The sequence below is a fragment of the Gordonia sp. LMA167 genome, from assembly GCF_058130025.1.
Map to the genome: position 1 here is coordinate 6,603,699 of NZ_CM176708.1, position 230,686 is coordinate 6,834,384.

At 65.3% G+C, this 230,686-nt stretch carries 213 protein-coding genes and 6 pseudogenes (2 of these 219 only partly in view); 95 read left to right on the forward strand and 124 right to left on the reverse strand.

The genetic code is table 11. The features are described from left to right. The 3 genes in view from ACVT6V_RS29625 to ACVT6V_RS29635 are tightly spaced (at most 31 nt apart) and all read left to right on the forward strand, a layout consistent with a single transcriptional unit that may run on beyond the window. Nucleotides 1–61, forward strand: the 3' portion of a protein-coding gene (locus ACVT6V_RS29625; protein ID WP_489897617.1) for an L-serine ammonia-lyase. It extends 1,328 nt beyond the left edge of the window; the window shows 61 of its 1,389 coding nt (coding positions 1,329–1,389); the start codon falls outside the window, past its left edge; the stop codon is at nt 59–61. Between the two features lie 17 nt (nt 62–78). Then, nucleotides 79–762 carry a hypothetical protein gene (locus tag ACVT6V_RS29630; protein ID WP_489897618.1) on the forward strand — a complete coding sequence of 228 codons (684 nt, stop codon included), beginning with the start codon at nt 79–81 and terminating at the stop codon, nt 760–762. Between the two features lie 31 nt (nt 763–793). Further along, complete coding sequence (locus ACVT6V_RS29635; RefSeq protein WP_489897619.1) at nt 794–1,021, forward strand: DUF3263 domain-containing protein; 228 nt, start codon at nt 794–796, stop codon at nt 1,019–1,021. Nucleotides 1,022–1,076: 55 nt separating this feature from the next. On the opposite strand, the gene ACVT6V_RS29640 is transcribed toward ACVT6V_RS29635, so the two are convergent. After that, nucleotides 1,077–2,429 (reverse strand): hydroxysqualene dehydroxylase, encoded by a 1,353-nt coding sequence (locus ACVT6V_RS29640; RefSeq protein ID WP_489897620.1) that lies wholly within the window; start codon nt 2,427–2,429, stop codon nt 1,077–1,079. Nucleotides 2,430–2,730: 301 nt separating this feature from the next. On the opposite strand from ACVT6V_RS29640, the gene ACVT6V_RS29645 reads away from it, so the two are divergent. After that, on the forward strand, nt 2,731–3,768 hold the full coding sequence (locus ACVT6V_RS29645; protein WP_489897621.1) for an aldo/keto reductase: 1,038 nt from the start codon (nt 2,731–2,733) through the stop codon (nt 3,766–3,768). Between the two features lie 61 nt (nt 3,769–3,829). Continuing rightward, the gene (locus ACVT6V_RS29650; protein WP_489897622.1) at nt 3,830–4,687 is read left to right on the forward strand and encodes an LLM class F420-dependent oxidoreductase; all 858 of its coding nucleotides are present in this window, start codon (nt 3,830–3,832) and stop codon (nt 4,685–4,687) included. Nucleotides 4,688–4,705: 18 nt separating this feature from the next. Here ACVT6V_RS29650 and ACVT6V_RS29655 read toward each other — a convergent pair whose 3' ends face one another. Together ACVT6V_RS29655 and ACVT6V_RS29660 are read right to left on the reverse strand one after the other, a co-directional pair. Beyond that, nucleotides 4,706–5,953: a sensor histidine kinase gene (locus ACVT6V_RS29655; protein ID WP_489897623.1), complete on the reverse strand. Its 1,248-nt coding sequence runs from the start codon at nt 5,951–5,953 to the stop codon at nt 4,706–4,708. 4 nt (nt 5,954–5,957) lie between these two features. Next, complete coding sequence (locus ACVT6V_RS29660) at nt 5,958–6,674, reverse strand: response regulator transcription factor (RefSeq protein WP_489897624.1); 717 nt, start codon at nt 6,672–6,674, stop codon at nt 5,958–5,960. 104 nt (nt 6,675–6,778) lie between these two features. Between ACVT6V_RS29660 and ACVT6V_RS29665 the strand changes: the two genes are divergently transcribed. From ACVT6V_RS29665 to ACVT6V_RS29680, 4 genes are read left to right on the forward strand one after another with little or no spacing between them, the layout of a single operon-like run. Then, the gene (locus tag ACVT6V_RS29665) at nt 6,779–7,846 is read left to right on the forward strand and encodes an AAA family ATPase (protein ID WP_489897625.1); all 1,068 of its coding nucleotides are present in this window, start codon (nt 6,779–6,781) and stop codon (nt 7,844–7,846) included. After that, on the forward strand, nt 7,843–8,763 hold the full coding sequence (locus ACVT6V_RS29670; protein ID WP_489897626.1) for a DUF58 domain-containing protein: 921 nt from the start codon (nt 7,843–7,845) through the stop codon (nt 8,761–8,763). The genes ACVT6V_RS29665 and ACVT6V_RS29670 overlap by 4 nt, the downstream gene beginning before the upstream one ends. A gap of 9 nt (nt 8,764–8,772) precedes the next feature. Next, nucleotides 8,773–9,717: a VWA domain-containing protein gene (locus tag ACVT6V_RS29675; RefSeq protein WP_489897627.1), complete on the forward strand. Its 945-nt coding sequence runs from the start codon at nt 8,773–8,775 to the stop codon at nt 9,715–9,717. Nucleotides 9,718–9,728: 11 nt separating this feature from the next. Continuing rightward, complete coding sequence (locus ACVT6V_RS29680; protein WP_489897628.1) at nt 9,729–10,706, forward strand: S1C family serine protease; 978 nt, start codon at nt 9,729–9,731, stop codon at nt 10,704–10,706. Between the two features lie 686 nt (nt 10,707–11,392). On the opposite strand, the gene msrA is transcribed toward ACVT6V_RS29680, so the two are convergent. Together msrA and msrB are read right to left on the reverse strand one after the other, a co-directional pair. Next, nucleotides 11,393–11,941: a peptide-methionine (S)-S-oxide reductase MsrA gene (msrA, locus tag ACVT6V_RS29685; protein ID WP_489897629.1), complete on the reverse strand. Its 549-nt coding sequence runs from the start codon at nt 11,939–11,941 to the stop codon at nt 11,393–11,395. After that, nucleotides 11,938–12,456, reverse strand: coding sequence for a peptide-methionine (R)-S-oxide reductase MsrB (msrB, locus tag ACVT6V_RS29690; protein ID WP_489897630.1), 519 nt, complete (start codon nt 12,454–12,456; stop codon nt 11,938–11,940). Before msrB ends, msrA begins: the two co-directional genes overlap by 4 nt. A 140-nt stretch (nt 12,457–12,596) precedes the next feature. Between msrB and ACVT6V_RS29695 the strand changes: the two genes are divergently transcribed. Further along, complete coding sequence (locus ACVT6V_RS29695; RefSeq protein WP_489901064.1) at nt 12,597–12,983, forward strand: TA system antitoxin ParD family protein; 387 nt, start codon at nt 12,597–12,599, stop codon at nt 12,981–12,983. Then, complete coding sequence (locus ACVT6V_RS29700) at nt 12,980–13,564, forward strand: ATPase (RefSeq protein ID WP_489897631.1); 585 nt, start codon at nt 12,980–12,982, stop codon at nt 13,562–13,564. Before ACVT6V_RS29695 ends, ACVT6V_RS29700 begins: the two co-directional genes overlap by 4 nt. A 34-nt stretch (nt 13,565–13,598) precedes the next feature. Here ACVT6V_RS29700 and ACVT6V_RS29705 read toward each other — a convergent pair whose 3' ends face one another. Together ACVT6V_RS29705 and ACVT6V_RS29710 are read right to left on the reverse strand one after the other, a co-directional pair. Continuing rightward, the gene (locus ACVT6V_RS29705) at nt 13,599–14,573 is read right to left on the reverse strand and encodes a Gfo/Idh/MocA family protein (RefSeq protein WP_489901065.1); all 975 of its coding nucleotides are present in this window, start codon (nt 14,571–14,573) and stop codon (nt 13,599–13,601) included. A 67-nt stretch (nt 14,574–14,640) separates the two neighbouring features. Then, nucleotides 14,641–15,912, reverse strand: a complete 1,272-nt coding sequence (locus ACVT6V_RS29710; RefSeq protein ID WP_489897632.1) for a hypothetical protein — start codon at nt 15,910–15,912, stop codon at nt 14,641–14,643. Nucleotides 15,913–16,004: 92 nt separating this feature from the next. Here ACVT6V_RS29710 and ACVT6V_RS29715 point away from each other — a divergent pair, with 92 nt between their 5' ends. Further along, nucleotides 16,005–17,507, forward strand: a complete 1,503-nt coding sequence (locus ACVT6V_RS29715; RefSeq protein ID WP_489897633.1) for an SNIPE associated domain-containing protein — start codon at nt 16,005–16,007, stop codon at nt 17,505–17,507. A gap of 389 nt (nt 17,508–17,896) precedes the next feature. On the opposite strand, the gene ACVT6V_RS29720 is transcribed toward ACVT6V_RS29715, so the two are convergent. Further along, on the reverse strand, nt 17,897–18,733 hold the full coding sequence (locus tag ACVT6V_RS29720) for an SDR family NAD(P)-dependent oxidoreductase (protein WP_489897634.1): 837 nt from the start codon (nt 18,731–18,733) through the stop codon (nt 17,897–17,899). A 165-nt stretch (nt 18,734–18,898) separates the two neighbouring features. Between ACVT6V_RS29720 and ACVT6V_RS29725 the strand changes: the two genes are divergently transcribed. Continuing rightward, entirely contained in the window at nt 18,899–19,321 is a 423-nt protein-coding gene (locus tag ACVT6V_RS29725) for a carboxymuconolactone decarboxylase family protein (RefSeq protein WP_489897635.1), read from the forward strand. Between the two features lie 103 nt (nt 19,322–19,424). Here the strand turns inward: ACVT6V_RS29725 and ACVT6V_RS29730 are convergent, their stop codons facing one another. The 3 genes from ACVT6V_RS29730 to ACVT6V_RS29740 are packed head-to-tail and all read right to left on the reverse strand — an operon-like array spanning nt 19,425 to nt 22,636. Further along, entirely contained in the window at nt 19,425–20,435 is a 1,011-nt protein-coding gene (locus tag ACVT6V_RS29730; protein WP_489897636.1) for a substrate-binding domain-containing protein, read from the reverse strand. A 44-nt stretch (nt 20,436–20,479) separates the two neighbouring features. Continuing rightward, nucleotides 20,480–21,433, reverse strand: coding sequence for a sugar phosphate isomerase/epimerase family protein (locus tag ACVT6V_RS29735; protein ID WP_489897637.1), 954 nt, complete (start codon nt 21,431–21,433; stop codon nt 20,480–20,482). A gap of 33 nt (nt 21,434–21,466) precedes the next feature. Next, nucleotides 21,467–22,636 (reverse strand): Gfo/Idh/MocA family protein, encoded by a 1,170-nt coding sequence (locus ACVT6V_RS29740; RefSeq protein WP_489897638.1) that lies wholly within the window; start codon nt 22,634–22,636, stop codon nt 21,467–21,469. Nucleotides 22,637–22,857: 221 nt separating this feature from the next. On the opposite strand from ACVT6V_RS29740, the gene ACVT6V_RS29745 reads away from it, so the two are divergent. Beyond that, nucleotides 22,858–23,880, forward strand: coding sequence for a LacI family DNA-binding transcriptional regulator (locus tag ACVT6V_RS29745; RefSeq protein ID WP_489897639.1), 1,023 nt, complete (start codon nt 22,858–22,860; stop codon nt 23,878–23,880). A 91-nt stretch (nt 23,881–23,971) separates the two neighbouring features. Then, nucleotides 23,972–24,211 carry a DUF3263 domain-containing protein gene (locus ACVT6V_RS29750; RefSeq protein ID WP_489897640.1) on the forward strand — a complete coding sequence of 80 codons (240 nt, stop codon included), beginning with the start codon at nt 23,972–23,974 and terminating at the stop codon, nt 24,209–24,211. A 48-nt stretch (nt 24,212–24,259) separates the two neighbouring features. Here the strand turns inward: ACVT6V_RS29750 and ACVT6V_RS29755 are convergent, their stop codons facing one another. Further along, entirely contained in the window at nt 24,260–24,709 is a 450-nt protein-coding gene (locus tag ACVT6V_RS29755) for an SMI1/KNR4 family protein (protein ID WP_489897641.1), read from the reverse strand. 11 nt (nt 24,710–24,720) lie between these two features. Next, complete coding sequence (locus ACVT6V_RS29760; protein WP_489897642.1) at nt 24,721–25,620, reverse strand: HNH endonuclease; 900 nt, start codon at nt 25,618–25,620, stop codon at nt 24,721–24,723. 1,628 nt (nt 25,621–27,248) lie between these two features. On the opposite strand from ACVT6V_RS29760, the gene styD reads away from it, so the two are divergent. Together styD and ACVT6V_RS29770 are read left to right on the forward strand one after the other, a co-directional pair. After that, nucleotides 27,249–28,736 (forward strand): phenylacetaldehyde dehydrogenase StyD, encoded by a 1,488-nt coding sequence (gene styD, locus ACVT6V_RS29765; RefSeq protein ID WP_489897643.1) that lies wholly within the window; start codon nt 27,249–27,251, stop codon nt 28,734–28,736. Between the two features lie 43 nt (nt 28,737–28,779). Beyond that, on the forward strand, nt 28,780–29,892 hold the full coding sequence (locus ACVT6V_RS29770; RefSeq protein WP_489897644.1) for an NDMA-dependent alcohol dehydrogenase: 1,113 nt from the start codon (nt 28,780–28,782) through the stop codon (nt 29,890–29,892). A 69-nt stretch (nt 29,893–29,961) separates the two neighbouring features. On the opposite strand, the gene ACVT6V_RS29775 is transcribed toward ACVT6V_RS29770, so the two are convergent. From ACVT6V_RS29775 to ACVT6V_RS29820, 10 genes are all read right to left on the reverse strand, one after another. Further along, a complete protein-coding gene (locus ACVT6V_RS29775) occupies nt 29,962–30,942 on the reverse strand; it encodes an AraC-like ligand-binding domain-containing protein (protein WP_489897645.1) in 981 nt (326 codons plus the stop codon). A gap of 12 nt (nt 30,943–30,954) precedes the next feature. Continuing rightward, nucleotides 30,955–32,268: a phenylacetate--CoA ligase PaaK gene (paaK, locus tag ACVT6V_RS29780; protein ID WP_489897646.1), complete on the reverse strand. Its 1,314-nt coding sequence runs from the start codon at nt 32,266–32,268 to the stop codon at nt 30,955–30,957. Between the two features lie 51 nt (nt 32,269–32,319). Further along, the gene (gene paaE / locus ACVT6V_RS29785) at nt 32,320–33,414 is read right to left on the reverse strand and encodes a 1,2-phenylacetyl-CoA epoxidase subunit PaaE (protein WP_489897647.1); all 1,095 of its coding nucleotides are present in this window, start codon (nt 33,412–33,414) and stop codon (nt 32,320–32,322) included. 2 nt (nt 33,415–33,416) lie between these two features. Continuing rightward, nucleotides 33,417–33,926 carry a 1,2-phenylacetyl-CoA epoxidase subunit PaaD gene (paaD, locus tag ACVT6V_RS29790; protein ID WP_489897648.1) on the reverse strand — a complete coding sequence of 170 codons (510 nt, stop codon included), beginning with the start codon at nt 33,924–33,926 and terminating at the stop codon, nt 33,417–33,419. Nucleotides 33,927–33,928: 2 nt separating this feature from the next. Further along, nucleotides 33,929–34,846, reverse strand: coding sequence for a 1,2-phenylacetyl-CoA epoxidase subunit PaaC (gene paaC, locus ACVT6V_RS29795; RefSeq protein WP_489897649.1), 918 nt, complete (start codon nt 34,844–34,846; stop codon nt 33,929–33,931). A gap of 9 nt (nt 34,847–34,855) precedes the next feature. Next, nucleotides 34,856–35,218, reverse strand: coding sequence for a 1,2-phenylacetyl-CoA epoxidase subunit PaaB (gene paaB / locus ACVT6V_RS29800; RefSeq protein ID WP_489897650.1), 363 nt, complete (start codon nt 35,216–35,218; stop codon nt 34,856–34,858). Further along, nucleotides 35,218–36,177, reverse strand: coding sequence for a 1,2-phenylacetyl-CoA epoxidase subunit PaaA (paaA, locus tag ACVT6V_RS29805; protein WP_489897651.1), 960 nt, complete (start codon nt 36,175–36,177; stop codon nt 35,218–35,220). Before paaA ends, paaB begins: the two co-directional genes overlap by 1 nt. A 76-nt stretch (nt 36,178–36,253) precedes the next feature. Beyond that, nucleotides 36,254–37,033, reverse strand: coding sequence for an enoyl-CoA hydratase/isomerase family protein (locus tag ACVT6V_RS29810; protein ID WP_489897652.1), 780 nt, complete (start codon nt 37,031–37,033; stop codon nt 36,254–36,256). Then, complete coding sequence (locus tag ACVT6V_RS29815) at nt 37,030–37,893, reverse strand: 3-hydroxyacyl-CoA dehydrogenase family protein (protein ID WP_489897653.1); 864 nt, start codon at nt 37,891–37,893, stop codon at nt 37,030–37,032. Before ACVT6V_RS29815 ends, ACVT6V_RS29810 begins: the two co-directional genes overlap by 4 nt. Further along, nucleotides 37,890–38,621, reverse strand: a complete 732-nt coding sequence (locus ACVT6V_RS29820) for an enoyl-CoA hydratase/isomerase family protein (protein WP_489897654.1) — start codon at nt 38,619–38,621, stop codon at nt 37,890–37,892. Before ACVT6V_RS29820 ends, ACVT6V_RS29815 begins: the two co-directional genes overlap by 4 nt. Nucleotides 38,622–38,735: 114 nt before the next feature. Here ACVT6V_RS29820 and ACVT6V_RS29825 point away from each other — a divergent pair, with 114 nt between their 5' ends. From ACVT6V_RS29825 to paaI, 4 genes are all read left to right on the forward strand, one after another. Beyond that, entirely contained in the window at nt 38,736–39,347 is a 612-nt protein-coding gene (locus ACVT6V_RS29825; protein WP_489897655.1) for a TetR/AcrR family transcriptional regulator, read from the forward strand. 79 nt (nt 39,348–39,426) lie between these two features. Continuing rightward, nucleotides 39,427–41,466, forward strand: a complete 2,040-nt coding sequence (gene paaZ / locus ACVT6V_RS29830; RefSeq protein WP_489897656.1) for a phenylacetic acid degradation bifunctional protein PaaZ — start codon at nt 39,427–39,429, stop codon at nt 41,464–41,466. Next, a complete protein-coding gene (locus tag ACVT6V_RS29835) occupies nt 41,463–41,777 on the forward strand; it encodes an EthD family reductase (protein ID WP_489897657.1) in 315 nt (104 codons plus the stop codon). Before paaZ ends, ACVT6V_RS29835 begins: the two co-directional genes overlap by 4 nt. 44 nt (nt 41,778–41,821) lie before the next feature. Beyond that, nucleotides 41,822–42,199 carry a hydroxyphenylacetyl-CoA thioesterase PaaI gene (paaI, locus tag ACVT6V_RS29840; RefSeq protein ID WP_489901066.1) on the forward strand — a complete coding sequence of 126 codons (378 nt, stop codon included), beginning with the start codon at nt 41,822–41,824 and terminating at the stop codon, nt 42,197–42,199. A 44-nt stretch (nt 42,200–42,243) separates the two neighbouring features. Here the strand turns inward: paaI and ACVT6V_RS29845 are convergent, their stop codons facing one another. Further along, complete coding sequence (locus ACVT6V_RS29845) at nt 42,244–42,519, reverse strand: hypothetical protein (protein WP_489897658.1); 276 nt, start codon at nt 42,517–42,519, stop codon at nt 42,244–42,246. A gap of 423 nt (nt 42,520–42,942) precedes the next feature. On the opposite strand from ACVT6V_RS29845, the gene ACVT6V_RS29850 reads away from it, so the two are divergent. The 4 genes from ACVT6V_RS29850 to ACVT6V_RS29865 all read left to right on the forward strand — a co-directional run bounded on the left by ACVT6V_RS29850 (nt 42,943) and on the right by ACVT6V_RS29865 (nt 45,215). Further along, the gene (locus tag ACVT6V_RS29850; protein ID WP_489897659.1) at nt 42,943–43,443 is read left to right on the forward strand and encodes a hemerythrin domain-containing protein; all 501 of its coding nucleotides are present in this window, start codon (nt 42,943–42,945) and stop codon (nt 43,441–43,443) included. Between the two features lie 24 nt (nt 43,444–43,467). Continuing rightward, nucleotides 43,468–44,469 carry a zinc-binding metallopeptidase family protein gene (locus tag ACVT6V_RS29855; RefSeq protein ID WP_489897660.1) on the forward strand — a complete coding sequence of 334 codons (1,002 nt, stop codon included), beginning with the start codon at nt 43,468–43,470 and terminating at the stop codon, nt 44,467–44,469. A gap of 187 nt (nt 44,470–44,656) precedes the next feature. Continuing rightward, nucleotides 44,657–44,854: a CsbD family protein gene (locus ACVT6V_RS29860; protein WP_489897661.1), complete on the forward strand. Its 198-nt coding sequence runs from the start codon at nt 44,657–44,659 to the stop codon at nt 44,852–44,854. Between the two features lie 88 nt (nt 44,855–44,942). Further along, nucleotides 44,943–45,215 carry a GlsB/YeaQ/YmgE family stress response membrane protein gene (locus ACVT6V_RS29865; RefSeq protein WP_489897662.1) on the forward strand — a complete coding sequence of 91 codons (273 nt, stop codon included), beginning with the start codon at nt 44,943–44,945 and terminating at the stop codon, nt 45,213–45,215. A gap of 384 nt (nt 45,216–45,599) precedes the next feature. Here ACVT6V_RS29865 and ACVT6V_RS29870 read toward each other — a convergent pair whose 3' ends face one another. The 4 genes from ACVT6V_RS29870 to ACVT6V_RS29885 all read right to left on the reverse strand — a co-directional run bounded on the left by ACVT6V_RS29870 (nt 45,600) and on the right by ACVT6V_RS29885 (nt 49,093). Next, on the reverse strand, nt 45,600–47,240 hold the full coding sequence (locus ACVT6V_RS29870) for an AMP-binding protein (RefSeq protein WP_489897663.1): 1,641 nt from the start codon (nt 47,238–47,240) through the stop codon (nt 45,600–45,602). A 195-nt stretch (nt 47,241–47,435) separates the two neighbouring features. Then, complete coding sequence (locus ACVT6V_RS29875) at nt 47,436–47,864, reverse strand: PaaI family thioesterase (protein ID WP_489897664.1); 429 nt, start codon at nt 47,862–47,864, stop codon at nt 47,436–47,438. A gap of 131 nt (nt 47,865–47,995) precedes the next feature. Further along, nucleotides 47,996–48,253, reverse strand: a complete 258-nt coding sequence (locus ACVT6V_RS29880) for a hypothetical protein (RefSeq protein WP_489897665.1) — start codon at nt 48,251–48,253, stop codon at nt 47,996–47,998. A gap of 48 nt (nt 48,254–48,301) precedes the next feature. Further along, entirely contained in the window at nt 48,302–49,093 is a 792-nt protein-coding gene (locus tag ACVT6V_RS29885) for an SDR family NAD(P)-dependent oxidoreductase (RefSeq protein WP_489897666.1), read from the reverse strand. 161 nt (nt 49,094–49,254) lie between these two features. Between ACVT6V_RS29885 and ACVT6V_RS29890 the strand changes: the two genes are divergently transcribed. The 6 genes from ACVT6V_RS29890 (at nt 49,255) to ACVT6V_RS29915 (ending at nt 55,322) form a co-directional block, all read left to right on the forward strand. Beyond that, complete coding sequence (locus ACVT6V_RS29890; protein ID WP_489897667.1) at nt 49,255–50,307, forward strand: NAD(P)H-dependent flavin oxidoreductase; 1,053 nt, start codon at nt 49,255–49,257, stop codon at nt 50,305–50,307. A 35-nt stretch (nt 50,308–50,342) separates the two neighbouring features. Next, on the forward strand, nt 50,343–51,194 hold the full coding sequence (locus ACVT6V_RS29895) for a PaaX family transcriptional regulator (RefSeq protein WP_489897668.1): 852 nt from the start codon (nt 50,343–50,345) through the stop codon (nt 51,192–51,194). Between the two features lie 154 nt (nt 51,195–51,348). Further along, the gene (locus ACVT6V_RS29900) at nt 51,349–52,521 is read left to right on the forward strand and encodes a 2-hydroxyacyl-CoA dehydratase subunit D (RefSeq protein WP_489897669.1); all 1,173 of its coding nucleotides are present in this window, start codon (nt 51,349–51,351) and stop codon (nt 52,519–52,521) included. A gap of 16 nt (nt 52,522–52,537) precedes the next feature. After that, nucleotides 52,538–53,878: a 2-hydroxyacyl-CoA dehydratase subunit D gene (locus ACVT6V_RS29905; RefSeq protein WP_489897670.1), complete on the forward strand. Its 1,341-nt coding sequence runs from the start codon at nt 52,538–52,540 to the stop codon at nt 53,876–53,878. Next, nucleotides 53,878–54,816, forward strand: coding sequence for an acyl-CoA dehydratase activase (locus ACVT6V_RS29910; protein ID WP_489897671.1), 939 nt, complete (start codon nt 53,878–53,880; stop codon nt 54,814–54,816). The genes ACVT6V_RS29905 and ACVT6V_RS29910 overlap by 1 nt, the downstream gene beginning before the upstream one ends. After that, nucleotides 54,813–55,322 carry a hypothetical protein gene (locus ACVT6V_RS29915; RefSeq protein ID WP_489897672.1) on the forward strand — a complete coding sequence of 170 codons (510 nt, stop codon included), beginning with the start codon at nt 54,813–54,815 and terminating at the stop codon, nt 55,320–55,322. Before ACVT6V_RS29910 ends, ACVT6V_RS29915 begins: the two co-directional genes overlap by 4 nt. 166 nt (nt 55,323–55,488) lie before the next feature. Here ACVT6V_RS29915 and ACVT6V_RS29920 read toward each other — a convergent pair whose 3' ends face one another. From ACVT6V_RS29920 to ACVT6V_RS29935, 4 genes are read right to left on the reverse strand one after another with little or no spacing between them, the layout of a single operon-like run. Further along, nucleotides 55,489–56,334: a PaaX family transcriptional regulator gene (locus ACVT6V_RS29920; RefSeq protein WP_489897673.1), complete on the reverse strand. Its 846-nt coding sequence runs from the start codon at nt 56,332–56,334 to the stop codon at nt 55,489–55,491. A gap of 8 nt (nt 56,335–56,342) precedes the next feature. Then, on the reverse strand, nt 56,343–58,241 hold the full coding sequence (locus ACVT6V_RS29925) for an AMP-binding protein (protein WP_489897674.1): 1,899 nt from the start codon (nt 58,239–58,241) through the stop codon (nt 56,343–56,345). Continuing rightward, nucleotides 58,234–59,049 (reverse strand): SDR family NAD(P)-dependent oxidoreductase, encoded by an 816-nt coding sequence (locus ACVT6V_RS29930; RefSeq protein WP_489897675.1) that lies wholly within the window; start codon nt 59,047–59,049, stop codon nt 58,234–58,236. Before ACVT6V_RS29930 ends, ACVT6V_RS29925 begins: the two co-directional genes overlap by 8 nt. Then, nucleotides 59,046–60,428 carry an MFS transporter gene (locus ACVT6V_RS29935; protein WP_489897676.1) on the reverse strand — a complete coding sequence of 461 codons (1,383 nt, stop codon included), beginning with the start codon at nt 60,426–60,428 and terminating at the stop codon, nt 59,046–59,048. Before ACVT6V_RS29935 ends, ACVT6V_RS29930 begins: the two co-directional genes overlap by 4 nt. A 418-nt stretch (nt 60,429–60,846) precedes the next feature. Between ACVT6V_RS29935 and ACVT6V_RS29940 the strand changes: the two genes are divergently transcribed. From ACVT6V_RS29940 to ACVT6V_RS29960, 5 genes and pseudogenes are all read left to right on the forward strand, one after another. Continuing rightward, nucleotides 60,847–62,010: a 2-hydroxyacyl-CoA dehydratase subunit D gene (locus tag ACVT6V_RS29940; RefSeq protein WP_489897677.1), complete on the forward strand. Its 1,164-nt coding sequence runs from the start codon at nt 60,847–60,849 to the stop codon at nt 62,008–62,010. 32 nt (nt 62,011–62,042) lie between these two features. Further along, nucleotides 62,043–63,368, forward strand: coding sequence for a 2-hydroxyacyl-CoA dehydratase subunit D (locus ACVT6V_RS29945; RefSeq protein ID WP_489897678.1), 1,326 nt, complete (start codon nt 62,043–62,045; stop codon nt 63,366–63,368). A gap of 6 nt (nt 63,369–63,374) precedes the next feature. Continuing rightward, complete coding sequence (locus ACVT6V_RS29950; RefSeq protein WP_489897679.1) at nt 63,375–64,268, forward strand: acyl-CoA dehydratase activase; 894 nt, start codon at nt 63,375–63,377, stop codon at nt 64,266–64,268. Nucleotides 64,269–64,355: 87 nt separating this feature from the next. Next, nucleotides 64,356–64,505, forward strand: a pseudogene (locus ACVT6V_RS29955) (hypothetical protein); the annotation flags it as partial. Between the two features lie 69 nt (nt 64,506–64,574). Then, complete coding sequence (locus tag ACVT6V_RS29960; protein WP_489901067.1) at nt 64,575–66,536, forward strand: molybdopterin-containing oxidoreductase family protein; 1,962 nt, start codon at nt 64,575–64,577, stop codon at nt 66,534–66,536. 248 nt (nt 66,537–66,784) lie between these two features. Here ACVT6V_RS29960 and ACVT6V_RS29965 read toward each other — a convergent pair. Next, nucleotides 66,785–68,074 (reverse strand): annotated as a pseudogene (locus tag ACVT6V_RS29965) (MFS transporter). A gap of 261 nt (nt 68,075–68,335) precedes the next feature. Between ACVT6V_RS29965 and ACVT6V_RS29970 the strand changes: the two are divergent. From ACVT6V_RS29970 to ACVT6V_RS29980, 3 genes are read left to right on the forward strand one after another with little or no spacing between them, the layout of a single operon-like run. Next, nucleotides 68,336–69,130, forward strand: a complete 795-nt coding sequence (locus ACVT6V_RS29970) for an enoyl-CoA hydratase-related protein (protein WP_489897680.1) — start codon at nt 68,336–68,338, stop codon at nt 69,128–69,130. Nucleotide 69,131: 1 nt separating this feature from the next. Continuing rightward, on the forward strand, nt 69,132–70,268 hold the full coding sequence (locus ACVT6V_RS29975) for an acyl-CoA dehydrogenase family protein (RefSeq protein ID WP_489897681.1): 1,137 nt from the start codon (nt 69,132–69,134) through the stop codon (nt 70,266–70,268). Nucleotides 70,269–70,304: 36 nt separating this feature from the next. Beyond that, entirely contained in the window at nt 70,305–71,204 is a 900-nt protein-coding gene (locus ACVT6V_RS29980) for an SDR family oxidoreductase (protein ID WP_489897682.1), read from the forward strand. A 243-nt stretch (nt 71,205–71,447) separates the two neighbouring features. Here the strand turns inward: ACVT6V_RS29980 and ACVT6V_RS29985 are convergent, their stop codons facing one another. The 6 genes from ACVT6V_RS29985 to ACVT6V_RS30010 are packed head-to-tail and all read right to left on the reverse strand — an operon-like array spanning nt 71,448 to nt 76,493. Next, nucleotides 71,448–71,876 carry an HIT family protein gene (locus ACVT6V_RS29985; protein ID WP_489897683.1) on the reverse strand — a complete coding sequence of 143 codons (429 nt, stop codon included), beginning with the start codon at nt 71,874–71,876 and terminating at the stop codon, nt 71,448–71,450. Between the two features lie 18 nt (nt 71,877–71,894). After that, nucleotides 71,895–72,920 (reverse strand): Rv3169 family protein, encoded by a 1,026-nt coding sequence (locus ACVT6V_RS29990; protein ID WP_489897684.1) that lies wholly within the window; start codon nt 72,918–72,920, stop codon nt 71,895–71,897. A 32-nt stretch (nt 72,921–72,952) separates the two neighbouring features. Further along, a complete protein-coding gene (locus ACVT6V_RS29995) occupies nt 72,953–73,996 on the reverse strand; it encodes a phosphotransferase family protein (protein ID WP_489897685.1) in 1,044 nt (347 codons plus the stop codon). A gap of 6 nt (nt 73,997–74,002) precedes the next feature. Next, nucleotides 74,003–74,815: an enoyl-CoA hydratase/isomerase family protein gene (locus ACVT6V_RS30000; protein ID WP_489897686.1), complete on the reverse strand. Its 813-nt coding sequence runs from the start codon at nt 74,813–74,815 to the stop codon at nt 74,003–74,005. 39 nt (nt 74,816–74,854) lie between these two features. Beyond that, complete coding sequence (locus ACVT6V_RS30005; RefSeq protein WP_489897687.1) at nt 74,855–75,664, reverse strand: enoyl-CoA hydratase/isomerase family protein; 810 nt, start codon at nt 75,662–75,664, stop codon at nt 74,855–74,857. Nucleotides 75,665–75,710: 46 nt separating this feature from the next. Then, complete coding sequence (locus ACVT6V_RS30010; protein ID WP_489897688.1) at nt 75,711–76,493, reverse strand: enoyl-CoA hydratase-related protein; 783 nt, start codon at nt 76,491–76,493, stop codon at nt 75,711–75,713. Between the two features lie 202 nt (nt 76,494–76,695). Between ACVT6V_RS30010 and ACVT6V_RS30015 the strand changes: the two genes are divergently transcribed. Beyond that, on the forward strand, nt 76,696–77,469 hold the full coding sequence (locus ACVT6V_RS30015) for a FadR/GntR family transcriptional regulator (RefSeq protein WP_489897689.1): 774 nt from the start codon (nt 76,696–76,698) through the stop codon (nt 77,467–77,469). 306 nt (nt 77,470–77,775) lie between these two features. Here the strand turns inward: ACVT6V_RS30015 and ACVT6V_RS30020 are convergent, their stop codons facing one another. From ACVT6V_RS30020 to ACVT6V_RS30065, 10 genes are all read right to left on the reverse strand, one after another. Next, entirely contained in the window at nt 77,776–78,825 is a 1,050-nt protein-coding gene (locus tag ACVT6V_RS30020; RefSeq protein ID WP_489897690.1) for an LLM class flavin-dependent oxidoreductase, read from the reverse strand. A gap of 44 nt (nt 78,826–78,869) precedes the next feature. Further along, complete coding sequence (gene menB / locus ACVT6V_RS30025) at nt 78,870–79,712, reverse strand: 1,4-dihydroxy-2-naphthoyl-CoA synthase (RefSeq protein WP_489897691.1); 843 nt, start codon at nt 79,710–79,712, stop codon at nt 78,870–78,872. Nucleotides 79,713–79,714: 2 nt separating this feature from the next. Next, nucleotides 79,715–80,473 carry an SDR family NAD(P)-dependent oxidoreductase gene (locus ACVT6V_RS30030; protein ID WP_489897692.1) on the reverse strand — a complete coding sequence of 253 codons (759 nt, stop codon included), beginning with the start codon at nt 80,471–80,473 and terminating at the stop codon, nt 79,715–79,717. Nucleotides 80,474–80,531: 58 nt separating this feature from the next. Further along, the gene (locus ACVT6V_RS30035) at nt 80,532–81,761 is read right to left on the reverse strand and encodes an acetyl-CoA hydrolase/transferase family protein (RefSeq protein ID WP_489897693.1); all 1,230 of its coding nucleotides are present in this window, start codon (nt 81,759–81,761) and stop codon (nt 80,532–80,534) included. Next, nucleotides 81,761–82,960, reverse strand: coding sequence for a thiolase family protein (locus ACVT6V_RS30040; protein ID WP_489897694.1), 1,200 nt, complete (start codon nt 82,958–82,960; stop codon nt 81,761–81,763). Before ACVT6V_RS30040 ends, ACVT6V_RS30035 begins: the two co-directional genes overlap by 1 nt. 1 nt (nt 82,961) lies before the next feature. Beyond that, the gene (locus ACVT6V_RS30045; RefSeq protein WP_489897695.1) at nt 82,962–83,759 is read right to left on the reverse strand and encodes an SDR family NAD(P)-dependent oxidoreductase; all 798 of its coding nucleotides are present in this window, start codon (nt 83,757–83,759) and stop codon (nt 82,962–82,964) included. Continuing rightward, a complete protein-coding gene (locus tag ACVT6V_RS30050) occupies nt 83,759–84,925 on the reverse strand; it encodes an acyl-CoA dehydrogenase family protein (protein ID WP_489897696.1) in 1,167 nt (388 codons plus the stop codon). Before ACVT6V_RS30050 ends, ACVT6V_RS30045 begins: the two co-directional genes overlap by 1 nt. 67 nt (nt 84,926–84,992) lie before the next feature. Further along, the gene (locus tag ACVT6V_RS30055) at nt 84,993–86,060 is read right to left on the reverse strand and encodes an acyl-CoA dehydrogenase family protein (protein ID WP_489897697.1); all 1,068 of its coding nucleotides are present in this window, start codon (nt 86,058–86,060) and stop codon (nt 84,993–84,995) included. Nucleotides 86,061–86,069: 9 nt separating this feature from the next. Beyond that, nucleotides 86,070–88,046, reverse strand: a complete 1,977-nt coding sequence (locus ACVT6V_RS30060; RefSeq protein WP_489897698.1) for an AMP-binding protein — start codon at nt 88,044–88,046, stop codon at nt 86,070–86,072. 13 nt (nt 88,047–88,059) lie between these two features. Then, nucleotides 88,060–89,244, reverse strand: coding sequence for an acyl-CoA dehydrogenase family protein (locus ACVT6V_RS30065; RefSeq protein ID WP_489897699.1), 1,185 nt, complete (start codon nt 89,242–89,244; stop codon nt 88,060–88,062). Between the two features lie 66 nt (nt 89,245–89,310). Between ACVT6V_RS30065 and ACVT6V_RS30070 the strand changes: the two genes are divergently transcribed. The 3 genes from ACVT6V_RS30070 to ACVT6V_RS30080 are packed head-to-tail and all read left to right on the forward strand — an operon-like array spanning nt 89,311 to nt 91,113. Next, nucleotides 89,311–89,775, forward strand: a complete 465-nt coding sequence (locus ACVT6V_RS30070; RefSeq protein WP_489897700.1) for an FAS1-like dehydratase domain-containing protein — start codon at nt 89,311–89,313, stop codon at nt 89,773–89,775. Next, nucleotides 89,772–90,188 (forward strand): MaoC/PaaZ C-terminal domain-containing protein, encoded by a 417-nt coding sequence (locus tag ACVT6V_RS30075; protein ID WP_489897701.1) that lies wholly within the window; start codon nt 89,772–89,774, stop codon nt 90,186–90,188. The genes ACVT6V_RS30070 and ACVT6V_RS30075 overlap by 4 nt, the downstream gene beginning before the upstream one ends. A gap of 46 nt (nt 90,189–90,234) precedes the next feature. After that, complete coding sequence (locus ACVT6V_RS30080; protein WP_489897702.1) at nt 90,235–91,113, forward strand: alpha/beta fold hydrolase; 879 nt, start codon at nt 90,235–90,237, stop codon at nt 91,111–91,113. Between the two features lie 9 nt (nt 91,114–91,122). On the opposite strand, the gene ACVT6V_RS30085 is transcribed toward ACVT6V_RS30080, so the two are convergent. From ACVT6V_RS30085 to ACVT6V_RS30095, 3 genes are read right to left on the reverse strand one after another with little or no spacing between them, the layout of a single operon-like run. Next, on the reverse strand, nt 91,123–92,100 hold the full coding sequence (locus ACVT6V_RS30085; RefSeq protein ID WP_489897703.1) for a quinone oxidoreductase family protein: 978 nt from the start codon (nt 92,098–92,100) through the stop codon (nt 91,123–91,125). Between the two features lie 4 nt (nt 92,101–92,104). After that, nucleotides 92,105–92,890: a PaaI family thioesterase gene (locus ACVT6V_RS30090; RefSeq protein WP_489897704.1), complete on the reverse strand. Its 786-nt coding sequence runs from the start codon at nt 92,888–92,890 to the stop codon at nt 92,105–92,107. Between the two features lie 5 nt (nt 92,891–92,895). Beyond that, nucleotides 92,896–94,590 (reverse strand): AMP-binding protein, encoded by a 1,695-nt coding sequence (locus ACVT6V_RS30095; protein WP_489897705.1) that lies wholly within the window; start codon nt 94,588–94,590, stop codon nt 92,896–92,898. 288 nt (nt 94,591–94,878) lie between these two features. Between ACVT6V_RS30095 and ACVT6V_RS30100 the strand changes: the two genes are divergently transcribed. From ACVT6V_RS30100 to ACVT6V_RS30110, 3 genes are all read left to right on the forward strand, one after another. Beyond that, entirely contained in the window at nt 94,879–96,333 is a 1,455-nt protein-coding gene (locus tag ACVT6V_RS30100; protein WP_489897706.1) for an aldehyde dehydrogenase, read from the forward strand. A 76-nt stretch (nt 96,334–96,409) separates the two neighbouring features. Beyond that, complete coding sequence (locus ACVT6V_RS30105) at nt 96,410–97,285, forward strand: helix-turn-helix transcriptional regulator (protein WP_489897707.1); 876 nt, start codon at nt 96,410–96,412, stop codon at nt 97,283–97,285. Then, a complete protein-coding gene (locus ACVT6V_RS30110) occupies nt 97,282–98,022 on the forward strand; it encodes a helix-turn-helix transcriptional regulator (RefSeq protein ID WP_489897708.1) in 741 nt (246 codons plus the stop codon). The genes ACVT6V_RS30105 and ACVT6V_RS30110 overlap by 4 nt, the downstream gene beginning before the upstream one ends. Before the next feature lie 7 nt (nt 98,023–98,029). Here ACVT6V_RS30110 and ACVT6V_RS30115 read toward each other — a convergent pair whose 3' ends face one another. Next, on the reverse strand, nt 98,030–98,347 hold the full coding sequence (locus ACVT6V_RS30115) for a 2Fe-2S iron-sulfur cluster-binding protein (RefSeq protein WP_489897709.1): 318 nt from the start codon (nt 98,345–98,347) through the stop codon (nt 98,030–98,032). A gap of 259 nt (nt 98,348–98,606) precedes the next feature. On the opposite strand from ACVT6V_RS30115, the gene ACVT6V_RS30120 reads away from it, so the two are divergent. The 3 genes from ACVT6V_RS30120 to ACVT6V_RS30130 all read left to right on the forward strand — a co-directional run bounded on the left by ACVT6V_RS30120 (nt 98,607) and on the right by ACVT6V_RS30130 (nt 102,910). After that, on the forward strand, nt 98,607–99,938 hold the full coding sequence (locus tag ACVT6V_RS30120) for a cytochrome P450 (protein WP_489897710.1): 1,332 nt from the start codon (nt 98,607–98,609) through the stop codon (nt 99,936–99,938). Next, a complete protein-coding gene (locus tag ACVT6V_RS30125; protein ID WP_489897711.1) occupies nt 99,935–101,173 on the forward strand; it encodes an NAD(P)/FAD-dependent oxidoreductase in 1,239 nt (412 codons plus the stop codon). Before ACVT6V_RS30120 ends, ACVT6V_RS30125 begins: the two co-directional genes overlap by 4 nt. Before the next feature lie 627 nt (nt 101,174–101,800). Beyond that, nucleotides 101,801–102,910 carry an NAD(P)-dependent alcohol dehydrogenase gene (locus ACVT6V_RS30130; protein WP_489897712.1) on the forward strand — a complete coding sequence of 370 codons (1,110 nt, stop codon included), beginning with the start codon at nt 101,801–101,803 and terminating at the stop codon, nt 102,908–102,910. Nucleotides 102,911–102,991: 81 nt separating this feature from the next. On the opposite strand, the gene ACVT6V_RS30135 is transcribed toward ACVT6V_RS30130, so the two are convergent. Next, nucleotides 102,992–103,873, reverse strand: a complete 882-nt coding sequence (locus ACVT6V_RS30135; RefSeq protein WP_489897713.1) for an HpcH/HpaI aldolase/citrate lyase family protein — start codon at nt 103,871–103,873, stop codon at nt 102,992–102,994. Continuing rightward, on the reverse strand, nt 103,870–104,322 hold the full coding sequence (locus tag ACVT6V_RS30140; RefSeq protein WP_489897714.1) for a MaoC family dehydratase: 453 nt from the start codon (nt 104,320–104,322) through the stop codon (nt 103,870–103,872). The genes ACVT6V_RS30135 and ACVT6V_RS30140 overlap by 4 nt, the downstream gene beginning before the upstream one ends. A 279-nt stretch (nt 104,323–104,601) precedes the next feature. Between ACVT6V_RS30140 and ACVT6V_RS30145 the strand changes: the two genes are divergently transcribed. Beyond that, nucleotides 104,602–106,083 carry a phospholipase D-like domain-containing protein gene (locus ACVT6V_RS30145; protein WP_489897715.1) on the forward strand — a complete coding sequence of 494 codons (1,482 nt, stop codon included), beginning with the start codon at nt 104,602–104,604 and terminating at the stop codon, nt 106,081–106,083. Nucleotides 106,084–106,311: 228 nt separating this feature from the next. Here ACVT6V_RS30145 and ACVT6V_RS30150 read toward each other — a convergent pair whose 3' ends face one another. After that, nucleotides 106,312–106,947 carry an isochorismatase family protein gene (locus ACVT6V_RS30150; protein WP_489897716.1) on the reverse strand — a complete coding sequence of 212 codons (636 nt, stop codon included), beginning with the start codon at nt 106,945–106,947 and terminating at the stop codon, nt 106,312–106,314. A gap of 149 nt (nt 106,948–107,096) precedes the next feature. Here ACVT6V_RS30150 and ACVT6V_RS30155 point away from each other — a divergent pair, with 149 nt between their 5' ends. After that, nucleotides 107,097–108,050: a GlxA family transcriptional regulator gene (locus tag ACVT6V_RS30155; protein WP_489897717.1), complete on the forward strand. Its 954-nt coding sequence runs from the start codon at nt 107,097–107,099 to the stop codon at nt 108,048–108,050. A 70-nt stretch (nt 108,051–108,120) separates the two neighbouring features. Here ACVT6V_RS30155 and ACVT6V_RS30160 read toward each other — a convergent pair whose 3' ends face one another. Then, a complete protein-coding gene (locus tag ACVT6V_RS30160; protein WP_489897718.1) occupies nt 108,121–108,702 on the reverse strand; it encodes a TetR/AcrR family transcriptional regulator in 582 nt (193 codons plus the stop codon). Nucleotides 108,703–108,886: 184 nt separating this feature from the next. Here ACVT6V_RS30160 and ACVT6V_RS30165 point away from each other — a divergent pair, with 184 nt between their 5' ends. The 3 genes from ACVT6V_RS30165 (at nt 108,887) to ACVT6V_RS30175 (ending at nt 111,243) form a co-directional block, all read left to right on the forward strand. Further along, nucleotides 108,887–110,098, forward strand: coding sequence for an aromatic ring-hydroxylating dioxygenase subunit alpha (locus tag ACVT6V_RS30165; protein WP_489897719.1), 1,212 nt, complete (start codon nt 108,887–108,889; stop codon nt 110,096–110,098). Next, on the forward strand, nt 110,067–110,417 hold the full coding sequence (locus ACVT6V_RS30170; protein ID WP_489897720.1) for a hypothetical protein: 351 nt from the start codon (nt 110,067–110,069) through the stop codon (nt 110,415–110,417). The genes ACVT6V_RS30165 and ACVT6V_RS30170 overlap by 32 nt, the downstream gene beginning before the upstream one ends. A 121-nt stretch (nt 110,418–110,538) precedes the next feature. Beyond that, a complete protein-coding gene (locus tag ACVT6V_RS30175; RefSeq protein WP_489901068.1) occupies nt 110,539–111,243 on the forward strand; it encodes an SDR family NAD(P)-dependent oxidoreductase in 705 nt (234 codons plus the stop codon). Between the two features lie 24 nt (nt 111,244–111,267). Here the strand turns inward: ACVT6V_RS30175 and ACVT6V_RS30180 are convergent, their stop codons facing one another. Beyond that, nucleotides 111,268–112,161 carry a helix-turn-helix transcriptional regulator gene (locus ACVT6V_RS30180; RefSeq protein WP_489897721.1) on the reverse strand — a complete coding sequence of 298 codons (894 nt, stop codon included), beginning with the start codon at nt 112,159–112,161 and terminating at the stop codon, nt 111,268–111,270. Nucleotides 112,162–112,263: 102 nt separating this feature from the next. On the opposite strand from ACVT6V_RS30180, the gene ACVT6V_RS30185 reads away from it, so the two are divergent. The 3 genes from ACVT6V_RS30185 (at nt 112,264) to ACVT6V_RS30195 (ending at nt 114,205) form a co-directional block, all read left to right on the forward strand. Next, entirely contained in the window at nt 112,264–113,313 is a 1,050-nt protein-coding gene (locus ACVT6V_RS30185) for an alcohol dehydrogenase catalytic domain-containing protein (RefSeq protein WP_489897722.1), read from the forward strand. Nucleotides 113,314–113,571: 258 nt separating this feature from the next. Next, on the forward strand, nt 113,572–113,793 hold the full coding sequence (locus ACVT6V_RS30190) for a hypothetical protein (protein ID WP_489897723.1): 222 nt from the start codon (nt 113,572–113,574) through the stop codon (nt 113,791–113,793). 34 nt (nt 113,794–113,827) lie between these two features. Then, nucleotides 113,828–114,205 carry a DUF2255 family protein gene (locus tag ACVT6V_RS30195; protein WP_489897724.1) on the forward strand — a complete coding sequence of 126 codons (378 nt, stop codon included), beginning with the start codon at nt 113,828–113,830 and terminating at the stop codon, nt 114,203–114,205. 44 nt (nt 114,206–114,249) lie between these two features. Here the strand turns inward: ACVT6V_RS30195 and ACVT6V_RS30200 are convergent, their stop codons facing one another. Next, on the reverse strand, nt 114,250–115,620 hold the full coding sequence (locus ACVT6V_RS30200) for an MFS transporter (protein WP_489897725.1): 1,371 nt from the start codon (nt 115,618–115,620) through the stop codon (nt 114,250–114,252). 430 nt (nt 115,621–116,050) lie between these two features. Between ACVT6V_RS30200 and ACVT6V_RS30205 the strand changes: the two genes are divergently transcribed. Continuing rightward, nucleotides 116,051–116,410, forward strand: a complete 360-nt coding sequence (locus ACVT6V_RS30205; RefSeq protein WP_489897726.1) for a nuclear transport factor 2 family protein — start codon at nt 116,051–116,053, stop codon at nt 116,408–116,410. Between the two features lie 307 nt (nt 116,411–116,717). Here the strand turns inward: ACVT6V_RS30205 and ACVT6V_RS30210 are convergent, their stop codons facing one another. After that, complete coding sequence (locus tag ACVT6V_RS30210) at nt 116,718–118,325, reverse strand: tannase/feruloyl esterase family alpha/beta hydrolase (RefSeq protein WP_489897727.1); 1,608 nt, start codon at nt 118,323–118,325, stop codon at nt 116,718–116,720. 323 nt (nt 118,326–118,648) lie between these two features. On the opposite strand from ACVT6V_RS30210, the gene ACVT6V_RS30215 reads away from it, so the two are divergent. After that, on the forward strand, nt 118,649–119,656 hold the full coding sequence (locus ACVT6V_RS30215) for an alpha/beta hydrolase (RefSeq protein ID WP_489897728.1): 1,008 nt from the start codon (nt 118,649–118,651) through the stop codon (nt 119,654–119,656). 258 nt (nt 119,657–119,914) lie between these two features. Here ACVT6V_RS30215 and ACVT6V_RS30220 read toward each other — a convergent pair whose 3' ends face one another. The 4 genes from ACVT6V_RS30220 to ACVT6V_RS30235 form a co-directional block, all read right to left on the reverse strand. Next, complete coding sequence (locus tag ACVT6V_RS30220; RefSeq protein ID WP_489897729.1) at nt 119,915–120,373, reverse strand: 6,7-dimethyl-8-ribityllumazine synthase; 459 nt, start codon at nt 120,371–120,373, stop codon at nt 119,915–119,917. A gap of 655 nt (nt 120,374–121,028) precedes the next feature. Then, on the reverse strand, nt 121,029–121,442 hold the full coding sequence (locus tag ACVT6V_RS30225; protein WP_489897730.1) for a tannase/feruloyl esterase family alpha/beta hydrolase: 414 nt from the start codon (nt 121,440–121,442) through the stop codon (nt 121,029–121,031). Next, entirely contained in the window at nt 121,390–122,643 is a 1,254-nt protein-coding gene (locus ACVT6V_RS30230; protein ID WP_489897731.1) for a tannase/feruloyl esterase family alpha/beta hydrolase, read from the reverse strand. Before ACVT6V_RS30230 ends, ACVT6V_RS30225 begins: the two co-directional genes overlap by 53 nt. A 72-nt stretch (nt 122,644–122,715) precedes the next feature. Beyond that, nucleotides 122,716–124,554, reverse strand: a complete 1,839-nt coding sequence (locus tag ACVT6V_RS30235) for a CocE/NonD family hydrolase (protein ID WP_489897732.1) — start codon at nt 124,552–124,554, stop codon at nt 122,716–122,718. 96 nt (nt 124,555–124,650) lie between these two features. Between ACVT6V_RS30235 and ACVT6V_RS30240 the strand changes: the two genes are divergently transcribed. Further along, a complete protein-coding gene (locus ACVT6V_RS30240; protein WP_489897733.1) occupies nt 124,651–125,694 on the forward strand; it encodes a helix-turn-helix domain-containing protein in 1,044 nt (347 codons plus the stop codon). A 107-nt stretch (nt 125,695–125,801) separates the two neighbouring features. On the opposite strand, the gene ACVT6V_RS30245 is transcribed toward ACVT6V_RS30240, so the two are convergent. The 8 genes from ACVT6V_RS30245 to ACVT6V_RS30280 form a co-directional block, all read right to left on the reverse strand. Beyond that, a complete protein-coding gene (locus ACVT6V_RS30245) occupies nt 125,802–126,275 on the reverse strand; it encodes a MaoC family dehydratase (protein ID WP_489897734.1) in 474 nt (157 codons plus the stop codon). Between the two features lie 32 nt (nt 126,276–126,307). Beyond that, nucleotides 126,308–127,921: an FAD-dependent oxidoreductase gene (locus ACVT6V_RS30250; protein ID WP_489897735.1), complete on the reverse strand. Its 1,614-nt coding sequence runs from the start codon at nt 127,919–127,921 to the stop codon at nt 126,308–126,310. 41 nt (nt 127,922–127,962) lie between these two features. Next, nucleotides 127,963–129,432, reverse strand: coding sequence for a class I adenylate-forming enzyme family protein (locus ACVT6V_RS30255; protein ID WP_489897736.1), 1,470 nt, complete (start codon nt 129,430–129,432; stop codon nt 127,963–127,965). Nucleotides 129,433–129,441: 9 nt separating this feature from the next. Continuing rightward, a complete protein-coding gene (locus ACVT6V_RS30260) occupies nt 129,442–129,732 on the reverse strand; it encodes a hypothetical protein (RefSeq protein ID WP_489897737.1) in 291 nt (96 codons plus the stop codon). Nucleotides 129,733–129,774: 42 nt separating this feature from the next. Continuing rightward, nucleotides 129,775–130,884, reverse strand: a complete 1,110-nt coding sequence (locus ACVT6V_RS30265; RefSeq protein ID WP_489897738.1) for a phosphotransferase family protein — start codon at nt 130,882–130,884, stop codon at nt 129,775–129,777. A 242-nt stretch (nt 130,885–131,126) separates the two neighbouring features. Then, nucleotides 131,127–131,357, reverse strand: a complete 231-nt coding sequence (locus ACVT6V_RS30270; RefSeq protein ID WP_489897739.1) for a hypothetical protein — start codon at nt 131,355–131,357, stop codon at nt 131,127–131,129. 4 nt (nt 131,358–131,361) lie between these two features. Further along, on the reverse strand, nt 131,362–132,540 hold the full coding sequence (locus ACVT6V_RS30275; RefSeq protein ID WP_489897740.1) for an amidohydrolase family protein: 1,179 nt from the start codon (nt 132,538–132,540) through the stop codon (nt 131,362–131,364). 69 nt (nt 132,541–132,609) lie between these two features. Further along, nucleotides 132,610–133,872, reverse strand: a complete 1,263-nt coding sequence (locus ACVT6V_RS30280; protein ID WP_489897741.1) for a cytochrome P450 — start codon at nt 133,870–133,872, stop codon at nt 132,610–132,612. A 421-nt stretch (nt 133,873–134,293) separates the two neighbouring features. On the opposite strand from ACVT6V_RS30280, the gene ACVT6V_RS30285 reads away from it, so the two are divergent. Next, nucleotides 134,294–135,316, forward strand: coding sequence for an ABC transporter substrate-binding protein (locus tag ACVT6V_RS30285; protein WP_489897742.1), 1,023 nt, complete (start codon nt 134,294–134,296; stop codon nt 135,314–135,316). Between the two features lie 75 nt (nt 135,317–135,391). Here ACVT6V_RS30285 and ACVT6V_RS30290 read toward each other — a convergent pair whose 3' ends face one another. Genes ACVT6V_RS30290 through ACVT6V_RS30305 form a run of 4 tightly spaced genes read right to left on the reverse strand, consistent with a single transcriptional unit; the run spans nt 135,392 to nt 139,936 of the window. Then, nucleotides 135,392–135,970, reverse strand: coding sequence for a thioesterase family protein (locus tag ACVT6V_RS30290; protein ID WP_489897743.1), 579 nt, complete (start codon nt 135,968–135,970; stop codon nt 135,392–135,394). 25 nt (nt 135,971–135,995) lie between these two features. Next, nucleotides 135,996–137,735: an ABC transporter permease gene (locus tag ACVT6V_RS30295; RefSeq protein ID WP_489897744.1), complete on the reverse strand. Its 1,740-nt coding sequence runs from the start codon at nt 137,733–137,735 to the stop codon at nt 135,996–135,998. Continuing rightward, a complete protein-coding gene (locus ACVT6V_RS30300; RefSeq protein WP_489897745.1) occupies nt 137,732–138,868 on the reverse strand; it encodes an ABC transporter ATP-binding protein in 1,137 nt (378 codons plus the stop codon). Before ACVT6V_RS30300 ends, ACVT6V_RS30295 begins: the two co-directional genes overlap by 4 nt. Nucleotides 138,869–138,916: 48 nt before the next feature. Further along, the gene (locus ACVT6V_RS30305) at nt 138,917–139,936 is read right to left on the reverse strand and encodes an ABC transporter substrate-binding protein (protein ID WP_489897746.1); all 1,020 of its coding nucleotides are present in this window, start codon (nt 139,934–139,936) and stop codon (nt 138,917–138,919) included. A 77-nt stretch (nt 139,937–140,013) separates the two neighbouring features. Between ACVT6V_RS30305 and ACVT6V_RS30310 the strand changes: the two genes are divergently transcribed. Beyond that, nucleotides 140,014–140,958 (forward strand): LLM class flavin-dependent oxidoreductase, encoded by a 945-nt coding sequence (locus ACVT6V_RS30310; protein WP_489897747.1) that lies wholly within the window; start codon nt 140,014–140,016, stop codon nt 140,956–140,958. 11 nt (nt 140,959–140,969) lie between these two features. Here ACVT6V_RS30310 and ACVT6V_RS30315 read toward each other — a convergent pair whose 3' ends face one another. The 15 genes from ACVT6V_RS30315 to ACVT6V_RS30385 form a co-directional block, all read right to left on the reverse strand. Beyond that, the gene (locus tag ACVT6V_RS30315; RefSeq protein WP_489897748.1) at nt 140,970–142,589 is read right to left on the reverse strand and encodes a thiamine pyrophosphate-binding protein; all 1,620 of its coding nucleotides are present in this window, start codon (nt 142,587–142,589) and stop codon (nt 140,970–140,972) included. 44 nt (nt 142,590–142,633) lie between these two features. Further along, nucleotides 142,634–143,437, reverse strand: a complete 804-nt coding sequence (locus ACVT6V_RS30320; RefSeq protein WP_489897749.1) for a FadR/GntR family transcriptional regulator — start codon at nt 143,435–143,437, stop codon at nt 142,634–142,636. Nucleotides 143,438–143,560: 123 nt separating this feature from the next. Next, on the reverse strand, nt 143,561–144,733 hold the full coding sequence (locus ACVT6V_RS30325) for an NAD(P)/FAD-dependent oxidoreductase (RefSeq protein ID WP_489897750.1): 1,173 nt from the start codon (nt 144,731–144,733) through the stop codon (nt 143,561–143,563). Next, nucleotides 144,730–145,812, reverse strand: coding sequence for an acyl-CoA dehydrogenase family protein (locus ACVT6V_RS30330; protein ID WP_489897751.1), 1,083 nt, complete (start codon nt 145,810–145,812; stop codon nt 144,730–144,732). Before ACVT6V_RS30330 ends, ACVT6V_RS30325 begins: the two co-directional genes overlap by 4 nt. Nucleotides 145,813–145,814: 2 nt before the next feature. After that, complete coding sequence (locus tag ACVT6V_RS30335; protein ID WP_489897752.1) at nt 145,815–147,125, reverse strand: acyl-CoA dehydrogenase family protein; 1,311 nt, start codon at nt 147,123–147,125, stop codon at nt 145,815–145,817. Nucleotides 147,126–147,194: 69 nt separating this feature from the next. Further along, a complete protein-coding gene (locus tag ACVT6V_RS30340; RefSeq protein WP_489897753.1) occupies nt 147,195–147,653 on the reverse strand; it encodes a Zn-ribbon domain-containing OB-fold protein in 459 nt (152 codons plus the stop codon). Then, a complete protein-coding gene (locus tag ACVT6V_RS30345) occupies nt 147,650–148,828 on the reverse strand; it encodes a thiolase C-terminal domain-containing protein (RefSeq protein WP_489897754.1) in 1,179 nt (392 codons plus the stop codon). Before ACVT6V_RS30345 ends, ACVT6V_RS30340 begins: the two co-directional genes overlap by 4 nt. Next, entirely contained in the window at nt 148,825–150,033 is a 1,209-nt protein-coding gene (locus ACVT6V_RS30350; RefSeq protein ID WP_489897755.1) for a CaiB/BaiF CoA transferase family protein, read from the reverse strand. The genes ACVT6V_RS30345 and ACVT6V_RS30350 overlap by 4 nt, the downstream gene beginning before the upstream one ends. Nucleotides 150,034–150,049: 16 nt before the next feature. Next, nucleotides 150,050–151,357 carry a CaiB/BaiF CoA transferase family protein gene (locus tag ACVT6V_RS30355; RefSeq protein WP_489897756.1) on the reverse strand — a complete coding sequence of 436 codons (1,308 nt, stop codon included), beginning with the start codon at nt 151,355–151,357 and terminating at the stop codon, nt 150,050–150,052. Between the two features lie 35 nt (nt 151,358–151,392). After that, nucleotides 151,393–152,148, reverse strand: coding sequence for an SDR family NAD(P)-dependent oxidoreductase (locus ACVT6V_RS30360; protein WP_489897757.1), 756 nt, complete (start codon nt 152,146–152,148; stop codon nt 151,393–151,395). Next, complete coding sequence (locus ACVT6V_RS30365; RefSeq protein ID WP_489897758.1) at nt 152,145–153,386, reverse strand: acyl-CoA dehydrogenase family protein; 1,242 nt, start codon at nt 153,384–153,386, stop codon at nt 152,145–152,147. Before ACVT6V_RS30365 ends, ACVT6V_RS30360 begins: the two co-directional genes overlap by 4 nt. Continuing rightward, complete coding sequence (locus ACVT6V_RS30370; protein ID WP_489897759.1) at nt 153,383–153,610, reverse strand: ferredoxin; 228 nt, start codon at nt 153,608–153,610, stop codon at nt 153,383–153,385. The genes ACVT6V_RS30365 and ACVT6V_RS30370 overlap by 4 nt, the downstream gene beginning before the upstream one ends. Continuing rightward, on the reverse strand, nt 153,607–154,869 hold the full coding sequence (locus tag ACVT6V_RS30375) for a cytochrome P450 (RefSeq protein WP_489897760.1): 1,263 nt from the start codon (nt 154,867–154,869) through the stop codon (nt 153,607–153,609). The genes ACVT6V_RS30370 and ACVT6V_RS30375 overlap by 4 nt, the downstream gene beginning before the upstream one ends. Before the next feature lie 77 nt (nt 154,870–154,946). Further along, nucleotides 154,947–155,441, reverse strand: coding sequence for a nuclear transport factor 2 family protein (locus tag ACVT6V_RS30380; RefSeq protein WP_489897761.1), 495 nt, complete (start codon nt 155,439–155,441; stop codon nt 154,947–154,949). 65 nt (nt 155,442–155,506) lie between these two features. After that, nucleotides 155,507–157,009 (reverse strand): aldehyde dehydrogenase family protein, encoded by a 1,503-nt coding sequence (locus tag ACVT6V_RS30385; RefSeq protein WP_489897762.1) that lies wholly within the window; start codon nt 157,007–157,009, stop codon nt 155,507–155,509. A 134-nt stretch (nt 157,010–157,143) separates the two neighbouring features. On the opposite strand from ACVT6V_RS30385, the gene ACVT6V_RS30390 reads away from it, so the two are divergent. Further along, on the forward strand, nt 157,144–158,121 hold the full coding sequence (locus ACVT6V_RS30390; protein WP_489897763.1) for an NAD(P)H-quinone oxidoreductase: 978 nt from the start codon (nt 157,144–157,146) through the stop codon (nt 158,119–158,121). A 54-nt stretch (nt 158,122–158,175) separates the two neighbouring features. Here ACVT6V_RS30390 and ACVT6V_RS30395 read toward each other — a convergent pair whose 3' ends face one another. Both ACVT6V_RS30395 and ACVT6V_RS30400 read right to left on the reverse strand, forming a co-directional pair. Further along, the gene (locus ACVT6V_RS30395) at nt 158,176–158,718 is read right to left on the reverse strand and encodes a nuclear transport factor 2 family protein (protein WP_489897764.1); all 543 of its coding nucleotides are present in this window, start codon (nt 158,716–158,718) and stop codon (nt 158,176–158,178) included. Between the two features lie 37 nt (nt 158,719–158,755). After that, nucleotides 158,756–159,955: an alpha-hydroxy acid oxidase gene (locus tag ACVT6V_RS30400; protein ID WP_489897765.1), complete on the reverse strand. Its 1,200-nt coding sequence runs from the start codon at nt 159,953–159,955 to the stop codon at nt 158,756–158,758. A gap of 80 nt (nt 159,956–160,035) precedes the next feature. Here ACVT6V_RS30400 and ACVT6V_RS30405 point away from each other — a divergent pair, with 80 nt between their 5' ends. Next, nucleotides 160,036–160,875: an enoyl-CoA hydratase gene (locus tag ACVT6V_RS30405; protein ID WP_489897766.1), complete on the forward strand. Its 840-nt coding sequence runs from the start codon at nt 160,036–160,038 to the stop codon at nt 160,873–160,875. A gap of 67 nt (nt 160,876–160,942) precedes the next feature. On the opposite strand, the gene ACVT6V_RS30410 is transcribed toward ACVT6V_RS30405, so the two are convergent. The 4 genes from ACVT6V_RS30410 to ACVT6V_RS30425 are packed head-to-tail and all read right to left on the reverse strand — an operon-like array spanning nt 160,943 to nt 163,714. After that, nucleotides 160,943–161,782, reverse strand: coding sequence for an ABC transporter permease (locus ACVT6V_RS30410; RefSeq protein WP_489897767.1), 840 nt, complete (start codon nt 161,780–161,782; stop codon nt 160,943–160,945). Further along, nucleotides 161,779–161,952: a hypothetical protein gene (locus ACVT6V_RS30415; RefSeq protein WP_489897768.1), complete on the reverse strand. Its 174-nt coding sequence runs from the start codon at nt 161,950–161,952 to the stop codon at nt 161,779–161,781. The genes ACVT6V_RS30410 and ACVT6V_RS30415 overlap by 4 nt, the downstream gene beginning before the upstream one ends. 2 nt (nt 161,953–161,954) lie before the next feature. After that, on the reverse strand, nt 161,955–162,644 hold the full coding sequence (locus ACVT6V_RS30420; protein WP_489897769.1) for an ABC transporter ATP-binding protein: 690 nt from the start codon (nt 162,642–162,644) through the stop codon (nt 161,955–161,957). Between the two features lie 38 nt (nt 162,645–162,682). After that, complete coding sequence (locus tag ACVT6V_RS30425; RefSeq protein ID WP_489897770.1) at nt 162,683–163,714, reverse strand: ABC transporter substrate-binding protein; 1,032 nt, start codon at nt 163,712–163,714, stop codon at nt 162,683–162,685. A gap of 288 nt (nt 163,715–164,002) precedes the next feature. On the opposite strand from ACVT6V_RS30425, the gene ACVT6V_RS30430 reads away from it, so the two are divergent. The 6 genes and pseudogenes from ACVT6V_RS30430 (at nt 164,003) to ACVT6V_RS30455 (ending at nt 174,182) form a co-directional block, all read left to right on the forward strand. Then, the gene (locus tag ACVT6V_RS30430) at nt 164,003–164,983 is read left to right on the forward strand and encodes a zinc-dependent alcohol dehydrogenase (RefSeq protein WP_489897771.1); all 981 of its coding nucleotides are present in this window, start codon (nt 164,003–164,005) and stop codon (nt 164,981–164,983) included. A 127-nt stretch (nt 164,984–165,110) separates the two neighbouring features. Further along, nucleotides 165,111–167,462, forward strand: a complete 2,352-nt coding sequence (locus tag ACVT6V_RS30435; protein WP_489897772.1) for a sulfatase-like hydrolase/transferase — start codon at nt 165,111–165,113, stop codon at nt 167,460–167,462. A gap of 115 nt (nt 167,463–167,577) precedes the next feature. Continuing rightward, nucleotides 167,578–168,357 (forward strand): SDR family NAD(P)-dependent oxidoreductase, encoded by a 780-nt coding sequence (locus tag ACVT6V_RS30440; protein ID WP_489897773.1) that lies wholly within the window; start codon nt 167,578–167,580, stop codon nt 168,355–168,357. 102 nt (nt 168,358–168,459) lie between these two features. Beyond that, nucleotides 168,460–170,292, forward strand: a complete 1,833-nt coding sequence (locus ACVT6V_RS30445) for an FAD-dependent oxidoreductase (protein ID WP_489897774.1) — start codon at nt 168,460–168,462, stop codon at nt 170,290–170,292. A gap of 24 nt (nt 170,293–170,316) precedes the next feature. Next, entirely contained in the window at nt 170,317–171,300 is a 984-nt protein-coding gene (locus tag ACVT6V_RS30450) for an enoyl-CoA hydratase/isomerase family protein (protein WP_489897775.1), read from the forward strand. A 37-nt stretch (nt 171,301–171,337) separates the two neighbouring features. Then, nucleotides 171,338–174,182 (forward strand): annotated as a pseudogene (locus ACVT6V_RS30455) (FAD-binding and (Fe-S)-binding domain-containing protein). A 473-nt stretch (nt 174,183–174,655) separates the two neighbouring features. On the opposite strand, the gene ACVT6V_RS30460 reads toward ACVT6V_RS30455, so the two are convergent. Continuing rightward, a complete protein-coding gene (locus tag ACVT6V_RS30460; RefSeq protein WP_489897776.1) occupies nt 174,656–176,833 on the reverse strand; it encodes a hypothetical protein in 2,178 nt (725 codons plus the stop codon). A gap of 322 nt (nt 176,834–177,155) precedes the next feature. On the opposite strand from ACVT6V_RS30460, the gene ACVT6V_RS30465 reads away from it, so the two are divergent. The 3 genes from ACVT6V_RS30465 (at nt 177,156) to ACVT6V_RS30475 (ending at nt 180,135) form a co-directional block, all read left to right on the forward strand. Then, nucleotides 177,156–177,449: a hypothetical protein gene (locus ACVT6V_RS30465; RefSeq protein WP_489897777.1), complete on the forward strand. Its 294-nt coding sequence runs from the start codon at nt 177,156–177,158 to the stop codon at nt 177,447–177,449. Between the two features lie 161 nt (nt 177,450–177,610). Continuing rightward, entirely contained in the window at nt 177,611–178,231 is a 621-nt protein-coding gene (locus tag ACVT6V_RS30470; RefSeq protein ID WP_489897778.1) for a TetR/AcrR family transcriptional regulator C-terminal domain-containing protein, read from the forward strand. A gap of 218 nt (nt 178,232–178,449) precedes the next feature. After that, complete coding sequence (locus tag ACVT6V_RS30475) at nt 178,450–180,135, forward strand: acyl-CoA dehydrogenase family protein (protein WP_489897779.1); 1,686 nt, start codon at nt 178,450–178,452, stop codon at nt 180,133–180,135. A gap of 169 nt (nt 180,136–180,304) precedes the next feature. On the opposite strand, the gene ACVT6V_RS30480 is transcribed toward ACVT6V_RS30475, so the two are convergent. Further along, entirely contained in the window at nt 180,305–181,675 is a 1,371-nt protein-coding gene (locus ACVT6V_RS30480) for an FAD-binding oxidoreductase (RefSeq protein ID WP_489897780.1), read from the reverse strand. 166 nt (nt 181,676–181,841) lie between these two features. On the opposite strand from ACVT6V_RS30480, the gene ACVT6V_RS30485 reads away from it, so the two are divergent. After that, nucleotides 181,842–182,807 (forward strand): intradiol ring-cleavage dioxygenase, encoded by a 966-nt coding sequence (locus tag ACVT6V_RS30485; RefSeq protein ID WP_489897781.1) that lies wholly within the window; start codon nt 181,842–181,844, stop codon nt 182,805–182,807. Nucleotides 182,808–182,981: 174 nt separating this feature from the next. Continuing rightward, complete coding sequence (locus ACVT6V_RS30490) at nt 182,982–183,899, forward strand: serine/threonine-protein kinase (RefSeq protein WP_489901069.1); 918 nt, start codon at nt 182,982–182,984, stop codon at nt 183,897–183,899. Between the two features lie 442 nt (nt 183,900–184,341). Here ACVT6V_RS30490 and ACVT6V_RS30495 read toward each other — a convergent pair whose 3' ends face one another. Continuing rightward, nucleotides 184,342–185,469 (reverse strand): amidohydrolase family protein, encoded by a 1,128-nt coding sequence (locus tag ACVT6V_RS30495; protein WP_489897782.1) that lies wholly within the window; start codon nt 185,467–185,469, stop codon nt 184,342–184,344. Nucleotides 185,470–185,614: 145 nt separating this feature from the next. Here ACVT6V_RS30495 and ACVT6V_RS30500 point away from each other — a divergent pair, with 145 nt between their 5' ends. Continuing rightward, complete coding sequence (locus ACVT6V_RS30500) at nt 185,615–186,766, forward strand: FAD-binding oxidoreductase (protein ID WP_489897783.1); 1,152 nt, start codon at nt 185,615–185,617, stop codon at nt 186,764–186,766. A gap of 93 nt (nt 186,767–186,859) precedes the next feature. Here the strand turns inward: ACVT6V_RS30500 and ACVT6V_RS30505 are convergent, their stop codons facing one another. From ACVT6V_RS30505 to dnaK, 5 genes are all read right to left on the reverse strand, one after another. After that, nucleotides 186,860–187,966 (reverse strand): hypothetical protein, encoded by a 1,107-nt coding sequence (locus ACVT6V_RS30505; RefSeq protein WP_489897784.1) that lies wholly within the window; start codon nt 187,964–187,966, stop codon nt 186,860–186,862. A gap of 66 nt (nt 187,967–188,032) precedes the next feature. Further along, nucleotides 188,033–188,431, reverse strand: a complete 399-nt coding sequence (locus ACVT6V_RS30510) for a heat shock protein transcriptional repressor HspR (RefSeq protein WP_489901070.1) — start codon at nt 188,429–188,431, stop codon at nt 188,033–188,035. Beyond that, complete coding sequence (gene dnaJ / locus ACVT6V_RS30515; protein WP_489897785.1) at nt 188,431–189,627, reverse strand: molecular chaperone DnaJ; 1,197 nt, start codon at nt 189,625–189,627, stop codon at nt 188,431–188,433. Before dnaJ ends, ACVT6V_RS30510 begins: the two co-directional genes overlap by 1 nt. 528 nt (nt 189,628–190,155) lie before the next feature. Next, nucleotides 190,156–190,791: a nucleotide exchange factor GrpE gene (grpE, locus tag ACVT6V_RS30520; RefSeq protein WP_489897786.1), complete on the reverse strand. Its 636-nt coding sequence runs from the start codon at nt 190,789–190,791 to the stop codon at nt 190,156–190,158. Then, the gene (dnaK, locus tag ACVT6V_RS30525; protein WP_489897787.1) at nt 190,788–192,641 is read right to left on the reverse strand and encodes a molecular chaperone DnaK; all 1,854 of its coding nucleotides are present in this window, start codon (nt 192,639–192,641) and stop codon (nt 190,788–190,790) included. The genes grpE and dnaK overlap by 4 nt, the downstream gene beginning before the upstream one ends. A 381-nt stretch (nt 192,642–193,022) precedes the next feature. Between dnaK and ACVT6V_RS30530 the strand changes: the two genes are divergently transcribed. Then, a complete protein-coding gene (locus tag ACVT6V_RS30530; protein ID WP_489897788.1) occupies nt 193,023–193,622 on the forward strand; it encodes a TetR/AcrR family transcriptional regulator in 600 nt (199 codons plus the stop codon). A 282-nt stretch (nt 193,623–193,904) separates the two neighbouring features. Beyond that, nucleotides 193,905–194,756 (forward strand): DUF5995 family protein, encoded by an 852-nt coding sequence (locus ACVT6V_RS30535; RefSeq protein WP_489897789.1) that lies wholly within the window; start codon nt 193,905–193,907, stop codon nt 194,754–194,756. A gap of 144 nt (nt 194,757–194,900) precedes the next feature. On the opposite strand, the gene ACVT6V_RS30540 is transcribed toward ACVT6V_RS30535, so the two are convergent. Further along, nucleotides 194,901–195,257 carry a hypothetical protein gene (locus tag ACVT6V_RS30540; RefSeq protein ID WP_489897790.1) on the reverse strand — a complete coding sequence of 119 codons (357 nt, stop codon included), beginning with the start codon at nt 195,255–195,257 and terminating at the stop codon, nt 194,901–194,903. Nucleotides 195,258–195,481: 224 nt separating this feature from the next. Here ACVT6V_RS30540 and ACVT6V_RS30545 point away from each other — a divergent pair, with 224 nt between their 5' ends. The 3 genes from ACVT6V_RS30545 to ACVT6V_RS30555 are packed head-to-tail and all read left to right on the forward strand — an operon-like array spanning nt 195,482 to nt 197,310. After that, nucleotides 195,482–196,066 carry a TetR/AcrR family transcriptional regulator gene (locus ACVT6V_RS30545; protein ID WP_489897791.1) on the forward strand — a complete coding sequence of 195 codons (585 nt, stop codon included), beginning with the start codon at nt 195,482–195,484 and terminating at the stop codon, nt 196,064–196,066. After that, the gene (locus ACVT6V_RS30550) at nt 196,063–196,839 is read left to right on the forward strand and encodes a maleylpyruvate isomerase family mycothiol-dependent enzyme (RefSeq protein ID WP_489897792.1); all 777 of its coding nucleotides are present in this window, start codon (nt 196,063–196,065) and stop codon (nt 196,837–196,839) included. The genes ACVT6V_RS30545 and ACVT6V_RS30550 overlap by 4 nt, the downstream gene beginning before the upstream one ends. A gap of 21 nt (nt 196,840–196,860) precedes the next feature. Then, entirely contained in the window at nt 196,861–197,310 is a 450-nt protein-coding gene (locus ACVT6V_RS30555) for an ester cyclase (RefSeq protein ID WP_489897793.1), read from the forward strand. An 81-nt stretch (nt 197,311–197,391) separates the two neighbouring features. On the opposite strand, the gene lon is transcribed toward ACVT6V_RS30555, so the two are convergent. Then, entirely contained in the window at nt 197,392–199,719 is a 2,328-nt protein-coding gene (gene lon / locus ACVT6V_RS30560; protein WP_489897794.1) for an endopeptidase La, read from the reverse strand. Between the two features lie 178 nt (nt 199,720–199,897). Here lon and ACVT6V_RS30565 point away from each other — a divergent pair, with 178 nt between their 5' ends. The 7 genes and pseudogenes from ACVT6V_RS30565 to ACVT6V_RS30595 form a co-directional block, all read left to right on the forward strand. Beyond that, nucleotides 199,898–200,623, forward strand: coding sequence for a TnsA-like heteromeric transposase endonuclease subunit (locus tag ACVT6V_RS30565; protein ID WP_006369927.1), 726 nt, complete (start codon nt 199,898–199,900; stop codon nt 200,621–200,623). Next, the gene (locus ACVT6V_RS30570; RefSeq protein ID WP_079931101.1) at nt 200,620–202,629 is read left to right on the forward strand and encodes a TnsB C-terminal domain-containing protein; all 2,010 of its coding nucleotides are present in this window, start codon (nt 200,620–200,622) and stop codon (nt 202,627–202,629) included. The genes ACVT6V_RS30565 and ACVT6V_RS30570 overlap by 4 nt, the downstream gene beginning before the upstream one ends. Continuing rightward, nucleotides 202,626–203,699 carry an ATP-binding protein gene (locus ACVT6V_RS30575; protein WP_006369929.1) on the forward strand — a complete coding sequence of 358 codons (1,074 nt, stop codon included), beginning with the start codon at nt 202,626–202,628 and terminating at the stop codon, nt 203,697–203,699. Before ACVT6V_RS30570 ends, ACVT6V_RS30575 begins: the two co-directional genes overlap by 4 nt. Continuing rightward, nucleotides 203,665–204,147: pseudogene (locus tag ACVT6V_RS30580) on the forward strand (TniQ family protein); the annotation flags it as partial. The gene ACVT6V_RS30575 and the pseudogene ACVT6V_RS30580, both read left to right, overlap by 35 nt. A gap of 159 nt (nt 204,148–204,306) precedes the next feature. Further along, nucleotides 204,307–205,359, forward strand: coding sequence for a hypothetical protein (locus ACVT6V_RS30585; protein WP_020169780.1), 1,053 nt, complete (start codon nt 204,307–204,309; stop codon nt 205,357–205,359). 446 nt (nt 205,360–205,805) lie between these two features. Further along, nucleotides 205,806–206,006 carry a hypothetical protein gene (locus tag ACVT6V_RS30590; protein WP_287014663.1) on the forward strand — a complete coding sequence of 67 codons (201 nt, stop codon included), beginning with the start codon at nt 205,806–205,808 and terminating at the stop codon, nt 206,004–206,006. A 127-nt stretch (nt 206,007–206,133) separates the two neighbouring features. Next, a pseudogene (locus ACVT6V_RS30595) lies at nt 206,134–206,961 on the forward strand (IS481 family transposase); the annotation flags it as partial. Between the two features lie 64 nt (nt 206,962–207,025). Here the strand turns inward: ACVT6V_RS30595 and ACVT6V_RS30600 are convergent. From ACVT6V_RS30600 to ACVT6V_RS30615, 4 genes and pseudogenes are all read right to left on the reverse strand, one after another. Next, nucleotides 207,026–207,355, reverse strand: a pseudogene (locus ACVT6V_RS30600) (ATP-binding protein); the annotation flags it as partial. Between the two features lie 32 nt (nt 207,356–207,387). Then, nucleotides 207,388–208,326, reverse strand: a complete 939-nt coding sequence (locus tag ACVT6V_RS30605; protein WP_211541884.1) for an IS3 family transposase — start codon at nt 208,324–208,326, stop codon at nt 207,388–207,390. Next, the gene (locus tag ACVT6V_RS30610) at nt 208,323–208,613 is read right to left on the reverse strand and encodes a transposase (protein ID WP_005195137.1); all 291 of its coding nucleotides are present in this window, start codon (nt 208,611–208,613) and stop codon (nt 208,323–208,325) included. Before ACVT6V_RS30610 ends, ACVT6V_RS30605 begins: the two co-directional genes overlap by 4 nt. A gap of 23 nt (nt 208,614–208,636) precedes the next feature. Then, nucleotides 208,637–209,182, reverse strand: a complete 546-nt coding sequence (locus ACVT6V_RS30615; protein ID WP_005201356.1) for a cytochrome ubiquinol oxidase subunit I — start codon at nt 209,180–209,182, stop codon at nt 208,637–208,639. A gap of 351 nt (nt 209,183–209,533) precedes the next feature. On the opposite strand from ACVT6V_RS30615, the gene ACVT6V_RS30620 reads away from it, so the two are divergent. Further along, complete coding sequence (locus ACVT6V_RS30620) at nt 209,534–209,896, forward strand: hypothetical protein (protein WP_262365841.1); 363 nt, start codon at nt 209,534–209,536, stop codon at nt 209,894–209,896. 58 nt (nt 209,897–209,954) lie between these two features. Here ACVT6V_RS30620 and ACVT6V_RS30625 read toward each other — a convergent pair whose 3' ends face one another. The 12 genes from ACVT6V_RS30625 to ACVT6V_RS30680 all read right to left on the reverse strand — a co-directional run bounded on the left by ACVT6V_RS30625 (nt 209,955) and on the right by ACVT6V_RS30680 (nt 223,391). Beyond that, entirely contained in the window at nt 209,955–211,667 is a 1,713-nt protein-coding gene (locus tag ACVT6V_RS30625; RefSeq protein WP_020169775.1) for an aldehyde dehydrogenase family protein, read from the reverse strand. Nucleotides 211,668–211,713: 46 nt separating this feature from the next. Beyond that, nucleotides 211,714–212,373, reverse strand: a complete 660-nt coding sequence (locus ACVT6V_RS30630) for an Rv1363c family protein (protein ID WP_005201351.1) — start codon at nt 212,371–212,373, stop codon at nt 211,714–211,716. A gap of 64 nt (nt 212,374–212,437) precedes the next feature. Next, nucleotides 212,438–213,016 (reverse strand): Rv1363c family protein, encoded by a 579-nt coding sequence (locus tag ACVT6V_RS30635; protein WP_026919819.1) that lies wholly within the window; start codon nt 213,014–213,016, stop codon nt 212,438–212,440. After that, nucleotides 212,992–214,410, reverse strand: a complete 1,419-nt coding sequence (locus ACVT6V_RS30640) for an MCE family protein (protein ID WP_005201346.1) — start codon at nt 214,408–214,410, stop codon at nt 212,992–212,994. The genes ACVT6V_RS30635 and ACVT6V_RS30640 overlap by 25 nt, the downstream gene beginning before the upstream one ends. Beyond that, on the reverse strand, nt 214,407–215,564 hold the full coding sequence (locus tag ACVT6V_RS30645; RefSeq protein WP_006369841.1) for an MCE family protein: 1,158 nt from the start codon (nt 215,562–215,564) through the stop codon (nt 214,407–214,409). The genes ACVT6V_RS30640 and ACVT6V_RS30645 overlap by 4 nt, the downstream gene beginning before the upstream one ends. After that, nucleotides 215,564–216,682, reverse strand: a complete 1,119-nt coding sequence (locus ACVT6V_RS30650) for an MCE family protein (RefSeq protein ID WP_020169772.1) — start codon at nt 216,680–216,682, stop codon at nt 215,564–215,566. The genes ACVT6V_RS30645 and ACVT6V_RS30650 overlap by 1 nt, the downstream gene beginning before the upstream one ends. Continuing rightward, nucleotides 216,679–217,668, reverse strand: a complete 990-nt coding sequence (locus ACVT6V_RS30655) for an MCE family protein (RefSeq protein WP_005201341.1) — start codon at nt 217,666–217,668, stop codon at nt 216,679–216,681. The genes ACVT6V_RS30650 and ACVT6V_RS30655 overlap by 4 nt, the downstream gene beginning before the upstream one ends. Nucleotides 217,669–217,697: 29 nt before the next feature. Continuing rightward, complete coding sequence (locus ACVT6V_RS30660) at nt 217,698–218,738, reverse strand: MCE family protein (RefSeq protein WP_005201339.1); 1,041 nt, start codon at nt 218,736–218,738, stop codon at nt 217,698–217,700. Next, nucleotides 218,735–219,901, reverse strand: a complete 1,167-nt coding sequence (locus ACVT6V_RS30665) for an MCE family protein (RefSeq protein WP_005201337.1) — start codon at nt 219,899–219,901, stop codon at nt 218,735–218,737. The genes ACVT6V_RS30660 and ACVT6V_RS30665 overlap by 4 nt, the downstream gene beginning before the upstream one ends. Next, nucleotides 219,898–220,749, reverse strand: coding sequence for an MlaE family ABC transporter permease (locus ACVT6V_RS30670; RefSeq protein WP_006369842.1), 852 nt, complete (start codon nt 220,747–220,749; stop codon nt 219,898–219,900). The genes ACVT6V_RS30665 and ACVT6V_RS30670 overlap by 4 nt, the downstream gene beginning before the upstream one ends. Before the next feature lie 57 nt (nt 220,750–220,806). Then, entirely contained in the window at nt 220,807–221,622 is an 816-nt protein-coding gene (locus tag ACVT6V_RS30675) for an MlaE family ABC transporter permease (protein ID WP_005201333.1), read from the reverse strand. Further along, nucleotides 221,619–223,391 (reverse strand): GMC oxidoreductase, encoded by a 1,773-nt coding sequence (locus ACVT6V_RS30680; protein ID WP_005201331.1) that lies wholly within the window; start codon nt 223,389–223,391, stop codon nt 221,619–221,621. The genes ACVT6V_RS30675 and ACVT6V_RS30680 overlap by 4 nt, the downstream gene beginning before the upstream one ends. Before the next feature lie 249 nt (nt 223,392–223,640). Between ACVT6V_RS30680 and ACVT6V_RS30685 the strand changes: the two genes are divergently transcribed. Next, nucleotides 223,641–224,249, forward strand: a complete 609-nt coding sequence (locus ACVT6V_RS30685) for a TetR/AcrR family transcriptional regulator (protein WP_005201328.1) — start codon at nt 223,641–223,643, stop codon at nt 224,247–224,249. A gap of 543 nt (nt 224,250–224,792) precedes the next feature. Here the strand turns inward: ACVT6V_RS30685 and ACVT6V_RS30690 are convergent. Continuing rightward, nucleotides 224,793–225,809: a helix-turn-helix domain-containing protein gene (locus ACVT6V_RS30690; protein WP_005195135.1), complete on the reverse strand. Its 1,017-nt coding sequence runs from the start codon at nt 225,807–225,809 to the stop codon at nt 224,793–224,795. Nucleotides 225,810–225,909: 100 nt separating this feature from the next. Here ACVT6V_RS30690 and ACVT6V_RS30695 point away from each other — a divergent pair, with 100 nt between their 5' ends. The 5 genes from ACVT6V_RS30695 to ACVT6V_RS30715 all read left to right on the forward strand — a co-directional run. Next, a complete protein-coding gene (locus tag ACVT6V_RS30695) occupies nt 225,910–226,230 on the forward strand; it encodes a 2Fe-2S iron-sulfur cluster-binding protein (RefSeq protein ID WP_005195134.1) in 321 nt (106 codons plus the stop codon). 25 nt (nt 226,231–226,255) lie between these two features. After that, nucleotides 226,256–227,647 carry a cytochrome P450 gene (locus ACVT6V_RS30700; RefSeq protein WP_005195133.1) on the forward strand — a complete coding sequence of 464 codons (1,392 nt, stop codon included), beginning with the start codon at nt 226,256–226,258 and terminating at the stop codon, nt 227,645–227,647. Further along, nucleotides 227,644–228,843, forward strand: coding sequence for an NAD(P)/FAD-dependent oxidoreductase (locus ACVT6V_RS30705; RefSeq protein WP_005195132.1), 1,200 nt, complete (start codon nt 227,644–227,646; stop codon nt 228,841–228,843). Before ACVT6V_RS30700 ends, ACVT6V_RS30705 begins: the two co-directional genes overlap by 4 nt. Next, nucleotides 228,840–229,514 carry a transglutaminase-like domain-containing protein gene (locus ACVT6V_RS30710; protein ID WP_266063774.1) on the forward strand — a complete coding sequence of 225 codons (675 nt, stop codon included), beginning with the start codon at nt 228,840–228,842 and terminating at the stop codon, nt 229,512–229,514. The genes ACVT6V_RS30705 and ACVT6V_RS30710 overlap by 4 nt, the downstream gene beginning before the upstream one ends. A gap of 114 nt (nt 229,515–229,628) precedes the next feature. After that, nucleotides 229,629–230,686, forward strand: partial view of a BtrH N-terminal domain-containing protein gene (locus ACVT6V_RS30715; RefSeq protein WP_370530226.1) — the 5' portion only. It continues 1 nt past the right edge of the window; only the first 1,058 of its 1,059 coding nucleotides appear in the window; its start codon is at nt 229,629–229,631; only part of the stop codon is in view: it crosses the right edge, with 2 bases visible at nt 230,685–230,686.

Below are 230,686 nucleotides of genomic sequence, written 5' to 3' on the forward strand. Positions count from 1 at the left end.
CAAGGAGACCTCCACCGGTGGGCTGGCGGTCAATGTCCCGGTCAACTTCGTCGAATGCTGACGGACACGGAGGTAGAGATGACCCTGACCGACCACGACCTGATCGCGCGACTGGCACCGGTGCCGTCGGCAGCCGCGGCGTTCCTCCGCAGGACGCCTGCACCACGCCGCACGATCTTCGGCAGCGGAGTCCACACCGGCGCACTCGACGTGCTGCTCCGGTGTGCCGCCGACCGGGGCTCCGCCTTCGTCGTGTTCCAGTTGCTGTCCCCGTTTCTCCCCGGATCGAACGATGTCCGTCTCGACACGGTCGAAGACGTCCGAGACGTTCTCGACCGGTTCGTGGTGTCCGAGAGTGAACTCGAGTACGCGTTCGGGCCCAACTTCCGTGCGGTCACCAGCCATGCCTTCCGGGTCTCCGACCTCCTGCACGACAACGGCACCGCGAAGGTGCCCACCGCCACGGACAGCCACCGACGTCTCGGCGCCTGGCTACATGCGCGCGAGATCGCCTGGGAGTTCGGGCGGGTCGACCAGTGGTACCGCGCCCAGGCGGCCGCGTGGGAGCCCCGCTATGTCGACACCTCGCCGCTGCGGATCGAGGATCCGGCGGCGCGGGAGGTCGTGCTCGCCGTGCGTGATGTCGCCGCGGCCCTGAGCGTCGGCGACCTGGTCGGCCACGGCTTGTTCTCCCAGAACGACTTCGACATCCTCACCGCCCCGTGGCGTCAGGTCTCCGAAGCCGTGGCCACCTGTCGGTGATCCCGGCAGCGACGAGACGGAAGGACGATCGATGACCCGTACGCACAGCGATGACGACGTGCTGAGCTTTGCGATGACGTGGAGCAGTCTCGGCGGAGGGTCGGCCGAGGAGATCCGCGCCCGGTTCGGAGTCGAGCCCTGCGAGTTCTTCGCACAGGTCCATCACATCCTCGACACCCAACCCCCGCAGCATGTCTCGAGTCGGTCGATCGCACGTATGCGCCGGGTGTCGCGACATCGGCGTTGGCTCGGCACCTGAGTCTTGCGGCGATCTTCTGCCGGAACTCGCTCAACGCGCGTCGCGGGTTCCACGATCAGCGTGACTGTCCCACGTGCTCCAGAATGACCTCGACGGCACGCGCAGCACTCTGCGCAGCACCCTCCATCGTCGTGGTCCAGTCGGTGCGGGTCCAGTCACCGGCCAGCGCGAGCCCACGCACGGCGGTGCGTTGATCGGGCCGGACACCTGCCGTACCCGGTCGTTGCGCGAACGTCGATTTCGGCATGCGCACCACATGGCTGTGGATGACCTCGGCGTCGGCGGCTGCGGGGTAGTACCGCCGCAGCATATCCATCTGGATGGCGGTGATCTCGTCATTCCGCTTGTGTGTCAGCTCGTAGGCGGCGGAAACGGTCGTCGAGTAGAGGTGATGTCGTGACGCGTCGCGGCCGTGCATGCGCTGGCGGTCCCAGACCTGTTCGAGCACACCCTCACCGCCGTGCAGGATCTCGCCCCAGTCCGTCATGCCGATGGCCCGGTCGAGATAGAGGTTCACGCTCACGATGGGTACCGGGGTCAATTGCTCGGCCGCCGCGTAGATCTCTTCGTGGCCCGGCACCTGGTCGAGCATGCCGGTCACGTTCCACACCGGTACCGCGCAGATGACCGCGTCGGCGGCGATCCGTTCCCCATCGGCAAGTGTGACTCCGGAGACTTGCTCGTCGGCGACGTCGATCGAGGCCACCACGGCCCGGTGCCGCACCTGCACCCCGGAATCGGCGAACACCTTCTCCGCCCCGTCGACGAACAACGTGTCGAGGTCGACGGTCGGGTATCCGATCGAGATCGGTGTTCGGGTCTCACGCGCGCGCCGGATACCGGTGACGAGCAGATCGGCCGGCACCTTCGCCGATGAGATGTCGGGCTTGTCACCGGTCAGACCGATGACGATGCCGTCCCACAGCGCGTCCCGCGCCGACTGCGGCATCCCGATGCGGCGGAACCATTCGTCGGCGGTGATGTCGTCGAGCCACGCGGGCTGACGGAGCGCCTGCCGGATCAGCGTTGCCTGCGCGCGAGCCGTGCGCAGCCGGTCCAGACCGCGGACACCGGGCAGATCACCGACCGCCGCACGCACACCCGTCACCCCGCCGAAGGACGACCGCCGCGACGCTCCCCCGGGCATCCGCACCGTCATCTGGCCGGGGAAACGCACGTGCTCGCGGGTGCCGACGCTGTCCAGATATCGCATCAAGTGCTCGTACCCGCTGGCGAAGACGTGCTGACCGTTGTCGGGGACATCGTCGACCGCGGCCAGCGGCATCGCGATGGTACGTCCGCCCAGCGATCCGCGACGTTCCAGCACGGTGACCCGTTGGCCCGCCTCCGCGAGCCACACCGCCGAGGCCATTCCGGCCAGTCCCCCACCCACGACCACACAATGCATGCGACGAGAGTAGCGGTCAGTGTTGACTGGTGGAATAGATCGCGGCGGCACGCAGTTGAACAGCGCGACGGTCCCGGGATCTCTGCCCCCGGGCCCCATCCCTTTTCGCCGCTTCGAGCGGCCACTCGCCGAGAGGCGCATTGCCCGGGACCGTCCCCATCACCACTGCACATTCCGCCGACCGAGCCCGCCCGTCATCGGGCGTCGAAAACCAAGCACGTCGGCGAAGCATGTACTGACAGACCCTCCCTCGCACCGTCGGCGGTCTCTAGCCTTGGTTGAGACACGAAGGAGGTTTTGTATGCAGTACCGTCCGCTCGGCCGAACCGGTGTCCAGGTCAGCCCGCTGTGCCTGGGCGCAATGATGTTCGGCCCCTGGGGCAATGACGACAACCAGGACTCGATCCGCATCATCCACGCCGCCCTGGATGCAGGTATCAACTTCGTCGACACGGCCGACGTCTACTCCGGAGGCGTTTCCGAAGAGATCGTCGGCCAGGCGCTGCACGGTCGGCGCGACGACGTGTTCCTGGCGACGAAGTTCTTCATGCCGATGGGCGAGGACCCCAACCAGCGTGGTGGTTCCCGCCGGTGGATCATGCGCGCCGTCGAGGATTCACTGCGTCGCCTGAACACCGACCACATCGACCTCTACCAGGTGCACCGGCCCAGCCCCGACACCGACGTCGAGGAGACCCTCGGCGCGCTCACCGACCTGGTCCGTCAGGGCAAGGTGCGCTACATCGGCTCGTCGTCGTACTCGGGTTCGGAGATCGTCGAGGCCCAATGGGCCGCCAAACAGAATCATCTCGCGCGGTTCGTGACCGAACAGCCCCCGTACTCGATCCTGGTCCGCGGCATCGAAGAGGACGTGTTGCCGACGGTGCAACGCCACGGCATGGGCACACTGACCTACAGTCCCCTCGCCGGCGGCTGGCTGTCGGGTCGCTGGCGTAAAGACGCCGCCTCCACCCCCACCTCGAGCGCGCGTCCCAGCGCCCGCTTCGACATGTCGACCCCGGCCAATCAGCGCAAACTCGACATCGTCGAGGAACTCGCCGTACTGGCCGAGCAGACCGGGATCACCCTGATCGAGTTGGCGATCGCCTTCGTGATCAACCATCCCGGCGTCACCGCCGCGATCGTCGGGCCGCGCACCATGGAGCAGCTGCAGTCCTATCTGCCGGCCGCCGACGTCACGCTGCCGGCCGACGTGCTCGACCGCATCGACACCCTCGTCGCACCCGGAGTCACCATCAACCCCGACGACAACAGCTACGGCACCCACGAACTCACCCCGGCCGCACGACGCCGTACCGGCCTCGACGACCAGGGCTGAGACACAAACCGATTCTTCCGCCGCCCACCGATCTCCGGGGGCAACGATCAAGGAGAACCGCATGGAACTCGCACTGCACATCGCCGACTTCACCTGGACCGGCGGCGCCACCGAGCTCGGCCCGGCACTGGTCAAACATGTCCGTGACGCCGAGGCGATCGGGGTGCGCCGGATCAGCGTGATGGATCACTTCTGGCAGATCCGCGGCGTCGGGCCGGCCGAGAACGAGATGCTCGAGGCCTACTCCGCCCTCGGCTTCATCGCCGCCCACACCGAGCAGGCGCTCCTGCACACCCTGGTCACCGGCGTCACCTACCGCGAACCGGCGCTACTGGCGAAGGCGGTCACCACCCTGAATGTGCTCTCCGGCGGCCGGGTCGGCCTCGGCATCGGCGCCGCCTGGAACGACGAGGAGTCCGACGGCCTCGGCTTCGCGTTCCCGCCGACCGCGGAGAGATTCGAGCGACTCGAGGAGACCCTGCGCATCTGCCTCCAGATGTGGTCGGACTCCGAGGAGCCGTTCGACGGCGAGCACTACCGGTTGGGGCGGACCCTCAACTCGCCGCAATCACTGACCAAGCCACACCCGTACCTGATGATCGGCGGCTCGGGCGAGAAGAAGACGCTGCGCCTGGTCGCGCAATACGCCGACGCCTGCAACATCTTCGGCGGGCCGGAGGCCGCGCACAAGCTCGACGTGCTCCGCGGGCACTGCGACGCCGTCGGACGCGACTACGAGGAGATCGACAAGACCACCATCTTCCGGATCGATCCGGGCAGCACGGTCGATGACATCGTCACCACGGCCAACGAGATGGCCGCCGCCGGGTTCACTTCCGCCTACGTCTACGCCTCCGGCATCACCGAACCCGAGCGGATCATCGACCTCTTCGCCGCCGCGATACCGCGCCTGGACTGAGCCGACGCCCGACGGGTGTCACCGCGGTCCGAGCGGATCGCCCTCCGGCGGTCGGCCGCTTCGACCGGGCCGGGTGGCGTCGGCACGATCGGGCAGCCAGATCACAAAGGTGCTGCCCACGCCGGGCGCGCTGTGCAGCGCGAGGCGTCCCTCGTGTGACTCCACGATCTGGCGAGCGATGGTCAGGCCCAGGCCTGCTCCGGGCCCCGCCGCGCCAGGCCGCTGGTCTCCGGCCCGCCGGAACCGTTCGAAGACCCGCTGCTGGTCCTCCTCGGCAATGCCCGGCCCCTCGTCGCGCACCGCTATCCACGCCCACCCGTCGACGCTGCCGGCGGCGAGTGTGATCGTCGAGGCGTCCGGGGCCAGTCGCAAAGCGTTGCCGAGGACGTTGACCAGGGCGCGGCTGAGAGATTCGCGGTCGGCGTAGACAACCGGGCCCGCCGCAGAGTGAACGGCGAGGTGCAGGCCACGGTCGCGCGCGAGGAGTGTGTGATCGTGCGCGACGTCGGTGACGAAGTCGTGGATGTCGATACGCTCGTCGGCGAACGAACCGGATCGACGCCGGGCGGTGGCCAGCAGATCGTCGAGCAGACGCCCCATCCGGGCGGTCTGCCGGGAGACGATCGCGAGTGCTTCGGCCCGTTCGGCCTGGGTCGCACGGTCGTCGCCGAGTACCGCCTCGACGTTCGCCTGGATGACCGCGACGGGGTTGCGGAGTTCGTGGGAGACGTCGGCGACCAACGCACGCTCTGCGCGGAACGCGGTGTCGAGGCGCTCGAGAAGACTGTCGAGCGTGTCGGCCAGCGTCCGGAGTTCGTCGCGGGGTCCGGTTGCCCGGATGCGCTGCGAGAGGTCGGTGACACGGATGAGGTTCGCGGTGGTGGTGATGTCGCCGATGGGCCGCAGCATCCGCCCGGCGACGAACCAGCCCACCAGCAGGCTGATCAAAAAGATGACCGCCAGCGCGATCAGCGAATAGTTGCGCAGCGTGTCGAGGGTCGACTGGTTGACCGCTTGCTGCACGCTCTCCAGGTCGGCCGCCTGGAACGTCTCGCCCGACTTGTAGATCAGTGTCCCGTCGGGCTGGCGCAGGAACTTCTTGACCGTGAGCGGGTCCAGCGGCCGCGCATCGATGCTGTGACGCAGCGCGAGGTAGACCGCCAGCAGGATGAGTCCGGTGATCGCGAACAGCAACGTGGACGTCGTCAGCGCCATCCGTACCCGGATCGTGCGCAACGCACCCGGTACCACGAAGCGGCGCGTCATCGGCTCAGGAGCTCTGCGCGGCGGGTGGGGCGTCGGCGGATCGCAACCGGTACCCGCGACCGATCGCGGTGTGGATGACCTGTGCCTCGTCGTCGACGGTCAGCTTGCGGCGCAGGGTTCCAACGGTGACCCGGACGGTTTGGGTGAACGGGTCGGCGTGTTCGTCCCAGACATGTTCCAGCAGCTGCTCGGCGGAGACGACGTGATCGGGTCGCGACATCAGGAACCGAAGAACGGCAAACTCTTTCAGGGTGAGATCCACTTCGCGCAACCCGCGGCGCACGATCTGGCGGGCGGTGTCCATCGTGATGTCGCCGACCCGGATCAGCGACGAGTCCCCGGTGATCTCCCGACGGAGCACCGCACGCAGGCGCGCACTGAGCTCGGCGAGTGCGAACGGTTTCACGATGTAATCGTCGGCGCCGGCGTCGAGGCCGCGCACCCGATCCGGCAGGGTCCCCAACGCGGTGAGCATCACGATGCGCATGTCGCGCCCGGACCGCGAGTCAACGACACCGTCGCGAATACCGCGCGCCAGCTCCAGCCCGTCGCCGTCGGGCAGGGTCAGATCGATCAGTGCGACGTCATACTCGTTGACGGTCAACCGGTCCCGGGCGTCCTGCTCGGTGAGCGCAGCGTCGACCGCGTAGCCTTCCCGCTGCAGGGCGATACGCAGCGCACTGACGAGATCCTCCTCGTCCTCCACGATCAGCATGCGCATATCGCCCCAGAGTAGCGAGGACCGGCACATGCGGCCACGCGGCTTTCGGCGATCTTTCGTTCTGTCTTCCACAGGTTTTCGCACGTGCATGCTGAGCTGAGGCCATGACCTCACCCGATGACCGACAACCTCCACCCGATCTGCCGACCGCCGCCTCCGAGGCGCCGGTACCGGTCTCCCACCTGGCATCCGGCGCGGTCATCGAGCGCGCCCTGTTCGAGATGAAGAAGGTCGTCGTCGGCCAGGACCGGATGCTCGAACGGCTTCTGGTCGGCCTGTTGGCCCGTGGACACATCCTCCTCGAGGGCGTGCCCGGCATCGCGAAGACCCTGGCGGTGCGGACCGTTGCCACCGTGGTCGGGGGGACCTTCCGTCGGCTGCAGTTCACGCCCGACCTGATGCCCGCCGACATCGTCGGCACCCGGGTCTGGCGGCCGTCCACCGAATCCTTCGACATCGAACTCGGACCGGTGTTCGGCAACCTGGTGCTGGCCGACGAGATCAACCGCGCACCCGCCAAGGTGCAGTCGGCTCTCCTCGAGGCGATGGCCGAACATCAGGTCAGCATCGGCGGACAGACCTTCGGCCTCCCCCACCCGTTTCTGGTGCTCGCGACCCAGAACCCCATCGAGAACGACGGCGTCTATCACCTACCCGAGGCGCAGCGCGACCGGTTCCTGCTCAAGATCGACCTCGGGCTGCCCAGCGAGCTCGACGAGATGGAGATCCTCGCCCGGATGGGTACGCGGCCGCCGCAGGCGTCGCCGATCCTGGCGATCGAGGATGTCGCCGCGCTGCAGGACGCGACCGAACAGGTCTTCGTCCATCACGCCGTCGCCCACTACATCGTGCGCCTGGTGATGGCGACCCGCGATCCCGCGACCTACGGGGTGCCGGGGATCGGATCCGTGCTCGAGTACGGCGTCAGTCCACGCGGTTCACTGGGGCTGCTGGCCGCCGCCCGTGCCCTCGCCCTGATCCGGGGTCGCGACTATGTGCTGCCCGACGATGTGCGTGACATCGCGGCCGACGTCCTCGCGCACCGGATCGTTCTCACCTTCGATGCCCTCGCCGACGGTGTGTCGCCGCGCCGGGTCGTCGACGAGCTCCTCGCCGGGGTGGCTGCGCCGCAGATCGCGCACCGCGACGACGACTCCGAGCTCGCGTCGTGAGCACCAACCCGTTCGGCTCGGTCGACCTCGCTCTGCGACGGCGGCTCGACAGCCTCGTGCCCGGCGATCGTGACGGAGTCCGGCTCGGCGCCGGTTCCGAACGCGAAGAGGTGGTGAGGTATCAGCCCGGCGACGACGTGCGCCACATCGACTGGAACATCACGGCACGCTCGGCGGATCTGCACGTGTGGCGTCCGCGCGCCGACAATCAGCTCGACACGTGGGTGCTGCTCGACCTATCGCCGAGCATGGCGTTCGGCACCACGACCGGCGAGAAGCGCGAACTCGCCACCCAGGTCGTGTCGGCGGTGGGACAGCTGACCGATGCGCCCGGCAACCGGCTCGGGATCGCCACACTGTCCACGCAGGGCGTGCGATGGCACCGCCCCGATCGTGCCCGGGTCGCCGGCCACCGGTGTGCACGGTTGCTCACCGACCTCGATCAGCGCAGCGGCGAGGCCCCGCCGTTGGGTACCTCGCTGGAGGCATTCGCCCGACGGTATCGCCGGACCGGGTTGCGCATCGTCATCTCCGATTTCATCGATCCCGAGGGGCGGCTCGGTGGGCCGTTCGATTGGGAGCGCCCCCTGCGACAGCTCGCCGCCCGACACGACGTCATCGCGGTCGAGGTGTCCGATCCCCGTGAGATGTCGCTACCCGACGTCGGTTCGGTGGTCCTCGTCGATCCGGAATCCGGGCGGCAACGCACGGTGTGGACCGCCGATGCCGACCTGCGTCGGCGCTACCTCGCGGCCGCCGTCGCCCGGCGGTCGGCCATCCACAGATCGATCACCGCGGCCGGCGCCGAACACCTGTCGGTGGACACCGGCCGTGATTGGGTCCGCGATCTCGCCCGTTTCCTCCGTGCCCGGCGCCGCACCCTGAATCGGCGCGGAAGCCGAATGCGCGGACAGTAGAGGAGTGCCATGACCTTCCTGTTCCCCCTGGGGCTCCTGGTCCTCGTCCCCGTCGCCGTGCTCGCGATCTCCTACGTCGTCATGTTGCGACGGCGGCAGCGGTATGCCGTGCGTTTCGCCGCACTCCCGTTGCTGGACAGCGTGATCCCGGAGAAACCGAAATGGCGGCGTCATCTACCTGCCGGCCTGCTACTGGCAGCGCTGGGGCTGACCGGACTCGCGGTCGCCCGGCCCGAACTGCCGGTCCGGGTCCCCTATGAACGAGCGACGATCGTCGTCGCCATCGACACGTCGGAATCCATGCGGGCCCAGGATGTCACGCCCGACCGGATGACCGCAGCCCTCGATGCGGCAGGCGATTTCATCGAGCAATTGCCCGACACGTTCAACGTCGGCGTGGTGACGTTCGCCGGCAGCAGCAGGGTGATCCATCCCCCGGACACCGATCACGATGCCGCCCGTGCCAGCCTGGGCGCGGTCACCACCGAGTCACGCACCGCCATCGGCGAGGGCGTGCTCACCTCGCTCGACCAGGTCCGCAGCATCGTCGGCCCCGGTCAGGAAGAGCTGCCCGCGCACATCGTGTTGCTCTCCGACGGCAGCAACACCAGCGGCCGGTCACCATCGATCGCCGCCGAACAGGCTGCGGCGGCCGGCGTTCCGGTGTCGACGATCGCCTACGGCAGCGCCTCGGGCACCCTGGCCGCCGGCCCCTACTCGATCCCGGTGCCTGTCGACGCCGCCACCCTCGCCGAACTGTCCGACGCCACGGGCGGCCGCGCCTACAGCGCCGAGAGCAGCGACGAACTCCAAGACGTCTATCGCGAGATCGGTTCCTCCATCGGCTGGCGAACCGAACAGCGCGAGGTGACCCCGTTCGTGGCGGCGCTGGCACTGCTGTTCGGGCTGGTCGCGGCGGCATTCTCGCTGCGCTGGTTCTCCCGACTCGTCTGAGAAGGACACCCATGACCCGCTCACCGTTGCACCTCGGACAACCCAGTGGCCCCGACTTCGTCGTACCCGACACGAGGGCGTCCATCCCACGCCCGCCCGCGCCACCTCCACCGACGGTGCCGCGACCGACGGGGCAGGTTCCGTCGCGTGTTCAGCACACCGGACTCGGTGACATCCATCCGCGACCACCCGCGGTGGTGAACCATGCACACGCACAGACGGAGACGACCTCGCCACCCGACCGACATGCGCTCCCGCTTCGGTCCGGCGGTGTCGCCTTGCTCGCCGTCGGCTGTCTGCTGGCCGGCACCATCGCGGGAGGGACCGCCGGATTGATCGCCGCCACCGTCTACCCGACGCCTGCGCAGCAGACCTCCACCGCGCCGGGTGGGGTCGATGCCCGGGCGGGCGCGGCCACGCTGCTGCCGAGCGTCGTGCAGATCCGTACCGGCCAGGCACGCGGGTCGGGCTTCGTGTTCGATGACGAGGGGCATGTCCTGACCAACCACCACGTGATCGCCGGCGCAGGGCGCGTGGAGGTCCAACTCGCGGACGGTCGCACTGTCACCGGCCGCGTCGTCGGGAGCGATCCGGCCACCGACATCGCGGTGATCGCCCTGCCGGGGTACGCCCCGCCCCCGGCCGACCTCGGAGTGAGTGCGTCACTGCAGATCGGCCAGCCGGTGATCGCCGCCGGGTCACCCCTCGGTCTGTCGAGCACTGTCACCGCCGGCATCGTCAGCGCGGTCGACAGACCGGCCCAGCTGCGTGGACCGGGGCAGCTCCAAGCGCCGATGATCCAAACCGATGCGCCCATCAACCCGGGGAACTCCGGTGGCCCGCTCGCCGACCTCACCGGACGTGTCGTCGGCGTCAACACCGCGATCGCCACGGTCGGCGGTGCCGAGTCGGGCAACATCGGTATCGGCTTCGCCGTGCCGATCGATCGCGCGGTCCGCACCGCCACACGAATCATCGCGAACGGGTGACACGGCATCCGGCCGGACGGCCCACCGCGCTGACAGCACCGCCACCCCGCGCACCCCGCTCAGCACCGTCCACCCCGCGCACCGCGCTCAGCACCGTCCACCCCCGCACACCCCGCGCTCACAGCACCGCCCACCCTGCGCTGACAGCACCGCAACCCTGCGCACACCGCGCGGACAGCACGGTCCACCCCCGCACCCCGCGCTCACAGCACAGCCACCCCCCGCTCCCTGAGGAGCGAGGCGCCAGCCGAGCGTCACGAAGGGCCGGCCCTTCGTGACGGGCCTCCGCAAGCTCCGGCCCTCCTCAGGGACCGGGGCGACAAGCCTCCGCAAGCTCCGGCCCTCCTCAGGGACCGGGGCGACAAGCCCCCACAAGCTCCAGCCCTCCTCAGGGACCGGGGCGACAAGCCCCCACAAGCTCCGGCCCTCCTCAGGGACCGGGGCGACAAGCCCCCACAAGCTCCAGCCCTCCTCAGGGACCGGGGCGACAAGCCCCCACAAGCTCCAGCCCTCCTCACGGACCGGGGCGACAAGCCCCGACCCTCCCTAGGGACCGGGGCGGATGCAGCCCCAGATTTCCACGCTCATGTCCGCGGGCATCACCTGAGCGGCTCGCCGATTGGATCGTCCAGTCAGCGACGCTGTGTGGTGATGCCCGCGACGCGAGAGCCGGCGCCACAGCGCATCTAGCGGTTTGTGGCCTCGTCCCGCTTGGGCAGCACCCAACCCACCCGCGGGAAGTGGCAGGTGTAGCCGGTCGGGTAACGCACCAGATAGTCCTGATGCTCCGGCTCGGCCTCCCAGAACGGCCCGGCGGGTTCGATCGTCGTCACCGCCTTACCCGGCCACAGGCCTGACGCGTCGACGTCGGCGATGGTGTCCCGCGCGACCTGCTCCTGCTCCGGGGTCAGCGGGAAGATCGCCGACCGGTAGCTCGTGCCGACATCGTTGCCCTGACGATTCTTCGTCGACGGATCGTGGATCTGGAAGAAGAACGCCAGGATGTCACGGTAGGTGGTCTGCGTCGGGTCGAACACGATCTCGACCGCCTCGGCGTGACCCGGATGGTTGCGGTAGGTGGCGTGGTCGTTGGCACCGCCGGTGTAGCCGACCCGGGTGTCGAGCACACCCGTTTGGCGGCGGATGAGGTCCTCGACTCCCCAGAAGCAACCGCCCGCGAGGACGGCCGTCTCGGTGCCGGGACGACGGGTGATCTGTCCGGTGTCGGTGGTCATCGTGCGTTCTCCTCCGTGCTGGTGTCGGTTGTGCTGGTGTCGGTTGTGTCGGTGTCGGTTGCGCTCTCGATCGGTCCGAACAGCTCCCGGTAGGCGCCGTAGCCTTCCGCCTCGAGATCGGCGACCGGGATGAACCGCAGCGCTGCCGAATTCATGCAGTAGCGCTGCCCTCCCGCGTCGCGCGGGCCGTCGCCGAAGACGTGGCCGAGGTGGCTGTCCGCGCCGGACGAACGCACCTCGGTGCGACGCATCCACAACTTCCGATCGGTCTTGGTGCTCACCGCGTCGGCGTCGATCGGCTTGGTGAAACTCGGCCACCCGGTTCCGCTGTCGTACTTGTCGGTCGACGAGAAGAGGGGCTGTCCCGAGACGACATCGACGTAGATGCCCGGCTCGTGGTTGTCCCAGTACTCGTTGGCAAAGGCCGGCTCGGTTCCGTCCTGCTGGGTGACGCGGTACTGCGCGTCGGTGAGGCCGCGCACGGCCTCGGTGGTCTTGGGATACTGGTTGCTCACTACTCCCTTTCTGGCGCCGCTGGCTGCGGCGACACCATGCACAACAACCATCGTCCAGGTTTTGGTCCCGGCGGGTCCGCCGACCCGGACATGGCGTGTAGCAGGTTGCTACACTCGGTGGATACTGACCAGGAGGCATGATGACCCGTTCCGCCGACAAGGTCACCCGGTTCGACGCAGGCCTGGTCGACAGTGCGATCGCCGAAGGCCGTCGCCAACACCGCACCGGGCGCCAGCAGCTCGAATACTGGGCACGGGTCGGTCGCGCGATGACCGCACACGAGACCGCGTCGCTCAAGCGAGTCGAGGAAGCGGTGACGGGTCGTCAACCGACCACCGACCTGACCGCCGACGAGGGACGTGTCTTCAACGCCGAGATCCGGGCACGCATAGATGAGAGCCTGGCGTCCGCCGACTACCGACAGGAGCTCTCGGCCCGCGGCGTCACGACGGTCTCGCTCGACGAGGATGGACGGATGGTCGAAGTGCGGCCGGACGGGACTACTCGCGTCGTCGACGCCGAGTGAAACGCCTGGACCTGGTCATCGGCCCGAACGGTGCCGGCAAGTCCACGTTCGTCGAGCTCACCCTGGCGCCGCTGTTGCCGGCGAGCCCCTTCGTCAACGCCGATCTGATTGCGCGACAGCGCTGGCCTGACGACGCCGAAGCGAAATCGTATGAGGCCGCACGAGTTGCGGCGAGAACGCGGGATCATCTGATCGACGACGGTCGATCGTTCATCGCCGAGACCGTGTTCTCACACGAGTCGAAGCTCGGACTGATCGAGCGGGCGCACGACGCCGGCTTCATCGTGGTCCTGCATGTTCTGATCGTTCCCGAATCCCTGGCAGTTCTGCGCGTCGCGCACCGGGTCGCCGCCGGCGGACATTCGGTGCCCGAACACAAGATCCGTACTCGCCACCGCCGCCTGTGGCCACTTGCGGTGACCGCCATCCGTCTCGCCGACGAGGCCACCGTGTACGACACCGCCTCCGGTGTGGCACCTGCCATCGTCGCGGAATTCGCCGACGGGATCCTGATCGGCGCGGTGGCGTGGCCGGAATGGACGCCTCCGATCCTCCGGGATCTCGGCGGTCAGCCGTCCTGAGTCCCAGCCGCACGTGCACCCAGCCGAGCGGCCGTCAACCGGCTCGTGCCGCTGCCTCGATGGCCTCGACCGTCCGCAGCACGGCGAGCGTGCGCGCCTGATCCGCCGCAGGATCGTCCACTCCGTTCACGAGGTCGGCGAACCGCCGGACCTCGTGCACCATGTTGTTCTCCGGCCCCTCGAAGACATGATCGGTCACGGTGCCGTCGAGCATGGTCAGCCGGGCCGAGACCGGTTGGGTGACGTGAGAGAACGTGAGGGTGCCGAGTTCGCCCTGGATCTCGTCGACGCGGTCGGATGCGGTGATCTTCGAATACGACAGGTCGACGACGAATCCTTCATAGACCGCCAGCACCGCGCCCGCACCATCCGCACCGCCGGGAATCGGCACCGACGCCGCGAGGACGCGATCGGGTTCGCCGAACAACTCCACCATCGCTCCGATGGTGTACACACCCAGGTCGAGCAGGGCTCCGCCGGCCAGCGCCGGGTCGAAGATGTTCACCCGCTCCCCCGCGAGCACCTTGTCGTAACGCGCCGATCGCTGGCAGTAGGAGAACGATGCGCGGCGGAGGACCCCGAGTTCACCGATCAGCTCGGCGACTGCGGCCAGGCCCGGGTCGTAGCAATTGCGCATCGCTTCCAGCACCACCACACCCGCAGCAGACGCAGCCTCGACGAGGCGGGTGAACTCCGCCGCCCTCGGCACGGCAGGCTTCTCCACGAGCGCATGCTTGCCGGCCGCGATCACGCGCAGGGTCTGCTCACCGTGAATCCCGTTGGGAGAAGCGATGTAGACGGCATCGATGTCGGAGGAGGCCAGTAGTGCTGCCAGATCGTCGCTCGAAGATTCGAGTCCCGTCTCGGCCGCGAAGCCGGCCGCCCGTTCACCGTCCCTGGAATACGCGGTGGTGACACGCACCGCCGGCACCGCCGCCGCGGCGTCGATGAAGCGGCGGGTGATGGAACTCGTCCCGATCGTGGCGATCCGCAGCGCGGTGTCGGTCATCACGAGTCGATCGTAGGTGGATCACGCGTCCGCCCACGACGGATTCGCTGATGTACGGTGTTGCCCATTACCGCTGCCGCAGACCTGTCGTCGGCGGGATCGGTGCGAGAGCAAAGGGGTTTTTCGACAGGGATGCACCGAGTCCCGCTAGTGCCGCCGCCGGATCAACTGCCGCCAGATTCAGCCCTAAGAACTGTGTACGATCACATGCGACTGCAGCAAGCGGGATTTCCGCACGGTGGCCGGTCGCAGGGTCGATCTCGTTTGTGACCACGCTTAATGCGATCGACTCGATCCGTTCGCTGCGGTCGGCCTCGAACACCTCGTGGAGGGTTCGCAACGCGACTGCGCTGGTCGCAGCGTTGTAGCGAAGCCGCTGGTCTTTCTGCGAAATAGTGGACTCGCGAAGCTCGTCAGTGCTGGCAACGAATTTCACGGTCTTTACAGTCGGGAGTTCTGATGGCGCGGGGATAGACACAGTCACCACCAACTCCTTCAGATCACCGTCAAAGGTGTAATCGTGAGCGACGGGGAAGGCATCCGGGTAAACAGAGTTCGCAAGCACGATGCCGACGTACTCATCTATTGCAGCCGGATCATTTTGCCCGAGACGGTATATGAAGTCGTCGATCTCTGCATTGTGTTCATTGACGGCTGCCTGCCTTTCCTGGCAGGCCTCTTCGTACTCTCTGCGCGCATTTTCCAGGTCAGCTTGCCGCTTTTCTTCGGCTGCTATCGTCGTGCGCTGCAGTTCCTCGTTCTGTTTTGGTATGTCGACGGTCACCTGGTGTGACCATTGCGCATGTTCCGTCTGCCACTGATGAACCGCAGCGTTATAGGCGTGCTGGTGCTTCTTCTTCGATCCCAACTTGGCCAGCCCCGTCGGATCAGCCGGCGGTGCAAATGCGGGCTCCGGTGGATACTGTGCCCACTCGGGTTCCGGCACCGGTTCAGCGAGGGAGCCTGGGGCGAACGGAGGATGCTCTGCGGTCCGCTTCAGTAGCGCGAGATCCACGTAGTCGTCGACGCCCAGTGTCGCCGCGAGTAACCCGTCAATCTGCTCATTCACATCATTGGCGTATGCGGTGCGTTCCTCGGCCTTGGTGCGCATCGTCTCTCGATATCGATCCAGAGCCCGCTTCTCGGCTTCTTTTCTGTCCGCCTCGCGGGCGCGCTGCAGTTGAACCTGGGCTCGCTCGTGTTCGCGCTGCGCCCGCTCCGATTCACGGACCGCTTGATTATGCGCGCGAACCGCAGCGGCCTGTTGTCGTCGTTGCTTCTGCTCAGCGAGTCGTTGCTGCCTTTGCAGTTCGGCAAAGAAACCACGCCGTCGAGCCACTATCGTCTCCTCCGATCACAAATGTTTACCGGTGTCACTCTAGAGTCAGAGCAACAGACATACTCCCGTATTACCAAGGAGGTCCGCGAGCGATGACGTCGCCCGGTTGGTATCAGGATCCCTCAGGCGAGCATCAACTGAGGTGGTGGGACGGCACCACGTGGACCCAACACACCCGTCCCACGCCTGCGATGGCGCCGTCGTTTCCAACGCCAACGACACACGTTCCGCCGCCACCGCAACCTGCAGGTCCCTCTACCGGAAGCCACGCGGAAGGCGTCGAGGCTGAGACACCGGACCAGGACTCATTTGCTTCTGCGCTTGAGCACGCGCATCAGGAGCGTAACGCTCTGCGAGGACGGGTGACGGAGCTGCAAGACCTGGCGGAGAGGTTGCGACGTCAGGTCGATGATCTTCGGGCGGAGAATGATCGGCTCCGGCGAATTGCAAGAGAGCGCGAGGCGGCTCGGGGGCACGTCGAGGATGCCGGGATCGCCGCCGCCAAGACCGTTGAGCTCGATGACCTGAACGAACAGATCCGACTGGCAAGATCCGAACTCATCGAACTCAGAGGGCAAATTGAACTTCAGGATGTCGGTCTCTACGACTATGAACACCCGGCAGAGCACTCCGTCGAACTGTCGAACCGCTTAGAGAATGTGCGGCACCGAGTCAAGCAGCTTGCTCGAGCCAAGCAGGCCACGACCGCCGTCTCGAGCTTCACCTTCAACGGTTCACTCGCGCAAGGGCGCCGCTTTGTGGACCAGGTGAGCAAACTCCTGCTTCGCGCTTACGATGCCGAGGCAGAGAATTGCGTGAAAACCGTTAAAGCCGGGAACCTTGCTACCGCGCAGGCACGGCTACGCAAAGCGGCTGACCAGATCGCACAGAACGGCGAGATGATCGAGCTTCATGTCTCTGCTGAGTATCACGAACTCAGGATGGAAGAACTCGAATTGGCCGCCCGCCACCTGATTGCCAAGCAAGCAGAAAAGGAACTGGAGCGGGAACGGCGCGCGGAGCTTCGGGAACAAGAAAAGGCGAGAAGAGAACTCGAGGCCGAACGCGATCGACTCGACAAGGAACGCCAACACTATCTCAACACCATCGAGTCGTTGCGTGCACGTGGCGACGACGCTGGCCTCAAACGCATGCAAGAACGCCTCGACGATGTCGACACCCGACTTTCCAATGTCGACTACCGCATGGCCAATACCCGCGCAGGGCATGTCTACGTCATCTCCAACGTCGGCGCGTTCGGTGAACGTATGGTCAAGATCGGCATGACTCGCCGTCTCGATCCAACTGATCGAGTTCGTGAACTCGGTGATGCCTCAGTGCCGTTCCGGTTCGACACGCACGCGCTCTTCTTCGCAGACGACGCCGTCTCCGTCGAGAACCAACTCCACAAAGCCTTTGAAGACCGTCGAGTCAATAGGATAAACCAACGCCGAGAGTTCTTCTACGCGACCCCCGCCGAGGTACGAGAAGTAATACAGACTCAACTCGAGGGACAGGTCGAGCTCATCGAATTTGTCGAGGCAGCCGAAGCAGATGAGTACAGAATGAGTTCAACCAGCCAGCTGGCCGACTAACTTGCAATCGCGGCTTGAAATCTTCAGGCTGCGGAAACTCTCCACCACAACGGTCTTGAGTTCGGGACCGACCCATCCGAACTGGCTCGGAGTATACGAAACGGACGATATCGAGGGCCATTGGGCTGGGTAAACCCTTATGCGTTCGGCGATCACTACCCGGGAGACATAACCAGCTAGCCTGTGCGGACCTTTGGTAGTTGCGACACGCATGTCGAAGCAAACCTGACCGATATGTATCAATATCCTGCCCAACCTGAGAATGGGAGTACCCAGTCACGTCAGGAGAGTGACGTCTTTCATCGCGATTGGTCGTGACGTGCCTGCCGACGAAGTGTGGCGAAACAAGCTAGCTCCCCAACCAGCCCCTCCAAAACGGTGTTGCCGCGTCAGCCCAGCCCGACGAGATCGGCCGAGGCCGACCACAATCCGTCGATGATGTGCTGGTCGTGGGCCTGCCGGTTCTCGCGGCCGTTCGCGCGGTGCCGGTCGAAGTAGACGCCGTTGATCGTCGGGTCGGCCCCGCGGCGCGTCAACTCGATCAGCGGTTCGGCGCCTTTGGCGGGACTGATCGTCGCGATGTGGCGCAACGGTGTCCGATAGGCCAGGCCCACGAAGAACGAGTCACGGCCGAAGCTGGTGCCGACGGGTCCCGGATGTGCTGCAGCGGAATAGATCCCGTCGTCTGACCAGCGGGCGGCGATGCCGCGGGTGAACAGGATGTTCATCAGTTTGCTGGTGCCGTAGGCACGCATCTCCAGCGTGCGCTTGCGCCGCCGGTAGTCGAGATCGGACAGATCGACGCGACCGAACAGGTTGCCGACACTCGCCGTGTTGAGCACCAGCGCTCCGTTCTCGGCCGCCGTCAGCCGATCGCGCAGCAGGTGGGTGAGCAGGAACCCGGCGAGGTGATTGATCTGGAAGTTGGGTTCGTGATCGTCGGCGGTGCGCTGCTTCGGGTCAAAGGTGCCGCCGGCGTTGTTGAGCAGTACGTCGATGTGCCCGACGCGGTCGCGGATCTTGTCGGCCAGCGCACGCACGTCGTCGAGTCGGGCGTTGTCGGCGGTGAATCCGGTAGCCCCGGTGTCGGCGGTGACCGGCGCCAGCTTGTCGGCGGACCGTCCCACGATCACGAGGTCGACGTCGGGCCCTGCCAATTCCCGAGCTGCCACCGCGCCGATCCCGTCACTGGCACCAGTGATCACCACTGTCCGTTTCGAGGTCATCCTTGTCCCTCCCTACCGCGTGGCGTCGACGACATCCTCGCCGGTCCGGTCCGCCACACGGCCTCACCACGACGGATTATGTCCGGTGAACCGGTCGCCGTCGACCACGTCGGCGAATCCGGAGGCCGGCGCGTCGCGCGGCGGCGGCTCTGACACGATGACGTCATGGCGAACAACGACCACGATCCGTCCGACCGTGCTCCTGTCGACGAGGGTATGGCCGTGCGGCGTCAGGTGATGGGCGACGAGTTCGTCGACCGCGCCCTGACACGGACCGAGGGCACCGAGTCCGCCGAGCTCCAGCGATTCGTCACCGAACATGTCTGGGGCGGCATCTGGACTCGTCCGGGACTCGCCCACCGTGACCGCAGTCTGCTCAATCTGGGCATTCTCACCGCCCTGCGGGCGCACGAGGAACTCGCCGGACATGTCCGCGGTGCGCTGACCAACGGCGTCACGCGCGACGAGATCGTCGAGGCCATAGTGCATACCGCGGGGTATTGTGGTGCCCCGGCCGCACTGTCGGCGATGCGGGCGGTGCAACAGACCTTCGATGCGGTCGACGACGAGGAGCGTGGCGCTCGATAACGGCCGCTGTCGGGCGTACCCACTCGGTCGCGACCACGGCGTTCGACGCCGAGGCGGTCGTGCCACGGCACGACCGCCTCGAACCAGACTGACTGCGAAGGCGTCAGCGCGTTCCGGCCTTCGCGTACTCAGCGATCGCATCGACGTTGGACTTGTCGACGAAGGCCGGGCCGGTCAGCACCGCCTCGCCGCCGCCGATTGTGTCACCGTTGTTCAGATACAGCCAGAGGGAATCGACCGCGAGGTAGCCCTGCAGGAACGGTTGCTGATCGATCGCCCAGATCACCTCGCCCTTCTTGATCGCGTCGACCAGAGCAGCGTTGGTGTCGAAGGTCGCGATCTCCGCCTTGCTCCCGGCGGTGCCCTTCGCCTCCACCGCGGTCAGGGCGATCGAGGCATCCAGTGCGACAACGTGATCGATGCTCGGATCCTGCTGGAACTTGGCCGTCAACGCGGCCTCGACCGACGGCATGTCGGCGCTGTTGACGTTGATCAGCTCGACCTGACCACCGGTGAATCCCTTTTGCACACCGGCACATCGGGATTCCAGAGAGACGTTGCCCTGTTCGTGGATGATGCAGAGTACCTTCCTGGCACCCTCGTCGGAGAGACGCTTACCCGCGGCCTCACCGGCGATGGTCTCGTCCTGACCGAAGTACTGCTGGACACCGAGCTTCTTCCACTGATCGAAACCGGCATTCAGCCCGACGACAGGGATGCCGGCCTGCAATGCCCGGGAGACGGCCGGCGCCATCGCCTCCGGTTTGGCCAGCGTCACCGCGATCCCGTCCACCTTGGAATCCACCGCAGCCTGAACCAGATTGGCCTGGTTGGGTGCTTGCGGATCGGCCGAGTACTTCAGGTCGATGTTGTCCTTGGCCGCCGCGGTCTCCGCTCCCTTCTGCACCAGGTCCCAGAAGGCGTTACCGGGCACACCGTGCGTGACCATCGCGACGGTCATACGTGGGGTGTCGGCCTGTCCCGCACCCATGCCGGAGCCGCTGCTGTCGGGCTTGCCCCCGGTGCTCGAGCAGGCGGACAGGAACAACATCGATGCAGCCGCGATGGCTCCCGCCCCGGTCAGGACGCGGTGGCGTCGTCTCGATGTTCTCATCGTCTCGCTCCTTTGGTTGACGAGTACTGAAAGGGTGGAAGGGATCATCGATCCGCGGGCATCAGACCGACGCTCGCGAAATACTCACGGGTGCGGATCGCGATCCGCTTTGCGCTACCGGGCGGGGCCGGGTACATGTCCTGCTCGATGATGAGCCGGAAGTCGCGGTTCAACGCGGCGAGGTCCTTGAGCAGCGGTTCCATCGTCGGCACACCCAACGGCGGCTCGACCATGGCGCCGCGCTGGACCGCCTCGTAGAAACCGACGTGGTCTTCTCGAGCCTGCGCGGCGACACCGGGGTCCACCTGCTTGAGGTGGATGTAGCTGATCCGGTTGGGGTCTCGCGCGATGATCTCGCGGTTGTCACCGGAGCAATAGGAGACGTGGCCGGTGTCGAGGCACAGGGACACGGTGTCGGGATCGGTGTCGTCGAGAAACTTCTCGATGAAACTCTGGGTGTCCACGTGGGTGTCGACATGCGGATGGAAGCCCTGCGTGATCCCGAACGCGTCCTCGACGAGCCTGCCGAGCCTGGAATGACCCTCGGTGAGATTGCGCCATTCGTCTGCCGAGAGTTCCGCGGCCTGTGTCAACGCACCGGTGTGCAGGTCGGTGTACTGCTCCGGCAGCACCACGAGGTGTCCGACATCCATGGCCGACAACAGCTCACAGACGTCGAAGGCATCCTTGCGGGCCTGTTCGAATGCATCGGCTCCACGGTGCAGCGCGGTGCCGACGGTACCGCCGGTCAGCGAGAGCCCCTGCCTACCGAGTTCGTCCTTGAGCTGTTCGGGCTCGGTCGGCAGATATCCGAAGGGACCGAGTTCGATGGTCCGGAAGCCGGCCTCGACGACCTCGTCGAGGAACGTACTCCAGTGCGGCTGTTTCGGGTCATCGGGGAACCAGATCCCCCACGAGTCGGGGGCGGTGCCCAGACTCAGGCGGGCGAAGGTCGGATCGGCGGCGACCGTGTGGTCGTCGGTGACGGGTGAGTTCATCGGTGGTCCAATCGTTGTGGTGTCTGCGCGTACTCAGGCGAGGCTGCTCACCGGCTGCGCGGTGTCGACGTCGGTCGGCGCGCCGGTGGCGGCCGCGACTTGTGCGGCGTCGACCGCGCGCATCACGCGCAGCGCCGAGGAGAAGCTGGTGTCCATCGGCTCGTCGGCGAGGATGCAGCGCACGAAATGCTGGATCTCCGCAACGAACGCCTCGGCGTAGCCGGTGCCGACCCCGCCACCCGGCATCGCGGCGACATCGGAGAAATACGGGTGCTGCGGACCGGTGAAGACGCGGCGCGGGCCGCAGATCGTCGCGGGTCCCTCGTCGACATGAATGTGGAACTCGCCGGCCGAGATGGAATCGAACCGGGCATGGCCTTTGTCGCCGTGCACTTCGATGCCGAGCGAGTTGGGGATGCCCACGGCCACACGGTTGACGTGGATCTGGCCGATGGCCCCGTTTTCCAGCTCGACCGTGAGCAGAGCGATGTCGTCGGTGTCGACGGCCCCGGTCTTCTCTGAGCCCGGGATGGGCCGTTCGGTGATCACCGTGTGCAGCGTCGCGGAGACGATGCGACGGATCGGGCCGGCCACGTGCTGGACTGTGTCGAGCGCGTGGGTCCCGATGTCGATCAGGGCTCCGGCGCCGGCCGACTCCTTCGAGTAGCGCCAGGAGAACGGCGCATCGCTCGATGCTCCGTAGTCGGCGTTGTACCACGCGGTGAAGCTGCGGACCGCACCGATCGCGCCGTCGGCGACGGCGTCGTGCACCGCGGCAAGGCCGGGTAGTCGCCGGAAGGAGAAGCCGACCCCGGTGACCGCGGTCGAACCTTCGGCGAGGTCGACGAGTGCGGCGGCCTCGGTTGCGCTGCGTCCGATCGGCTTCTCGGCGAGCACGTGCTTGCCAGAGCGCAGGATCGCCGGCAGCACGTCGGCGTGCACGCTGTTCGGCAATGCGACGCTGATCGCGTCGATCGTCGGATCATCGAGCACCTCCCGCAGATCCGCGGTGGCCTCGGCGTAGCCGTATCGGTCGGCGGTACGGCGGGCGAGTTCGACATTCGGGTCGACCACGACGGCCAGGTCGACGGTCACCGCCTCCAGGCCGGCGGCCATGGAGACGTTGCGAAACCCGAATGCGTGTGCCTGCCCGGCGGCGCCCGCCCCGACGAGGGCGACCCGAAGAGTGCGACGAGGTGACATGGGTGGTCCTGCTTTCCTATCGAATAGATGACTTGGAGCGTTCCAGGCTTCAAACTGTAATCTGCATCTCAGTCATTGGTCAAGGCGTTCTGTTCATTTGCTCAGCACTCGCAGTCACCTGCCTCACGCTGCTACCCAATAGGAACCGCATCGCCCTGGACAGATCCAGGTGATAGCCTTGGATCGCTCCAACACAATTCACACTCCCGGGAAGGGTCACGATGGGTACAGCTGGCGACGCGGCCGGCCGCTCGGCGCGCCCGACCATCGTCGACGTGGCTCGACGCGCCGGGGTTTCCAAATCGCTGGTCTCCCTCGTGCTGCGTGGACAGCCGGGCGCCAGCGAGGCGAATCGGACCGCGGTCTTGCGGGCCGCCGAGGAACTGGGTTACCGCGCCAACGCCGCCGCCCGATCGCTGGCACAACAACGCACACATACCGTCGGGGCCGTGCTCTCCGACATGCGCAACCCGTGGTTCATCGATCTGCTGGCCTCGGTTCGCACCGAGCTGACCGCACACGGTCTGACGCTGTTCTTGTCCGAGGACTTCGGGCTCGAGCGCGACGCTTCGGTGCTCGATGCGTTCATCGAGGCGCGCGTCGACGGACTCCTCTGCCTCGGCACCCTGCCACCGGCCCGCGAATTGCTCTCCACGGCAGAGACGCTCCCGACCGTGGTGGCGGCCGGGCGAGAACCCGATCTACCGAACGTCGATGTCGTGACGGGCGACGACCGCTCGGGTGCGGCACAGGCCGTGGAGCATCTGGTGGGTCTCGGCCACCGACGGATCGCGCATCTCGCCGGTACGGGCCGTGCAGCCGACCTGCGCACCGACGGCTACCGCGATGCGATGCGACGCAACGGCCTCGACGAGTACATCCGCGTGGAGATCAGTGACCGATCTGAAGGCGGAGACCGGGCCGCCGCCACCACGTTGCTGGCCGGCAGCCCCCGGCCGACCGCCATTCTCGCCAACAACGATTACGCCGCTGTGATCACGATGTCGATCGCCAAGGAGGTGGGTCTCGACATTCCCCGTGACCTCAGCGTCGTCGGCTACGACAACAGTTACCTCGCGCGGCTCGGGTACATTGGCCTCACCACACTGGACAACAACTACACCGACATGGGAAGGCTTGCCGTGCAACGGCTCATCGGCCGCATCGACGATCCACGATCAGCCCGGACGGTGACCCTGCTCGATCCCGAGCTGCGAATCAGGTCGACCTCGGTCGAGGTCTGACACCCGACTCGCCGACAACACACCGGAGCCTGTCATTCACACGCACGAACCTGCAACCTGCAGTTCACAATCTTCGGCCAAGATGGACGACATGAACAATGCGACTGAGTTGGTCGCCTTCGCCGAGAGCTGGTACCGCTACGGCGGCGGCGATCCGGACGACATCATGGTCGAGTTCGGACTCACCGAGCTCGTGTACTTCACACGCCTTCGCGACGCCCTCGACGGAGACACCACACTGGACCCGGATGTGCGCAACGCCATCCGGGCCGTCGTCGCACATCGTCTGGGACAGCTTCCCGACGACGAGGACGGGCAGGCCATCGCCTGACCTCGTGGCCTGCTCGTCGGCCGGGCGGCTGGTCTGACGGTTTGCCTGTCACACCAGCTCCCAGGTCTCGAGGTCGGCGATGAACTCGTTCCAGGTGTCGTAGCGCAACGACATGATCTGCTCGGAGCGTGTGCCCTCGTCCAGACCGAGCGTGTCGGCCAGATCGAAGTCGGCCCAGAACATCCGGCCGACTACGTCGTCACGGAGTCCAACACAGAACGCGCCGCCGTCACCGTTGACCGCCGGACGGTACCGCTCGGGGATCAGTTCATAGTGGGTGGAGGTCGCATCCAACAGGATCTGCGCGTCGTCGAACGTGAGCACGTTGTGGACGAGACCGTTACCGCCCGTGCCGGGCACGATGCGCTCGGGGATCGGGCCGGCGCCCACGGTGAGAAGGTGGTCGCGGTAGTCGGCGGGTAGGCGCTGGTCGATGCGTGCTTCGAGCATGGCCACCTCCTCGGAGGTCCACAGTCGCGGTTCACTCAGAAATCGCATGGCTGAGTCCTCTACTTCTTCGCGCCACCGGTGTGACCGACGCCCTCGTGCAGGTCTCTCGGGATCAGCTGCATGGTGGTGCCGTCCTCGCTATGGTGCCAGGCGTAGTCCGGAGGCGGGTTCCAGTTGGGATCGTTGAGTCGTTCGCGAACAATTGCGTTGGCTCCACGTTTGTCGGCGGCGCGGTTGGTGAACCCGTCGGGCAGTTGCACGGTCTCCTTGGCGTAGGGGCCGAAGTCGGGATATCCCTTGTCGGTGAATCGAACCCCGTTCGGATACTTGTCCTTCAGTGTTCCCGGCAGTTCCATCACCTTTCCCGCGTAGCGGCCGTTGCGCGGATAGCTACCGTCCGGCAAGCGGTCCACCCCGGGCGGGGGCGGAGTGCCCGGTGGGATGACAACCGGTGTTGTCGGTGCCGGTGATGTCTGCGCCGGTGGGCCGCGTGGTGCCGACGGTCCGGCGGGAGGGGCCGACGGGGCGGGAGCAGCCGGCGGGGCCGGGACCGCAGACGGCGGTGTAGCAGGCGGTGGGGGCGGCACCTGCTCGGTCCGCGGCGGTGACGGAGCGCTCGGCGCAGGTGCCTCGTCGGGTGCCGGGGCGGGCTGGTCCGGGGCCTGCTGATCGGGGTCGGGCGCGAACAGGTCGACGATCGTCTCCAGGGTCCGGCCGATGATGTCGATGATCCGTACGTAGTCACCCCAGCCGCGCAGTGCTTGTGCCGGTGGATTATTCGGAGAGGTCGTGTCCGGCCGGCGGGTCTCCGGCCTCCTCCGGCCGTCGAGGTCGGGTGACTGTGGTGTCGACTCCCCGGGCTCGGCCTTCTGCTGTGGCGGCGACAGGATCCGGGCGGGCGGATTCGTGTCGTCGCGCTTCGGCTTCGGCGGCGACGCTGACGGCGGGTCGTCCGGCACCGCGGGTGGCGCCGGCGCCGGGGTCCGGTCGGTTCGTTCGGATTCCCCGGGCGACGATGTGCCGGGTGTCTGTGGCCGCGGTGCGACCCTCGGCTGCGAGTCCTGGTCTGGTCGTGTGCCGGCGGTCGGTCCGGAAGGGCGGTCAGTGGAGCGGTTCTCGCGGTCATGGGATCGACTTCGCTTGCTGTCTCCCGGTTCGCGGCTGTCGCGGTGCGAGGAGCTGCGGTCACCGCTACCAGGCGCCGTGGCGTTGGGGGTGTATTTGTTGGGACCTCGGTTCGGCGATGTGCCGGAGCGTCGATCGCCGGACCTGTCCTGCGCACCCTCCCCGCTGTCGCGACCAGAGGAGTTCGAATCACCACCCTGTGGTGCCCTGGTGTTCGGAGAATACTTGTGGGGACCACGATCCGGCTTCGGAGCGGGCGAGTGCGGCGTCGAGGGCTTGGCCGGGTCTGGGGCGGACCGGCCCGGCGAGCCGGGCGAGCCGGGTGCGTTGCCGCCGGGGCCGGCCTGCGGAGTTCGCGGCCTCAGCGTGTGCGCATCGCCGCCACCTGTGCCGGGCGATGTCGGTGAGGATTTGTTCTTCCCGCTCTTGTTATCTGGGGACTGCGTCGAGGAATGCCCCGCACCCATCCCGTTCGGCGACGCTGCGATCGCGTGTGTGGCCGGCAGCGCACCGATCAGCATGATCGCCAGCACGGTGATGACCGAGCGAATCAACAATGTCATGGATCTCGAAGCCCGCATTGGTATCTCGCCTTCGTCTCGGTGGTCGATTCGAGGCGACTGTATGGCAGCAGCCCGAACCGAATCGAGGGCGGACTCGGAACTTCGGCCACGCGAACGACATCCGCCGAGCAGTTGGCAGCGATGGGGAACATTCGACGAAGTCGGTTGCGTCCCACAGGTAGGCGCAAGCCATGTTCACGACACCTTCGACCCCCGAGGAGCCTGCGAGGAGCCTCCGAGCCTGCGAGGACACGTCACACCTGTCGATCCCCGAGGAGCCTCCGAGCCTGCGAGGACACGTCACCTGTCGATCCCTGAGGAGCCTCCGAGCCTGCGAGGACACGTCACCTGTCGACCCCTGAGGAGCCTCCGAGCCTGCGAGGATGCGTCACGAAGGGCCGCCCCTTCGTGACACTCGGCTAGCGCCTCGTTCCTCAGGGAGCGGGTTGGGTTCTCACGCAACGATCACACCCTTCGGGGCAAGAAGCGTTTGGGGTTCTCGCGCGACGATCGCAACCCTTCGGGTCAACAAGCGTTTGGGGTTCTCACGCAACCATCGCAACCCTTCGGGTCAACAAGCGATTGGGGTTCTCACGCAACCATCGCAACCCCCTCGGCTCAACAAGCGATTGGGGTTCTCGCGCGACGATCGCAACCCTTCGGGTCAACAAGCGATTGGGGTTCTCGCGCAACGATCGCAACGTCGAGTCGCGAATCGGCGGAGACGCTCGGTGCGCCGACACAATCCGGCGCCCGGATGATGCGGTACCCGCATCGTCAACAAACCGTGCGCCCGTGTCCAAGTAACCGGCGTCACATTTCGCGAGGCTGGTCAGAGCAGGCAGATGCCTGACGGCCGGACTTCATCGCAGGCTCCGGCCCGAGCGATGGGAGCGAACATGACATCCGTACAGGACCTCGACGCCGGGACACTCCTCCCGCCCGACACCGCGGTGGACCTCTTCGTCGACGGAGTCTGGCGAAAGTCCGCCACCGCAGCCACTTTCGACGACTTGCATCCCGCATCCGGGCGACTGCTGGTCCGGGTGGCAGCCGGATCGACGCAGGACGTCGACGATGCGGTGCGTGCCGCCCGCGCGCAGTTGAACGGCGAATGGGGCAACCTCTCCGGCGCCGCCCGCGGGCGCATCCTGTCCCGGATCGCCGATCTGATCGAACGCGACGGGGAACGGCTCGCCCTCCTCGAGGCACTCGACATCGGCAAGCCGATCGGGCAGCCCACCATGCTCGACATCCCCAACGCCGCCGCAACATTCCGCCACTTCGCCGGGTGGGCGGACAAGATCACCGGTCAGACCATCCCGACGGCCGGCTATTTCGGGCGACCGACCCACTCCTACACCGTCCGCGAGCCGGTGGGCGTCATCGGCGCCATCATTCCCTGGAACACGCCGCTGATGATCGCGGCCTGGAAACTCGCTCCTGCCCTCGCGTGTGGCAACACGGTCGTGGTCAAGCCACCGGAGGATGCCCCGCTGTCAGTCCTGCATCTGGCCCGCCTGCTGCAGGAGGCCGGGCTCCCCGACGGTGTGGTCAACGTCGTACCGGGTCTCGGGAACGTCGCAGGCGAAGCGCTCGTGGCGCATCCCGACGTCGACAAGATCAGCTTCACCGGAAGTCCGAGGGTCGGCCGACACATCGCCAAGGCGGCCGCGGACACCTTCAAGCGAACGACGCTGGAGCTCGGCGGCAAGTCTCCCCAGATCATCCTGGCCGACGCCGATGTCGAGGCCGCGATCAACGGCACCGCCATGGGTTTGTTCTTCAACCAGGGCGAGGTGTGCGCTGCAGGTACCCGCGTGCTGGTGCACCGGTCGCTCTACCAGCAGGTGGTCGACGGTTTGGCTGCCGCGGCATCTGCGCAGGTGCTCGGCGATCCGCTGGCCGAGACCACCACGATGGGCGCGCTGGTCAACGCCAAACAGCGCGACACAGTCCTGTCCTACATCGACGCCGGCAAGCGTGAGGGGGCACGGGTCGTGGCGGGTGGAGAGATTCTCGACGGCGACGGGTTCTTCGTGCAGCCGACCATCTTCGCCGACGCGACCAACGAGATGACGATCGCGCGCGAGGAGATCTTCGGGCCGGTGGGCACCGTGATCGCGTTCGACGACGTCGACGATGCGATCCGGATCGCCAATGACACCGATTACGGCCTGGCTGCGAGCATCTGGACCCGCGACGTCTCCTATGCGCACACCCTCGCGAGCAAGGTGCGGGCCGGCGCGGTCTGGGTCAACGGATGGGCCGCGATCGACCCCGCATTGCCCTGGGGCGGCATGAAGACCAGCGGTATCGGCCGCGAACTGGGTTGGGCCGGAATCGAGGCCAACACCGAGGAGAAGGTCGTCACCGTCGTTCTCTGACCACCACGACCACCACCACCACGAACGAGGAAGGCAAGTATCCATGAAGACACAAGCTGCGGTGCTCTGGGAGCCCGGACAGGATTGGCAGATCGAGGAACTCGTTCTCGACGCCCCGAAGTACGGCGAGGTGAAGGTCGAGCTCGCCGCGTCGGGAATGTGCCACTCCGACGAACACGTACGAGACGGCAGCGTACCGGTCGGCATGTATCCCTACATCGGCGGCCACGAGGGCGCCGGTGTGGTCACCGAGATCGGCCCCGGTGTGACCACGGTCGAGGTCGGCGACCACGTCGCCCTCGGGTTCATCCCGGCCTGCGGACGGTGTCGGTCGTGCGCGACCGGAAAGTCGAGCATCTGCGACCTCGGCGCCAACCTTCTTGCCGGCGTGCAACTCTCCGATGGCACCGCACGGCATCACGTCAACGGCCAGGATGCCGGCCTCATGTGTCTGCTCGGCACGTTCGCCCCGGTCACGGTCGTCAACGAGGCGTCCTGCGTCAAGCTGACCAAGGACATCCCGCTGGACAAGGCCGCGCTTGTCGGCTGCGGTGTCACCACCGGTTGGGGATCGTCGGTCTACGCCGCCGAGGTGTCCGCCGGGGAGACCGTCGTGGTGCTCGGGATGGGTGGGGTCGGCTGCGGGGCCGTTCAGGGCGCCGCACTCGCCGGCGCCCGCCACGTCGTGCTGGTCGATCCGTCGCCGTTCAAGCGGGATCAGGCCAAGGTGTTCGGCGCCACCCATGCCGTCGCGTCCATCGACGAGGCGTTGGCGCTCCTGCAGGATCTGACCTGGGGCCAGCTCGCCGACAAGGTCCTCATCACGGTGGACGTGGCCGACGGCGCCCTGATCGCACCCGCGATGTCCCTGGTCGCCAAGGGCGGTGTGTGCGTGCAGGTCTCGGTCGGCGACATCACCTCGACGGAGGTCAGCATGAGCCTGTTCGATCTGACGGCCATGCGCAAGACCCTCAAGGGAGCATGGTTCGGCAACGCCAACATCCGTTTCGACATCCCCCACCTGCTCCGGTTGTACATGGAAGGCCATCTCAAGCTCGACGAGATGATCACCAGCACGTACTCGCTGGATCAGGTGAACGAGGGATATGCGGCGATGCGCAACGCCGAGAACGTGCGTGGCGTCATCATGTACTGACGTTTCGAACATTCTGTGAGAGTGCCGAACTCGCCCTGTGAACCATCGAGCAGGGCGGGTTCGGCACGATCAGTCGGCGAGCGATTGCGCGTCGCGGAACTGCCGCGGAGACATCTCGTACGCCTGCTTGAACAGACGCGAGAAATGGGAGGCGTCGACCAGTCCGTTCGCTGCGCAAATGGCGCCGATGCTGCGATGACGCTGGCCGGCGTCGGCGAGGTCACGTCGGCAGCGCTCCAGGCGACGTTGCCGGATGAATCCGGCGACGGAGTGTCCGTCATAGGCGAACAGCTTCTGCAGATACCGCACCGACACATGATGATGCGCGGCGACCGTCGTCGGGGTGAGGTCAGGATCGCCCAGATGTGCCTCGATATAGGCTCGGGCGGTGAGCAGGACGGTCTCGCCGGCACCGAGCGACTCGGTCGGCGCCGACGATCGGATGACCGCGCTGACCAGATCCGCGACGGCGTCCTGGACCAATGGCGCAGCCACACCGGCGCCAGTGACGTCGGACCGCAGCGACACGAGAAGTGGTTTGAGCAGACCGGCCGTGCCCCGGTCGGTCCCGATGCTGCGGGCGGTGGCGTCGCCGAGTTCGCGGTCGGCGACTCGGAGTGCTTGTCGCGGAATCACTGCCACCAACATGTCGAACGAGTCCTCGAGGTCGAGGTCGTATTCGACGCTGGTGTCGTAGACCGACAGATCACCCGGACCGAGCTCGGCGAACCGTCCACGCTGGTGCACCGTGCTGTGTCCACGGAGCTGGAGCGCCACCTTGATCACGCCGGGATCGGCCCGGCGGATCATGGACGCCGATCGCCGGACCCGTGAGCGGTCCCCGATGACCTCGGAAAGCTGAAGCTCGCCGAGGGCCATCGAGTCGAGGAAGCCGCGAAACTCGCCGGCACGATCATCCGGTGAGGCGTCCAACGGCACGAACGCGGACGAGATCGCCTCACGCCACTCGTCGAAACCCACTGCGGCAGGAACGCCGACGTCTGCCGACCGGGTTCGTCCGGCATCGCCGTCGGGGTGAGAACGCGGCATCTGGTCTCCTCGTCAGTCCTGGGGCCGGTTGTCCACCAGTCGCTTCGCCTTCCCGGTCGAGCGGAACAGCGCGGCCGGTTCCACCGCATCGACGGCCACGGTGACCCCGATCCGGTCCTTGATCAGCTTCTGCAGCTCGGTGGCGGCCGCTCCCCGATGCTCGGCCGGTACGTCGTGACGGTACTCCACTTTCACCGTCAGCTGATCCATCCGGCCCGGTCGATCGAGGATGCACTGGAACTGCGGCGCCAACGCCGGCACGGTGAGGATCAGCTCCTCGATCTGGGTCGGGAACAGGTTCACGCCGCGCAGGATGATCATGTCATCGGTCCGGCCGGTGACCTTCTGCATGCGCCGCATCGACCGTGCCGTACCCGGCAACAGCCGGGTCAGATCCCGTGTGCGGTAGCGGATGATCGGCATGGCTTCCTTGGTGAGGGAGGTGAAGACGAGTTCGCCTTCCTCACCGTCGGGCATTACCTCACCGGTCATCGGGTCGATGATCTCGGGGTAGAAGTGGTCCTCCCAGATGTGCAGGCCGTCTTTGGTCTCCACGCATTCCATCGCCACACCCGGACCCATCACCTCCGACAGTCCGTAGATGTCGACGGCATCCATGTCCAGTTGCTGTTCCAGTTCCCGACGCATCTGTTCGGTCCACGGCTCGGCGCCGAACACGCCGGTCCTCAGCGACGTCGCGGCCGGGTCGATCCCCTTGGCCAGCATCGCGTCGACGATGGTCAGCATGTACGACGGCGTCACCATGATCGCGTCCGGGCGGAAGTCCTCGATGAGCTGGATCTGCCGATCGGTCATCCCGCCGGACATCGGGATCACCGTGCAGCCCAGTCGTTCCGCACCATAGTGTGCGCCCAGACCGCCGGTGAACAGCCCGTAGCCATAGGCGACGTGCACCTTGTCCGACGGTTTCACCCCGGCCGCACGCAGGCTGCGTGCCACGAGGTCGGCCCAGTTGTCGAGGTCGCCGGCGGTGTAGCCGACCACGGTCGGACGGCCGGTGGTGCCCGACGACGCGTGAATCCGCGACACCTGATCCTGCGGCACGGCCAGCATCCCGAACGGATAGTTTTCCCGCAGATCGGCTTTCGCGGTGAACGGGAACTTCGCCAGGTCGGCGAGCTCGTGCAGGTCGTCGGGGTGCACACCCCGCTCGTCGAAGGCCTGCCGATAGTGCGGCACGTTCGCATACGCGTGGGCCAGCGACCACCGCAGCCGCTCGAGCTGGGTCGCGGCGATCTCGTCACGCGACGCGAACTCCAGGTTTTCGGGACTTCCGGCCGTCGGTCGGGGCAACGTACTCGTCATCGTTCTACTCCGGGGATGTGTTCGGGATGATTGTGTTCTGGGGCATCGTGATCAGGCGTCGAAGTCGACGGTGACGCTGTCCCCGACGGGGAATGTCTGGCAGGTCAGAACGAATCCTTCTGCCACTTCGGCGTCTTCGAGTGCGTAGTTGCGTCGCATGTCGGTCTCGCCGCAGGTCACCTTGGCCCGGCACGTGCCGCAGACGCCGCCCTTGCACGCGAAGGGAAGATCCGATCGCAACTGTTCACCGGCGTCGAGGATCGACTCGTCCTTCGGCAGCCGTCCGGTCACCGATCGGCCGTCCAGCACGATCGTGACGTCGCTGCTCGGGCCGGTGACGCCCGGCTCCCGATGTTTCTCCAGTGGTGGCGGCACGTCATCGACGTAGAAGAGTTCGTGGTGGATCCGCGATTTCGGCACGTCCAGGTCGGCAAGGACCTGTTGCGCGTCGATGATCATGCCGTACGGCCCACACAGCCAGAAGTGGTCGATGTCCGGTGTCGGCACGACGGTTTCGAAGATCGCGCGCAGCCGATCGGCGTCGAGTCGGCCGGTGAACAGTTCCACCTCACGCGGTTCGCGGGAGAGCACATGGATGACGTCGAGTCGCTCCCCGTACTCATCCTTGAGGTCGGCGATCTCCTCGGCGAACATGACCGATCGCGATCGCCGGTTCCCGTAGAGCAGAACGACTTCGGCATCAGGGTTGGTGAGCACCGACGCCGCGATCGACAGCATGGGCGTGATCCCCGATCCGGCGGCGATCAGGACGTGCCGGCCGCCGGCGGTGGGGTCGGCGACGAAGCTGCCGGTGGGCGCCTGCACGTCGATCCGGTCCCCCGGCCGTACGTCATGGACCAGCCAGGTCGAGAACAATCCGTCGCTCACCTCGCGCACACCGACCCGCGGCGCGGAGCCCGTCGGCGCGCAGATCGAATACGACCGCCGGTGTTCGACGCCGTCGATGGTGCGACTGAGCATGAGTGCCTGTCCGGGCCGGAAGTCGTACTCGCCGGCCAGATCTGCGGGCACGTCGAAGCGTACGGCGACGGCGTCGTCACACAGCTTCTCGACGTCGGCGACGGTCAGCGTGTGAAACGGCCTGTTGCGTGGTGGAGTGGCCACCGGTTCGGCGGTGGTGGTCATGGTCAGATCTCCTTCACGTGGTCGAAGGGCTCCGAGCAGCTCAGGCATCGGTAGTGGGCCTTGCACAGCGTTGCGCCGAACTCCGAGACCAGTTGTGTCGCATCGGAACCGCACTGGGGACAGGTGAGCGTCCGCGGCCGGGGGGTCAGCGTGAGCGGGATCGGGCCCGAGGTGCGCGCGGGCGCGGGCCGGGGCAGGGAGTACCCGTTGTCGGCGAGCTTGGCCCGGCCCTGGGCGGAGATCCAGTCCGTCGACCAGGTGGGGGCGAGTTGCGTGCGGACCACCACGCTGCGGTAGCCGTGTCGGGTCAGGGTGTGCTCGATGTCGTCGCGCATGGTCGCGATCGCCGGGCAGCCGGAGTAGGTCGGGGTGATGGTGACCACCACGCCGCCGTTGTCGTCGACCGCGACGTCGCGCAGCACACCCAGGTCGTCGAGGGTCAGCATCGGCATCTCGGGGTCGAGAACCGACGCGGCGAGCTCGTGGGCCGTCCGTTGGACCGTTGTCGGCATCGTCACCAGACTCCTTCGGGATGTGCCCGTGCCACGGACTGCATCTCGGCCAGCAGCAGCCCCATCGCCTCGGTGTGCAGACCGTCGCGGCCGCCCCGACCGCCGACAGTGCCGACGTTCCCGACGGTGGGTGTCTCGAGCTCCGCGGCATGCAGCACCTGGGTGAGCACCGCGTCGAATTCCGCGCGGACGTCGCGCGGATCGACGCCGACCGACAGCTGCGCCAATGCGATCTCCTCGGCGGTCGGCCGGAACAGCTCCTCCACATACGGCCACACGCGGGTCAGTGCCTGGGATACCCGACGCTTGGACTCGGTCGTCCCGCACCCGAGTGTGACAACCCAGCGGGCCGCGTAGTCGCGGTGATACGTCAGTTCTTTCACACCCTTGCGGGCGACCGCGGACAGCACCGGGTCGCGCGATGTGCGCAACCGATCGAAGATCGCCAACCGCCAGGTGACGAAGATCAGCAGTCGTACCATCGACGTCGCGAAGTCCTCGTTGTCCTGCTCGACGAGCCGCACGTTGCGGAATCCGGACTCGTCCCGGAAGAACGCCAACGCATCCTCGGCGGGTACCGGCGAGGTGTCCGAGATGTACGGGACCACCGAACTGTCGGCGGCCGCCGCACGGGCGAGGAGCAGGCGGGCCTGCCCCAGCAGATCCAGTCCCACGTTGGCCAGCGCGACCTCTTCCTCGAGCTCCGGTGCGCGGGTACTCCACTGCGCCAGTCGCTGTGAGCTCAGTAGGGCGTCGTCGCCCAGCATCAGGCAGTACCCGGCGAGCGCGGTCAGATCGACGTCGTCGGGCACTGTGGTGTCCACCCCCGCGAGCGGGTCGTCAAAGCTGGTCCCGAAGGCCCACTGCCCGTGGGAGTCCTCGTCGACCAGCCCGTCATAGGCATTGTCGTGATCAGTCATGTCCGGGCCTCACATGTGGGGAACGTTGTCGGGGATCTCGTAGAACGTCGGGTGCCGGTAGACCTTGTCCCCGCTCGGCGCGAAGTACGCATCCTTCTCCGACGGGCTCGACGCCACGACCCGATTGGACGGGACCACCCAGATGCTCACCCCCTCGTTGCGACGGGTGTAGACGTCCCGGGCGTGGCGCAGCGCCATCTCGTCGTCGGCGGCATGCAGCGAACCGACGTGCACGTGGTTCAGTCCGCGCTTGCCACGCAGGAACACCTCGTACAACGGCCAATCGGCCTTGACCTGTGCGCTTGCCGGCTGCACCGGCACGTTCTCGATTGGCACGGCACCGTGGCCGCCCTCGGCGGTCAGATCGCTCATCACGCCACCTCCTGCTTCCGGTTGGCGAAGGCCGTGGCCGCCTCGCGGACCCATGCACCTTCTTCGTGTGCGGCGCGACGGTTGGCGATCCGCTCCGCGTTCGCCGCGCCGTTGCCCTTGATGACCTCGGTGAACTCGCTCCAGTCCGGCTCCCCGAAGTCGTAGGACTGCCGGTCCGCGTTCCAGGTCAGGTCGGGGTCGGGGAAGGTGACCCCCAGCGCCTGCGCCTGCGGCACGCTCATGTCGACGAACCGTTGGCGCAGTTCGTCATTGGTGTGGCGCTTGATCTTCCAGCGCATCGACTGTGCGGTGTTCGGCGACTGGTCGTCGGGCGGACCGAACATCATCAGCGCGGGCCACCACCACCGGTCGACGGACTCCTGGACCATCGCCCGCTGTTCGTCGGTGCCGCGCATCATCGTCGACAGCAGCTCGTAGCCCTGGCGCTGATGGAAGGACTCTTCTTTGCACACCCGGATCATCGCCCGGGCGTACGGACCGAACGAGCTGCGGCACAGCGGAACCTGATTACAGATGGCCGCACCGTCCACCAGCCAGCCGATGGTGCCGACATCGGCGTAGGTGAGTGTGGGGTAGTTGAAGATCGAGGAGTACTTCTGCTTGCCCTCGATCAGCTTCGTCGTCAGATCGGCGCGGTCGGCGCCGAGGGTCTCGGCGGCGGAGTAGAGGTAGAGACCGTGGCCGGCCTCGTCCTGCACCTTGGCCATCAGGATCGCCTTGCGCCGCAACGACGGGGCACGTGTCAGCCAGTTCCCCTCCGGCTGCATACCGATGATCTCCGAATGGGCGTGCTGGGCCACCTGCCGGATGAGGGTCTTGCGGTAGCCGTCGGGCATCCAGTCGCGGGGTTCGATCCGCTGGTCGTCGGCGATGGTCTGCTCGAAGTACTGCTCGACATCAGCTGCGGAATCGACGTCCATGGGCTGTGACGTGGGCATCTGTCCTACTTTCAATACCGAATGATCGGTTGGTAAATAGTATGCGGGAAGGCGCGCCGGAGCACAAGGCCCCGGGTCAGCGACCGACGAACGTCGGCTTCTCCTTGGCCAGGAACGCGGCGACCGCAGCCTTGTGGTCGACACTGCATCCGAGCGTGACCTGCGCCTCGAGCTCACGGCCGAGGGCGGCGGTCAGACCGTCGGCGGATGCGGCGACCAACGACTTGATCTCCCGGTAGGCCGCAGTCGGTCCGTTCGCCAGCGAGCGGGCGACGTCGAGGGCGACATCGCGGACATCCGCGTCGTCGACGACGCGATGCACCAGACCCCAGTCCGACGCCTGCTCCGCGGTCACCTTGTCGCCCAGGAGCAGCAGGGCGCCGGCGCGACTCGCACCGAGGTTCTGCACCAGCGAGTGACTCAGGCCGGAGTCGGCGGCCAGGCCGATCCCACTGAAGGCGGTGGCGAAGGAGGTCCGCGTGCCGGCGATCCGTACGTCGGCGGTGAGAGCAATCCCCCATCCGGCGCCGACGCAGGCACCCGGGATGGCCGCCACCACCGGCACGCGCAGCCCGGACAGCGCCGTGATGAGCGGGTTGTAGTGCTCACCGACGGTGTTCATCGCGGTCGCGGGATTCGATTCGAGCGCACCGACATGTTCGCCGAGATCCTGTCCGACGCAGAAGTTCTTGCCTTCGGCCGTGAGCAGGACCGCCCGCACGTCGGCGTTGGCACCGACGGCGTGCACGGCGTCGACGAATGCCGTCTTGGTGGCCGCGTCGAACGCGTTGTGCGCCTCCGGTCGTGCGAGCGTGATGGTGGCGAGTCCGTCGGAGATGTCGAGGGTGACGGTCATGATGTCGATCCTTCCCAGTCGTGGAAGCCACGGCCGGACTTGCGTCCGAGTTCACCGCGAGACACTTTGTCGCGCAGTAGTTGTGGCGGAGTAAAACGGTCCCCGAGGGTGGCCGCGAGGTGCTCGGCGATGGCCAGGCGGACGTCGAGGCCCACCAGGTCCGTCGAGCGCAGTGGGCCCATCGGGTGCCGGTATCCGAGTTCCATCGCACGGTCGATGGATTCGGCGTCGGCGACGCCTTCCGCCAGCATCCGGATCGCCTCGAGACCCAGGCACACGCCCAGACGGCTCGTGGCAAAACCCGGTGAGTCGTTCACCAGGACCTCCGCCTTGCCGAGCAACTCCACCCAGCCGCGGACCAGCGCGACGGTCTCGGCCGAGGTGGTGGACGTGCGGACGATCTCCACCAGCGACGACGCCGGCACCGGATTGAAGAAGTGCATGCCGATGAACCTGGTGGAGTCCGTGAGCGCCACACCGAGTTCGGCGATGGAGATCGAGCTGGTGTTGGTGGCGATGATCGTCGCCGGCCCGACCGCCTTCTCGATGGCGGAGAGCACGTCGATCTTGAGCGACGGGATCTCGGGGACCGCCTCGACCACCAGCGCGACGTCGGCGGGCAGGTCGAGCGGCCCGGAGACGGTACTCACCCGCTGCCGGATCGCATCGACGCCCTGCCCACCGAGCTTGCCCCGCTCGTGCGCGCGGGCGAGACCGGCGCTGACCCGGTCCAGGGCGGCGTTCTGGTCCGCTGCCTCGGCGATGGTCACCGTCGAGCCGAGCGTGGCGAAGACCTGGGCGATCCCGGCACCCATCCGGCCACCGCCGACCACGGCCACGGCATGGGGAATTGCGGTCATCGTTTCCTCTCCAGAAATGCGGTCATCCGTTGCTGCTTCTCGTCGGTCTCGAAGAGCACCGCCTGCGCGATGTCGTCGGCCCAGGGATGCGATCCCGGAGCGTCGACGATGGTCTTGGTCAGCCGCAACGCCAGCGGAGCCTGGCGGACGATCCGGTCCACCACGCGATGGGCCGCGGCCAGATGGTCGTCGACGATGTCGAGCACCAACCCGGTCTGCAGCGCCGCATCGGCATCAAGCCGGCGACCGGCGAGCAGCACCTGCTTGGCCACCGACGCACCGACCAGCGTCGGCAACCGGTAGTTCGCGCCGGCCGCGGCCAGGATGCCCAGGCCGGGTTCCGGGTTGCCGAACACGGCGGTGGGCGTAACGACCCGCAGGTCACAGGCGTAGGCCAGTTCGGCTCCGCCACCGAGCGCGTAGCCGCTGACCGCGGCGACCGTCGGGAGCGGCAATCGGGCGATGCGATCGAACAGGGTGCGGTTGATCCCCGCCAGCGCCTCGGCCCGCCGACGTTCGCGCAGCTCCCCGATGTCAGCACCACCGGCGAAGTGCTCACCCCGGCCGACCAGGATGAGCGGCTTGGGATCGCGTTCGATCCGGGCGCAGGCGTCATGGAGATCGTCGATCATCGCCGCATTGATGGCGTTGCGCTGGTCGGGCCGATCAAGCGTCACGACGAACCGGTCGTCACGCTCCTCGAGTTCGATGGTCTTGCAGTCTGTCACCGATCACTCCTCGTGTCGTCCCGCTCACAGTAACCAACCTTTCGGTCGGTAATCAAGTGCCTGCGGTGGACTTTGTGTTGGGCGGGCGCGGCCCGGGGTGAGAGGATGGCGAACATGACCAGTGCGCGAACACCCCGCCGAACCGGCCGCCCGGGCCGCCCCGGGTACGACCTCGACTCGCTACTCGCGGTCGCCGTCAAGGTGTTCAACGACAAGGGCTACGACGGCACCAGCATGGATGTGCTGGCCGAGCGGCTCGGCATCAGCAAGTCGTCGATCTACCACCATGTGTCCGGAAAGGAAGAGCTTCTCGAACTCGCGCTGAACCGTGCGATGAACGCGCTTTTCGCCGTCACGCTCGAGACCCAGGCGACCGAGGGCCGCTACATCGACCGCCTCGAACACCTGGTCAGACGCAGTGTCGACATCCTGGTCGCCGAACTGCCGTACGTCACCCTGCTCCTACGGGTACGCGGTAACTCCGCGGTGGAGCGGCGCGCCCTGGCCCGTCGGCGCGAGTTCGACAACTTCGTCTCCGAGTTGGTCACCGCCGCCGCCGAGGAGGGCGACCTGAACCCGGGCATCGATCCCGCCCTGGTCGCGCGGCTGCTCTTCGGCACCGTGAACTCACTGATCGAGTGGTACCGCCCGCGCACCGGCGGTTCGGCGGCCGAACTCGGCGACGCCGTCGTCGCACTGACCTTCGATGGGCTCCGCCGAACCTGATCGCGGTCGCCGTCTTGACAACTCCCACCGTCCGCAGCGATGGTAATTACCGACCGAACGTACGGTGGATGGAGTTGACGTGAGCAGACTACTCGAGAGCTACACACAGGGGCGTTGGTTCGCCGCGGAGGATGCCGGCACATCGTTGCTGAGTGCAGTCGACGGCAGTGAGGTCGCCCGGATCTCGTCTGCCGGCCTCGACCTGGCCGGGATGGTCGATCACGCACGCGATGTCGGCGGTCCGGCGTTGCGGGCCCTGACCTTCCATGAGCGGGCCGCCCTGCTCAAGCAGCTCGGGATGACGCTGATGGCGGGGAAGGACGAGTTCTACGCGCTCTCGGCATCCACCGGAGCCACCACGAGGGATTCGGCGGTCGACATCGACGGCGGCATCGGCACCGTACTCAGCTATGCGAGCAAGGCCCGACGGGAATTGCCCAACGACACGGTCTATCTCGACGGTGGGATCGAGCAGCTCGGCAAGAAGGGCACCTTCCTCGGCCAGCACATCTACACACCGCGCCGCGGCGTCGCCGTCCAGATCAATGCGTTCAACTTCCCGGTCTGGGGGTTTCTCGAAAAGCTCGCACCCGCGTTCATCGCGGGCGTGCCGTCGATCATCAAACCCGCCAGCCAGACCGCCTATCTCACCGAGCTGGTGTTCCGCCGCATCATCGAGAGCGGGATCCTGCCCGAGGGTTCGGTGCAGTTGATCAGCGGTGGCGCCCGCGACCTGCTCGATCACCTCGGCGGCCAGGATTCGGTGGCGTTCACCGGTTCCGCCGACACCGCCGCCACCTTGAGGTCGCACCCCAGCGTCGTCAACCTCGGTGTGCATTTCACGGCCGAGGCCGACTCGCTCAACGCGTCGATCCTCGGCCCGGACGTCGCGCCCGACGATCCCGAGTTCGACCTGTTCGTCAAGCAACTGGTCACCGAGATGACCGTGAAGGCCGGCCAGAAGTGCACGGCCATCCGCCGTGCGCTGGTGCCCGCGTCGGCGGTCGATGCGGTCATCGAGGCCGCACGCGTGCGCCTGGGGAAGGTCGTCGTCGGCAATCCGGCGTCCGAGCAGGTCACGATGGGCGCCCTGGCGAGCGTCGAGCAGCGCGACGAGGTGCTCAAATCGCTTCGCGGGCTGACGAAGTCGGCGACGGTCGTGTTCGGCGACCCGGAGCACGTCGAAGTGGTCGACGCCGATGAGTCGGCGGGGGCGTTCCTGTCCCCCATCCTCCTGCACGCCGACGACAAGACCGCACCCGAGCCGCACGAGATCGAGGCCTTCGGCCCGGTGTCGACGATCATCGGCTACGACGACACCGCGGACGTGATCGACCTCGCCGCGCGCGGACAGGGCAGTCTCGTCGCGTCGGTGGTGACCAAGGATGCGCAGATCGCGCGCGAGATCGTCCTGGGCCTGGCGCCCTACCACGGCCGTGTCCTGGTGCTCAACAGCGAGGATGCCCGCGAGTCGACCGGTCACGGATCACCCCTGCCGGTGCTCGTCCATGGCGGCCCCGGACGGGCCGGCGGCGGCGAGGAACTCGGCGGCATCCGCGGCGTGCTGCATCACATGCAGCGCACCGCGATCCAGGGCACGCCCGATGTACTGACCGCGATCGGACACAAGTGGGTCACCGGGGCCCAGCGCATCGAGACCGACGTTCACCCGTTCCGAAAGAATCTGGCGGAGTTGCGGATCGGCGACACCATCGTGGGCGGTCCCCGACAGGTGACACGCGCCGACATCGACCACTTCGCGGAGTTCACCGGAGACACGTTCTACGCACACACCGACCCGGAGGCAGCCGCGGCCAATCCCCTGTTCGGCGGCATCGTCGCCCACGGATACCTGGTCGTCTCACTCGCCGCGGGCCTGTTCGTCGACCCCGCTCCGGGCCCCGTGCTCGCCAACTTCGGCGTCGACGGTCTGCGGTTCCTCACACCGGTCAAGGCCGAGGACAGCCTGACCGTGACGCTCACCGCGAAACAGATCACGCCCCGCCAAAGCGCCGACTACGGCGAGGTGCGCTGGGATGCGGTGGTGACCAATCAGAACGACGACCCGGTCGCCACCTACGACGTGCTGACACTCGTTGCCAAGGGAGAACAATCATGACCGTTCGAGTTGCCGTATGCTACGGAAAACCCGAGGACACAGACGAATTCGACGACTACTACACGCGGGTGCACGTCCCGCTCGCGAATCAGGTGCCCGGTCTGCGGAAGTTCGCCTGGGGCAAGGTGACGTCGATGGACGGCTCCGAGCCACCCCACTATGCGATCGCGAGTCTGTACTTCGACGACACTGCGGCGCTCCGGACGGCCCTTGCCTCCCCCGAGATGGGGGTCGCCGGAAAAGACGTCGCCAATTTCGCGACCGGTGGTGCCACCATGTTCATCCACGACGAGGAGGAAGTCGGACCGTGACCGCCATCGACGACTCGTCGACGACCCATTCCATCGCCCGGGCGATGTTCGACTCGGATGTCGCATCGCGCGCGCTCGGTATCGAATTGCTCGAGCTCTCCGACGGCTACGCGCGAACCGCGATGACCGTCACCGATCAGATGGTCAACGGCCACGGGATCACGCACGGCGGATATGTGTTCCTCGTCGCCGACACCACCTTCGCGCTCGCCTGCAACAGCCACGACGACTACGCCGTGGCCGCCCGCGCCGACATCCGCTACCTCACCCCCACGCACGCAGGCGACCGGCTCGTCGCCACCGCCGAGGAGCGGTCTCGTTTCGGACGCAACGGGCTCTACGATGTGACCGTCAGGCGTGGCGACGAGGTTGTCGCCGAGTTCCGGGGCGACAGCCGGACGACGGCGCCGCCCAACAACTGAGCGACGACGGGCAGGACGACTGACGGCCGGGAACGGTCCCGGTCTCAGTCGACCGGTACGCAGACGATCGTGATGCAGACCGTCTTCGGGGCGTCGGGGATCGGGAAGATCGGGACCACGGGTACCGGGACGAGCGGGACCGGGAGTAGTGGCACCGGGAGAATCGGCACCGGGACGTCGGGGACGTAGATGGTGGCCGCTTGGTTCTGTTGCATGACGGTGGCCTGTGACGGCGCTGCCGACGCCGTGGGCGCCAGGGCCAGCGCGGCGGCCGCCCCGAGGGTGACGCCGACCGCTATCTTTCGGATTCTGGTGGCCATGGCTGCTCTCCTCTGAAAGCTCGAGATTGAAATCAGACCACTGATTGTCTGCTGATACGAGTCGCGGAGCCGACGGGTCATTTCGTTGGGGACACTAAGGAATTGGCTCACTGGCCCGCGTCGTGCCACCTGCCTTTCCGGGGCGGACTCCGAATCGATTTTCGCACACCCCGACCGCCAGATCGAGGGAATCGTCATTCGACGAGAGGAGGCGGAGTGGGGCATCGCGTGGCGGCCGCCCGAGGTAAAGACATCGGGTCGACAGTGCACAGCGATACACCGCGACGCCCGGGATGCCGCGGCCGACTGACCACGTGGATGTGCGGGGAGGTTTACCCCGCGCCACGTGTGGGCACTCTGTGGCCGACAGCGTCGCCGGGCAATGAAGCTCGTGCGATCCCAAGCCCCAGGGAAAGGTCCCCGATGTCGACAGATGCCATCGTGCTCCTCAAAGATGACCACAAGCAGATCAAGAAGCTGTTCAGCGATTTCCGGAACGCCGGCCCGAAGGCGACGAAGACCAAGGGTGACATCGTCGCCAAGATCATCGAAGCGCTGACCGTACACACCTACATCGAGAACGAAGGCATGTACCCGGCGGTCCGTAAGGCTGTGCCCGATGTCGAATCCGACATCCTCGAATCCTACGAGGAACACCATGTCGCCGACCTGTTGGTGATGGAACTCGTCACGATGAAGCCCGATGACGAGCGATTCGACGCCAAGGCGACCGTCCTCATCGAGAGCGTCGAACACCACATCGACGAGGAGGAAAACCAATGGTTCCCCGAGGTGCGCGAGGCATTGGGGCGAAAGGAACTTCAGGAACTCGGTGAGGAACTGCTCGAATTGAAGGCAAAAGCCCCACATTCCCCCGCACAGCCGTCAGCATTGAAGAAGACCATCGACGCGATCGTCAAATAGCCAGGGACAGGGAGCACCACATCCATGCGAGATTTCGTCTGCCGGAAGTGCGGTCAACGACTCGCCTTCGAGAACAGCAAATGCCTGCACTGCCAGAGTTCGTTGGGATTCCACCTGGCCACCCGCACCATGTACGTGCTCGACGACAAGGACCGTGCCGAGGTGGACGGCCAGCTCCTCGAGCGGTGCGAGAATTTCCGGCTGGCCCAATGTAACTGGCTGGTTCCGTGGACCGGCGTCGCGACGCTCTGCACCTCGTGCCGGCTCACCCGCACCCACCCCGCGGAGACCGACATCGAGGGCATGGCCGAGTTCGGGCGCGCGGAGACGGCCAAGCGCCGACTGATCATGGAACTCGACGAACTGCGGCTGCCGATCGAGGGACGTGACGAGAACCCGGAGACCGGCCTGGCCTTCGACCTCCTCTCCAGTTCCGAAGAGTCGGTCATCACCGGCCATGACAATGGGTTGATCACGCTGGACCTCGCCGAGGGCGACGATGTGCACCGTGAGCAACTACGTGTCGAGCTCGACGAGCCCTACCGGACGTTGCTCGGCCATTTCCGGCACGAGATCGGCCACTACTACCAGCTCGTCCTGATCGACGACGATGTCCGGGGCCGCTTCGAAGAACTGTTCGGCGACCCGGACGAGGACTACCAGGCAGCGTTGGACCGTCACTATTCCGAGGGTGCGCCGGCGGGTTGGAAGCAGAATTACGTGTCGTCTTACGCCACGATGCACCCGGCCGAAGACTTCGCGGAGACGTTCGCGCACTACCTGCATATCCGCGACACCCTCGACACCGCCGCCGCATTCGCCATGGCACCGGCGGGTTCGACGCTGGACAGCGTGCTGCCCGGCGATGTGGGTTTCGACCAGGTCATCGAGTGGTGGCTTCCGCTCACCTGGTCGCTCAACCAGATCAACCGGTCCATGGGTCACCCCGACCTGTACCCGTTCGTGCTGCCGGAACAGGTGCTCGAGAAGATCCGGTTCGTGCACGGACTGATGCCGCCGACCTGACCTGCGCCGCAGGCTCGCGAGGTGTTGCGGTTCGTACCGATCCCCGGTACGAACCGCAACACCTGCGTGCACGGTGTGGCCACTCGACGGCGGCTGAGACTGCCCGCCACAGGACGGTGATGGTTTCGATGTTTGATCCCCGCGCCGCGGGGGTAGCCACCACACCCGACAACTCAAGGAGAACGATATGGGTCTCGACGACAAGATCTCGAACAAGACAGAAGACGTGAAGGGCAAGGCCAAGGAGGCCACCGGTCGCGCCACCGGCGACGACGAACTCAAGAATGAGGGCAAGGGCGACCAGGCGTCGTCGGCCGTCAAAGACGGCGTCGAGAGCGTGAAGGACGCCGCCGGCAAGGTGAAGGACAAGCTGACCGGGCACTGACCCGCGATCGGTGCGTCAACGCGCAGTCCGTGGCTCTCTTCGGTGACATCCTCTTGGATGACACTCTCAACCATGAAGTAGGTGAAGCATGATCGGAACCATCATCAGTGCGATCATCGTCGGTCTGATCGTCGGCGCACTCGCACGACTGCTCATGCCCGGCAAGCAGGACATGGGCATCATCATCACGATCGTGTTGGGTGCGCTCGGGTCTCTGATCGGTACCTGGCTGACCTACCAGGTCGGCTACAGCAACAGCAACGGCGGATGGGAGATCATCCCGTTCATCGTCGGCATCGTCGTGGCCATCGGCCTGATCGCGGTCTACCTCTCGCTCCGTGGCCGTCGGGTACGACAGTGATCTGAAGCACACGCTGAGCGGTCCGCATCGGATTCCGATGCGGACCGCTTCGTGTCTGGTGGTGTGGGGGTCTGGCAGACTCCCCCGCTGACGTTCGGATGGCCGGACGGTACCGGCCCAACCTGGATCGGATCCGAACAGCCCGGATTCGCCGGGGCGACGTCGCATCGTCGCCCGGATAGGCTGGCCCGAACATGAGCCCGGTCCCGCGCCGTGACACTCGACGTGGGACTCCCAGGCCCGTAAGACACCGGCGACATCATGGGTGACCATAGCGCTGACGGCTCTCACGCAGCACGGTGTACAGACTGCCAAGTGACTTCGGCGGCCCTGACACCGAGACGGATTCGGAACGACTGATCGCCTGTGCGAGCCCTGTGGTGCTCAGCCCGAAACCGGAGCAGTCCTACCGGTCACCTTGTCCGGAACCAACTCACCGGCGACGATCCGGTCACGGATCTTGAACTTCTGGATCTTCCCCGAGGGTGTCATCGGGAGGGCATCCGTGAAGAACCACATCGACGGAACCTTGTGAGCCGAAATCCGCTCGCGGCACCACGCTTTCAACTCATCGGGGTCGGGGCGAACAGCCGGGTCGATCAGGCATATGACCGCGCCGATCTGCTCGCCCCAATAATCGTCGGGGACTCCGACAACCACCACGTCATGGACCTCGGGATGCTCGAAGAGCAAGTCCTCGATCTCTCGCGGATAGATGTTGACCCCACCACGAATGATCATCTCTTTCAGTCGTCCAGCGATCTTGAGGAAGCCCCGTTCATCCATGGTCGCGAGATCACCCATGTGCAGCCACCCGTCGGCGTCGATGGTGGCGGCCGTCGCCTCCGGCATGTCGAAATAGCCAATCATGTTCTGGTAACCGCGGCAGCAGATCTCACCTTGCTCGCCGAGTGCGACCACTCGCCCATCGACGGGGTCCACCAGTCGAACTTCCAGTTCCGGAAGTGGCTGCCCGACAGTGGTCGCCTGATCTTCGGCGCTGTCGGTGACCTTGGTCTGGCTGATGACCCCGTGCATCTCGGTCTGGCCGAAGAGGATCGAGAAGCTGCAGTTCCACGTCTCGGTGACCCGGCGGACCAGCGCCTCGGGCACCGTGGCGGCCCCCGACAACACGGTCTGCATACTGGAGAGGTCACGGGTGGCACTGTCGGGATGATCGAGCAGTGCGATCAGCATCGTCGGCACGAGCAGGCCATGCGTCCCGCGATAGGTCTCGTACGCCTCGAGGACACCTGCCGGATCGAAACCGGGCAGAACCACATAGGTCCCGTGCGCCGACATGGTCCCGAGTTCGGTGACCGCCCCACCGCCGATGTGGTACATCGGCATGGCATTCACACAGACGCCCCCATCGCCCATCCCAGCGCGCTCGAAGACAAAGGTGGCCTCGTTCACTATCCCCTTGTGGTGCAGCAACGCACCTTTCGGAAATCCGGTCGTTCCGGACGTGTATTGGATCTGGACTGGATCGGTGGGCGCGACGCGGGGTAGTCGGGCTGCCGGGTCGCCGCCTTGGGCATATATCTGCCATTCGTCGTCGGGGATGGTCTTGTGCACCGTGTCGACGTCCACTCCGGCGGCCTCGACGATCTCGGCCAGATCCGCACCCCGGTAGGAACGCTGATAGAAGATCCCGACGGCCCCGGACTGCCGCAGAACGTATACCAATTCATCTCGCCGGTATGCGGGATTCGCGGCCACTACCACCATTCCCGCCATCGCGATCGCCTGCTGCAGGACCACCCAGTCGCCACTGTTCGCCGCGAAGATCGCGATGCGGTCCCCGGGCTCGAAGTCGGCCAACAGCGCTCGCGCATACCGCTCGGTGTCCCGCAGGAGTTCCGCGTACGTCCACGAACGACGGCCGGCAGGGTCCGGAACAGCGTCCACCAGCGCCACCCGGTCTGGTGCGGCCGCTGCTGCTTCCCGCAGCAGCCCTGGCAACGTGATGTCCCTGACGCCGGAGCTCGGTACGGCCGGCCAATCAGATGTCGTGAGCTCCATGATTTCTCCTATACGAGGTTCGAGAGTATCCGTCAGCCGGCCGTCGGGATGGATCGGCCCTGGCGTGCTCTAGGTCACATAGTAACGGTCTTACCATTGGTCCGCAACCGGGTTCCGCACTGCGCCGTTCTGCCCGGATGGCGACGGAAGTATTGTGCTGCAATGGGTTCGATCGCATCATCAGGACCTTCACCGTCAGTGGTAGGTCATCGACGCGACGGTGCACAGCTTGCCGTCCCGGCTTCGCGATTCGACCCTGACCACGGCCGAGTTCCTGCCCACATGTACTGGCAGGCAACGAAACACCAGCCGGGCACCCGCACGTCCCGGCCGGATGTACGACATCTGCAGTGCAGTCGGTGTCAGTCCATCGACGCGTGCACCCACAGTCCAGCTTGCTGCCCGCTCCGACATGAAAACCGCGACGCCACCATGGAGTGCCCCGGCGGGGTTGAGACTGAGTCGACCGACATCGAGCAGGACCGCATCGTCTCGACATCGCCCTCCTAACAGGGCCATCACGTCCTCGCTGTCGCGGTCGATGGAGTCAGGTGAGATCTGCACGCCGTTTATCGGCTGATCGGGCGTGAACATCACCCGTTCAACGGCTTTGGCTGCGATCACACCGCGAGAGTTCACGACCTCGCCGTCGGCGACGGCTGATCGTTTGTCGACCGAAACGGTGCGGCTCGCTGATCGGAGCTCAGTACCGTCCACGTCCGGAACGCCCTAGAAGGTGATCGACAAGTCGGTTGTCACCGCCACGCTGCCTCCGGCCGGTGAGCCACCGCAGGACTGCCGATCGAGGTGTCGATGAAGACGCCGAGTGCCCCATAAGCCCGCCGACCGTCCCTACCCCGGAGCCAGTCGCCGGCCGTCATCGCCCCCACCGTGCTGCCGGCGGTCCCGGTCACCGAACGGACGCCGAACACCGCCTCGGGATTTCCCATGACCGCGGTGATCGGCGGATCGACCGCCGGCGCACCGTCCCGGTCTTCGATGACGACGGCCAATGTGCACCTCCCGCGCCCAGTGAAGCCGGACCGTTGCGTAAGACATCGTCAGAACGCGGATATTCCACCGTTGACGCTGATGGTCTGGCCCGTCAGTCGAGCTGCGGCGGGGCCACCGAGGAAGACGATCAGGGCGGCCAGATCTTCCGGCACGGCCACACCGAGATGCGCTTGGGTTGCCGCCTTTTCGAAGAGCGACCGACTGAATCCGTCGCTCAGCACATTGTCCGCGGTGCGGGTTCCCTCGATGAGGGAGGGCGTGACCGCGTTGACCCGCACGCCATTTCGCTTGGCCTCCACTGCGGCGACGCGCGAGAACATGACGATTGCGGCCATCGCAGCACCCAGGGCGCTCTCCCCCGGTGTCGGGACCTTCGCGGCATCCGAGGCGATGTTGATGATGCTCCCCCCTCCCTGCGCCTGCATCAGGGGAAGGACCGCACGCGTGAACAGCATGGGCGGCAGCGCCTGCCCGGTCAGAATGGAGGAAATCGACGTGGCGGGCGTCCGATGCAGCAACTCCGGTTTGTAGGCCGTCGTGGTCGAATTGACACAGATGTCCACCGACCCCATCGCCTCGTACGCGACAGAGACGACGCGGTCGACCTCGCCCTCGTCGGAGGCGTCGGCCGCAATGAACCTGACGTCGACCTCGGGGTGGCCGTGGAGCACCGTCTTCCGCGCCTGTTTTCCACGCTCCTCGTTGCGACCGACGAGCACCATCCGCCTGACTCCTGCATCGGCGAAGCCGAGAGCTGTCGCGAGTCCGACGCCCGACGTCCCGCCGACGATGATGGCGCCGGATTCCTCGTACTTTCGAACCAGTGGGGGCTCTGACATCCGCTTCACCTCTCAAGACAACAATCAACGACTCGCACGCGCCGATCGCGCGTGCATGCCCTCAAGTTTTACACCATAGACAACTTTCTATCTATAGTTGTATCGTCTGAACCTCGTCGAGCATCCGCGGGGCCGCCGGCCCTCAACGTCCTGGAGACAACATGAACCCCATAGTCAACCGCTACACCCAGCTCGTCGAGATCGACCATCCGATCGTTCAAGAAGGGCTCGGCCCCTTCCGAACGCCGAAGCTCGCCGCCGCCGTGTCGAACGCGGGCGGACTGGGCACGGTCTCCATGCCGGGTATGCCCTCAGACCTGGCGGCCGGCGCACGAATGTTCCGTGAGCACATCGAGGAATGCCGATCGTTGACCGACCGCCGGTTCGCGGTGAACATTCCGGTTGGCGTCGACGGCAACGGGGTCGTGTTGCCGTTCACCGACGTCTACATCCGGATGGTGCTCGATGCGCGCCGCGCCGACGCCGAGCTTGCCCGCCAACTGACCGTTCTCACGACCTCGGCAGGGTTCCCCGGCGACTACATCGGGTTGATCAAGGAGGCCGGAATGATCCACCAGCACAAGGTCGGCTCGACGCGGCAGGCCGTCAAAGCCGCCGAGGCGGGCGTCGATGTCATCATCGCCGCCGGATTCGAGATGGGTGGACATGCGCCGAGTAAGGCCGTGCACTCCTACGTTCTCGTTCCCAGCGTGACCGAGGCCGTCGACGTCCCGGTCCTGCTGACCGGTGGCGCCAGAGACGCCCGCGGTCTCGCGGCCGCCATGGCGATGGGCGCCGCCGGTGTTGCCATGGGCACCCGATTCATCACCAGCACTGCGAACACCGATTGGCATCCGGCCTACATTCAGGCGCTCATCGACGCCAAGGAAGGCGATGACGTCGCCTTCGACGGTGTGTACGGACCCTGCCGAGGCCTCAGAAACACGGCATCCCGACAGCTCTCGGATCACGGCGGTCAGGACTCCGGCGAGATCGTCGACGCCGTTGAACTCACCCGCTGGAAGATCGAATCGATGCAGCGTGCACAGACCGACGGGGATGTGGAACACGGACTGGTCCTGGCCGGGCAGGTGGCTTCGGCGATCGACGACATCATCGACATCGCGGAGTTCGTCCCGAGCACGGCCCGAGGTGCGGCGGAGATCCTCCGCACACTCGCTTCATCGCTTCGGACACCGGCGGTTTCCGCGTGACCGCTCAGGCGTGAGCGGCAGGGGCAGTCGCTACGATGTCGCTCATGACCGATCGTGCCGCCGAGTCGGCGGAAAGGCCCGCGACCTCGATCGGCAGCGCTCGATCTGCTCTGATCTCCATCCTCGGTGAGCTCGTCGCGCCATACCGCCAACCGGTACACACAGCGGCACTGCTCTACGCGCTCACCGGTGTGGGCTTCGGAGAGTCGGCGAGTCGGCAGGCAATAGCCCGGGCAGGGGCGTCCGGATTGATCTCCGCCGAGCGTGATGGACGCGAAACGAAGTGGGCGGTCACCGAGCGTACGTACGAGCTCTTTCGCGAGGGCGTCAACCGGGTGTTTCCCGATGCCTCTGCCGGCCGCCGTTGGGATGGCAAGTGGCTGGTGATCATCGTGCCGATTCCCGAATCGCATCGCGCGACCCGCAAGAAGTTGTACGCGGCCTTACGGTGGGCCGGTTTCGGGAATCCGAGCGCGGGAATCTGGGTCACTCCCCACGTCGAACGACTGCCTGAAGCCCAGGCAGCGATCGAGTCTCTCGGGTTGTCGACGAACACGATCTCGTTCATCGGATCGACCGCGACGATCGGGATACCCGAGGCCGAACTCGTGGAGCGGTCATGGGACCTCGAGAAGGTCTCGGCGGCATACGCCGAGTTGCGGGAGCGATTCGACCACCCTGAACAGCTCGCGGGCAAGGAGGCCCTGGTGGCACACATCGAGCTGATCGACGCCCTGCGCCACACCCCTTATATGGATCCGCAACTGCCACACGAGCTCCTGCCTGACTGGCCCGGCCTCACGGTCGTCCATCGGCTACAGGCCCTGCGTGCCGAACGCGCACCCGCGGCGCATGCACACTGGCTGACGATCGCCCGCCTCGACTGAATTTTCCAGGACTCATCGCCCTGCTGAATCCTGCCCGCAGAACATTTTACATTTCTAGACATCTCCACCCTGTAGATGTAGTATTTGATCGACGCCACGATGAGACTTTCCCAGTCCACAGCCACCGCGTCTCATCCACAGCCAAAGGAATCCCGTGAGCGAACTCCACGCACCCTCGATGGCGATGTTGCAAACGGTCGCCGACGACCCCGTCACCTACGCCCACGACTGGAAGACGGGCCACCAGCGCCCCGTGGTCGGGTCCTTCCCGATGAATTTCCCCGTCGAGCTTGTCCACGCGGCCGGCGCGCTGCCGGTGATCATCCAGGAGAGCCGGACGCCCATCACCGAGGGCCGGAGCCTGCTCGCCGAGTTCTACTGCGGATACACGCGGAGCGTCGCCGATCAGGCCGCCATCGGCGAGCTGGATGTGTTCGACGCCCTCGTCGCGGCCGACCATTGCGTCCAGCTGCTGGGCGCGGTCGACGCCATTCGATATACCCGGCCGGAAAAGCCCGTCCACTTCGCACAGTTCACCAGCGCCATGGATGACGCGTGGACGAAACCGCGGGTGGACGGCCGGATCGATGAGCTGAAGTCACAGATCGAAACCGTGACCGGGACAGCGGTCGAGACTGACACACTCTCGGCAAGTATCAAGGCGTTCAACAGGAATCGACAGCTTCTCCGTCACTTCTACGCACTGCGGCGGTCGGGTCGTGCGCGCATCACCGCGAGCGAGATGCAGCTGTTGGTCAAGTCGAGCATGGTGATGGATATCGACCAGCACACGGCCATCCTGCAGACCATCCTCGCCGAACTCACAGTTCCGGACAACGAGCCGGATGACGTCGTCCGCCTGCACATCTCGGGCCACTTCTGCCACGCCCCGCGACCAGAGATCCTCGACGTCATCGAGGAGTCCGGCGCGATCGTCGTAGACGACGATCTCTACACCGGATATCGGTACATCTCGACCGATGTTCCCGAGAGCGAAGATCCACTCGCGGCCCTGTCTTCGTGGTACCTCGAGCGCAATGTCACGACACCGTGCCCTACTCGCGTGACCAGCGAAGTCGATTGGGATACCTACCTTCTGAACTCCATTGCGGCCAGTGGAGCCTCCGGCGTGCTGGTCTTGATGGCCAAATTCTGTGAACCGCACATGTTGTATTACCCAGAGCTGCGCAAGGCACTGGACAGCCACAACATTCCCTCACTGCTGATCGAGACGGAACATGAGGGAATCCCGGTCGAGAAACTGCGTACGCAGATGGAGACCTTCGTCGAGCGAATCCGCCGCCGCGTGGCGCCGGTCGCGGTCTGAACCCAAGGAGTGCATTGTGCAAACCGAGCTGTTCCAGAAAGACAAGACCAACAAGTTGTCCAGCACCCGAGTCGGCGGCAAGATGACCGCCGATTACTGGGAGAACATCTTCACCGCGAAGGAACGCGGCAAGCACGTCGTCTGGTACAACGGGGCCGCCATGAACCCCCTGTTCCAAGCGGCGGGTCTCGAGTGGTGTCACGGCGAGGCATTCGCGGCGCGGCTGGCGGCGCAGCATCTCGAAGAGCCCGCGCAGGCAGCGGGCGCCGAGTACGGGTACATCGGCGAATTGTGTTCATATGCCAGGACACATCTGGGTTGCGCGGTCCTGACGCAGCAGAGTCGCACCGAAAGCGAGACCGGTGTGGTCGGCCTACTGGACCAGAAAGAACTCGCCGCAAAACTGCCCGCACCGGACTTCTTCGTCAACGGCTACGCAGGCTGCAGCACCGGTCAGCAGTGGGATGCGATGACCTACCGCGTCTTCGATCGTAAGCTCCCCGTCTTCAACGTCTCGCTGCCGATGCTGTGGGGCAACAAGCCCGACGCCGGCTACATGCGTGGCGAGGAATGGACCGAGGTCAGCGACTACGCCGAGGGACAGCTCCGCGAGCTGGTCAGCTTCCTGGAGCACCAGACAGGTCGTCCGTTCGACTGGGATGTGTTGAGCGAGAGTATGTCCTACATCAAGCGCGCCTCCGAACTACGACTCGAGGCGATGCAGCTGTGCACTCACGCACCGACGCCGGCGACATACTGGGATTGGGTCGCCAGCATCGCACCCATCAACTTCCTGCCGGGCAATCAGGCTCTCGTCGACTACTTCGCCGGGGTGAAGGCCGAAATAGAGCAGCGCCTACGGGACGGCGTGTCCGCGGTGAAAGACGAGCGCTACCGCGTGTACTTCGACGGGATCATGAACTGGAACAAGCTCGGTTTCCTGACGAGGAAGTTCGCCGAGTACGACGTATCGGTCGTGGCCGGCCGCTACACCCATGAATCATTCTGGCAGGAACCACAACTCATCGATGTCGACAACCCGCTGCGCGGCATGGCGCAACACTATCTGCTATGCCCGTTGAACCACGGGCTGAAGAACCTGCAGGAGCTGTTGCTGCGCCGGCTCGACGAGTACGCGATCGACGGCATCGCCTTCCACTCGACTCGAACCTGCCGGGCCATGACGAATCCACAGACCATGTTGGCGAAGACGGCCGAGCGTGAACGCGGTGTGAAGTCGTTCTTCTTCGAAGGCGATGTCGCAGACGCATCCTTCTACAACGACGAGCTGTTCGACAGCCGCCTCGAGGCGATGCTGGAGGCGATCGACGTGCAACGCACGAAATCACTGGTCTGATGACCTGGTACACGATGGGGGTCGATCTCGGGTCGACGACCGCCAAGGCGGTCGTCGTCGATCAGGACGGCAGACGTGTCGGATCGAGCGTTGTGCAGATGGGCGCGGTCAGCCGCGACGCAGTCGTCCTAGCGATGGATCGGGCGTTGGCGGCGGCGCACGTGGATGCGCAACAGATCAAACGCACCATCAGTACCGGCTACGGGCGCAAGCTCGTACCGGGTGCTGATCGTTCGTTCACCGAGATCACCTGCCATGCCCGCGGTGCCGCCGCCATGCATCCCGGGGTTCGTCTGGTGATCGACATCGGCGGCCAGGACAGCAAGGCGATTGCCGTCGACGACGACGGCCTGGTTGACCGTTTCGCCATGAACGATCGATGCGCGAGTGGCACCGGACGCTTCTTTGATGTTCTCGCGCGTGCCCTGGAAGTGGATGTGAGCGAGGTCGGGGCGCTGGCCATGTCCGGAACCGACGGTCTCGAGGTGAGCAGTATGTGTGCGACCTTCGCCGAGACCGAAGTCATCTCGATGCTGGCCCAGGGCCAGGCGAAGCCCGATATCGCGGCATCCGTGCACAAGGCCGTCGCCGCGCGCACGGTTGGACTCGTGTCGCAGGTCGGCAAGGCCACGCCGACGGTGATGACCGGTGGGGTCGCTCGCAACGAGGCGGCGCGCCACTACCTCGAGAAGGCGCTTCGGCACCCGGTGGAATTACTTGCCGAACCGCAGATCGCCGGCGCCTACGGCGCGGGACTGCTCGCACGTGACGGGTACCTCGGCTCGCTCGGTCACACCGAGACCCGTGACTCGGCAGCGAAAGGGCAACTCACCGACCGTGCGAACGGGATTGTTCCGCAGTGCCAGGGATGCGACGGAAGCCTGGGCCACAGTCACGATCACGAGCCTGTCCCGCTGACCCTGCGGAGCAAGTTGTGACGCCTGTGGGTCTCAACGACTCCACGGTCGTCGTCGTCGACGACGACACCCCGCTCGGGCGTCTCGTGGCGCTCCACTTCGTCCGGGCCGGGTCGCAACGCATCGGCATCGTGAGTGCAGATGCCGCACGCGCAGAGGCCACCGCCCAGGCGGTATTCGCCGCGGCGTCGGGCATGTGGGCGGTGGCAGCGTCGGGCGATCTCTCGTCGGGGTCCGAGGCGCAGCGGATGGTCAACGAACTCTCAGCTTCGCTCGGCGACGCAGACATCGTCGTGACTTTCGGGTCAGCACCCGAGGTGGTCAGTGACGTCATCAGACAGACCATGGTCGACCGGAGCGAGGGAGTCGTGATCCGGGGCGGCGCTTCCGACGGTGACAATATCGATGGAGGCGTGCACACCTGCGCGATAGACCTCTCCGGTGGGCGCGCGCCGGACGAACTGGCCACCGCGATTGTGGAAACCGCCCTGGCGGCGCGAACGTCTCTCGACGCCGGTACGCCCTAGTGGTGTGTCTCAGAAATAGGCGACTGGTCTCCGGCGTTCGATCGACGTCTGGCCGCGTTGTCGTCGGTCGAGATAGCGCCGCTATCACTCCCTCCTCCGCCTTGCCAGACGCCGATCGCTCCACCGGATACCAGTCGCCTATTTCCGAGACACACCACGAGCTCCGCTAGCGAGGAGCAGACTCCTCGACGAGCAGGGCCCAGTACGCGTGCGCCTGTGCCGACCATTGCTCGCGCCGTTGCCGGAAAAGCGCTGCGCCGTCACGGCCGACCCATTCCGACAGAAGCTCCTTTGGCAATTGTGGATCCAACCGCATGAATCGCTGTTGGAGAGAAACCAATTCGACATAGGCGAGAAGCACTTCGGCACCGTCGGAGGGCTCGGTCACCCCGTCCTGGGCGAGCAGCGTCCGATAGCTCGCCGCCAGATCCGTCAGGTCCCACGCTCGCGACACGATCGCCTCATTGTCGAGACCTCCGGCTGCGACACCCCCGGTCACCACGAGCGCGGTGTCGGACAAACCCAGCGATGTCACCAATTCAGCGAGTTCCCGCGCGCGATCTATATGGGGCGTGACCCACACCCCCGGCGTGACATTGCCCATGCCGAGCCAGGTCAGACCTCCGTTGAGTCGGTTGCGCACGGTGCTCTTCCGTTGCGACACCGTCACAGTCAACATCAGCCACTCGTTATCCCACGGCGACGGCCCCGCGAGATAGGCATTCGACCGTTTGATGCCGTCAGCGGCTAGCGCCCGACCATGATCGGCGAGGTGCCATCGTACTGCGCGCCCGATTCGTTCCCGCTCGATCCACTTGGCCGATGCGGCACGCGAGAGAAGTTGCCGGGCAGCGTGTTCCTCGATACCCATCCCACCGAGCAGCTTCATCAGGGCTGCGGTCCACGCACCGTCGTCCGACTCGAACAAGAACTCACCGATGACCGTCAACAGCATCGACCGCGCACTCGGTGGCGGAAGTGGCTGTTGAGCCAAGCGGCTGTACGCGATCACGAATCCTCCTACGGTGTGCCCACCAATTTACCCACTTCGACCCGTGACAGGAACTCATAGGCACTCAGCTCGTCCGCCAAGGATTCGATGTCGACGTGCGACGCCGCATCCGTGGACAGGAGGACCGTGACCTCGCGTCGCAGCCCGGTCTCATCGATATCGATGACGCAGTCGACTGGTGCTCGGCTACAGCTCGACACCACCTGTCGTACTTCGTCTTCCAGGGCCAGGTGGCGCAGAGCGGGCTTCGCGATCTTCCCCACCGGTGTCAGTGGCAGTCTGTCGAGCACCACCACTTTCGCCGGCACTGCCGCCTTCTCCTGAACCGAACTCCGGCAGAACATCAACAGATCGGCCGGTTCTACGTGGCACCCGGCCTCCAGTTGCACGTACGCGACCGGCATCTCTCCTTTTGCCTTGTCGGGTCTGCCCACCGCGGCAACCATCTCCACGGCCGGATGGGTACCCAGCGCTTCCTCGATATCTCGAGGATCGATATTGTGCCCGCCGCGGATGATCAGGTCCTTGCTGCGACCGGACACCCACACGTATCCGTCGTCATCCACGGCACCGATGTCCCCGGTTCGGCCCCACATACCGTCACCGGGTACACCACGCGCGAAGAACTGCCGGTTGATCTGCTCGTCGAGGTAGCCCCGGCTGACGGTCGGGCCACCGACCAGCAGCTCCCCACGCTCACCGGGCGTGCAGTCGCGTACCCAGGACCCGTCGCCTTCGAGGATCGCGGCGCGGACCCGTGCGTGGGGTAGCGGCCGTCCGGCAGAACCGATCCGGGGTTCTTCACCGTCGTTGGGATGCCCGGTGATGGTGCCATGGAACTCGGTGCCGCCCCAGCATTCTCGCAGCCATATGCCGAACCGCTCGTGGAAGCTGCGGATCAGCGCCGTCGAGACGGTGCTGCCACCGACGTTGAAGTCGGTCAAGGTCGTGGGGCCGTTCGGCGCCGATCGGCCGTGGAGCAGCGCGAATGCGGTGGTCGGGGTGGCCATTGTCGAGGTCATGCGGTACCGCTCCACGATGTCCCAGAAGTTGTCGACGACATCTCGGGACCGGAAGCCGCCCGACGTGAGCGTCAGCAACGTCTGCCCGTACACCACGGACCGAAGGGCCAGAGCGATGCTGCCTCCGCAATGGAAGTTCGGCATGCCGTGCCCGATCACGGTGTCTTCTTCCGAGCCCATCAGCGCACCGACGTTCCACGCGATGACCAACTGGCCGTGCTGCGACATCCGCACCAGTTTCGGTGCGCCAGTGGTGCCGCCGGTGGGCATCACCATGCAGTCGCGGTCGGGATCGTCGTCGACGTCGATGCTGCGACCACGATGTTGGTCCAGTGTCTCACCGAACGTGTCGTGATCATCACTGACGAAGAGGATGTCCGTCAGCGTCGGAACCGCTCTCAGCATCGCCGAGACGTCCGTATCCCGCTCGGCAAGGATTTCGTTGGTCGTCACCAGCACCGTCGCCGCTGTGCGCTGGAGGGTGTTGACGAGCGAGGTGAGCTCGAGAAACGGGTTGAGCGGCACTGTGATACCCGCTCGCTGCGCCCCCCATGTCGCGATGAGGCCCTCGGGGAGCATCGGTAACATGACCGCGACGACACTCGGCGCGCCCGCAGCCCGTTCGAGGAACATCGATGCCGCCTGGTTCACCGATTCCGCGAGTTCACGGTAGGTCACCGTTCGCGTCGGGGTCATGAAGTCGGGAGTCTCGAGGTGCACGATCGCCGCCTTGTCGGGGAAGCGACGGGCTGATTCGACGAGACATCCGTACACAGTCGCAGCGGGCAGCAAATGCTCGTGACCACGGCGCTCGACGTCGACGATATCCCCCTGAGAGCGAACCCGGTGCCGGACAACGGCACGCTGCGCGCGCGTTTCAGACAACAGAGATCCCCCCGTTCACACTGATCACCTGTCCGGTGATCAACCGCGAGAGCGGTGATGCGAGGAAGAGGATTGCGTTGGCGAGATCCTCCGGCTCGGTCAATCCGAGCTGGGCCTGCGAGACGATCTTGTCGAAGATCTTCTTGCTGAAATCGGCACTCATCGCGCGGTCGTACGAGCCGGTGTTGACGATCAGCGAAGGCGTCAGGACGTTGACCCGCACCCCGTACCGCTTGGCTTCGACGGCGAGTGTCTGGGAGAAGGTGACGATGGCGGCCATCGCCGCTCCGATCCCGGTTTCACCCGGAGTGGGGACCTTCGCCGCGTCCGACGCGATCGTGACGATCGATCCGTGCCCTTGTTCGCGCATCCCGGCCAGGACTGCTTTGCTCATCAGGATCGGTCCCAGGGCCTGCTGGACCAAGATGTCCGCCAGATTCTCCGGCGTGATGTCGTGCAGCAACGTCGGCTGATACTGAGCAACCGTGGAGTTCACGAGAACGTCGACAGAACCCAGATGCTCATGTGCCTGCCGGACGACGTCGTCGGCGACGCCGACCTCGTTGAGGTCTGCGGAGATGAACTGCACGTCGCATCCGGGGTGCGATGACGCCAACGCGTTCACCGCGTCCTTCCCACGTGCCTCGTTGCGTCCGACGATCACCTGTTTCACGGCTCCGCAGTCCGCGAAGAACCGCGCGGTGGAGAGCCCGACGCCCGATGTCCCGCCGGCAATCAGTACGCCGGTATCACGGAAGTCGTACCCGTCCCGAGGGGTCGGGGCGGTTGTGTTGGGTGCGTTGGTCATTGGGCGCTGCTCGCTTCCTTGGGAGCGACGGTCGGTGCCGCCGCCGGCGTCATGTTATGTTGTGGGGCATAGATCTTGACGATGTAGGTCGCACTCACGGCGCCAAGTGTGCACATGGCCAGGCACAGTGCGCAGACAGTCCACACACCACCGGCGGTGGGCTCGAGGGCAGTGGCGACCAGCGGTGCGAAGCCGGCCACCAACGCGGCCAGCTGCATTCCGAACGAACCCGCCGTGTACCGCACTGCGGCGGGCAAACTCTCGACGACGAATGCGGGAAATATTCCGTTGACCACCGCATGGCCCAGGCCTGCGACCAGAATCAGCGAGACGAACACCAGGAAGATGTTGCCCACCCCGAGCATCGCGAAGTAGAGGAACAGCAACAGAGACTCTGCGAGCAGGCCGAACACGATCAGCCGGCTGCGACTGACCCGGTCCGAGAGCGCACCCCACACAGGGTTCATGAGGACCACGACCAGCGTTGCCGCCGAGACCACCCACAACATGCTGGTACGGGGGATTCCCGAACTGCCGACCGCATAGCTCAGGCTGTAGACGGTGATCACATACCAGATCGACATCATGCCGGCCATGATGAAGGTAATACCCAGGATGGTCATCGGATACTTCATGAGCGCGTCGCGGATCGGCCGCTGTTTCACCTCGACAGACGCGGTCGAGACAGCCGTACGGTCCATCTGACTCTGTTTGAAATCGGGCGTCTCGTCCAACCCTCGGCGGATGATCATACCGACGAACACGATGACGGCACTCAGGAGAAATGGAACTCGCCATCCCCACGAGTCGAACTGCGCGTCCGGCATCAGGGTCACGATCGCGAAGACGATCGTCGCCAGGAGAGTGCCACCTTGAGCACCTGCGGTCGAGAAGCTGCCGTAGAACCCTCGCTTGTCACGGGGGGCGTGTTCGACCGAGATCAGGACCGCGCCGCCGAGCTCCCCACCGACGGCAAGGCCCTGGAGCACTCGCAGCACCACCAGCAGAACCGGGGCGAACGCCCCGATCGTGTCATATGTCGGGAGTAGACCGATGCACACGGTGGCAGCGCCCATGATCGTGATGGTGAGGAGGACGGCCGTCCTGCGACCGTGCTTGTCGCCGATGTAGCCGAACAGCAGACCGCCGACCGGCCGCGCCAGGTAGCCCGCGGCGAACGTCGCAAACGACAGCAACAGTGCCACGTGAGTGCTGACGTCGCGGAAGAACAGATCTCCGAAGACGAGCGCTGCGGCGGTTCCGTAGGCGACGAGGTCGTAGTACTCGATCGCCGACCCTGAGAAGGCCGCAAGGGACGCGCGACGCGACGTCGCTCTCGTGGGCGTCGCTGCACCGGCGACTGGTGGGGGTGTAGGCATTTCAACTCCTGAGGCGGTGGTTGGTGTGACGAGCGAAACGATCGCGACATCGTTGCGGCTGAGCGACGAATGGTACGACCATAGAATGTGATGTTCGTCTCGTCAAGACCCGTTGGATCTTGAATTTAACGAACAGCATTGTGCGCCAGCTTATTCAGTGTCACTGATCGCGCGCGGCACCCGCGTACGATGCGCCGCGTCTCGCCCTGGTCGAGCCGTCAGCAACTCGCATAGTGCCCGAATCGGCCAGGCTCGGCGTAGTGCCAGCATAGCGCCTAGCTGCAACGTTGTACACTTTTTTATATTTTGAGTTGCTTTTCGTATAAAGTCGGAGCATGATCAACCCGTCAGGTGAATCACAGCCCAGGGCACCCACACCCGACGCATCGCTACACGAGAGAAGGACGGGCGAGAACCCATGCCGTCGATGTTCACAAAGGCAATGGCCACGATGAGTGCTGCCGCTGATAATCCCAATGACTATGTTGCACAATGGAAATACCGAACTGGACGGAAGGCGATCGGGGTGTTCCCGATGAACTTCCCCGCCGAACTGGCCCACGCCGCGGGTGCGCTGCCCGTGATCATCCAGGAAGATCGTGAACCCATCACCGCTGGACGAAACCTGTTGGGCGAGTTCAACTGCGGCTACACACGCAACCTGGCCGATCAAGCAGCGTTGGGCCGGCTCGACGTCTATGACGGCTTCTTTCAGGCCGACCACTGTATTCAACTACTGGGCGCGGTTGACGTCGTGCGTGAAGACGAATCCGACAGGCCTGTCTACTTCGGCCAGTTGATGTCGTCCATGGGCGACGAGTGGACGTTTCCGCAAGTGCTCGAGAAGATGAACGACTTCCGTCGAGAGCTCGAAAAGTTCACCAACAGAGATATTTCCGATACCGATATAGCCAGAAGTATCAACGTGTTCGACGAGAATCGACGATTGATGCGGTCCATCTTCGACAAGCGGCGGCACGGTGACGCCGCGCTCGCGCCGGATCAGATACAGGTGCTCGTCAAGTCCGGCATGATCATGGACAAGCAGGAGCACACGGAGTTGCTCCGCGAGGTGATCTCGGCTCACGGTCCCGTTCCCCGGGACGAGAGGGTTCGCGTCCACCTGTCCGGTCACTTCTGCCACGCACCCAAGCCAGAGTTGCTCGAGGTCATCGAGGACAGCGGCGCCCTAGTGGTCGATGACGACCTGTTCCACGGAACTCGATATGTCTCGACCGACGTCGGCAACACCGACGATCCGATGGGCGCGCTGGCATCGGTATATCTGCGTCGCAACAGTGCCGTTCCCTGCCCGACCCGCGTCCAGCACGATGTCGACTGGGACCGATTTCTGGTCGATTCGGTGATCGCCAGCGGCGCACAGGGTGTCATCGTGTTGATGGCGAAATTCTGCGAGCCACACATGCTGTTCTACCCGGAACTTCGAAAAGCATTGGAAGCCAGATCTATTCCGCTTCTACTCATCGAAACCGAGCACGAAGGTCTACCGATGGAGTCCATCCGGACCCGGGTCGAGGCGCTGGTCGAGCGGATCCGGCGCACGCAGCTCACCACCGTATAACGCCCAACCCGATCACCACACGGAGGACAACTGTGTCAGCTCCCACGCTCGCCAACTCGAACAAGATCGTGATTCCCACCGCCACCAACATGGTGGGCGACTACTGGGACAACCTCTTCACCGCGAAGGAGCGCGGCAAGCAGGTGGTCTGGTACAACGGTTCTGCGGTCAACCCGTTCTTTCAAGCAGCTGGCCTCGAATGGTGTCATGGAGAGGCCTTTTCGGCGCGGCTGGCGGCCCAACAACTCGAGAAACCCGCACAGCTCGCCGGTGAGGAGTACGGGTACATCGGCGAACTGTGTTCCTACGCGCGCACGCACCTCGGCTGCGCAGTCCTGACCAAGCAGGCGAGGTCCGAGGACGAGACCGGTATCGTCGGACTCGTCGATCAACAAGAACTGGCGTCACGTCTGCCGGCCCCCGACTTCTTCGTCAACGCCTACGCCGGGTGCAGCACCGGCCAGCAATGGGATGAGATCTCCTACCGCGTTTTCGGCAAGCAGGTCCCGATCCTCAACGTCTCCCTGCCGTTCCTTCCCGGCAACAAACCCGATGCCGGCTACCTGAGCGGTGAGGAATGGGACCAGGCATCGCGCTACGTCGCCGATCAACTCTACAAGCTGGTCGAATTCCTGGAGACCATGACCGGTCGAAGATTCGACTGGGATGCGTTGCGCCAAAACATGTCCTACATCAAGCGGGCATCCGAACTCCGGCGTGAGGCCATGGCTCTGTGCCGGGCAGCCCCAACGCCGGCGACGTATTGGGACTGGATCGCCAGCATCGCGCACATCAACTTCATGCCGGCCGGCCCTGAGTTGGTCCAGTACTTCACCGACGTCAAAGCCGAGGTCCAGCGTCGTGTCGACAACGGCATCGCCGGTGTGCGCAACGAGCGCTATCGCCTCTACTTCGACGGGATCATGAACTGGAACAAACTCGGCTGGCTCTCACGCAAATTTGCCGATGCCGACGTCGCCGTGGTCTGTGGCCGGTATACCCACAACGCATTTTGGCAGGAACCGCATCTCATCGACACCGACGATCCGATCCTCGGCATGGCCCAGCACTACCTGCTCTGCCCCACCAATCACGGCGTCAAGACGCTCAAGCACCTGACCAACCGGGACTGTGTGGACTACGGGATCGACGGCATCGTCTTTCATGCATCCCGCACCTGCCGCGCGTTCACCAACCCCCAGCACCTGCTCGCGAAATCGGCGCAGAAGGAACTCGGCATCCCGTCGATGTTCTTCGAAGGAGACGTGGCCGATGCATCCTTCTACAAGGACGAGATCCTCGAAAGCCGGCTCGCGGCGATGCTCGAAGGCATCGATGTCCGCCGAAACAGGGTCTGACCGACCATGGCGGACTACTTCATGGGCGTCGATCTCGGATCGACCTCGGCGAAGGCTGTCATCCTCGGCCGCGACGGGAGGCTGTGCGCCTCCAGTGCAATACAGATGGGAGCCGTCAGCAAAGCCGGTTTGCGGCGGGCCATCGATCATGCGTTGGAACAGGCGGGACTTACCCACGCACAAATCACGGCGACCATCAGCACCGGGTATGGACGCAGACTCGTCCCGGACACGGGGCGCACCTTCACCGAGATCACGTGTCACGCGAGAGGCGTCGCAGCGCTGTCCCCAGGCGTGGCGCTCATCGTCGACGTCGGCGGACAGGACAGCAAGGTCATCGCCGTCGATCCGGATGGGCTTGTCGAGGACTTCGCGATGAACGACCGATGCGCCAGCGGAACAGGGCGCTTCTTCGAAGTGCTGGCGCGCGCGATCGAGTGCGAGGTCGATGAACTCGCTGCCCTCGCCATGTCCGGCGACAGGAATCTCGAGGTCAGCAGTATGTGCGCCACGTTCGCCGAAACCGAGATCGTGTCGCTGCTCGCGAGCGGCTGCGAACGAACAGATATCGCAGCTTCGGTTCACCGCGCAGTCTCGGCCCGGACGCTTGGTCTCGTCGCCCAAGTGGGCAAGCGCTCGCCGATGGTCATGACCGGCGGAGTCGCCAAGAACGCCGCAGCAGTGCACTACCTGAGTTCAGCGCTCGATGCTCCCGTCACAGTGCCGCCGGATCCGCAGATCACCGGTGCCTACGGTGCCGCCCTGCTGGCACTCGAAACGTACGGAACGAGAAACTCGGTCGAGGACGTCGAGGTCGGAGCAGGCACCGACTCGTCCCACTCGTGTGGGGACTGCGCTGGGTCGATCCCGCTGCCGATGCCTTCGGTTCGAGCTTCATAGATTCGCGGTCCACACGCTCGCGACCCGCCATAGCGGCCGGATGCCATTGATATCGCACGTCTGCGCACAGAGGACAAGGAGGACGCCGTGGAACGAGTACGGCATTCGTTCTGCCGGATCTGCATCAACCAGTGTTCGATACTCGTGAAGACCGAGAATGGTATTGCGACTGCTGTGCACGGCAATAGCAGTAACGAACTCTACCGCGGGTACACATGCGTCAAGGGAAGGTCGCAACCCGACTACCTCCGACACCCAGACCGTCTTGTGCACACTTTGGCTCGAAGTTCCGACGGTCACCGCCCGATGCCGGTCGAGACGGCCATGGACCAGATAGCCGAACGGTTGGCGGACATCCGTGATCGGCATGGCCCCAGGGCGATCGCCAGCTACGCCGGCACGATGGCCCATATCACCACCGCACCGACCGCAGCCCCGGTGCATGACGCACTGTTTGATGCGATCGGTTCCGATATGCGGTTCGACCCGAACACCATCGACAAGGGCGGGAAGCAAGTCGCCGCATCGCTGCTCGGCTCCTGGGGCGCTCCTTCTCAGGGCTTCGCATCCCCTGAGGCGATCATGTTGATAGGCATCAATCCAGTGGTGACGTGCACCGGTCTTCCGGCGGGCCCACCCAAACGATGGCTTCTCGATACGCTTGCGGCCGGCTGTAGATTGATCGTCATCGATCCACGGCGCACCGAGGTTGCTCGGCTTGCCGACCACCATCTGCACGTGGCCCCCGGACATGATGTCCCGATTCTCGCCGCCATGATTCGCACCGTGATCGACGATGAGCTCTTCGACCGCGATTTCGTACATCGCCACGTCCGAGGTCTTCCAGAGCTTCGTGCTGCCGTCGGCGCATTCGATCCCGATCAGGTGGCCCGACGTGCCGGAATAGCCGCCACGGACCTCGTCGCTGCTGCTCGCTGCTATGCAGGAGCATCGCGGGGATACACGATGGCCGGGACCGGACCGAACATGGCGGGGGACGGAACTCTGGCCGAGTACCTGGTGTTGGTCCTCGAGACGCTGTGTGGTCGCTGGCTGCGAGCCGGTGAGACGGTGGCCGCGACGCCGACCTTTCTCCCTCCTACATCTTATGTGGCGCAGGCTAGTTCATCTGAGGGCGAGTGGGCGCTACCCGGAAGGATACGGGTACGCGGCCTGCGACGAACGAAGGCCGGTATGCCCACAGCCGCGTTGACAGACGAAATCCTCACGCCAGGTGAGGGCCAGGTCCGCGCGCTGATCAGTTGGGGCGGCAACCCCGCCGTGGCATTTCCAGACCAACAACGCACAATCGAGGCGCTCGAGTCGCTGGACCTGTTTGTTCAGATCGATCCGTGGTATTCGGCTTCGGCTCGGTTTGCCGATTACGTGATCGCACCTACGATGCCGTTGGAGGTGCCGTCCACGACGGTCTTTCTCGACTACCTTGCAGCCCGAGGCACCGGCTACGGGATCGGGCAGGCCTACGGTCAATACACGCCCGCAGTCGCGGAACGACCCCCAGGGTCCGATCTCATCGAGGAATGGCAGTTCTTCCTCGGCCTGATGCGGCGCATGGGATATCCCGTCGAGGTGTCACCGTTCGGGACAGGGCCGCAAGGTCCGCGCTACACGATCAGCGGTCAGCCCACCACCGACCAACTCATCGAAATCCTCTCCCAAGACGCATACATTCCCCTCGCAGAGGTGAAGTCACATCCCGGTGGATTGACCCGGTCCGACCGGTTACAGCGGGTGGACGAGGGGAATCCTGAGGTGACCGATCGCCTCGACATCGGTAATCCGCTGATGATTGACCAGCTTTCCGAGCACCTCGACGTCTCCACGACAAACGACCGCTCCAACCGACCCTTCCGGCTGTTGTGCCGCCGGCATCTGCACGTCTACAACTCTTCCTGCAACATCGAGCGGACCAATCGGGGAAAGCCCTACAACCCCGCGTACATGAATCCTCACGACTTGGCAGCCCTTGACATCTCGGAGCGTGACCTAGTGCGGATCACCTCCGATCGATCGGCAATTACAGCTGTGGTCCATGCGGACGCCCAACTCAGACCGGGGGTGGTCTCGATCGCCTTCGGCTACGGCCCAGCGGACCGAGACAACGACGTGTGGGCAGTCGGGAGCAGTCCGAGCCGGCTCGTTTCGGTATCTGACGTCTTCGACAGGTACACCGGGCAACCGCGGATGACGAACATCCCCGTATCCATCGAAAGGATCACGTCCGAGCCGTATCGGCATCAACCATGAGGCGCACGAAGCCTGGGACACGCGCCCAGGATCCATATGCGACGCCGGGTTCACACACGCGCGGCGATCTGTGTACAGCGTCGCGGCCCCTGTCGGATACGACCGTCGCTGGATCGGAGCCTGCGGGTTCGGCAGGCTCCTATCGCTCGCTGCGCGAACGCCGGTGGATCGTCAAGGAATGGCCCTGCGCCGCCCGAAGGGCATAGCCAAACTTGCGGACCGGATCGCCGGCTCGCCCGCGCACTGGGTCACGACGCCGCCACACGCGCCTGGGCGGGGACAGCATCCGACCTACTGAGTTCTTGGTGATCGAGCGAGTATCGATACGAGCCCATTCCCAGCAGACAGGCGATTCCACCGATGACCATGACGATGATGGGCAACGCACCCGCGACGTAGGACCCGGTGGCGCCGTATACCTGACCCAGCAGAAAGATGCCGAACGCCGAACCCATTGCGTAGAGGAAGTACACACAGCCGAGGACCCGGGCATACGAGTGCTTCGGGAAGTATCGACTCGTCATGTATGCGGCCACATCACCTTCGGCGCCCAGGGCGAAGCCGACGAGGATCGCTCCGGCGAACAGCAGGACCGTGCTGGTCGGCAGGATCAACAGGGATACCCCCAGTCCGCACAGCGCGAAGATCACCGCGCCGACGATCGGCGCAAAGACCCGGTCGAGGAGATAACCCACCACGAGTCGCGCACCGACCGACGAGAGACTGAGCACCGACAGGATGACCACGGCCGTCCCCCGCCCGATGCCCTTGTCGGTTGTCATCGGCACGGTCTGCGACATCAGACCGAAAGTCGCCGACGAGACCAGGAAGATCGCGGCTGCGAGCAGCCAGAACTGCCGGTAGCTCTTCGCGATGGACCAGAGCGACTCTCCCGCGACACGGCCCTGGGCGCGGGCCTCACGGCGTTCCGCTTCGTCCCGGGCCGGCATGCGTGTGATGAACGCGTACACGGAGGCCGGGACTACCGTGCACAGGGCACCGATCACGAGGAATGCGGCGCGCCACCCGGCCAGTCCGAGAATCCAGTTGGCGAGGTAGGGCATCACGACGCCACAGGCACCCAGACCGGCCATCAGAATGCCGAGGGCCAAACCCCTTCGGTCGCTGAACCATGCGGTCACCACGGTCGCATGCGCGATCGGGTTCAGAGCGCCGGCCCCGGCACCGATCAGCACGCACAGGGCGTAGAAGGCCATCTGACTGTTCGGGACCGCAGCCATCAGCATCAGACCCCCACCGAAGGCGAACACCATCGGTACCGAGGGGCGGCTCGGGCCGAACCGATCGACCAGCATCCCGAGGACCACGATGGAGACGCCGACGAGGATCGTCTCGATTCACAGCCCGTTGGAGATGACACTCCGATCCCAGCCGAATTCTTCCGACATCGGCTTGCCGACAACGTTGAACAGTACGTTGACCGCCGTGGTGCCGAACAGAAGGGTCAGGAATCCTGTTGCCGCATACCACCATCTGTTCAGTTGGCGACCTTGCGCAGTAGGTGCTGTGGAGATCATTCGGGTTCCTTTTGTCGCGGTACTTGGGACATGCGCCGAACCTCCCCCACTCACCACAGTGTCCGGCGTCACAAAATCAGACCATATGGACAGTCCAAAAGTAAATATCGGACCTAAAATCGTCATTTCAGACACTTCCCCCACACGCGGGTATTGCCGATCGGGTGATCGCGGCGCTACTGTTGTGCAAATGGTCAGTCCTAATGACCACAACGACGAGGTGGGCAAGTAGCCCACAACAGGAAAGGACACCGAAGTCTGATGGCCGAATTCACCGACATCACGTACGAGGTCGACAATGGGCTGGCCTGGATCACCATCAACCGGCCGGACCGTTACAACGCCTTCCGTGCGCAGACCGTCGACGAACTGATCCTCGCGTTCAAGCGGGCATGGGCCAGCTCGGAGGTCGGCGTCGTGTGCTTGACCGGCGCGGGCGACAAGGCGTTCTGTGCCGGCGGCGACCAGAAGCAGCGCATGGAGACCGGGGATTACGGCCCATCGCAGAGTGGCCTGTTCGAGGTCGAATCCCTGCACCGCGTCATCCGTGACAACCCGAAGCCGGTGATCGCGGCGGTGAACGGGCTGGCGATCGGCGGCGGGCATGTGCTCCACGTGCTGTGTGATCTGACCATCGCCGCCGACACCGCACAGTTCGGACAGAACGGCCCGCGGGTCGGCTCGTTCGACGCCGGTCTGGGTTCCGGATACCTGGCCCGTGTCGTCGGCGAGAAGCGGGCGCGGGAGATCTGGTTCATGCTTCGCCGACTCTCGGCGGAGGAAGCTCTCGATTGGGGTCTGGTCAACAAGGTCGTCCCCGCCGCCGATCTGAAGGCGGAGGTCCGCGCGTGGGCCGACCAGATGCTCGACTTCTCCCCCACCGCACTCAAGGTGCTCAAGCAGTCTCTGAACACCGACACCGAACACTTCGTGAGCATCGGTCAGATGGCTTACTCCACACTGGAGATCTTCGGCGAGACGCCCGAATCGCGCGAGGGGATCACCGCGTTCAACGAGAAGCGCAAGCCCGACTTCACGCCGTACCGGGGTAAGTGAGTTGCAGTTCTCACCCGAACAGCGCGAGTTCGCGGCGGCGGTTGCGCAGTACTGCCGCCGCGAACTGGCCACGGTTGCCCAGCGCGATGCCCTGACCGAGGGCGGAACACTGTCGAACAGCCCCCAGGTACTCAGCGACCTCGCGCGCCACGGCTGGCTCGGGGTGTCACTTCCCGAGGAATACGGTGGGGGCGGTGCCGGCTTCGTCGACGAGTGCATCTTCCTGGAGGAATCGACGCGCGGTCTCGCACCGATCACCGGATACTCGACGGGCTTGACGGCCGCTCAGACCTATCTGCGCTGGGGCACCGACGAGCAGAAGAAGACGGTGGTCACCAACCTGACCGCCGGGCGCCTGGAGGCGATCGCCCTCAGTGAGCCGGGCGCCGGTTCCGACCTCGCCGGTCTCCGGGTGAGTGCACGCCGCGACGGTGACCGGTATCTGATCAACGGCCAGAAGACGTGGATCTCCGCAGCCCATGTCGCCGAGCACATCCTGGTTCTGGCCCGTGAGGATTCCTCGGGGTCCAAGCATCAGGGGATGACGCTGCTCATGGTGCCGACGTCGTCCCCGGGTCTGTCCATCCGTGGCATCGAGACGATGGAGGCCCGCACGTGTAACGACGTGTTCTTCACCGACGTCGAGGTACCGGTCTCCGCCGTCGTCGGACAGCCGTGCAACGCGTGGAAGCAACTGATGCGCGGATTGAGCATCGAGCGACTCATCATCGCTGCGATGAGCATCGGAGGCGCCCGACGAGCACTGGACGATGTCGTCGCCTACACCAAGGAGCGCGAGCAGTTCGGTCAACCGTTGGCGTCCTATCAGGCCCTTCGACATCGGTTGGCAGACCTCGCCACCGACATCGAGCTCGCCCGTGTGTTCGTCTACGACGTCGCCACCAAGATCGACGCCGGCCTCGAGGACGACCTCGCCCGCGAGAGTGCGATGGCCAAGATGCGGTGCACCGAGATCGCGAAGAACACCACTCTCGAGGCGATGCAGATGATGGGCGGCTACGGCTACGCACGCGAGTACGGCATGGAAGGCCAGGTCCGTCGTGCCCTGGCACCACCGATCTATGGCGGCACCAACGAGATTCAGCGCGAGATCATCGCCAAGAACATCGGCTTGTGAGTTCCTGCCACACGCCATGAGACAACGAGGTTTATGATGACCGACGACACGACCTTCTCACCGAAACTATTGGCCAACAAGCGAGTACTGATCACCGGCGGTGGCACGGGGCTGGGTCGCGGTGTCGCGCGTCACCTGGTCGAGCACGGCGCCGAAGTGCATCTGTGGGGGCGCCGTGAAGCCGTGCTCGCCGAGGCCGCCGAGGAAGCGTCCGCATCCCGGCCCGGCTCGGTTCAGTATCACACCGTCGACGTTCGTGACTACGACAACGTCGACGAGACCATGGGCCGGATCTGGTCGGAGTTCGGGCCATTGACCAGCGTCGTCAACAACGCCGCGGCGAACTTCATCGCACAGACCAAGGACTTGAGTCCACGCGCGTTCCAGGCGATCACGAGCACGGTGATGAACGGCTCCTTCCACACCACGCACGCCGCCGGAAAGCGATGGATCGCCGACGGCCTTCCCGGCAGCGTGCTGTCCACGCTGACCACCTGGGTCTGGACCGGATCGGCGTTCGTCGTGCCGTCCGCGATGGCCAAGGCGGCGGTGCACTCGATGACGATGTCGCTGGCCGTCGAATGGGCCAAGCACAACATCCGGCTCAATGCCCTTGCTCCCGGGCCGATCCCGACCGACTACGCGTGGGAGATGCTCAACCCGACCGACAAGAGTTCGGTCGGCGCGACCCAGGCCGACCAGATCCCGGCCGGTCGGACCGGCACCATGGAGGAACTCGCCAATCTGACGATGTTCCTGCTCTCCGATGCGTGTGACTACCTGACGGGGCAGACCATCGCAATGGACGGCGGGCAGATGCTGGCCGGGCCGGGGACCTTTGCCGGACTCAATGGCCTCACCGACGCCGATTGGCAGCAGATCAGGGAGACCAGCAAGGCCGCCTCGGAATCGAGCAAGGCGCAGCGAAGCGTGTGAATCCACCTCGCACGATGATGAGGGGCGCATCCAGTGGATGCGCCCCTCATCTATGCATGCATGGGCCGGAGCCTGGACACGCACGGTGGTGTGTCTCGGAAATAGGTGGCCGGTATCCGGTGGAGCGATCGGCGTCTGGCAAGGCGGAGGAGGGAGTGAAAGCGGCGCTATCTCGACCGACGACAACGCGGCCAGGCGTCGATCGAACGCCGGAGACCAGTCGCCTATCTCTGAGACACACCACTAGCTGTCGAGTATTGCGGAAAGCCGTTGCGCTGTTGCGGCGATCGCGTCGCTGTCCCCTGGGATCCCCGGCTTCCACGGCAAAGCCAACCGATCCTTGCTCTTGTCGCCGTACCGTGGGATCAGATGAAGGTGGAAATGAAAAACTGTCTGCCACGCGGTGGCTCCGCAGCAGTTCAGCAAGTTCACCCCGTCCGCGTCGAGCGCGGTCATCACAGTCCGCGCAACTCGCTGTGCCGCCAGGGTCACGGCGCTCAGGTCGTCGGGAGCGATCTCCAGCAGATCCCGACTGTGGCGTTTGGGGACTACGAGCAGATGCCCTTCGGACGCCGGGCTGACGTCCATGAAGGCGTACGTCGAATCATCCTCTGCCACCGTGAAGCTGGGAATCGTTCCCGCCACGATGCCGCAGAACACACACTCATCCATGCGGGGCGTTTCCTCCGATCAGAGCGAGGGCCGGTACTCGTACCTGCGACTGCGGGTCAACGCGAACTCAAAGACTCCAGAGCCACTCACGCCGTCGAGGTCGAATGCGCAGAGACGGTCTGTCAGCGCGGAGTCGAGCGAGCGGGGCGAGACAGAGCCGTCCAAACGGTACCGATCGGATTCGACATGGTCCACACCGTGCGAAACCCCGTGGTGGCCGCCGTAACCGGCGCCTGCCATGAAGCCGCCTCCGGCCGAGGCGTCGGCGTGTACCCGATATCGCTCACCCGACGCGGTCGACACCTCGACCTCACCTTCGGCCAGGTCGAGGCCATCGGTGAACACCAACGCGTGCCGCACGTCGGTGATCGGATCGAGCCGGCCGTCCTCATGCATCACCGCGCCCTCCAAGAGGAGCCGTTCATGGGTGCGGGTCTCCACGAGCAGGAAGCCGATCGAGAAATCGGGGAACTGGGCCTGATACCAGATGTGCAGGCCCTGCCCGCCGGACATGGTGCGCACTCCCCGCGATCGGTCGCGTTGGCCGTACCAACCATCGACCGACGTCGACGCTCCGTCGATGATGAGTTCGCCCGTGTACCGGCCGGACTGGAAGAGGTGATCGAACGAGGTCCGTTGTGCGGACTCGTTGGTCACCGCGACCTCACCGAACCACGCCGGTGTGCGAGCGCGCCAGGTGATGTCGAACTCGACTCCGATCTCGTTGGCGCCGAGCTGGAGTCGCCACAGCTCGTTCGGCTCGAGCACCTCGAACCGGAACGGGCCTGCGCCGGTGCGGTCGGTGGCGCTCAGCAGGCTGGAGAAGCGCAGGTTTCGTTGTTCACCGGGCTGCGACAGCACCACGAACCCGTCGACGGTGTCCTTGGGCGGGTACATGCCGAATCCCGTGATGACCGAGGGCGCCTGACCGATGCTCGGATGCATGTTGAACATCAGTCGGTCGAAGAAGCCGGCGGGTAGGTCGGTGACGTCGGCGGTGATCAGCGGATCGTGGAAGGTCGTAGCGCCACTACGAGTTGTCATCTCGAGTACTCCTTGGTGTCGTCGGCTGCGGGTCAGAAGCGGGCGGTGCCGGCAACCGCCAAGCCCGCCGCGCGCCGTGCGTCCCGCAGGAAGCTCGGCACAAGAGCGGGATCCGAGTAGTAGTCGTCGCCGATCCCGTCCACAACGCGACGCCGACTGTATTCGTACAGCACCGCCAGTTTCCACAGCGAGAGCGTCGTGTACCACGCAAGATTGCCGAGGTTGCGGCCAGTGCGTTCGTGATATCGCTGTGCGAGTTCGCTTTTTGTCGGGTAGCCGTCCTCCAGCAGGGCCGCACTCAGCTCCGCCGTGGGGTTCATCGGCTCCCCGGGGTCGGGGACGGTCGCCAGCAGGTACCCGACGTCGAGCAGCGGGTCACCGACGGTGGCCAACTCCCAGTCCAGCACCGCCGCGACGCGACCAGGTGCGTCGGGGGCCAAAACCAGGTTTCCGATACGGAAATCGCAGTGGATCAGTGTCGCACCGGACTCCGGCGGGACATTGGCCTCCAGCCAGGCATCGACGTCGGCGAAGTCGGGCGGCGGCTCGCCGTTGTCGTCGGCCACCAGTCGGCGCATCCGCTGCAGGTGTCGGGCGTTGAAACCCTCGGGACGGCCCATCCGGTCCAGTCCCACGCCCTGCCAGTCCACGGCATGGAGGTCGGCCAGGGTGTCGATCATGCTGTGCCCGATCAGCTGACGCTGCCCCGGCGCGTCCAACGGCGGCGGTGTGCGATCGGTGACCACGGGACCCGGTGCAAAGCTCATGACATAGAAGGGGACGTCGAGCACCTCACCGTCGCGCGCCACCGCGAGAACCTGCGGAACCGGAACGGCTGTCGGATACAGCGCCGTCAGCAGTTTCGCCTCGCGCAGCATGTCGTTCGCGCCCGGGGGTATCGGTGGCGGGGGTGGCCGCCGGACCACGACATTGTTGTCACCGTCGCTCACCAGGAAGGTCAGGTTCGAGTGACCGTCACCGATCGGTTTCGTGGTGATCGGTCCCGACAGAATCCCGCGGCTCTCGAGGAACTCCTGCAGGGCGCCCCTCGTCTCCGCGTCCCAGTCCCATGCCATCGCCGATCACCGACCGGTGAACTGGGGCCGGCGCTTGTCCTTGAACGCAGCCAGCGCTTCGGGCATGTCATCGGTGCGCGTCAGCAACGCCTGCCCTCGATTCTCGAGTTCCAGAGCCGCCTCGTACGAACCGATCTCGGTGTTGCGTTGGATCGCGCGCTTGGACATTCGGACACCACCGGGCGAGTTCTGCGCGATCAGGCGTGCCATCGCCAACGCCTCGACGAGGAGCTGTTCGGACGGCACCACTTGATTGACCAGGCCGATGCGGAGGGCCTCATCGGCCTCGACGATACGTGCGGTGAAACCGATCTCGGCGGCTCGGGCGGGCCCGACGAGTCGCGCGAGGTTGTACGAGGTCCCCAGCTCGCCGATCGAGAGACCGACCTTGACGAACGCCGCGCTCATCTTGAGCGTCGGTGCGGCGAGACGAATGTCGGCGGCCAGCGCGAGCGCCATCCCACCGCCGGTCGCCGGACCGTGGATGGCTGCGATGACCGGGAAGGGTAGGTGGCGAATCGACTGGATTCCTCCGGTGGCGGTCTCCTGGAACTTCAGGAACTCGCGGACACCCATCTCCGTGATCACATGGATCTCGTCGAGGTCGAACCCCGCGCAGAAGGCGCGCTCGCCTGTTCCGGTGAGGATGAGTGCGCGCAATCCGCTGTCCCGGAGCGCGCGCCCGGCGGCAAGATGTTCGTGGAACATGGTCACGGTCTGCGAGTTCATCCGCTCGGGGCGATTGATGCGCAGAATGCCGATGCCCGGTTCGGCTTCCTCGAACGTGAGCGTTTCGAGGTCGGGGAATGCGATGGTCATGTCTCGATGTACCTAACCGTGGTGATGTCTGGTGGCGTGCTACCGGCCCTGAAAGACCGGCGCCCGCTTCTCCTTGAAGGCGGACAGGGCTTCGGCCATGTCGGGGCTTCGGGTGAGCAGCGCCTGCCCTCGGTTCTCCAGCTCGAGCGCGGCGGCGTAGGACCCGACCTCCAGGTTGGCCTGCAACGCGCGTTTCGAGAGCTGCACTCCACCTGGCGAATTGGCCACAATCTGCTCGGCAAGGGCGAGCGAGTCGGCGAGAACGTCGTCGGGGCTGATCGAGTTGACCAGTCCGAGCTCCTCGGCTTCCGCCGCCTCGACGATGCGGCCGGTAAAGCAGATCTCGCTCGTCTTGGCCGGCCCGATCAGGCGGGTGAGCAACCACGACGTACCGAGATCGCCGGCCGACAGCCCGATGCGCACGAACGCCGCGTTGAACTTGGCTGCGGTACCGGCCAAACGGATGTCGGCGGCGAGCGCGAGCGAGAACCCACCTCCGGCCGCGGCACCGTTGACCGCCGCGATCACCGGAACACGCAGCGAACGAATGGCGGACAGCGCGCGTGCCGCCCGCTCCTGCTGATCGAGCATGCCGAGAGCACCCAGGTTCGGTAGTTCGTCGGCATCGGCGAGGTCATAGCCGGAGCAGAAAGCCTTGCCTGCACCCGTGAGGATCACGACGCGGCAGTCGTCTTCGGTCTCGAGCCCCCACGCGAGCTGTTCGAGTTCGATGAACATCGTGTTGGTCATCGCGTTGAAGCGGTCGGGCCGATTGAGCGTCACGACGACGATGCCCGGCTTGACCTCTTCGGCGAGCAGGGTCTCGAATCTCTGGTCCAGGGTTTTCATCACCGAACTCCTTCGTGGCGGATTGTGAGGTACTCTGCTGCGCTGGTCAGCGGAACTGTGGTGCGCGTTTACCGACGAAGGCGCTGATGCCTTCGGCGGCTTCACCGTCCTCGAACAAGGCTTGGATCTGCTCGACCTCGACCCGCGCACCCTCATCGAGGGGAAGATCGAACGCGGCGTCGACGGTGCGCACCACGGCGAGTTGGGCCGACAGCGACGGGCCGAGGAGTTCGTCGGCGAAGGCCAGTGCGGCCTTGACCGCGTCACCGTCGGTCAACCGCTCCACCAATCCGATCCGGTAGGCCTCCTCGGCGGCGACCTGCCGCGCGGTCAGCATGATGTCGAGCGCGCGGCCGCGACCGACGAGACGCGGCAGGCGTTGGGTTCCACCTGCGCCGGGGATCAGTCCGAGTTTGACTTCAGGTAGTCCGAGCTTCGCGTTACGGCCGGCGACCCGCAAGGAACAGGCCAATGCAAGTTCGAGTCCCCCGCCGAGCGCGATGCCGTCGATCGCTGCGATCGAGATCCACGGCGAAGCGGCCAGGCGATCGTTGACCGCACGCATCTTGTCCCCGTAAGCCGTGAAGCTCTCGGCGTCGATCGACGACAGATGTTTGATGTCGGCGCCGGCAGCGAAGAACCCCGCCCGGGCCGACGTGATCACCATGACCTTGACGTCACCAGCTTTCTCGGCGGCGTCCATCGCCAGATGAAGACCATCCAGCAACGGGATTCCAAGAGCATTGGCCGGAGGACGCTCCAACGTCACGGCGGTGATGCCGGGTTTGACCGTCTTCCAGGTGACGACATCTTGCGCTTGGTCTGCCATGCGTCCTCACGTTTCGCCTGTTGACCACCGTTGGGCGGCCAGAATCTTCTCCTTGGAAGCTATCCATTCCAGCCGTTCAAGTCAACCATTATTTTGGTATGACCAAAATATGTTTGAGCAACACTCCCTGCGTACGGGGTCGCGACGGCGGGCGCGTTGCTGTTAAATTAGGTACGACCAAATGCACAGAAAGCAGGTGGCAATGCCCGAGTCGCCCTCGTCGAGCGCGGTCGCGCGACACCCGGTACAGCTGCAGCCGATGCAGGTACCCAAAGCGTCAGACGTTCTCGCCAATGACCTCCGCGAACGCATCCTCCGCAACGAATTCCCCTCGGGGACGGCCTTGCCACCGGAGCGTGAGCTCGTCACGCAGACCCGGATGAGCCGGACCACCGTCCGCGAGGCGCTGCGCATCCTCGAGGTCCAAGGACTCGTCACCATCAAGACGGGTCGCTCGGGTGGTGCATTCGTCCAGCAACCAGGAGGTGATGCGCTCGCAACGTCGGTGAGCCTGCTCATCCGGGGGCAGCAACTACGACTCACCGCTCTGCTGGAGACCCGTGAGGCGATCGAACCGGCGTGTGCCAGCCTGGCCGCCAAGTATCGGACCGACGACGATATGGCTGCCCTCGACGCCGCGAACACCGCGATCGGCGATCCTGATCTGCCCCTCGAAGCATTCCTGCAGGGCAACGTCGACTGGCACCTCGCGGTGGCCACCGCAAGCCACAACGAGCTGCTCACCGGATTCATGAGCGCGCTGTCGCACGCGATCTACACCTCGACCGAGAACAAGGCCTTCGTCGACGACGAGGTGCGTAAGACCACTTACAAGGCGCACAAGACGATCACCGATGCGATCAAGGCGGGCGATTCCGCTGCCGCCATGCGCCGCATGACCAAGCACGTCCACGGTTATGCCGAGGCGGTCGTGCAGGTCGAGGAGCGCACGAAGATCGATCTGGGCGAGGCGTGAGCAGCGGTTTCGACACGCGAGGATCCGTGGTTCGCAACCGAGCTCTGCGCCTGTAGTAACCCCCGCCCCTGATTTACGGACCCGCTCCCCTGAGGATCAAGACGCCAGCGGAGGGCCGTCACGAAGGGCCGCCCTTCGTGACGCATCCTCGCAAGCTCGGAGGCTCCTCAGGGACCGCATGACCTCTCCCGCAAGCCCGGAGGCTCCTCAGGGACCGGCACAAGCTCCCCCGTCCGGGATCGGAATGATTTCGCACGCGAACTCGCTCTGCGGGAGCGGGCGAGGCGGCCGGAGTCACTGCCAAACTCAGGCCGGTGCCGCTACCGACAGGTGTCGCCGCAGACCGGACAGGATGTGGGAGTTGATCTGCCGTGTCTCCTCATCGGTGAGTCCCCAGGGCGGGGCAATCAGATCGAGGTGGTCGAAGCCCTCCGGAATCCGGGCCAGTGCATCCGCGAAATCGGCTGGGCGGCAGGCGATGGCGATCGTGTCGATCATCTCGTCGCTCACCGCGCGCACGAGTGCCTCGGTGTCGCGGTCCCGGGCTGCCTGCCGGATCACCTGCTGCTCCGCACTCCAGCCATGCAATTCGAACAGCCGGTCGTACACCCGTGAGGCCGCGTACTGGCCGATGGCGAAGGCGGCCTGCCGACGCGCGAGTTCGACGTCGTCGTTGATCGCGCACATGCGGATGCCCATGACCGTGACCTCATCCGGGTCGCGCCCCGCGCGCTCGGCGCCGATCGCGATCTCGTCGGCAACGGGCCCGCGCACATACTCCGCGGTGAACATCGGGTGCCCGACGAGTCCGTCGGCATGCTCGCCTGCGGTGCGCAACATCAGCTTGTTGACGCCCGCTATCCAGAGCGGGATCGTCGGCCGAACCGGCTCCGGCACATCGGAGGTCGGCGTGATGTGTACGTGGTAGAACCGGCCGTCGTGATCCACCGGCCCCTCGTGCAGGCGCCACAGCGCCTTGAGGACGGTCAACAACTCGGCCATGCGCGCTGCCGGCGCCTCCCCGCTCACCCCGTGCCAGGCCTCCATCATCTTCGGGGTGCCGTTACCGAGCCCCAGGATGATTCGGCCGCCCGAGAGCTCGTCGAGGTCACGAGCCTCTGCTGCCCACATGAGTGGGCTGCGGCCCACGCCGTAGGCGATGTTGGTTCCGATCGCGATGGTGTCGGTACCGGCAGCCAGCGCTGCCATCGGGATCGTCGCGGACCTGCTGTACAGCTCGCTCGTCCAGACCGCGGCGCATCCCACCGCTTCCGCCTCGCGGGCCAGCTCGGTCATCGTATCGAAGCGACGCCGACCAGTTCCCACACCGAAGGCATTGACACCGAAGGTCGTCATCGTGAGTGATCCTTTCATCGAGATCTCTTGTAGCGCGGAGAATCTCACGCGCGACGCGGGAAACGGTGGAACTGGGGCGTGCGCTTGGCCTTGAAGGCCTCGCGCCCTTCCTTGGCTTCCTCGCTGGCATAGAACAGTAGATTGGTGTCGTGGGCGAGTTGCTGAATACCCGCGAGCCCATCCTCGGCCGCATGAAAACTGGCCTTCATCAGGCGCAGCGCCATAGGTGAGAGTTCAAGCATCTCCCGGCACCACTGCACGGTTTCGCGCTCGAGATCCGCGAGCGGTACCACGGTGTTCACCAAGCCCATCTCCAGTGCCTGCTCAGCGCTGTACTGGCGGCAGAGGAACCAGATCTCCTTGGCCTTGCGCACACCGACCATGTCGGCGAGCAGCCCTGCACCGAAGCCCCCGTCGAACGAGCCGACCCGGGGGCCGACCTGACCGAGACGAGCATTGTCGGCGGCGATCGTCATGTCGCAGACGATCTGCAGAACGTGTCCACCCCCGATCGCGTACCCGGCGACCATCGCGACAACCGGTTTCGGCAGTCGCCGGATCTGCACCTGCAGGTCGGTGACGTGGAAGCGCCCGACCGCGTCAGGTCGGTCTGGTTCGGTGAGATAGCCCGTATCTCCGCGAACGCGTTGGTCACCACCTGAGCAGAACGCCTTGTCGCCCTCCCCGGTCAGGACGATGACGCCGATGCTCGGATCTTCTCGTGCGTGGGTGAGCGCCTCGGAGATCTCGATCAGAGTCTGTGGCCGAAAGGCGTTGTGCACCTCAGGTCGACAGATCGTGATCTTGGCGATCCCGTCATCGGTTCGGGAGTAGTCGACGTCATCGTAGCGACGAACCGTCGACCACTCGACCGTTGCCGTGGTCACCGTCAGGCCATCGTGAGTCCGCCGCTGACGGACAAGGTCTGACCGGTGATGTAGCCGGTCTCGTCGGAGGCGAAAAACGCGACCGCGGCAGCGATGTCGGCCGGCAGTGCCAGGCGTTTCATGGGGACCGCGCGGGTCATGCCACCAAGCACCTTGTCGGCGTCCTGGCCGGAGTTGTTCGCGAACTTACGCAGCGCCGGAGTGTCGGTGGGTCCGGGGCACACGGTGTTCACGGTGACGCCCTTCGTCGCGACCTCGCGCGCCAGGGTCTTGGTGAAGGCGATGATGCCGCCCTTGGCGCCGGAGTAGACGGCCTCCAGCGATGAACCGACGCGTCCCGCATCGGAACCGATGTTGATCACCCGGCCGAAGCCCCGCTCGATCATGCCCGGCACGACGGTGTGGTTCACGCGCAGCGCGCCCTTGAAGTTGATGTCGAGAATCTTGTTCCAGAAGTCCTCGTCGGTGTCGAGAAACTTCATGAAGTCGTCCCAGCCCGCATTGTTCACCGCGACATCGATCGGACCGAGTTCCTTCGAGACCTGCTCGATCGCAGACTTCACCGAAGCGGTGTCGGTGACGTCGATCGGCACCGCGATCGCCTCCCCGCCGGCTGCCACGATCTCCTTGGCCGTTTGCTGCGCCACCTCGAGATTGAGGTCGGCGACGGCCACCCGGAACCCGGCCTCGCCCAGCTTGCGAGAGATCCCCTCGCCGATTCCCTGGGCCCCGCCGGTGACAAGTGCGACTCGATTGCTCATGAGGTCGTTTCCTTTCGATGGTGATTCTCTGAGTATGCGATGGACATGATGTGTACGTTCACGACGTTGCCCGCACCGCGGTGGCCAGTTCCTCCCGGAACTCCGGGGCCGCGACCGCGACGAGTCTGCGGCGCCGTTCGGCCAGCGGCTGACCCCGCAGGTGCGCAATACCGAATTCCGTGACCACGCAGTCCACGTCGGCGCGTGCCGTGGTGACGATTCCCTCGTCGAGCGCGAACTTGATCGACGATCGTCCGCGCATCGTCGAGCGTACTGCGATGATCGAGCGCTTCCCGGTGAGTGCTGCCGCGCGAGCGAAGTCGACCTGACCGCCGACAGCGCCGAGGTAGGTGCCCCGGCTCATCTCCGCGCCGACTTGTCCCGTCAGGTCCACTTCGATCGCGAAGTTGACCGCGACCAGCGATGCGAGCTGTGACAACACCTGCGGCGCATGGGTGTAGCTGGTCGGACGGAACAGCACCGGCGCATCGGCGATACGGCTGTACATGGCGTCGGACCCCAATGCGGTGCCCGCCACCGCGAGTCCGGGATCGATCTGTTTGCGGGAGCCGGTGATCACGCCCTTGTCGATGAGGCGTAGGACGCCGTCGGTGATCATGCCGGTGTGCACGCCGAGGTCCTTGTGACCGGCGAGCGCGTCGAACACCGCGGCACCGGTCGAGCCGATGCCGACCTGCAGGGTATCGCCGTCGTCGACAAGCTCGGCGATGTGCGCGGCGATCGCGCGATCGACGTCACCGGCCGGGCGGGTCGTTTCCTCCTGGAGGGGTCGATCGGTGTTGATGGTGGACACGAAGCGCCCCAACGGGATTCGCGGGGAACCGGGAACGATGGGCATCTGCTGGTTGATCTCGGCGAAGAGCATCGATGTGTGCGCGATGGCATCCGCCATGTAGTCGACGCCGATGCCGAGCGAACACATGCCGTCGGCGTCGGGCGGCGCCACCTGTAGTAGTCCCGCGTCGCAGGGCAGTCGGTGCTCGGCGAACATCCGGGGCAGCGCCGAATAGTGGCACGGCACGACCTCGAGTCGATCGGTGGCCCCGAGATCGCGGAGCGCACCCAGACCGCCGTAGGACACCATGGTGTCGGTCGGCGACATGGATTGCGCCAACTGGTCATTCCAGCTCAACCCGGTGAAGAGTCGCAGCGGACCGAGGTCGGGAGCCTGGGCGAGCAACTGGTCGACCAGCGGGCGTGGTTCGGCGGCGGCCTGGCTCCACCAGACACCCATGCCGGGTTTGAGCAGCCCGCCGAAGTCGACCATCAGTCGACCCGCTCGATGAGGGTTCCCGTGCCGAGGCCACCGCCGCAGCACATGGTCACCAGTCCGAGGTGGCTGTCACGACGCTCCATCTCGCTCAGGATGGTGGCGATAAGTCGGGCACCGGTGGCGCCGACCGCGTGTCCGAGGGCGATTGCTCCGCCATTGACGTTGACCCGGTCCTCGTCCGGCTTGAGTTCGCGCTGCCAGGCGAGCACCACCGAGGAGAATGCCTCGTTGACCTCGAACAGATCGACGTCGTTGATGGTCAACGCGTTCCGATCGAGGATCTTGTGCGTCGCCGGGATCGGTCCGGTCAGCATGATGATCGGGTCCACCCCGACCGTGGTCTGGTCAGCGATCCGCGCCCGGATCCGCAGGCCGTGTCGCTGCGCCGCTTCTCGGGTGCACAGCACGACCGCCGCCGCGCTGTCGCAGATCGGGCTGGACGAACCGGCGGTGATCCGTCCGTTCTCGGGGCGGAACACCGTCTTCAGCTTGCCGAGCGTCTCCAGTGTGGTACCCGGACGTACGGTCTGATCGCCGGTTCGGACCTCGCCGTCGAGGTCCATCTTGACCATCTCGTCGACGAAGCGTCCGGCGTCGATGGCGTCGGCGGCCAACGTGTGCGAACGGACGGCGAACTCGTCCATCTCGGTGCGGGAGATGTCCCACCGTTCCGCGATGAGTTCGGCGCTCTCCCCCTGGGTGACGAAGTCATAGCGTTCCCGCAATTCGGCCGGCCAGGGCTCACCGTAGAGTTCGCTGATCGTGGCCGGCGAGTTCATCGGGACATGCCCCATGTGTTCGACGCCGCCCGCGATGACGACGTCGTGAACACCCGACGCCACCAGTGCTGCGGCGAAGTTGACAGCGGTCTGAGCCGACCCGCAGCGCCGGTCCAGCGTCGTCGCCGGAACCTCTGCCGGATAGCCGGCCTGCAACCAGGCGTTGCGACCGATGTTGCGCGACTGTTCACCGAACGGCGCGGTGCAGCCGATGATCAGATCCTCCACCACCGCCGGGTCGATGCCGGTGCGGGTCACGAGATCCTGGTAGCAGGCCGCCAGCATCGCGTTGGGATGAGTGTCACGAAACCACCCCTTCTCGGGATGTGATTTGCCGATGGGGGTTCGTACGGCCTCGGCGATGACGACTTCTCGGCCCGAGGTGGCGAACGGGCCCGTCACAGTTGCTCCCATGTCAGATCACCGTCCCGCCGTCGACGGGAAGGATCTGTCCGGTGATGTAGGCCGCCGCGTCGGAGGCCAGGAACACGAAGCTGGGCGCAATCTCGTCGGGATACGCCCAGCGCCCCAAGGGGATGCGTGCCAGGGTCTTGGCTGCCAGCTTCTCGTTGCTGCGGATGTTCTCGGTCATGGCAGTCGCCGCCAGCGGGGCGACCGCGTTCACGGTGACCGACTGCCGGGCCAACTCGCGGGCCAGCGATTTGGTCAGGCCCACGATGGCTGCCTTCGCTGCGCCGTAATTGGCCTGGCCGATCGTGCCGGTCAGGCCGGCCGCCGACGTCACGTTGATGATCCGGCCCGTCCCGTCGGACGGCAGGACGTCCAGTGCCGCGTGACTGCAGTGGTAGCTGCCCATGAGATGGGTGTCGAGCACCTTGCGGAACTTCGCCTCGTCCATCTTGGGGAACATCGCGGGTGCTATCACCCCGGCGTTGTTGACCAGGATGTTCAGGGTTCCGTTTCCCAACGCGGCCGCGGCTGCCACCGCGTCCCGCGCGTTGTCCGCGTCGCAGACGTCGAGTGCGAACGGCTCGGCGGTTCCGCCTGCGGCGGTGATCCGTTGGCTGACCTGGGCTGCGGCGTCCTTGTTGATGTCGGTGACGAGCACCGCTGCGCCCGCAGCCGCGAACGCCTCGGCGACCGCCGCGCCGACGCCACCGCCGGCACCGGTGACCAGGGCGGTGCGTCCGGTCAGCCCGAAGACACTGATCCCATGGGGCTTTGCGGATTCGGTGGTCGGCTGGTCACTCATCAATAGCTCCTTGGTAGGCCGAGGACATGGGAGCCGAGGTAGTTCAGGATCATCTCCTGGCTGATCGGCGCGATCCGGGTCAGGCGCGCTTCCCGGAAGTAGCGGGCGACGTTGTACTCCTCGGAGTAGCCCATGCCGCCATGGGTCTGCAAGGCTCGATCGGCAGCGTCGAAACCTGCGTCGGCGCACAGGTACTTGGCCGTGTTGGCCTCGCGCCCACAGGGCTTGCCGTTGTCGTAGAGCCACGTTGCCTTGCGGAGCATCAACTCGGCCGCGTCGAGGCGCGCGAGCGAGTCGGCGAGCGGGAACTGGATTCCCTGGTTCTTACCGATCTGCCGACCGAACACCTCGCGCTCGTTGCCGTAACGGACACCCGCGCGCATCGCCGCCCGGCCGATGCCCAATGCCTCGGCGGCCACCAGGCAGCGTTCCGGATTCAAACCGTCGAGGATGTAGGCGAACCCCTTGCCCTCCTCGCCGACGCGGTCCTCGACGGGGATTTCCAGGTTGTCGATGAAGAGTTCGTTGGAGGTGACCGCGTTGCGACCCATCTTCTTGATCGGCCGAATGTCGACGTGGTCGCGGTCCAGGTCGGTCAGGAACAGCGTCAGGCCGTCGGTCTTCCGCGGCGACTCGTCGAACTTCTGGGTACGGGTCAGCAGCAGGATCTTCTCCGACTCCACCGCCTTGGAGATCCAGACCTTGCGACCGTTGACGATGTACTTGTCGCCCGCACGCTTGGCGAAGGTGGTGATCTTGGTCGTGTCCAGGCCCGCGCCGGGTTCGGTCACGCCGAAGCAGACGTGCAGGTCACCGTTGACGATGCGTGGCAGGGTGCGCTGCTTGAGTTCCTCGCTGCCGTGCACGATCACGGGGTGCATCCCGAAGATGGAGAGGTGCATCGAACTCGCGCCGTTCATGCCTGCACCGGAGGCCGCGACCTGCTCGAGCAGGATCGACGCCTCGGTGATGCCGTATCCGTGGCCGCCGTACTCCTCGGGGGTGGTGATCCCCAGCCAGCCGCCCTCGGCGAACGCGTTGTAGAACTCCGTCGGGAATTCGTGCTTCTCGTCCTTTTCCTGCCAGTACTGGTCGTCGAACTTGGCGGCCAGTTCGGCGACCGCATCACGAATCGTGATCTGGTCCTCTGTGAGTTCGAAATCCACGTCGGTTCTCCCTATCCTCAGTCCTGATAACCATACCAATGGACTGACCAAATAACCAAGAGCTGTTTCAGCTGATCTCTGCGGCCTCGTCGAGCAGGGTTGCGGCCACCCGCTCGTTCCAGGTGCCCGGCGTCCCGTACAGGGTGCGGTCGAGCTTGGCGCGCTTGTAGAACAGGTGCAGATCGTGTTCCCACGTGTAGCCGATGGCCCCATGGACCGTGAGCGCCGATTCGGCGAGATCGGCCACCGCTGCGGTGACCTGCGCCTTGGCAACCGCCGCAATCGTGTCGGCGTCGTCGAGGCGGGCATCCACGGCAGCCGCGGCGTACAGCGCGATCGAGTACGACGACTCGACGGCGACCAACATCTGTGCCGCCGCATGCTTGACCGCCTGGAAGCCACCGATGAACTGCCCGAACTGTTTGCGCTGCTTGCTGTACTCGACGGCGAGATCGAGCATACGTTCGGCGCTGCCCAACGCGTCGGCGGCGATGAGGACCCCCGCCAGCGTCGACGTCCTCGACAGCGCCGTGTGATCGCTCGCGACGATGTCGGCGATCGGAGCGTCGGCGAACTCGACGATGGCCGCTGCGCGTGACCGGTCGAGGAGATTCTCGGCTGAGATCGATGCGTCCGCAGCAGCCACCCGGGCCCAGCTCGGTCCGTCGGGTCCGTCGACCGGGACGATCAGGACGTCGGCGTCGGCGGCGCCGACGATGTGCCGGACGGTACCGGTGATCGTCGAGCCCGTGACCGTCAGTGGCGCCCATGTGGGCATGCGATCGGCCCGCACCACAGCCGCGAACCTGCGCTCACCACTGAGTTGTGCGGATAGTTCGTCGTCGCTGAGCAAGGGCGCCACCAGAGCGGCGGCGAGCCATCGTGAGTCGGTGACCGCGGCTCGTCCGAACTCGCGCGCCGCAAGTGCGAGCTCGAGGACCCCACCGCCCTGGCCTCCCACGTCTTCGGAGTATCCGACCCCCCACCAGCCTTCACCGATCAATGCGTCGGCGAACGATGTGGAGTCAGACGCCGCCTGCAGCTCACGGACCGTGTCGGTGGGGAATTTCGCGGCGATCCATTCCCGCAGTGATGACGCGAACAGTTCCTGTTCGTCAGACAGTTCCCAGTGCATGCGCTTTCCTCAGCTCACAACCGTGCCCGGCACGGCTTCTCGATCGGCGCCGTGCACGACATCTCGAATGGCATCGACGGCCTCGGGATTTTCCGCGCTCGACAGGTCGCCCGGATCGGTGCCCATCGCCGCGGCGCGGACGGCGCGGCGAAGGATCTTGGCGGAACGGGTTTTCGGCAAAGCCTCGACGGGCCACACCTTCGCCGGCGCGAACGGCTTCCCGACGCCCGTGGCCACCAGGTGTCGCAACTCGTCGGAGACCCCGTCGGTGGCGACACCGGCGCGCGGAACCCAGAAGGCCCACACGGTCTCGCCCTTCTTCGGGTCCGGGACGCCCACCGCGGCCGCCTCGGCGACGGCGGGATGGGTCGTGAGCACCGATTCGACCTCGGCGGGCGCGAGTCGTTTGCCCGCCACGTTCATCACGTCGTCGGACCTCCCGAGGATGTACCACCGGTCGTCGTCGTCGATCAGGGCGTAGTCGCCGTGACACCAGATCCCCGGAAAAGTAGTCCAATACGATTTGAGGTACCGCTCACGGTCACGCCACACCCCGCGGGTCATGGCCGGCCACGGCTGCCGACAGACGAGCTCACCGATACTGCCGCGCAACGGTTTTCCGTCGTCGTCGACGACATCGACGTCCATACCGAGCGACGGGCCGCCCAGCGAGCAACTCGGGATCGGCTCCACCGGATACGGTGCGAGAAACGAGCCCCCCACCTCGGTACCGCCGGAGAAGTTGATCACGGGGACCCGTCCGTCGAACACCTCGGCGGCGAGCCAGTCATAGGAGTCGGGATCCCAGGGTTCACCCGTGGAACCCAGCACTCGCACCGAGGACAGGTCGCGCTGCGCGATCTCCTCCTGCGGGGTCGATCGGATGGCGCGAATCAGGGTCGGCGAGACGCCCAGCATGGTCACGCCGTGACGTTGCGCCAGGTCCCACAGCCGACAGGTGTCGGGCGCGTCGGGTGAACCTTCGTACAGCAGGAGCGTGGCACCGTTGGCATGGGTGCCGAAGGCCGCCAACGGTCCCATGACCCAGCCCATGTCGGTGATCCAGCAGAACGTCTCGCCCGCCGAGATGTCGAAGGAGTACGCCACCTCCGTTGCGACCTTGACCGTGAAGCCGCTGTGAGTGTGCACCGCGCCCTTGGGTTTTCCCGTGGTTCCGGAGGTGTACCCCAACATGAGCGTCTGCATCGCGGGGAACGGCCGGAAGTCGTGCGGTTCGCGCGCCGGGTCGACGAGGACATCCCAGGAGACCGTGGATACGTCGGCGTCGCCGAAGTCGAATCCTCCGCCGACGTTGTCGATGGTGATGACCGATGAGACCGACGGAGTGTTCGGCAGCGCCTTGGCCAACTCATCGGACATGCCGACAGTGCGACCCCGTCGGATGGTGCCGTCCGCGACGACGACCGCCTTGACCTGGGCGTCGTTGAGTCGGGACGCGATCGCCGGCGCCGCGAATCCGGAGAAGAGCGGCACCAGAATGGCCCCGATGCCTGCCGCGGCATACAGCGCGACGACGGCTTCCGGGATCATCGGCAGGTAGATCGCCACCGCATCGCCCTCGCCGACACCGAGGTCGATCAGTCCCGCGGCGACCCGTCCGACCTGGTCGGCGAGCTCGCGATAGCTCATCGTGCGGACGGCCTGATCCTCGGCTTCGTGGACGATGGCAGCTCGGTCGGCACCGTCGGCGAGCCAGCGGGTGATGCAGGCGTCGACGGCGTTGAAGGTGCCTCCCACGAACCAGTCCGGGAACTCGACACCTCGGGAGGTGTCCAGAACCTTCTCGTACGGTGTGGCGAACGGGATGCCCAAGTCGGTGATCGCGGCATCCCAGTACCACGACACGTCGGCGGTCGACCGCCGACGAAGATCGTCGATGGAATCGATGCCATGGCTGCGGGCGAGCCGCAGGACGTTGGCGCTCTCGATGTAATCGCTGCTCGGTTTCCACGTGTAGGTGCTCATCACGCCGCCTTTCTCAGCTGCGGGGCATTCCGAGCACACGCTCGGCCGCGATGTTGCGTTGGATGAAGGTCGAACCACCTGCAATGGCGGTGCCGCGGGCCTGGTAGGCGAGCCGTAGCCACCGCTGCTGATCGGCGTCGGCACTCTCGTCGTCGGCCAGACCGAACTGACCGCCGAAGTCGCTGAGCTCGAGTCCGAAGTCGGCGATGTCCTCGACCAGCGGGCAGAAGTAGAGCTTGCCGATGGAGGTGACCGGACCGGGCGGCTGCCCGGAGGCCGCTCCGGTGATCACGCGTTGGCCGATCAGATAGTGCGTCAGTGCCCGCCCGTAGAGGTCGGCGATCCGCTGCCGGATCTCGGGGCGTGCGGTCAACGGGTTCCCGTCGTCATCGGTGGTGCGGTTGACCTGCTCGATCAGGTCCCCGACGGCACGCGTGGTGTTGACACGCCCGGTGGCGATACCGACCCGCTCGAAGGCGAGGGTGCCCATCGCCACCTTCCATCCGCCATCGACCTCGCCCACCACCGCCGAATCGGGCACGAACACGTCGTCGAGGAAGACCTCGTTGAACTCGGCCTCGCCGAGCATGTGCTCGAGTGGCCGTACCGTGATCCCGTCGGAGGCCATCGGCAGCAGGAAATAGGTGATGCCCTTGTGTCGATCGCCGCCCCCCGTGCGCGCCAAGAGGATCGCGTTGTCGGCGATCTGCGCCCGTGAGGTCCAGATCTTCTGGCCCTGGATTTTCCATCCGCCGTCGACCTTGGTCGCCTTGGTACGCAGTGATGCGAGATCAGAGCCGGACTCGGGCTCGGAGAACAACTGGCACCAGATCTCCTCGCCCGTGAGGATCGGCTGCAGATAGCGCTGCTTCTGCTCATCGTCGCCGAACGCGACGATCGTCGGACCCGCGAAATCCTCACCGATGATGTTCAGCCGCTCGGGAGCCCCCGCACGATCCATCTCCTCGTTGAAGATCGCCTTGACCTTCGCATCGGCCCCGGCGCCGCCGAACTCGGTCGGCCACGACAGGCCCGCGAACCCGGCGTCGAACAACTTCTGTTGCCACACAGACCAGAAGCCGCGCTTGTCCTCGAGTCGCGAGGGCTCCGGCCACGGCAGTGCCGGCAGCGTGTCGACCAACCACTCCCGGACACGAGCCCGGAACAAGGCCTCCTCGGGCGAATCGCTCAGATCCATCTGAACCTCCACTTCGTTACGGACCAACGGTACAATAGGTCAGACCAAAAAATCTAGGAGGGCGTGATGACGAGGGCTCCGGTACAGGAGATGGCGAAGGACCCGGTACTCGACGTGGTTTCCTTTGACATCGAAGCGGGCAAGGTACGTGAGTTCGCACGGGCGACGCACAGCGCCGACCCGGTGCACACAGACGCCGACGCAGCATTGTCGGCGGGCTTCACCAGCATCCCGGCCACGCCGACGCATGTGGTCGTCGCGGGGCACCACCGCAACCAGCAGGAGTTCGTCAGGCAACTCGGCTTGGCGATCGAGCGTGTGGTGGTCGGCTCGGTGGAGTGGGAGTATCACCGACCGCTGGTTGCCGGGGATCACCTCACCGGCACACGGCGTGTCGTCGACGACACCACCCGCGAGGGCAAGCGCGGCGGAACCATGCGTCTGGTGACCCTGGAAACCTCCTGGGTCGACGCCGCCGGCGCACGAGCTGTTACCCAACGCGAAGTGCTCATCGAAAGGGGTGCATCATGACCCGCTCTCTCACCACATTCACGGTCGGTCACGAGCTCGAGCCACGAGCGATCGGTCCCATCACCCAGACCGATATCGTCAGATTCGCCGGTGCCGGAGGTGATTTCAACCCCCTCCACCACGATGCCGACTACGCACGGCGTGCGGGATTGCCGGGCGTCATATCCATGGGCCAGATGCAGGCCGGGATGCTGGCCGCGTGGGTCGCCGACGCGGTCCACGTCGAGCATCTGCTGTCCCTCTCGGTGCGCTTCGCGTCGCCGTTGGCCATCGGTGAGACCATCGAGCTCACCGGAACAGTCGTGTCGGTCAACGCTGCCGATGGAAGCGCGGAGCTCGACCTCATGGCATCATCTGCCGATCGCGTCGTCATCTCCGCCAAAGCTCGAGTCAGGGCCGCGGTCTCGGAGTAGTCTGCGGACGTCTGGCAAGGAAGCACCCCGACTCAAGGATGTTGCAATGTCCCGCAAGACTTTCGACTTCACCGACAGCACCGGCGACACGCTGGTCGGATACGTGTGGGAGCCTCGAGAGGCTCCCAGCGCCGCCGTCCAACTGGTGCACGGCATGGGTGAGCATCTCCTCCGCTACCACCACGTAGCCGAGACTCTCACCAACGCCGGCTTCATTGTGTACGGCTATGACCAGCGCGGACACGGCGCGACGATCGGGCAGGGCGAACCCGGGCACGTCGGTGCCGACGGATGGCCCGCGCTGGTGGCCGACATCGGTGAGTTCGCGCGTGTCATCAGGGATCGTGAGCCCGGTCTGCCGCTCGCACTGATCGCCCACAGTATGGGTTCGTTCGCATCGCAGCAGGCCTTGTTGAACGACAGCGCGCTCTTTGACGCGGTCATCCTGACCGGCACCGCGGCCCTCGATCTCCTCGAGCCTGCACTGGACCTCGACTCGCCGCTCGATCTGGCGATGTTCAACGCCCCGTTCCAGCCACCGCGCACCGACTACGACTGGCTCAGTCGCGATGATGCGATTGTCGACGAGTACATCGCGGACCCGTTGTGCGGCTTCGGTCTCGATCAGGACGGAACGCGGGCGATGTTCGTGGGAGCGCGAGCGCTGGCGGCATCCGATGCGCTCGGCGGAGTGCGCAGGAATCTGCCGATCTACCTCGCCGTGGGCGACAAGGATCCGGTGAATGCCGGTCTGGCGCTGTTCGATCCGCTGGTCCAGCGGTTCGGTGGGGCCGGATTCACCGACGTCACGGCCAAGGTGTATCCCGACGCGCGCCACGAGGTGCTCAACGAGACCAACCGTGACGAGGTGATCGGCGATCTGCTCGGGTGGCTGCAAGCACGGCTGGTCGACCGGTCGGCCTGACGGCCCGTCCTATCGGACCAGTACGATCTTCCCGAATTCTGCGCCCGCTTGGAGACGTCGATGCGCGGCAGCTGCGTCGTCGAGCGGAAGAGTGGACGCGATGGTCGGCGGCGTGACGCCACCACCGGCGATCAGCTCCAGCAGCCCACTGAAGTCCCCGGGACCACCCATGGTGGTCCCCAGCAGGCTGTATTGACCGAAGAAGAATGACCGGACGTCAAGATTGACGTGCTCGGCCACATTGGCCCCGAGAACGACGAGCCTGCCTCCCGGCCGAAGTGCACGCACCGAGTGGCTCCAGAGTCCCACCGGATCGAGGATCACATCGAATCCGGCACCGTCGGGCGAGAGTCCCATAGCCAGCCGCGGCCAGTCCTCGTCGGTGTGCAGGACCCCGCCGGCAGCACCGGCGGCGCGCGCACGGTCGAGTTTCTCGGGCGTCGATCCCGTGACGGTCGTGATTGCCCCGAGTGCATTCGCCAGCGAGAGTGCCATCGTCGCGACTCCTCCACCGGCACCGATGATCAGCAACGATTCACCCTGGCGCAGGCCGGCCCGGGTCACGAGTGCGCGATACGACGTCACCCCGACGAGCGGCAGGGCAGCCGCCTGCTCCCACGAGTAGGCGTCGGGGCGCGGAGCCAGGCATTCCTCGGGCACACTGACATACTCCGCATAGGTTCCCGGGGTGTGATCCCCTAGGATCTCGAACTCCGCCGACGGCGCATCGCGTCGGTCGCCCCAGAAGAGTGACGGCAGAATCACCACGTCTTCTCCGGTGTCCGTGCGAGTGCCCGCACCGTCGGCGCCGGGTGTGTGCGGCAGCGGCGAACGGTACTGCCCGCGGCGCACGAGCACGTCGTGCCAATTCAGTGCGCTCGCCTGGACCCGGATGGTGACCCAGCCCGGTCGCGCGACCGGCTCCTCGACGTCCCGTGGAACCAGGACCTCGGGTCCACCGAACTCCGCCATGACTATCGCCTTCACGCCCTCACCTTTGCACGATCACGGTCGCGACTGCACAGGGCTTGCCCGACTCGTTGACGGCCTCGACTCGGCACACCGCCAGTGATCGCCCTCGGTGGAGGACCTCGGATCGGAATACCGTTGTGCCGCTCGCATCTCCGGGTCGTATATAGGCGATGTCGATGCTGGTGGTGCGGAGGACACCCCCAGCGTCGATCGCGGACATGGCCGCGAACTCCGCTCCGCAGATAAGGACGCCGCCATGTACGTTGCCCATGCCGTTGGCCGCCAGAGACGACGGAGGTAGCTCGACGACACCGGCGGTCGAGCCCCTGAACCCGAGAGCATCCCGCACCGTCACGTCGTCCGACGGCAGGTCGAAGTTCAGCCCGGAACTTGTCGGACGCGGGTCGACGGCCACCAAATGCGAGCGCTGGGTGACCAGGGCGAGTGGACGGCCGACGTGATCTACTACAGCACCTCGGGTCGTGCCGCCCCGGTCATCGAGGGCAACCAGTTCGCCGGTGACGGCCATCGATGACCCGTCGACCGGAGGGTCGGCGAGGAAGTCGACGCGGATGGAAAGGCTGACCGGCCATTTGCCCTCTTCGGTCCCGGATGCGACCACGTACCCGGTTGCGTCGTCGAGGGCCACACCCAGCGACCCGCGGCTCAAACCTGCCACCGGGTCACGCAACCACGGTCCCGACCCGATCGACAGTTCGGCCCGATCCGCACTCAGCTCGACCGGTCTGACCCGAAGCAGCGCCTCGGCTCCCGAGACGACGAACTCGGCCGTCTGTGTCGGCATCCGGCTCAACGCGCGCCGGCAGCCGTGGGCTGATCAATCTCTGCAGCAACCCTTTTGCGCAACACGTGCTTCTGGATCTTACCGGTCGCGGTCATCGGCAACTCGTCAATCGCGATCACGCGCTCGGGAGTCTTCTGGATCGCGACGCCGCGATCGGTGAGATATGAACGCAGTTCGTCGACGTTGGGCGCAGCATGCCCATCCTTGGCGACCACATAGCAGCACACCTTCTCGCCGAGTTTCTCGTCGGGCATCCCGACGACCGCCAAGGCCACCAGATCCGGATGGTCGGCCAACTTGTCCTCGACCTCGCGAACGCTGATGTTCATTCCGCCGCGGATGACGATGTCCTTGGTTCGACCGGTCACCCGGACGAAGCCGTCCGCGTCCATGACACCGAGATCTCCTGACCGCGAGAACCCCTCCGGCGTATAGAGTTCCGCCGTCTCCTCCGGGCGGTTCAAATACTCGACCATGTGGGACGGGCCACGGTAGGCGATGTCCCCCTCGGTCCCGCGCGGCACCTCGAGCCCATCGGGCCCCACCACCTGCACCTCGGCCCCCGGTAACGCCGCGCCGTCGGAGGTGATCGCGCGCTTCGGATCGTCCTCAACGGTGCAGGTGGTGGTCGACAGGTTCTCGCTACGCCCGTACAGCGAAAGTATCGCGGCGGCAGGAAGCTTCGACTTGGCGTTCTCGACAACGGATGCGGGGATCGGCGAGCCCGCGCAAGTCCACACCCGTAACGACGACAGATCTGCCTCGGGATGCTCGTCCGCCGCGGCCATGAGCGTCTGAAGAAAGGTGGTCGCCGTGACCGCCGCGGTACAACCGTATGTCTGGATCTCTTCGAGACCCTTCGCCGGATTCCATTCCGCCATCACGTGGGTGGCCGCGCCGGCCAACAGCGGGATCAGGACGCTGGTCACCAGCCCGGTGGTATGGGTGATCGGCGACGGGCCGAACTGTACGTCGGCCTCGGAATGCCCGAAAGCGACGGCCAGGGCCCGAGCTCCCGATGCGTACGTGTTGAAGGTGTGGACGCAGCCCTTCGGTCGAGACGTCGTGCCCGAGGTGTAGACGATGACGAACGGATCATCGGGATGGGCTCGGAAGTTCAGTTCCGCGTCCACGTCAGCGGAGTCGACGTCCTCGACAAGCAGATCCTCGAAGACGTCGATGCCACGCTCGGCCAGTGACGTACGCGCGGACTCTGCCGCGCGTACGGAGACGATCGACTCCAGGCTTGCAGATTCGCCCCGGATCTCGTCGAACATGGAGGCGTAGTCGAACCCCTTGAATTCGGCCGGCGCGATGGCCATCCGGATCGATGCGTCCGCCACCACATGCGACACCTCGTCCTTGCGGTAGATGGGCATGATCGGCACCATCACCACCCCGATGCGCGCCAGTGCGGCGGCGACCACCACGAATGCCGCCCAGTTGGGAAGTTGAACCGCGACCCGGTCACCGGCCTGTAAGCCACGCCGATGCAAGCCGAGCGCGAGTCGCTGCGAGGTGTCGTAGAGGTCCGCGAACGTCAGCGAGTAGGTGCCGTCGGTCACGAAGATCTTGCCAGGGTAGGCCGCGGCCCGTGAGCGCAGGAGCTCGGTGAAGTTCTCGTCGGCCCACTGTCCGGCCGCGTAATACTCATCGATCCGCTCCTGCGTGTACCTGCCGAGATTCCGCTCGCCGGTCATGGTGTCCTCCGTCACATCGATCACGTGTATGTCCAAAGGTTAGAATGGTCGGACCGAATAATGCAACCGCTTCGCGCATTCAATTGGACACGCGGCGTGGCACGGGCACCCGAAGGTCAGTGGAAATCACCCCGACGGGGTAACCGCCGAATCGGAGGAGTGATATTTATCGGTACGACCAAACTAACCATTGAAATTTCGTGAGTCCTGGGCAAACCTATGAGTGACGCCGTTCACACCCATCGGCCACCGAACAGACGGCGCGTCGCAGACCAGACGAGGAGCGAGATGACAACCATCGACTATCGCGAGTTCTACATCGATGGGGCCTGGCAGAGCCCGGCGACCACCAGCACGATCAGCGTGACGTCGCCGACCACCGAGCAAGGAATCGGCAGCGTGCCCGCGGCATCCACCGCGGATATCGACAACGCCATCACCGCCGCCCGTCGCGCCTTCGACGATCCCGACGGATGGTCCACCTGGCACCCCAAACAGCGCGCCGAAGCATTGGATCGCTTCGCCACCGAACTCGAGTCCCGCGCGGCCGAGACCGCGCGACGTGTGTCAATCCAGAACGGCATGCCGATCTGGCTGGCCGAACAGTTCGAGGGCGGTTTCCCGGCCGTCCTGTTGCGCTACTTCAGCCAGATGATGGTCGATTCGCCGGCCGTCGACGAGCGGGCCGGGATGCTGGGCGGCACCGCACGGGTCACCCGTCAACCGGTCGGCGTTGTCGGCGCGGTGGTGCCGTGGAACGTGCCGCAGGCCATCTCCTTCCTGAAGCTCGCCCCGGCGCTCGCCGCCGGATGCACAGTGGTGCTCAAGCCGGCCGAGGAGACGGTCCTCGATGCCTTCCTCATGGCCGAGGCCGCAGTTGCGTCAGGGCTTCCGGCCGGCGTCCTCAACGTGGTCCCCGGCGGGCGTGAGATCGGCGCCTACCTGGTGGAACACCCCGGTGTCGACAAGGTGTCGTTCACCGGGTCGACGGCCGCCGGACGAACGATCGCCGAGGCCTGCGGTCGGCTCCTACGTCCGGTCACCCTGGAGCTCGGGGGCAAGTCCGCAGCCATCCTGCTCGACGACGTGGACCTCGACGCCTCCCTCGAGTCGCTCTTCGGTGTGACGTTCCTGAACAACGGTCAGATCTGCTGGCTCAACACCCGCGTGCTCGCCCCCCAGTCACGCTACGGCGAGGTGGTCGACACCCTCACCGATCTGGCCAAGTCGCTGGCGATCGGCGACCCCCTGAACCCGGAGACCAAGATCGGCCCCCTGGTGTCGGCCCGACAGCGCGATCGTGTCGAAGGCTACATCGCCAAGGGCAAGAGCGAGGGCGCGCGACTGACCACCGGCGGTGGGCGACCGACTGGTCTCGACACCGGATTCTTCGTCGAACCGACGGTGTTCGCCGACCTGGACAACACCGCCACGATCGCGCGTGAGGAAATCTTCGGCCCTGTCCTCAGTGTCATCCCGTTTGCCGACGAGGCCGAGGCACTCGCGATCGCCAACGACAGCGAGTACGGTCTGGGCGGTTCGGTCTGGTCTTCGGACGTCGAACGCGCCGCCGATCTGGCCGCGCGGGTGAAGTCCGGCACCGTCGGAGTGAACCACTACTCGAACGACCCTGTCGCCCCGTTCGGCGGGATCAAGAGCAGCGGAATGGGTCGCGAACTCGGACCCGAGGGCCTGCACACCTTCCAGCACCTGCACACGGTGTACCTGCCGCCGGTCGGCTGAGGCCGTCGTTGACTACTGTCGATCCGCTAGACTGTGGTGCGCGTCACAGCATGAGGTCAATGGAGTGAGTCAACCGATGATGGCAATCGATACCGATGGCGATGCGTCCCCCGCGGGGGGACTTCGCCGATTTCTGTCACGGTTGCGCGATGCAGATCAAGCCACCATCGCGTCGGTGACCTGTGAAGAAGCCTGTACCGGCTTGGGATTCTCGAAGGCGATGTTCTCGTGGGTCGATGGCTCGTCGTGGGCGCCGCAGTATGTCCATGTGTCGCCCGAGCTCGAGGACGGCTATCGCGAGTTGCGTAACGCGGTGAACGGCACCCCGGTGCCGTTGCTCCGCGCGCCGCGTGAGGCGGACCTCGTGCGGTTTCGTCGGCCCTATGTCCTGAATCGACGGGCGTATCACCGTGAGGCGTACCGTCCGCTGATCGATCTGTCAGATCCTGCCGCATACGCGGCGGCGCCGATTCTCGTGGACCGGCGGACGGTTGCGATTCTTCATGTGGATCGAAACCGTGACAGCATCACCGATGAGGACGTTCGCGCGCTTCTCATGGCGGCCCGGATCTCCGGCCTGATCATGGCCACCACACTGCATCGCCGACAGATGGACCTGCAACAACACGCACTGCGTGACCTGGTCGGCGCGGTGATGACGGTCGACGACGGTCCGCGACCGACGTTTCACCGAGGAACCGAGGAGGACAACACCTCCTCTCGCAGCGAGGACATCCCCGTCCGCGAACTGCTCAGTGAGCGGGAGGAAGAGGTCCTGCGCTTGCTGGCCGACGGCGCGACCAACCGTGAGATCGCAGCGAATCTGTTCATCTCGGATGGCACGGTGAAAGCCCACGTCCGACGTATCTTTGCAAAGCTCGGGGTGCAGTCACGGGCCCAGGCCGCCGCCCTCTTTCGAGAGCGTCGGCCCGGCCCCCTGCAGCAGGCGTGAGCGCAGACCCCGTTCTGCCGGAGCGCGTCGAACGCGCCCTGGCAGCGGTCATGGACGCGACGGACCGCAACGATCTGGCCGGTTCTTTTTGCCGGGCAATGAGTGTCATCACCGGGTCGGGCACCGTCCTCCTCGCCGAGGTGGACGATACGGCGATCCGCGAGGTCGCACGTCACGAGTCCGGCGGACAACCATCGCAGCTAAGCCTCCAGCAGGTGGCCGTCGCAATGTCTTCGGGGCCCACCGACATGGTCACGTGGCATCGTGTGACGGGCATCGACGGGTCCGTGCGGCACGGGTGTGTGACCGTCGTCGATCTCCCCACCGCCGGTTCTCGGAACCTGGTGGTGATCGACGGTTCGGTCGAACAAGCCGACCACGAGACCGTGCTGCTCCTCATCGACATCGCGGCAGCGACCGCGGAGCGGATGGAGAGTGAGGAGCGGTTGCATGAGCAGGAGTCCCGTCTCCGGTCGCTCGGCGACCAGATCAAACAACTCGGAAGCAGCGAGAGCCGGGCGGACGGCCCGGACCGTGCCGCGGAGTTCGCCTCCACCGCAGCCCTTCTCACCGATCGTGAACGTGACATCCTGGAGGACCTGCTTCGCGGCGCGTCCAACGCGACCATTGCGGAAGCGCACACGCTGTCGGTCGAGACGGTGAAGACCCACGTCAAGCACATCTTGCGGAAAATGGGGGCGAGCAACCGTGCCGAACTCATCGCCAGGTCCGGCTGATCGACCGCTACGCGGACGAGTCGACGACCTCGACATGTACTTCGTCCTGATCGGCGACGATCAGCTGGCACGACAACCGCGAGTTCGGGCGCACCGCTTCGAGGAACTCGACCAGCTCGATCTCCTCATCGGTGGGTGGGTCGAAGCCATCCGACATCGAATCATCCAGATAGACATGGCATGTCGCGCAGGAACAGCTTCCGCCGCATTCGGCGACGATTCCGGGAAGGTTGTTGCGAACCGATCCGTCCATCACGCTCTGGCCGGCCGGGACATCAATGGTCTCTTCGGTGCCGTCCGGCAGATGGTAGATGACGCGTGCCATGGCTGTCTCCTCGATTGTGAAGGCTGTGCGAGGTGTGTGGCCTCACGCTCATCGTCGGCCTTTCACCGGCTCGGGCGCATCACCACTTCGGTGTAATCGTCTGCCCGTCAGAGGGATACGCACGTGCCGCAGTGAGGTCTCGCTGAGAGATACCTCTTTGGACAGCCGGGTTACCCCGTCAGGGTGATGAGCGGAACGTGACCCAGCGCACACACTGGATCACGTTCCCGCCCAGTGTGACGCACGAGATAGGACGCTCATGACCTCCACCGCGCAATCCCCCGCCGACCTGATCATTCCCGATGACGTGGCGCAACAGATCGTGCTCCCGGAAGGACATCGCGATGACGCACGCCTCTTCGAGGCCTACCGCTGGCTGCGCGAGAACAATCCTCTCGGCGTTGCACAGGTCGACGGCTACGACCCGATCTTTCTGGTGAGCAAGCACGCCGACATCATGGAGATCGAACGGCAACCGCAGATCTTCACCAGCGCGGGGGGTGACGACAAGGGCAAGTTCAACCCGATCCTGGCCAACCAGGCCGGTGACGCGTTCACCAAGTCGATCAACAACGGCAGCCTGCGAATCCTGGAGACGTTGACCTACCTCGACCCGCCGGAACACACGGCCATCAAGGACATCGCCGCCGACTGGTTCCGTCCCAACAACCTCAAGCAGTGGGAGGACACGATCCGGACCCTCGCACGTGAGTCGGTCGACCGACTGCTCACCACCGACGGGAAGATCGACTTCGTCAAGGACTTCGCCCTGCAGTACCCACTGCACGTGATCATGAGTCTGTTCGGCGTGCCGGAATCCGACGAACCGCGGATGATGGCGCTGACGCAGGAGTTCTTCGGTACTGCCGACCCCGATGCCGCCCGCGCCGACGTGGAACCGCTGACACCCGATGCCGCCGCCAAGCAGTGGGTCGCGACGATCCAGGACTTCTACGCCTATTTCGACAAGTTGCTGATGGATCGGCGTGCGAATCCCACCGGCGATCTCGCGTCTATCATCTCTGTGGCAAAGGACGCCGACGGCGAGTACTTCGCGAAAGAGGTCGCCTACGGCTACTTCATCGCGATCGCCACCGCGGGCCACGACACCACGTCGTCGACGATGGCCGGCGGAATCCACGCGATAGCGCAGAACCCCGGACTTCTCGAACGCCTGCAGGGCGATCTCTCGTTGGTGCCCAACCTCGTCAACGAGTCCCTGCGATGGGCGTCGCCGGTCAAGCATTTCATGCGTACCGCGCTCGAACCTTACGAGCTGCGGGGCCGCTCGATCCAGCCGGGTGATCGCTTCATGCTCCTGTATCAGTCCGGCAATCGCGACGCCGAGGTGTTCGACGAGCCCGATGTGTTCAACATCGACCGACGTCCCAACCGGCACATCGCCTTCGGATACGGACCGCACATGTGCATCGGACAGCACCTCGCCAAGATCGAGCTGCGCATCATGTTCGAGGCTTTGCTTCCCCATCTGAGGAACGTGCAGCTCGCCGGGAACACGAAGTTCATTCAGACCAACTTCGTGGGCGGGCTGAAGAACATGCCGGTCGAGTTGGAGTTCAGCAGTCGATGAGCATCACGGACCCGATTGTCGTCGTCGGCGCCGGGCACGGCGGAGCAGGGCTCGCCGCTCTGTTGCGCCAGTCCGGCTATGATGGGCCGGTCGTACTGGTCGGTGCCGAAGCGCACCATCCGTACCATCGCCCGCCGCTGTCGAAGAAGTTCGGTGGCGACGAGGCGCACCAGCTACTGCGGCCCGCAGAGTTCTACGCAGAGAACGCTATCGACTTCCGGCGCTCGGTCAGCGCGGTGAGCATTGATCGACCGTCGATGCGCATCGAGCTATCGGACGGGTCGACGCTGGGCTACCGCGCACTCGTGCTCGCCACCGGATCAACACCCCGACTTCTTCCGATTCCGGGTGTCGAGGCCGCAGGGGTACTGACGTTGCGGACGCTCGACGATGCACGTGCTCTCGGCAGCGCTCTGAACAGTCGGGGACCGTTAGCCATCGTCGGTGGAGGTTACGTGGGCATGGAGGTCGCCTCGGTCGCGCGGTCGGTGGACATCCCGGTCACGATCGTCGAGCGCGAGAACCGTGTGTTGGCTCGCGTTGCCAGCCCCGAATTGTCGGAACGACTCAGCCGCTACCACCGCAATCACGGCACCGACATCCGGGTCTCCGCGCAGATCTCGGCGATTCGTGCCGACGGCGGCTCGGCGTCTGGTGTCGAACTGGCCGACGGCACGCTCATTGAGGCCACCACGGTTCTCGTCGGGGTCGGTGCCGTCCCGAATGACGAGCTCGCGAACCGGGCCGGATTGGCCTGTGACAACGGGGTCATCGTCGATGCCCAGTGCCGCACCAGTGATCCTACGGTGTTCGCGATCGGCGATGTCGCCCGTCGCCCCGTGCAGGGCGCAGCGGATCTGGTTCGGCTGGAATCCATCCCGAACGCCACCGAGCAGGCGCGCCAGGTCACCGCCGCCCTCCTCGGGAGTGAGCACCCCGACCCCGAGGTCCCGTGGTTCTGGTCGGATCAGTTCGATCTGAAGCTCAAGATCGCCGGCCTGATGGCACCGGGCTGCCGGGTTGTCGCCCGCCCCGGCAAGAAGCCGGACTCGTTCGGGTTGTTCCACGTCAACGCCGAGAACACCGTGGTTGCAGTGGAAACCGCGAACTCACCCGGTGACTTCATGGCCGGTAGGAAGTTCATCTCGGCGCGGACTGCAGTCGATCCCGACCGGCTAGCGGACCCCACCGTGTCGTTACGCGACATCGTTGCCACGCCGGCCGCGATCACCTGAACCGTGATCCGGCTAGTCGGCAGGAGCCACAAACGCCGCCACGCGACCGCAGAGGAGCGAACTTGCGAAGAAAACCCGACCCCCGAAGAAAGCGAGCCCGCACACAAAACCCGACTCCTCAGGAGCGAACTCGCGAACAACCCGGTCCCTCAGGAGCGAACTCGCGAACAACCCGACCCCCGAGAAGCGAGCCCGCACACAAAACCCGACCCCTCAGGAGCGAACTCGCGAACAACCCGACCCCTGAGGAGCGAGCTTGCGAGCGTCACGAAGGGCGGCCCTTCGTGACGCATCCTCGCAAGCTCGGAGGCTCCTCAGGGAGCGTGAATGCAGACACTCAAACCCAAAAGCTCCTCAGACTCAGAGAGCGTGAATGCAAACACTCACACTCAAAAGCTCCTCAGACTCAGAGAGCGTGATTCGAACACTCAAACTCGGAAGCTCTTCAGAGAGCGTGGATTCAGACACTCGAACTCGGAGGCCATTCAGGGATCAGGAATTCAGACACACCGCCCTCACGGAGCAGGGGATTCAGACACTCGGTCCGATCTGCTCAGGGAGCAGGAGATACACACACCCGGTCCGGGAGCTCGATCGGGATCAAGACACCAACAACAGGAGCAAGCCATGAAAACACAAGCCGCGTTGCTGACCGCGCCCGGAAGCGACTTCACGATTGCCGACATAGACATCGACGAACCGCGCGCCGGCGAGGTGCTCGTACAGATCGTCGCGGTCGGTATCTGCCACACCGACCTCGCGGCCCGCGACGGTGTCCTCCCGTTGGCATTCCCCGGCGTGGCCGGTCACGAGGGTGCAGGCACCGTGCTGGCCATCGGCGACGGAGTGACCAAAGTGGCCGTCGGCGACAAGGTGGGCGTCACCTTCAACAGTTGCGGTGAGTGCACCACCTGCACCACCGGACGCCAGTCCTACTGCGAGAACTTCAACGAGATGAACTACAGCGGGGTCCGTAAAGACGGCAGCACACCGCTGAGCGTGGACGGCAAGCCGGTGGGCGGGATGTTCTTCGGCCAGTCGTCCTTCGCCCGGATCTCGTCGGCCAACGAACGCAACGTCGTCAAGATCGACGACGACATCCCGTTCGAGTTTCTTGCACCTCTCGGATGCGGCGTGCAGACGGGCGTCGGAGCGGTCATGCGTTCGCTGGCGACCGAGAAAGGATCGACGATCGCCATCGCCGGTGGCGGATCGGTGGGCCTCTCAGCCGCCATCGGCGCGGTGATACAGGATTGCGCCACCATCATTGTCGTCGAGCCGAACCAGAAGCGCCGCGACCTCGCCATCGAACTCGGCGCGACGCATGCCATCGACCCCGCCGTCGGCGATCTCACCGAGCAGGTGCGGGCGATCGCACCGAAGGGTGTCGACTATGTGGTCGACACCACCGGCATCCCCGCCGTGGTCGAAGCATTGATCGGCGCGACAGCGGTTCGCGGCACCGTAGGACTGATCGGTGTGCCGTCGGATCCGACCGGCGCCATCACCCTCAACATCATCGCCGCCCTCACCCTCGGGCTGACCGTCACCGGGATCATCGAGGGTGACAGTGTGCCTGATGAATTCATCCCAGAGCTGGTCGAGCTGTACAAGGACGGTCGACTACCCCTCGACAAGCTCGTCAGCACTTTCCGCTTCGATGACATCAACACGGCCGTGGCAGCCCAGCACGATGGCTCGATCGTCAAGCCGGTCCTCGTGTTCGATGCCGATTAGAACTGTCCGATCTGAATGAGGTACCCGGCCCCATTGCCCCGCCGTGGGGCCGGGTACATTCCATCAGGCAGTCGCGCTCTCCTACGTTGCAGTTGCCAGAGCCAGCACACGCCGCGCTTGCTTCAAGTGCGGCAGGTCGAGCATCTTCCCGTCGATTGCGACGGTTCCGACGTCGTCGGTAAAGGCCTCGACAACTCGTTCGGCGAACGCGACCTCGTCTTGGGTCGGCGTGAACGCGGCGTTGATCGTGTCGACCTGGGCGGGGTGGATTGCAATCCGTCCACTGAAGCCCTCGGCGCGCGCCCGGCGGGAGGTCTCCGCCAGCCCGCGATCGTCACGGATGTCCACGTACAGCGTCTCCACCGCCTCCACATCGGCGGCACGCGCACCCATCAACGTCATCGATCGGACGAGCTGATAGGTGCTTGCCCACTCCCCCGACGCTCCGAGGTTGGTTGTCGCCCCCAAGGCGGCACTGAGATCCTCCGCGCCCCAGGTCAGTCCGTACAGACGCTCCAGCCCCGCATCCGCGAACTCCCCGAGATGGAAAGGAGCGCGCGGCGTTTCGGTCGCGACCGGCAGCACGCGGATGGCACCTGAGGAGACTCCGTGCGCGGCTTCCAGCGCCTCGAGATAGTGATGTACTCGCCGCACGTCGTCGGGACCATTGATCTTGGGGATCATGATGCCCGCCGGCACCGCCGGAACAATGGCAGCCAGGTCGGCGAGCGCGTACTCGGTGTCAATGGGGTTGATGCGCACCCACAGTTGCGGACCGTGCATCTCCCCCAGTTGCGCGACGATGAACTCCGAGACCAGCTCCCGCGCGAGCGGCTTGCGGTTGCTGCTGACCGCGTCCTCGAGATCGAGGATGACCGCGTCGGCGGTGGACCCGACCACCTTGCCCAGCTTCTTCTCGCTGTCACCGGGTACGAACAGGAAGGAGCGGAGTGGCCTGCTCATTGCGGATTCTTCCGCTGCAGGCCGGAACGCTTGCACGACGCGACGAGTTCGTCGTTCTGGTTGTACGCCTGATGCAAGAAGGTGACGATGCCCTGATCGGGTCTCGACTTCGACTCGCGCAGCTCGATCACCTCGGTCACGACATGGATCGTGTCGCCGTGAAACAACGGCTTGGGGAACCTCACCTCGTCCCAACCCAGGTTGGCCACCGCGGTACCCAATGTGGTGTCCCCCACCGAGATGCCGACCATGAGCCCCAGCGTGAACGCACTGTTGACGATGCGCTGACCGAACTGGGTGCCCTTCATGTACTCCTCGTCGAGATGAAGGAGCGCCGGGTTGTGGGTCATCGCCGTGAACAGAACGTTGTCTGTCTCGGTCACGGTACGCCGTATCGGGTGCTCGAACGTCTGTCCGACCGTCAGTTCGTCGAACCACACTCCGGCCATTGAGAATCCTCCATCAGATCAGCTTTCGCAAATGGTACGACCATAAGCGTGAGGTGGTCAACCCACGCCCGACGGCCAGACCAACAGTGTCAGCGGTGACATCTTGGTCGTCTGACCGTGGCGGACGCGATGCGATCGCGAGTGAGGTCCGACCGCTCCGTCAGATCGGGCCGGCCTGTCCCGCTGAGCTCCGGACGGGGTCCTCAATCCGGACCCCGGACCGAGCCCGAACTCTCCGGGGGCGACGTCGGATCGTCGTCCGGATAGGCTGGCCCGATCATGACCGACATCGACGATCCGCTGCTCGAGCGCGGCCGCAACTGCTACGACATCGGCCGCGCCGACCGGCTCGCCTGCATCATCGACGCAGGCGACTACTTTCGCCTCGCCAAGGCGGCGATGCTGGGCGCGCAACGCCGCATCATCCTGATCGGCTGGGATTTCGACACCCGTATTCAGCTGGAACCCGAGGGCGAGAAGCTCGACGGCCCGAACGAGCTCGGCGCGTTCCTCAACTGGCTCGCCAAGCACCGGCCCGGACTCGAGGTCTATCTGCTCAAGTGGAGCGTCGGCGCGTTCTCCGCGATCACGCGTGGGATGGCGCCGGTGTTCATCACCAACCTGATGACCGAGCGCAACGTCCATCTCGAGATCGACACGCATCACCCGCTGCATGCCGCCCACCATCAGAAGATCGCGGTCATCGACGACCGCATCGCCTTCTGCGGCGGAATCGACATGACGGTCGACCGCTGGGACACCTCCGAGCATCGTGACAACGACGAACGCCGCACCACGCCCACGGGCAAACGGTACGGGCCATGGCATGACGCGACGACCGCGGTCGACGGCGACGCCGCACGCGTCGTCGGCGCGGTGGCACGCGACCGATGGCTGGCCGCCACCGGCCAGGAACTGGCCGAGGTGACCGACGTCGACGACGACCCCTGGCCCGCCGACCTCGAACCGACCATGCGGTCTGTCGATGTGGCCGTGGCACGCACCCTGCCCGAGCTGCCCGACCGACACGAGGTCCGCGAGATCGAGCAGTTGTACCTGACCGCGATCCGCGCGGCGCGGCGCAGTCTGTACATCGAGAGCCAGTACCTGGCCGCCCGCACCCTGGCCGACGCCATGGCCGAGCGGCTACGCGAACCCGACGGCCCTGAGATCATCGTCGTCCTGCCCCGCCACGCCGAGGGCTGGCTCGAACAGAAGGCGATGGACGGCGCCCGCCGCCGCCTCCTGCACCAACTGTGGCAGGCCGACTCCCACAACCGCTTTCGTGCCTACCATCCGGTGACGACGTCGGGCGAGGACATCTACGTGCATGCGAAGGTCCTGGTGGTCGATGACCGACTCCTGCGGGTCGGCTCATCTAACCTCAACAATCGCTCGCTCGGCCTCGACAGCGAATGCGACCTCGCGGTCGAGGTCACCGCCGACGACCCACAAGCAGACGAACACCGCCGCGACATCCTCGCCGTCCGTGATCGGCTCCTGGCCGAGCACCTTGCCGTGCCCGTCGAGCAACTGCGCTCCGAGATCGGCGAGCACGGCACGCTCGTGGCAACCGTGGACGCCCTGCGCGGTCAGGGAAAGACTTTGGTGCCCTTCGACTTTTCGACGGTCGAGGATGAAGACAGTCAACTCGCCGAGAACGACCTGGTCGACCCCGAGAGCGCCAAGGGCAACCCGATTCTCACCCGCTCGATCCGGTTCCTGGCCGGGCGGCCGCTGTCCAAGCTCGGGAGGCGGTGAGGTCGTGCGGGCTCTCCGGCGCTTCCAGCAATCAGACGCCCGCCACCGATGACGGTCGTCAGCTCACGCGAGTGCTTGCATTCGCACCAATCCTTCGACCGCCCACAAAGGCTCGGAAAAGTCCGGGTGCACAGGGAGATGCGTGGCACGCGGCAGGACGTGTTCCGACTCGACCAAAACCGTTCCCACCCCGCCGAGTGACGGCGCTCTGCCTCCACCGCTCGAGCGTCAGACCGACGAAACCTCTCGCCCCTGCAACGCCGAGACGACGAGATTGCTTTTCTCGGCGGCCACGCCCGACGTCACCGAGTCGATCCATTTGTCGGTTGTCGTGACGGCCGCGAAGTTGGACTGGAACAGCACCATCAGAGTCGCATGCAGGTCCTGCGCCGACACCGAGCCGGCCTCGTTCGCCAGATGGATGGCACCGGTCGCATCCGACAGGATCTCCGCGGCGAACCCGAGACCTTCGGCCTCCACAGCGGTGGCCAGGTCACAGTTGTTGGCCATGTGGCCCACGATCGTAATCGTGTCGATCTCGTTGTCGCGCAGCCAGTCGGCGACGTCGGTGCCGGCGAAAACGCTGCCGTGGAGCTTGTGAACGCGTTTGGTGGTCGGGCCGACGCGCTTCTCGATCTCCGGATGCAGGTTCCAGCCGACGGTGCCCTCGACGAAGACGGGCGCACCGGCAGGCATGCGATGCTGCACGATGACCAGCGGCACGTCGTGGGCGGTCGCGGCGTCGATGGCCGCGGTGATGTTGGCCAGCGACTCCTCACGAGGCGGGTACTGGATCTGTAGGGGGCCGTCGAAGTACTCCTGCTGGACGTCGACGACGACGAGTGCGCGGCGCGGTGCGGTCATTGAGTGACTCCTTGGTTGTCGCACGGAATGTGTGTTCGTCCTCGATTCTTCGTGTCGACACCTTGCCGCACGAGTGGCACGAATGCATACTTTCGATGAGTTCGGGCCATCGGTTCGGTTTCAGCAGTCCAGTCAACGCAGGAGGGCGTATGCGGATCGCGATCTACGCGTTCGACGGGATCACCATGTTCCATCTGGCCGCACCGTTGATGGTCTTCGGTGAGGTCGGGCGCCTCGGCCTCGCCGCGGATTGGACGACCGAAGTGTGGTCGGACCGTGCCGGTTCGGTGCGGACTGCCGAGGGCTACCCCATCGACGGCGTCAGCGGACCCGACGCCACCCGGCGCGCCGACATCGTCATCATGCCGTCCTGGCCGATGTCGTTGCCGGAGTTGGACACGCAACTGCGGCACACCATCACCGATGCCCATGAGCGTGGCGCCACACTCGTCGGACTCTGCCTGGGCGCCTTCCCCATCGCCGATGCCGGGCTGCTCGACGGACGCGACGCCGTCACGCATTGGGAGGCCATGGATAGCCTGGCGCAGCGGCGAGCGGGCCCGAAGGTCGACTCGACGGTGCTCTACATCGACCACGGCGACGTCCTCACCTCGGCCGGCACCGCATCGGCGATCGACGCCTGTGTGCACCTCGTTCGCACCCACCTCGGTTCTGCCGCCGCCACCCGGGTGGCACGATCGCTGGTGGTCGCGCCTCATCGCGAGGGCGGACAGGCCCAGTACATCGAGCGGCCGTTGCTCCGACCGGCACACGACGGCGCCATCGGCGACGTTCTCGACTGGGCACTGGGCCGACTCGACCAGCCCCTCACCGTCGACGCCCTCGCCGGCCGCGCACGGATGAGCCGACGCAGCTTTGTCCGACACTTCCGCGACACCACCGGCACCACGCCCGCGCGCTGGATACTCGAACGGCGACTCGACGAGGCCCGCGCCCTGCTCGAGACCACGGACTGGACGATCGATACCGTCGCCACCGCATGCGGCTTCGGCAGCAGCGTCACCCTTCGGCAGAAGTTCGCTGCGGCATATGGGGTTTCACCGAGGGCCTACCGAAAGCAGTTCGCCGCCCACGAGCCGTGACCGTCTCCGATGGCGACGCCTTCGTCGGGCGTGCACCGCCGCCTGGAGACGCGATGGTGCACCGGGAGATTCAGTCGCCGTGCGTGACAACCGCCGCCACCAGGCCGTGGATCGCTGCCGCCAGGCGATCGGTGTGACCGGTTCGAATGTGGTGCAGGACGACATCGGGATCGAGCGTGCTCAGCAGGACTCTGGCGAGAATCGTGGCGTCGACACCCGGCCTGGCCTCCGTGAGCAGCTCGGCGATGTGACGATGCCAGAAGGCGTTGATCTCGTCGGCCTGCGAACCGGATGTCGCATTGTCGTAGGCGATCATGAGTTCGACGTTGTCCACGATCAGCGTGAACATGGCGTCGAAGAAAGCGAGGAGCCGGTCGGCGGCGGGCGCGCCCGGACCCAACGGGGGCGGACCGCCGAGCACGGCATCGCGCAGAGTCTGGGCGCGTTCAACCACGAGCGCGCTCATCAGCCCTGCCCGACTACCGAAGCGGTGAAAGATCGTGCCCTTGCCCACTCCTGCGGCCGCCGCGATCTGGTCGACGGAGATGCTCTCGGCACCGTGCGCGGCGAGTAGCCGGTCGGTCGCGTCGAGGATGGCACGTCGATTGCGTGCAGCATCACTGCGCTCTCGTCTCACACCCTGCTCGCTCACGTCCACGTCCTTCTCATTGACAAGTTGACCGGTGGTCCATATGCTACAAGCACACTCTAAGTGGACCGACGGTCAGTTTAGTGCGGCGCTCGACAGTGGCGGTTCGATCACTGCCCCGACGCGCTATGACTCTGTGTTGCACAACACCTCTGCCGTCACCGAGCTCTCGGAAGGACGTTTACACATGCCACATTTTCCGAAACCGCCGGAAGGAAGTTGGACGGAGCATTTCGGCATCGACACGCGACCGATGTCGTATGACGACTCGATCAGTCCTGAGTACTACGGCGTCGAGCGCGACGCGATTTTCGGGCATTCGTGGCTCAACGTCGGACGCGTCGAGCAGGCGCCGACCACGGGGACGTTCTTCACGAAGCCGATCGACGCCCTCGATGCCTCCGTCCTGGTCGTACGAGGCGATGGCGCCCGATGGCATGCGTGGACATTGCCGCTTCGATACCTACCCGCATCTCTCCGGCAGGACAGATTCGATCCGGCCGATGCCGAAAGTTACATGACCCCACTGCACGTCGACGTGTGGGAGGGCTTTCTGTTCGTCAACTTCGACGCGGACAACACCACGACCCTGGACGACTACCTCGGGAAGTTCGCGGCCGGCATGACGGGGTATCCCTTCGACAAGCTCACCCACGTCTACAAATTCCAGTCGCATGTGCGCAGTAACTGGAAGCTCTACATCGATGCGTTCGCGGAGTTCTATCACGCGCCGGTGTTGCACGCGAAACAGTATGTGTCCGACGAGTCGCGAAAACTGTTGAACCACGGGTTCGAAGCGCTGCACTATGACATCGACGGCCCGCACGGCATGGTGTCGTCGTGGGGCGGCATGGCACCGCCCAAAGACCCCATGATGGTCAAGCCGATCGAACGCGTCTTACGGAGCGGCAACTTCGGTCCGTGGGACAAGCCCGACATTCCCGAACTCACCATGCTGCCCTCCGGCCTCAACCCGACCGGACACAAGTCGTGGGGGCTGGACTCCTACGTCTTCTTCCCGAACTTCATGATCGTGGTGTGGGAGCCGGGGTGGTATCTGACATATCACTACTGGCCACTTGCCTACAACGAGCACATCTTCGAGGGCACGCTCTACATGGCACCACCCACCACACCGTCTGACCGCATGCGGCAAGAACTGGCTGCGGTCACCTTCAAGGAGTTCGGACTCCAGGACTGCAACACCTTGGAGGCGACACAGACGATGCTCGAGACCCAAGCCGTTACCCACTTTCCGCTCAACGACCAGGAAGTCCTGCTCCGACATCTGCACGGTTCAGCGCGACGCTACGTCGAGAAGGTCCAGCGTCGCTCCGACACCACCACCGGCTCGCCGACCATCGGCAATGATCGACAGGAGATCGACAGTGTCCGCTAGCCTTCCCGCCGCCTTCGCCGATCTCGAACCATTCGCCGAGTGGGCACTGCAGTCCGAGGGTGAACGCTACGCAAAACGACTGTCCAGCACGATGGTCGAGTTGCAGGCCTTCTATTCCGCCGCATTCCCACGGCTCGCCGACGCCGCCACCTACCTCGACCAGTACCCGCTCGACGAGCTGCCCGACGACGCCTATCAGCTTCTGCTGCTCACCTATTCGCTGATCTGTGTGTCATTTCCCATCGAGGCATGGCATCAACCCCGGGTGCCCGACACGGGCGCAGCAACCATGGCCGCAGTCATCGAGCCTGTCCCCTGACGCTCGGCGAAGATCACCTGCACACTTCGTTGATGCGTACGTCAACGGACCACCCGATCATCAGAAAGGTCATCACAATCGTGAATCGATCAGTCAGCAGCACAGGAGCGCCGGCGTGGGCGTGAGGACCGCGGTGGTCACCGGTGGCGGGTCCGGAATCGGCGCAGCAGTCGCCCGGCGACTGGTGGCCGAGGGCTACCAGGTGGCCACCATCGATCGACATCCCAACGACGACGACAACTCCGAGGTCGCCGACGTCACCGATCGCTCACAGGTCGACGGCGCGCTCGCCGCTATCCGCAACCGTTTCGGCCCCATCACCGTCCTCGTGAACGCGGCCGGAATCGTCGGCAACGCACGGTTCGTCGACATCGACTTCGATGCGTGGCGGGAGGTCATCAACGTCAACTTGCACGGCACCTACCATTGCATTCAGGCGGTCCTGCCCGACATGCTCAGCGGCAAGTGGGGGCGAATCGTGAACATCTCGTCGTCCAGTGCGCACTCTGGTCAGCCGTACATGACCCACTATGTTGCCGCCAAGTCCGCCGTCAACGGGCTGACCAAGTCGCTGGCCCTCGAACTCGGCCCGTTGGGTATCACGGTCAATGCGGTACCACCCGGTTTCGTCGACACACCCCTACTTCGCCGCGACGAGGAACTCAACCGCCTGGGCGGATCCGTCGATGACCACATCCTGCAGACTCCTGTCCGTCGAGTCGGCAAACCTGAGGATGTCGCCGCGGCCTGTGCATTCCTGATCTCCGAGGACGCCGGCTACATCACCGGGCAGATCCTCGGCGTCAACGGCGGACGCAACACGTGACGCGAAACCTCAAGCGACGGAAGCTCAGCCGATCGCGTGATCCTCGGTGTCGATCGTCTCCTGGCTCGCTGCCCACGAGGCGAGAAGCTTGAGGCCATCGGCGGTCGGCGTGCCGGCCGCGGCGGTGTAGATGTTGAGATACAGTCCCGGCTCTGATGGCAATTCCATGCCTTCGAAGTCGAGGTCGAGTTGCCCGACGGCCGGGTGTCGGAGACGCTTGCGACCACTGCGGTGGAACCGCACATCCTGCGACGCCCAGCGTTGACGAAAAAGTTCACTGCGCGTAGACAATTCACCGACGAGCTGGATCAGCGCCTTGTCGTTCGGGTTGCGGCCGGCCTCGAGTCGCAGCATGGCGGCAGCATCGCGGGCGATCTGGTCGTAGTCGACGAAGAACTCCTCCGCCTCATCGGGATGCAGGTAGATGAAGCGGGTCGTGTTGGCGGGCCGCCTTGAGTGGGCGAGGACAGGCGAATACAGCGCCCGCGCAAGTTGATTCATGGCGACGATGTCGTGGCGCCCGTTGCGCACCCACGCGGGTGCGTCGGAGATCGCGTCGAGGACCTGTTGGATGGCCGGACGCACGGTGGTGGCCGGCGGGCGGGCTCGCCGCGTCCCGGCGCCTGCCTGCGACTGGCGCGCCAAGGCGAACAGGTGATCGCGTTCGGCTTCGTCGAGTTGCAGCGCGCCGGCCAGCGCGGTGAGCACGCCCTCCGATGCGCCGGCGAGATTGCCGCGCTCCATCCGGACGTAGTAATCGACGGACACACCGGCGAGCAGCGCCACCTCCTCGCGACGCAGACCCTTGACCCGGCGGTTGCCGCCGTAGGCCGGCAACCCCGCTTGATCAGGGGTGATACGTGCGCGCCGCGAGCTGAGGAACTCGCGGATCTGGGTGCGCAGGTCGGTGGTATCCATGTTTCCCAGGGTAGGCACGAAGCCGCACACCAGGGAGGTACTGGCAGTACCCGGAACGGCCGTGACTCCCCACGCCCGCGCAAACGCGGTCTGATGGATGTCATGAAAGCTACCTACATGTACGGCGCCGGCGACGTCCGCGTCATCGATGTCCCCGATCCGATCATCGAGCACCCGACCGATGCGCTGGTCCGAGTGACGCGCGCCTGCGTGTGTGGCAGCGACCTGCACCCGTATCACTCGATGCCCGCCACCCCCGACGGTTCTCCCATGGGACATGAGTTCATCGGAGTGGTGGAGGCCATCGGGTCCGATGTCAGCACGCTGAGCGTGGGCGACTTCGTGATCGCCCCGTTCGCCGTCTCCTGCGGGACCTGCGAGTTCTGCCGCGCCGGTCTGCAGACCTCGTGTGTACGCGGCGGATTCTGGGGCGACCCCCAACTCGGAACCGCCGGCGCCCAGGCGGAGGCCGTTCGGGTGCCGCTCGCCGACGGCACGCTGGTCAAGGCGCCGGTCGACGCGAACGCCGACGACGCGCTGTTGGCCTCGCTGCTCACCCTCTCGGATGTGTACGGCACCGGATGGCATGCAGCTGTGCGTGGCGGGGTGACTGCCGGGAGCACGGTCACCGTGATCGGTGACGGCGCCGTCGGCCTGCTCGCGGTGCTGTCGGCTCGGCAACTCGGCGCCGAACAGATCATCCTGATGGGCCGGCACCGGGCCCGGACCGATCTGGGCCGTGAGTTCGGCGCCACTGATGTGGTCGCCGAGCGCGGCGACGAGGGCATCGAGAAGGTCCGCGACCTCACCGGCGGTCTGGGCAGCCAGATCGTGTTGGAAGCGGTCGGGCATCGACCCGCCTACGACCAGGCGATCGGCGCGGTCCGCGCCGGCGGCGTGATCAGCCGCGTCGGCGTTCCGCAGTACGACGAGGCGCCCGTCGGTTTCGGCAGCCTCTTCGGCCCCAACGTGACCCTGACCGGTGGTCCCGCGCCGGTCCGGGCCTACATCGAGCAGCTGCTGCCCGCGGTGCTCGACGGCACCGTGGTGCCGGGCAAGGTCTTCGACCGGACGATGTCGTTGACCGAGACAGCCAAGGCATACACCGCGATGGACGCCCGCGAGGCCCTGAAGGTCGCGGTACGTCCGTGATCGACATTCGGCATCCGATGATCGGCACCTGAGGACCGAGGAGAAGATTCGATCACCGTCGTCGAACCCGGCGGAGCCCGAACCGAATTCCGCTGTGCCAGCGCTAGACCCCCGCTCCCTGAGGAGGCCCGGAGCGCTAGCGAAAGGCCGTCAACCCCCGCTCCCAGAGGAGGCCCGGAGCGCTAGCGAAAGGCCGTCAACCCCCGCTCCCAGAGGAGGCCCGGAGCGCTAGCGAAGGGCCGTCACGAAGGGCCGCCCATGCATTCCTCCAGATGCTCCACCCGCCAACGGACCCGCCCCGGAGACCCGGCATTGATGACCACGCGGATCATCGAGAGCGCCGAGCAGCAACACGCCCCGGTACGCATGGTGCTGGGTTCGCACGCACTGCAGTCCACTATCGTCACCCTGCGCAAGCGCGTGGCGGACTTGGAGACACAAACCGAACTCGCGGCGTCGACCGACAGTCCGTCCGCGTGACCCTTGCTCGCACCCACCAACGATCGGAGATCCCATGAACGCCTTTGACACCGAGACGGCGCGATTGATCACCGCTCCCCAAGAGGTCGAACTCGCCACCCGTCGCCGCGACGGCAGTCTCCGGACGCCGCGGATCATCTGGATCGTCGCCGTCGGCGACCGGGTCTTCATCCGCTCGACCAACGGCCGCGGAGCGTCCTGGTTCATCTGGGCGCTGGCCACCGGCTCCCGGCAGATCACCGCCGGCCCCACCACCGTCGACGTCGCATTCACCGAAGCCGCCGACAGTGACCTGGCCTCGGTGGACCGCGCCTACCGCGACAAATACGGCAGCTACGCATCGATCGTCGATCACCTCGAGGAGCCCGGGCCCCGCGCCGCGACACTCGAGGTGGGGCCCGCGGGCCCGTAGCGGAAGCGCGCTCGTCGCCGCACATGACCGTCGTGGCTGACCTTTCACCGCAGCACGAAATGCACCGCCAGCGCGATGAACACGATGGAACAGCCGATCGCGCTGAGTGCCAGGGCGATCATGATGCCGCTCTCGGTCGGAAATGTGCCCGGACCGGGATGCGCGGCCAGCACGGCTCCCGACAGTGCGCTACCGCCCGCGCCACCCACGGTGCGCAAGACCTGATTGAAGCTGACGGCGCTGCCCAGCTCTTCGGTGACGACGGTGCGCGCGATCAGCGCGGGCATGGCCGCGTATGCGGTACCGAGGCCGACACCGAACAGGAACATCCCGATCAGGATCTCCCACAATGCATCGTGAGCAAACAGCATCAGAAACGCCGCGACGGCCATGGTCGCGGTGCCCAGCCGCAGCAACGTGGGCAGACCGATCCGGGCCGCCACAAGCCGCACCACCCGATTCGCTCCGAAGCTCCCGACCGACAGTGGCAGCATGACGAAGCCGGCCCACAGCAACGGCAATGCGATGCCGTAGCCGGTGCTGGTGGGTGCCTGCGCAATGAGACTGGCAATCGAGAGTCCGACGTAGAGTGCGGCACCGAGTCCGATCGCGGTGCCGTTGGCCAGCAAGACGTCGGTGTGGCGGAAGATGCGCAGATTGATCATCGGGTGTGTGGCGCGCAATTCGACCACCCCCCAACCGATCAGCACCGCGATTCCGACGGCCAGGGCTGTCAGCGTGCGGGGATCGAGCCAACCCCAGTCGGGGCCTTCACTGATCGCCAGCAGCACTCCCGAGAGCCCGATGCCGAGCAGCATCGCGCCGGGCACGTCGAATCGTTGCCGCGGCGCGTGCTCGTCGGGGCCGGAGGGAACCACCACCCAGACGGTGATCATGGCGGTGATGAGGAACAGCGCGGCGGCGACGAACGCCATGCGGAACCCGAATCCCGACGCCAGTACGCCGGTCAACGGGTAGCCGACGCCGAGGCCGGTCGCCACCGTGACCGACAGCGCTGAGATGCCCGGTCGCACCAGGTCGTCGGACAGGTAGCGGCGCGCGAGGGCGATGGTGACCGGCACGATGCCGTAGGAGAGCCCCTGCAGGGCTCGACCGGCCAGGAACACTCCGAAGGTGGGGGCGGTCGCCGCCATCACCGAACCGAGCAAGATCACCGCGAGCGCCCAGATCAACAGTCGTTTCTTGTGCGGGCCGTCGCTGAGCCGGCCCATGACCGGAGTGGTCACCGCACCGACGAGCAGGTTGATGGTGAGCATCCACTGCGCTGAGCCCACCGCGACGTCGTATTCCTCCGCGACGCTGGGCACCAGCAGCATGCCGAGCGAACTGACCACGGCAGTCGACAACGCCGCGTAGACCAGGCCGGGCAACAGTCGAGTCGAGGTTCCGGCCATCTGGCCACCCTATCGATAGCGCACGCACCCCCCGGCCACTGAGGAGCGTCACCACCACGGTCCCTGAGGAGCGAGGCGCCAGCCGAGCGTCACGAAGGGCGCCCTTCGTGACGTTCCTCCGCTAGCGCTCCGGAACTCCTCAGGGATCGAGGGGGACCGGGGATCGAACCTCCTCTGGGATCGAGGGGAACCGGGGATCCAACCTCCTCCGGGATCGAGGGGAACCGGGGATCCAACCTCCTCCGGGATCGAAGGGAACCGGGGATCCAACCTCCTCCGGGATCGAAGGGAACCGGGGATTCAACCTCCTCCGGGATCGAGGGGAACCGGGGATCCAACCTCCTCCGGGATCGAGGGATAGGAAGGAGCCGGGGGCACCCAGGCTCCACCTGCGCTAATCTGCGCTTCACACAGCCACATCGGAGGACTCATGAGCGATGACATCACCCGCCTGATGGAAGCCAACCTCCTCGAGGTGTTCGACGAGCGTGACCGCGAGCGTCGGTGGGACGCGATTGCCCGCACCTACTCACCCGACGTCGTGTTCACCGATGCAGAGGGCACGGTGATCGGGCATGAGCAGGTCTCCGCGAAGGTCGATGCCCTGCTCGACGGCCCTCTGAACGGGCTGCACTTTGTCAAAGCCGGTCCGATTCACCAGGTTCCGGGGATGGGGCATTTGGCGTGGAACGTGGTAGCACCCGGCTCCGACGAGGTGATCGCGTCGGGGTTCGACGTGGCCCTGATCGAGGGCGGGAAGATCGCGAAACTGTTCACAATTCTCACGTGATCATCTGCCGGACCTGGTTGCTGCTGTTCACCGTAAGATGCGGTGCCATCACGCCTTACCCTGTGCTGAGCACCACCACCATCGCCCAGGCCGGGTTGCGGAACTGGGCGCACAATCAGCACAGTGCCACCGGCTCCCAGAAATCTACGTCCCTACCACCGCGGTCAATCTGTTCATCATCTGGTCGTGCCGTTTTTGGCAGATACGTCCTCCGGATCGGCGAACACGACCACTGACACAGTTCTGTGTTTCGCCGAGGTGGTGGGAGGAAGTCGCGCCTTGTCGCGCCACTCCCTCCCACCAGGGCCTAGTGGGCGACCGACTCCGCTTGCAGTGCGCCGTAGGGCGCGACCTGTCGGGTGTCGAGGATCGCACCCTCGACGGAGTGCTTGAACGTCGCAAGGGTCTGCGGGGCCACGCCACCTTCCACCCATTCCATCAGGGCGATCATGCCTGTCGCCAGGTCGGTGCCGAAACCGTCAGGAAGGCCGAACCCGTGACCGTCACCGGGACACATGAACAGCCGGGCATAGTCGGCAGTTGTGGAAAACCCGCCCATCTGGTCGACCACCCGGTCGTAGTATCGAGCGCTCCCCTGGGAGAAGATCACCTGGTCGTCGGTTCCGTGGGTGATCAATAACTTTCCGCCGCTGTCGCGGAGACCGGAAAGGTCCGGGTCGTCGATCGCCGCATAGGAATACTCGTCGACGCCCTGTTTGAACAGCCGGGCATACTCCTCGAAGGTGAGTGTGGTCCAGTCCCACTCCGGATCACGAAGCAGCCAGGTCTGGAACCAGGACTTTGCGATGAAAAAAGGGTCGGGCTCGAGCTCACCGGCGGCGTTGTCTTCTGTGACACACAACCCGACGCCTGGAACCAGGGTTCCCCACGATGCAGCGCCGGGCCTGAGGCCAAACCACAATTGTTCGCCGTCTGGAGAGCGCGGCCCATCCCAGATCATCTGCATGACCTCCGCGTCACGGTGCGTGATCACTCCTGCGGCGGTCGCCTGCCCGACAATGCATTGAGGGTCGTACACGGGGGGTTCCACACTGTCGATGAACGGATCGAGGGCGCCGGTGGCCCTCTGGTAGTCGTCGATGGCAGCTTTTCGGAATGCCTCGAGCTTCGCCGGCGCAAGCGGGTTCTCCAGCTCCTTCATCACCAGGGCCGGCCATAACTCGGCAGGGATGAACCGTGTCCAGTTGATCGCCGGCACGTCCGACCACACACCGTCATAGTCGGACGGGTGGTAGATCGCTGCTGCGATGGCTTGACGGCCACCGCCGGAACAACCCTGAAAATAAGAGTATTTCGGCGCCGAACCGTATACGGCGACTGTCACGGCCTTGCCGACGACGGTCATCTCATGAGTTCCGCGATGGACCCAATTGTCGATCAGGTCTCGGTCGTTGTCCCTCGTCTCTCCGTTGTATTGCCAGTCAGCCGGGCGTGGATCTTCGCCGACTGCACCATCCGTGCTGGCAGCGGCGAAGCCGTTTCGGACACCGACGGCAATTGTCGAGGACCTCAACACATCGCCGGGCATCAATCCGTTTGTGAGACGGTTTCCGCCCCCTGCGGTTCCAAGAAACCGACCGTTCCACGCGCTCAGCGGGAGCCAAACCCGGATGGTGGCAATGTGGGCGCCAGGGCATTCCTGATGTACGACCACCTCGCAGTAGTTGGGGAGGTCGGTCTCGACGAAAGCCGGTATCTGCGTGATCAGGTTTGCGGGCACCTCGAGCTGCCCGCTGCGGTTGAACTCGACGCTCTCGACCGATACGCCCGGCAGGTAGGCCAGCGCCTCCGAAAGCGTCTGAGTGTTGCATCGCTCGACGACATTTGGATCATCCTGCAGGTCGTCCGGTCTGACAATCCACTGGTGACGCGAGGTGCGTGCGATCGTGTCCATGTATATGACTTCCTTCGTGTTTCGACGATCAGGCATGTTCGCCGTCCAAATGCGCCCGCAGAAAAGCGGAACGCTTGTGATGCTTATCGCGTATGTCTACGAGTGTGCGCTGCGGCACTCATCAACCTATCTGCCCTGCCCGTCGCCGCGTCAGCCGCCAGACGGCGGGAAGTCGTAGCCGAATGGCGGTAGAAATCGCACGTCGCGCCCTGTCAATGTCCACACAGGGCACGAACAGATCGTGCCCCAGGTCGAACGAACGCCGGTCGCGGATCGTTCGAATCCGGTCGTCCGCCCGCGGGGTCGAGAATGGAGCAGGTCACATGAGTCAAGAATCGTTGGTCGACATTGCCAGTGAAGCACGAGTCGGCGTGCCGCCGGTATTCGACGCAGAGTGCAACACCGAGCTGGAAAAGAGCCGGGATGAGCTACCGATCGCGGTAACGATCGACATGCTGGCAGACTTCAGGCAGATGAACGAGTCAGCCAATGCCTCCGACGAAATCCTCAGCGCCGGTGGCACCTACGCGATCACCGAGCGAGTGATCCCGGGTCCTGTCGGCGACCCAGACATCGCGCTTCTCATCTCCATCCCCACCGCCGCAACATCCCCCGTGCCGGTGATCTACAACATCCACGGCGGCGGAATGATCGGCGGTACACCCCGCAGCGCACTGCACGTCACCGCGGACATCGCGGCCGCGAACAACTGCGCGCTGGTGTCCGTGGACTATCGACTCGCGCCCGAACATCCCCATCCCGCACCGGTCGAGGATTGCTACGCCGGACTGTGCTATGTCGTCGACCACGCCGACGAACTGGGAATCGACCCCGCGCGGGTGATCATCTTCGGCATCAGCGCCGGGGGAGGCCTGGCAGCCGCGACGACCCTCCTGGCGAGGGACCGCGGTGGACCCGCGCTGCACGGCCAGATGCTCTTGGCCCCAATGCTCGATGACCGAAACCACACCCCGTCGGCGGTGCAGATGGCCGGACGGGGCGTCTGGGACCGGACCGCCAACGAAACCGGTTGGACGGCATTACTCGGCGCCAACCGCGGAGGGCCAGACGTGTCGCCGTATGCGTCTGCGTCACGCGCGGAATCGCTGGCCGACCTCCCGGCGACCTTCATCGACGCCGGATCGGCCGAGACGTTCCGCGACGAGGCCGTGGACTACGCCCAGCGAATCTGGCACGCAGGAGGCGACGCCGAACTCCATATCTGGCCCGGCGGATTTCATGGCTACGACGTGTTCGCACCCGAAGCCGCGGTGTCGCAGGCGACCCTGTCCGCACGCATGCGGTGGCTGGGTCGGTTGCTGCGCCGCTGAGTCACCGATCTCCTATTTCGTCTGATCTTGAACACATTTCGGAGTCGGCACCGCTGCGCCGGGTGGTCCGGATTCGGACAGCCGTGTCGTCCGATCTGTTGTCGAACCCCAGGAATCATTCGCGATCCAACACACCATCGGCCCGAAAGCTACGTCGTGCGCGCCGGGTGGAGGGCACGTTCCGATGAGGGTCGCTGGTCACGCGCCTGCCACCTCGGCGAAGGTCACCCCGTCATCGCTGTTTGTGTTGATGTGCGCTCACGGCTCGTCGATCGCCTGCAACGACTTCATCGTGGAAACGCAGGCCCGCGCGGCCTCTTCCCCTTTGGTCACAAAATGCCGCGTGAAGTAGTTGAGATGCTCCTCGTGTTCGTGAAAGTGGTGGGGAGTCAACACGACCGAGAAAACCGGGACATCGGTATCGAGTTGAACCCGCATGAGTCCGTCGATGACGGCGGTCGCCACAAAGTCGTGCCGGTAGATTCCACCATCGACCACGAGGGCGGCACCGACGATTGCTGCGTACCGTCCGGTCGCCGCGAGTCGCTTGGCGTGCAGCGGGATCTCGAACGCACCCGGCACCTCGAAACGGTCGACGAGCGTCGGATCGACACCGAGTCCGGGAAGCTCGGCGACGAAGCCCTCCCGGGCCTTGTCCACGATGCTGCTATGCCATGTGGCCTGGACAAATGCAATGCGCGATGCTGAGTTGGTCATGGAAGAAATGTAGTCGATCTGTGCGCCTGCTCACACATGCTCCGGCATCTCCCCCGTGCGGTGAGCCGGCGGGAGTCGCAACCGCAGGCAGGGCACTCCGACTGAGGCTCGGACCCATCGAGTGGGCTGTGACGATGCCCGCGATGACCTCGACCATCGGCCGGTAATCGACTGCCAGGCCAGCGCTTTCCCACTTGTGACCAGCACCGGCATGGTCGGTTTGCCGTCGCGTCGAGAGTGGTGCGGATGACGCCCGCCTCATGGTCGAGCTCCCGATGAGTTGCGACTCTGAGAACCCGGCACCATCAGGTGGTGTCACGTGGCGGCCTGTTGCTCGAGCAGATCGCGATGCCCGAGCATCACGACCACGCGACCAATGTTGTCGCGGGCCCTGTGCTGTCCGCGTACGTCCTCCGCGCCGCGCCGCCTGTGTGCGATCGACTGGCCGCGGTCCGGTCCCGACTGTCGTTCAACCTGAGCAGCGCGGTCCGCAGGACTGGCCCCTGGCCCGCGGTTGGCGACGGCACACCCCCCAACTCTGACGGGATCGCCCACGCCCCCCGATCAGTTCATGAAAAGCCCGACCTGCCAGGCCGCGATGGCGGAACGGCAGGTCGGGCGACCCTTCGTGCAACCCTCTGGCGTCGACGACGCCTCACGCACCGTCCGCATCGGACAATCGATACGGGAGGACCGATTTGGTTCCGGTGACGGTGATCCTGTCCTCCCCGAAGTACACGGTATTCGAGATGGTTTGGGGCCATGTCGTTTTCGACCAGTTCATCAGGGCGATCATTGAGGTTGCCAACTCGATGCCGAACCGGTCTCTGATCCGAAATCCGTGGCCGTCACCGGGTACCAGGAAGAGTCGGGCGAAGCCACCTACCGCAGACTCTCCTCCCATGCGTGCGATGACGCGGTCGAAGTAGCGACGAGTCCCCTCGGGATCGATCAGCTCGTCGCCGGTTCCGTGGGTGATGAGAAGCTTCCCACCGCTTTCCAGCACGCCTGACAGGTCAGGGTTGTCGATGTCCGCGTACCCGAACTTCTCGACACCCGCGCGGAACAACCGTTCCGTACCCTTCGAACGTCAGTGTTGTCCAATCCCATTCGGGGTCTTCCAGAATCCATGACCCAAACCATGCCGTGGAGAGTGCGAAAGGATCGGGTACCAGTTCGCCGTCGCGGCCGGTGGTCGTACACGTACCGACGCCGGCGAAATTGTCTCCCCAGCTTTCGGTTCCGGGGCGAAGCCCAAACCACAACGGTTCACCGGCCGCGGTATGTGGTCCGTCCCAGATCATTTGCATCACGGCAGCGTTGGCCTCGGTGATCTCCCCATCCGCCGTATGCCACCCCACGATGCGCGAGGCGGCGAAGACGGTGGGTTCATCGCCGGATGCGAACGGATCGGATGTGCCGTGAAGACGGTTGAAGTCGTCGACGGCTGCGACGCGGAAAGCCTCCAACTTGACCGGCGACAACGGATTGGCGAGCTCTTTCGTCACCACCGCAGGCCACAGTTCGGCGGCAATCAGGTGCGACCAGTTGATCGCCGGGTCCGACGCCCACACCCCGTCGTAATCCGAGGAATGGCACTGCACCTGTGCCATTGCCTGCCGACCACCGCCTGATCCGCCCTGGAAGTAGGAGTACTCCGGGTCGGTTCCGTGAATGGCATTGACCACAGCCTTGCCGATGACGGTCATGTCGTGCGTGCTTCGGTGGATCCAGTTCTCGATGAGATCCGGATCGTTCTTGCCCGTTTGTTCGTCGAATTGCCAGTCGGTGAACCGTGGATTCTTTCCGTATCCGCCATCGGTCACGGCTGAGGCGAACCCATTGCGGATCGCGACCCCGAGGTTCGCGTGCCGTAGCTCATCGCCGGGGATCCATGCGACTGTCGTTCGATTGGCGTGTCCGCCCGACCCGAGGAACCGCTTGTTCCAGCTCAATGGCACCCACACCGTCACGAGCGCGACATTGCCGGCGGGACTCTCCTGCTCGACGACCACTTCACAGTAATCCGGCAGGGACTCCTCGACGTAGCTGGGGGCGCCGAAGGGGTGCGGAGGTGTCTCGAAACTCCCAGACCTGTTGAGGCTGACCGAGTCGACTCGCACGCCGGGAAGATACCCGATCGCGGCGGCGATCACGTCCCCGGTGCAACGGTCGGTCACGTCGGGTGGAACCTCGATGTCTCCCTGCGTCATCCATTGGCGGCGGCCGGTCCGACGCAGGTCCGCAACATCATTCAAGGGGGTACTCATGGGTTGTCCTTCGAGAGCTGATGTGTCATCGCGACAGGGTTTGGTGGCCGACCGACAGAGGTGTCGATCGATTCATCGCTCGATGATGGGCAACGTGATCCGACTGGGATACTCAGGCCCGCGGTGGATGCGATTGACCGCGGTGGCCATATCCGACAGGTGTTCCTTTGCGATGATGCCGCCGGTGTTGGAATTGCGGTCATAACGCGGGAAATTGCTACTCGACACCTCGACCATGATGCGGTGGCCCGGCAGGAAGACGTTCGAGGTGGCGAGCAGGTCGACGCTGATCTCGTAGATCTCGCCGGGTGTCATCTGTTGCGGAGCGGACAGGGAGTTCCGGTAGCGCATCCGACAGACGCCGTCACACAGGATGATGGCTGTGCCGTCGGGGTGCACGTCGACCAGTTTTGCGGTGAAGTCGGTGTCCACGGCCGACGAGCTCACGTACAGGGTCGCCGAAACCGGGCCGGTGACCTCGACCGGTTCGTCGAGCACCTCAGTGGTGAAGACCAACACATCGGCTCTGTCGTGGACCGGGCGCTGATCCACCGGACCGTCCCAGCCTCCGGGTTTGACGGCTGTACCGCCGAGCGTGGGGACCGGGCGGGCAGCGTCGTAGAGATAGGTGTCCACCACGTCGGTGATCGGCTCGGCCGCCGTCAGGACACCGGCGCCCGCAGCAGTGTTGGCGGGACCGTCGCCATTGAGAAAATAGGATCGATAGACGGTGTCCGGGAGCGGCCAATCCGACTCATCGCGCCACTGGTCGATGCCCATCACGAACAGCCGGACCCGGGGCTGGTCGGCCAGCGCATCTTCCCGACCCTTGAGCCAGCGATCGAACAATGCAATATGCGGATCGGTCAGCATTGCGGCGTCGATGGATGCGAACATACCGAATGACCGGTCGGGGTAGTGCGCCGCGTGCCCGTTGGGACTGTGCGCCCACGGCCCGATGATCAGATACTGGCTGTTGCGGGCGTCCTCGGACCCCGCCTTGTCGCTCAACATGCGGTACGAGTGCAAGGTCTCGCCGATGAAGAGGTCATACCACCCTCCGACGTGCAGCGCCGGGGTGGTGATCGACGAGGCACTGTCCAGGCCGGCAAGTCCGCTCCACATCTCGTCGCGGTCGGGATGGGTCAGCACCTTCTCGAAGGTCCATGGGAAGTGCTTCTCGATGAGCGGATGATCGGTGAGAGGCGTGACCGCGACGACTCGTTCCTGATCGGCCAGGTCGGCGGCGAGCAGCGGTAGATCGCTCACCTCGCCGGTACCTGCCTTCAGCGACCGTTGCGCATTCTGCAAACCCATCATCGTTGCCCAGACCATGGTGATGTCGAGCGACAGCGCACCCCCCTGCGAGTACCACGGGGCCCGGTAGAGATCGCCGGACGAAACGGCCGGCGCGATCGCCTTGAGCCCCTCGGTCCCGGTAGCGGCGAGGAGCCATTGGTTCATCCCGAGATAGGAACCGCCGAATGTCGCGATGTTGCCGTCGCACCAGTCCTGCGCGAGGAGCCACTCGATGGTGTCGACACCGTCTTCGGCTTCCCCGACGTGCGGAACGAACGTCCCTTCCGACTCGAAGGTTCCCCGACAGTCCTGTACGACCACGACGTAGCCGGCCGCGACCAGCTTGAAGACGTTCGGCGTGGGACCGGTGTATGTGACGAACTCTGTCTTCCCGTAGGACGTCCGTGTGAGAAGCACCGGGAGCGGCCCCTCGGACGCCGGCAACCAGATGTCCGCGGCAAGTCTGGTGCCGTCCCGCATCGGGATCTGCACGTTCTTCATCACCTGGTACGACATCGGAGCCCCTTTGCTGACGTGTGCACCCAGATCAGGCGCGGTTCGGGCCGATCGTATGACTGAAAATACGCGCGCGGCGTTGCCATTCGGCGGCAATCACCCGCCAAATGGCATCGCCCGGGACCCACGAACACTGCGATCGCAACCCGGTCGCTCCTGGTAATCCACATCACAGTGCGGCACGATGAAGCGGTGCACCACGTAATCGCCAGACTCGACGCGTTGGATCCGGATGCGGGCGCTGCCGCCCGGGTGATCACGCGGTTCGACGAGCTGGTCGAGGGCCGCGCCGGGCTGGAGCCGATCGTTGCCGCGGTCGCCACCCTGACCGGCTGCCCAGCGCGATTCGTCGACTCGCGCCACAACATCGCGCTGCGTGCCGACGTCGATGGACACATCGATCGCAAGCTCGGCCCAACGGACGCACAATGGCCGACCGCACAGCTCACACCCGATGATCCGGCGGCCTTCTGGATTGAACACACCGGCGGCTATTCACTCGTCGAAGCGATGGTCCTTGATCGGGCATCCTTCGCCGCACGCGGGGTGTTGCAGCGAACACGACGCGCTCCGCGGCTTGCCGGCGATGTCGACGATCCGGCCGCGGTGGAAGTTCTGCTCGACGCCGCAGCCGGCGAGCATGACCGTCGCAACGCTCTCCGCGCGCTTCGGATTCCCGAGGATGCCCTGCTGCGCGCGGTGGCCGTAGCCGGGGCACCGGGGAGAGTCGAGACCGTCGACCAGGCCACGCACACCCGGAGACAGGCCAGCGGCCAACGCGTCGGAGTGGGCCCCGCGGTCCCCTTCCTCGAACTGCCGCGATCGTGGGCAGACGCGCAGACGGCACTGCGCTTCGCCGCCGACGGAACCGACGACGACCCCGGTCCGTGTGTCGTATACGCCGACGAGGTCAGCGCTCTCGCCCTACTGGCCGGCGCATTCGACCCAGCCGCGCCGCCGATCGACGTCCTGAAACTCGAGACCGCCGCCAAGACAGCGCCCTGGGTTCTGCGAACCCTGGTCGAATACACCTCGCACACAAGTCTGCGGCTGGCCGCGGCCGCGTTGTACATCCACCATTCGACACTGCAAGACCGCCTTGTCACGATCGAACAGTCCCTGGGCTGGTCGACGCGGGATCCCGCGGGACGCCTTCGAGTACAACTCGCGATCGCGATCCGGAGGCTGCGGCTACACCCTGCCGAAACAGGTTACGTCGGCAAGCGCCCGGCTTAGGGCATGCGCTGAGGCGCCGGCTTTCACGTGTCCACCGCCGATCCGGTGGCACCGAGCGACCCAACGGTGCCCGCGCACGCACCGGCCAGTTGGTCGACAGCGCTCGATCAGCCGACCAGGAGCCGGACGGTGTCGGCGACGCATGCCGGCTTGGTCTGTCCCTCGATCTCCACGACGAATCTAACCACGAACCGCCACCCCGACGGCGCACTCCGGGCGTCGGTCAGCGTCGCGACGGCACGGACGCGGGAGCCGACGACCACCGGATGCGGGAAGCGTACGGAATCCAGCCCGTAGTTGACACCCATCTCCACACCGTTGACCGTGTAGATCTGCCAGCCGAAAGACGGCAGCAGAGACAACGTCAGGTATCCGTGGGCGATGGTGCCACCAAATGGGCCGCCGACCGCCCGCTCGGCGTCCACATGAATCCACTGTCGGTCGCGGGTCAGCTCCGCGAAGCCGTCGACCATCGTCTGATCGATCGTCAGCCACGCGCTGGTGCCGAGTTGCTGACCGACCGCGGCGCTGAAGTCGTCGACGGACTCGAAAACCCTCGGGGCGCTTTCTGCGCTGATCACAACCTCCTTGTGGGGCCGATACCCGGTTGCCGTCAGGATTCGCGGGCGGCGACGATGGTGCGCTGCTCGTCGCGGCTCACCGTCTTCAGTCGCGACCGTCCCGCGGCGCGCCCAGTGGTCTTCTCGTGCGTATCGAGGTGCCGCCAATCGTCAAAGCTCACGGCGTCCGGCAACTGTTCCGTGATGTCGTCGATGACACCCGGTTCGGCCAACACTCCCGCGCGGAAGTCGTCGAGCAACGACGCGACGGTTGCCTGCGCACACCGGCGGTTGGTCCCGAGCGATCCCGACGGGCCGCGTTTGACCCAGCCGGTGACGTACGTTCCGCTGACGGTCTCACCGTCGACATCCTGTACGCGGCCGTCATGATTGGGGACGATGGCCCGCTCGGTATCGAACGGGAGCCCGGCGATCGGCTCCGAACGGTAACCGACGGCGCGGACGACGAGCCCGCACTCGACGTCGACTACATCGCCGCCACCCGTCGACTCCAGGCGCAGCGCCCGCACCGCGGAGTCGCCGACGATCTCGAGTGGTGTCCGACGGAAATCCAGCACCACGACGGGTTCATCGGTCTCCGGAGCCTGCGTCGGCAGTTGCTCGATGAGCTCTCGCTTGTATTGCGCGACGACCGAGGCGTCCGGTGACGGCTCACCCAAGGTCTCGCTGCGGATCAGACGTGGACCGAGTGACTCACGCAGCCCGATGAGCTCCGGCGTCGTGAAGGCCGCGACGTCTGCGCCGCGACGGCCGAGCACCCTGATCTCCCGGATCTTAGACCCGGCAAGCACATCCAACGAGTGTTCGGCGATGTCGGTGGTGCGGAGGTCGTCCACGTCAGACGCGAGAATGCGTGCGACATCGAGAGCGACATTGCCGTTGCCGATGACGATCGCCCGTTCCGACGTGAGGTCGGGCTCGAACTCTGGCCCGTCGGGATGTCCGTTATACCAGGCGACCAGCGAGGTCGCGGCCATACTGCCGGGCAGGTCCTCACCGGGGATGTTCAGACGCCGATCCGACGCAGCGCCCACACCGTAGAGAACTGCGTGATAACGATCGGCGAGGTCGTCGCGCGTGATGTCCACACCGACTGCGACGTCGAAGAATACGCGGACCGCGCGGTGACGCATCGACCTCGTGAAGGCGTCGGCTGCCTGCTTCGTCGCGGCGTGATCAGGAGCGACACCGTGCCGCAGCAACCCCCACGGGGTCATCAGCTTCTCGAAGACGTCGATCTGGACGTCGAGGCCACGCTGTGCGAGGAGATGTTCGACGGCGTAACTGCTCGCCGGTCCAGCGCCCACGATGGCCACACGCAGGGGCCCCGAGTCCTTCCACCCACGCACGGGCGTAGCGACATACGGGACCCGTGGGTAATCCTGGTGGGTCCGATCGCGGTAGTACACCGAGTTGAGTTCCAGGAACGGCAGCGAGGATTCCGGCAGATCGTAATCGGGTTCGATCGCGCTCACCGGGCACGCGTCCAGGCACGCACCGCATTCGATGCACGCCTCTGGGTCGATGTAGAGCATTTCGGTGGTCGCGTACTCCGGCTCATCGGGTGTCGGATGAATGCAGTTCACCGGGCACACCGGCACACAGGACGCGTCGTTGCAGCAGTTCTGCGTGATCACGAACGTCATGGGGTCACCTGATTCCTTACCTGAATATCTCGGGCACGGCGCTACAGCGCGGCGACCCGCTCATCCTTGAGCACACGTCGCAGCAGTTTCCCGGTCTCGTTGTACGGGAGTTCTGCCTGCTGATGAATGTATTGGGGTACGCGGGTGGAGCGTAAGCCTTCGCGGACCCATTCCTTGAGTGCGTCGACGTCGATGTCGCTGCAGCTCACCACGAACGCCTCGATCCGCTCGCCCCACTGCTCGTCCGGAATCCCGACGACGGCGACGTCGTCCACACTCGGATGCGCGCGCAGGCGGTCCTCGATCTCGCTGGGCGCGATGTTCTCGCCGCCACGGACGATGACGTCGTCGGCGCGGCCGTGCAGGAACAGGAAACCGTCGGCATCGAGGTGTCCGTGATCGCGTGTCGGATACCAACCGGACTCGTCGATCGCCGAGTGGCTCAAGTACTCTCCGGACACCTGATCGCCCCGTACCCAGATCTCACCGGTCTCACCGGTGGCGAGCACGGTGCCATCGTCGTCGCGGATCTCGATCTCGACCGACGGCAACGCTTGACCGACGGAGCCCAGTCGGGCACGCACCACGGGATCGTCACTGTCCGCGGCGATCCGATGGTCCTCGGGACCGAGGAGGCTGATCGTCGAACTCGTCTCGGTGAGCCCGTAGGCATTCACCAGGTCGACGTCCGGCAACAGTCGAAGGGTCCGTTCGATGACGTCGACGGGCATGCGCCCGCCACCGTAGGACAGGTGGCGGAGCGTTGGCAGACCCTGTCCGTCGTGTTCGACGATGTCGAGGATCCGGTCCAGCATGGTGGGCACCACCATCGCTTGGGTGACGCCTTCGCCACGAGCGAGCTGAACCCACCTCTGCGGGTCGAACGCAGTGAGCAGCACGATCTTTCGACCGGCATAGACCGACGTGATCATCGAGCTGACCGCGGCGATGTGATAGGGCGGAACCGAGACGAGAATGGCCTCGTCCTCATCGGCGTTGAGGAACTCGACCGTCGACACGACGTACGGCACGAGGTGGCGGTTACGCAGGATCGCCGCCTTCGGGGTACCGCTGGTACCACTGGTGAACAGCAGAACGGCGGGGAACTCACCGTCGGTGTCAGCAGGTTCGGCGATGCGGCTCGGGTCCGGCCGCGACAGCACGTGCACGCCCTCGAGACCGTCGACGCGGGGCGCCGAACGCTCGTCGGTGACCACCGCGACCGGCGCTATTCGAGTGAGCGCCTCGTGCAACTGCGCGTCGGTCCACCGGTAGTTCACCGGGACGTACGAGACGCCTGCGACCGCAGTGCCAAAGAAGAGGCCGATGGCATCGGGTGAGTTCTCGCCGACGTACGCGACGGCCTCGACGTCGTGATCGTTGATGACCGCAGCCCATGCGCCCGCCTGCTGGGCGAGATCATCATAGGTCCACCGGATGTCGTCGCCGACGATCGCTGTGCGGTCGCCGGCGGCCTCAGCGGCCATCTGCAAGAGCATCGTCACATTCATTGATGCGCCTCAGTCCGAAGCGGGTAGCTTCTTGGCGGCGAGCTCCGGCAGGATCTCACCGTTGACGGAGAGACTTCCCGCACCTGGCTTGACGCACAGCACCTGCAGGCCCGACGCCTCGTGGGCGTAGCGCTTGCCCAGCACAGTGCCACCGTCGAAGCCGTCGGCCACGGGACCCGACTCGTCCCCGCGGGTGTCGACCATCGGTGAGCCACCACAGGCGAGGTCTATGTCGGCTCCCTTGACCACCATGACCTCGGTGGTGCACACCGAGCTGAGCAGTTTGCTTCCGGTCTTCATGTGTTTCCTCGTTCTCGGGTTGATCTTGCGATGTAAGGGTTTTCAGGCGTGTGCGCCGAGCAGCGCGAGAGCCCGTCGAGCCAACGGTGCAACCATTTCGCCACGTTGCAGCATGCGCGGATCGGCGCTTTCCCCGCGTACGGCGCGCGCATACAGCTGTTGCAGGATGACGACGGTGCGCCAACAGCCAAACGCCTCGTACCAGGCGATGTCGGCCAGATCGAGCGAACTCGTGGACGCGTACCGTTCGACGACGGTGCGCCGGTCGGGAAGGTCGAGCGCTCGCGTGGCCGACGCGGCGACGAATGCACCGGGGTCGTCGACGTCGAGGGTGTGGTCGGGCCAATAGTTCAGCAGCGTGCCGAAGTCGGCGAGCGAGTCACCGAGAGTCGCCATGTCCCAGTCGAAGACGGCGGCGACTCGGTCGGGGTCACCGTCGACGAACTGACAGTTGTCGATCTTGAAGTCATTGTGGACGATACCGGCCCGTTGTGTGCGCGGCAGTCCGCGAGCCAGCCGCGAAGCGACCTCATCGACGAGGGCCCGCGTCTGCGCGGCGTCGTCGAGCAGCGATTGATCGGCCACCGCGCCCCAGCGGCGCGTCCAGCCATCCACTTGGCGCTGCAGGAACCCATCGGGTCGGCCGAGATCTTGGAGGTCGCACGATTCCGGGTCGACGTCGTGGAGTTCGGCCAGCGCATCGATCACGGCAAGACCGACACGTCTTGACGCGTCTCCGTCGGTCGAGACCTCGGTCGGCACGTGGTCCCAGACCACGTGCCCACGGCGGTACTCCGACACGAAGAACTCGGCGCCGACGATCGCGGTATCGGCGCAGTGCAGATAAGCGCGCGGCGCCCGCGGATACGCCTCGTACAGACGGGAGAGCACGCGGTGCTCGCGTGCCATGTCGTGAGCGGCCGCCGCCACCTGACCAAGCGGTGGACGTCGCACGACGAGGTGCCGGTCGCCGAAGGTCACGCGGTAGGTCAGGTTCGCCGATCCGCGCGGGAACTGCAGCACCGAAAACGGTCCGTCGAGGTCGGGCAGCTCCGCCCGCAGGTAGGCCTCCAGCGCCGGCCAATCGAGGTTCTCCCCCTCGCGGACGGGTGCGACGTCGGGCGTGAGGTCGGCCCGGGCCCCGGACGTCATGCCGCACGCCCCTCGACGTTCAGCGGTCGGCCGTGTGAGGTACCGGAGACGGTGGCGGTTTGAGTGAACACGATCACAGAATAATTCCTCATGAGGATTACGTCAAGGGTGGAGTGCGCGGTCGGAAGTCGACACACGACCTGGCCGGTGACCACGGCTCCGAGCCCCTGTGAAGGCATGTGGGGTCACAGGGACTCGGAGTCGTGGTCACCGGCCAGGTCCTCGGTGTCCCGCGGGTCAGCTCAGTCGGCGCGAGCCAGCTGGGTCGGCCCGGCAGAGATGGCTGCGCGGACAGCCTCGATGGCCGCACGACGCGCGACGAGGCCGGCTGCCGCGTCGTCGGAGGACCGAGCGATCCGCGCGTTGAGCGCGGCGATCTCCTCCTCGAGGCGACCTCCCGCCTCGTCGATGGTCAGCAGATCTTGCTCGTCCCAATCCGACTCGCCGAACTCAAGATCGGTGTTGTCGGCCATGGCGTCACGCTCCCCTCGGGAATCGGAACAGATCCCGCGCGTTGGTCTCGACGATCTTCTTCACCTCGTCGGAGGGGACATCCAGGAACATCTCCTCGACCACCTTGCGGCTGTTGGGCCAGTACGAGTCCGAATGCGGGTAGTCGCACTCCCATGTCAGACGGTCCACGCCGATCTCATGTCGGTTCTTCACGCCGTACTCGTCGACGATGAAGCATCCCCAGATGTTTCGTCCGAACAGCTCGGACGGCCGGATCTCCTGGTTGACGTTCTGATAGAAGCGGTGCCGCTCCCATGTCTGATCGGCTCGCTCGAGGAGCCACGGAATCCACCCGATACCGCCTTCGGAGACCGACACCTTCAGATTCGGGTGCTTGTGGAAGACCGGCGAGAACAGCAGGTCGGCCACCGACGCCATCGAGTTCGTACCCATCAGCGTGGTCATCACTGCCATCGGCGCATCGTCGGCCGTCAAGGTCACCTGACCGGACGTCCCGAAGTGCAGGCATGCGACGATGTCCCGTTCGGTCAGTTCCGAGAACAGCGGATCCCAGTGATCGGAGTGAAAGGACGGGTGCCCCAGCTTCGCCGGGTTCTCCGGGAAGGAGATCGCCCGAATGTTGCGGCCCTCCACACGTTTCAGTTCTGCGATCGACTGCTGAATGTCCCAGTGCGGCAGGATGATCATCGGAATGAACCGGTCCGGATACGGTGCGCACCACTCGTCGAGCACATAGTCGTTCCACGCCTGCACACACAGGAGTGCCAGTTCGCGGTCTTCGAGGGTACCGAACAGCGTCCCGGCAAAACGCGGGAAGGACGGGAACAACGCCGCGGCCTGCACACCGTCGACGTCCATGTCCTTGACGCGCGCCGCCGGGTCGTAGCAGCCCGGGATCATCTCGTCGAAACGGACCGGGTCGGTGCCGATCTGATCGCGTGGGCGGCCCGCAACCGCATTCAATCCGAGCTGGGCGTACACCTTGTCTTCGAGCATCCACACCTGGTTGCCCTTGCTCACGCGCTGCCCGAATCCGTACTGGTCGGTTTCCTCACCCGTGGCTTCGACAATTCGCGGGCCACGATCCCGATATTTCTGAGGCAACCTGTCACGCCACACGTTGGGCCTCTCGATCAAGTGATCGTCGACAGACACCAACTGGACATCATTTTCCAACGGCATGAAAACTCTTCCTCTCTACCTTCAAATTCTTTTTCTCAGAAGACTTCACAGCCCTTGAGTGTTGGCAGCTCACATTGACCACGCCAGCTCCAGGCGCTCGAGACCCACAGTCGGGCCCGCCTCGACAAGCCCCTCGGTGTTGGTGACCGTGTAGTTCGGGATGCGCTTGTGCCACTCCTCCAGAGCGATCGCGAGCTCCGTCCGGACGAGATGCGCGCCGACGCAACGGTGCGGACCACCCGCGAACGAGTAGTGGGTCGTGACCTGACGGTCGAGCTGGATTTCGGTGGGATTGTCGTATTCGGCCTCGTCGCGCGACGCCGACGGATTGGCGACCATCACCATGTCGCCCTGCTTCATCGGGCAACCATGGAAATCGGTGTCCTCGGCAACCTGACGAGCCGTCATGACGATGTTGTGGGCACGCAGGAACTCCTCGACGGCGTTCGGGATGATCTCCGGCTCGCGGACGATCCACTCCCGGTCGCTCGGATGGTTGGCCAGCCAATAGAACATGTAACTGAGCTGACTCTTCACCGTGTCCAGGCCGGCCAACAGGATCACCTCGGCCATGTTGGTGAACGCGTCATCGGTGATCGGTTCACCGCCGATGACCGTGCTCGCGAGGATCGAGAAGAAGTCGTCCTCAGGGTTGGCCGGCGGGTTCTCGCGACGGTCCTCGAGCACCCCCGCGAAGTAGGTTTGGATCGCGGCCTGGGCCTCCCGTTGATCCATGGCATCATCGCCGAGATGTCCGAGGCCGTCGAAAGTCGCCTCGACCCACGCCATGAACATGTCGGTGTGCTCCATCGGCAGACCCACGATGCGCAAGAACACCTGTGTCGGAAACACTTTCGCAAACTGCCCCAGGAAGTCGCAGGCGCCGTCGGCGGCGAACTTCTCGATGGTCTCGATGCAGTCCTGCCGGATCCGATCCTCGTTCTGCTTCACGAAACGCGGCGAGAACGCGATGTTGAGCATCCGGCGATACTCACTGTGCAACGGCGGATCAACCATCGTCGGAATCCAATGCCAATCCGGATTGGGCACCGATGGAATCGTTGCGCTGCTGCTGAAGATCTCCGGCGTCTGATACGCCTCGCGGACCAGATCGGAGGTGAGCAGCATCCAAAACCCAGGGCCGTAGGACGAATACGCCGTCGGCGTCTGGTTGCGCAGCTCATCGAATTTGGAGAAGTAGCTCAACGCCGGCTGGGGCGTCGTGTAGTCGAAATTGACAACCGGACACCCGGCAGCCTTGGCGCGCTCGAGCCGCGCCGCGGCATCAACAAGCTCGGCTTCGGTCAGCTGAGTCGTCGAATGAGCACTCATGAGATGTCTCCTTCGGTGGTGTAACCAGGCGGTGGTGCTATTGAGCGGGACGTGCCGTGAGCAGGGCGGTATCCAAGCGTGCCTTCACAACACGTGAGACAAGTGCTGCCGCGATCACTCGGGGCAACACACCACTTGCGCAGGCGCGTAGGTCTGATCAGGCGTTGTGACCTACCAACACCGCCATCTGCGGTGTGTTACACGACACAGTAATTCCTCATGATCTTAATTGCAAGCGGATCTCAGGGCCTCGGCGCGCTCCGGACGCCACGCGCCCCGATGGTGCAGCCGAAATCGACCTCCGTTCTCGCGTGGGCGCTATTTCAACTGCACCACTTGACATCACATTCCTCATAATAAATACTCCCGTGTGTGACTGGCGTCACTTTCGATCCTCACCCCGATCACCGTGAAGGAATCCATGAAGCTGAAAAAGATGGCGGCACTCGTCGGAACCCTGGCGTTGACGTGCTCTGCTGCGGCATGCGCCGGTGGCTCCACCTCGGCAGACACCGATGCGAATGCGGAAGGCATGCAGGTGATGCTGTTCCCCGCCCTCGCCTATCGTCTTCCTGTGCTCATCGCGCAGGAGAAGGGGTTCTTCGACGATGTCGGTCTGACCGTGAATATTGTTGCGCAGCCGAACAATCTGCAGGGCGTTCAGGCACTGCAGGCGACCAAGTCGCAGGCCGGGCAGGTGTCGGCCGCGACGTTCGCCCAAGGCGTACAGGGCGGCGGTAACGTTCAAGCGTTCTGCGGCGGAATCGAGGTCACGCAGTCGTCGATCGTCGCCGCTGCAGACACCGACCTGCCGGCGATCTCCGACGGCGCCACCCCGCAGCAGGTGTTCGCAGCGCTTTCCGGGAAGAAGGTCGGCGCGCAGACACCGATCGGTAGTGGATTCCAGATCATGCTCGACGCAGCACTCACCGACGGCGGTGCATCGAACCTGACCTGGGTGAACATCGGCGGCAGCAACTCGGTCACCCAGGCGTCTCTGCAGAACGGCAGCATCGACGTCGCACAGTCCAACCCCTCCGGCACACAAGCTCTCGTCGAAAGCGGTGCGGCCAAGGAACTGATCTACCTACCCGATCACAGCGAACTCTACGGACAGCTGTACGGCAGCCCATGGATCGCGCCGTCGGCGTGGCTCAAGGACAACGAAAAGACCGCTCGGGCCTTCTGCGACGCAACCAAGGTCGCGCTCAAGTACATTCGCGATCCCCGAAACCACGAAGACGTCCTGAATACTTCCATGAGCGACAGCGGTATCAAGGATGTCAGGATCGCCAACGCCGTGTTGAAGACCTATGACGAGTACTCAGCGGACATCTCGGCGGACGTGATCCAGAAGACCTTCGACCGATATGCCGAATTGGGTATCACAAAGCCCGAACCCGGGCTCGATGCAAATCAACTCGTCGATTCCGTGAGCCACTGACCCACCGCGAGGCGGCGACGAGCACAACCTACGCCGGATCGATTGCCAGACAATCGATCCGGCGTCGGTATGACTTCACTTCCGCGCCACGTCTTTCGGCGCAAACGGGTGCAGACGTCCGAGGATTCGCCCCGCTCGGCGTAGCCACCGGCGATGTCGGGCACGGGACAACCGCCCCCAGCGTGGGAAGGGCGGCGACCAGGCGAGCCCATCGTGGTCCGACAGCAACTGGTCGATCTCGGAAGCGATCTCCGGTGCGAAAGGTGTCGAACGTCGCGTGTCCAGATCGACGCTCACCACGACACCCCGAAGGACCGCGGTCACGCGTCGCCTTGCGCGGTCGACGACAAACGCCAGCAGGATAACCGCTCGGTCAGACCTGTCGAGCACTCGAACGTACACCGCGAGATCGGAATCCGCACTCATCTCCGCGAGATAGGCGATGTGGTGCTCGGCCGTGAACACGCCCTGATGAGTGCGTTCTCGGCGCTCGTCGGTGAGACCACAGGCCACCAACAACGCATGCGCGCCGTGCGCGGCGATCTCCACGATGAACCGGACGCTGAGGTGCCCGTTCCCGTCGATGTGCTCGTCGGGAACCGGCTCGACGTTGACCTCCGGCAGCGCCATGACGTCACCGATTTCCGGGAGCATCAGATGACGCTTCACGGTGAGGGACTCACAGGTTCTGCATGACGTTGCGGCCGCCCACGAACATCGCCACGCACACACCCAAGCCGGTCACGACTGTCATGACCAGAGCCATCGCCGCAACCACGGGAAACTGCCCGTTGGTCCAGTAGTCGTAGAGAAGCGTGCCCATCACCTGCACCGTCGGAGCGCGTACCAGCAGCGACGCCGAGAACTCGTGTGTCAGCATCACGAAGATGATGGCGCCGGCACCGGCGATGCTGCCACGCAGCAACGGCATGACGATCCACAGCCACGTATGGATCGGTGTGGCACCACACGTTCGCGAGGCCTCCAGGTAGGTATCGCCGAGTGCGATCAGGCCCGAGGTCAATGTCCTCGTCGCGAAAGGCAGCATCAGGGTCGCGTACACCAGGACGACAACCCAGGTGGACCCGTACAGGATGAACGGAGCGGTCGAGTAGGCAAGGAGGAAGCCGACTCCGAACACCACCGCCGGCACCCCGAGCGGCAGTGCGACAACAACGTCCAACAACCATTTCAGAATCCGATTCTGCTGATTGCGAACCAGAACGACGGCGGCGATGAACCCGACCGGCAGGACGATCAGCGCCGCGCCGACGGATGCCAGCACGCTCGTCCCCAATGCTCCCACGATACGTTCGTCGGTCAGCACCGTGTGAATGTTGTCGAAGGTGAAGTCGTGTGGGCTCCCGCTCCAGAACGGTGAGACAGCCACGATGACGAGTGCGATCAACGGAAGCAAGGTCGAGAGCAGGAAATAGAGACCGACGCCGAGCGCGGCGACCAGCGACGGCTTGCCCCCCGACCGGAAACCCTTGCCGCCGTGTGTGACAAACCGTTTCTGATCTCCGAGTGCAGCCCGTTGGGCGACGATCACCACCAACCCGATGACCAGCAGCGGCGAACCGATGGCGGCGGCCGCGCCATAATCGATCGGGGAGTTGGCCGTGAACATCAGCATCCACGTGGCGACAACGTCGATGCCCGCGTTCGAACCCAGCAGGAGCGGAGCAGTGAATTGGCCGATGCCGAGGAGAAACGCGACACCGACTCCCTGGATCAGCGAGGGCCGTAGCAGCGGCAGGACGACGGTGAAGAATGCATGGGTCGCCGTCGCACCGCTCGCGTGGGCGGCTTCGATATGGTCGGCGCTCACGTTCTGCACACCGGTGCTCACGAAGAGGTAGACGAAGGCTGTCAACGCAAATCCGGTTATCACCACGATCCACCAGAACGAGTACACATCGACTGGACCGGATTCCAGATCGGACCACCAGGGAAGCTTCCTCATCAGCGTGTTGAGGAATCCGGGACGCGGCGACAACAGGAAGCCCCAGCCGAGCACAACGGCCACCATCGGCATCACAATCGGCAGCAGCGGCAGAACGCGCATCCACTGGAGCCGCGACGGTAGTCGGGTCACTGCCCAGGCGAGGCTGGTCCCGAGGACCGTGGCGATCAGGGTTGAGGCACCCGACAACACCAGCGTGTCGCGGATCACGCCGAACACACCGTCGGTTCCGAACGCCACGGAGTAGCCACGCCCACCGTCCTCGAACGCGCGCTGCTGCAGCTGGATCAGCGGCCAGACGACGAAGTAGGCGAGCACCGCCACGAATGCTGCCAGGAGCACCGACCCACGGAAGGGACGCGACCTCCACCTTCTGACGCGCGGACCGAGCGGAACCGGGGTCACGTCGGCTGTGCGTGCGGAGTCGACAAGGACCGGAGCGTCTACCGTCATGCGAGCGCACCCTCTCTGACCGGTGACGAGATCCACGCGCCATCGGAGTCGTAGAGCCGTGCCGCCTCCGGGACGAAACGCCCGGCGACGGCGTCCCCGACCTCGAGATCGCGCTGCCAACTGCCGGCGTCGCCCGCGGGGATCTGCGCATGCAATCGATGTCCGTGGACGTCGGCCATCACGTCGAGGTGGCTGCCCCCGTAGGTCACGTCGACCACAGTCGCCGGGAAGCTGCTGACCTCGTCGGCGACCGTGCCTGGCGGCGCGAGGTCGATGTCGTTCGGACGCAACCGCACCCGTGCCTCGGCAGCGTGCCCGCACAGAAGCGGGCGCCCGGTGAGCGGGAGGCCGAACACTGTCTCCGCATCGCCGTCGCGTCGCACGTCGAATACATTGGTCAGGCCGATGAAGTCCGCGACGTATTCCGTTCGCGGCCGCTCGTAGACTTCCTGCGGCGTCCCGATCTGGTCAATGGCACCCGCCCGCATGATCGCCATCCGGCTGGCCAATGCGAATGCCTCGCCTTGGTCGTGGGTGACGAAGACGCCGGTGAAACCCAAGGAACGGTGCAGCTCATGAAGCTGCGACCGGACCGAATCCCGAAGCCGGGTATCCAGATTCGACAGCGGCTCGTCGAACAGCACCAGGTCCGGACGCGCGACGAGCCCGCGTGCGAGTGCGACGCGCTGCTGCTGACCGCCTGACAGCTGCGCCGGATAGCGGTCCAACAGATTCACGCACTCGACCAGGCGAGCCGCTTCGTCGACCCACCCCTCGGCGATCTTCGATTTCAGCCTGCGGTGACGAAGTGGGTACTCGATGTTCCTGCGCACCGTCATGTGCGGCCACAGGGCATACGACTGGAACACCACACCGATGCTGCGCCGCTCAGGAGGTGTGTTCACCCCGGACGCGGACTCGAAGACCGGGGTGTCGTCGAATCGGATGGCGCCCTGATCGGGAGTTTCGAGGCCCGCGACGCATCGCAGCGTCGTGGTTTTCCCACAACCGCTCGGCCCGAGCAGGACCAGTAGTTCGCCGTCCTCGACTCGGAGGTCCAGGTCGTCGATCACGGTGACGCGCCTACGCGCTTTGAAGCTCTTACTCAGGTTCGAGATGGTCAGCGACGTCATGGATTTCGCCCTTCGGTGATGATGTCGGTGGTCGGTGACTCAGCGCCGTCAGAACATCAGCGACTTGAAGCGCGCTCGGAAGTCGGTGACCTCTTGCTGTTCCGGGTATCCGTCAGTGAGCGTGACGTCCTTGAACGTGGCTGCCGCACTGTCGACGTCGGTCCGCGGCGTGCCGTACTTCGGAGTGGTGAACGCGGTCTGCCCGTCGCGTGACAGGACGTAGTCCATGAACAGTTGTCCCGCATTGGGGTTGGGCGCAGTCGCCAGGACGCCGCCGAACGATCGGACGCCCCAGGCGTCGTTCGTTATCGCGTAGTCGACGGGTGCACCTGCCGCCTTCTCGTCGACCATCGGCTGTGTGTATGGACTGATCGCGATCTCGCCGGATGCGATCGCCTGCATCATGGTCGCGGTCGACGGGTAGATGCGCGGCTTCTGCGCGGCAAGTTTCTCGAGGAATCCTGCGCCCTGGGCCTTCGCCATGTGTGTGTAGAACTGCACGATCGATGGCGACGTGTCCGGGTCAGGCAACCCGATCTTGCCACCTGCCAGATCCGGCGAGAGGAGATCCGCCGCCGAATTCGGCGCGGACTTCACCAGGTCGGTGTTCCATGAGAGCGCGGACACGAATGCGTGTGTCGCCGCCCATGTTCCGTCGGGCGCGTTCTTCGACGCCTCGTACGCGTCCTCGTGTACCGACGGGCCCTCGATCGTCATCACGGCGTCGGGATGCGAGTCGACCCATGTCCGATCCGAGGTGATGAAGACGTCGGCGATGCCCCGCTTGATGTTGAGCTCGGTCTCGACCTTGGGCAGCAGTTCACTGTCGATACCTCGTACCAAGGTGACGTCGATCCCGTACTTGTCCTTGAATCCCTCGACCAGCGCTTCCGAAGGTGCGGTGCCGGCGGAGGTGTACAGCGTGAGCGACCCCTCGTCCTTCGCCGCCTGCACGATGCCGTCCCAATCACTCGCCAGGGCGGTCGGCTCGCTGCCGCCACATCCAGCGAGAACGATGGCCATCGTTGCGGCGGCGATTCCACCGGTAATGCTTCGCAGCAGTTTCACGATTTCAGCTCCTCGGAGGTTCGACGAAGACTTCGTCGGCAGATGTGACTCGAGCCACTGCGTCGACCCTAAAGATCATGACGAAATTCCACAAGACTTTCGCCAAATTTCCTCATGACGATTATGTTCGAGGTATCGGGCAACCACAGGAGGACAATGTGCGCATCGGGATCTCGGCCTACGGACTCGCCGCCGGCGACGTGATCGCGCTTGCTCGCGATGCCGACGCCGCCGGCTTCGACTCGCTCTGGATCGGTGAGCACGTCCTCGCGCCATACGCGTATCGGACCTCACATCCGCAGGCAGGCGCGGGTTTTCAGCAGCACACGACAGCACATGCGGATGCCTCTGTGCACCTTGTCGATCCGGTGCCGACGCTGGCCGCAGCGGGTGCAGTGACCGACCGCATCACGCTGGCGACGGGAGTCTATGTGGCGCCGCTCCGGCACCCGCTGCAGATCGCCCGCTCGGTGTGCACGGTGCAGGAGATCTGCAGCGGCCGTTTGATTCTCGGGGTCGGTGCGGGCTGGCTCACCGAAGAGTTCGCCGCTCTTGACGCACCGTTCGCCGCGAGGTTCCGACGGTTGGAAGCCGGTGTCGGCATCATTCGTGACGCACTCGCCGGAGGGTGGGTTGCACGCTCGGACGGGGAGTATGTGTTCGACGCCGTACAGATCACCGACACCGCGACTCCGGTACCGCTCGTCCTCGGCGGCAACACCGAAACGGCGATACGCCGGTCGATTCGTCGAGGCGACGGCTGGTTCAGCAGCGGCACACCGACTCTCGACGAAGCAGTCGGCCTCCGCGCAAAGATCAGCGGAGAGATCGACGAGCAGCTTCGCACAGATCCGTTCCGAACCTGGTTCCGGATGCCGGGGGCAGACCCCGCCGAACTCCGGCGATGGGCCGACGAGGGATTCGATGACATCGTGGTCTGGGCCGACAGCGTCTGGCCCGTCGACGACCCGCACCGACGCGACATCATCGCCGAGAACGCGGCGAGGATGGGCATCGGTTGATGCCGACGGTGTCAGTGGCCGGCCATGTCCACCTGATCCGGGTCGATCTTGATGTCGAGCAGGACAGGGCGATCCCGCTTCGGCAGTTCGGCGAGGGCAGCGTCGAGTTCGGCCATCGACCGCACCGTGTAGCCGCGTCCGCCGAGTGACTCTGCCACCGGGGCGAAGTCGGGCCAGTCGAACGTCGACCGCGCCGGATCCATGTCCTTGCGACGGAACTGGATGTGTTCGGCGCCGTACGCCCCGTCGTTGAACACCGCGACGACGAGGTCGAGACCATGGCGCACAGCGGTGTTGAACTCGGCGAGGCCGCCGAGCATGAACCCACCGTCGCCGGTCACCAGCAGCGTCGGGCGTCGCGCACCGACTGCGGCACCGATCGCGTTGCCCATGCCGAGGCCGATCGACCCGAAGTTGACGGTGTGCACGTAATCCCGTGGCCGCTCGACGTGGAACAACGCGAAGGCATTGAAGATGAACCGGCCACCGTCGTAAACCAGTGCGCGATCACGCGGGAACGCCTTTTCGATCGCGATCATCGCGGAGCGTAAGTCGACGGTGCCGTCGCCGCTACGGTCGACGAAGGCGTCGTCGCGGTGCTCTGCCAGGCGCGCCGCCAACTCTGCCGACGCGAAACCGCTCGCGGGGGCATCGATGGCGTCGAGCATCTCGATGAGCTCGGCTGCGACGACCGCGGCGTCGCCGAGCACGACGGCATCGACAGTCTGGTTGCGCTGCAGCGCATCCCGGTCCACGTCGATCTGGACCACACGCCGACCGTCGAGAACGCTGCCTTCCATCGTCGTCCACTTGTTCAGTCCGGCGCCGAACGCGATGACGGTGTCCGCATCGCCGATCACGTCGAGGGCCACCTTGTGCGAGATGGTGCCGACGATCCCGATGTTGTGCGGGTCATCCCGATACGAGTCACGTCCGCGCAACGTGGTTCCGAGCGGAGCACCGATCCGGTGTGCGAAACGAGCGACCGCTGCTCGTGCGGCCTCGGACATCACGCCTTGCCCGGACAGGACCAGCGGGCGGCGGGCGGCCGCGATCACCGCGACTGCCTCCTCGAGCGCGTCCACAGCCGGACGTACTGCTTGCACCGGCGCCCAACGCGAGGCGGCAGGCTCGAATTCGACTTGTTCCCACTGGAACTCGATGGGCACATTGAGCACGATGGGGCGACGTTCGTTCAGTGCGCGCCGCACCGCGACAGCCACATCTTCGACGACCGTCTCGACCGCACGCACCTGCTCGAAGCCCGCGCCGGTCGGCATCACGACGTCACGCTGGGAGATGTTCTGGAAGTTGTCCCGGTCGAGTACCGCGGTGTCACCCGCAACCAGCAGCAGTGGAGTGCGGTCCTTGACGCCTTCCACCAGTCCCGTCACGGTGTTCGTGAGCGCTGGCCCGTGAGTCACGCACGCGACGCCGAGGCCGCCGGTCACCCGGGCATAGCCGTTCGCCGCGGTGACCGCTCCGGCCTCGTTGGACGTCGAGATGAACTCGGTGTCGTCCAGCGCGGCAAAACTGTCCATCATGTAGATGTTCGCGTCGCCCATCACGCCGAAGATCGTGGTGATGTCCTCGGAGCGCAGAGCTCTGGCGATGGTCTCGAAAAAGAACATCGTGAAGGTTCCTTCTATTCGGGTTCAGACGGTGCAGGAGCGGATCAGATCCACTCCACGTCGCCGTCGAGGAGAGTGCCCAGCTGCGCCCGGTTCAGAGCGAGAACGCGCGTCAGGTGCTGGTTCATCAGTGCTGATGCCTTGTCGGTGTCTCCTTCGGAGATCACTCGAGCGAGCTTGAGGTGGTCGTCGACGAGTTCTTGATGAATCAGCGTGACGTCGCCGATCATCGCGAGGTGGTGGGCGACGATCTGGCCGTATGACCGGAACGTCACCTGGAAGACACGGTTGCCGGCGAGTGCGGCGACCGATCCGTGGAAGCCCTCGTGACCGGACATGTAGACGTCGAGGTCGTCGTGGACGATCTCGTCGACCTGCCCGTCGATGTACGGCGCCATCGCTGCTTTGCGCGCTTCGTCGTCAGGGTTGGCCGCGGCCAGGCCGGCCAGCGTGGTCTCGGCGAATACCCACGCATCGAACAACTCGTCGTACGTCGCGCCGGCCAGGTGAAGGTACAGCGCCTCCATCCGGCCCAGGTTGGCCGAATCGACCGTGCCGACGATCGGCCCACCGCCGGGTCCGCGGCGGATCGAGATCATGCCCTGGACCTCGAGGAGCCGAAGACCCTCCCGGAGGGACTCGCGACTGACCGTATAGTGCCGGAGCATCTCGGCCTCGGACGGCAGGCTGTCTCCCGTCTGCAGCCCTTCGGACCGGATCGTCCGCACGACTGCGCGTGCGACGACCTCGGCAGCCTTCAGTGGGCGCAGGACCGATCCACCCCCCGCGATCGAGATCGCGGTCTGACCGACGGGTGTGTCTCCCGCTGTCGCGTTTGCTTCGGTCATGTGGATCCCATCCCCTACTGTCGCTTCCCTCCGGTGTCTCCGTCGAGAGGTGTATTCCTACCGATGATCTATCACATCGGGTCGCACTGTGGCATGGTCCGACATACCCGCTCGGCTCGCTGATCACAGCGGTGCTGTCAGATCGGTCAATCCCCGCGCATCCACCTCCCGTCTGTCCACGATCGCGGCCCGCGCCTGCACCATTGCACGCGGGAACCCGACCGATAGATGCGCGGTCACCCGATTCGACTCGTCGACCCACACCGCACCCCATCGGTCCGTCGTCGGGTGGTCGCGGACAACGAGTCGGTCGTCGCGACCGTGCTGGCCGACGTATTGAATCTTGCGCCCGAACTGGTCGGACCAGAAGTACGGGACGTCGTCGGTGCTGTTTCCGGACCGCATGATGGACGCAGCAGCCGCGGTCGCCCCGTTCGTCGCCTCGTCCCAATGTCCGGTGTGCACACGCTGCGACAGGCGGTCGCTCCAGCGGCTCGCGATGTCGCCGACCGCGTAGATCGCCGGGTCGTTGGTCCGACGGCCCGAGTCGACACACACTCCGTGCCCATCGACGTCGAGACCGGCGTCGGCGAGCCAGCACAGGTCCGCGCGGGCACCGACTCCGACCACGACCGCGTCGGCCGCCAAGACCGCGCCGTCGGTGAGCAGTACACCGGATTCACCGACCTCGGCAACTCCCGTGCGGGTACGGAGGTCGACACCCTCCCACATCGCGGCCAGACGCTCTGCCACTGCGGCGCCGAACGGGCCCGCGTGTGGCCCGTCACCCGCTTCGACACAGGTCACCGAGCAATCGAGACCGATTGCCGCGGTGGCGACCTCGGCGCCGATCCACCCCGCGCCGACGATCACGATGCGCGCTCCCGGCCGCAACCTCGACCGCAGCTTTTCGGCATCCTCGCGGGTTCGAAGAGTCAACTGTTCGCCGTCGCCCGGGAGTCTCACCGCTGTCGATCCCGTGGCGAGAATCAGGGTGTCGTAGCCGAGGTCGCCGTCAGTGGTGGCGAGCTTCTTCGCGCCTCGATCGAGTCCCGTCGCCCGCACGCCCCGAAGGACGCGAGTGTCGAGGTCGTCGAAGTCGAGTCCGAGACCGGGATCGACCGAGTCGGTGAGACATCCCTTGCTCAGGGGCGGCCGATCGTACGGGTCATGCTCTTCTGCGCTGACCAGCGTGATCGCGCCGGTGAACCCTTCCGACCGCAGCGCGGCACACGTGCGACTTCCACCGATGCCGCCGCCCACGACGACCACCCGATGATCGGCGCCGGGCGTCATCGCGACACCCCGTGCGCGGACAGAATCCGATCGGACAGTTCCGCAGACGAGCCGAGCAGGTTGTCGTTGCTGCGTGCCTTGCGGAACAGGATGTGAGCCGGATGCTCCCAACTGAAGCCGATACCGCCGTGCACCTGGACGTTCTCACCGCTCGCGAAGACCGCGGCGCGCGTCGCCGCCAGCATCGCCATCGCCGCCGCCTCGGGCAGGTCCGCCGGACTCGCCACCGCTGCCCACACGGCATGCTCGACCATCGAGCGCGCGAGGTCGGTCTCGGTGGCGACGTCGGCGATCAGATGCTTGAGCGCTTGGAACGAACCGATGATGCGGCGGAACTGCTCACGCACGCCGGCGTACTCGACGGCGTCGGCGAGAGCCTGTTCGGCGACGCCGAGCTGTTCGGCGGCCACCGCGACGAGGGCCAGGTCGCGTAGACGGGCGGCCAGATCATCGGGATCGCTTACCACGATCCGCCGGGCCGGAGCGTCGACGAAGGTGATGGTCGCGAGGTCGCGGACGAGGTCGAGGGTCTCGTGACGATGAACTGCTGCCGTCGCTGTCTCGATCGCGAACCACGCGGCCCCGTCCCCCGTATCTGCCTGAGCGATCACGAGATCGGCGTGGCCGCCCTCGATCACGAGTCGCGCCTCTCCCGAGACGGCGTCTGCGGCGGCGGTGAGTCCGGTACCGGCCCAGACGGTGCCGATCGTCTCGCCCGCGATCAACGCGGGAAGGAGCTCGGCGTGGGCCGAGGCGTCGCCGGATGCCGCGATGGCGTCCACGGCGAGGACCGCGCCCAGGACAGGGACCGCGGCGGTGCTGCGCCCGACCTGCTCCATGAGCACCGCGATCTCCGCCCAGGTCGCGCCGGCCCCGCCGAGTTCCTCGGGTACGGCCAATCCCAGCACGCCGATCTCCCCGATCAGGCGACCCCAGAGGGCGCTGTCGATCTGGCCGGCCGCGGCTGCGTCCGCCCGGGCGACGACCACGCTGCGCGGTGTCGCGCGTTCGGCGACGCCGGCGAGGACCGCAGCCAGGTCGGCCCGGTCGGCGACGGCCTCCACGTCGTCGAGGATCATGATCAGCTCACCTCGACAGGTTCGGGCGCGACGGTGGCGAGGACATCGGCGAACTTGGTGTCGGCCGCTTCCTGGAGTCGCGGGACGTGGATCGACGGGAACAGGTCCGGTGCGGGCTCGACGTCCTTGAGCAGTTGTTTGGCAACCGACTGCTTGTGGATCTCGGTGGCGCCGTCGGCGATCGCCATGTGGAAGCCTTCGAGGACGTATTTCCCGAACGGCAGCTCGGTGGAGATGCCGAGCGAGCCATGGAGTTGGACGGCACGCCCCGCCACGTCCTGCAACACCTTCGGCATCGCGACCTTGACGCCCGCGATGTCCTTGATGACCTGCTTGTAGTCGTTGACCTGGTCGATCTTCCACGCGGTACGCAGCACGAGGAGACGGAACTGTTCGAGCTGGATCCACGAGTCGGCGATCATCTCCTGGACCAGCTGCAACTCGCCGAGCGAACGGCCGCGGGTCTCGCGGGAGACGGCGCGTTCGAGCATGGCGTCCAACGAGCGACGGACCAGTGCGACGGTCCGCATCGCGTGATGGATGCGTCCGCCGCCGAGGCGGACCTGGGCGACCGTGAAACCGTCACCCTCGCCACCGAGAAGATTCGCGGCGGGCACACGGACATCGTTGTATCGGACGTAGGCGTGGGTGCCCTCGTGGCCGGCGTGGCCGGTGACACCGACGTTGCGGATGATCTCGATGCCCGGGGTATCCGCCGGCACGACGAACATCGATGCCCTGCGATGGCGATCGGCGTCTGGATCGGTGACCGCCATGACGATCAGGAACGAGGCGAAGCGCGCGTTCGACGAGAACCACTTCTCGCCGGTGATCACGTACTCGTCCCCGTCGCGAACGGCACGGCAGCGAAACGACGTGGGGTCGGACCCGCCGGTGGGCTCGGTCATCGAGAAACACGACGCGATCTGCCCGTCGAGCAGGGGCTCGAGGTACTTCTCCTTCAGTTCCGCCGAACCGTAGTGTGCCAGGATCTCTGCGTTGCCGGAGTCGGGCGCCTGGGTTCCGAATATCACCGGGCCGCTGAGGGTGGTGCCGATCAGCTCGTTGAGCAACGCCAGTTTGAGTTGGCCGTATCCCTTGCCGCCGAGCTCGGGCCCGAGGTGGCACGCCCACAGGCCCTTCTCTCGGACCTTTTCCTGCAGCGGTTTGACGATGGCGTTGCGCACCGGATCGTTCATGTCGAGCGGGTGATCGTACATGCGGTCGGCGGGCTCGACCTCGTCGCGCACGAAGCGCTCCACCCAGTCCAGCTGTTCCTGGTACTCGGGGTCGGTTTCGAAGTCCCATGCCATGGGGAGCTCCTTCAGTCAGGGAAGTTCGGTGTCAGCGAAGTTCGGGGTCAACAAGGTTCGGGATCAGCGTTAGGTGGCCGGGATGAGTTCCCAGTTCGGGATGGTTGTCGATTCGTCGAGCTCGATGAACACGGTGCGGACGGGTGCGCCGACCCACAGGTCGGGACGTCCCGCGATGTGTCCGAGGAAGCGGACCACCGGCTCGCCCGGCCGGGGTTCGACGTCCACGAGGATCGAGGCGTACGGCACCGGATAGTGCGGATTGATCTGATGCTCGACGATGGTCCACGTGTGGACGGTGCCGATCTGCGGCACATCGGACCAGCCGAGGTCGTCGCCGTGGCACGAGCGACAGCGCGGCCTCGGCGGATGCTGTTGGTGATCGCATGTGCGACAGGTCTGAACCACCAGGCGACCATCGGTCGCTGCAGCGAAGAAGCCGCCGGTCTCCGGGTCGTCGAGCACCGGACGGAGTCCGATGCCGGCGCCGAGCCCGGTGCTCACGACGGCAGCACGCGGGGCGCTCACGCGGCCACCAGGAGCAGAGCGCTCGCGCCGGGCGGCGGAGCGGACGTGACGAGCGAGACCTTCGCGTCGGGCACCTGCGATGTGGATGTGCCACGGATCTGGCGGACACCTTCCACGATGTGGTTCATCCCGTGGATGTATGACTCGGACAACTGTCCTCCTGCCGTGTTGATCGGGATGGCACCGCCGAGGTCGAGGGCACCGCTCTCGACGAACCCCGCCACGTCGTCGCGGCTGCAGAAGCCGAAGTCGGCGAGCTGTAGATAGACCGTCACCGTGAAGCAGTCGTAGAGCTGGGCCACGTCGACGTCGGCCGGCGTGAGACCCGACCGCTCATAGAGCCGTTCGGCGACGCGTTTGGACGTCAGGTGCTCGAGGCTCTCCCCGAGCAGCACCGGGTACATCTGGCCGGGCCCCACGCGCAGGCCCGTCGCCTGCGCGACCGAGTTGATGAGGGCCGGCGGCTGCTGCAGATCCTTGGCGCGTTCGGTCGTGGTGACCACCAGCGCCGCGCCGCCGTCGGTTTCCAGGCAGAAGTCGAACAGGCGCAGTGGATCGGAGATCATCCGCGAGGAGTAATAGTCGTCCAACGTCAGCTTGCGGTCGTACATCTGTGCTGCCGGGTTGTCGTTGGCGCGACGGCGACACACCATGGCGATCTCGGCGAGCGCTTCGTGGGTGAGCCCGTGCTCGGACATGTGCCGTCGGGCGAGCATGCCGAAGAACTGGCCGGGTGAGGTCATCCCATAAGGCGCGAACAATTCGAGGTAGCTCGACGCGCCGCCGACCCCACCCTCGACACTGACGCCTTTGCCGAGACGGCGCCCGGACCGGCCGTTGAGCGCGCGGTAGACCAGCACCGTGGTGGCCTGACCGGACATGATGGCGGCGACGGCCTGCCCCACCATCGCGCACGGACCGGAGCCGCCGGGGCCGTTCTGGCCCCAATAGGCGATGTCGTCGGCGCCGATCGCGTCGGCGAGTGCTACCTGGGAGGCCTCGTCGTAGTCGCTGCGGATCAGGCCGTCGATGTCCCCCGGCCGCAAGCCGGCGTCGGCGATTGCCTCGAGGGACGCCTCCGCGGCGAGCGAAGTGACGCTGACGCCGGACTTCTTCGAGTACTCGGTGGTACCGATGCCGACGACCGCGCAGGTGTCGGGCTGCCAGGTGTTCACGACATCGCTCCGATCTCGGTGGTTGCCTGACTCTCGGCGAGCACCGCGTCGGTGTCGGCGCCGAGCCTCGGCGGGGACTGGGGTGCGCCGGTGCCGTAGGAGAACGCGAACGGCGCACCCGGGAACTTGACGGTCTCGCCGTCGATCGCGACGTCGACGAAGTAACCCCGCGCCTGCAGGTGCGGGTCGTCGAGGAGGTCTTCTGGCGCGGACACCGGACCGAGCGGCAGACCGCGTCGCTGTGCCTCGTCGTAGACCGTTGCGGAGTCCTGCATCAGGAAGAACGACTCCATCAGCGTCTGGATGTACGGAAAGTTCTCTTGCCGGTGAGACAGCTCCAGGTACTCGTCGTCGGCGAGGTCGAGCGCCAGACCCAGCGAATCGAGCCAGTCGACCAGGATGCGCCACGTCTTGTTGTCGCTGAGGATCAGCGCGAAGTACACCTGGACGCCGTCGGCGCACTCGAACAGGGCGGGCGAGGTGGGGCTCGGCTGCGCGTGGCGACAGGTCTGACGTTCGATCAGCACCCGTGGGTAGAACCAGTACGGGTTGGCCAGCTCGCCGCTGACAGCGATTGCCTCGTGCATCGACACGTCCACGATCTGCCCGAGGCCGGACGCCTGTCGTTCCAGCAACGCCAGCAGCAGACCGGTGTGACCGAAGCTCGCCGCGGTCTGCATCGCCTGATTGCCGCCCGGGCGGATCGGCGGAATCGAGTGGTCGTCGTAGCCGCAGCTCATCAGGATGCCGCCGGTGGCGAGCGCGACGAGGTCGCTCGAGCGTCGGTTGGCCCACGGCCCGGTGAGCCCGAACGGCGACACCGACACCACGATCAGGTGCGGGTAGCGGTCGGTGAGCGCGTGCAGGTCGACGTCGGCCGCGGCCAGATCGGCGGGGGTGCCGGAAGTGATGAGCACATCGGCGTACGCGATGAGCTGTTCCCGCTCGGCCCGCCCGCTGTCGGTCGTCGTGTCGACGACGACGCTGCGCTTGCTGGTGTTGTACGTCCAGAAGGTGAGGCTGTGGTCGAGGTCGCCGTCGTGTCCGTCGACCCACGGTCCGACATGTCGGCTCTTCGCACCGCAGGCGGGTTCCACCTTGATCACGTCGGCGCCCTGGTCTGCGAGCAGTTTGCCGACGATCTCGCCTTGGGGCTCCTCGGCGAGCTCCACCACGCGCAGTCCGCTGTAGGTGAGGGTGTCCACTGGTCCTTGCCACATGTCAGATCACTCCGTCGCTCTCGAGTTCGGCGATCTCGTCGCCGTCCAGACCCAGGATGTCGCCGAACACGTAACGGTTGTCCTCGCCGAGCAGCGGTGCCGACCGCCATGTGTCCGGGCGGGTACGGGAGAAGGAGATCGGGGTCCCCTCGAAGCGCGCCTGTCCGATCACCGGGTGGTCGAGTTCGAAGAAGGTGCCACGATCGGCGATCTGCGGGTCCCATTCGTTGAGGTCTTCGGCGTTCTGCACCGCGCCGGCCGCGACACCCGCGGCCTGGAGCAGTTCCATCGCTTCGCGGTCGCTGCGTTGTCGGGTCCACGCCGCGACGTGCGCATCGAGCGCATCCTGGTGGTCGTGACGGTCGTGCTGCGTCGCGAACCGCGGGTCGTCGGTCCACGCGGGCCGTCCGATGGCGGCGACGAACCGCCCCCAGTCGGCGTCGTCGAACACTGCGATCGCGACCCACCGATCCTCACCAGCACTCGGGTACACGCCGTGCGGGGCGGCCGCCGGATCGTCGAGGCGATTGCCACGCGGGAACGTCGGACGACGCGTGACGGAGCCGTTCGCGGTCACGTCGAGCATGTCGGCACCGATCATCGAGATGCCGACCTCGACGGCGGACACATCGACCTCGGCACCCAGCCCGGTCGCGCGGCGACGCAGGATCGCCATCATCAGCGCCGCCGAGTTGTAGTACGCCGCTTGGTTGTCCATGTACGACAGCCCCCAGCCCGACGGTTCGACACCGGGCAGTCCGCTGATGAACGAGAGCCCGCTGACGGCCTGCACGATCGGTCCGTACGACTTGTAGTGAGCGTGCGGTCCGGTGTGCCCGAAGCCACTCATCCGGCCGTAGATCACCTCCGGCGACAGTTCACGCAACCGCTCGTAGGTGAGGCCCCACCGCTCCATCACGCCGGGCGCGAAGTTTTCCGTGACCACAGTGCTCTCCGAGATCAACTGATCGACGAGACTGCGGCCGCGGTCGGTCTTCATGTCGACGGTGATACCGAGCTTGTTGCGGCTGTAGTTGTTGTGCAGCCCGCCCCGGTTCGGGTCGGCGTCGGACCGTTCCTCGCCGTAGTTGCGGACTTCGCCCTTGTAGATCGGAAGGAGGCGCGGCCGGTCGATGCGTCGCCGGTTCTCGATCTTGATGACCTCGGCGCCGAAGTCCGCCAGCATCCTCGTGGCGACCGAACCGACTCCCATCCAACAGAAGTCGGCGACGCGCACGCCCGCAAGCGGTCCGGTGCGCGGCACCGGGCGACGTTCGGCGGACACGGCTTTCTCAGTGGTGGTGCTCATCTGGACATACTCACTTTCCCCGAGGGTCATCGGGTTCACGAAGTCGCGGTCCGACCACCGTCGACCGGCAGGATCGTCCCGGTAGTGAAACTAGACAGGGAAGACGCGAAATAGAGTGCGGCGCCGACGATCTCGTTTGGCTCACCGGCTCGGCGCATCGGGAAACCCTGGGCGTTGGCGCGCCATTCGTCGGTGTACCATACGTCGGCCAATTCAGTCAGGAACGGACCAGCCATGATCGTGTTGCAGCGCAGTCGCGGTCCGTACTCCTGCGCCAATCCCTTGGTCAGCGTGTTGAGTCCGGCTTTGGCCGCCGCGTAGATCAGGTCGGTGGTCTTCGGACGAACCGACGCGATCGAGCTGATGTTGATGATCGAACCGCCGTCGGCCATCTTCGGCGCGGCCAGTGTGGCCATCCGGAACGGTCCCTTCAGATTCACTTCGAGGGTCTTGTCGAACAGCTTCTCCGACGCGCTCTCGAGTGAATCGTAGGTCGGTGCGATACCCGCGTTGTTGACCAGGACGTCGAGTCGACCGAACTCGGCGATCGCGGTGTCCACCAGGGCGGCACAGCCGTCCCAGTCGCCGACATGGCCGGCTATCCCGACGGCCCGGACGCCACTGGCTTCGGTGACGGCCGCGGCCGCATCGTCAACGCCTGCCTGTTTGCGGCTCGCGATGATGACGTGCGCGCCGGCCATGGCGTAGGCATGCGACATCTCGAGGCCGAGACCACGACTGCCGCCGGTCACCAGGACGACGCGACCGGACAGATCGATGGAGACGCTCATGTCGTGGAATCCGTTCGGGAGGGTTTGGGGGCACGTGGTTCCGCCGGCAGCCCGAGGTGGCGTTCGGCGATGATCGAGCGCTGGATCTGGTCGGTTCCGCCGGCGATCCGGTAGCCGGGTGCGCCGAGCAGGTGGGCGTTCCAGGAGAAGGTTCCGGGCTCACCGGTGTCGGCGATCAACTTCTCTACGAGCATGGTGCGCGCCAGATCCGAGACGATCCCCAGTCGGGTGACCCACTGGAGTTTGCGCATCGATCCGGTCGCGCCCGGCGCCTCGCCGGCGTCGCGGGCACGCTTGTCGCGGCGCAGCGCGACCTCGGCGCCGACCTCACGCAGGCGGACGTCGGCCAGTTGGGCTCGGACGTCGCGGTGCTGCAATGAGTCTGTGCGCGTGGCGAGTTCGAGGAGCTGGTCGAATGATCCGCCGACACCCTTCTTGTTCGACGCGTTGGCCCGTTCGAAACCGAGGGTGGCCCGAGTGACGGCCCAGCCGTCACCGACCTCGCCGAGCCGGTAACTGTCAGGGATCCGAACGTCGTTGAGGAACACCTCATTGAAGCTGGTGCCGCCGGACATCTGGCGGATGGGTCGGACGTCAACGCCCTCGGCGTTCATCGGGATCACGAATGTTGTCAGGCCTCGACTGCCCGTCGACCCGGGCTCGGTCCGCACGATGGCCTGGCCCCAGTCGGCGAACTGGGCGCCCGAGGTCCACACCTTCTGGCCCGAGATGACCCAGTCCCCTCCTTCGCGGGTGGCGCGGGTGGAGACGTTCGCGAGATCGGAGCCGGCAGCGGGTTCGGAGAACAACTGGCAGGCCAGCAGTGACCCGTCCAGCAGGCCCGGCAGCAGCATCGACCGGACGTGCTCGGATGCGTAGAGGCGGATCGTGGGGGCGATCAGGTTGACCGTCACCGAGATCAGCTCGTGTCTGGGCAGCGGCACCAACTCCGCTTCCGCCTGTTTGAAGGCGTCCTCGAATTCTGTGGGCAGACCGGCCCCGTACAGATCCGACGGCCAGGACAGCGCCGCGAAACCGCCGTCGAACTTGGTGCGCTGCCACGCACGCAGCTCGTCGATCAGGGCGCACTCGACGTCATGGGACAGGTTGTGGAACACCGACACGTCGTGTGCGTCACGTGCGGCGATCGAGGTCGCAGGAGCGTTCGCGGCCAACCACATCCGGGCCGACGATGTGTGGTCGGAAAGGTCTGGGTGTCTGGTGGCGGCCGCCGTCATGACTCGATCTCCATCGAGATCGCGCGTTCGGGGCAGGCATCGACCGCGGTCTGCGCATCGTGCAGACGTGGCGAGTCACCGGGCACCGTTTCGGTGAGCAGAACCGAAAAGCCCTCATCGTCCATGTCGAAGATCTCGGGTGCGAGGGTGTAGCACCGTCCGTGGCCGCTGCAGCGCTTGGTGTCGATGCTGATACGCCGGGTCGCGGTGTCGTTGGTGCTCACACCGACCACCCCAGCTCCAGGCGCTCGAGACCGACCTGCGGGCCCGCCTCGACAAGGCCCTCGGTGTTGGTGACCGTGTAGTTGGGGATGCGCTTGTGCCACTCCTCCAGAGCGATCGCCAACTCCTTGCGTGCCAGGTGGGCGCCGACGCAACGGTGCGGACCACCCGCGAACGAGTAGTGGGTCGTGACCTGACGGTCGAGCTGGATCTCGGTCGGGTTGTCGAACTCGGCCTCGTCGCGCGACGCCGACGGATTGGCGACCATCACCATGTCGCCCTTCTTCATCGGGCAACCATGGAAATCGGTGTCCTCGGTGACCTTTCGGGCCGTCATGACGATGTTGTGGGCACGCAGGAACTCCTCGACGGCGTTCGGGATGATCTCCGGTTCACGGACGATCCACTCCCGGTCGCTCGGATGGTTGGCCAGCCAATAGAACATGTAACTGAGCTGACTCTTCACCGTGTCCAGGCCGGCCAACAGGATCACCTCGGCCATGTTGGTGAACGCCTCGTCGGTGATCGGCTCGCCGCCGATCACGGTGTCGGCCAGGATCGAGAAGAAGTCGTCCTCGGGATTCGCCTGCGGGTTCTCGCGACGGTCCTTCAACACCTCCGAGAAGTAGCTCCGGATCGCGACCTGCGCGTCGTGCTGGCTGACGGCCTTGTCGCCGAAATGACCGAGGCCGTCGAAAGTCGCCTCGACCCACGCCATGAACATGTCGGTGTGCTCCATCGGCAGACCGACGATGCGCAAGAACACCTGTGTCGGAAACACTTTCGCGAACTGCTCGATGAAGTCGACCTTGCCGTCAGCGGCGAACTTCTCGATGGTATCGATGCAGTCCTGCCGGATCCGATCCTCGTTCTGCTTCACGAAACGCGGCGAGAACGCGATGTTGAGCATCCGGCGATACTCACTGTGCAACGGCGGATCAACCATCGTCGGAATCCAATGCCAGTCCGGGTTCGGGATCGACGGGATGGTGGCGTGGCTGCTGAAGATCTCCGGCGTCTGATACGCCTCGCGGACCAGATCGGAGGTGAGCAGCATCCAGAAGCCGGGGCCGTAGGACGAGTACGCGGTCGGCCCCTGGTGGCGCAGCTCGTCGAATTTGGAGAAGTAGCTCAACGCGGGCTGGGGCGTCGTGTAATCGAAGTTCACAACCGGGCACCCGGCTGCCTTGGCACGCTCGAGCCGCGCGGCGGCATCGGCCAGGTCGGCTTCGGTGAGCTCGGGAGTCGAATGAGCAGCCATGCGGTATTTCCTCGAATCTGGGTAGTGGTGAATGCTCAGTGCTGAATGCTCAGCGGTGAATACTCAGTGGTGAATTCTCAGTGGCGGACAGCCGCGGGGACGTCGACACCGGCGGATGGGACCGAGGTGATGGGCAGAAAGCTGGCGACCTTGATCGTGTGGACCATGCGGGTGATGACCCAGCCGCACTCCCGGCGTGCGAGTTCGAGCGTGTAGTCCGCCGCCATCATCAGGAACTCGGTGTCGTCGCCCCGGATCTGCTGGTGCGAGACCAGGTAGGCGAGTGCGGTCGCGGAGTCCCCGTCCACGTCGATGCCGTACGGCGACACCATGTGGTGCTGCCACGCGACGTGTGAGGTGTTGGCCTCGACATACTCGGCGACGGCCTTCGCGCCGTGCACGGTGGTACGACCGTTGTGGTACTCGACCACTACGTCATCGGCGAAGATCGCGGTCAGGCGAGTCCAGTCCCGAGCGTCGACCAGGGTCGCGTAATCGGTGATCGCCCGACGGATCTCCATGTCGTCAAGGACTCGCGCCAGGCGGTCGTTGCACTCCTGTGTCGTAGACATCCGCTCTCCTCTGTGTGTGCTACAAGCCACATTAATTCCTCATGATAATTAATGCAAGTATCCGATCAGTAACGGCGCGACCAGACCGACTTACGACGGGTGTACTCCTCCAGCGCAGGCGAACCCAGGCTGCGGCCATAGCCCGAGTGCTTCGCACCGCCGAACGACACCGCGGCATCGAGCACCTGGTAGCAGTTGATCCACACCGTTCCGGCGTCCAGCGCATCGGCGGCACGATCGGCACGCGCGATGTCGCGCGTGAAGACGCCGGCGGCCAAACCGAACTCGGTGTCGTTGGCGATCCGATACGCCTGCTGCTCGGTGTCGAACGGCATCACCGACATGACCGGGCCGAAGATCTCCTCGCGCGCCACGCGCATCGACATGTCGACATCGGCGAAGATCACCGGCGCCTGATAGTTGCCGCCCGACTCGGGCGCGTCTCCGAGGAGCTTCACCGTGGCGCCCTCTGCCCGTCCGATGTCGACGTAGCCGCGGACCTTCTCGAGTTGCTGCGGGGAGATCAACGGGCCGAGGTCGGCCGCATCGTCGAAGGCGTGACCGACGGTGAGATCCTTCGACGCCTCCACCGCACGCTCGAGGAACTCGTCGTAGATGTCGCGATGGACCAGGGTGCGCGATCCTGCGGTGCAGACCTGGCCGGAGTTGTTCCACACCGACCCGGTCGCGGCCCTTGCCGCCAGGTCGAGGTCGGCGTCGGGGAAGACGATGACCGGCGACTTTCCGCCGAGCTCGATATTCACCTTCTTGAACGTCTGCGCGGCCGCAGCAGCGAGCGCCCGACCGGTACCGACCGACCCGGTGAACGACAATCGGTTGACCCCGGGATGGGCGACCAGCGCGCTCCCGACCACACCGTCGCCGTGGACCACGTTCAGCACGCCCGGCGGAATCCCGGCCTCGAGGGCGAGCAGCCCCATGTAGGTCGCGGTCAGCGGGGTGTGCTCGGCAGGTTTGAGCACGACCGAGTTGCCCGCCGCCAGCGCGGGTGCCACCTGATTGAAGAAGGCCGCCGGACCGTTCCACGGCTTGATGACACCCATGACACCGATCGGCTCGATTCGTTCCTGGACTGTGTAGTCGGGGCCGACCGGCGGCATGTGACCGGCGATCTTGGTGGGCCAGCCCGCGTAGTAACGCAGCGCGTTGATCGAGGCCTGCGACACGAACGACGCGTACTTGCGCAGGATGCCGGCGTCGAGTCCGTCGAGGTCACCGGTCACCTCCCGATGCTCCTCAAGCAGGTCGGCGAGCCGATGCAGCCGCGACTCCTTCTCGCGCGGGGTCAGCAGACGCCAGCGGCCGTCGTCGAATGCGTCACGTGCACTGCACACCGCGTCGTCGAGATCATCGGCATCACCGGAGGTGACCACGCCGATCTGCCGCCCCGTCGACGGATTCATGATCTGACGCTCACCCCCGGCCCGAGACTTTCGGCGCTCGCCCTCGATCACATGGGGAACCGTTCCGGCATCGAGGAATGCGGCAGCTCGGGCATCGACATCGGTGCCATCGACCACGGATCGGACATGGCTGTTCTCGGTCATCACAGGTGAACCTCCTCGGGAGCCGACAGTCACGTCGACCTTGGACTTGCGATGCAACACACACTATCGTATTTCTCATGATGTTTACATCGATCCGCATTGTGCGGATCGATTCCCTGGTGAGGAGCTGATTGATGCACGCCGTGACCGTCCGCGAGTTCGGAGGACCCGAGGTCCTTCAGATCACCGAATTGCCCGACCCGGTTCCCGCACCCGGCGAGGTCCTCTTACAGGTGGCGGCGACCGCCGTCAACAAGGGCGACACCCACCAGCGCATCGGGAACTACCCGCCACCACCAGGGATCACCGACGTGATGGGACTCGAATGCAGCGGCACCGTCGTCGCCGTCGGCGCCGATGTGACCAGGTGGAATGCAGGTGACGCGGTCTGTGCGCTCGTCGCGGGGGGTGGCTACGCCAGCCAGGCGGTGGTGCCACAGGAGCAGGTGATGCCGGTCCCCACCGGCGTCGACTTGATCTCTGCGGCAGCACTTCCCGAGGCCGCGGCCACCGTGTGGTCGAACGTGTTCATGGAGGCCGGCCTCTCATCGGGCGAGACCCTCCTCGTCCATGGCGGTGCGGGTGGCATCGGTTCGTTCGCGATAGGCCTCGCGGTCGCACGTGGACACCGCGTCATCGCGACCGCAGGCAGCCCGGACAAGGTCACGACCTGCCTGCAGCTGGGTGCGGAGGTGGCGATCAATTACCGCGACGAGGACTTCGTCGGTGCGGTGAAGGAGGCCACCGGCGGCCGAGGTGTCGACGTCATCCTCGACAACATGGGCGGCTCGTACTTGGACCGCAACCTCAAAGCGCTGGCCACCGGTGGACGCCTCGCGATCATCGGCATGCAGGGCGGCACCAAGGGTGAGCTGAACATCGGTCGTCTCCTCGTCAAGCGGGCCCGCGTCATCGCAACCTCGCTCCGCCCTCGCCCGATCGCCGAGAAGGGGCAGATCTGCGCACAGCTCGTCGACGAGGTGTGGCCCCTATATGAATCCGGCGCCATCAAGCCCGTCATCGACTGCGTCATGCCGTTGTCGGACGCCGCGCGCGCCCACGAGCGGATCGAGGCGAGCAGCCACACCGGCAAGATCGTTCTGACGATGTAGCCGCGTGGACGGACGGGCCGCCGCGACCGCCGTCAGGTCATGTCCCGACGGCGATCACGGCCGCCCGGGTCCATCGTGAACGGGGTCGGCACCGTCCATGATCCACGTCAACGCGTCCTCTGGACCGCGTGCTCCGATGACATGCGACGGACCGAAACCTGTTTCGCACGAGGGAATTTCCCGCTTCCACTCGTAGACGCACACTCGGGTGGCTATTCGCCACTCCTTGGATCGACATTCGAAACGGTCGATGTACCGAAGCCCCAGCAACACATCGACGGGGTCCTCGACTGCTGGCCGAGAACGGTGATAGGCAAGCAGATACGACTCGACGCGAGCGGCCGCCCGCGAGTCCGACACCTCTATCTGCACGTTCGTCAGATAGTGCATGGTGCGCTCGAAATCTCTCAGCTGACGTTCGACCCACGGGATGTAGGCCTCCACCGACCCGCGGAACGCCCCGTGCCGGTCCTCGGCCCCCGGCCAGTAGCACGATCGCATGGCCGCCATGTCGAATCTGTCGACGGCTCGCGTGTACCTCACCAACACTCGCTCGATGCGGCGCTCGATCAGCATCAGCTCAAATTCGGCGTCCATCACGAACCCACTCCGTTCGTGGCCGTGCCCGTTCCCGTCACCACACGAGCTCCGCTGCCATGCCGTCGGCGCGCACCAGATGCTCCCGTGAGAGCTCGTGCACCGAGCCGACACCCATCAGGTGGGCCGTGCGGCGCAGCTCGGCGTCGAGCACCGCAAGGATCTCGGCAACGCCGTCGGCGCCACCGACGGAAAGCCCGTAGAGCCACGGCCGGCCGATCAGCACCGCCCGCGCCCCGAGCGCCATCGCCACGGCGACGTCGAGGCCCGAACGGATTCCACCGTCGACGAGGACGTCGATCTGCTTGCCGACACGGTCGACGACGTCGACCAGCGCCCGCGCCGTCGGCAGCGTCCCGGCGAGCTGCCGGCCACCGTGATTCGAGACGATCACCCCATCGGCGCCGATGTCCACGGCACGGGCCGCGTCGTCGGGTTCCAGAACCCCCTTGACCACCAACGGGCCGCCCCACCGGCGACGCATCCACGCCAGGTCGTCCCACGACAGGTCGGGACGCATGGCGATCGCATGACGTCGGACCGAGTCGGCGATGCGCCCGCGTTCGCCCGGTACGGCCAGGTTCGCCAGACTGAACCGGCGGTGTCGAGCCGCGTCGAGCAGCCAGCGCGGGTGTCCCGCGTATCGAACTGCCACACCAGGCGACAGCCATGGTTGCGAGCTCATACCAAACCTCCTCTCCCCGAGTCGGTTCCCGACGACCGGCACGTCTACCGTCACGACGAGCCGGCCGAATCCGGCGGCGCGTGCACGGTCGATCAGCGATCCGGTGAGCTGTCTATCTCCCCACGGATAGAGCTGGAACCATCCGCCCGGAGCCGCAGCTGCACCTACGTCCTCCAGGGAATGCGTGGAGCCGGTGCTGAGCACGGCCCGAGTCGAGTATCGCGCAACGGCGTCCGCGGCAGCGAGGTCCCCACTACCCCCGACCGCGCCTGCCAGCCCGACCGGACCGAGCAGAACGGGAAGCCCGAGATGGTCACCGACGACGGTCGTCTCGGTGCCGACGTCGCGAACCCCGGCGAGAACCCGCTGCCGGACCTGCCACCGGCGCCACGCGTCCGCATTGGCTGCGGTGGTCCGCCCGTCATCGGCACCGTTCTCGACGTACGCCCACACCGGACGCGGTAGACGACGCCGCGCGGCGGCACGGAAGTCGGCCACGTCGAGCCGCGCTTCTCTGTTCCGCGGCGTCACGGAAAATGGCCCAATCTGCATGTCCTCGACTCCTTTTCGACTATCAATACCTTCGCATAATTTATCCTGATGAATTGCGTTTCGGGTGATAGTCTCCGACCATGACCGATCAGAATTCCTCTCCCGTGACGTACTCGGTTCGCGAACAGATCGCGTATGTGACACTCAACCGACCCGAGTACTCGAACGCACAGAACTCCGCGATGACCTACGCCATCGACGATGCCCTCACACGTGCCGTCAACGACGACGACGTCAAGGTGGTCGTGCTGGCCGGCACGGGTAAGCACTTCTGCGCCGGTCACGACATCGGCACGCCCGGCCGCGACGTGGACCAGAGTTTCGAACGACGCGCGATCATCCACTGGGACCACGTCGGCCGCGACGGCGTCGACGCGCGGTTTGCCCGCGAATCGGAGGTGTACCTGGGCATGTGCCGCCGGTGGCGCGAGATCCCGAAGCCGATGATCGCGAAGGTCCACGGTGCGTGTATCGCCGGCGGTCTGATGCTGGCGTGGGTGTGTGATTTCATCGTCGCCTCCGACGACGCGTTCTTCTCCGACCCGGTCGTCACGATGGGGATCCCGGGCGTCGAGTACTTCGCTCACCCGTGGGTGATGAGCCCCCGCGTGGCCAAAGAGTTCCTCTTCACCGGCGACCGATTCGACGCCCGCCGCGCACTGGACGCGGGGATCGTGAATCAGGTTGTCTCACAAGATCATCTGGATGACCGGGTCGACGACATCGCCATGCGGATCGCGAAGATGCCGGCATTCGGTCTCGCGCTGACCAAGAAGGCCGTCAATCAGGCCGAAGATCTGCAAGGCTTCCGGTCCGGCCTCGACTCGGTGTTCGGTCTGCACCACATGGGCCATTCCCACAATGCCGAGGTCGCGGGCGACTCACTGGGCGGGATGGATGCCCGCGGCATGAAGGGCTGAGACCATCTGTTACACATGGAAACCGGCTCCGGCGACGGTGTCGCCGGAGCCGGGGTAAAAGGGGTGGTCACTCCTGCCAGCGCAGGAGGCGACGCTCTACGTACTGGAAGACCGCGTTGACGAAGACCGCGATGATCACCAACTCGATGATGATCGCGAAGACCGTGTTGATCTGATAGCCCGACGAGAACAGGACGATGTCCTGACCGATGCCGTTGGTGGCCGCGATCATCTCCGAAGCGATGACACCCAGCAGCGAGTATGTGAACGTCAGGCGCAGGCCGGCGAACATCGTCGGCACCGCCGAAGGCAATACCACCTTCCAGACCAGAGCCGAGCGCTTCAGGCCCACGACGCGAGCCATGGTCATCAGGTCCGAGTCAACCGACTGGACTGCCGAGCGCGCGTTCTCCGCGAGGATGAAGAACACGATGGTCACAGCGAGGAAGACTTTCGCATTCATCGTCAGACCGAACCAGGCGATGAACATCGGCGCCAGCGCGATACGCGGGATGCTGTTCAGTGGGACGAGGAACGGACCGAAGATGTCGTTCGCCCAGTGACTCAAGCCCAACACGAACCCGCACACGGTGCCGAGGATCGAACCGATGACGAACGCGAGCGCGACCGCCTGGAATGTGGCGGTCAGCGACGCCAAGCCATCCGCCGACGGAACGTATTCGAAGAACGCCGTCCACACTTCGCTCGGTCGCCCGAACAGCAACGGGTCGATCAGTTCCGTGCGTGACGCCCATTCCCAGATGCCCAAGAACGCCACGACGACGGCCACCTGGATCGCGGCTACCGCCAAGCGGTGCTTGACCTTCGAGGGGGGCTTGGCCGGCGCGTCGGTCTGGCTCGAAGCTGCCGACGAAGCGTTGGCCACCCTCTCGTCTGCGACGGTCATCGCCCTGTCACCTCCTCCTCGGACGCGATGGCACCTTCCAGGCTGTCGAACAGCGACTGGGTGATCTCGCGAAACTCTTCGGTGTATCGGACCTCACCGAGATGATCAGCGCGTGGCCGGGGTAGGTCGACGATGATGTCCTTGGCGATCCGCCCCGGGCGCGGCAGCATGATCACCACCCGGTCGGCGAGCAGGACCGCCTCGTCGAGGTCGTGAGTGACGAAGATGACGGTCTTGCGGGAGTCGCCACCGCCTTCCCAGATGCGGAGGAACTCACCTTCCAGGGTGAGCTTGGTACGCGCATCCAGGGCGGCGAAGGGTTCGCCATCAAGAGGATCGACGGGTCGGATGCCAGCGTGCGGGCCAGCGCCACTCGCTGACGCATACCCTGGGAGAGCTGGTTGCGGTACTGGGTGTGCTTGTCGCGCAGACCGACGAGGTCGAGCATCTCATCGGCGCGTTCGCGCCGACGCTGTCGATCCCAGCCCCGAACCTCGAGCGGCAGCTCCACGCTGCGACGAGCGCTTCGCCACGGCAGCAAAGCATCCCGAGCGAACTTGTATCCGATGTCCAGGTTGGGCAGGCGTGGCGGTTTACCACTGACCTCCACCGTCCCGGCGGTGGGCTTCACCAGCCCTGCGATCATGTTCATCAAAGTCGTCTTGCCGCACCCACTGGCCCCGACGAGCGCCACGAACTGCCCATCCGGAATCTCCAGGTTCACATTGTCAAGTGCCACTACGCTCGACGCCGCACCGGTGTCGTTCTTCGCCTGCTTTGGCAGATCGAACACCTGACGAATGTTCGTGAAACTCACTTTGGGTTCGGCGACAGTGTTGCCCGCTTGTGTGGCCGCGCTCATAGCGGACCCGTCCTTTCGTACATTGCCGATCGCCGTGGTCATGACTGGCGCCCGACAGTGTTGACGATCGCCGTCGCATCAAGCGCCGGTTGCGGCTTGACGATGCCCAGCTTCTCGTACTCGTCAAAGGTCTTCTGGATGGTGTCGGTCGACAGGTCGGCAGAGTAGCCCTTCTTGTATGTCTGCAGCACGGCCTCGGCGACATTCTCATCGCGGATCCCGCTGTCTTTCATCGAGATCTGCAAAACCTCGTCATGATTCGCCGGGTCGTTGATGTAGTCGAGTGCCGCCGCGGTCCCATCGCAGAACGCCTTCGCTGTCTCGGGGTGCTCCGCCAGCCAAGCCTTCGGTCCGACCCAGGGGCTGCCGTACAGCTGCCCGTAGAGGTCGCTGCTGTCAGGCATGTACACCAACTCCTTGGCGATGCCCGTCTCGACGAGCATCTGCGTGCCGGACGGGCTCGACTGCGCCACATCGACACTGCCGTTCTGCAGCGATGCCTGAGTGACCGAGTTACTGCCGCCGATGTTAACCCAGGTCATATTCGACGCCCCGCCCTTCGTGAGAGCCGCGTCGAGCATGACCTGGAAGCCGCTGCCGACCGGGGTTTGTGCGCCGACCTTGAGGCCACTGAGCGCTTTGAACACCTCGTCCGCGGTGGCGCCGTCGTGTACCGAGGGAAGCTTGGTGTCGGCAGGCGCCACGATGGAGGACTGCGTGACGTCGAGGCCACCGCAGAACGCCTGGACCTGGCTACCCGCCTGAATGCCCTGCCCGAGGGTCGAGGTGCTCATCAGCCCGGCCTGTGACTTGGTGGCCTCGAGTGCCTGAATACCCTGCAGATTGTTCGGTTGGGAGATGATGTTGATCTTCACCCCCTCGTTGGCGAAGAACCCCTTCTCCTGGGCGACGATCACCGGAAGTCGATAGGCAACGCTCGGGTACATCATCACCTGCATGCTCCCCGCGTCGGCGGAGCTGCCGCCGCTGCCGCAGGCTGCGATACCCGCGGCGAGGGCCGCGGCGAGGGCCGCGGCGCCGATCAGCGCCGTCAATTTTTTCGGGCTCATGGTTTTCCTTCCGGGGTGGCTTTAGGTCGCGAAACTATGGCGACGGTCACAGGTGAGTGAGTATCATGAGGAATAGGTTGTCAACCCTGGATCACATCGATTTCGTATCGAGATGGGCATCACAATCGCGGGCCGCGTGGCCGAATGAGACGACCCGCCGACCGGGACCGATGAGTGACGCTTGACACAGGCAGCTATTTATCATCATGATTTACCGTCTGCCGGGTTCGGCCCGGGTCGCCTCCTACCTGTCACAAGAGCGTGACACCGACAAATGAAAGGTCTGCAATGCGATCAGTCCTGCTCACGGGCCCGATGCGGTTCCGCGAAACCGACCTTGCGACCGAGCCTGTGCCCGGCCCAGGCGAAGCGACCGTCCGAGTCCTCGCCGGCGGCATCTGCGGCAGCGACGGACCATTCGTGCGCGGAGTCCCGGCACGATTCGGCGGTGACGCCCATCCCGACGGCATCGCACCCGCCGGGTCGCCGATGCACGAGATCGCAGGCCGAATCGTCGACCCCGGCACCTCCGAGTTCCGGCCGGGAGACCACGTCGTCGGCTGGGCGACAGGCTTCGACGGCATGGCCGAAATCGTGACCACCGACGCCGACTCACTCGCCGTCCACTCGGACCGATGGTCGCCGGCCGAAGCAGTACTACTGCAACCCCTCGCATGCGTGCTCTACGCCGTCGAACGCCTCGGCGACGTTGCCGGACGACGCTGCACGGTCCTCGGCCTCGGCCCCATCGGCCTGCTCTTCGCGCACGTACTGAACATGTCAGGAGCGCACGTCGACGGCGTCGATCTCGTCGACCGCGCCGAGGTCGCATCCGCCGCGGGACTCCGGTCGGTGACCCGTTCACACAGCGCGGCCTGGGCCGCATGCATCGAGGACGCCGACCGTCCAGGAGTCATCGTCGAAGCCATCGGACATCAGACCGCGACGCTCAACCACGCGATCGACGCCGTCGCACCGCAAGGGACCGTGTTCTACTTCGGCGTCCCCGACGAAGACCACTACGCCATCGACATGGAACGGATGGTCCGCAAGGATCTCACCCTGATGGCCGGCGGCACGCGAGACCGCCGACGAACTCTGGGAGCCGCCGACGAGTACCTGAAACGCCATCCTGATCTGATCCCGACCATGCTCACACATGCGTTCCCGGTCAGCCGGGTCGCCGAAGCGTTTGAAGCGGCGATGACCCCGTCGACCGGCCGTCACAAGGTCGTCATCACCATGGCCGAGTGGTCATCCGAGTCGTGACGGCACCGGCAATCGGCATGCGCACACCCCGTTCCCCCCGACTACGCGCCGCGGTGTGGCCGCAACCGGGTCCGGTTCCGGCCGAGTGACCGTTGACACAGCCGCGTCTAATTCTCATAATGAATTAGTGATAACCAGTCCGGGCCGTCCGCCCTACGAAGGCTTTGCAGGACAAGCACATCGGACATTCGGGGCATCGATACCGTCCTGGCCGACACGGCCCACGCCACCCGAGGGCGCGCCGAATGTCATCGTCATGTTGGCCGACGACGTCGGTTTCTCGGACCTCGGCTGTTACGGATCCGAGATCGAGACACCGGCGCTGGATGCGATCGCCCAGGATGGATTGCGGTACGCCAACTTCCACGTGACGTCGCTCTGCTCCCCCACTCGCGCCGCCTTGTTGACCGGGCGCAACCAACACGCGGTCGGGGTCGGCATGGTCAGCAACAACGACCCCGGCTTCCCCGGCTACGCGGGCGAGTTGCCGGAGAATCAGCCGACTATCGCGGAAGTCTTCCGCCACAACGGCTATTCCACGATGATGGTCGGCAAATGGCACCTGAGCAAGGACTCGGAGATGCACGATGCGGCGTCGAAGCACTCATGGCCGTTGCAGCGTGGGTTCGACCAGTACTACGGATTCCTCGAAGCCATGACGAACTTCCACCACCCGCACCGCCTGTACGAGGGCAACTCTGCGGTCGACACCGACTCGTACCCCGAGGACTACTACCTGACCACCGACCTGACCGATCGCGCCCTGTCCATGATCCGGGCCACCAAGTCGGCCAACCCGGCGAAACCGTTCTTCATGTACTTCGCCCACGGCGCATGCCATGCCCCCCTGCAGGCGCCGCGCGAGGACATCCTGCGCCACCGCGGTAAGTACGACAAGGGCTGGGACGCCATCCGCGATGAGCGTCTCGCGAGACAGGTCGAGCTCGGCCTCGTGCCTCCCGGAACGCGACTGCCGCCGCGAAACTCGGAGGAACACCTCGATGTCGCGGAATGGGACTCACTGCCCGAAGATCAACGGCGAGTGATGGCTCGATACATGGAGGTCTACGCCGCCATGGTCGAGTCCATCGACACCAGCGCCGCTCGTCTGCGCACCCTGTTGGAGGAGCTCGGTGAGTGGGACAACACCGTGTTCCTGTTCTTGAGCGACAACGGCGCGTCGAGAGAGGGGCTGAGCCACGGGTCCAACTTCTACCAGAGGCTGAGCTCGCCGACGACGTCGTCATCAGAGGTCACCGAGCAGGACTTCCAGATGTACTCCGATGACGAGATCGGCGGACCGCAGAGCTGGGCACACTACCCGCGCGGATGGGCGATGGCGTGCAACACACCTTTTCGCTTGTACAAGATCACCACTTATCGCGGCGGCCATACGGTTCCGATGATCCTGCGGTATCCGGAGAAGGTGGCCCCGGTCGGCTCGGTGATCTCGCGCCAGTACGTGCATGTGACCGACATCCTGCCGACTCTGACCGAGCTCATCGGACTCGATTCGCCCGCAGAGCGATCCGGTGAGGCGGCAAACCCGGTCGACGGTACCAGCTTCGCCGCGATGCTCGCCGATCCCGGCGCACTGTCGAACCACTCCGAGCAGTACTACGAGTGCAACGGCAACCGCGGCTATTACAAGGACGGCTGGGAAGCCGTGACGATGCGAGAATCACTGCAGCCGTCGGCGTCGCTGCCGAACCGAACGGATCTCGTGCCGCTCTCCGCAGAGCCATGGGCGCTGTTTCACGTCGACGAGGACCTCAACCAACTCCACGACGTGGCTGCCGACAATCCCGGTCTGCTCGAAGAACTCAAACGCGCATGGGACGAGGCCGCGTGGGCCAACCAGGTCTTCCCGATCAACGAAGGCGCCGGCGGTAATCACCTCCGCCGTCCACCCGGTGACGCCGTCCTCGAACAACCCCTGGACATCCTCTCGGGAACACCGACGCTCGAGCGCTACCGGTCGCTACGGCTCATCGCCGGGCGCCCTTTTCGCATCATCGTCGAGGCCGAGGTCGAAGCGACATCGTCCGGGGTGCTGGTCGCACATGGTGGCCAGGAGTCCGGCTACGTGCTGTACCTCGAGGACGGCCGAATCCACCTCGTGCAGAACTTCTTCGGAGACATGACCGAGCTCACCGCGGCAACACCCACCGGCAGCGTGGAGTTCGTCGTCGATGTCGGTCTCCCCGATACAACGACGTGGTCGGTGACACTATCGGCGAACGGCGACGCGGTCGCGTCCGGCATCATGCCCGCATTACGTGGCATGACCCCGTTCCAGGGCATCGACGTCGGCGCCGACCGACGCTCGCCGGTGTCCTGGTCCATCTACTCCCGACACCGAGCCTTCCCGTTCGATGGCACCTTGCGCAAGGTCCGCTACGAGCCCGGCGTCCGCTCCCGCGCAGCCCTCGAGACGCTCATCGAAGAGGCGATCGCCGTCGGTGCCGCACTCGAGTGACCCCGCGCACGGTAGCCGTCACGTAGCTTTCGTCAATCCCCACCAAGCGATCGGACCGGCTACCGCCCCAACGATTTCCGGGCCCGCCGGCCCGGCATGCAGATAGGAGCTTTCCATGACCACCATCCCCCGTCCGGATGCCCACGCGCCCGACGCCGTCGCGATCGTCACCGGAGGTGGCTCGGGCATGGGTGCGGCGACGGCCCGACTCCTCGCACGCAACGGCGCTCGCGTCCTGGTCGCCGATCTCGACGCCGAGCACGGATCGGCGGTGGTCGACGAGATCCTCGCCGATGGCGGTGCGGCCACGTTCATGCGTGTCGACGTGTCGAACGAGGCGGACGTGGCCGGCATGGTCACCACGGCGGTCGAGAAGTGGGGGCGCCTCGACTGGGCGGTGAACAATGCTGCACTGCCACCCGACTCGGCGCCGATCGTCGACCTCGACATCGCGACGTTCGACCGCATCATCGCAGTCAACCTGCGCGCGGTCGCCCTGTGTCTCAAGCACGAGCTGCGGCAGATGGTGACGCAGCAATCGGGTTCGATCGTCAACCTCGGTTCGGTGAGTTCGGTCAAGGCTCGAGCACACAATCCGGCTTACGTCGCGAGCAAACACGGCGTCGTGGGGCTGACGAAAGCGGCGGCGCTCGAGCACGGTCGAGACCAGATCCGGGTGAATGCGGTCCTTCCCGGCGGCATCGACACCCCGATGATCCGTGCCGCACGCGCGGCCTCGGGCGTCACCCCGCCGGACGAGTTCGGGCTGAGCCTGTTCGGCCGTCTGGGCACCCCGGAAGAGATCGCCGAGGCATGCCTGTGGCTCTGCTCGGACCGATCGTCGTACGTGACCGGACACAGCTTGGCCGTCGACGCAGGCTTCCTGGCCCGCTGACCAGGTGTTTCAAACGCAGATATCAACTCGATGGTATTTGCTCATGATAAATAGAGTATTGTGTGCTGGAGCACACAAGAGCAACGGATAGTGAGGGTTTTCATGAAGCTGCAGAAGCGAACAGCCGGACATCGCGGCAGCGTCGGCTCGGCGGCCGAGTTCGACGTCCCGACCGAAGTCGACGTCGTCGTGGTGGGCTCGGGTGCATCCGGCATGGCGGCTGCCCTCAGTGCCGCCGCGAAGGGCGCCAGTGTCCTGGTCCTCGAGTCCGAACACCTCGTCGGCGGGACCTCCGCGATCTCCGGCGGCGCCATCTGGGTCCCGAACCACGGCTACTCATACGGGGCACTCGGGGCCGCCGACTCTCCCGAGGAGGCGCGGATCTACCTGATGGGCGAGGGCCGCGACGACTCCCTCGACCCGGACGTCATCGACGCGTTCCTCGACTCCTCTCCGAAGGTCGCCCGCTTCGTGGAAGACCGAACCGGGCTGCGCTGGATTCCCGTGGCGTGGCCGGACTACACGTCCGACATCCGGGGCGCGTCGAACTTCCGCTCGCTGTTCCCCGCACCCTTCTCGCCCGACGGCCTGGGCGAGGACGCCGCACTCGTGCGCCCTCCCAAGAAGTCCGGCATGGCACGCAACCCATTGCCGTTGTGGCTGATGAACGGCATCCAGAGCGTGTGGCTCGGCGGCTACGCCCTGATCGGAGCGCTCCTCGAGGGCGCGCTCGACGTGGGGGTTCAGGTTCGTACCGAGACCCGTGTCACCCGACTGTTGCAGAACGGCGGCGCCGTCACCGGTGTCGAGGTCGAGACCCCAGAGGGCACCGTCACCGTCTCGGCAGCACGCGGTGTCATCCTGGCCTCCGGAGGTTTCGAGGGTTCCGCCGACCTGACCTCCAAGCATCTCGGCGGCCAGTTCCCGGTCCAGGTGAGCGTCAAGGGTCACCGAGGCGACGCAGTCCAGATGGCCGCCGACGTGGGCGCCGACCTCGTCGGAATGGATCAGGCGTGGTGGATGCCGGGTATCCAGGTGCCGGGTGAAGAACTCGACGGCACTCCGATCAGTCGTCTCGTCCAGGGTGAGCGCGCACTGCCGCACACCATCATGGTCAACCGCAACGGTGAGCGTTTCGGCAACGAAGCCGCGTCCTACAACGATCTCGGCGCTGTGATGCGCGCGGCCGACCCCGAGACCGGCGAGATGATCAATGAGACCGCGTGGATGATCTTCGACGAGTACTACCACCAGCGGTATGCGTTCCTCAGCACTCCGCCGGGCGGTCAGTATCCGTCGATCGTCGAGAGCGCGCCCACGCTGGAAGCGCTGGCACGCAAGTGCGGCATCGACCCGGCCGGCCTCACCAAGACGGTCCGCGACTACAACCCCGAGGCCGCCAAAGGTCGTGACCCCTGGTTCGGCCGCGGCACCACGACGTTCGAACGCTTCTTCGGCGACCACAACCCGTTCCTGGGTCGGCTTTCGTGGAACGCCTGGTCGCCGCGCCTCGCCGAGCGCAGCCGGATGGCCCTCGCCAAGCTCATCGGCCCCATCGCCGGCTTCGTGATGGCCTTCTTCTCCAAGTCCCGTCGGGGTGACCTGATGCGCCGCTGCCTGGTCCGGCCGCTCGCCATGATCATGCGTCCCGCGCTGAAGAACCCCGCATCGGGAGCCCTCGGTCCGGTCGACCAGCCGCCCTACTATGCGGTGAAGATCGAGGCGAGCGCGATCGGCACCCTCGGCGGTCCGCGCACCGATGCCAAAGGCCGCGTGCTCGATCTCGAAGGTGGCGCGATCACCGGTCTGTATGCAGCCGGAAATGTCGGTGGTGCAACCACTCTCGGATTCTACGGAGGCGCAGGCGGCACGATCGTCCTCGGAGTCGTGTTCGGGTATCTTGCCGGAGAAGACGCGGCCACCCGGTCGGTCTGACACTCGACGACAGGGAGACGAACTGTGTCCACCGATTCCGTATTGACGATCGTGGACCTCAGCGCTCCCGGGGCGCCGCCGAACGATCTCGACTCGTTTGGCGGCGTCACCGTCGCGGTCAATCCGGGTGTCTCGATCCCGGTAGGGTCCGTCGCCGACGCGTGGGAACAACGCGCATCGTTCACAATCGGCGAGGCCGCAGGCGACGACCACCGTGTGGTCCGCGTCGATTCGGTCGACGAGGCGCTCGACCAGATCCGCGAGACGGTGTCGGCGAACCCCACCGCCGCCCAGATCTGCGACGACGTGCTGCGCGCCAACGTCCCCGGTACCGGTACACGACAGGGACTCACCACCGAGTCGCTCGCCTATTCCACGCTGCAGGCCGGTCCGGAATTCGCGCGATGGCTCGCGGGCAAAGGTCGCTGCGCTCGCCACGAGCAGGACGATGCCGTGCTGCTCGAGCGCGACGACGACACCATGCGGATCACCTTCAATCGGCCCGACCGGCACAACGCGTTCAGCAACGTGCTGCGCGCGGGCCTCATCGACGGACTGCACGCAGCGCTCGCCGATGCCTCGATCACCTCGGTCGTGTTCACCGGCAATGGTCGATCATTCTGCAGCGGAGGAGATCTCGTCGAGTTCGGACTCCTGTCCGATCCAGCCGACGCGCATCTGGCTCGGACCCGGTACAGCCCGGCACTGCTGCTCGACGCAGTTCGGGAACGACTCGGGTCTCGGTTCCGCGCCGAGATCCATGGCGCCGTGCTCGGCAGCGGCCTGGAGATGGCCGCGTACTGCGGGTCCGTCGTCGCCCGCCCTGACGCCGTGTTCGCGCTGCCCGAGCTGGGCCTGGGCCTCATCCCCGGCGCGGGTGGTACGGTGAGCATTCCACGACGCGTCGGACGTTGGCGCACTGCGTATCTCGCGATGTCCGGACGGCGGATCGACGCGGATACCGCACTGGCATGGGGATTGGTCGACAGCATCGTCGACGCCTCGTGACCAGGACATCTATTCATCTTCTTGGACGGGCAATCGAATGACTTCTGGGTCCGATCACCTCTGCACCGGACTCCGCGCTGCCGGACTCGAGGTCCGAGCCGACGTCGGCGCCCGGGCGATGTACTCGTCGGATGCATCCCTCTATCGCGTTCCACCGAGGGCCGTGGTGCGCCCACGTGGCGTGGACGACGTCTTTGCCGCGTTATCCGTCGGGCGCGAGTACGGCGTGCCCATCACCGCGCGCGGTGCCGGCACGTCGGTTGCGGGCAACGCCGTCGGACCCGGGATCGTCCTCGACTTCTCCCGGCACCTCAATCGGGTCATCTCATTTGATCCGATCTCACGGACTGCGGTCGTCGAGGCCGGGGCGGTGCAGGCCACCCTCCAGAAGGCGGTCGCCGCAAGCGGTCTGCGCTTCGGTCCGGACCCGTCGACGCATGCCCGCTGCACGATCGGCGGGATGATCGGCAACAACGCGTGCGGCTCCCGCTCCCTCGCCTACGGACGAACATCCGACAACATCGCGGGGCTCGAAATGGTCACCGCGAACGGCGACCGGCTGGTGACCGGGTACGACGTGTCGGGAGCGTTCACTCGTGGCGCCGAGGCTCTGCTGGCCGCGGTTCGCACCGCGATGTCGCCGCATCTGGCGACGGCGCGCACCGAGTTCGATCGGTTCGGCCGTCAGGTGTCCGGCTACGCCGTGCACCACTTGCTCCCTGAGCGCTTCGATCTGACACAGGCTCTCGTCGGATCAGAAGGAACCCTGGGCGTCGTCACGCAGGCAACCGTGAAGTTGGTGACCGACGCGCCGGTGCGAGTGGTCGTCGTCCTCGGTTTCGCGACGATCGTCGATGCCGGGCGGGCCGCCCCGGCCGTCGTCGAGCACCGACCGACAGCGTGCGAAGGACTCGATTCCCGGTTGGTTGACGTCCTTCGCTCCCGACGCGGCGACAGCGCAATCCCCGACCTGCCTACTGGACGGGCATGGCTGTTCGTCGAGCTGGCCGGTGAACACCTCGACGACGTTCGCGCACGCGCCGAGGCGCTGGCCGGGGCCGGGCTCGGCGAATCGGCCATCGTTGTCACCGACCCCGTCGTCGCGGCTGGTCTATGGCGGATCCGCGAAGACGGCGCCGGACTCGCCGGCCGCGCACCCTCCGACAAGCCGGCGTGGCCGGGCTGGGAGGACGCCGCGGTGCCGCCCGCTCAACTCGGCGACTACCTCGCCCGTTTCGACGACCTGGTCGCCGACTACGGGATGACGTCGGCACCCTTCGGCCATTTCGGTGAGGGATGCATGCACGTGCGTCTCGATTTCCCTCTCGACCGCCCCGACGGCACCCGGGTGATGCGCGAATTCCTCACCGACGCAGCGCGCCTCGTCGGCGGATTCGGCGGCTCACTGTCGGGGGAGCACGGTGACGGCCGAGCCCGATCCGAACTCCTGCCCCACATGTTCTCGGCGGACGCGATCGCCTTGTTCGGGGCCGTCAAGCACGCATTCGACCCGTCGAATCTGCTCAACCCCGGTGTGCTCGTCGATCCGGAGTCGATCGACGCCAATGTGCGCCCGGCGGCCCGGTTCCCAGCCCTGGATCTCGCGTTGGCCTACCCGCACGATGGCGGGAGCCTGACGCAGGCCGTTCACCGCTGCACCGGAGTCGGCAAATGCCGGGCAGACAACTCCGGGACCGGCGGCGTCATGTGCCCGTCGTACCAGGCGACTCGCGAGGAGAAGGACTCCACGCGGGGACGGGCCCGGGTTCTGCAGGAGGTGGTTCGCGGCGAGTTGTCGTGGCGCGATCCGTCGGTGCACGACGCGATGGACCTGTGCCTCTCGTGCAAAGGCTGCTCATCCGACTGCCCCACCGGCATCGACATGGCCACGTACAAGTCCGAGGTGCTGCACCAGAAGTATCGGGGCCGTGTGCGGCCCCGCTCCCACTACAGCCTGGGCAAGCTGCCGATGTGGGCGCGCCTCGCCGGGCGACTGCCGCGTCTGACAAATTTACTGGTGTCAGCCCCTGGCATCGCACAGGTCTCGCTGTTGGCATCGGGCGTCGACGCCCGCCGATCGATCCCGCGCTTCGCTCGACGCCCGTTCCGACGCACCTTCCGACCGGTGGCCAGCGACCGGACACCGGTCCTGCTGTTCGCCGATTCGTTTTCGGACGCTTTCGATCCCGAGGTCGCCGAAGCCACGGTCCGGGTGCTTCGCGCAGCGGGCTACGAACCGCAACTCCCCTCATCCCGGGTCTGTTGCGGCCTCACCTGGATCACCACTGGTCAACTCGACTCCGCGCGAAACATCCTGCGCCGGACCGTGGCCGCGCTCACCGACGACGCGTCAGGCGATATCCCGATCGTCGGGGTCGAACCTTCCTGCACTGCCGTGCTACGCAAGGACATCCACGATCTGCTACCCCGACGACAAACGCGCCGCGGCGGTGTCAGCTCGGGTCCGCACACTCGCCGAATTGCTGAGCAACACACAGAGTTGGTCACCACCGGACCTCACCGGTATCGAGGTCATCGCTCAACCACACTGCCACCATCACTCCGTGCTCGGTTGGGAGGCGGATGCACAACTCCTCAAGTCCAGCGGCGCGCGGGTCCACACGGTGGCCGGCTGCTGTGGACTCGCCGGAAACTTCGGTGTCGAACGGGGCCACTACGAGGTGTCGGTCGCCGTGGCCGAGCAGAACCTACTCCCCGCGGTCGACGCCGCTCCGAACGCTGTGGTTCTCGCCGACGGGTTCTCGTGCCGAACGCAGCTCGCCGACCTGCGTCACCGACCGGCTCTGCATCTCGCGCAATTGATCGATTCGGCTTCGGCTCGTCTCGCTGTCGCCGGGGGTGACGCGTCGCCGATTGATTGAGCCTCGTCACGTGTGGTGTCCTGAGGCGCTTCGTGCCGCCGGACCACTACGAGCGAAACATGCTCCTGCACAAGGGCCGTCGGAGGTTCGAGCGTACGCAGTCATATTGCTGGCGCATCGAAATCGGCAGGCAGGTCCTCGGTTTGTGTGCTCAAACGGATCATGCGGGGAAGGCTGCTGGTCTCCTGCGGCGACTGGACCGGACCTGACGCGCACGTTGATACCGAATCAACCCGAGTGGACAGCCTCTCGGGTCGGCCGGCGGTGCAAACCCATGAACATCGCCGCTGACACCGAAACATGCTCTATGCCAACCGATTTTGTCATCAGCTGCTACGCGACGCCGAAGGTGTCCAGATCAGCGTCCGTATCCCCCCGCAGGTCATCGTTTGGGCAGCAACTCGGATTCCGGACCGTCCTCCCGCGCTTCGACCCGACCGGGCGTGTCAGTCACATAGACGGTTGTCAACCATCTACTCGCCGCCGGCCGCTCCGGCGCCGTCGCCATCATCGTTGGTTGAGCCGCCGTCGTCGGGGACGGCGGCGTCGGAGCCTGCAGCGTCGGAACCTGCAGCGTCGGAACCAGCACTATCGGAACCCGAAGCTCCGGAACCGGCATTCTCCGAGCCGGCGTCATCGGAACCACCTGTGTCGCTGCCGACGTCCGGCGTTTCATCCGTCGATGCGCCATCATCCGCGCGGTGCTTGCCGACGTAGGGCGTGGAGTCATCCCCATCGGCGGCCTGCGAGGCCTGCGCCTCGGGCAGTGCATGCCGACCGGTACTGGCCTGTGCGGCAACGTCGATCGCACTCGGCTCGATGGCGGTCGGCGGCGTCGCGACGGCCTGACTGAGGTTCTCCGTGTTGTCGGCGAGGTTCTCGGTGACCTCGGCAACCTTCGTGGAGGCGTCGGCGAGTCGGGCCGAACCCTGATTCACCGCTTCGGTGGCGGCGTCGGCGAGTGCCTGCGAGATCTGCGTGGCCGTCGGCGTCACGTACTCGGTGAACAGTGGGCTGAGCACCTTCTCGAGAGTGCCGATCGGGTCGCTCAGAACGCCCCCGCTGGGGTCCTCGATCTGGGCCAACTGGAACAGCATCTGGGGTGTCAGGGTGATGACGGAGGTGGGTACGTCACCGAGCAGCTGCGAAATGCCGTCCGGGATCGCGGAAGACGTGCCCGACGGTGCCGAACCCACTTGGAATCCAGGGAGTCCGACACCCATGAGCGACGGCCCGCTCATACCGAACCCGCTGGGACCGGCGTTGACCGAGCCCAGTGAATACACCACGGGCACAGTCACATCACCGAGGGTGATCGTGGCGATCGTCCATCCGGAGTTGTACGCGAAGCCATCCGGTCCGAGGTGACCGGACTCCAACAGCGAGGTCTGCTGCGCGCCGAGCCCCAACCCGGGCAGCGACCAGGTCGACGAACGGCTCCCGAGCACTGAGTCCACCGACTGGCCGCTGGTCGTCACGAGGCCGGGGCTGAGTTGCGTCCCGGTGGTGAACAGGTTGTCGGGCAGGCTGACGCCCGCGGCGTAGAGCGGGATGGTGGCGACCTGATCGTCAGCGCCGCCCACCCCGGGTACGACAACCTGGGTCGCGGCGGCCAGCCATCCGGCCTGGCCGCCGAGCGGTCCGCTGTAGACGCCGCCCGCCTCGCGCTGGATGATCGAGAATCCACCCACCTCGATGCCGTCGAGTGCGGACAGCGCGTTGGCGACTCCGGTGTTGGGGTCATAAGTGGTGGTGTAGACCAGGTCGCCGTTGGCGTCGGTTTTCTGTACCCACTTCACGCAGAGGAACCCGCAACTCTTCCACGATCCATTCGCCACCACCAGCGCATCCGGCTCGTTCAGATCCTGACCGAACAGATCCTTGAGCTGCTCCGAGGTGATTCCGTCCATGGTCACGCGATCCTGGTTGACCCACGTGGTGCCGCCGGCGCCCAACCAGCTGAAAGTTCCCGTCCAGTTCGAGGTGGTGCGGCTGCCGGTCCAGAAGCCCAGCGTGTCGTCGATCGACGGGATTCCGGTGAGTTGGCCGGCATGTTGGTCAACTCGGTCATTGCCGACGACCCCGGCGACGTCGGCCGTTGTGTTGCGCAGGGCCGTGTTGACGTTGACGAGATTGAGCTGGACCAGCGCCGATCCCATCTTCGTGTACACCGTCGCCCCGCTGCCGAGGGTGTCGGCCAGCGGGAGTGCGGCAAGGGCCTGCGCCACCTGCGGGCTGATCCCGGACAGCGCGGTCGAGGCACCCGGAACGTGGCTGGTGTCGGGGACGGCGAGCAAGAGTTGGCCGCCCTGGGTGAGCGCCTCGAGGAAGTTGAGCTGCTCGGTGCTGGTCGACGACTCGCTGGTGACCACCGGCACCCAGCCCTCGGGCAAAACCGACCCGGCCGGTGCCAGCATCGCGATCTGGGTACGCCCGAGGTTGTCGGCGATGGCGATCAGATTCTCGACGGTGGTGTAGCTGTTCTGTGAGATCGCCTGCGCCTGGATTGTCTCGGCGCCCGCCGCACCCGTGGCTCCGACGCCGACCGCGATACCGGCGCCCAGGGCCACCACTGCCTTCTGCACACGCCGCGACTTCCGGACCTCGCTACGCTCCTGCGCTCGCCGCGCTTTCCGGTTGCCTGCCAGCATGATGTAGTTCCCTCCCGATCACCGATTGACCCCGCGTCAACACGGCGATTGAAGATATACAGGACGTGCTTAGCGATCGAGAACTTCGGGCGGGCTGATTACCTCATTTGGGGGAACAGGGTTACCGACGAAGAACTATTGCACTTCCCCATGTCGTCGACTCGTTCTATCGACGGCCGAAACGTTCGGCCGCGTGAGCAAAGGACTCGGCCATGAACACAACCTCGATCGACGTCGACCGCATTCCAGTATCCGGCGACTTGGACGCAACCCACACTGCTCATTCCGCGCCGGCCTGGCCGGCAGGTCCGGCGTGACTCGAGTGATTACGCGAGCAGCGTCCACCGCAGCACTGTCCCTCGGCATTCTCCTCGGCGGCACCGCAGTCACCTCGGCCGGCGGCACGCTGCCCGACGGCAACGGCAACACGCTGTGCAAGGGCTTCGGCCATTGCATCATTCTTGAAACCGAATGCGCTGGTATGTACATCGACTACGTCGACCCGCAAGGCACGACCTACGGCAAGTGCTCACCCAAGAAACATAAGGCGATGCCGGGGTTGGTGGCACCCGTCCCACGAACCGCACCAGACGGAGCTTTCCAGGCACCCTCGTAGCAGGTCCCCTCGCGGTCGGCAGGGCCTGCAGCCGACCGCGAGACGGCGGCCGCCGGCGGCCGATCAGCGCGGTGCTGCTGCTCCGGTGGTGCTGCTGTTCTGTGCGCGCGATCCACGATTTATTGTTTGCCATACAAACAACTATGTGCGACGATTCTCGGGTGACCACCCCCGCACGCGCCACCCGTGAAGCCGGCAAGGCAACGCGCCTGGCGCTGCTCCGCGCCGCCACCTCGGTGTTCACCGAGCACGGCGAGACCGCGTCAGTAGCGCAGATCTGCAAGCAGGCCAATACCTATCCCAACCAGGTCACGTACTACTTCGGCTCCAAGGAACACCTGTTCGTCGAAGTGGCCTGTGCCGCAGTTCTGCGCGCCGGACGACACGCCGAAAACGCCGCCCAGGCCGCGACGACCGTCGGCGAGTACACCCACGCACTGATCTCCACACTGCTCGGCGAGCAGGCACGCAACGTCGAACTGTTCACGACAGCGATGTCGATGGCGTCGCGGCGAGCCGACCTGCGCCCTGCGATCGCGGAGACGCTGACCGTGCTGCACGAGCGCGGCGCCGACGCACTGATGCGCACGCTGGTGCGCACCGGGTGGGAATTGCGGGCACCCATCGACGTCGAGGCAAAGGCCTTCTGGTCGGCGATCTTCGGGCTCATCATCCAGCAGGCAGCGGCAGGCACCGAGCTCGACAGCGACATCGAGGGCGCCGTCAAGATCGTGTTCACCAATCTTCAGATTCCCGACAGTGTTCTGCAGCATGCGATCTAAGGGGTCTCGATACGGTGCTCGCCTCGCGGCTCGCACCTACTCGACCAGCGGGAGCTTCTTCGGTGGTCGAGTAGCCGTCGAGCCGCTAGGCGAGACAGCGTATCGAGACCAGTCGCAACAGGTCTCGATACGGCCACTCACTTCGTTCGCGACCTACTCGACCAGCGAAAGAACTCGCGACCTCCTCGACCAGCAGCCAAACCCCGAAAGGCAGCCACATGACCCACTCCACCGAGACCACCGCGCACCCACTCCCCCACACAACCCACACCGTCTTCAACCAGTCCGCGCCACGCGTCGACATCAACGAGTATGAACTCAACACCGTTCTGCGCGAAGCGGTCACACGCCACGACGGCGGGTGGGCCGACGACGAACTCCGCGAGATCGGCGAGCTCGTGGGCAGCGCCCAGTTCCAGCACGATGCGCACCTGGCCAACACCATCACGCCGGTGCTGCACACCCATGACCGCTGGGGCAACCGGATCGACGAGGTCGAGTACCACCCGTCCTATCACCGCATCATCTCGGCGTCGGTCGCGCACGGCAGCCACACCCGCTGCTGGGCCGATCCACAGCCCGGCTCGCATGTGGTCCGCGCTGCCGGGTTCATGTTGTTCGGGCAGATCGAACCCGGGCATGCGTGCCCGGTGTCGATGACGCATGCGGTAATCCCGTCGCTTGAACTGCAGCCCGACGTCGCCGTCCAGTGGGTGCCGAAAGCACTGTCGCGCAGCTACTCCCCCGACCTGAGCGCCGACAAGCAGTCCGCGATCTTCGGGATGTCGATGACCGAGAAGCAGGGCGGCTCGGATGTGCGCGCCAACACCACGGTCGCCAAGCCGGTCGCGGGTGGCGGCCCGGGCGGCGAATACCTGCTGACCGGCCACAAGTGGTTCTGCTCGGCACCCATGTCGGATGCCTTCCTGGTCTTGGCACAGGCGGAAGGTGCCGGCGGCGAAGGACTCTCGTGTTTCCTGCTGCCGCGCGTCCTGCCGGACGGCACCCGCAACGTGTTCCGCATTCAGCGTCTCAAGGACAAGCTAGGCAACAAGTCGAACGCGTCGTCGGAGATCGAACTCGACGGCACGGTCGCGGTGATGGTCGGCGAGCCGGGCCGCGGAGTCCGCACGATCATCGAGATGGTCGCGCAGACCCGCCTGGATTGCGTGCTCGGCAGCGCCGCCGGGATGCGACAGTCGGTGGCCGAGGCCGTCTGGCACGCTCGTCATCGCGCCGCGTTCGGTGCCACGCTGGCCGACCAGCCGGCGATGACCGCGGTGCTGGCGGACCTCGCCCTGGAATCCGAAGCCGCCACGGTCACCGCGATCCGGCTGGCTCGCGCCCACGACGAGGATGCGAGCGATCAGGAGAAGGCCTTCCGCCGGCTGGCCACCGCCGTCGCCAAGTACTGGATCTGCAAGCGCGGACCACACCACTCCTACGAGGCACTGGAATGCCTGGGCGGCAACGGCTACACCGAGGCGTTCCCGTTGGCGATGCGCTACCGCGAGCAGCCGGTGATGGCCGTGTGGGAGGGCTCGGGCAACGTGATCGCGCTCGACGTCCTGCGCGCGATGACCCGCGAACCAGAGTCGGTCGCCGCGTTCGACGCCGAGATCAACAAGGCGCTCGGCGCCAACCGCACCCTGGACCTGCACCTCGAGCGCCTGCGTGACCAGCTCGGTGAGCTCGCCCGGATGGACACTGCCTCGGCACAGGGACATGCCCGCCGTGTGGTCGAGTCGATGGCCCTGGCGCTGGAGGCGTCACTGCTCGTGCGCTACTCCCCGGCCGCGGTCTCCGATGCGTTCATCGCCGCGCGTCTCGGCGCGGATCGCGCCTTCGAGTACGGCGCGCTGCCCACCGGCGCCGACCTGGGCGCGATTCTTTTGCGGCACTGAAGTTTTGCGGCCATTCGTGACGCTCGGCTAGCGCCTCGCTTCCTTCGAGACGCTCGCAAACTCGCTCCTCAGGACCCCGCCTCAGGGAGCGGATAACGCTCGGGCGGGCATTGTCCCGCCCGATCCCTGAGGAGCCCGCGAGGAACGAGTGAGCGTCACGAAGGGTCGCTCAGAGCAGCACACCCGGATTCAACAGGCCTTGCGGATCGAGCGCCTGCTTGATCCGCGCGGTCAGTTCCATGACGTCCTCGCCCACCTGGTTCGGCAACCACGCCTTCTTCAACCGACCCACCCCGTGTTCGCCGGTGATGGTGCCGCCCAATGCGATCGCGAGGTCCATGATCTCGCCGAACGCCGCCTGGGCACGCGCGGCCTCGTCGGGGTCGGAGGGGTCGAACACGATCAGCGGGTGGGTGTTGCCGTCGCCGGCGTGCGCGATCACCGAGATCATCACCCGACGTTCCGCGGCGATCGTCGCGACACCGTCGATCAGGGCCGGGAGCTGCGGGAGCGGTACGCCGACGTCTTCGAGCAGCAGCGAACCGAGTTTCTCCACTGCGGGGATGGCGGCACGCCGGGCCGCGGTGAATGCCTCGCCTTCCTGCGGGTCGTCGGTGGCGAACACCTCGGTGGCACCGTTGTCCTCGAACGCCCGCTGGATGATCTCCACCTCGGCGGCACCGGCGGGCCCCGGCGCATCCGACTGCGCGACCAGCAGCGCGCCGGCCTCACGGTCGAGGCCCATCCGCAGCATGTCCTCGACGGCGTTGATGGACACCGAGTCCATGAACTCCAGCATCGCCGGCCGGATCTGAGCGGTGATGGCCAGCACCGCCTCGCTCGCCTGATGCACGGTGGCGAAGCTGCCGACGACGGTCGACGCCGGTGCCTGCGGCGGCAGCAGCCGCAAGGTGATCTCGGTGACGATGCCGAGCAACCCCTCACTGCCGACGAACAGCTTGGTCAACGGCAGACCGGCGGAGTCCTTGAGTTGTTTGCCACCGAGACGCACCGCCCGGCCGTCCGCGAGCACCACCTCGAGCCCGAGGACATAGTCGGTGGTGACGCCGTACTTCACACAGCACAGGCCGCCGGCGTTGGTGGCGACGTTCCCGCCGATCGAGCAGATCTCGAACGATGACGGGTCCGGCGGATACCAGAGATTGTGCGCGGCAGCGGCGGCCTTCACCTCGGCGTTGAACAATCCCGGCTGGACGACGGCGGTTCGGGTGGCGGTGTCGATGACCAGCTCACGCATCTTCTCGGTGGAGAGCATCAGCGCGCCGTCGACCGCCGTCGACCCACCCGAGAGGCTCGTGCCCGCTCCCCGCGTCACCATCGGCACCCCGTGCCGCGCGCACCATCGGACGACGGTCTGTACCTGGGCGGTGGTGGTCGGACGCACCAGGGCGAACGGCGTACCGGCATCCGGGTCCTGCGCTCGGTCCTGCCGGTAGGCGGCGAGGATGTCGGGATCGGTGACGACCATTCCGTCCGGCAACTCGGTGGCGAGGGACTCCGGGGTGACGACTTCGGTCATGATCCCAACTGTATGCCCCGCCGTTCGCCCGATTCTTCAACACCGCGAGGCCGCCGGAGTGACGACGCCACGCTCACCAGGCGGAAAATTGCGACGACACCGACTCACAGCAACCCCGCAGCTCATCTGCTCGATGTCCGAAGTGTCGGGTTGTACCGTCACTCACATGCCGCCTGAACCACCTGACCACGACCGGGGACTGCGGTTCGATCTGCAGTCGCTGACCCGGCGACGCATGTTCGCCCTGTTCGCCACCGGTGCCGTGGCCACGACCGCGGCGGCGTGCGGATCGGACTCGTCCGGCGGTTCGTCGGGCACGTCGTCGGCGTCTACGTCGAGCGCCGGTACCGATGCGTCGGGCACGGCGCAGGGCTGCGCGCCCGCCGCTCCCGAGGAGACCGCGGGCCCCTATCCAGGAGACGGCAGCAACGGACCCAACATCCTGATCGCCTCGGGCATCGTGCGCAGTGACATCCGGTCGAGCTTCGGCGACGCCTCGGGCACGGCGGAGGGCGTGCCGGCCACCATCACCATTCGGCTGAAGGATCTCGTCGACAACTGCACACCGGGGCAGGGCATGGCGGTCTATGTCTGGCACTGCGACCGCGACGGCAATTACTCGATGTACAGCCAGGCCGACGCCGACCAGAACTACCTGCGCGGAGTCCAAGTGGCCGACGCCGACGGCATGGTCCGTTTCACGTCGATCTTCCCGGCCTGCTACGCGGGCCGCTGGCCACACATCCACTTCGAGGTGTTCGATTCGCTCGAGCAGGCCGTGGCCGGATCGGATGCGCGACTCACCTCGCAGATCGCGCTGCCGCAGGATGCCTGTGATGCGGTGTTCGACCACGACAGCGCCTACGCCCAGAGCATCACCAATCTGTCGCACGTGACGTTGGCGTCGGACAATGTGTTCGGCGACGGCTGGGATGCGGAGCTGGCCACGGTCACCGGCAGACCCGCCGACGGCATGACCATCGACATCACCGTCGGGGTCGCATCCAAAGCCGACAACCAGCAGCAGATGGGTCCGCCCCCACCGGGTGGGCCGGGCATGCCCGGCGGCCCAGGAGGACCGATGCCGAGTCCACCCGGTGGGCGCGGCGGACCGCCGCCTCCGGGAACCTGAGGTTCTCAACCGCCCTGACCGGGCAAAATGGGTTGGGTGAGCGATATGAACGGGTACATCCAGGACGCGGAGAAACACTGGCCGTCGCGCTCGACACAGGTCCGGGATACCGGCCGCGCCGGGGTGACCACCCGCCACCGCGCCGATCGTTCCTGGCCCGACTACCCTGACGTTGTGTTCGGGGCGGGTGACCTGGTGGGCGGCTACGCCATTGACAGCTACCTGGGCAGCGGCAGCAGCGCCGAGGTCTACCGCGCCCACCGGGGTGATGATCCCGATCCGGTCGCGCTCAAGGTCCTGCACACGCGACCCAACGACCAGCAGCGCATGCGCGAACGCTTCGATCGGGAGTTCACCATCGCCTCGCTCCTCGATCACCCACACATCGTCGACATGTATTCGCGGGGCGAGATCGACGCCGCGGACGTCGATGACGAGAACCGCACGCCGGCAACGGTTCTGTGGATGGCGATGGAGTTCATCGACGGAACGTCGGCGAACGAACTGATCACCCACCACCCGACCGAGGCCGGGGTCGCGACGATCACGGACATCGGTGAGCAGATCGCCGCCGCCTTGGACTACGCCCATCGTTGCGAGGTCTTGCACCGAGATGTCAAACCCGCAAACGTGATGGTCTCCACGAGCGCCGAGCAGACGCGCGCCGTGCTCACCGACTTCGGGATCGCCCAATTGCTCGATGACGCCCGTCCCCTGGCACGCAATGGCCGGGTCCAGGGGTCGATCGCCTATGCCGCCCCGGAACTGCTGACCGCACAACGGCTCTCCCCGGCCACCGATCAATATGCCCTGGCCGCGAGCATGTTCGAGCTGCTCACAGGTGATCCACCGTTTCCGCGGGCGACTGCGTTCGCCATCACCTACGCCCATCTCCACGATCCGGTGCCCGCGCTGACCAAGGCTCATCCGTGGCTGCCGTCGTCGTTGAACTCGGTGTTCGTCAAGGCGCTGGCCAAGAACCCTGCCGATCGCTATGACACCTGTGCGGAATTCACCGACATCATCCGGCGTGCGTTGCGGGATGTCCCGGTGCCCGAACCGGCACGGAGGCGCGGGTGGTGGACGCGGTGAGCGCTTCGCGCCACCTTTCGTTCGGGTGAATGCCGAGGCACCGTATCGAGACCACCACACCGGATCTCGACACGCCCTCGCCCAGCAGGAGGGCACCCAACCGCTGGTCGAGTAGGCGCCGAGGCGCCAGCCGAGGCACCGTATCGAGACCACCACCGAATCTCGACACACCCAACCGCTGGTCGAGTAGGCGCCGAGGCGCCAGCCGAGGCACCGTATCGAGACCACCACCGAATCTCGACACACCCAACCGCTGGTCGAGTAGGCGCCGAGGCGCCAGCCGAGGCACCGTATCGAGACCACCACCGGATCTCGATACGCCCTCGCCTGGCGGCTCGGGCTACTCGATCAGCGGGTGGGGCTACTCGATCAGCGGGTGGGCGTCGACTACTCGATATCAGCGGGTGGGCATCGACCACTCGATCAGCGGGTGGGTCGGCAGCTAATCCTCGATCCGGTACACCCGCAATGCATTCTCTCGGAAGACTTTCCGCAGCACATAGTCGCCGCGGGGTGAGATCAGGTCGATGAGGGCACCGATGATCATGTCGAGCGACGCGTTGGGTTTGTCGATCGGGAAGTTGGAGCCGAAGATCACCCGGTCCGCGCCGAAATGGCCGAGGACATGCTCGACGAGAGGCCCGATCATCTCGGCGAGCGTGCCTCGGCTGCCGACGTTGCCCCACCGTTCGCGCCCGTAGCCGAGCACGGGCAGTCCGAGACCCGACAGCTTGACCATCACGTTGGGGCAGGCGGCGACGGTGATCATCCGTTCGCGCCACAGGCGCAGGATGTCGGCGCGCGCCCCCGCCGTCGCCCCGGTCCGTGCGCCGACCGGACCGAACACCCCGACGGGCGCGCCGATGTGATCGACGACGATGGTCACCTCCGGGTACTCGCGCGCCAGGGTCACCACATCGTAGAGCTGATGGGAGTACACGAAGGCGTCGAAGACCAGCTTCCGCTCGGCGACCTCGGCGAAACCCTTCAGAAAGGCGGTCGAGGCGAGAATGCCGTCGCTGTCCGCGCCGTTGCGGATCTTGGGGTCCGGGTGGCGCGTGGTGATCCACCGGATGCCGCGCATGCGGTCGGTGAGCGCGGCGTGCTCGTCGAGCAGTTCCGGAAACCTTTCGGAGCGCGGATCGGCATGCGCGACGATCGCGCCGAGACGGGGCGCCGACCCGAGCCCGAACGGCAGCCCGACCACGTAACGGGTCTCCTCGACCGCCGAGCGGCCCGCCGGGGACTCCGAACCGCCGGCTGTGTCGTCGCCGCGCCAGTGCGACTCCATGTGCACCACCGTGTCGACCCGAACGCCGGCAATCGGCGGAACCATGACTGCGTCGGCCAGATACTGCATCGGCTCATAGACCCGCGCCACCGTGCTCGGGGTCAGCACGTATTCGCGGTCCGCCTGCGACACCACCATCGGGAACACCCGGTCCCCGAACGACGGGACGAACCGATACAGCCGCGAGAGTCGGTTCGCCGCCCATGGTGTGCTCCGCGGATTCCACTGGTGCAGATGGGCATCGACTATGCCCGGAATCACGCCATCGAGCGAGCTCACCTACCCGAGATTGCCACAGTTGACGCGGACCCGACATCGAATGATCGATCGTAAGTCACCGTCGCTCGACCGTTAGGGTGACTAGAGTCTTTCGGGATAATCGGGTCGACGCGGAACAACGGATCAACGGGGAGGTGAGTGCGACGTGGCCAGTCACTCTCGGCACACGCTGCATCACCTCCGTGACCTGATCAATCGCGACCCCGACCGCTTCTCCACCAACATCTACACGCGGATGTTCTCCATCGACCCGGACCTCCGGGAACTCTTCCCGGCCGTGATGGCGGGTCAGCGCGATGCGTTCTTCCGGGTGATCGACCATGTGCTCGACGTCGTGCCGAGCGAAGCCGGGCATCAGGAGCTGATCGAATTCCTGGCGCAACTCGGCCGTGACCACCGCAAGTACGGCGTGCGGCCCGAGCATTACGGCATCATCTACCAGGCGTTGATCGCCGAGTTCGCCGCGATCCTCGGCGATTACTGGGACGACGAGGCGGCGCAGACGGTGACGCAGGCGATGATGCTGACCACCGGGGTGATGCGCGGAGCCGCCGAAACCGCGCCCCATCCGGCGTTGTGGTCGGCGCAGGTCGTGGAGAAGTTCCGCATCACCCGTGACCTGGCGGTGGTCCGGCTGCGCACCGACGCGCCGCTTCGGTTCGACGTCGGCCAGTACCTCGAGGTTCAGGTTCCGCAACGCCCCAAGGTGTGGCGCAATCTGTCCCCTGCCATCCCCCCGAACCCGGCGGGCGAACTCGAGTTCCATGTCCGTGCCGTGCAGGGAGGAACGGTGAGCTCCGCGATCGTCGGTGAGACGCGGCCCGGCGATGTCTGGTATTTCGCTCAGGGCCACGGCACGCTGCACGTCGACCGGCAGCGGCCGGTGCTGATGGTCGCGGGCGGGACGGGCCTGGCGCCGCTGCGAGCGCTGTTGATCGAGATGTCGAAACGGGCCGACTCGCCGCCCACCCACATCTTCTATGGGATGCGGTACCCGGGCGAGCTGTATGACCTCGCGGTGCTACGTCGGATCGCGGCGACCAATCCGTGGCTGACGGTGACCGCGGTGTCGGAGGAGACTGCCGATCCGTGGTGGATCACGTCGATGGCGACGCCGGAGGCATTGGGGATCGAGCACCGGATCGGCACCCTGGCCGAGGTGGTCGCCGGGTCAGGCCCGTGGGATGACCATCAGGTCCTGATCGCGGGGTCGGCGAAGATGATCGACACGACCCGTCGCCGACTGCTCATCGCGGGTGCGCGGGCCAGCATGATCCAGCACGACCCGGTCGGCTGACGGTCCGAGCTTCCTCCCCCGGGTATCGCCAAACTCTCCACCAGCCGGCGGGGGACCTGCCGATACCAGGGGAACGAACAGAGCGTCTTCGCGTCAGGGCGGGCCGTAGGTGGTGCCCGGGCCGCCGCCGAACACGGTCTCCGTCGTCGTCTCGGTGACGGTGACGGTCGGCGCATCGGTGGCGGTCTCGGTCTCGGTTTCGGTCTCGGTGGCCGTCGACGTCTCGGTGACGGTCTCCCGCTGAGCGCGCACCGTCGTGGTCGCCACCTCGGTACGGACCTGTGTCACCGGTTCGGCAGTGCGGGTCACGGTCGTCGGTGGCGCGGTCTCGGTGACCGTGGACGTCGGGGCCGCGTCTTCGTCGGCAGCGTCGACCCCGGCGAAGACGGCCGACGCTGCGATCGCGCCGAGGGCCAAGGCCGCCACGATCGCTGCGCCGATCAGCCACCAGCGACGGTTCGACGACGCTCCGCGCACCGCGGCAGTGGGTCGCACCGCGAGTGTGGCCGCACCGACGGCAGCGGCGAGCGCCGGTTGGTGGGCCACCGTGACCGGGCGCGCCAGTGCGTACTCGAGGGCCGACGCCGCGCCGGGCACCTCCGCCCCCGGGCCGGTACACACCACCGACGTCACCGACGAACCGCCGGGTGCGGCCACCACCGCGTCGGCGACAGCACTGGCATGGGCCGGATCGGTGACGGGACCGGGGGAACCGTAGGCGAACTCGGCCGTGCCGAGCACCTCGCCGGTCGCCGAGTCCAGTGTGACCACCGACGATCCCGGCGACGGGACCGCCGCGCGGTCCAGGTCGACGACGGCGATGATGCCGCGGCCGGCGACCACCGCGCGGGCCGCCTCGGCAAGGGCGCTCGGCGAGTCGGTGACGAGAACCTTGTCGTACCAGCCGGGCCGAGACGTGCCGGGCGAAAGATTCGACTGCAGATAGCTTTGCGTGGCCGGCCGCGCACAGGCGATACCGATCCGATCGATCTCGTACGGCACGGAATCCACGAGCTCGTGGATCGCGGTCTCCGAACTCTGTGCCGACGGATCGGGCAGCTCGACCAGGTTGGTGGCGATGATCTCGCCGTCTGGGCCACGGACGATGGAGGCCACCTGATCCTCGACGACGGAGATCCCGAGCACCGACCCGGCCGAGGGCGAGCCGCCCCCGAAATGGGCGCCCTTCGTCTCGGCCATGTCCTCAGTCCTGTCTCCGGCGACGTTTCGTCCCGAGTCAGGGTAGCGGGTGGGCGATGTCGCCGATCAGTCGGCTTTACGCTTGCGCCGCGGCTGCCACACCACCAGCGCGCTGGTCCGTGGTACCGGCACCAGTTCGCCGCCACGCCGCTGGGACGCGCTGTCGAGGTCGGCCTGGAGTTCACGAACCCGCTGCTGGAGCGCGTCGACCTGATTGCTCAGGTCGATGATCCGCTTGATCCCGGCGAGGTTCACGCCCTCCTCCTGGGACAGGCGCTGGATCTCGCGGAGCAGTTCGACGTCGCGCGTGGAGTAGCGCCGGCCGCCGCCGCTCGTGCGTTGCGGCGTGACCAGACCGAGCCGGTCATAGGTGCGCAGTGTCTGCGCATGCATGCCGGCGAGTTCGGCGGCGACCGAGATGAGGAACGTCGCGGCACTCTCGTTCTCGAAGTCGCGCGCCATCATCATCGCCCCCACCCGGCGCGGGGATCGAAACCGGCGGCCTTCTCCGCGGCGGCGTACTGCCGCATCGCTTCGGCGGCCGCGTCGTCCAGTTTCGGCGGTACGGCCACCTTGACGGTGACGAGCAGGTCACCGGCGCCGCCGGACCGCTTGGGCACCCCACGTCCTCGGACCCGCAGGGTGCGGCCGTCGGTGGTGTTCGCCGGGATCTTGACCCCGACGGTCCCGTCGAGCGTCGGCACCGACACCGTCGCACCGAGCACGAGCTCGGAGATGCTGACGGGCAGCTGCACTTTGAGGTCGTTGCCGCTGCGGGTGAACACCTTGTCGGCGGTGACGTGCACGACGACGTACAGGTCGCCGGACGGCGCTCCGCGACGGCCCGCCTCCCCCTGGCCGGCCAAGCGAATGCGCTGGCCGTCCTCCACGCCGGCGGGAATGCGGACATTGATGGTGCGGGCGCGGACCTTCACACCGGTGCCCTCGCAATCCGAGCACGGATCGTCGATCCGTGACCCGGTGCCCTGGCAGTCCTGGCACGGTTCGCTGAAACCGAACGCCCCCTGGTTGCGGCTCACGAACCCGGAACCGTTGCAGTTCGGGCAGACCCGCGGACTGGTGCCCGGCTTCGCGCCGCTGCCATGACAGGTCGTACAGGGAGCCGGGCTGGTCACCCGCAATGGGACGGTCGTACCCATCGCGGCGTCCTTGAACGACAACGACGTCTCGGTCTCGAGGTCGTTGCCGCGCTTGGGCCGAGTGGCCGTCGAGTTGCGCGGGCCGCGGTTGAACAAGCCCTCGAACAGGTCGCCGAATCCGCCGCCGGCGCCGCCCGCGTCGCCCCCGCCGAACAGGTCGCCGATGTTGAAGTCGGCGCCGGTCGACGTCGTGTAGGTCGTTCCCCCGCCTCCGGGGAAGCCCCCGGGGAACCCGTTGCCTCCGCCGCGGAATCGTCCGCCGGCGAACATGGCGCGGGTCTCGTCGTATTCCTTGCGCTTCTCGGCATCGGACAGCACGCTGTGTGCTTCAGACACCCGCTTGAATCGCTCTTCGGCCGCGGTGTCACCCGGATTCGCATCGGGGTGCAGCTCGCGAGCGAGCTTCCGGTAGGCCTTCTTGATCTCTTCAGCTGAAGCGTCAGAAGCAACGCCCAGGTCCTTGTAGAAGTCGTGTTCCAACCACTCTCTCTGCGGAGCCACCAGACGTCACCTCCTTCGATATGTCAATTGTCTGGATGAAGTTGTCCTTGTTCAGTTGTCGTTCACTGCTCCCTGAGGAGCGAGCCGAGCGTCCCCGCCCCCTGAGGTGCGAGTTTCCCCGCCCCCTGAGGAGCGAGCCGAGCGTCCCCGCCCACTGAGGAGCGAGCCGAGCGTCCCCGCCCCCTGAGGAGCGAGCCGAGCGTCCCCGCCCCCTGAGGAGCGAGCTTGCGAGCGTCACGAAGGGCGCCCCTTCGTGACGCTCGTCGCTAGCGCTCCTCGCTCCTCAGGGAGCGGGGTGGTCGCTAGCTCTAGCGCTCCTCGCTCCTCAGGGAGCGGGGTGGTCGCCAGCCCTAGCGCTCCTCGCTCCTCAGGGAGCGGGGTGGTCGCCAGCCCTAGCGCTCCTCGCTCCTCAGGGAGCGGGGTGGTCGCCAGCCCTAGCGCTCCTCGCTCCTCAGGGACCGGGTGGTCACTCAGGGAGCGAGGAGGTCACCAGCGCCCCTCGCTCCTCAGGGATCGAGAAGGGTGCGCTTATTGTGCACCAGTCTGTTCAGTTGCATTGCTCGGTGTATCAACCGGGTCGGTGACCGTGACCATCGCGTGACGGATCACCTTCTCGCCGAGCCGGTAGCCGGTGCGGTACACGGCACCGATGACCGGCTCCGCGCCCTCACCGTCGTGCTGGACCGCCTCGTGCAATTCGGGGTCGAACACGTCGCCCGGTTCGCCGAACTTGGCGAGTCCCTCGCCGGCCAGTGCGCCGGCCAGTTTGTCGGCGACACCGCGCAGCGGTCCGCTCTCGAGGTCGCCGTGCTCACGGGCACGGTCGAGGTCGTCGAGAACCGGCAGCAACTTGTCGATGAGGAGCTGCTTGCCATAGGCGACCGATCCCTGCTTCTCCTCGGCAGCCCGCCGCCGGAAGTTGGCGAACTGGGCCCGTTCTCGTTGCAGGTCCGCGGTCAGCTCGGCCACCCGCTCGTCGGCGACGTCGGCGGCTGTCTCGCCCTCGTCGGGCGCCGCATCCGTAACCGGCTCGGCTTCCGCCGGGCCCGGTCCGGCGGCCGGATCCTCGCGCACCTCACCCGTTTCCGGGTCGATGCGACGACGATCGGTCACCGTGACCGGTTCCTCGGCAGCGTGCGTGCCGTCCGGCCCGCCAGCGGTCACTTGTTGTCCCCGGTGTTCGACGGCTCGTCGACGACCTCGGCGTCCACCACGTCGTCGCCGCCGGCAGTCTCACCTTCCGGTGCGCCACCGTTGGGCGACTCCGCAGCCGATGCCGCATAGATCGCCTGACCCATCTCCTGCGACTCGGTCGACAGCTTCTCGATCGCGGCCTTGATGGCGGCGATGTCGGTGCCCTTCAGAGCCTCCTGAGCCTCCGCGATCGATGCCTCGACCTTGTCCTTGACCTCGCCCGGCACCTTGTCCTCGTTGTCCTTGAGGAACTTCTCGGTGTGGTTGACCAACGACTCGGCCTGGTTGCGGGTCTCGGCCTCCTCGCGACGCTGACGGTCCTCGTCGGCGTGCGCCTCGGCGTCCTTGATCATCCGGTCGATCTCGTCCTTGCTCAGGCCCGAGCCCTCCTGGATGCGGATCGAGTTCTCCTTGCCGGTGCCCTTGTCCTTGGCGGTGACGTGCACGATGCCGTTGGCGTCGATGTCGAAGGTCACCTCGATCTGCGGCACACCCTGCGGCGCAGGGGCGATGCCGCCGAGTTCGAACGAACCGAGCAGCTTGTTGTGCGAGGCGATCTCACGCTCACCCTGATAGACCTGGATCTGCACCGACGGCTGATTGTCCTCGGCCGTGGTGTAGGTCTCCGACCGCTTGGTCGGGATCGTGGTGTTGCGCTCGATCAGCTTGTGCATCACGCCGCCCTTGGTCTCGATACCGAGGCTCAGCGGGGTCACGTCGAGCAGCAGCACGTCCTTGACCTCGCCGCGCAGCACGCCGGCCTGCAGGGCGGCGCCGACGGCGACGACCTCATCGGGGTTGACGCCCTTGTTGGGCTCCTGGCCACCGGTGAGTTCCTTGACCAGCTCGGTCACCGCGGGCATACGGGTCGAACCGCCGACGAGCACCACGTGATCGATGTCGCCGACGGCGATGCCGGCGTCCTTGATGACGGCCTGGAACGGCGCACGGGTGCGCTCGAGCAGGTCCGAGGTGATCTTCTGGAACTCGCTACGGCTCAGCTGCTCATCGAGGAACAGCGGGTTCTTCTCCGCGTCGACGGTGATGTAGGGCAGGTTGATCGAGGTGCTCTGCGACGCAGACAGTTCGATCTTGGCCTTCTCCGCAGCCTCACGCAGACGCTGCATCGCCATCTTGTCCTTGGTCAGGTCGATGCCGTTCTGGCTCTTGAACTTGTCGACGAGCCAGTCGACGATGCGCTGATCCCAGTCGTCGCCACCGAGGTGGTTGTCGCCGGAGGTCGCGCGGACCTCGACCACACCGTCGCCGATCTCGAGCAGCGAGACGTCGAAGGTACCGCCACCGAGGTCGAAGACGAGGATGGTCTGCTCGCTCTCGCCCTTGTCCAGGCCGTAGGCCAGTGCGGCGGCGGTGGGCTCGTTGACGATACGCAGGACGTTGAGGCCGGCGATCTGGCCGGCTTCCTTGGTGGCCTGGCGCTGCGAGTCGTTGAAGTAAGCCGGGACGGTGATGACCGCGTCGGTGACGTCCTCACCGAGGTAGGACTCGGCGTCGCGCTTCAGCTTCTGCAGGGTGCGGGCGCTGATCTCCTGCGGGGTGTACTTCTTGTCGTCGATCTCGACGGACCAGTCGCCTTCGCCCATGTGACGCTTGACCGACCGGATGGTGCGGTCGACGTTGGTGACCGCCTGGTTCTTCGCCGGCTGTCCGACCAGAACCTCACCGTTGCGTGCGAAAGCGACGATCGAGGGCGTGGTGCGGGAGCCTTCGGCGTTGGCGATGACGGCGGCCTCGCCGCCTTCGAGCACGGAGACCACCGAGTTGGTGGTGCCGAGGTCGATTCCAACTGCACGAGACATATGTGTTCCTCCTAGTTCATGGGTCTGCACCCAAGTACGTGCCCGGGTCCGGCGCCGGTCTGGCACGAACCGCGGATGTTCTTCGAAACCCGCGCGGGACCCGAACCTCAGTGCATCCGACTCATGTCCTACTGAAAGAACGAGCCGGAGTCAACCTGGGTTGAGTCTACACGACTCAGGTTTCTCGATGAGTCCAACGGGACGATCGCGGAGAATGTTCCCGATTTCGCGGTCAAAGTTGAGCGTATATCACTCAATGTGAGTCAAATCTCACTGCCCGGCTCCGGTCATGCGACACCCAGCGACCGCTGTTTAGACTGCATCAGCCGGGCATGGACCCGGTCTCCAGACGCGAGGCCTGTGACCTCGGAAGGCGGGGTCGTGACATCGAAGCCGACGATGACTGACCGGCAGGCGCGGTTCGGGCGGGCGGCTCTCGACGTCATCGCCGCCGGCGGCCTGCGAGCACTGACACATCGATCGGTGGACGAGGCGGTCGGCCTGCCCGCCGGCTCGGTCAACTACTACGCACCGACCCGATCTCGACTCCAGGCACTCGCGCTCGCCGAGGTGTACGAGCAGATGTATGCCATCGCGATACGGGCGTTCACCCCGATACTCGCGGCCGGAAACGACTCCTCCACCGACATGATCCTCGACTGCACCACCGACTTCGTCGAGGCGATGTCCACCGAAGGGCAGGGCGTGGTGAGTGCGCGCCACGCGCTGGTCGTGGAAGCGCAGTTCGACGACGAACTGCGCAAGCAGGTGAACGCCAACCGCAGCGCCTTCATCGAGTTCACCGAGCCGTTCGTGGCGGCGTTCGGACCGGACAGCCCGGAACGGTCGGCGGAACTGGTGGTGGCGCTCATCGACGGACTCATCCAGCAGCAGACACTGATCGCGACCACACACTTCCCCCGGGAATTGATCCGCCTGGCGATCGCGCGCATCTTCGGTTTCCCGACCGGCGACGACTGATCGATTCCTACCGCCGACGGGTAGCGAAGGATCGCGGTGGCGTCCCATCGCGCCCTGGAGTACGACGACGACCGATACAGCGCCGGGAAGGACTGCGGGACAGTGCATCTCGTTGATTTGTTGGCCCGATACGTGCCGACGTTCACGGTGACATGTTCACCGGCGATGACTGCCACCACGCGGTCGGCGCCATCGGCACGAGCGAGCCTCGCGGCCAACCTTACCTTTCGGTAGCTTCACAATTCCGACACGGATGTGCACCAATGTGAATATTCTTCGCTCATGCGCGCATTCAAATCTGTTGGTGTGGCACTTCTGGCTACGGCGTTGACCTTCGGCACAGTGACTGCGATCGCCCCGACGGCAATGGCATCCCCCACAGCGGTATCGGCCTGCATTCCCAAGTCGACACCCGAACAAAACAAACAACTCGGTGCGCTGACCGATCCGAAAAGCATCGTCACCTATGACGACGCGCAGAAGAAGATCGCCGACCTCCGCAAAGTCCTGAGTAAACCCAACGACTACCGCGGAACCTTCCCGATCGCCTTCGACGAGATCCTCAAACTCGTTGGTCCGAGTATCAAATCGGGGATCTACGACGACCCGGTCTGGGCCACGGCCCTCGCGGTGGAGGTCGTGCGCCTGTATGTGAGCGCGCTGCACGAGTTCGTCACGGGCGGAAAGCCTCCCGCTCACTGGGCGCAGGCGCTGCGGCTGACCACGCACTGCGACCGCAGTCCCGGGCGCGTGCTGATGGGCGAGATCTTCGCGCATCTGATCATCGACTTCCCGAACGCATTGGTGACGGTGAAGTCGACGCCGCAGGACACCCGCGACTTCTACACCTTCGGTGGGGCACTCGTAGACGCCACTCCGGCGATCATCAAGGCCTTCAAGAAGACCTACGGGGTCGATCTGGAACCATTGTTCACCGCCTGGTTCCTCGGTGACATCATCGGCGACAAGCGAGCGACCACCGTATTGTTCCAATCGACTCGAACTGCCGCCTGGGTGAACAACTTCGGTTTGCAGAACCCGGTGACGCACGATGCCACAGTTGCCGAGATGTGGGTGCTGTATGAGAACGCGACGGTGTTCATGAACATACTCGAGAACATCGGGCAGATCTGATAGGAACTGTTCGGTTTGCGACGGTGACTCACCGAATCGGCGAAGAATGACATAACAATCAACACCTGCGAGCCGCGGTAACGATGATCGATACCGCGGCCCGCTGGTGTGTCGGTTTCAGCCAATGGGTTGCTTGCCGACGAGCTACACAGGTTCCGGCGGCAGCGCATCCCCGGGGAAGCCCCGGGCGGGGTGCACCTCGAAGGTGAAGACTTCGGCCTGAACCCCAGGGTCGTCGTTCATGAGTCCGGTGGTCGTGTCGACGTCGCGATCGAAGATGCCCACACCGCACACATCCGAATCGTCGAGGACCGGGAGCACCACGGACAGGGCGCCGGCCGCCCGGAGCGCGAAATTGCGGCGGCCGTGTTCCCAGATGATCGCCTCGGCCTCGGGAGATTTGTACTTCGGGCCGGCCCGAAGGATGACCACGGAATACGGCTGGGCGTACTGAAGACTCGTCTGCATTTCTTCGTCGGTGATGGTGGGTAGATCGGTCATGGGACCTCCTCGACATCCGTTCCGCGCAGGTCGCAGGCTCACCTGATCCGGGCGCAGCGTTGACAAACCGCAGTACCGATTATCGTCGTCGCACTCATCGGCTGCTGCCGATGTGGCCGAATCAGAGCCGCCGATCCAGCACCCACCCGAACGGCACAGACTCTTGACTTTCCCGCATCGTCTATCAATGATAGTTCTATGCCTATCAACGATAGGAGCCGCTGATGCCGCCACTCACACTCGATAAGCGCGCCGCGCGACGCCGGCAGATTCTCGACGCCGCGTGGTCGATTGCGAACGAGAGCGGTCTGGGTGCGGTGACTCTGCACGAGGTCGCCCGACGCGTGGGCATGCGGCAGCCATCGCTGTACAGCTATGTGTCGTCGAAGCTGGATCTGTTCGACGCGATGTTCGCCGAAGCCTACGAGGAGTTGCTCGCACGGATCGATGCCGTTCCCGCGGCCGGTTCGGCCCGCGAGCAACTGATGCGGCTGTCGCAGACGATCGTCGAGTTCGTCGTGGACAACCCGCCACGCCAACAGCTGCTGTTCCAGCGCACCATTCCCGGATTCGTCCCCTCAGAGACCTCCTACCGGTTGGCGGAGCAACTGGTACGGCGCACACAGGTCCTGCTTGTCGCGGCCGGCGCGACACTGCCTGCCCAACTCGATGCCTACACCGCCGTCATCGCCGGCATCGGGGCCCAGCAGATCGCCAACGACCCCGGAGGTGACCGATGGACCCGACATGTCGAGACCATGGTCGCGCTCGTCGTCGACCACTTCCCCCGAGAGGACGCCACACAATGACTTCGTTCGAAAGCACCCGTCCCGCAACAGACATCAAACGGATCGGCCACGACGAGGCGATGCAACTCACCGCCACCGAGAACGCGCGCCTGCTCGAACTGCTTCGACGCCTCGGTCCCGACGACTGGGCGAAGGCCACCGACTGTGACGGCTGGACGGTCCGAGACGTGGTGGTCCATGTCATCGCCTCGGCCCAGGCGCAGGCCAATCCGCTGGAATTCCTCCGGCAGGTCCGGGCCGGGAGACCACTGACCGCTGAGATCGGTGGCGAACACTGGGTCGACGGCCTCAACGAGGCGCAGCTACGGGCCCGGACCCGCTGGCAGACAGACGAACTGGCGAACCTGTGGGAAACGCACTCCGCCGCCGCATTGCGGGCACGAACGCGTATGCCCACACCCGTTCGCGCACTTCCGCTGTTGCCGATCGGCACCCCCCTCGGCGTGGACCTCGGCTGGAAGCCCCTCGGGTACCTGTTCGACATCGGCTTCACCCGCGACACCTGGATGCATCGCGTCGACCTCGCGCGGGCAACCGGCCTCGAGCTGCAGCCCACCGCCGATCACGACGGACGGATCGTCGAGGACATCCTGGCCGAGTGGGCAGAAGTCCACGACCAGCCCTTCACACTCGACCTCGAGGGCCCCGCGGGTGGCCGCTTCACCGGCCACGGCGGCGCGCCGACGATCGGCATCGACGCCATCGAGTTCGCGCGCACCCTCTCCGGCCGTGCCGAGGGACACGAAGCCCTCGCCAACAGACTTCCGCTCTGACAACCCACGAAAGGCAGATCGATGTCCACCTCAACCGAAGCACACACCGCGACAACCAGTTTGGCCGAATCCAACAAGCTCGCCGACCGGCGTTTCATCGACGAGATCATCAACGGTCAGCATCTGGAGATGATCAGTGACATCCTCACCGAGGATTTCGTCGAGCAGAATCCGCCGCCCGGCCAAGGCCCCGGGCGCGACGGCCTACGCGACTTCTTGGCGCAGATGTTCAGCGCCTTCCCCGACCTGCGGTGGTCGGTCCACGAGATGGTGGCCGAGGGCGACCGCGTGGCGGCCTGGTCGACGTGGACGGGCACCCACCGCGGAGAATTCCTCGGCATCCCGGCGACAGGCCGATCGGTGACGGTCGAGGCCTGGACCTTGGATCGTTTCCGGGACGGCAAGCTGAGCGAGAGCCGCATCATCATGGATGCGATGGGCATGATGGCACAGCTCCAGGGCGACGCGTAGTCGGCACAACACAACAGACGGGCGGTGCGTAGGACCTTCCTACGCACCGCCCGGCCGTGTGTGCCGTTGTGCCCGTGTGGATCAGGCCGCCGTAGCGTTCGCCTCCTGCGCCGGCTCGAGCGCCTGCACGATGATGTCGGCGACATCGACCATGGGCTTGACCTCCAACGCGTCGAGCACCTCGGCCGGCACATCGTCGAGGTCGGGCTCGTTGCGCTGCGGGATGAACACGGTCGTGAGCCCGTTGCGTTGCGCGGCAAGCAGTTTCTGCTTGACCCCGCCGATCGGCAGCACCCGACCGTTCAGCGTGACCTCACCGGTCATACCCACCTCGGCACGCACCTTTCGCCCGGTCGCCATGGAGACCAGCGCGGTCACCATGGTGACGCCCGCGCTCGGACCGTCCTTGGGCACCGCGCCGGCGGGCACGTGCACGTGGATGGTCTTGTCCAGCGCTGTCGGGTCGACACCGAGCTGCTCGGCGTGCGCCCGGACATAGGACAGCGCGATCTGCGCGGATTCCTTCATCACGTCGCCGAGTTGTCCGGTGAGCTGCAGTCCGGGCTTGCCGTCCGTCGAGTTGGCCTCGATGAACAGCACGTCGCCACCCATTCCGGTCACCGCCAGGCCGGTGGCCACGCCGGGCACCGCGGTGCGTTCGGCCGATTCCGGAGTGAACCGTGGCCGCCCCAGATATTCCTTGAGGTCGGGCTCGTCGATCGTGACCGGTGTGGTGGCCTTGCCTGATTCGATATTGGTGGCGGCCTTGCGGAGCGCCTTGGCGAGTAGCCGCTCGAACTGCCGCACACCGGGTTCCCGGGTGTAGTCGGCGGCGATCTCACGCAGCGCCGCGTCGGTCACGGTCACCTCGTCGGCGGTCAGGGCCGCCCGTTCGGCCTGCCTCGGCAGCAGGTAGTCGCGGGCGATGGCGACCTTGTCGTCCTCGGTATAGCCGTCGAGCGTGACCAGCTCCATCCGGTCCAGCAGCGCCGACGGGATGTTCTCCACCACGTTGGCGGTGGCCAGGAACAGGACGTCGGACAGGTCGAGGTCGAGATCCAGGTAGTGATCGCGGAACGTGTGGTTCTGCGCAGGGTCGAGGACCTCGAGCAGTGCCGCCGCCGGATCACCGCGGTAGTCCGAGCCCACCTTGTCGATCTCGTCGAGCAGCACGACCGGATTCATCGATCCGGCCTCGCCGATGGCGCGGACGATCCGGCCGGGCAGAGCACCGACGTAGGTGCGGCGGTGACCACGGATCTCGGCCTCGTCGCGCACACCACCGAGGGCGACGCGCACGAACGTGCGGCCCAACGCGCGGGCGACACTTTCGCCGAGCGATGTCTTGCCGACACCGGGCGGGCCGGCCAGCACCATGACGGCCCCGGAGCCGCGGCCGCCGACGACCTGGAGGCCGCGTTCGGCGCGACGTGCACGCACCGCCAGGTATTCGACGATGCGGTCCTTGACGTCCTCGAGGCCGTGGTGGTCGGCGTCGAGGATCTCGCGGGCACCGGCGATATCGGTGGAGTCGTCGGTCTTGACGTTCCACGGCAGGTCGAGCACGGTGTCGAGCCAGGTGCGGATCCAGCCGGTCTCCGGCGACTGGTCGCTGGCGCGTTCGAGCTTGCCGACCTCACGCAGCGCGGCCTCGCGTACCTTGTCGGGCAGGTCGGCGGTCTCCACGCGACCGCGGTAGTCGTCGGCGCCGTCGGGTTCGTCCTCACCGAGTTCCTTGCGGATCGCGGCGAGTTGCTGACGCAGCAGGAATTCCTTCTGCTGCTTCTCCATGCCGCTGCGCACATCGTCGGCGATCTTGTCGCTGACCTCGGTCTCGGCGATGTGTTCGCCGGTCCACTCGGTGAGCAGGGTGAGTCGCTCGGCGATGTCCGGCGTCTCCAGCAGCTGACGCTTCTGGGCGTCGGTGAGCCAGGACGTGTACCCGGCGGTGTCGGCAAGGTCGGACGGATCGGTCATCTTGTTGACCGCGTCGATGATCTGCCACGCCTCGCGACGCTGCAGCATGGCCAGCACCAGCTTCTTGTACTCGGCGGCCAGCGCCTTCACCTCGTCGGTGATCTCGGGGTCGTCGACCTCGGTGATCTCGACCCACAGGGCCGCGCCCGGACCGGTGGTGCCGGACCCGATGTGGGCCCGCTTCTCGCCCTTCACGACGACGGCTGTGCCGCCGCCGGGAATCCGGCCGATCTGGACGATCGACGCGAGCACGCCGTAGGTGGGATAGCGGTCGTCCAGACGCGGGGCGACCAGCAGTTTTCCGGACTCGCTGGCCCGGGCCGCGTCCACCGTCGCCTGAGCGGCGTCGTCGAGCGGGATCGGCACCACCATGCCGGGCAAGACGACCAGGTCAGGAACGAACAGGACGGGCACTGAGTATGTCTCAGTCATCTAACCTCCAAAGTTCAGTCTGACCGACTCAACCCTGGTGGCCGGATGTTTGTTCCCTGCGATATTTCGCCAGGACCTGAAGATGGCTGTAGCTTCTCACCGAACGTGTCATTTTCTCATCGGCTTGTCATAGGCGTGTCATCGTTCTCATCGGGCTGTCATGCGGCACGATAGCAAAATGCCTGATCAGATCGGTGCGACCGAGATTCGCTTCGTTACCGAAGCCGGTGACGAGACCATCAGTCAGGTCAGGGATCACTCGATCAGCTCGATGGCCCGAGCCCAGCCAGTGCGCCTGCCACCGTCCCACGCCGGCCAACGCCACTATCCAGGTCTTTTTTGGACCCGTACAACAGCCGACCACGTGGTTTACGAAAGCCTTCTCGAACGCGACCGCATCTTGCTTGCCGACTTCGATCCCGAAGTCGTTTGGATCACGGCGCAACCTTTCTGGATCACCGGCGACGACAGAGGTACCGGCCGACGCCACTGTCCCGATCTCCTACTGACGCGGGCTGATGGGTCATATTTGGTCGTGGACGTCAAGAATCCACGAATCGCGCAGAAAGACGAGGTCAAGGCCGTGTTCACGTGGACCAAGGTGGTGTCCAAGCGCCTCTCCGCCGATTATGAGGTTTGGACCGGCGAGGACTCGGCATTGATCAACAACATCAGATTCGCTTCTCAGGCTCGCCGCGAGTCGCGCGCGGCCCTGTTCCAGACGGTGCTCGAACGATTTCCAGAGGAGCTCTCAATCGCGCACGCTGAAGCCACACTCGCAGCCGAGCGGATTGCACGGCCTCGACACATCGTCCTCGAGCTTCTGTGGACGGGCACCTTCACGGCCGATCTCACCCGGCCATTCGGCGACAACACCTTGATCCATCGAGCCGAGGCCGTATGAGCAACACTTATCGACTTGCTGTTGGCGATCGGGTGTGGATCGACGGATCCGTGGTCCGCATAGTCGAGATCAGCGACAGTCGGTCGATAGTCGAATCGGATCGCGGCACACGAGCGGTGAGCACTCCACACCTCGTGAGGTCTTCTCAGCCGCTCGACGCACCTCGCAGGCCCTGCGAGACGTCCGGACAACTGCTTTCGAATCTTACGAAGAAACAGCAAGAGACTTACAACGCACGGCTCGCCGTCGTCGAAGCAGTACTGGAGATGCATCACAACAGCGGCGACTCTATCGGTCGCAGCTCCGAAACGGTCGCTCTCGCACACAACATGTCTGACCGCACCGTCAAACGCTGGGTGAAGGCGTATCAAGAGTCAGGACCAGCCGGCCTCGTCGAAGCAAGGAAGCAGCGCTCGCCGATCGACCCACTCTGGCGGGAGGCGTGCCTCGACGTACTCAATCGGTACACACGCGAATCCACACCCAGCAGAAACATAGTAATCGACCAGGCCAACAATCTGCTGACCGAGCGGTGTGGCGCCGATCTGGCGCCCACCCCATCCAATGCGACCGCCTACCGCTGGCTGGACGAGCTCTCCAAGGGTCGCTATTCATTTGGCAGCGGAAAGGCACGGCGAATCGCCGCCGACCGGCCGGAGGCCCCGTATGGCCGTTTGCGCGCCACGCGCCCCGGAGAGTACTTCGTACTCGACACAACGCGCCTCGACGTGTTCGCGATGGAGCCGATCACGCTGCGTTGGGTGCCGGTCGAACTCACTGTGGCGCAAGACCTCTATACACGCTGCATTGTCGGTCTGCGCCTGACCCCGATTTCAACCAAGGCAATCGACGTGGCCAATGTGTTACACCAGTCGGTGACGCCCCAAGAACCGGTCGACGACGGAGCGTGGCCGTTTCACGGCGTGCCTAGTTCGATCGCAATCGAACGCGACGACCCGACCGCAGACGATGCCACTCCGAGCATCCCAGGCTGCCTACCCGAGTCAATCGTTGTTGACCATGGCAAGATCTACCTCTCGCACCATGTCAGATCCGCCTGTGCGCGACTCGGAATCTCGATTCAGCCTGCGATCGTAAAGAAGGCGTCAGACAAGCCAACTGTCGAACGCTTCTTCAAGACCATTCGGCTCGGCCTGCTTCAGCAACTGCCGGGCTACAAGGGACCCGACGTCTATCACCGCGGTGAAGACATTGAGAGTCAAGCGTTCTACTACGTCGCCGAGCTTGAGTCGATAATTCGCGAGTGGACAGCTCGGGTGTACCACCGGTCGAAACACGAAGGCTTGTGTCTCCCTGAGACGCCCGGCCTCGAGCTATCACCGCTCGAAATGTACGAGATCGGCCTGGCTCGCGCCGGTGGACTCACCATCCCGTCCTCACCGGACCTTGCGTACGAGTTTCTCAATGTGGAGTGGCGCACGATCCAGCACTATGGCATAGAAGTGGATGGGCGCCGATACGATGGCGCGGCGCTCAACCCTTACCGGAATAGCAAGTCCAACTTCGGTGGTCCGAAGGCTAGAAAATGGCCAATCCACATAGACAGCGGCGATGTTCGACGCGTGTACTTCCGCGACCCCTCATCTGGCAAATGGTCGCCTCTGGTCTGGGAGCACGCAGGTGGACTCGACCAGCCCTTCTCCTCGGACGCCGCCGACTACACCAAGCTTCTGGCCGTCCGCGAAAACCGGCATGTCGACCCACAGGACGCCGTCCGCAACCTCCTCGATGAGTGGTCCAAAGGCAACACCAAATCCAAGCGCGACCGCGCCCTCGCACGACGCCTGGCCAGCACCCGTTCCACGGCAAGCGATACTGGCGATGGCCAACCTGACGACGAGATTGCATCACTGCCAGGAGTTATCGACCTTCTCGCGAGGAGAGCAGAACGTCGCCCTCCAGGTTGGGATTTGGACGATGACCTCGATGTGTTTGAGAAGTACCAAGGTGCAGACGATTCGAGCTATGAGGTATTCGACGAATGAGTAACCCATGGGCACTATGGCTTCGAAACAATCAACCGCATCGCTACAACCTGGCGTCAAAAGTGGGCTGGCACGACTTCGTGCATTCGCCGCCGCGCGCGAGCCTGGAACTCCTCACGAAGGGACAGATCGCAGCGCTCAGCGACGACGAGCGCGAAGACTACAACGAAGCTCGCTTTGTATGGAATGCCAACCTCCCGACTGTCAAGACAGCTCAACTCACGCACGCCTTCGCTGTCATCGATCAAGTCATGGCGTCCAACCGTCGCGATGGCGACCGCCTCCGCGGATCGGTCGTGATCGACGCCCCGCCAGGTCTCGGTAAGACCACCATCGCCATCCGCTACGCAAGGCAGTTCCATCGAACTGCAATTCGCCGCCTCAGCAGCGAGACCGCCGCAGGCGATCAGCGTATTCCGGTCGCCTTCATCCCGCTCGATGCTGGAATCACCCTCAAGGGCCTGAACAGAAAGATCCTCGCCTTCTATGGCCATCTGGGGGTAGCTGGTGCGAATACTTCTGGTTTGGGTGCGCTCGCGGTCGACTGCGTACGGAGCTGCGAGACTCAGATAATTGTCATCGATGACCTTCACTTCATCGACTTTCGAGACCGTCACGGTCGCGAAGTAAGCAATCATCTGAAGGGCTTGGCCAACGAAATGGCGGTCACGTTCATTTACGTCGGTGTACGCCTCACAGAGAAGAAGTTCTTCGACGAGGGCCTGGGAGGCGATGACGGTGCCGTGTACGCACAGACTGCCCGCCGTGCCACACGTGCACGCGTCGCGCCGTTCAACACCGACTCCGATGCCAGCAACGTCGCCTGGATCTCGCTTCTCAACGCCCTCGAATTGCACCTAATGCTCGCCGCGCAAACGCCTGGGACACTATCCGATTTCGGCAAGGAACTCTTCCGCCGAACGCAAGGGCACATCGGTTCACTGACGAACCTGCTCGATCGGGCCGCCTATCTGGCTATTAAGACGGGCACCGAGCAAATTACTGCGAGCATCCTGGAGGAGGTCGTCGTTGACAATGCCGCTCAGCGGCTCACCACTCCCAAGAGGTGAGAGAACCGACGCGGAGCAACTACCCTCCGCAATTGCGATACCAGACGGGTACAACCCGCGGCGGCTTCCCATACTCGTCGCCCCCAGGGACGATGAGACCGCACCGAGTTGGCTGCGCCGTTTCGGCCACCGCTACGGACTCACCGCACGCGCGCTACTCCGAGAACTCGGGATTCCAACGAGTGCCTGGTCCCCCACACGAGTCTCTGCGCATATCGCTGAGCACAGTGATTTGATTGTGGATACGGTGGGGCTACCGGACGAACGAGCCCGATACCTCCGGGCAGGACTCATATCCGAGGCTGTTTCCGCATTTCGCACGCACTGGGAACGGTACGGTAAGTCTTCGGAATCGATGCCCCTCGACCCTTCCTACTGTCCCGAATGCCTTGCTCAGCAAGGATACTGGAACTCGACATGGTCACTGCCGCTACACCGCGTCTGTGTCGAACATGCGATCTTGATGCCTACCAACTGCCCTCGGTGTGCCGAGACGCCGTGGGCGGGCACGAGTTGGCCCAATAGCACCGACCCCAACTGGGCCTGTCCGCAGCGCGACAATCGCCCCCGAACACCAAGAACTCGACACGCATACTGCGGCCACGACTTGCGCGACGTCGAGTTCCGTAGGGTTGCCCCCGAGATCGTTGAAGCTCAGGTTTGGATTCTCGAACTCGCACGCGGTGCATCAGAGCCTTCGACGAACAGCTTTGGCGGTCAGCGGTTCAGTACACGCGAATACTTCGACGCGGCTCTGACGCTGGGCAAGCCCATTATGAGCTGTCAGGCAGCAAGCGACCCTGACGCCGCGTGCCTCGAGCAACTCCTCAAGGTAAAGTCCATCCTCTGCGAGGAGGACGTTCATGCGGCTCATTCGCTCGCCGTAGAGCAGAGCGTCCTTACTCCAGGAACCTGGCTTCTCAGGGACGGCCGAGATTTGCCCCGTAGTCGGACGAATGCGGTTATCGGCCACCTCGCCATCACCCCGCTCGCCGAAAAGCTATCGCCGACGGCACAACTGACGTTTCGAGTTGCTAGTGGGTGTGCCCGTTATCCGACGGCCCACGAGATCCCGGGCAACCACATTCCTCTCTCGTCGATACCTCAAGTTCACTGGACGGGATTCCGCGACTACACGACTGCGAAGGATCGCGCCGTCCTTTCCATGCTCCTTGCACGGTCTGGGACCGCGAGACCTTGGGGCCATATCGCTTTCGCGCTAGGACTGCCTCACGAATTCTCGCGCTACCCACCACTACTCATCCGCCAGATCAAGCGCAGCGGCGATTGGACCGACACCCTGGATCAGATCGAGAACCAGACCCGGGAACTGCTCACCGGCCCGCCTCCTATCGATTACCACCGCCGGCGGCTTCAACTTGCCAATCCAGATCTCACGATCTCCATTGCGAGAATTCTTAGCACGAGCCGCACGTTCAGAGCAGTGACTCCACACGCGCTAGCCGTCGCGATTTGGGAGGTCTACACCGGCGGGGCCGCCGAGTTCGCGACAGAATCGCTCTACTCTGAGGATTCCAACGACGGCGATCTCAGCTCGGCGCGCAACCTGGTACGCGAGCAGTGGTCCACAATCCGATCAAACAGCCTGTTGCCTGACCTGGGATTCGGCGAGGAGCCACTTGAATGGCGCCCACCTTGAAGGAGCTACGTGCAGACAGGACACTCCGGCAACAGATCTGACTCGCGCTCGTCAGTGGCTTCGAGAATGCCCTCACTCTACCGCGGAACGCTTGAGGCGGATCAGCACATGTGCCGCGCAGATGTCTACGAGGCGAATGAGTCATACCGACGCCACGGGCTCAAAGGAGTCGGGCAACTCAACTCACTGATGGAAATCCTCCTGCAGCACACCTTCAACGCCGCAAGTCCACGCTATACACCGTGGGAAATTGATCGAGAACCACCAGGGCGTGCAATCTCCCTGCCGCCGACGGCATGGCCGCCGAGTTCGGAACCGACCCTTGCGACACGCTACCCGGATGGTCCGACGAACTGGTAGTCGAACGCCTCGGTCTTGATCGGGCATCGCCCGCAGGGTCGCGCGAGGTGTGGGCATTCGTCGGCGTCGCTTGCAACAATGCCCATGTGAAGTTCCGTCGCCGCAACCTCGAAGCTCTTGGAAACCTCGTCGTGGGCAACCTCGGACGCGACGATGCCCAGAACGTCGACGAAGTTCGGTACTTCCCGTATCGCTCCAGCATGTACATCACTGAGTTCTTTCAAGAGTTGGAGACGGAGTACCAGCACGACGGCTCCACCCGCCACCGGTGGGTTGCCGACGTGTGACGTGTAAGGGCTCGGGACATGCTTGACGTCGTGTCGTCGGGACATCGTTGACGTCTCACGCTTGTCGGTGGTCGCAGTCAGAGTGTGGGGGGTGTCCTTCTCTGCTGAGACTGAATCCGATGCTGAGATCGCTGCACGGGTGCGTGTGGAGGTCAGGTTCCGTGCGGTCACCGAAGTCGCCGACGGTGCTCCGGTCATCGAGGTCGCTAACCGTTACGGTGTCTCTCGCCAAACGGTCACGGCGTGGCGCAAGCGCTATGCCGCATCAGGTCTGGGCGGTTTATCGGATCGATCTCGCCGACCGCGTACTAGCCCGAACCAGATCTCTCCACAAGTGGAGGCGACGATCTGCGAAATGCGACGCACCCACCGGCGGTGGGGTGCCCGGCGCATCGTCTACGAACTCGGACGCCTCGACCCTTATGCGCCCGCGCCCGCGCGGGCCACGGTGCACCGCGTGCTGGTACGCAACGGATTGGTCAATCCTCAAGAGCAGCTACATAAACGGGTCTACAAGCGATGGGAGCGGGAAGCTCCGATGCATCTGTGGCAACTCGACCTGGTTGGAGGTGTGTTCCTGGCTGGCGGCCGGGAATGCAAACTGTTGACCGGCATCGACGACCATTCCCGCTTCGTCACCGTCGCCGCGGTTCTCGAGCAGCCCAGTGGCAGTGCCGTGTGTGAAGCGTTCGTCGGGGCGATGAATCGATGGGGCGTGCCGTTCGAGGTGCTCACCGACAACGGCAACCAGTTCACCGGCAGACACACGCGGCCGTTGCCGGTTGAGGTGCTCTTCGAGCGGACGTGTCGCGAGTACGGCATCACCGCGCGGTTGACCAAACGCCGGTCACCGACCACGACCGGCAAAATCGAACGATTCCATCGCACATTGCGCCGGGAGCTTCTCGACGAGACTGGCGCCTTCGACACCATCGAGACCGCGCAAACGGCTATCTGTCAACGGCGGCCGAAAACTGACCCCTTATCGACGGTTGAAATTTGACCCCCTTTTGGTGTGGTTACTGGTCGGCGTTGACGAGTTGTCGTCGGGTCTTGGTGCGGTAGGAGTCGCCGTCGATGGTGATGACCTCGGCGTGGTGGACGAGGCGGTCGATGAGTGCGGCGGCAACGACATCGTCGGCGAAGACTTCGCCCCAGCGGCCGAATGGCATGTTCGAGGTGATCAGGATCGAGCCTTGTTCGTAGCGGCTGGCGATGAGTTGGAAGAACAGGTTGGCGGTATCGGAGTCGAACGGCAGGTAGCCGATCTCGTCGATGATGATCAGCCGGTAGCGGCGGAGCCGTTTGAGTTCGGAGACCAGGCGGCCGGTGGTGTGTGCCTCGGTCAGGTGTGGTTCCCCCGGAATCGTGGAGGACTCCTCTATGCGGCTTCGGGCTCGGTGACTGCGGTGTTCTCGTAGTCGACCGGACTCATCATCCCGATCGCGCTGTGGCGACGCTGGTGATTGTAGAAGCCGTAGCACCACTCCAACACGACCGCCTGCGCCTCCATGATAGTATGGAACTCGTTGCGTGACAACACTTCCCACTCCAAAGAAGAGAAGAATGCCTCCGCTGCGGCGTTGTCGAAACACGATCCGACCCGGCCCATCGACTGCCGGATACCCATCTTCTGGCACAGCCTGGTGAACCGTCTCGCGGTGTACGTCGACCCACGATCGGTGTGGAAAATCAGCTTCTGCGCATCGTCATCACGCCATATCGCCTGCATGCCGCCCCGCGTGGCGACCGCCATCTCGATCGCCGCACACGCCAACGCTGCATCCGGGTGACGACTGGTGGCCGCCCCCAGCAGGCGGCGACTGTAGAGGTCGATGACCGTGGCCAGATACAGCTTGCCCGCCGCGGTCGGGATCTCGGTGATGTCGCCGACCCACCGCTGATCGGGGCACTGTGCGGTGAAATCGCGACCCAACAAATCGGGGAACTTCGGGGCGGTCTTGTCCTGACGGGTCAGCCCGTTGCGCCGGCGGATCCGCCGCGCGACCAGGCCCTGACGACACATCGAATCAGCGACAGTCTTCTCGGTCACCGTCCACCCGTCAGCACGCAGATCCGCATGCAGGCGCGGTGACCCGTGCAGGCCGCGGGCCTTGTCGAACGCCACCGCCACGGCCCGGTCGATGGTGTCCCGGCGATAGTCGCGGGTGGTGTGCAAACCCGTTGCCGCACCCGGCGATTGGGTCCGCTTATGCCATTTGTAGAACCACGCCTCGCTGACCCCGAGCAGCCGGCAGGACACCGCGTGTGGCACCCGATAGTTGGTCCTCTGGTCGGCGATAAAGCGTGCCACGCTCACTTCGTCGCCTCCTTCACCCACAGGACCACTGATCGCTTGAGGACATCACGCTCCATGCGCAGCTCGGCGACCTCGTCACGCAACCGTTTGAGCTCAGCAGCGTCATCAACGGTCAGCTCGCCGCGGCCCTCCCGCTCGGCGCGCGCCCGGTTGACCCAGTTACCCAAGGTGCCCTCGTTGACCCCCAGGTCTCGAGCGACCTGGGCGATCGGCTTACCTGTCTCCTCGACGATCCGGACCGCCCCATCACGAAACTCCCGGTCGTACTTCTTCCGCTTCTCTGGCATCGTGCTCCTCATTATCGATGCCTCTACGGTTCGGGGGGAACCTCATTGACCGAGACCACGCAGAACGTCCCGACGACCCCGGCGATGCCCATCGGAATCAGCATCAGCAGATGGCGTCGAGGCGGCATGCGGTCCCAGCCGTAGAGGTAGATCCCGAGGAAGATCGCCTCGACGAAGAACGACAGCCCTTCGAACGCGAATGGCAATCCCAGCACGTCACCGAACCGGCCCATCAAACCGGGCCACAGCAGACCCATCTCGAAGCTGAGGATCGTGCCCGAGACCGCGCCGATCGCGAACAGCACTGCCGACACCTTGGCCCACCGTCGGGCCAGTCCCATTGCGACAGGGCCGTCGCGCACGATGCCGCGACGGCGCATCACGAAGATCATCGTCGGGAACGCCACCCCGAAACACGCAAGGACGATGTGCCAGCCCAGGGACACCGCCATCTGCTGCCGGGCCGGCATCAGACCCGGAGGTTGCTGACCCTCCGCCACAACCAGCAATGCCTCGGCCAGGTACACGGTCGTCACCGTCGAGCAGGGCCGGTTGTTCCAGCCCGACACGTCGTCATCTGTACCGAAGGTAATCGCACGCAGATGAGGTTCCCGCCGGGGGTGGCCGGTAAACGCCACTGCCCCGCCGCCGGCTCGAGCTCGTGTCCGCAACGACGAGGGTGGGTCCGAGTTGCTCGACGACGATGAACAGCGCGTCGGGGACGGTCCGGCGGGTCAAGTCAGCGGCGGGATACGGTGTACCGGAAACCCGATTTCCGGGTGAAAAACTTTGTTTCGTACTCTTTTCCCCGTCAATCCCGCTGCTGCCGATGCGTTCGTGACCGAAACCACTTCGAGTGTTTGCGTGTGGTGCTCGTCCACCGACGAAATCGCGGAGTTCCGCGGCGAGAGGCGCGGACGGTGCTCAACCAGACGCGCACGCAGACTCCCCCGCGTGCTGCTTCCCGGCGGCGAAGCGTCGAACCGCGACGACGACTGCCCACGAAGGCAGGCGGGAAGGCGGTGGCCACCAAGCCGCAGAATGTCAGGTCCGGCGTCGCCGGGCCGGCGAACGTCTCACGACCCGACCGCGCCGAGCTCATGAGCCGGGCGCAGAGCCTCCTGGCGCAGCTCACCGAGATCGAGGAACGTCTGCAGGTCGCGCAGAAGGATGGCGGCTTGAGTGGCAAGGCCAAGGTGTCCGACCTGACCGCGAAGCGCGACTCCGTGTTGCGCACGCTCGCCGCGTTGGAGAAGGCCAAGCGGGCGCTCGAGCCGGCCTGAGGTGGACGCACCACACCCCGTACGCTTCGTGACGGGGCACCTCGCTGCGCGCGGTGCGTCAGCCGCGTAAGGCGGACGCAAAGAGCGACGGCAGCCGGGTGGCCTTCGGATCTGCCGCGAATGCAACCATCTTTCGGCCTACATGGTGCGCATGCGTGTTCCTGACGAACCACGCCGGCTTCGGCGTGATCGACAGCTGGCCGGTGATCAGAGATCGGCTCAGCGGGCGGAACGGGCCGGTCACGACCGTGCGCTCTGTGTCGTCCACCAGTGATGCGTTGTGTACCAATCCGATTCCGCTCTCGACATCGACGAGGGTCGCACCGGGAAAGCCGCCCCATGGTGCTGCTGCGGTGAGATAACCGACCCCCGTCCACGCGTTGATCGCAATCGTGCCGTAGCGGAGCGATTCCACGAACCACTCGAACTCTCGACCGAGCTTGCGGCGGTATCTCGGGTGCACCAAGACGTTGGCGCCGAGAGTGCCCTCGAGCCGCTCATTGACGAAGCGGCTCGCTGCCCGGAGGTAGGCAATCCCGTCTCCGGGGATCTCCACGACGGCCAGCACGGGCGAGAAGTACTCCACGGTGAAGGCCTCGGCCACCTGGTCCGGTGAGAGCCCCTCGATCAGCAGCCGGCCGTTCTCGCGTGCGTTGGCCGTGGCGTGCCGGTCGGCTGCCGCGGCGACCCGTTGGTCGCTTCCGGGGTAATAGGCTGGCCGCGCGGGAGCCTTGTCGATCTGGTCGCGGAGTTCCCGGAGGAACTCCCCTTTCTTGGACCACTCGGACGGGATCACGGCAACCTGGGCGGCGATGCAGTTGTAGCCGCCGTTGTGCAGACGCTGGGTGGCCAGGTGCTCCGCCTGGAAACGGATGTCCTTGGCCGACCACCCGGTGGGGACGACGACGGTGGGTGATACGCCGCCGAGTTCACTGGTGATGGTCTTGCCGAGCTTCGGTACGCCGGCCCGGCGACGGGCCTCGCCTTCCGGGCCGGTGCCGAAGACGATGGCGTCGTGACTTGCCGAGCTTCCGGTGATGTGGACATGCGCCACATTCGGGTGATCGACGAGATACGAGCCGACCTCGACACCGCCCCTGACGACCTCCACGAAGCCGCGCTCGGACAGGGGTCGCAGGACGGCGTTGATCGCGTCGAACATCTCGCCCAAGACGGGGTTCAGTTTGAGGATCACGACGCGATTGTGCGCGATCAGCTCGTACAGGGTGTCCAGCACGGCGATCGAGGTGATGTTGCCGGCGCCGAGGACGACTGACATGCCGTGCGTCGTCGCGGGGTCGAGTTGCGCCAATCCCGCCGCCGACCGCGCCTGGGTGACACTCACCCCCGGCTTCAGCCAGACCTTGGCCGAGACGCCCGACAGCAGTAGCCGATCCCAGATCTGATGGGGAAAGACGTCGAGCGCAACACGACCGCCGGGAGCGACGGAAGTCGGTACGTGGGCGATGGGACTGTCGCCGCTGCTCAGGTCGCGCAGAGAACGGGCCAGCGTGGCAGCGTTCGTGATGACCGGGTACGGCCCCGACAGCCATTCTTCGCCTGCGAGCGGCGATGAGGGCGAGATCCGCTTCGCTCGGCACGCGGCCTCAACCCAATCCGATGCCTGCTCGGCCGCCTGGTGCGCCACCTGTTGCAGAAGGTCGGCGCGCCGGGTCAGCGGGAGGTCTGCCCACCGGCGCTCGCCTGCGCTGAGTCGTAGCAGCGCACTGTCGAGCTCCGCGACTGTGGTGAAATCGGTGGTGAGAGTCATGAGTTGTTCTCCATGGTGTGGTGTGGATGGCTCAGGGTTTCCGCGGCTACACCGGTGTGAATTCGGAGATCTTCCAGCGATCGCCGTCCTTGGCCATCTGGACGCGAATGCGGCTGCCGTCGAGTCGCGGCCCCTCAGCGTCCTTCTTGGACGTCGTCTGGTTGACGAAGAGCAGGACGGTTGCGTGATCGGCGTCCGACGCGACGAGTGCGGCGTCGACCACCTCGGCGTTCGTGACGATCTGCTCCTTCTTGGCAGCAGGTTGAATAACTGATTCGCCCAGTTGGGTGTATTCGTCGAGGAACCTGCCGGTCAGCATGGTCTCGGCAGCTTCGGGCAGCGCGGTGTCGACTGTTCGGTAGTCATAACTGAGCAGTTTGGGGATGTCGGTACGTGCCGATGCAAGCGCGGACTGCCCCGCCGATGCCTCCGTCGTCGCCGCGCTCGTCGCGAACCACACGTAGCCGAGTCCACCGGCGCCGGCGATCACGAGTGCCGCCAGCACCCTGACCAACCCGTTACGCGCCTTTGTCGAAAGTCTGGCGGGCCAGCTCACAACGACGGGGCCGAGTCGTTTGACATGACCGCCGCGCACCTTGTCCTGCTTCTCGGCGCCGTCGGTAGGCGCCGCGTCGGTGTCGACGTCGCGATCCACCTCCGCCTCGGCGAACTCGGATGAGATATCTTGCTCCACAACCTTGTTCATGGCTTCCTCCTCGGTTCTGCCGCCTTCGCGTCGGTCGACGCCTCTTGGTCCGCGCTCCCCGCGTTCATGACACGAACTCCACGTTGCTGACCTTCCACGCATGGTCGGCGGCCGTCAGATCCACCTTCATCCGATAGACGCGTTGCTGCCCGTCGGGTGCCTCGGTGTTCTTGACGATCGAGCTGACCGCGGCCAGGACCCGCGCGGCGTCGTCGTCGGCGGTGATGATCCCCGCCTCCTTGACCGATCCAGTCGAGAGGACCTCGCCGGAGGAAAGGACCTGCTCGAACGACGTAGCCAGCTGTTCAAACTGCTGCTGAAAGGATCCGGTGGCGACGGACTTGATCCGATCCAGGTCGGCCTTCGACCGGCGGTAGTCGAGGCTGACGAGTCCGGCGACCACCTCGCGGGTGACGTCGAGTACCTCAGAGTTCCGCTTCTCGTCCTGCTTGGCCTGATAGAGATCGGTGCCCTTCACGCCGAGCAGCGCGAGCACCGCCACGAGGGCCGCCACCAGCGCCCACACGGTGACCACGGACCGGAGTGGAGCAGTGCCCGCCCCTTCGCCGGCGCTCTCCGGGCCGACCGCGTCGTCGTCGACTTCCGGACCGGTGGCCTCTACTTGATCAGTAACGACTGCCATGTCGCCTTTCCTTTCGCCGAAGCTGAGTTGGTGGGTGTTCCCACGAAGTACGTCACCCCGTCGGGCCCTCGGAACCTTCCGGTGGTCTCCGAATACGGCACCGGCTTCGACGCTGTACGTAAGCGCTTCGGCACCCTCTTCGCCCCTGGGTCACCGCCGGCGTCGCCCATAGAGTGCGGACGCGACAACATCTCCGGCCACGTGGACGGAAGTCCCCCGGGGCAATCGGCCACTAAGGGAGTCCTCACGCGGGGGTCGGTCGCGCACGGGACGTTCCGGGCGCCACGCGCCACCTTCGGGTTGTCGGGGCGCGCGTCGCAGTACTGGTCCGGAACCACCGGCACAGTCCGCATGTCCGATGCGTCACGACGTCGGCTGCCGCCATATCCCTCGGTGCACGGGGGCGGGTTCAGCGTGTTTCCGAGCTTGATGTCGAGTGGAGCCTGCGGACTCTGGCCGAGCGCGTAGCCGTCGACCGAGTTCAGGGTTCCCGACGTGAACGCCGGATAGACGGTCAGGATGTGCCGGAGGTTGGGGACGTTGACGCGCAGCACCTGTCCCACGGACTGGAGGTCGGCGAGCAGCGTCGGCAGCGTAGGCGTCAGCTCGGTCAGGGTGGCCGACACCTGGTCGGCTGCCGACGGGGTCTGGGTCAGCAGAGTCCGCAAGTGTTCATCGCTCAGCGCGAGCTGATCGGTGAACGACGCGAGGTTCGCCACCGCAGAGGTCAGGTCGGCGGCCACCCGGTTGCCAGTGGTCAACAGCGGTTCGGCGTCGTCGATCAGCCGGGTGGTGGGGCCGATATCGATCTGCGCCAACTCGAGCAGCCGCTGTGATGCGTCGATCAACCGAGCCAGGCGATCACCGGTCTGTCCTAGCCCGTCGGACACCTCGTCGACGGTCGTCTCCAGATTCTGGGGCGAGATCGTCGCAACGAGGTTCATGGTCCTCTCCAGGACGTCTTTTGTGGGCGTGGGCGCCTCATTGCCCTTGGCCGACAACACGTCTCCGTCCGTCAGCGCGGGCCCGCCGTTGTCGCGGGGAATCAGATCCACGTATTGTTCCCCGACCGCAGACTGACTCCTGATGTGCGCCGCACTGTTTCGCGGGATCGTGTTGTCCGAATCGATGCGCAGGGTGATGCGAACCGGCGCCGACAAGTCGGCCAGATCGACGTCTACCGAATCCACCCGTCCCACGGTTACACCTCGATAGGTCACCAGTCCGGTCTCGTAAATGCCGCCGGCGGTGTCGAACTCGGCGACCACGCGATACGATCCGATGCCGGTGACCCGACCGATGCCGACGTAGGTGACAGTCCCGTAGACTACGCTGACCACGGTGAGGACAGCGAATACGACGAGCTGCCATCGCACCAGTCTGGTGAGTTTCATCGGGGGCCCCCCATCCCGGCGGGCTGCGGTGAGGTCTTTTTCGATGGGCTGTGATCCGTTGTGGGGGTGCGCAGTCCGAATGGAGCGCGGAGTGGGTCCGCGGCTTGCCGCGAGGTCGCCATCCTGGCCAGGGCCACCTTGGGAATACTGCCGAGCACCTTGTCGCGTATGGCGCCCACCGACAGGTCGAGGGTCAGGAAGAGGTTCTGGTAGTCACCCTTCATTCCCTTGTCGATGACGGTCACCGGGAACGGAACGGTGAGCCCGACGATGAGCGAGCCGACCAGGTCGTCGCCGGACTCCTCGAGCCCCTTCAGTGCGGGACGGAGTTCCGCGGCAATGGAGTTCAGATCGGCGTTGCTGCGTGCGATCACGCTGCCCACCTTTGCGCCGAACACTCCTACGCGATCGAGCATCGTGACCAGCTCCTCGCGTTGGTCCGCCAGCACGGTCAGGGCGGGTTCCAGGTTGTCGATGCCCTCCGCCACGGTCGAACTCTGATCGGCCAGCGTGGCGCTGAGCTTGCCGAGCGAATCGATGGCGCGGCCGATGTCATCACGTTGCTTGTGTAGTCCGGAGACGAAGGTCTTGAGTTGAGATATCGCTCGGTTGGCAGCGGCTGTGCGGCCATCGGTGGCGTCGTTGAGCTCGGTCATGATCGACCGGAGCTGTTCGAGGCCACTGCCGTTGAGGATCAGCGACAAGGCCGCCAGCACCGACTCGGTCGACGGATAGGCTGCGGAGCTGTTGACATCGAGTGTGTCGCCGGGCAACAGCTTGCCCGGCGTCTGCTCCGCGGGAGGAATGAACTCCAGGTACTGCGCGCCCAGCACCGAGGTCTGTGCCAGCTTCACGGTCGAACCGTTCGGGATCTCCACTCCCTCGGAGAGCTCCACGTCCACTTCGGCGAACGACTCGCGCACTGTGATGGACCGGATCTGCCCGACATTCGCGTTGTCGAGCTTGACCAGGGAGTTCGACACCAGGTTCTGCACGTCGGCTAACTGGACGGTGATGCTGTAGCTGTCACCGGAGACGGCGTCGCCTGGCAGTGACAACGAGTTGGCGCCGTCGAACCGACAGCCCGCCACCGTCGACATCGCGACGGCCGCCGCGATCAGTCCCGCGCCGACGTGAAAGCGCTTGTGTCCCATCAGCGTCCTCCCTCCTCGGGGCGACCGGTCGAGCGTGCCATCTCGGACGTGATGACCCGGGTCAGGGTGGTCTCGGCCTTCTGGCATTCCGACTTGGGAGCGTCCACGGTTGTCAGCAGTGCACAGATGAGCGACACCGGATCCGGGAAGTCGGCCACCGCGAGACCGGCCGTCAGTGAGTTCGAGTCCGGGTCGTAGATGTTGTAGAGGTTCGACAGCGCGGTCGGCGCCGTGTGCAGGATCTGAGCCAGATCGTCCTGCCTGTCGACGAGCAGTCGGGACACCCTGGTGAGGTCCTTGACGTCACGGCTTAGCGCACCCTGGTTCTGCTTCAAGTAGTCGCGCAGGCGTGGGGCCATCGAGTTGAGGGCACGGATCGCGGCATCGAGTTGCGTCCGATTGTCGTCGAGCACGGCCGACGCGTCGTCGAGTTGCGAGGCGAAACCGACGATCTGCTGGTCGGCGGTGCGCAGCGCGGTGACGACCTGCTGGAGATTGCGGACTGTGCTGAACAGGTCGGGGCCGGCCGCGGAGAGCGTCCTCATCGCGTCGGAGAGCGCATCGACCGACTTCCGGAGTGAGCCGCCGCTGGTGTCGAGCGCACCGGCCGAGGTGTCGATGAGTCGGCTGAGCGCCCCCTTCTCATCGCCGGTGGAAGGTCCGAGTTGGTGCGCGAGGTCGGTCACCTGCTTCTTGATCTCGTCGTACCCGACCGGGACCGCGGTCCGGCCGACCTCCACCACGGCATCGTCTTTCAGCGCACCAGCCGGCGATCGCTTGACCGGGTTGACGAACTGAACATACCGACCGGAGACGAGGGTCGGCGCCACGATCGCCGCCCGTGCCTCGGAGTCCACGTACGCCGAGTCGTCGTACGAGACCTCGACGCGAACCTTCGCCGGTGTGGCCTCCACTGCTTCGACAGTGCCGATGGTGACGCCGCGCATCTTGACCGGATCGCCGACGAACAGCCCGGTGCCGTCCGTGAACCAGATTGTGGCCCGTGAGGTGTGCGTGCTCTCCCATACCTTCGCCGCGGTCACGGCCACCATGGCGACGATGACGAGGGCGATGACCGCGGGCCCGCCGAGTCGGTTGACGGCTGATGACGTGCTCATCGCCCGCCTCCCGGACTGCCCGGCTGCTGGCCGCGGAGATTGGCCGGCGTGATGTTCTGGAGCAGTACTGAGAAGAACGGTCCGCTGCCCAGGACGTCGGCGAATTGCATGACGAATGTGCGCATCCCCTTGATCGACTTTTCGAGGTTGGCGTAGTTGGCGTTGAGCGTGGCCGTCACCTGACGGACCTCCTCGAGCATCTGTGGGGTGGACGATCCGGTGTCATGGACGAACGTCTCTATCTCGGTGGATACTGCGCGCAGGCTGGTGAGCAGCCTGCGGATCACCTCGGCCCGATCGACGAGGGTCTCGAACAGCACCGACCCGTCGTCGATGAGCCTGGTGATGTTGCCCTTTCGCTCGGCCAGCACGTCGGAAACCGAATCGGCCTTCTGCAGAAGCGTCCGGATTCCGGCATCGCGCGACGACACCGTCCGTGCCGCAGCGGCGACGTTCTCCAGGGAGCCGCCGATGTCGGACGGGAGATCGTTCATGACCTTGTCGAGGCTCTCGACCGCGTCGACGACGCTCTTCTTGTCGGTGTCTCCGACGGTCTCGGTGAGCTGGTCGAGTGACTCGGTGAGGTCGAAGCCGGAACTTGTCCGCGACACCGGGATTCGGTCGCCGAGCTCGCCGGGGCCGGCGGTCGTGAGTTGGACGAAGCGACGCCCGAGCGCGGTCTCGACCTTGATCGAGGCCGTGGTCTCGGAACCGAGCTTCTCCCAGCCGTCGGTGAGCCGCATCGTCACGTCGACGTGGTCCTCGGCGAGCTCGATCGACTGCACACTCCCCGCGGCCACGCCGGCGATGTGCACTTCGTCGTCGGGATTCAGGCCACTGGCGTCGGAGAACTCGGCGACCACGACGGTCACGCCGGGCAGGAACGGAATCGAGCGGTAGTTGAACGCGAGCGCGAGAACCGCGAGTATCGCCCCGATTCCGATGAGACCGGCCCGGATTCGACGGCGGGAGTCGTCAGATCTCATGATGTTTTGACCTCATCTGGTTGTCTCCCTCACTTACAGCGCCGAGCTGGGACTTGGACCATCGGTGTGTCCGCATGTCCGCCGTCGAGCGTCGGATAGCGGATCGCGAGGCCGCACACGAAGAAGTTCACAAAACTGCCGTAGCCCGACGACCTGCCCAGAAGCCGATAGGCCTCCGGCATCTTCGCGAGCAGCATGTTGATCGTTGAAGTGTTGCTGTTCAGGTTCTGGGCCAGACCGCGCAGATGCTCGATGTCGGAGGTGAGATCGGGGCGGGCTCGGGACAGCAGCTCGTCGAGCTCGGTGGTCGCGCCCGCGATGTTCGTGAGGCCGTCGGCGATCAGCCGGCGATCACCGGCAAGCTCGGAGACCAGCTCCTGCAACTGGACGACGACGCTGCCGAAGGCCTCCCGGCGATCCGCTACCGTTACGAGCACGGTGTTCAGATCGGTGACCACCGATCCGATCGTCGCGTCGCGATCGGCGATGGTTTCGCCGAGTTCACCCATTTGGGTGATCAGATCGCTGATATCGGCTGTGCGGCCGTTGAGTACCGAGACCAGCGCAGCGGACAGCTTGTTGGTCTGCTCTGGATTCACCCCGGTCAGTAGGGGTTTGAACCCGTTGACGAGTGCATCCATGTCGAGAGCCGGCTTGGTCTGCGATACCGGGATCACGCTGTCGGCTGACCGCCTCCTACCCACGTCTCCGGGGTCGGTCTTCAGCTCGAGGTACCGATCACCGATCAGGTTCTTGTACCTGATGTAGGCGTTGGTGGTGGTCGTCACCGGGATGTGGGAGTCGACGTCCATACGGACCTCTGCTCCCAGACCCGTCTGCGCAGCCGCACCGGAGTCCACGATGTCCACATCGGTGACCTTCCCGACCACCACACCGGCCACCTTGACGTCGTCGCCGGTCCGCAGGCCGGATGCGGACATGAACTGAGCGCGGAAAACCGTTGTCGGACCGAAACGCAGGTCGCCGACGATCACGAACAGAGCCGAGGTGATCAGCGAGCTGACAGCGAGAAAGATCCCCAGCTTGATGGCCGGTCCGGTGATTGTCATTTCGTCATTCCGTAGATCATCGAGGCGAACGGGTTTCCGATGACGTCTTCGATCGACTTCACATCGCGGTACGCGTGACTGCCGTCGTCGAAGTCGACGTGCCCCGGCCCCTTTTCGCCGGGTGCGCGCGGGTAGCCGTAGCAGCTCGGTCCCGCCGTTCCTGCCGTGTGTTCGGGCGCGTCGATGCCCGGTCGGTATGGCGGGTCGCCGATGAGCAGGGTGCCGACGATGTCGAGGCCCGGTCTCGCTCCGCCGAACGCCCGCTCGAGATATTTGCGGCTCGTGTTCAGTCCGTCCAGGAAGCACGGGTAGATCGGTCCGTAGTCTCCGAGCACCTGCGCCGGCGGCGCCAGGGCGTCGGCGGCCTTCACCAGTGGCGTGCCCGCGTTAGTCATGAACCGGTTGCCGGTGTTCCCGAACTCGGTGAAGCTCAACAGGAACGCAGTCAGCTGCGACTGGTTCTCCACAATCGTCTTCGAGGTGGTGGTGAGGTGACGGACGGTGGCCATCAGGTCCGGTGACAGTCCGGCGAATGTGTCGAGATTGTCCGCACCGAGCTCGAGATCCCGTTGCAGAGTTGGCAGTGACTTGTTGAAGGTCGCGAGGTAGGTGTTCACCGAGTCGACCAGCTCGCCGAGCTTCTCGCCCCGATCGACGGTGCCGGTCTGCACAGCGGTCAGGGTTGCATTCACCCGCGCCGGGTCCACACGGTCGAGAATTCCGACAAGCAACTCGAAAGTGTCGTAGACCTCGACCGGCGTTTGCGAGGTGTCGATGGTGGCACCGGCGCTCAACGTCGATGCCGCCGGCTGCTCCGGCATCGTCAGCGCGACGTACTTGCGGCCGAAGAGCGTGGTCGGCTCCATCTCCGCCCGGACGTTCGTCGGCAGATCGCCGAGCTGGTCTTCCTCCACCGCCAGCTCGATGCGAGCGTGATCGCCGTACACGTCGACAGATGCGACACGACCGATCACTACGCCGTACAGCTTGACGTCCGATCCAGGCACCAGCAGCAGCCCCGTGCGCGGGGCGTTCAGGTAGATGGACCCGGTGGCCTGGAACCTGCCGTTGTACGACATCAGCGCAGCCACGACGACGCCCACCACCACGGCGAAGGCGACGAACGCGTACAGCAGGTGTTGTCTGCGTGAGTGTTCGATCATCCCGACACCCGCACAGTCGCGTGGACGCCGCCGTACAAGGCGATACCGACGATGAAGTCGACCATCATGATGATGATCAGTGACGTGCGGACGGCGTGGCCGACAGCGACGCCGACCCCGGCCGGTCCACCGCTGGCGTTGTAGCCGTAGTAGCAGTGCACCGCCATCACGGCGACCGCCATGACGATCACCTTCAACAGTGAGATCGCGATGTCACCGGGCTGCAAGAACAGCCGGAAGTAGTGGTCGTAGGTGCCCGGCGACTGGTCCGACAGGAACACGCTCACGAACTTGGTGGCGGCGTACCCGGTGAAGAGGGCGATCGCGTACAGCGGCACCACAGCGGCGAGTCCCGCCGCGATCCGCGTCGACACCAGATAGGGCAGCGACTGAACCGACATCACCTCGAGCGCGTCGATCTCCTCGCTCACGCGCATGGCACCGAGTTGCGCAGTGAAACCGGAGCCCACCGTCGCCGTGAGTGCGACGCCAGCAATGACCGGGATCGCTTCGCGGGTGTTGAAGAAGGCGGAAATGAAGCCCGACATCGCTTCCACACCGACGCGCCCCAGTGAACTCGATCCCTGTTGACCGACCTCGTATCCGGCTGCAGCCGTGAGGAATCCGATGATCACGACGGTCCCGCCGATGATGGCGAGTGCACCTGCGCCGAGCGACACCTCAGCTAGCAGGCGCAAGGTCTCGCGACGATAGTGGGTCATCGCCTTGGGTACCGCCCGCAGCGCCACCCCGTAGAACGCCAGTTTCTCTCCGAAGGATTCGGCGGGCTTCAGCGCCTTCCCGGCGTCCAACCGGTCGGTCAGTCGCCGCGACGGTTCGGTGGGCATCTGAGTCGATGTCAACGTGGTCCCTGCTCTTGTGTTCGCGCAGTCATGTCGAGGCCTTCAGTGCAGTGCGAGCGTGGTGATGACCGCGTTCGCGAGGAACAGCAGCACAAAGCTGAAGACAACGGTCTGGTTCACGGCGTCGCCGACACCCTTCGGTCCGCCTCCCGCGTTGAAGCCGAGATGGCAGGCCACCAGTGCGGCCAGCAGACCGAAGATGCCGGCCTTGAGCTCGCTGATGAGTAGGTCGGGAATTCCGGTGAGGATCGGGATCGCGGTGATGTATTGACCCGGCGTGGCACCTTGGAGGAAGACGCCGTACACGTATCCCCCGGCCAGGCCGATGGCGGTCACCAGGCCGTTCAGGAACACCGCGACGCCGCAGGAGGCGATCACGCGCGGAACTGCGAGTCGCTGGATCGGGTCGATACCGAGCACCTTCATGGCGTCGATCTCTTCGCGGATGGTGCGCGAACCGAGATCGGCGCAGATCGCGGTGGCACCTGCGCCCGCGACGACGAGAACCGTGACGATGGGTCCGATCTCTCGGATGACGGCCACACCCGCGCCCGCACCGGACAGGTCGATCGCACCGATCTCGTTCAGCAGAACGTTGATCTGGAACACCACCATGACGCAGAACGGGATCGACATCAGCATGGTCGGGACAATCGATACGCTCGCGATGAACCACGCCTGCGCCACCAGCTCACGCCACTGGAAGGGACGCCGTGGGAGCATCTTGACGATGCCCCAGAAGGTGAGGAAGAAGTCGCCGACCATTTCGGTACCGTGGCGCGCCTTCTTGAGAACCGGTGCGAGCGTTGACGATTGGCGTCGTTCCGGGAGCGCTGTTTCGGGGGCGAGTGCGCTCATCGGGCGTCGGAGCTCTCACGCGTTGCGGCCCGCGAGATCTTCTCGTCTGCCACTCGACGGACAGGAATGATGGGCAGTCGCAGCGCTCCAGGCGCCGAGACCGGCACGATCGGCGACCGGGGTTCGGTGGGCTCGATGCGCCGATAACCCGAACCCTGGATCGGGCGAAGGTCCTTCTCCCCCTTGTTCGGCCACAACGCGGCGGCCCGCTCGGCCTGAGCAGCTATGGTCAGCGACGGGTTGACGCCCAGATTCGCGGACACGGCCGAACCGTCGACCACACTCAGCGACGGATAGCCGTACACGCGGTGATATGGGTCGATCACACCGTTGTCCTCATCGTCCCCGATCACGCATCCGCCGAGGAAGTGTGCGGTCATCGGCACGTTGAACACCTCGCCCCACGTTCCGGCGGAGGTGCCGCCGATCTTCTCGGCGATGCGCCGCGTGGCTTCGTTGCCCGCGGGGATCCAGGTGGGATTGGGCTCGCCGTGCCCCTGCTTGCTGGTGAGCCGGCGACCGAACAGACCGCGCTTTGTGAAAGTGGTGATCGAGTTGTCGAGGTTTTGCATCACCAGTGCGATCACGGTCCGCTCGCTCCAGCCCTTCACCGCCAGGACACGTGCTGTGGCGAGTGGATCCCGGAGCGCGACGCCGATGAATCGCAGCCATCGCGGCAACCGTCCGTCGCCGTCGGTCATCGGCGCCTGCAACAACCCCATCGCGTTGGAGCCCTTGCCGTATCGGACGGGTTCGACGTGGGTGTCCGGCGTGGGGTAGAACGACGACGTGATCGCCACGCCCTTGGTGAGGTCGAGGGATTCGTCGACGCGGTAACGGGTGGCCCCGAGGATCGACTCGGAGTTGGTCCTGGTCAACTCGCCCAGTCGCGTCGAGAGCTCAGGAAGGCGGCCGGAGTCCTTGAGCTTGTGCAGCAACTGCTGGGTACCCCAGGTACCCGCCGCGAAGACGACATTGTGAGCGGTGAACGCCTTCTCGCGCTTACGAATCCAGGCACCGGTCTTGACTGTGTCGACTGTCCAGGAGCCATCGGGTCGCTGACGCACGTCGGTGACGGTGGTCAGCGGATTCACCACCACTCCAGCGCGTTCGGCGAGCCCGAGGTAGTTCTTGAGCAGCGTGTTCTTGGCACCGTGACGGCAACCTGTCATGCACTCGCCGCACTCGATGCAGCCGGTGCGATCCGGTCCGACCCCACCGAAGTAGGGATCCGACACGGTACGACCGGGCTCGCCGAAGTACACCCCGACCGGAGTCTGGACAAACGTGTCGCCGACACTCATGTCGTCGGCCACCGACCGGATGATCTCGTCGGCAGGCGTCATGTGCGGGTTGGTGACCACGCCCAGCATGCGACGCGCCTGGTCGTAGTAGGGCGTCAGCTCGTCTTCCCAGTCTGTGATGTGCGCCCACTGCGGATCGCCGAAGAATGCTGATCCCGGCTGGTAGAGGGTGTTGGCGTAGTTGAGAGAGCCCCCCCCGACTCCCGCCCCGGCCAAGATGACACAGTCGCGAAGTAGGTGGATGCGCTGAATCCCGTACGCACCCAGCTTCGGCGCCCACAGGAATCGTCGAACGTCCCAGCTGGTCTTGGCGAAGTCCGCATCGTCGAATCTGCGGCCGGCTTCGAGAACGCCGACCCGGTAGCCCTTCTCTGCCAGGCGAAGGGCGGTGACGCTGCCGCCGAACCCGGAGCCGATCACCAGGACGTCGTAGTCGGTGTCTTTCTCGCTCGCCTCAGCGTTCATTGGATGCTCGCAATCGTCTGTGGGCGTGGGTATTACGTGGCTGATTGAGCCTCTACAGGAACACGTCCCTGTGATGACCGTGTGCCGGTCGCCGCTTCTGTCCGTCCTGGCCAAGCGGGGCGGTGCGGTCGGACACAGTGTGTTGACACTGTGAGATGAACTGTATTGTTTTTACACATAATTGCCTAATGTGTCAAACACTCAGGCGGGCGCCTTAGGCCTGCATGCCAATTCGGGCATGATGGACACATGGCTACGCCCCCGAGCTTCCACGACGAAGTACGCGACCTGCTGCGCGATCGCATACTCGACTCCGCTCGCGATCTCGTGGTGGAACGGGGATGGTCCGCGGTGAACATGTCCCGGGTGGCGCGCGAGGTCGGAATCAGCCGTACGACCCTCTACAACGAGGTCGGGACCAGGGATCAGCTTGCGGCATCGCTGATCGCACGCGAGGCAGACCGCTTCCTCCACGGGGTCGTCGAGGGCATCGCGGACGAACAGGACATCGTTGACGGACTCACAGCCGCCGCGGAGCGCACACTGACCCTTGGTGAGGACAACGAGCTTCTGATGTCGATCATCTCGGGCAGACTCCAGGGCGGCGAACTCCTGTCGCTGGTCACCGTCGACTCAGAGGTCGTCCTCGGGCGGGCGACGCAGGTGGTAGCCGATCAGATCCGTTCTCGGAAGCCCGATCTCGACGAATTCGCGCTGGAGTCGATCACCGAGATCTTCGTACGACTCACCGTGAGCCACCTGCTCCAGCTCCGGGGTTCGCGTGCCGAATCCGTCGTGCAGATCCACGCTGTCATTCTCGCCTTGTTCGCAAGCCCGCCAGCTCCCCCGGCGGGATGACGCGTGGACGGAACAAGCCAAGCCGAGCGCTTTGAGAACACTGATCCCCATCTTCGGGAATCGCTTGTGCAGCCAGGTGGCCAGCGCCATTCCCAGGGAAAGATGGCCTCACGCCGGTTGGTGCGTATCGCCCGGACAGTTCGTCGAGCGACGTCTTCGGGCTCCAGAACCGGAAACCACTGCGACATCCGGGGGTACCACCCCATGTCTGCATCGTTCCGTTCGAAGTAGTCGGTGTTGACCTCCGAAGGGCAGACGAGTGAGACTCCGATGCCATAACGACCGACTTCCTCGCCGAGACTGTTCGAGAACCCCACCATGGCGGCCATAACGGTGGCTAGAACGAACCGGCTGGTGTCCTCGGCGAGGCGGCAGACGTTGAGGTGTGGCTGAGAATTGCCGCGTAGGCGATGCTGGCTGACTTGTAACGACCGTGCGCTTCGGACGGGGCGGGCCCGGGTTACCGTATCGAAACGTTATGAACCAGTCGCGAAATTCGTTGTGGTGTAATCAGCTGACGCCCCGATTGGGCTGGTCGAGCATTCATGCGGCTGGCGGGCGTGCACGTCGAAGTCGAAACTGCGACGGGGAGCAGCCGACCCACCGAGCAAACGCATGAGAAAAGCTTGCGACGTCGCAGTACCCCAGTTCGGTAGCAATCTGGCCGATTCCGACGCCGGGATCGAGAAGTCGGAGGATGGCGTGCTCCTGCATGAATTGCTGTCGTAGGCGGCGCAGGGTGGTGCCCTCGGCGTGTAGGTGCCGTTTGAGTGTGCTTACCGATACCGACAGCTCTGCTGCGATCCGACTAGCGTTGACTCGAGCAGGGTCTGCATCAAACTGGGCTCGGACGCGCTGCGTGTACGAGTTGTGACGCCGCTGATCGCAGAGCCGTCGCAGTTCGGCGGTACCGATCCGGTAGGCGACGGGATCGGAAAAGCGGCACACCTCATGAAGCGCCTCGGCTGGTATGCGAACAAATGACGCTGGCGCATCGAAGACGACTCGATGCCCTATCTCTCCCACGTTCAGCGGCTCGGTCGGCGCCGGGCAGGTCAGGTGTAACTCTGCTGAGGACACATCTCCTGTGAGTATTTTCACCAGACGCAGAACGGTCAGGCCCCCATAAGTGACGGCAAAGCAGTCGGTACCCGCGCTGTCGGTGCGCCCTGCGAGACCGATGGTAAGACCACTGGCGCCATGATGAAAGTCCGCACTTAGCGCCGTCGAGATCAACGGCAGAAAACGAAGCAACTCGACGATGTCAACGACCGACCCGGCACTGACCAGCGGCAGGCTCAGTGGACCGAAGGAGGTCAGCTGAGCGTGCTCAGCGAATGCGAGGCCCAGCCGAAACCCGTCGTGCGGCCCCATCGTCGGATACACGTCATGAAACCATTGCATCGGCACCTGCGCTTCTTGCGTGATCAACGTTCTGAGGTCGGTGCCCTCCTGGGCCATTATCCGACCGAATGCGCTCGTCGCCTCCGTGCCCAGCGCACCGCTGTCGAGAAGCTGTGCAAACGCCAACGGGGGCACACCGGATTCACCGAGGGTCACGTGAGCCAGATTAACAACAGATTGCGACGTTCACACATGGATCGGTCGGGATCCGCACATTCACACTCAAGGGGAACCTCATACGTGCAAGGAGGTGGCCATGGCCACGATCACATACATCACCCACGATGGAGACGACTACGAAGCCGATCTCGTGGAGGGGAAGTCGCTCATGCAGACCGCCGTCGACGAAGCCGTCCCCGGCATCGACGGTGATTGTGGTGGCGAAGCGGCCTGCGGTACGTGTCACGTCATTGTCGACCCGGCGTGGATCAAGACCGTCGGGCGCAGCGGCGAGGGCGAGGAAGAGATGCTGAGCATGCATCCGGAACGGGAAGGAACCTCGCGGCTGTCCTGCCAGATGATCGCGACTGAGGAGTGGGACGGCCTGACTGTTCGCCTCCCGGAATTCCAACTCTGACCCGCAACGACGAAGGAATGCAATCATGAGCATCGCAGCCACCGTCGCCGAGAAGGCGCAATCAATGATCCCGATCGACCTTCAGATCCGGGGGGCGCATGTCTATGACAAGACCCGCCGAATCGTCACAAGGACCGACGGCCAGAAGATCTTCACCGAGACCCCGATCCCGCCGGTGGACGAGGTCGATCTCGCCGAAATCGACCTGAGTAACCCGTTCCTGTATCGCCAGGGTATGTGGCGCTCGTACTTCGAGCGTGTCCGCAACGAGGCGCCGGTGCACTTCCGTTCGGAGAGCCCCTTCGGTCCGTTCTGGTCGGTCACGCGACACGCCGACATCATCGCGGTCGACAAGAATCACGAGGCGTTCTCCGCCGAACCGTTCATCATCATCGGCAGGCCCCCGCGTTTCATGGACATCGCGATGTTCATCGCGATGGATCCGCCCCGGCACGACAAGCAGCGCGCCGCAGTGCAGGGCGTGGTGGCTCCGAAGAACCTTCGTGAGATGGAGGGGCTCATCCGCGCGCGCGTCCGCGAAGTCCTCGACGGACTCCCACTCAACGAGCCGTTTGACTGGGTCCAGACTGTGTCGATCGAACTCACTGCACGCATGCTCGCGACGCTACTTGACTTCCCTTACGACAAGCGGCACAAGCTGGTCGAATGGTCCGACCTCGCGACCTCGATGGAGCAGGCCAACGGCGGCCCCTCGGACAACGACAGGGTCTTCCGTGAGATGGTCGCGATGGCGCAAGGCCTGAGTTCGCTGTGGCGGGACAAGGCGGCACGTACCGTGGCCGGCGAAGAGCCTGGCTTCGACCTCATCACCATGCTGCAAAGCAACGAGGACACCAAGAACCTCCTCGACGATCGCCCCATGGAGTTCCTCGGTAACCTCGTGCTGCTGATCGTCGGCGGCAATGACACGACCCGCAACTCCATGAGCGGCGGAGTGCTGGCCCTCAACGAATACCCCGAGCAGTTCGAGAAGCTCAAGGCCAACCCCGACCTCATCCCCAACGCGGTGTCGGAGATCATCCGCTGGCAGACCCCTCTTGCTTACATGCGCAGGGTCGCCAAGAAGGACGTCATGCTCGGCGGCCAGTTCATCCGCAAGGGTGACAAGGTGGTGATGTGGTACGCCTCGGGCAACCGAGACGAGCGCGTCTTCGAGCGTCCAGACGAGCTCATCATCGACCGGGCCAACGCCCGCAACCACATCGCGTTCGGTTTCGGTGTACACCGCTGCATGGGCAACCGGCTCGCCGAGCTCCAGCTACGCATCCTGTGGGAGGAGCTCCTCCCTCGCTTCGACAACATCGAGGTGGTGGGTGAGCCGGAGTACGTGCAATCGAACTTTGTCCGTGGGATCAGCAAGATGATGGTTCGCCTGACCCCCAAGGGGGAAATGTGACGGCTGATCAGGTCGTCATCCTCGGCGCGAGCCACGCCGGCGTCCAACTCGCGGGCGCTCTCCGAAAGGAGAAATGGGCCGGGGATGTCTTGCTGATCGGCGACGAGGGCAGGCTCCCCTACCAGCGTCCACCGCTGTCCAAGGCATACCTGGCAGGTGCATCACAGCTTGATGACTGCGCGATCCGCGGACGTCAGTTCTACGACAAGCAGCGGATCGAGCTCGTGGACGGAACGGCGACGGCGATCAACCGTTCCGCGCACACTGTCACCCTCAACAGTGGAGACGTGGTGTCTTACGCCACGCTGGCACTGTGCACCGGCGCGCGCGCCCGCGCGCTGACCGTTCCGGGCGCCGAGTTGACGGGCGTCCACTACTTGCGCACCGCCACCGACGTCGAGGCCATCCGTGCCGCGGTGGTGCCAGGTTGCCGGGCCGTCATCGTCGGCGGCGGCTATATCGGCCTGGAGACGGCCGCCTCACTTCGAGCTCAGGGTGTGGACGTCACTGTTCTCGAGGCTGCGGAACGCGTGCTCGAGCGGGTGACCGCGCCGGTGGTCTCGAGGTTTTTCGACCGTACCCACCGGACCGAGGGTGTCGATGTTCGCACCAGCGCGTTGGTCGAGGGTTTTCGCGGGGAGGGGCGAGTCGAAGAGGTGGTGCTCGCCGACGGTGAGACCCTGGCCGCGGACCTCGTCATCGTCGGTGTCGGCATCATTCCCAACACGGATCTCGCGGTCGCCGCGGGCCTCGAGGTTGACGACGGAGTCATCGTCGACGACCATGCACGCACCAGCGACCCCGACATCGTCGCCGCCGGCGACTGCGTCAACCAACGGATCGCACGGTACGACAGGCGCGTCCGCCTCGAATGTGTGGCGGCCGCCACCGAGCAGGCCAAGGTCGCGGCAGCGACCATCTGCGGCAACGAAGCCGGTCTCACCGCGCTGCCTTGGTTCTGGTCCGATCAATACGATCTGAAGCTGCAGATCGCCGGGCTCAACACCGGGTACGACGAGGTACTGGTCAGCGGTGACCCTGACCACGACCGTGACTTCACCTGTTACTACTTCAACGACGGCGAGCTGATCGCCGCGGACTGCGTCAACAGACCCAAGGATTTCATGAACGCGAAGCGTACGATCGCACAGCGTTCGTCGCTCGACAGGTCCGAACTGATCGGAGCCACACCATGACCACATCACCCGCGGCAGCGGAAAGGCCGGCGGCGGCGCTCACAGCATCGACCTTCCTCGACATCCATCACGCGACCGTGCAGGCCTTCACCCAAGACGCGGTCGGCGACGCGGACACCGATCGCGAGAAGGCGCGGCGCCTCTTCGCCGCAGTCCGAGACCAGATCCGTTACGACCCCTACACCGTCTCTGACAAGCCCGATCATTACCGGGCCAGCCATGTCATCGAGTCCGGACGTGGGTACTGCGTACCCAAAGCGGTCGTACTGACAGCCGCGTTCCGCGCGGCAAACATACCGGCCCGGCTCGGCTTCGCTGATGTACGCAATCATCTGCAGACCGACGCGCTGCGCGAACTCATGGGAACCGACGTCTTCGTATATCACGGATACAGCCACGTCTACATCGAGGGGCGCTGGTTGAAAGCTACACCCGCGTTCAACATTGAATTGTGCACTCGATTCGGGGTCCCACCTATCGACTTCACCGGCGATCGCGACGCGTTGTTTCACGCGCACGCGGCGGACGGCTCCGCGCACATGGAGTACGTGCACGAACGCGGCGTCTACAACGACTTGCCCCTCGAGGAAATCCTGGCGGGCCTGCGGCATGCCTACGGCCCTCGGATCTTCTCGGGACGGCCAGCTCCGTCCGACGCATTCCGCGCATAGTGTGCGCTCCGGCGGGCTACCGCCGCAGGTTACTGCCCGCTCGAACACCCGTGCCACCACCTGTCGGCCAGATCCCGTCGCACAGTGTCCACCACCACTAGGGAGACCATGACAATGTCCGAGTCATTGCTCGACACCTATCCACACCGAATGGGCGGCCATTGCGGCTCCAGCGCGATGCGCGACTTGATGGAGTGGTCGGGACTAGGCTTCGACGGGCCACCGAACGAGGGTCTGGTGTTCGCTCTGGGCGGAGCACTCTCGCTCACGTATGTTCGCACCGACGCCCTCGTGCCGCCGTTGTATCTGGTAGGACGTGGTCCTGACTTCGAGATGGACCTCCCCCGCCGTCTCGGCGCTACGGTGGAGGTCCGGTCCACCGACGATCCCCAGCTAGGGTGGGATCTCGTCCGCGACGAACTCGACCGCGGCCGGCCCGCGCTCGTGTGGGCCGAAATTGCTGAATTGCCCTACCTGCGCGTTCAGTTGCGCATGAGTCGCCACGATATCGTCATAGTGGGCTACGACAGCGACGCAGAAATCGCTTACGTCGCAGACAACGATCGCGTCGAAATTCAACAGGTTCCCTTCGACGCGCTGGCGCGAGCCCGACGCTCGATGACCTTCCCCGAGCCGACCCGACATACGCTCTTCCGCATTGACTGGCCCGAGGCGCTACCGTCAATCGCCGTCGTGGCTGCGGAGGCGTTCGCGCAATCTGCGGCATGCATGCGCGCGCCCGCAGGATCCACGATCGCCGGCCCTGTCGAACACTCGGGGACACACGGAATAGACGCAGCCCTAGCACTATCCTCTGACGTGGTGCTCTGGCATGAGCTGCCCTCCGACGTGCTCGAAGTCCACCTATTCAGTCTTGGTGCATTCATCGAGAAGGCAGGTACGGGTGGTGGCCTGTTCCGACGACTACTCGCGTGTGGCTGCGACGAGATCGCCCGACTGACCGGCGATGCTGCAACCAGCGACCTTGCCAGAGATGCTCACCGAGCGGCTGCAGCATGGACATCAGTCGCTCAGGCGGCCGTACACAAGGGCTCGACCGCTGCTACCCGGCTCGACCACGTCATCGAGGCCGCGGCGGTTCTAACTGACACTGAGTCGAGCCTTGCCACCTCACTGGACTCCGCCGCCAGATCCCTAAGGTCCGCCGTTTA

Coding starts and splice junctions, on each gene's coding strand:
- ACVT6V_RS29630 (WP_489897618.1), top strand. CDS start 79: ATGACCCTGACCGACCACGACCTGATCGCGCGACTGGCACCGGTGCCG.
- ACVT6V_RS29635 (WP_489897619.1), top strand. CDS start 794: ATGACCCGTACGCACAGCGATGACGACGTGCTGAGCTTTGCGATGACG.
- ACVT6V_RS29640 (WP_489897620.1), bottom strand. CDS start 2,429: ATGCATTGTGTGGTCGTGGGTGGGGGACTGGCCGGAATGGCCTCGGCG.
- ACVT6V_RS29645 (WP_489897621.1), top strand. CDS start 2,731: ATGCAGTACCGTCCGCTCGGCCGAACCGGTGTCCAGGTCAGCCCGCTG.
- ACVT6V_RS29650 (WP_489897622.1), top strand. CDS start 3,830: ATGGAACTCGCACTGCACATCGCCGACTTCACCTGGACCGGCGGCGCC.
- ACVT6V_RS29655 (WP_489897623.1), bottom strand. CDS start 5,953: ATGACGCGCCGCTTCGTGGTACCGGGTGCGTTGCGCACGATCCGGGTA.
- ACVT6V_RS29660 (WP_489897624.1), bottom strand. CDS start 6,674: ATGCGCATGCTGATCGTGGAGGACGAGGAGGATCTCGTCAGTGCGCTG.
- ACVT6V_RS29665 (WP_489897625.1), top strand. CDS start 6,779: ATGACCTCACCCGATGACCGACAACCTCCACCCGATCTGCCGACCGCC.
- ACVT6V_RS29675 (WP_489897627.1), top strand. CDS start 8,773: ATGACCTTCCTGTTCCCCCTGGGGCTCCTGGTCCTCGTCCCCGTCGCC.
- ACVT6V_RS29680 (WP_489897628.1), top strand. CDS start 9,729: ATGACCCGCTCACCGTTGCACCTCGGACAACCCAGTGGCCCCGACTTC.
- msrA (WP_489897629.1), bottom strand. CDS start 11,941: ATGACCACCGACACCGGACAGATCACCCGTCGTCCCGGCACCGAGACG.
- ACVT6V_RS29695 (WP_489901064.1), top strand. CDS start 12,597: ATGACCCGTTCCGCCGACAAGGTCACCCGGTTCGACGCAGGCCTGGTC.
- ACVT6V_RS29705 (WP_489901065.1), bottom strand. CDS start 14,573: ATGACCGACACCGCGCTGCGGATCGCCACGATCGGGACGAGTTCCATC.
- ACVT6V_RS29715 (WP_489897633.1), top strand. CDS start 16,005: ATGACGTCGCCCGGTTGGTATCAGGATCCCTCAGGCGAGCATCAACTG.
- ACVT6V_RS29720 (WP_489897634.1), bottom strand. CDS start 18,733: ATGACCTCGAAACGGACAGTGGTGATCACTGGTGCCAGTGACGGGATC.
- ACVT6V_RS29725 (WP_489897635.1), top strand. CDS start 18,899: ATGGCGAACAACGACCACGATCCGTCCGACCGTGCTCCTGTCGACGAG.
- ACVT6V_RS29730 (WP_489897636.1), bottom strand. CDS start 20,435: ATGAGAACATCGAGACGACGCCACCGCGTCCTGACCGGGGCGGGAGCC.
- ACVT6V_RS29735 (WP_489897637.1), bottom strand. CDS start 21,433: ATGAACTCACCCGTCACCGACGACCACACGGTCGCCGCCGATCCGACC.
- ACVT6V_RS29740 (WP_489897638.1), bottom strand. CDS start 22,636: ATGTCACCTCGTCGCACTCTTCGGGTCGCCCTCGTCGGGGCGGGCGCC.
- ACVT6V_RS29745 (WP_489897639.1), top strand. CDS start 22,858: ATGGGTACAGCTGGCGACGCGGCCGGCCGCTCGGCGCGCCCGACCATC.
- ACVT6V_RS29750 (WP_489897640.1), top strand. CDS start 23,972: ATGAACAATGCGACTGAGTTGGTCGCCTTCGCCGAGAGCTGGTACCGC.
- ACVT6V_RS29755 (WP_489897641.1), bottom strand. CDS start 24,709: ATGCGATTTCTGAGTGAACCGCGACTGTGGACCTCCGAGGAGGTGGCC.
- styD (WP_489897643.1), top strand. CDS start 27,249: ATGACATCCGTACAGGACCTCGACGCCGGGACACTCCTCCCGCCCGAC.
- ACVT6V_RS29770 (WP_489897644.1), top strand. CDS start 28,780: ATGAAGACACAAGCTGCGGTGCTCTGGGAGCCCGGACAGGATTGGCAG.
- ACVT6V_RS29775 (WP_489897645.1), bottom strand. CDS start 30,942: ATGCCGCGTTCTCACCCCGACGGCGATGCCGGACGAACCCGGTCGGCA.
- paaK (WP_489897646.1), bottom strand. CDS start 32,268: ATGACGAGTACGTTGCCCCGACCGACGGCCGGAAGTCCCGAAAACCTG.
- paaE (WP_489897647.1), bottom strand. CDS start 33,414: ATGACCACCACCGCCGAACCGGTGGCCACTCCACCACGCAACAGGCCG.
- paaD (WP_489897648.1), bottom strand. CDS start 33,926: ATGCCGACAACGGTCCAACGGACGGCCCACGAGCTCGCCGCGTCGGTT.
- paaC (WP_489897649.1), bottom strand. CDS start 34,846: ATGACTGATCACGACAATGCCTATGACGGGCTGGTCGACGAGGACTCC.
- paaB (WP_489897650.1), bottom strand. CDS start 35,218: ATGAGCGATCTGACCGCCGAGGGCGGCCACGGTGCCGTGCCAATCGAG.
- paaA (WP_489897651.1), bottom strand. CDS start 36,177: ATGCCCACGTCACAGCCCATGGACGTCGATTCCGCAGCTGATGTCGAG.
- ACVT6V_RS29810 (WP_489897652.1), bottom strand. CDS start 37,033: ATGACCGTCACCCTCGACATCTCCGACGGACTCGCCACCATCACGCTC.
- ACVT6V_RS29815 (WP_489897653.1), bottom strand. CDS start 37,893: ATGACCGCAATTCCCCATGCCGTGGCCGTGGTCGGCGGTGGCCGGATG.
- ACVT6V_RS29825 (WP_489897655.1), top strand. CDS start 38,736: ATGACCAGTGCGCGAACACCCCGCCGAACCGGCCGCCCGGGCCGCCCC.
- ACVT6V_RS29835 (WP_489897657.1), top strand. CDS start 41,463: ATGACCGTTCGAGTTGCCGTATGCTACGGAAAACCCGAGGACACAGAC.
- paaI (WP_489901066.1), top strand. CDS start 41,822: ATGTTCGACTCGGATGTCGCATCGCGCGCGCTCGGTATCGAATTGCTC.
- ACVT6V_RS29845 (WP_489897658.1), bottom strand. CDS start 42,519: ATGGCCACCAGAATCCGAAAGATAGCGGTCGGCGTCACCCTCGGGGCG.
- ACVT6V_RS29850 (WP_489897659.1), top strand. CDS start 42,943: ATGTCGACAGATGCCATCGTGCTCCTCAAAGATGACCACAAGCAGATC.
- ACVT6V_RS29855 (WP_489897660.1), top strand. CDS start 43,468: ATGCGAGATTTCGTCTGCCGGAAGTGCGGTCAACGACTCGCCTTCGAG.
- ACVT6V_RS29860 (WP_489897661.1), top strand. CDS start 44,657: ATGGGTCTCGACGACAAGATCTCGAACAAGACAGAAGACGTGAAGGGC.
- ACVT6V_RS29865 (WP_489897662.1), top strand. CDS start 44,943: ATGATCGGAACCATCATCAGTGCGATCATCGTCGGTCTGATCGTCGGC.
- ACVT6V_RS29870 (WP_489897663.1), bottom strand. CDS start 47,240: ATGGAGCTCACGACATCTGATTGGCCGGCCGTACCGAGCTCCGGCGTC.
- ACVT6V_RS29885 (WP_489897666.1), bottom strand. CDS start 49,093: ATGTCAGAGCCCCCACTGGTTCGAAAGTACGAGGAATCCGGCGCCATC.
- ACVT6V_RS29890 (WP_489897667.1), top strand. CDS start 49,255: ATGAACCCCATAGTCAACCGCTACACCCAGCTCGTCGAGATCGACCAT.
- ACVT6V_RS29895 (WP_489897668.1), top strand. CDS start 50,343: ATGTCGCTCATGACCGATCGTGCCGCCGAGTCGGCGGAAAGGCCCGCG.
- ACVT6V_RS29910 (WP_489897671.1), top strand. CDS start 53,878: ATGACCTGGTACACGATGGGGGTCGATCTCGGGTCGACGACCGCCAAG.
- ACVT6V_RS29930 (WP_489897675.1), bottom strand. CDS start 59,049: ATGACCAACGCACCCAACACAACCGCCCCGACCCCTCGGGACGGGTAC.
- ACVT6V_RS29935 (WP_489897676.1), bottom strand. CDS start 60,428: ATGCCTACACCCCCACCAGTCGCCGGTGCAGCGACGCCCACGAGAGCG.
- ACVT6V_RS29940 (WP_489897677.1), top strand. CDS start 60,847: ATGCCGTCGATGTTCACAAAGGCAATGGCCACGATGAGTGCTGCCGCT.
- ACVT6V_RS29950 (WP_489897679.1), top strand. CDS start 63,375: ATGGCGGACTACTTCATGGGCGTCGATCTCGGATCGACCTCGGCGAAG.
- ACVT6V_RS29960 (WP_489901067.1), top strand. CDS start 64,575: ATGCCGGTCGAGACGGCCATGGACCAGATAGCCGAACGGTTGGCGGAC.
- ACVT6V_RS29970 (WP_489897680.1), top strand. CDS start 68,336: ATGGCCGAATTCACCGACATCACGTACGAGGTCGACAATGGGCTGGCC.
- ACVT6V_RS29980 (WP_489897682.1), top strand. CDS start 70,305: ATGACCGACGACACGACCTTCTCACCGAAACTATTGGCCAACAAGCGA.
- ACVT6V_RS29985 (WP_489897683.1), bottom strand. CDS start 71,876: ATGGATGAGTGTGTGTTCTGCGGCATCGTGGCGGGAACGATTCCCAGC.
- ACVT6V_RS29990 (WP_489897684.1), bottom strand. CDS start 72,920: ATGACAACTCGTAGTGGCGCTACGACCTTCCACGATCCGCTGATCACC.
- ACVT6V_RS29995 (WP_489897685.1), bottom strand. CDS start 73,996: ATGGCATGGGACTGGGACGCGGAGACGAGGGGCGCCCTGCAGGAGTTC.
- ACVT6V_RS30000 (WP_489897686.1), bottom strand. CDS start 74,815: ATGACCATCGCATTCCCCGACCTCGAAACGCTCACGTTCGAGGAAGCC.
- ACVT6V_RS30005 (WP_489897687.1), bottom strand. CDS start 75,664: ATGAAAACCCTGGACCAGAGATTCGAGACCCTGCTCGCCGAAGAGGTC.
- ACVT6V_RS30010 (WP_489897688.1), bottom strand. CDS start 76,493: ATGGCAGACCAAGCGCAAGATGTCGTCACCTGGAAGACGGTCAAACCC.
- ACVT6V_RS30015 (WP_489897689.1), top strand. CDS start 76,696: ATGCCCGAGTCGCCCTCGTCGAGCGCGGTCGCGCGACACCCGGTACAG.
- ACVT6V_RS30020 (WP_489897690.1), bottom strand. CDS start 78,825: ATGACGACCTTCGGTGTCAATGCCTTCGGTGTGGGAACTGGTCGGCGT.
- ACVT6V_RS30030 (WP_489897692.1), bottom strand. CDS start 80,473: ATGAGCAATCGAGTCGCACTTGTCACCGGCGGGGCCCAGGGAATCGGC.
- ACVT6V_RS30035 (WP_489897693.1), bottom strand. CDS start 81,761: ATGGTCGACTTCGGCGGGCTGCTCAAACCCGGCATGGGTGTCTGGTGG.
- ACVT6V_RS30040 (WP_489897694.1), bottom strand. CDS start 82,960: ATGGGAGCAACTGTGACGGGCCCGTTCGCCACCTCGGGCCGAGAAGTC.
- ACVT6V_RS30045 (WP_489897695.1), bottom strand. CDS start 83,759: ATGAGTGACCAGCCGACCACCGAATCCGCAAAGCCCCATGGGATCAGT.
- ACVT6V_RS30055 (WP_489897697.1), bottom strand. CDS start 86,060: ATGCACTGGGAACTGTCTGACGAACAGGAACTGTTCGCGTCATCACTG.
- ACVT6V_RS30060 (WP_489897698.1), bottom strand. CDS start 88,046: ATGAGCACCTACACGTGGAAACCGAGCAGCGATTACATCGAGAGCGCC.
- ACVT6V_RS30065 (WP_489897699.1), bottom strand. CDS start 89,244: ATGGATCTGAGCGATTCGCCCGAGGAGGCCTTGTTCCGGGCTCGTGTC.
- ACVT6V_RS30070 (WP_489897700.1), top strand. CDS start 89,311: ATGACGAGGGCTCCGGTACAGGAGATGGCGAAGGACCCGGTACTCGAC.
- ACVT6V_RS30075 (WP_489897701.1), top strand. CDS start 89,772: ATGACCCGCTCTCTCACCACATTCACGGTCGGTCACGAGCTCGAGCCA.
- ACVT6V_RS30080 (WP_489897702.1), top strand. CDS start 90,235: ATGTCCCGCAAGACTTTCGACTTCACCGACAGCACCGGCGACACGCTG.
- ACVT6V_RS30090 (WP_489897704.1), bottom strand. CDS start 92,890: ATGCCGACACAGACGGCCGAGTTCGTCGTCTCGGGAGCCGAGGCGCTG.
- ACVT6V_RS30095 (WP_489897705.1), bottom strand. CDS start 94,590: ATGACCGGCGAGCGGAATCTCGGCAGGTACACGCAGGAGCGGATCGAT.
- ACVT6V_RS30100 (WP_489897706.1), top strand. CDS start 94,879: ATGACAACCATCGACTATCGCGAGTTCTACATCGATGGGGCCTGGCAG.
- ACVT6V_RS30105 (WP_489897707.1), top strand. CDS start 96,410: ATGATGGCAATCGATACCGATGGCGATGCGTCCCCCGCGGGGGGACTT.
- ACVT6V_RS30115 (WP_489897709.1), bottom strand. CDS start 98,347: ATGGCACGCGTCATCTACCATCTGCCGGACGGCACCGAAGAGACCATT.
- ACVT6V_RS30120 (WP_489897710.1), top strand. CDS start 98,607: ATGACCTCCACCGCGCAATCCCCCGCCGACCTGATCATTCCCGATGAC.
- ACVT6V_RS30125 (WP_489897711.1), top strand. CDS start 99,935: ATGAGCATCACGGACCCGATTGTCGTCGTCGGCGCCGGGCACGGCGGA.
- ACVT6V_RS30130 (WP_489897712.1), top strand. CDS start 101,801: ATGAAAACACAAGCCGCGTTGCTGACCGCGCCCGGAAGCGACTTCACG.
- ACVT6V_RS30135 (WP_489897713.1), bottom strand. CDS start 103,873: ATGAGCAGGCCACTCCGCTCCTTCCTGTTCGTACCCGGTGACAGCGAG.
- ACVT6V_RS30140 (WP_489897714.1), bottom strand. CDS start 104,322: ATGGCCGGAGTGTGGTTCGACGAACTGACGGTCGGACAGACGTTCGAG.
- ACVT6V_RS30145 (WP_489897715.1), top strand. CDS start 104,602: ATGACCGACATCGACGATCCGCTGCTCGAGCGCGGCCGCAACTGCTAC.
- ACVT6V_RS30150 (WP_489897716.1), bottom strand. CDS start 106,947: ATGACCGCACCGCGCCGCGCACTCGTCGTCGTCGACGTCCAGCAGGAG.
- ACVT6V_RS30155 (WP_489897717.1), top strand. CDS start 107,097: ATGCGGATCGCGATCTACGCGTTCGACGGGATCACCATGTTCCATCTG.
- ACVT6V_RS30165 (WP_489897719.1), top strand. CDS start 108,887: ATGCCACATTTTCCGAAACCGCCGGAAGGAAGTTGGACGGAGCATTTC.
- ACVT6V_RS30170 (WP_489897720.1), top strand. CDS start 110,067: ATGATCGACAGGAGATCGACAGTGTCCGCTAGCCTTCCCGCCGCCTTC.
- ACVT6V_RS30180 (WP_489897721.1), bottom strand. CDS start 112,161: ATGGATACCACCGACCTGCGCACCCAGATCCGCGAGTTCCTCAGCTCG.
- ACVT6V_RS30185 (WP_489897722.1), top strand. CDS start 112,264: ATGAAAGCTACCTACATGTACGGCGCCGGCGACGTCCGCGTCATCGAT.
- ACVT6V_RS30190 (WP_489897723.1), top strand. CDS start 113,572: ATGCATTCCTCCAGATGCTCCACCCGCCAACGGACCCGCCCCGGAGAC.
- ACVT6V_RS30195 (WP_489897724.1), top strand. CDS start 113,828: ATGAACGCCTTTGACACCGAGACGGCGCGATTGATCACCGCTCCCCAA.
- ACVT6V_RS30200 (WP_489897725.1), bottom strand. CDS start 115,620: ATGGCCGGAACCTCGACTCGACTGTTGCCCGGCCTGGTCTACGCGGCG.
- ACVT6V_RS30205 (WP_489897726.1), top strand. CDS start 116,051: ATGAGCGATGACATCACCCGCCTGATGGAAGCCAACCTCCTCGAGGTG.
- ACVT6V_RS30210 (WP_489897727.1), bottom strand. CDS start 118,325: ATGGACACGATCGCACGCACCTCGCGTCACCAGTGGATTGTCAGACCG.
- ACVT6V_RS30215 (WP_489897728.1), top strand. CDS start 118,649: ATGAGTCAAGAATCGTTGGTCGACATTGCCAGTGAAGCACGAGTCGGC.
- ACVT6V_RS30220 (WP_489897729.1), bottom strand. CDS start 120,373: ATGACCAACTCAGCATCGCGCATTGCATTTGTCCAGGCCACATGGCAT.
- ACVT6V_RS30230 (WP_489897731.1), bottom strand. CDS start 122,643: ATGAGTACCCCCTTGAATGATGTTGCGGACCTGCGTCGGACCGGCCGC.
- ACVT6V_RS30250 (WP_489897735.1), bottom strand. CDS start 127,921: ATGACGTTCGTGATCACGCAGAACTGCTGCAACGACGCGTCCTGTGTG.
- ACVT6V_RS30255 (WP_489897736.1), bottom strand. CDS start 129,432: ATGAATGTGACGATGCTCTTGCAGATGGCCGCTGAGGCCGCCGGCGAC.
- ACVT6V_RS30260 (WP_489897737.1), bottom strand. CDS start 129,732: ATGAAGACCGGAAGCAAACTGCTCAGCTCGGTGTGCACCACCGAGGTC.
- ACVT6V_RS30265 (WP_489897738.1), bottom strand. CDS start 130,884: ATGACGTCCGGGGCCCGGGCCGACCTCACGCCCGACGTCGCACCCGTC.
- ACVT6V_RS30270 (WP_489897739.1), bottom strand. CDS start 131,357: ATGGCCGACAACACCGATCTTGAGTTCGGCGAGTCGGATTGGGACGAG.
- ACVT6V_RS30275 (WP_489897740.1), bottom strand. CDS start 132,540: ATGCCGTTGGAAAATGATGTCCAGTTGGTGTCTGTCGACGATCACTTG.
- ACVT6V_RS30280 (WP_489897741.1), bottom strand. CDS start 133,872: ATGAGTGCTCATTCGACGACTCAGCTGACCGAAGCCGAGCTTGTTGAT.
- ACVT6V_RS30285 (WP_489897742.1), top strand. CDS start 134,294: ATGAAGCTGAAAAAGATGGCGGCACTCGTCGGAACCCTGGCGTTGACG.
- ACVT6V_RS30290 (WP_489897743.1), bottom strand. CDS start 135,970: ATGCTCCCGGAAATCGGTGACGTCATGGCGCTGCCGGAGGTCAACGTC.
- ACVT6V_RS30295 (WP_489897744.1), bottom strand. CDS start 137,735: ATGACGGTAGACGCTCCGGTCCTTGTCGACTCCGCACGCACAGCCGAC.
- ACVT6V_RS30300 (WP_489897745.1), bottom strand. CDS start 138,868: ATGACGTCGCTGACCATCTCGAACCTGAGTAAGAGCTTCAAAGCGCGT.
- ACVT6V_RS30310 (WP_489897747.1), top strand. CDS start 140,014: ATGACGAAATTCCACAAGACTTTCGCCAAATTTCCTCATGACGATTAT.
- ACVT6V_RS30315 (WP_489897748.1), bottom strand. CDS start 142,589: ATGTTCTTTTTCGAGACCATCGCCAGAGCTCTGCGCTCCGAGGACATC.
- ACVT6V_RS30320 (WP_489897749.1), bottom strand. CDS start 143,437: ATGACCGAAGCAAACGCGACAGCGGGAGACACACCCGTCGGTCAGACC.
- ACVT6V_RS30325 (WP_489897750.1), bottom strand. CDS start 144,733: ATGACGCCCGGCGCCGATCATCGGGTGGTCGTCGTGGGCGGCGGCATC.
- ACVT6V_RS30330 (WP_489897751.1), bottom strand. CDS start 145,812: ATGATCCTCGACGACGTGGAGGCCGTCGCCGACCGGGCCGACCTGGCT.
- ACVT6V_RS30335 (WP_489897752.1), bottom strand. CDS start 147,125: ATGGCATGGGACTTCGAAACCGACCCCGAGTACCAGGAACAGCTGGAC.
- ACVT6V_RS30355 (WP_489897756.1), bottom strand. CDS start 151,357: ATGAGCACCACCACTGAGAAAGCCGTGTCCGCCGAACGTCGCCCGGTG.
- ACVT6V_RS30360 (WP_489897757.1), bottom strand. CDS start 152,148: ATGAGCGTCTCCATCGATCTGTCCGGTCGCGTCGTCCTGGTGACCGGC.
- ACVT6V_RS30365 (WP_489897758.1), bottom strand. CDS start 153,386: ATGACGGCGGCCGCCACCAGACACCCAGACCTTTCCGACCACACATCG.
- ACVT6V_RS30375 (WP_489897760.1), bottom strand. CDS start 154,869: ATGGCTGCTCATTCGACTCCCGAGCTCACCGAAGCCGACCTGGCCGAT.
- ACVT6V_RS30380 (WP_489897761.1), bottom strand. CDS start 155,441: ATGTCTACGACACAGGAGTGCAACGACCGCCTGGCGCGAGTCCTTGAC.
- ACVT6V_RS30385 (WP_489897762.1), bottom strand. CDS start 157,009: ATGACCGAGAACAGCCATGTCCGATCCGTGGTCGATGGCACCGATGTC.
- ACVT6V_RS30390 (WP_489897763.1), top strand. CDS start 157,144: ATGCACGCCGTGACCGTCCGCGAGTTCGGAGGACCCGAGGTCCTTCAG.
- ACVT6V_RS30395 (WP_489897764.1), bottom strand. CDS start 158,718: ATGGACGCCGAATTTGAGCTGATGCTGATCGAGCGCCGCATCGAGCGA.
- ACVT6V_RS30400 (WP_489897765.1), bottom strand. CDS start 159,955: ATGCAGATTGGGCCATTTTCCGTGACGCCGCGGAACAGAGAAGCGCGG.
- ACVT6V_RS30405 (WP_489897766.1), top strand. CDS start 160,036: ATGACCGATCAGAATTCCTCTCCCGTGACGTACTCGGTTCGCGAACAG.
- ACVT6V_RS30410 (WP_489897767.1), bottom strand. CDS start 161,782: ATGACCGTCGCAGACGAGAGGGTGGCCAACGCTTCGTCGGCAGCTTCG.
- ACVT6V_RS30415 (WP_489897768.1), bottom strand. CDS start 161,952: ATGCTGCCGCGCCCGGGGCGGATCGCCAAGGACATCATCGTCGACCTA.
- ACVT6V_RS30420 (WP_489897769.1), bottom strand. CDS start 162,644: ATGAGCGCGGCCACACAAGCGGGCAACACTGTCGCCGAACCCAAAGTG.
- ACVT6V_RS30425 (WP_489897770.1), bottom strand. CDS start 163,714: ATGAGCCCGAAAAAATTGACGGCGCTGATCGGCGCCGCGGCCCTCGCC.
- ACVT6V_RS30430 (WP_489897771.1), top strand. CDS start 164,003: ATGCGATCAGTCCTGCTCACGGGCCCGATGCGGTTCCGCGAAACCGAC.
- ACVT6V_RS30440 (WP_489897773.1), top strand. CDS start 167,578: ATGACCACCATCCCCCGTCCGGATGCCCACGCGCCCGACGCCGTCGCG.
- ACVT6V_RS30445 (WP_489897774.1), top strand. CDS start 168,460: ATGAAGCTGCAGAAGCGAACAGCCGGACATCGCGGCAGCGTCGGCTCG.
- ACVT6V_RS30460 (WP_489897776.1), bottom strand. CDS start 176,833: ATGCTGGCAGGCAACCGGAAAGCGCGGCGAGCGCAGGAGCGTAGCGAG.
- ACVT6V_RS30475 (WP_489897779.1), top strand. CDS start 178,450: ATGACCCACTCCACCGAGACCACCGCGCACCCACTCCCCCACACAACC.
- ACVT6V_RS30480 (WP_489897780.1), bottom strand. CDS start 181,675: ATGACCGAAGTCGTCACCCCGGAGTCCCTCGCCACCGAGTTGCCGGAC.
- ACVT6V_RS30485 (WP_489897781.1), top strand. CDS start 181,842: ATGCCGCCTGAACCACCTGACCACGACCGGGGACTGCGGTTCGATCTG.
- ACVT6V_RS30505 (WP_489897784.1), bottom strand. CDS start 187,966: ATGGCCGAGACGAAGGGCGCCCATTTCGGGGGCGGCTCGCCCTCGGCC.
- ACVT6V_RS30510 (WP_489901070.1), bottom strand. CDS start 188,431: ATGATGGCGCGCGACTTCGAGAACGAGAGTGCCGCGACGTTCCTCATC.
- dnaK (WP_489897787.1), bottom strand. CDS start 192,641: ATGTCTCGTGCAGTTGGAATCGACCTCGGCACCACCAACTCGGTGGTC.
- ACVT6V_RS30535 (WP_489897789.1), top strand. CDS start 193,905: ATGCGCGCATTCAAATCTGTTGGTGTGGCACTTCTGGCTACGGCGTTG.
- ACVT6V_RS30540 (WP_489897790.1), bottom strand. CDS start 195,257: ATGACCGATCTACCCACCATCACCGACGAAGAAATGCAGACGAGTCTT.
- ACVT6V_RS30545 (WP_489897791.1), top strand. CDS start 195,482: ATGCCGCCACTCACACTCGATAAGCGCGCCGCGCGACGCCGGCAGATT.
- ACVT6V_RS30550 (WP_489897792.1), top strand. CDS start 196,063: ATGACTTCGTTCGAAAGCACCCGTCCCGCAACAGACATCAAACGGATC.
- ACVT6V_RS30555 (WP_489897793.1), top strand. CDS start 196,861: ATGTCCACCTCAACCGAAGCACACACCGCGACAACCAGTTTGGCCGAA.
- lon (WP_489897794.1), bottom strand. CDS start 199,719: ATGACTGAGACATACTCAGTGCCCGTCCTGTTCGTTCCTGACCTGGTC.
- ACVT6V_RS30565 (WP_006369927.1), top strand. CDS start 199,898: ATGCCTGATCAGATCGGTGCGACCGAGATTCGCTTCGTTACCGAAGCC.
- ACVT6V_RS30570 (WP_079931101.1), top strand. CDS start 200,620: ATGAGCAACACTTATCGACTTGCTGTTGGCGATCGGGTGTGGATCGAC.
- ACVT6V_RS30575 (WP_006369929.1), top strand. CDS start 202,626: ATGAGTAACCCATGGGCACTATGGCTTCGAAACAATCAACCGCATCGC.
- ACVT6V_RS30610 (WP_005195137.1), bottom strand. CDS start 208,613: ATGCCAGAGAAGCGGAAGAAGTACGACCGGGAGTTTCGTGATGGGGCG.
- ACVT6V_RS30625 (WP_020169775.1), bottom strand. CDS start 211,667: ATGACTCTCACCACCGATTTCACCACAGTCGCGGAGCTCGACAGTGCG.
- ACVT6V_RS30630 (WP_005201351.1), bottom strand. CDS start 212,373: ATGAACAAGGTTGTGGAGCAAGATATCTCATCCGAGTTCGCCGAGGCG.
- ACVT6V_RS30635 (WP_026919819.1), bottom strand. CDS start 213,016: ATGGCAGTCGTTACTGATCAAGTAGAGGCCACCGGTCCGGAAGTCGAC.
- ACVT6V_RS30640 (WP_005201346.1), bottom strand. CDS start 214,410: ATGAAACTCACCAGACTGGTGCGATGGCAGCTCGTCGTATTCGCTGTC.
- ACVT6V_RS30645 (WP_006369841.1), bottom strand. CDS start 215,564: ATGGGACACAAGCGCTTTCACGTCGGCGCGGGACTGATCGCGGCGGCC.
- ACVT6V_RS30650 (WP_020169772.1), bottom strand. CDS start 216,682: ATGAGCACGTCATCAGCCGTCAACCGACTCGGCGGGCCCGCGGTCATC.
- ACVT6V_RS30655 (WP_005201341.1), bottom strand. CDS start 217,668: ATGAGATCTGACGACTCCCGCCGTCGAATCCGGGCCGGTCTCATCGGA.
- ACVT6V_RS30660 (WP_005201339.1), bottom strand. CDS start 218,738: ATGACAATCACCGGACCGGCCATCAAGCTGGGGATCTTTCTCGCTGTC.
- ACVT6V_RS30665 (WP_005201337.1), bottom strand. CDS start 219,901: ATGATCGAACACTCACGCAGACAACACCTGCTGTACGCGTTCGTCGCC.
- ACVT6V_RS30670 (WP_006369842.1), bottom strand. CDS start 220,749: ATGCCCACCGAACCGTCGCGGCGACTGACCGACCGGTTGGACGCCGGG.
- ACVT6V_RS30675 (WP_005201333.1), bottom strand. CDS start 221,622: ATGAGCGCACTCGCCCCCGAAACAGCGCTCCCGGAACGACGCCAATCG.
- ACVT6V_RS30680 (WP_005201331.1), bottom strand. CDS start 223,391: ATGAACGCTGAGGCGAGCGAGAAAGACACCGACTACGACGTCCTGGTG.
- ACVT6V_RS30685 (WP_005201328.1), top strand. CDS start 223,641: ATGGCTACGCCCCCGAGCTTCCACGACGAAGTACGCGACCTGCTGCGC.
- ACVT6V_RS30695 (WP_005195134.1), top strand. CDS start 225,910: ATGGCCACGATCACATACATCACCCACGATGGAGACGACTACGAAGCC.
- ACVT6V_RS30700 (WP_005195133.1), top strand. CDS start 226,256: ATGAGCATCGCAGCCACCGTCGCCGAGAAGGCGCAATCAATGATCCCG.
- ACVT6V_RS30710 (WP_266063774.1), top strand. CDS start 228,840: ATGACCACATCACCCGCGGCAGCGGAAAGGCCGGCGGCGGCGCTCACA.